Source organism: Ureibacillus aquaedulcis (genome assembly GCF_030418165.1).
GTDB classification, from domain to species: Bacteria; Bacillota; Bacilli; order Bacillales_A; family Planococcaceae; genus Ureibacillus; species Ureibacillus aquaedulcis.
In genome coordinates this window covers 115344-346029 of sequence record NZ_JAUHTQ010000002.1, presented here as the reverse complement: position 1 = coordinate 346029, position 230686 = coordinate 115344, and the positions used below count along the sequence as shown (strand labels likewise).

Sequence of the window (230686 nt, the reverse complement as noted above, 5' to 3'; positions counted from 1 at the left end):
AAGCCAAACCAAACATTTATAAAAAAACGTGAAAAACAGAGTGAAAGAACACTGGACTTGTTGCGCAGAATTTTTTCAAGCAGGCAAGCTTGGGCTTTATTCATGTGTCACTTTGGGGTTGTCGGGGGATATATAGGATTTATCGGTTCATGGGCAGTACCCTATGGGATGGATCTATATGGAATGTCACGCTTTGAAGCAAGCCAGCTCATTATGATAAGTCTTGTTGGTGCGCTCATTGGTGCCCCTCTAATTGGCTGGGTGTCAAGTAGATTGAATAAAATTAAACAGCCATATGTAGTATTCCATATCATTATTTTATTTTGCTGGTCTATTTTTCTCTTATATAAAGGTCAACCACCATATGCATTACTCATCATGCTTTTCTTTATCATCGGCTTTGGATTTGGCTCGAATTCATTAACTTTCTCTGCAGTTCGACTGTCCTTTCCCATCAAGGAGTCTGGACTAGTCTCGGGTTTTGCAAATACTGGGGGCTTCTTAAGTGCTGTGTTGTTGCCAAGCATTTTTGGGAAAATACTAGATATATTTCAAATCTCTTCAGGGAATATAGGGGACGGCTACTTCTATGGTTTTATAACACCCATACTGTTCTCCATGATAGGTTTAATTGGTGTACTTCTGCTTAAAGAAAACTGGAAGAAAGCAGATTCTTATTAAAGATAACATTTTTTATAATTTGTACACCGTTTGTTGTTTTTTAAAGCGAATCCTAAACATATTACAAAGAAATTAAAGGATTGATTTCGGTATACTACCAAATTCAATCCTCTATTGAAGCTATCTTTTTATTTAACTTTCTGAAGCTATTACTCTACACCTTGTTTTTTTGCTCCTCGAATCCCACTCTTATTCAAATAAATTATCTCTCAAAATCTAAAAAATAACTTATTGTATTTTCGATTTAAAACAGCCAGGTAACCCAAAAGTATAAAACTACCAATGTAAATATTAATGTCGGAGGTATAACTACTATCGTTACTTTAATATACTCCCACCAGGTAATTCGAACTTTACCATCCCTGATAATATGCATCCAAAGTAACGTAGCTAGAGTACCTATCGGTAAAATTAAAGAGCCGATATCACTGCCAATTACGTTTGCCAGATAAGCGACTTTTAGAGATAGTGCATCAAGTGGCATGTTGGTTAAAGTCATGGTTCCTACCATAAGGGCTGGATGGTTGTTGAAAATATTCGATAAAACAGTTAGTAATAGTCCCATCAATACACTGGTGTTTAGAAGGTTCCCTGTAACCATAGGACTCATAAATCCAATTAGCCATTCTGTTAATCCGATGTTATTTAAACCGTAAATTATGACATACATGCTAAAAGCGAAAACGATAATATACCATGGTGTTTTCTTTAGCATATCGATAGGTGAAATTTTAAGGTAAATCCACCTCCAAGACAACAGTACAAGGGATCCTAGTACAGCCATTGTGGAAATTGGAATATCCAGATAAGAAGCTAGAAAAAGACTTAAACGTACTATTAATACGAATATTAGTATATTACGCATGAATTTGGAGCGATTCTTTTCTGTGAATTGAGACAAATTTTGCTTTAGTGGATGATAGGAAGGTAATGATAAACCCTTTACATTAGTTGGAATGGTGTTGGGCAAGACTTTTTTAAATCGTAGGAACAGTAGAAAAACTAATAATAATAAACCTAGCGTTGCTGGAACAAACATCATTGCAGTATGGGCGTATAAGCTCATATCTACTATTTTGAGGGCAATTAGATTTACTATATTGCTAACGCCTATTGGGGCACTGGAAGCTGTTGCAATTAAACCACCCGAAAGTAGATATGGTATTTTTTGATGGTTTTTTAGCCCCATATTATTTAATAGCATTATTAGGATCGGAGTAGTGATTAAAATACTGCCATCATTGTTGAAGAATAGTGTCATGAGAAAACTTAATAAATTTACATACCAAAATAGTCGTATACCAGATCCTTTAGCTTTTTCTGCAAGTTTCTCTGCCACCCATGAAAAAAAGCCAAAGCTTTCTAAGACAATTGCCATAACGATTGTTGCCATAATTGTAATTGCTGCGTCAGTTATTGTATCTGTTATAATGACGAGATCACTTAGGGAGACACTGCCGGTGAGTACTACAATGACTGCACCTATAGTAGCGGGTATTGCTTCGTTTATTCCCCTTGGTCTCCAAAGGATAAATAATAGAGTTAATAAAAAGGTGGCAATGGTTATCAAAACCATTGAGTGCATATAATTCTCCCTTTCTTTTTGGCTTGTTTTCGATAATCCCCGAGGCTCACAAAATAATTAGAAAAAATGTTCAATTATTTCCTCCCTCCTTAATTTTTTATTTCTCTATATTAATTATATGTTTCTAGTATTGAAATTTCGGTTCTTTTAACTAGTATTTAGAAGAATTTTGAGAGTATTTAAACAAAAAGACTTATAACTGACAAGTAAATTTACCTGCTGGTGTAAATGAACAAGATAAATAGCTATTCAAATCAAAGCCTATGGGAACAATATGTATTTTTTGGCTCGATGAAGATAGAAGTGATACGAATTTGAACTTCTAGAGTAAAGAAAGTTTTTTAGAATTTCATATGGTAATCAAGAGTGTTAGGCAAATTAAGACCGATAGAAGAACCATTTTCGATATATCACCATAAAATTTAATGTACGATATAAGCTTTATTGAATAGTGGTTGACTGTAAATTCCGTATTCGCAGCAGTTATGATTAGTCAAGGAAATAGAACATCAAATGCTACTCTAAGTTGATGAAAAGGGAACAATTGAGGATCTCGCCCGTGTAAGGTTAATTGGTATTTTCTGCAAAAGGCTGGCTGGTTAAATTGCAAATGATCAGGATTATAAGGGGAAATAGCGGATAGAAAAAATGCAAATTAAGTAAGTTGTGAAATAAAAATTTATCTTCATCCAGCTAAATAAAATTTTCTTTTCATAATTAGTTTATTGGCCCTTTTATCTAATAGACCCCAACATATTTTGTGGAAATAGGCGATTGACTAAAAAGTATTGTTCTAGAGACATATAGATAATTTGACTAAAAATTTAGGAGGCAAAACGATGAATAAAGGAAATGTTCTTCCGTTAGTTGGAAAAGTCATTCGTGTTGACAGAGGTGGACCAGAATCAAGCGTTGGTTTATTATTGCATGCTGGTGATGACTATATCGCCGTATTAGTTGAAGAACCAGTTTATCTGGTTAAGCAAGGTAACAATGGAGAGTATCTATCAGAAGAAGATTTTAAGAATGGTAATCAGAACAATGGGAGTCAAGTAGTCGGTTTTAAAGATTTTTCTGTTATTTATTACCAAACACAACACATAAAAAGCATTTCTCAAGATGCTAGAAAAAACTTATATGTATCTCTTACAGCTCCAGATAGCGAGAATTTTGAATTCATTCAGGATCCAATTTTTAGAGAAGTGTTAGACAACATGAGATATCAATGGGTAAAAATTAACCGTGGCGGTCCTGAGAAAATCGAAGGTATTTTATTTGAAGCTAACAATGACTTTATTGTTGTAATTAAAAATGAAGAAATTGTTCGACTTTCTATGTTCCATGTACGTAGTCTAAGTTACTCGGTATTAAAAGTAGAAGATCCGACACTAACTGAAGCAGCGAATGCAAACAACAATTCGAATTCAAATAATAATTCCAATGAGCAGAAGTAAGAAAAGCAATAATTTATTAATTTAACCTTAAATACCGTTAAGGATAATAAGAAAGAAAAGGAGGGCCCCGGTTGATGATAAAAGATTTGAAACAATCAATACGGGGACTCAAAGGTGCAGTAGTTCGCTTGTTTTTTAGTGACAATCAATTTATAGAAGGTACTCTAATAGCGGTTAAAGAAGATCACCTTGTAGTTGACGCAAATGAAAGAATTTTTTACATTGCATTAAAACAATTATATGGAATATCAAAAAATGCGAAAGATAACCGAGTAGCAAGACAAATTCCAGCTTTTATCGATAAAAATCATTTAACAGATGTTCTAAACTCCATGAAATATAACATTATTACAATCAACGGGATGTATGACAAACTATTTGAAGGTTTGCTCATTTCCATCTCTGAAGATTGTATTATGCTAGTTAATCGAGATGAATTACATTTCATAAATTATTCCTCTATTTTCAATGTATTTGATGGAATTTATGAACAAGAGAAAATACAAAGGGATAATTCACCAGAACTTGGGAAAACAGTAAAACAGAAGACCGAACCACTAATAGAAACTCCAGCTATTTTAATCCCCTTAAATCTTGAACCATTACAGGATAAGATAGCTGAGAGTTCTTTTTTGGAAAAGAACCCAAGTTCCAGTGAAGAAAATATACATGAGATAAATTTGTTAGAGATGAAAGCGACGGAACTATCCATCAATGAATACAGAGTATTAAAAAGTGATGGAAATTCACCTATGAGTTCTCTTGAAAAACCAAGTGTGGAAAATGGGCTTGATAACCGTCAAGAAAATGTTTATTTTGAATCGAATGATAGTAGCCAACCAGAGATAAATGAAGTTGTATTGAGTACCAGTGCAGAAAGTAAAATTAAGGTTTCTAATGATGCAGAACTTAAACTGATAGCTGTGAAAAAAGTGGAAAATGAAATAGTAAATGAAACCAAAACAAGTTTTAAACCCGACCTCGAGACTAAGGAAGTTATAGAGGAAAAGTTCATTCAACAACCTGAAGAAAATGAAATAGACGATCAACTCAATAGTGACTTACAACCTCTATGTCATGTTGAAGACAAAAGTACAGACTTAGAAACAAAAGAAACAATTGAAGAAGTTGTGACTGAACAAAATGAAATGTTAACAGATAAATTTTCGGTAGTACCTAATGCAGAACAGGAAGATTTGTTCACTCATGAGAGCCACGACAATAAAGAATATCTAAATGAGAAAGAACTGTGTGAAAAATTAGACCCCAACTTTAATCAAAAGGATTGTACCGAAGTTGAGGTTGGCTCTAATAGTTTGATGAATAGTGACAGTGAAATATTAGCCCAATCTACTATTACGCAAAGTGCTCAGCACTGCGATGTGGGTGGCACTTTACTGAACAAGAAATTCAATTTAATTGGGTCTTTGTCAAAACATAAGATTAAACAATCCTTTGAAACCGACAATGTATCTTTTGAATCCGTTACCCATTCAATTTCTCCAATGCAGCATGAAAGAGATCGGGAGAATCTTATGACTATTCCTTGTTTAACGCAATCCTTAGAAACGGAAGAGACATCAGATAGATTGCAGATGGAAAATCATCAATCAACAATGGATGACAAGGTACTTTTTGAAGCACAATATTTTGCACTGATGAAACATGCGGAAAGAATGATGGATACGATTGATTCAAGTCAAAATGCCATCAAAAACATGAGCCCCGAAGGAAAAGTTATTATAAGAAATCAATATTTTTCTTTGTTTAAGAGTGCAAAAAAGATGTATAACCAATTAAATGAAAAGCATAATAAAAAGTTTGTAAGAATGTAGATGATGATATGGATGGAACATTATTTTCATTGATTGGATATATCATTTATTAATTAAACATTGACATGGAAAGTAGTCATTGTTTCTAAAGGGGTGGAAACCTTGGATGCATTAATGCAAAGTTACAAAAGAGAAATTGTAAATATTGAAATTTCAGGCGGCAAATTAAAAAATGGCGCTCTTATTGATTCAAGTAGTGAGATGTTAGTAATTTATAATGGGGAAAAGTTTGTTTATATTCCGCTAGAACATATTAAAACCTTCCATATTGACTTCGATAATGAAGATAATATTCAATTACCAACAGAAGCACCAAGTATAGGTACGTCAAAGAGTAGTGACGATATGACTTTAAAGCAAATCTTGACTCAAGCCAAAGGAAAGAATGTTGAAATTTTTGTTACTGGTGATTTGCCATTACATGGTACGATTACATCTGTTATGAAGGATTATTTTGTATTTGAATCACCTATTTACAAAACCATATTCATTCCCAGCAATCATTTAAAATGGTTAATTCCTTATAATGAAAATCATTTACTTTATGACTTAATGGTAGATCAAAGTTATCAAAAAACAAATAATCAACCTTCCTATGCTGGCAATTTCTCCTCACAATTAGAGCAGTTTAGAAACAAATTGGTTGTACTCAATCTTGGCGAAAAGATTACTGATATTGGAAAACTAAATAATCTCAACAGTAAAATAGTAGAAGTTGTGCTTGCAGATTCTAAGTTTGCTTATTCGAACATAACGCATATTAAAACGATTCAAGTGGTTTAAGAAAATCATGTATTCTTCAACTATGCACCTGTTCCTTATCGTCCAAAAACATCGAGAACATATTATCTGTGAACAGGTACTATGTTCTTTTTTTCATGGCTGGAGAATATTACGAAAAAACTACCCTATGTTGAATACCAAACTTTCCTGTCTTTTAATTAAAATATATTAAGAAGAAACTATTTAAGCTCCTTTTAATAGTAATTTATGTTTCAAAAAAATAAACATTTGGTATAATTGCGGAGTTTTCATTTAAAAATTAATATATTTCATCAGATTTTTTTGTAGTAATAAGCATCTTTGCAGCGGAATGGAAAAAATGTAATTATTTATTCTCCATATCTGATTTACCAAGTTTAGGAAATTCAAAAGAATTTATATAAAAGCCTATATTAGTAAAACTCGAAACGATGTGTGGCCAAATGTAAATTAGTTGGAAAGTCCTTCTTGATAGTTCACGAGTTTCAATTTATGCTTATTTTAGATGTTAAGCAGTGAAAGGGGTCATTGGGATGTTTAAAAATTTGGTAGGGAATGCGGTTGGAGATGCATTAGGTTTGAGCGATATCGGTCAGGTCATCAAGCCTGAAGATTATGATAAAACAGAATCGGATGATTTCATCTTAACCGAAGACGGAGAAAAGATTTTCTTCCTGATCAAATCCAAATCCGACGAATATTGTTTTACAAATTTGGCTTTACTTCATTTAGATGGAGATTCCGCATTGAGTAAAAAACGTGTTTTGAAACGATATGACTATTACAAGAATCACATCGAAAATGTAATGCTGGAAACGGCTGGTACAATCGATCTTGATCTTGAAATCAAGTTTAATATTGGTCATAATTCGTTCTCTATCGATATTGCAAAGAAATTCGGTGTTGAGATTGCAGATCTTTATAAATCCTTATTAGCTATTTCGCAAATTCAAGAAAAGAATGCTCGATTAAATGATTTTGCAAAAGAAGCCGTATTAATTGCGCGTGATGTAAATTACGGTACAAGAAATACAGATACTCCAACAAATCTTGAATTCAATAAAATTGTTAATCTTGCCAATGCTTGGTTGAAGCAAACATACGATCAGAACGAGAAGAAGGATTTCTCGGACGTATTCCAAAAGTATATCCAAAACTAACCTAGAGACTGGTTGGTAAGCGTCGATCCACAGGGGTTGACGCTTTTATAATATAGTGTGTCATAAGTAAAAGTTATTGGAAAATATAAAATTTATAATATTACATTATATTAACTTTTTGTTTAAAATTGGAAGTGTAAGGGAGATGAAATATGAAGGAGGAATAGAGGGTGTCTTTTCATTTTAAAACAATCGACCATATTCAACTAGCTGCGCCAAAGGGGAGCGAGGAAGAGGCGAGAACATTTTTTAACGGGATATTAGGATTGGCAGAGGTCGAAAAGCCTGAAGAGCTGAAGAAACGTGGTGGAGTTTGGTTTGCATTTGGAAATTATCAAATCCATATTGGTATTGAAGAACCTTTTTCTCCAGCCCAAAAAGCTCATCCAGCATTCGAAGTAGAAAATATCGAGGCTTTAAAGGACCACTTAAAGAATTATGGTATACCAATCGTTGAGGATAATAGTCTTCCGGGTGCCAATAGGTTTTATGTATCCGATCCATTTGGAAATCGTATCGAGATTTTGGAATGGTATTGATCGATTAGGTAACTTTATAGAATTATAAAGTGGGCTAATAATGAAGGAGGCAGGTTTTTTGTTCTTTGTTGGATTAACCATCTCACTTAGTTTGCTCGCTACAGGAATTATTTTAATCATTAAATCATCTTATGTAATCGGGGGTAGTATTGTTGCTTTAGCGATGATTTCCTTTATATGATGGGTAGGTACTACAAGAGGAAAAAGAAGAAAAATAAAGAAACTAAATATGCGGACAGCGGAGCCGCTGGATTTGATTGCGTTGATTGTTTGGAAATACTGGATTGTGATTGCGACTGTGGTCCTGATTGCTCTTCTTAATAGGGGGGAAAAGCTTGAGAGAGTTTATAGAATTGATTCCATGCCATCGTCTTCCCGAAAGATGCTTATATATAAATGGTGAGCCGATGCCTCTTTGTACAAGATGCTTTTCCATGTTGCTTGGTTACATATTAATGCCATTTGCTTTGCTGGCATCTGTAAGTATTCCCCTCTGGATTCCAATCGCTATGGTTATCCCTTTATTAATGGATGGATTCACACAGCGTTGGAAGTGGAGAACAAGCAATAATTTCATTCGTTTTGTCACAGGCCTACTGTTCGGGATTGGTCAAAGTCTACTAATCTCTACAATAGTTTGGCAAATAGTTAATTGGCTTTCGTAGGTGTAAGAAAATCTCTAATTAGTCCATACCTGAAAATTAATCTTTCACTATAAGTCCCAATAGCGTTGCGAATTGTATTGCTTGAGTTGGTGAAACTTTACACCCTCTTAAGTTAGGGAGGGTAACATGAAGTTCTTCAAAAGTAGATGAACTCAAATCTATTCCTTTTAGAGAGGTTTCTTCAAAATTCCCTCCATCTATGTTGCAATTTTGAAGTTCTATATTTTTCAGTTTACAGTCATAAAAGTCTGTATTTTTTAACAAGGAGTTTTTAAATTTTACTTTCTCAAGCTTGGAGTTTCCGAACATAGAAAGATTTAAGACACAATCTTCAAAATGGACATTTCCAAAACGTGATTCAGTAAAATTAACGCCTAATAGTTTACAATCCATAAATTTTACACGGTGGATAGATGCCTTGCTTAAATTTGCATTCGAAAAATCACATTTTTCAAAAGTAACATCAGTCAAATCAATCTTTTCAAAATTAGTATGATTAAATTGGCAATTTTTAAGTGTCATTTGTGATAATCTAGCTGTATGGATGGTTTCATTTTCAAAATTTGCATGTTGTATTTCGCACAGTTCTAATTCCAGGTCTTCCTCAAGAAGAATATCGTGAAAACTTCGACTCGGTAAATTAGCTGGAATTCTAGGGGATTCTATTTTCAATTCATGACCTCCATTATTTTTACTGGGTGTACCAATTTCTAAACTTCTGCTTTAACTATAACACTAAGTAAATTAGAATTATAGAAAGTCCTAGCTATGCTTCTAGATACTAAAACCCCTCTACTTTACACCACAGCAACAAATGCCCTATTATATAAAATTGAAATAATGAAAGAATGACGATTCTTGATAGTGCGCTAATCAAACAAAAAGGGGAATTCCTTGATGACAGTAAATAGATTGAATCCTAAGGTTGACGAATTTTTAAGTAAAACCAATAAGTGGAAAGAGGAATTTGAAAAGTTAAGAAGTATTGTCCTTGACTGTGAGCTGAAAGAAGAATATAAATGGATGCACCCTTGTTACACGTTTGAGAAAAAAAACGTCGTATTAATTCACGGTTTTAAAGACTATTGTGCGCTTCTGTTTCACAAAGGCGCCTTGTTAAAGGACCCACATGGGCTGCTTATCCAGCAGACGGAAAATGTACAGGCGGCGCGCCAGATTCGATTCACCAATCTGCAACAAATAATTGAACTGGAAGCTATCTTGAAAGAGTATATCCGTAATGCCATTGAGGTTGAAAAGGCTGGTTTGGAAGTAGAGTATAAGAAGAATACAGAATTGGATATTCCTGAAGAACTTCAGTTGAAGTTTGATGAACTGCCTAATTTAAAATCGGCTTTTGAAGCACTAACACCAGGACGGCAAAAAGCCTACATTCATCATTTTTCTTCACCCAAACAATCCAAAACCAGGATATCAAGAATTGAAAACTGCTTGGAAAGAATTCTTAATGGTAAGGGACTAAAGGATTGTACTTGTGGACTATCGAAAAGAATGCCTAACTGTGATGGCTCACACAAGTACAAGGAGAATTAATGATTATAAAGGATTTAATTGAATTTCTCTTAACTGTTGGGAAGGACACTGTGATGAGCCTAAAATTGTGTCCTTCATTTTTTTTTCGAAAAGTAGTCAACGTTCCTAAAGTCAAGCTGCATTTTGCATTTAAAACTGATTGTCTGGATGCAGGTTATTTTGCATCAATGTCTGTACATTGATAATTTGTTCCTTGGAAGCAAGCTCGGTTTTATACCAGCCTTTATGGTTCATGATTTCAAAGAGCCTATATTGGTTTGAACTTGCGTTTTCAAAGCAATGTTCGTAAATTTCGCGAAGCTGTAGATGTGTGGTTTCTAATAATGTATTGCTGATACTACGACAGCGGCCTTTCTCTAGCTCCAAGCAAAGCTGAAGCATTTCACGATCTGTTAATCCACGACCTACCATATTATTCGGCATAAAATCACCCCTTAGCTAATTATTGAATGTTCTTTGTGCGGTTAAAGTATTGGGAAAGTTCAGCGATTTTAAGTTGATGCTTTTCTGCCATTTCCTCAAGTGTTTTTCTTAGTTCCGCGTCTTCACATTGTGATGCACACCAATTCATTGTTTTTGCCGTAATCTCCTCTGCACGGATTTCATCTTCTATAAAGGCCAATTCCTTCAACGTTAGGACGGTCAACTTCATTCACCCCTGAACAATTTGATATAAAGATAGTATTGTTTTTAAAAACAGAATTTATCCTTTCAGACCTGATAATCATGAACTCTTAACAACTTATTAATCACTAGATATACTGTAAATCTTGAAATAGATAAATCGTCTAGTAAAAATGTCTCAGTTGACGATTAGGCTTAATGATGTAATATAGGGAAAAGGAGAGTGATATCATGTTTTTGTTATTTTTACCTGTTTTTCTATTAACTATTCTTTACACTATGAATATCAGCTTTTTAATTAAAAAAGAATTGTCTTCAATTTGGAAGAAACTAACCTTATTTTTTAATATTCTAGCTTTGGTTTGCAGTATACCAAGTTTCTATACCGTTTCTGTTGTAGCTTTATTAGGTACGATGGAAACTGACCAAAAATGGAATGCATACCTCTTAATCATAGGGGCATTTATTTATTTCTTTGTAGTCAACATTATCTTATCGATTTTGCTAATTAAAAAAAAAGCAGTTAAAAATAGCAAAATCGAAATCATCGATGAGGATATCACTGGTACATATAAAAATAAAAATTTAAAAATACTTAGCTATATTTTCCTTTATGTTACTGTGTGTATATTACTGTATAGATCAATGACTGCTGATGGGGCAGAAGTGTTTTTTATAAAAGGGGCTTTAAAATCGGAAATATATGTATATTATTTCTTGCTTTTTGTATTCACTACTTTAGCTACAGTTATAATCTTCAGTCAAAAGAAAAGAATGATGATTTTATCGACTACCATTTCATTTGGTTTAATTTTTTTATTTGTTATGGCTCTCCACCTTATTATTAAACCTACTTATTATTCAACTTTATCCAGTGATTATAAACAAGTTTATACTGTGTTAAGCAAGGAGTATTTAGAGAAATTTTATCCCGAGGGTATAGAGTTAACAGGCAAACCTAAGTACAAGAAATCGGATTTAGGAAACAGCTATATAAAAGTGAAATTTAATTATTCAATTATAAATTGCAATACAGGACAATGTGGTCCCTACGAATTCATTGCTTCATACCAAATGAAAACATACCAACTGGCAAACAAAACAGATTCCGGTCAGGTGACAACAATACAGGGGCAAGACTTATTACAAAAAAATGGCGGCAAAATATCGTTTGTAATAAAAAATAATCAAAAGGGTTTGATAATAGAAAAAGAAGCGAAGGAAATTTTCATAGAAAAAGAAAAAGCAAATGAAGTTAAACAACAATTGATAACCCTAATCGAAGAAGGCTACGGATTTTCGACAAATAACGGCTTACCAATTGGGAACGGCCGGTACTTTGATAGAGCTAAATTTACCGAATCGAAAAAATCAAAATATGAAGAGTTGCTCTCTGTTGATGCCGAACATTTCATTGACTATATCAAAAATGAAGGAGAGACGATGGATAATCCTGATACAGAGGCTAACGAGATCTTCCCGCTCGGAAGGGGCTTCGGAAAAATTATCTTTGAAGAACATGCAGATGGTTATCTTCTGAGGGGCTTACCATTCAAAACCGTTGATAAGAGACAACGATTAGCTTTCGAACTTGAAAACGGGGAGACATTCACCGGTATTTTAGAAAGTGATGAGGATTTCAGAGCGGATCGAGCTTGGATAACGGTCGAGGATGAAGGAACTTCCAATTATAAAAAAGATGACTTTATTCAGCTTAAGTTTTATTAGCGTAGAGTTAATGGGGGGAGAATATTGGTATTTGATTCACATGCTAAAACAATTTCTACAAATAGGTTACTGCTTAGACTGTTTCAGGAGTCTGATGCATATGCAGTTGCAACACTATGCAACAATTACAATATTTATAAAAATACATTATACCTTCCTTTTCCGTATTCCATTGAAGATGCTTTGTCATGGATGAAGAATCATATAGATAATTATCATTCGAATACATCATATGAATTTGCGATAACCGATAGGGAAAGTGGAGAGCTTTATGGGGCAGTCGCCCTTTCGAACAACGTGAATTTAGGGCAGGGTGAACTTGCCTATTGGGTCGGGGAAGCGTATTGGGGGAATGGGTATGCAACTGAAGCCGCTCGGGCAATGGTGCAATTCGCCTTTGATGAAAAAAACTATCACAAAGTTTTTGCCCGTTACTTCGGTTCAAATCCAGCTTCCGGTAAAGTGATGGAGAAAATAGGCATGAAAAAAGAAGGCATTTTAATCGACCATGTGAAAAAAGATGAGCGATATGAAGATATGGTATATTACGGGATTGTGAATCAGCAAAATTAACTAAAGCTATAGAACTCTAAGTAAGCGTTAATCCGAGATTATGGATTAACGCTTTTTTGTACACTTACAGAAGTGGGGTTAAAGACAATTTGCAAAAAACAAGGAAAAGTTGTCTGTTAGAAGCCAGCAGAAAGACAAATTCTATAGAGCTAGGAAAAATTGTCCAATAGAGGGTGTCTCAAAGACAAATTCTACAGAACCAAGAAAAACTTGTCTGATAGGAGCTCAAACAAAGACAAATTTTTATAGAAAGGCGGAAAACTTGTCCAATAGAGGACGTCTAAAAGACAAATTCTACAGAACCAAGAAAAACTTGCCTGATAGGAGCGTAAACAAAGACAAATTTTTATAGAAAGGCGGAAAACTTGTCTAATAGAGGGCGTCTAAAAGACAAATTCTTAAGAAACGAAGAATACTTGTCCAATAGAAGCTAGCACAGAGACAAGTTCTTAAATAATACGGAAAATTTGTCCAATAGAAGTCATCTCTAAGACAAATTTTTAAGAAGCGCAAGAAAATGTCCATTAGAAGAAGGTACAAAGACAAATTTTTTAGAAATGCGAAAATATCTGTCCAATACAAGTCTTCACAAAGACATATTTTCAATAAACAAGAAAAATGTGTCTTTAACAAGCGTTCTTCAAGGATATAACTCTATTTTCAATCCAGGCGGCTTTACAGCTCATTCAAATGCATAAACATTTTCCTCCCGCCCATAATAAATAGGATTTAAAGGGAGGGAGTTTTTGATGGAAATACCAGCACGTGCTGGCGGTAAGAATGGGAACAATAGTGAAGGCCTATTAAAATGGTGGCAACTCTCACTGATTGGTGTTGGTTGCACCATTGGAACCGGGTATTTTCTTGGTTCGGGTATTGGGATTTCGAAAACGGGTCCTTCAATTATCATTCCATTTATACTTGCAGGCATTACAGCCATGATTGTTTCGGAGCAACTTGGAAAAATGTTCATACAGGATCCGCAAAAAGGGTCGTTCCGTTCGTATACTAAAAAGGCTTTTGGAAGATGGGCTGGTTTCAGCAGCGGCTGGGTGTATTGGTTCTCTGAAATGCTGATCTCCGGGAGTCAATTAACCGCACTTTCCATACTTACACGTTTTTGGTTCCCCAATATACCAATCTGGGTTCTGGCTTCCATTTATGCTGCGCTAGGAATTATTGTTGTGTTAATTGGAACAAAGGGGTTTGAAAAAACGGAAAACCTATTCGCCGTCATGAAGGTGGCCGCAATTTTTATGTTTATCATCCTTGCTATTTTGGTGCTGTTTGGTTTTTTTGGCGGAAGTCGCGATGATTTTAATGTCCCCAACACTGCTAATGAATTCTTCGCAGAAGGAATGATTGGCCTATGGTCTTCCCTTATATTTGGTTTTTATGCATTTGGCGGTATCGAAATTATGGGAATTCTATCAGTAAGACTGCAACAGAAAAAAGAAGTCATCAAATCAACAACAGTTATGCTTATTATCCTCACAAGCATTTATTTAATTTCGATTATTTTAGCATCAGGACTGGTTGCTTATGATCAATTTAATGCGGAGGAGAGTCCGTTTGTCATTTCCCTTGCAGAGTACAATTTAGCATTTTTCCCCTATGTGTTTAATGCAGGTGTTGTGATTGCAGGCTTCTCTACAATGGCTGCTTCACTTTTTGCTGTTACCAGTATGCTTGTAACGATGGCAGAAGAAGGGGATGCTCCGAAATTATTTTCGAAGAAAAGTAAACTGAAGGTACCACCATTTGCATTAGCATTAACCATTGCAGTACTAGTTATTTCAATTATTGTTTCCAGGATAGTTCCGGACCGGGTGTATGAATATATTACAACGGCCGCCGGGTTAATGCTTATTTATAACTGGTTTTTCATTCTCATTTCATTCCCTAAACTTATCAAAGCCACAAAATTTGATCATGTGAAGCGTTTCTTTGCCATGCTGCTGATTCTTCTAGCGGTAAGTGGTACTTTTGTTGATAAAACGAACCGAATGGGGTTCTTTGTTAGCATTGTCTTTATTGCAATCGTCATCATTGTGATTCTTTTTATGCGGAAACGAAAAGATAAAAATAACAATGAATACCCACGCGGCATTTAGCAATTGTCGCTTTTCTTGTAAGTCGACTATGTATTTAGTCTTTACAAAAACAATAATTTAAAGGCCTGTACACCGAAATACACACCAAATCCTATCAGTGATAATCCCGATATTGCTGAAATAACACCAAGCAGTTTTGCTGTTAGAATTTTTTTGAAGCTGCTTGAGATAAAGGCCATAGTAACATCCCAGATAAATAATCCTACAAAAATCGCCAGACTATATAAAATGACATGGTCCAGGTCGTAAGTTGAAACGGTTTTGGCCAGGACAGATCCAAAGATGCCCAGCCAAAACATCATTGAAAGCGGGTTGGAAATCGATAAAAGGAAACCGTATAAAAATGATTTTTTATGGGAATCATCTTTCATCTTGCTCATTTTTACTTCTTTGCCTGCATTTATAATGCTATCAATGCCTGTATAAATGAGAACAAAACAACCAAAAGACCAAAGCAATGTTTGCATAAATGGGGTTTCAAGAAAATGAAAAACACCAAAATATACAATCGCCATATAGACAGCATCGGCCAACATCGCACCAAGTCCGACTAGCCAAGCATGACCGAAGCCACCGTGGATACCTTTTGTAATTTGTGCAGCATTTACTGGCCCTATGGGAGCAGCAAGTGATATTCCAAGTATTACGTAACCGAAAAAAGCGCTCATTTAAAAACTCCTTTAATAACTTAAAATGGTTTGTACCATCTTATTCGTTTTGGAGCGGAAGTAGGACAACTATTCAATTTTGCAACAATAAATACATTTAAGGAGTAATAGCAATGTCGATTCATGTATATCAAACATTTGAAATCAAGCAAGAAAAGTTTAAAGAGGCAATCGAGAATTTGCAGGAGATTAAAAAATACCGGAACGAACAATATGACCATGATTTGGAAGTGCTCATTCCGATTACTGGTGCCGATTATACTTATGCCATTTTAGCTACATATGAAGGCCTGGCTGAAATGGAATTCCAAGATAGAAAAATGTTTGATGACGAAGAGTACTTAAAGCTCGTCGGAACTTTTTTCTTGGAGCATGTTGTACAGGGGACTATGGTTACACAAATTTACCGGGGAATCAATAAGAAGGTCTCAAGTAAAGACGAGAAAAAAAGTGAGTAAAATCCACGCTTCTTTCTTGAAAACTTAAGGAGTCCTTAGAAAATTCTCTAATGAATGTGATGCATAAATCATGTTGATTTACCCAAAATAAGTGACGGAGGTGAGAGAGCAATGGAAAAAAGAAAATACAACAATAACCGTCAAGATCAAAAAAATAATCGTGCAGAGTTTGCGGAGGAATTAGATTTCAACCGTAACCAAAACAACGAAGAATTTGCGGAAGAAGCAAACTTCAGCCGCAACCGCAATAACCGCAATCAAGACGATGACAACTGTGAAGGCTGCTAATTCAAAAACAAAATTGACCTAAGAAGGTCCAAGAAGAGCGTTAATTCCTGCATGGAATAAACGCTCTTTTAATATTTGTTTGCAATGAAACTTTTTCTATTACAACGCGTAATAGTATTAATACAAAATTTTACATAAAGATTGAAAGGTGTTATTAATATTGATTTCCATTAATATTCAGAGTGCTGGTTATGAACAAAACAAAGCCATTATAAAAAATATTGAATTTACCATCCCAAAAGGCCAGGTTGTTGGTTTGATTGGCGGAAATGGTGCAGGCAAAAGTACAACCATTCAGACAATCATGGGGACGATACCTCATAGCCAGCATAAATGTGAGCTGTCAGAGTACGGGTATGTACCTGAACGGCCAATTTTGTATGATTATTTAACACTATGGGAACATATTCACTTACTAATTCAGTCGAATGGACAGGATACAGTCAAGCTGGAACAAAGGGCAATGGAATTATGCAAGATATTTAGGCTCCAAAGCAAATTAAATGAGTATCCAATTAATTTTTCAAAAGGAATGCAGCAGAAAGTTATGCTCATTTTAGCATTTACTCCAAGGTATGATTTTTACATATTGGATGAACCATTTATGGGACTGGATCCACAGGCAATTCGAAGATTATTGACAATGATTGATGATACAAAAAGACAAAGTGCATCTTTCTTGATTTCCACGCATGCTTTGGATACTGCTGAAAAACTATGTGATTCGTTTGTTTGTTTACATGAAGGAAAAATAATCAGGATAGGTACACTGGAACAATTGCAGCAACATCATTCACAAAGTTTGCTTGAAATTTTCGATGAATTACTAGAAGGTGTTGAAAATGCTGCTGTTTAAGATGCGACTGCAAAGACAATGGAAAACACACCTATCTTTATTTAAAAATATTGCGGATTGGACAATTTGGCTCTATTTAATCATTCCGTCTTTTGCGTTTATCTATTATCTTCTTAGAGAAACCGTCTTCAAACTAAACTATGGGTTCATCGAATTTCTACATCCTGGCATTGTTGTTTTCATTATCATGTATATAAGTAGTACCCTTATTAATCGTACATTTAGTGAGCCAGCAGACAAACTATTTTTAATACAGTCCACAAAACAATATGCTGCATTAAAAAGATGGGGATTTTATTATTCCTTACTATGTAATTTCGCTATTATGGCAATTCTGTTTTCATTATTTTATCCGTTTTTGCGTTACGTGCATCATTTCTCCTTTATTCAGTTAACTCAATTCTCAGCATCTCTTATTAGTTGTTATTTGGTAAGTAAATTATCTGTACTATTTTTGTCAAAATGGGTGAGATTTTTTACTTTATTGATTCTGATTTTGTTAACGTCGGTTGCAGTTTTTTATGCAAATGACCTGACAGTCGCATTCACCATAGCTCTAATATTTATTGGCGGTATCTTGTATGAGAGACGTGCAATAAGGACCCATCGCTATTTTGAAAAACAAACACAAATGGACGTTGAATCTTTTTATCGTTGGCAGTCGCGTATCTTCCTTTATAATCCTGAACTAAAAATGATGAAATTGCCAAAACATAAATCTAAATCACCTATGTGCTTCAAGAAAGGCAGATCTAATGATAGTGTGTCTGTATTAATCGAACTGATTTTAAAAACAATATTTCGAAAAAAGAGTTATATTTGGGATTATCTCCGTATAATATGTATTGTTTTTCCTCTTATTCTCGTCGTACCTTGGTGGGCAGCATATTTACTGGTGATTCTTATGTATTTCGGATTGAAAACCTATATCAGTTCTATATGCGCCGAAGTAAAAGAAAACGCCATTTTTACGATTATAAGAACCTCAGATCGCGATTGGCAGCTAGCCTTCAAAAAAATTCAAATTTATATCGTCAATTCGGTAACAATGGCTTATGTAGCATTGATAACGTGTCTACTTCTATTTTTCTAGAAGGAGCAGAAGTTATTTAATATTTTCAATCACGGGGATAACGTTTCTAGTGAAATTAATAGCTATATAAATAGAAATATATTTGAAACTCTGCTAGAAATATATATAATATCATCCGCTTCACTAAATTACAGGGAAAAGTTTAAGCACGAACCAAATGTACAATGCTTAGTGATTAGGCAGTTGTACATTTTTTCTGTGGAATTAAGTTACTTACCACTGTGAAAGCATTGAATGGAGGTATCTAAAAGATACAATAAGTCAATGCATCATTAGGCTGCACATCAAATTAGAGAAAGAGAGTCTTATCATGAATAAAAATACAAAGATTGTATTGGCGATCTTATTAGGAAATCTGTTTATTGCGTTTTTAGGAATTGGCTTAATTATTCCTGTTTTGCCGACGATCATGAATGAGCTGCATATTTCAGGAACAGTTGTTGGTTATTTAACGGCAGCGTTTGCACTAACTTCACTTGTGGTATCACCGATAGCAGGGCGTTTTGCGGATAAATACGGACGTAAGATCATGATTATTCTCGGGTTAGCAACATTTGCGGTATCGGAATTATTATTTGGTCTAGGAAAGTCGGTTGAGGTTTTATTTGTTTCCCGTATTTTAGGTGGTGTGAGTGGCGCATTAATCATGCCGGCTGTAACAGCCTATATTGCGGATATTACGACAGCTGAAACACGACCAAAGGCACTGGGGTATATGTCTGCAGCAATCAGCACTGGATTTATCATTGGACCAGGTGTTGGGGGCTTTCTCGCAGAAATCGGTACACGTGTTCCATTCTTTTCTGCTGCTGTTCTAGGTGCTCTAGCTACAGTCTTGTCCATTCTCTTCTTGAAAGAACCTGAACGTACGGAACAGCCTGTAGTCATGGAACAAACAGAATCGAAATCTGCCTTTAAAAAGATTTGTATCCCGATGTTTTTAATCGCCTTTTTGATTATTTTTATTTCTTCATTCGGCCTTGCCGTAGTTGAATCGTTTATCAGTTTGTATACGGATCATAAATTTAGCTTTTCTCCGGGAGATATCGCGGTTTTGATTACAGTATCGGCTATAATAGGCGCGTTATCCCAAATTTTACTCTTTGACCGCTTGACGCAATGGTGGGGCGAAATCAAGTTAATTCGACTGTGCTTGGTAATTTCCGTAGTTTTCGTTTTTGTTTTAACCCAAGTGTCCAGCTATGCAATGATTATTTTCGTCATTACAATGTGTTTTGTTGGTTTTGATCTAATTCGTCCTGCTGCCACCTCCTATTTATCGAAAATAGCAGGAAATGATCAAGGCTTTGTAGGCGGCATGAACTCGATGTTTACCTCCCTGGCAAATGCAATTGGACCGATTCTGGGTGGGGTGCTATTTGATATTGATGTCGATTACCCATACTATTTGGCTGCTGTCTTCCTGGCCGTTGCATTAGGAATTGCACTCGCTTGGAAAAAAACAGAGATAGCAAAACCAGTAGCAGAAAGTGTAAATTAATGAACACAGGCACATATTTTGAAATTAAATCGTTTTAATTGGTATAATAAAAAATAGTGATTATGAATGAAAGAGGTAGAAAAAATGAATGCTTATGATGAATACATGAAAGGCATTGTACGACCAATGCGCCAAGAATTAGTAGATGCTGGTTTTAATGAATTAACAACTGCTGAAGATGTGAATGAATTTATGGCTTCGGCAAAAGGAGTTTCTTTAGTAGTCATTAATTCTGTATGTGGATGTGCGGCCGGTTTAGCTCGTCCAGCGGTTCGCCAAGCAATCGAAGAGGTAAAACCAGACCATCTAGTAACAGTTTTTGCAGGCCAGGATCGCGAAGCAACAGCACAAATGCGCGGATTCTTTGAAGAAGTCCCAGCAAGTTCTCCGTCAATTGCTGTTTTAAGAGACGGACAATTAGAATACTTCATTCCTCGTGAACAAATTGAAGGCTATCCAGTAGAACAAATTACTGAGCATTTAACTGGTGTATTAAAACAAGCATGTGCGCAGTAACGCTTGTAACGACTGCTGGTAGACCAGATGAAATTTCTATGGCGCTAGCACAGAAAGCTTGTGACGAATTAAATATTCGTTTCGAACCCCGAAATAAAAGATCCGTTGCGAAGTTGAGCCAGCTTTTCAATGCAAATATCATCATTGCGGGCAAAAATCGCTATGAGTATTACCCGAAAGGTGCAGGTGCACCTTTCTTTTTTCATCCAAATTCAGCGGCTTTCCGGTTAAAACGAGTGGCAAGAGGAGAGCAAGATCCATTTCTGGATGCATGCAACCTAAAGGTGGGAGACTCCTTCCTTGATTGCACGCTGGGAATGGGTTCTGACGCCATGCTTGCGGCTTATAAAGTAGGGGATTTGGGGAAAGTAGTCGGATTAGAGGACGATGCAAATGTTGCGTTTATAATAAAAAACGGAATGCAGGCTTATGATACCTCTGAACTACCGCTGACTAGCTGTATGCGCCAAATCGAGGTTATCCAAACCGAAGCCGTGGAGTTTTTAAGACAACAGGGCGAGAATTCCTTTGATGTTGTATACATGGATCCCATGTTCGAGGAACTCATCGAAGAATCCAACAATTTCGAAACACTGCGGGTTGCCGGCAGCCATCTTCATTTATCGAAAGAATGGGTTGATGAAGCCTTCCGAGTTGCCAAAAAACGGGTCGTATTGAAAGCACATTTTCGTTCTGGACTGTTTGAAGAATTTGGATTTGAAAGAGCGGTGCGGTTAACTTCGAAGTTTCATTATGGGATTTTGGAAAAAACTAGTGAACGTTGAGTGATAGCGATGAGTATTCATCGCTATTTTTTTTGCTCAATGAAGTACATTGCTATTTCTCGAATCATTGTAAGAAGAAAAGGCGGATGAAGAATTTTATGAAAAGTGTTATGAGTACGTCATCAGGCGGATGAAGACCTTTGTGAGAAGCAATTAACTGGTGAAAGTGCATCATAAGGGGAATGAAGTATTTTGTGAGTAGCTAAATACAGTATAAAGTGCGTCATAAGTCGAATGAAGACCTTTGTGAAAACCAAATTACGGTAGAAGGGGCATCATCAGGCGAATGAAGCATTTTTAGAGAAGCGATTTGCAGTAAAAAGTGCATCAACAGTCGAAGGAAGCACTTTGTGAGAAGCTAATTGCAGTAGAAAGTGCATCATCAGGGTGATAAAGCATTTTATGAGAAGTAAGGAGTAGAGAAAGTACATCATAAGACGAATCAAAAACAAAATAAGCAACTGTCACTAAAAATAAGCAACCGCACTAAAAATAAGCCCATCTAGGTAGACCTCAAAGCTTGACCTTCACCTAAAAATTCCCTCAATTACATATCCAATTACACCAAACAAAAAAAGTGAAGAAAATAAGGATTCTCTTCACTACTAATTCGTCATTTATTTTAAATTTTTCTTCAGGAACAATTTGGTACGATCGTGTTGCGGGTTTGAGAAGAACTCTTCTGGGCTATTTGACTCTACAATTTCTCCGCCATCCATGAATACTACACGATTTGCCACTTCTCTTGCAAAACCCATCTCGTGAGTCACAACAATCATTGTCATACTTTCTTCAGCTAGATCCTTCATTACTTTTAATACTTCACCAGTCAATTCAGGGTCAAGAGCAGAAGTTGGTTCATCAAAGAGCAGAATATCGGGATTTAGCATTAATGCACGTGCAATGGCCACACGTTGTTTTTGACCACCTGATAAACTGGAAGGGTAAGACTCGGCTTTTTCAGTTAGCCCCACTTTATCTAATAAATCTTTCGCATGATTTTCAATCTCTTGAGCTGATTGTAGATTCAGCAACTTGGGAGCCATCTCCAGATTTTGTTTTACAGTCAAATGAGGGAAAAGATTGAAATGTTGAAACACCATACCCATCCTGCCTGTCACTTTTTTTATCCCGTCCGGCTTTACGTAAACGCCATCTTTTACTAAATATTCATTTCCAATGCTGATACTGCCGCCATCAATTTGCTCCAGGTTGATCAGACTTCGCAGCAATGTACTTTTTCCAGATCCGGAGGGGCCAATCATCGCAACCACTTCATTTTTATTCATGGAAAAGGAGATTTTCTTTAATACCTCGTTTGTTCCAAAGGATTTTTTTAAATTGGCAACTTCAATTAGTGTCATGTTCTTTTCACCTCTATTCAAACTTATATCGACGCTCAAGTTGTTTAAAGATTATCGTTAAGATTAATGTCATGATTAAGTATATAACCCCCGCAATAAAGTAGGGTACTATCGTGAATTCCCTGTTGACAGCTGTTTGTGCAAAATGCAATAGTTCAGGTACTGCAACAGCGTAAAGTAGGGCAGTATCTTTAATAAGCGTAATGGATTCATTTGCAACTGCAGGTAATGCAACTCGGAACATTTGAGGTAATATTACACGAGTAGTTGTTTGCCATTTCGATAAACCTAATACTTGTGCGGCCTCATATTGCCCCTTATCGATAGCAAGCAAGCCGCCTCTGAAAATCTCTGCAAAATAAGCAGCGTAATTTAATACAAAACCAATGCATGCAGCGACAAAACGGTCGAAAACTAAATATTCACCGACGATTGGCAGCATTGGTAAACCAAAACAAATTAATAAAAGCTGTAGTAACAGTGGTGTGCCACGCATAATTGTTATGTATCCGTGTGCAAGCCATGACAATGGTTTAAAGCTGCTTTTAACTGCCAAAGTTAGCAAGAAACCAAGTGGTATCGAAACGATTATGGCAATGAAGAAGAGGAGTACAGTCATTTGTGCTCCTTCAAGCATTGGCCAAATAATCTTATTCCAATATTCAACCATTATGTATCCTCCTTAAAAGTGCTGACTAGAAGTCAAGTGTTTCCTGATGTTACAGTTAGGTCAAAAAGATAAGAGCTTCACATAAATATGGAAACTCTTATCAAGTATTCATCATTTAATTAGGTTATAAACTACTATTTTAAAACGATGTCTTCGCCAAACCATTTTGTTGAAATCTCAGCCGAAGTACCGTCTTCATTCATTGAATCCAGGGCAGCCTGTACTTTTTCAAGCAGCTCTTCGTTGCCTTTTTTCACACCTACAGCGTATTGTTCAGGTGCTAAAGATTCATCCAGAATTTTAAAAGTATCTGCTTCCTGAGTCATAAAGTATTCACCAACCACTTTATCAATGACAACAGCTTCAACACGTCCAGCTTTTAAATCTGTCAAGGCTAAAACATTGTCTTTAAATTCATTAAGAGATACTTTTTCGCTAATTGGGTTGGCATTTAGTGCATCAAGAGCCGAAGATAACGCTTGAATCCCCACTTCTTTGTCTGCAAGATCATCTAACTTAGTTATTTTAGAATCTGCCAAAGTCATAACAACTTGAGCATTTTCCAAATATGGTTCGGTAAATAAGACTTTCTCTTTACGTTCTTCAGTAACTGTATAGCCGTTCCAGATTAGATCAATACGTCCACTGCTTAATTCAGACTCTTTTGTAGACCAATCGATCGGTTGGAACTTTACATCAACGCCCATATGTTCGGCAGCGGCCTTAGCTAAATCAATATCAAATCCCACGATTTCATTGTTGTCATCACGGAATCCCATCGGTGCAAAAGTATCGTCAATACCGATTACTACTGTTTCCTTACCAGAAGAAGAACCTTCTGATTTCTCATCTGCTCCACAAGCAGCAACAATCGTTAAGATTAATGCCAGGATAAAAACTAGTGAAAATTTACGTTTCATATTAATCTATCTCCTTGATGGTTTCTATGTATAGTGAATAGCACTTTCATTCACTAAACTACTAATGTATTAAAGAATAGCATGTTGATAGATGATTGTCAATAATGGTTAAGCAAGATGAGAGAAAAGGGAATGGCTTAATAGGAAATAGTCGTGAAATGGATATCGGTCGACTACATTGTATCAATGGATTTTACTTTACACATAAATTATGGTACAGTAGTTATATGCGATTTTTAGGATTGATGTAAATAAATTTGGCGTTTCGCTGAAGTTTTTTAAGATACTTATTCACACTGGCGCAAGTAGAGGCTTGCAAGGACGCAAAAGTAGGTAGGGTTTGCGTTGCTTAGGTTAGAAAGCGTTTAGTGGAATTTTACCGCGGTTGGTAGATGCAAGTGTTTGCATTATATTATAAAATTCCCCTGATGATAGGGTTGAGACATTATTTATTTATATTTTTCCATAGAAATGCTAAAGGGGTATCCGATTAATTAGGATACCCCTTGTCTAATTTTTGGCAACTAAAAAAAGCTACCTGAATCAGTAGCTTTAGCTTTGTGAATTAGTCCGTGAAGCACATAGATGTTAAATAACCTAGTAACAATAATAATCCAAACCCTGCTGCGATTTCCATACAGTTAACCTCCCTTGATAAAAAAAACACGCTTTATTTACAATATTATTGTACAATGAAATAGAAAAAGATGAAACCTTTTAATGTTTTAAACGTACTAAATATATAGAAGGTTTTTACAAAATTGTGCGATATTGAAGGTGATCTCATGAAAAAGTGGCTGCAGAAAACCCTTGTTATAACAGTTGCATTATTAACTTTTGGATTAATTACACCGAATCATGAAATTTGGGATAGTCTAGATAACAGCCAAGCGAACAATGGTTCAGAAGGCAGCAACATAGAAAGCAATTCAACTGAGCAAGTATCAGCTTTGGTTGAAGATAGTTTTGCCGATGTCGATCATAATGATACAACGAATATCGAACCCATCTTATTAGCAGCAAAAGAACAAGCCTACATAAAATTTGGTCCTAGAATTGCACCTGTCATTAGCGATGAATTTGATTCAAAGATTTATCCAAAATTAGAAGAGGTAATTGAACTAACACTAACGAATTTGGACGCGGACACAGTTAGATACTTGGCGATTTCAAATCAGCCAAGCGGAGAGTATAACGAAAAGATTTTCAATATTTCGAACGGGACAAGCGGCAAGGACTTGATTCGCTTCCATGTTCGAACAGAAAAGCGTCCCCAAGAAGGCTACTACTATAATTTCCATTACCATACATCTGAAGACAATTTTATCGCACACCATTCTTTAGGTGATATTTACTGGAGCAAAAACACGCCACCGAAATGGTTATCCTAAAACACCCGAATCAATGAACTGCCCCGTAAAAAGTTAGACACGAATCTAATTTTTACGGGGGTTTTTTCTTTGATAACTGTCGATATATCAACGATTTTATAGAAAGTTATAAAGAGACACTTATTATATATCCCATCGAAAAATTCCCTTTAATTCAATGGACCCCAAAATCGCTTATTTTTCGTTTACTTTAAAAGAATTAATAATAGTATGTCATCCTAACTTTTAGGGAACACTTCTAGCCGGGTGTTTTTTAGTTAATTGATGAATAGTGGTCCAAGTTTAAAAAGTGTTCTGCAAACCATAGGCCACAATCGAGTATTACAGAGTGGGATCGGAATATGAAAAATATAACATAAATGCTAGTGCTCGCTATAAAGTAGCGGGCATTTTTTTAATATAGATTACTGAGTATATTAACCAATTCATATCTATTATGATGACTATACTAGTATATTAGGACTTCATGATATCATAGTGGATCCTATACCTTGCTGGGTCCCTGATAACATACAAGTGCTAGCTAACAACAAGTCGAAGGAGGGATAATATGGCATCAGTAGAAACGAGTAATAGAGATTTAAGCGAATTGGCAAGGGTTGCACAGATAGCTTGTAAATTGTTGTTTCAGGAGTGCTATAAAGCAAATATTCGAGATATTTTCCTAACCGAAACATATCGCTCCCAAGAACGACAAAATTACTTATATGCACAAGGTCGCACTCGTCCAGGACAAATCGTTACATGGACAAAATCTAGTAATCATAAAGCTCGCTTAGCTTGGGATATTGCCGTTGCACCGCCAAAACCACTATATGATGTGGAAACACTTTCCAAAGTAGGAGCAATAGCGAAAAAATTAAATATCACATGGGGTGGTACATGGACAAATAATATGGACCGTCCTCATTTCGAGGTGAAATCGGATTGGGTCATGCCTAAAGGTTATCAACTTGAGGGCGAGGTTGTAGTTCCTACGTCCAGTAACGAAAGAGTCCAATTAATCCAAGAGGAGGGTTTAACATTGTCGCAATATGAAGAACTAAAAAGCGAAATAGAAGCTTTAAAAAACGAATTATCCGCGAAAGCCTCTTTGAGATCTAATAATGCAGTAGCTCCACCTCATAAAGAAGATTATGAATGGGCAAAAGAATCAGGTTTAACTGACGGATCCTATCCAGCAGGAGCATTGACTCGGCAACAATTATTTACTGTACTAAAACGATATCACGATACTTTTATACAAAATAACGGGACAGTTTCTGAATCACATAAAGAAGCATGGGAAACATTATTGCAACTAGGCATTACAGACGGCAGCAATCCCAGGGCTTTAGCTACTCGAGAGCAAGTCGGAACCATGATTAATAGAGTGATTGATCTAGAATAGGCCTGAATTTAACATTTTAAAACAAGAACAAATACGCAAGAATTTTAGCTAAGGATTAAAAGTATACCTGCAATTGAGTTAATGATTTTTCAAAGTGATTTTGATCTATCTCAATGAGCTTAAACCGTCTTCCCAAATTGGAGGACGGTTTTTTCTTGTATATAAATCTCCAAGTTTGTGAAGGAATGTGCCTTTCTAACACTACGGATTATTCCTTAAAGTAAGGCCATCTTGAAAGAACTCTCCCTTTAAGTGGATTTGCTTCTTTTCGGAAATCCTGAAATTAATATTAAGCTATATGCCCATAGTAGCCAGGAAGCAAAGAAAGGCAAAGAATCTATGTGCAAGTTAGGAAACAACTTTTCAAAATAAATAATACTTAGTGTGTCTAAAAGCATTCCCGGAAGAGCAATTTGGACAGAGGTGTAGAGGCGTTTCGATTGAGGTATTTTCCTGATAATATAGTAAGGATATGTAGCTATTGCTATTAAGGGGAGTGCAATTAAAAAGGAAACGATCACTAAAAGTTCATTGCCAGGAATCAGTAGCAATTGCCCGAAAAAACGAAAAAGAATCGTAGCCAATAACCATAAAAGAAAACCCCAGCCAATATTGATCATTTTAAACATCCTCCCTTTCATATAATTTGTACAAAAAAAACCTTGAACTACATTCAAACCTTTAATAATGTAATTTCCCTTTATTGCGTAACGCCATCTAGAGATATTCGGATAATTTCCATGCGGGTATTAATGAATGAAACTTAAAAAAGAAGCTCATGAGTACGTGAATGACAGTGTATAAAGCCAAAGTGAATAAGTATGTTATGAACCAGGTTTTCACGGATTCTTTCAAAAATAAAAAAAGTAGAAGCATTCCAACAGGGAACGGTACTAATATAATTAAAGGCATCGGTGCATTGAGGGCCTCAGTAATTGCTCCAAGTGAGACAACTGATGTACCAATTATAAGTGCTTGAAAAGCTGATAAATCTTTCTTAAGTAAATAGCTGCCGATGTAGTAAGATAATGCCGTTAATACAATTGCTAAAATAAAGTCAAAAAAATATCCCACAAGTACACACCTTCCAGATAAAAAAATTTACTTCGAGCTCATTTTATTTTCTACCATATTTTAGAAATAGGAAAGTAAATGTTTTGTAAATATTTCTGTTCAGATCGAATAATTTAGTAATAAAAATACATCTTAAAGTATAAGAAACCATTAAGAATAGAATTCAAAATGGTTTCTTATGCCTTATACTAACCCTGATTTGATCAGTTCGCAGTATCGTTTAATGTTAAGCCATTTTGGGCATTTTTAATGAACTTAATAAATATAATACGCACGATTGGGCCCATTACTAGGATTTGTAATGGCAAGGCAAATATGAAGTTTTTCAAGAAAACTGAGATAAATTCCGTAATAACTGAGTTGGAATCAAATCCATTATGGATATACGTGGTAATTAAACCATAGATGGACATGAAAAAAGCCATCCCAATCACCATGCATGTGGAAATTGCTAAAACTTTATAAATTACCTTCGTTGTATTTGCAGTCAATTTCAGGGCAATTTTCTTTGCATAAGGCCCTACGATATACAAATCAAGCATTAATGCAATAATAAATGCTAATAGGAAATTTGAGATTCCTCCGATAAAGGAAATTTTACCTAACATGCCATTAAGGTATAAATTATAGATGGTCATGAACAATACCATTCCAAAACACATAATCAAACCAAAATATAAGCTTTCTTTTCTTGTTGTTGGCATCAATCAACACTCCTTTTTGTTCAATAGACGTTATTATATAGAATTCCATACATGTCTCGTAAGGAAAAAATTATGGATATTTTGTGTCGGTAATCGAAATACCTGAAAAAGAAAATAAAAATGAGCATTTAGCCTTGATCGAAACACTTATTCATTATTTTGAATAATTGGGATAAATTCATTTTCCTAAAGTGTTGAGACAAGATGAATAACCATTGCATAAACTGAGTAAATTACAATTAAATAATTTATTTTGTTTTGAATAGTGAAAAATTTTTCATTTCGAGGTAAAATAAATATATAAAATATTGAGGAGGATGCCGATGATAACCGGTCATTTAGAGCGAGCGTTTCAATTAGCAGAGAAACATAAACTCGACGTAAGCACAATTTTGGAGTTAAATAAAATTATTATGAAGGAGGTCAATTCATCTCCTAAAACAGAAGAAAAAGTTCTACAGCAAATTCTTCAAATTCTTGAAAACAACAAACAGATATTACGGGAGGCAACATAACAATTGGAAAAACAACTTGAATTGTATGATGATTTAGACACATTTGATTAAAGGCGCTGCTCAAGGTAAGGGTATTACGAGCAGCGCCTTTTTAATTTGTCTAAAATCCGATATAATAAGGAAAAAATCGGTAATATCAGTTTGCAAACAGCAAAGAGAAAAAATGGTCTTATATCGGCGGATAACCTTAAGGAGTATTTTTATGAGGAAACTAGTAACCATCTTCTCTATCATTTTAACCTGCATCATTGGGGGATGTGCGTCTGCCAGTTCTGAAAAAGAAAATTCTGGTGTCTTGACAATTTCTGCAGCTTCGAGTTTGCAGGATGTACTGGAAGAAATGGCCGCAGAGTTCAATAACAAACCATCGAATCTAGCCATCCAATATAACTTTGGGGCAACCGGCTCGTTGGTGAAGCAAATTGAGCAGGGAGCACCAGTGGACTTGTTTATATCGGCGTCGAGAGAGAAATTTGATGAACTGAGTACCAAAGGATTTATACAAGAAAGTGCTGCATTTATTAGTAATGAGCTTGTTTTGGTAACGACTAGTAATGGAAAGCAGCATCTAGAAAATCTTGATGATTTAAAATCAAGTGAAGTTGAGAAAATCTCAATTGGCACACCATCCACTGTTCCAGCAGGCAGTTATGCAGAACAATCACTAAAATATTTTGATTTATGGTCAACTATCGAAGGAAAGCTTGTATATGCCAAGGATGTAAGGCAAGTGCTTACATATGTGGAGACGGGAAATGTACAAGCAGGATTTGTCTATAAAACGGACGCGATTAATTCTGATAAAGTCAAAATAGCAGTGACTTTGGATGAGGACAGTCATGATTCAATTACATACCCTATTGGCATTATTCAAAATACGGATTCTCCAACAGCGGCAAAACAATTTTATGATTTTTTACAAAGTGATGAAGGTAAGGAGATATGGGCTAAATACGGATTTACCTTCATTCGTTAAAGTTGTGGTTTAATTGCTGTAATTCCTGCTTAATGCATTTCATGGTCTCCATTAGGCAAAGTCGAAATTGGTTTAGGATAGAGGGAAAATAAATGTGGTACCGGTTTTGGGAACCGATTCAATTATCAATTACAATAACCTTTGCAGCAAGTGTCATTGTCATCCTGGCAGGAACTTTGCTTGGATACCTTTTTGCCCGGAAAAAATTCAAGTTCAAGGTTTTGCTTGAAACGTTGTTTATGCTTCCTTTAGTTCTTCCTCCGTCAGTTATTGGTTTTTTGTTAATCGTGATCTTCGGGAACCAGAGTATGATTGGAAAACTTATTAAATCAATTTTTGGTCACTCCATGATATTCTCATGGTATGCAGCCGTAATTGCGGCTAGTGTAGTTGCTTTTCCCTTAATGTTTCAAACGGCAAAGGCGGGGTTTCAGGGTATACAGAGGGAAATTGAAGAAGCGGCAATCGATTTAGGGGCAAGCAGGAGACAGGTTTTTATTCGAGTTTCTCTTCCTCTTGCTAAAAAGGCAGTTTTGGCAGGGTGTATATTAAGTAGTGCCAGAGCTCTAGGTGAATTTGGCGCAACTCTGATGTTTGCAGGCAATATTCCGGGAGTTACACAAACAGTTCCAACCGCAATTTATATGGCGATAGATGGTGGGGACATGTTCCTTGCATGGGCATGGGTTATCACAATGACCATTTTCGCTTTTTTCTTATTATATATTGTTCGCTCTAAAGAAAATGGAAGCGACTAGTGAATGATGGAGAATGCTAAACTTGCAAATATTATGATGGTGCACATTTCTACCACTGGTTAGTGGTGGATAATAGTTAGGAGTGAGACTTAAACAATGAGTATCGAGGAGCATAAGAAAATCAGGCTGAAAGATGTAAAGGTTATGGTTGTCACGATTAGTGATACCAGAACATTTGAAACCGATAAAAGCGGTCGAATGATGTGTGAGTTATTATCGAAAAATTTCTTTGAAATAACAAAGTATCTGATTGTAAAAGATGAACAGAGCGACATCAGGTCGACAATCCTTTCAGGTATCAACGATTCCAATGTAGATGTGATCTTAACAAACGGTGGAACAGGAATATCTATGCGAGATGTTACTTTTGAGGTTGTGGAGGAATTAATTGATCGACCTATAACAGGTTTCGGGGAATTATTTCGGATGCTAAGTTATGAAGAAATCGGCTCTGCCAGCATGCTATCAAGAGCTATTGGCGGTGTGGCAAAGGGGACCGCTATATTTTCAACTCCGGGTTCAACAGGGGCCGTAAAGCTCGCAATGGAAAAATTAATCTTGCCGGAGTTGGTACATATTGTGAATGAACTAAAAAAAGACGGCTAAAGCAAAAAGCCAAATCCTTAATTTTGGGGATTTGGCTTTTCTAATTAGCGAAGAAACTCTCCACTTTTGCCCCCGGTCTTCTTCATTAGCATGGTCGGCCCAATGATCATATTTTTATCTACTGCTTTGCACATATCATAAACTGTCAATGCAGCAGCGGATACAGCAGTTAGCGCCTCCATTTCTACACCGGTGGATCCTTTCGTTTTTACTTCGCTTTGAATGGCAATTTCATAGTGATTTTTTTCTAGATCTACGTTCCAGTCAAATGTGATATTAACACTTGTTAGAGAGATGGGATGGCACATGGGTATTATGTTGGAAGTTTGTTTTGCTGCCATGATTCCCGCCACCTGTGCTACTGCAAGCACATCTCCTTTCTTGTTTGTACCATTCCTTATCTCATCGTAAATCTCTTTATTTACTTTCACGGAAGAGAGGGCAATCGCCGTTCTAACCGACTCTTTTTTTTCGGATATATCAACCATTTTAGCTCTGCCTTGTTCGTTGAAATGTGTTAATTTGGACATGAACATTCCTCCAATTCTATTAAATTTATTATAGTGTAATTATTCACCTATTTCACGTCTCTTGAAATCGCTGCAATAACGAGACAAATTTTCATAGAATAGCCTAGGATTTTGTGCACAGACGATGACCTCTTAACAGACTATTAGAATACTGCATTATATTTTCTAAAAGAGGCCGGACTAAGTAGTTCCGAGTATTCATCATCACCCGCATTGTAGAAACCCTTTAGATGGGGAATCCTCCTTTTTTTTGACCATATTTTCTGTATAATAGTGAGAAGAGATAGGAGAGTGGTAGAAATGCAACATCCAGATACAAGCTATTTAGGTTTAGTACAACATATATTAGATACTGGAGTCAGAAAAGAAGATAGAACTGGAACAGGTACACTCAGTATATTTGGCCATCAAATGAGATTCGATCTATCGAAAGGCTTTCCTTTATTAACAACAAAGCGTGTTCCTTTTAAGCTGGTAGCTAGTGAATTGCTTTGGTTCATTAAAGGGGACACAAATATTCGATATCTATTGCAGAATAACAATCATATATGGGATGAATGGGCATTTAAAAAATGGGTAGAATCTGATTGCTATGACGGACCGGACATGACGGACTTTGGTTTACGTGCAGCAAATGACGAACAATTCGCCAAGGTGCTTGAAGTAGAAATGGTAAAGTTCAACGAGAAAGTTATAAATGACGAAGAGTTTGCGAAAGAATATGGGGACTTGGGTCCAGTTTACGGGAAACAATGGCGTTCTTGGCCAACCGCAAAAGGGGACACGATCGACCAACTAAAAAAAGTAATTAATCAAATTAAAATGAATCCAGATTCAAGACGCCTGATTGTGACTGCATGGAACCCATCCGAAGTGGACGATATGGCATTGCCGCCCTGTCATGCGTTTTTCCAATTTTATGTAGCGGATGGAAAGCTTTCTTGTCAATTATATCAACGCAGTGCTGATGTATTTTTAGGCGTGCCGTTCAATATTGCATCGTACGCATTGCTAACGCATCTAATTGCGCATGAATGTAACTTGGAGGTAGGAGAATTTGTCCATAGCTTTGGTGACACACATATCTATTTAAACCATTTAGATCAGGTTAACGAACAGCTTTCAAGAGAACCGAAAGAGTTGCCAACATTAAAAATCAATACCGAAAAGTCTTCCATTTTTGAAATGGAGCTTGAAGATATAGCGGTTGAAAATTACAATCCACATCCAGCGATAAAGGCACCGATTGCGGTCTAAATTGTTTATGAACTATAAAAACACTGCTGATTCCACTTAATGGAACCTGCAGTGTTTTAGATTATTCATTGACCCATAACGAAAAAAGTTCATCAAGTCGATCTTCAAGTTTTTCCAGCTCATTTTTGTGTGAAGCCTGGTTGGTTTCGGCATATCGAGCCTTGACTACTTTTACTTTTTCCTCTAATAGCTCAATTTGTTCTTCGAAGGAGATGCTTTTAGGCTTTTGCCTTTTTGGCACTTCAGCTATTGCGAATCTCTGTGGAGTTTCTTCGATGTTCCGTTCGCCATGTTTTTCTTTGGCCCAATGATAATTGCCGTTATATAATAATAGCCTTTGCTCTTCAATCCATGCTATACGTTTGAAGAGTTGATTTAAAAAATAGCGGTCATGTGACACTGCTAGTACGGTGCCATTGAAATGTTGGACCGTCTCTTCCAAGACTTCCCTAGATTCAATATCTAAATGGTTGGTCGGTTCGTCGAGTATCAGGAGGTTTATATCCTTATGCATTAGCTGAGCCAATCGAAGCCTCATCTTCTCTCCACCACTTAAATCCTTCACTTTCTTGAATACATCGTACCCATAAAATAAAAACTTCGCTAAAATATGGCGGGCTTCACCTTCCGTTATCGATACTTCCTTACGGAATACATCGATTAACCGTGCATTGCTATCCTCGTACACGAAGCTCTGCGATAAATAACCGATTTTCACGTTACTGCCGACCTTAACCTTGCCGGAATCCGGTACCACTTCTTCTAAAATCATTTTCAGGAGAGTGGATTTTCCGGTTCCGTTTAACCCGACGATTGCCAGTCGATCTTGCCAGTGCAGCTGTAAGGAAATTTCTTCAAATAAGACCTTGTCATATTTTTTTGACACGTTTTCTAAAATTACCACATCTTTGCCGCTTCGTTCATTTATTTCGAGTTTAAGCTGCATCTTCTTTGCAATAATCGGCTTTTTAACCAACTCGATTCGCGCTAACGCCTTTTCCATACTTTTTGCCCGGCGGTGCAGGGCGGCATTCGGAGGATTTGCTTCGTTTGCCCAGATTTTTAATCTTTTTATCGTTTCTTTCATCTTCGTAATCTTCTTTTGTTGTTCTTCATACTGGGAGAACTCATTTAAAATCCTGGCTTCCCTCAGTTTGACGAAATCATCGTAATTTCCTGCATAGATGTGGGGTTCTCCATTTTCAATCTCAATTACTTTCGTCACCACTTCATTCATAAATTGTCGATCGTGGGAAACAACAATTAAAGTTCCTTCATAACTTCTTAGGTACTTCTCGAGCCACTCGATTGAATTCATATCAAGATGGTTCGTCGGTTCGTCCAATAACAGGATCTGTGGGTTTAATAAAAGAATTTGCCCCAGCATTACTTTCGTTTTCTCACCACCACTTAAAAGGTGGAAAGGGGTCTGTAGAAGGGGAGTAATCCCTAATCCATTTGCAATCATCTGAATTTTGGCTTCAATTTCATATCCCCCTAAGGCAATAAATTGTTCTTGTATTTCACCATATTGTTTTAGAAGTTTTTCAAGCCGATCCGTTTTTGCCATTTCTGATTCTAATTGCTGCATTTTTTCTTGCATGGAAAGAAGGGGTGTAAAGGCCTCTTTCAGCACTTCGTTCGCGAGTACATTTGCATAAGGTGGAATTTGGTGCAAGTACCCAATTGATGTACCTTTTCTTTTTATAATCCTACCTGCATCTGGCATCTCCGTATTGGCAAGAAGTTTTAGAAGAGTTGTTTTCCCGCAGCCATTGCGTCCTACGATTGCTATACGCTCTCCATCATGAATTTCCATTGTTAAACCTTCGAAGATTACGGTACCACCGTATATTTTTGTAATATTTTCTGCTTTAATAGCCACTGTGTGTTCCTCCATTTTTTACACAGCGAAACCATCTAAGTCGTCAATTTTTGAATACAAAAAAGACTGCTCGATTAACAAGCAGTCTTTTCCTGAAACTTGTGAAAAGAATGGTTAATCAGCTGTGTTTTCGATTTTTTTGTCTAAAAAAGGGCATACGAATCCCGTTAGGCGCAAAATCGAAAGTAATGACACGTGAAAAATAAAGAAAACGATCATTATTTACACATGTCGTCACAGCTAATGTATTCATTCTTTTCACCTCCGATCATAACAATTATTTTCAGTATATTCATTTTTTTGGAGAATGTCAATCTATCCCTAAATAAATGATTAAGAACTAACTTATAAAAATTTTATTTTATTTAGAAGTTAATTTAAGGAGGAAATCTTTTAAGGTTAATAGAATTACTGTAAAGCTGCATAGAATATACGAGATTGGAGTAGTTGGAATGTACCTGGAAAGCAATAGATTACTAATTCGAAAGTTTATAATCGATGACGTAGAGGAGGTTTATGAATATTCTTCAAACCCCTTGGTCATGAAATATATACCAGAAGGGGTCATGACGGAGGAAGAGACAAGAAACTTTATACTTGAAAATATCGGAGACAACGCAAAGAAGTTTGCGGTCATCTTAAAGGATGAAAATCGCTTGATCGGTCATCTGGAGTTTTTTAAGTATTTCGGTAACCATACATATGAAATCGGATGGGTGCTTAATCCAAATTACTATAATCAGGGTTTCGCCACTGAGGCCGCGCACACGGTTCTGGATTATGGCTTTTCCAGGTTGAAGCTGCATCGTATTATTGCGACGTGCCAGCCTGAAAATATTGCTTCCTACCGAATTATGGAGAAGATTGGGATGCGTAGGGAAGGGTATTTTAAAAAGTGTATTCCTCATGGTGATGAGTGGTGGGATGAATATTATTATTCCATCTTGGATGAAGAATGGCTGAAGCTTTAATTGAAAGAGGGTGGGACATAACCCGAAAACACCATTTTCCTAGAGTAGGAAAATGGTGTTTTCTTGATGTAGCTTAAATTGATTTCCATTGCGGGGACGTGCATCCTCGGGCACGGCTCGACACGAGCGTCTCTCACTCGTGCTGTTCCCCCAGGAGTCGCCCCTCCACTCCAATCAATTTATAAATTATCAATTTCTTAATATAGAATCTTCCATCATCTAAAGAATTTTCTACTTCTGTCCCAGCCTCATATTTTATTCACATAGTAAAATTTGCCGCACAAATAAATGCTTTTTCGTAATACAGCGATCTGTGATTTTGAAGCCTACTTCTTCTACTAGATCATCGATGTCTTCAATTGTCACGATGATACATTTATCGGCGATTCGCCGTGCTTGCTTGATAATATCAAATTGTTCTTCACGCGTAATATGTGTATATAGATTGTATGGCAAATCTATGATACAGACATCATAGTGCTCACTGACTTCCGATATCGGACCTTTGGTAATAGTTCCATTTAAATTAAAGTACGCAATATTCTCCCGTGCTCCAACACATACAAAAGGGTTGATGTCTCTTCCTACAATATCAATTCCCATGGAGAGGGCCTCCACTACAACTGTCCCAATCCCACAGCAAGGGTCGATTGCACGGATTCCATCAACTTCTGGAACCGCGATATTGGCAATCGCTCGTGCAACCCGAGTATTCAGTGCCGTCGAATAACTATGTGGTTTATGTACATGTTCACGCCAAACCGATACACTTTTTGTGTGTCTGCCAAAATACCATCGATTGTTTATAGTAACCAGTCCAAACACAATCTCGGGATTGTCCAAATCAGGTTCCCCTTCAATGATCAAACCCAGCTCACGTTCTACTTGACGGCGTTCTGGATGTGGGATTTTCTTGGTTTCTCCCAAGTCCATTCTATTCAAGCAATAGACTTTGTAGGTGGAGGCGCTGATTTTCATATCCTTCATCATTTCTTTCAGTTCGGAAATAGTATCCCCATCGTAAATCACTTCCAAACGGTCCTCCATGAAAGGACTGCGACTAGGATCCACTTTAAGAGGGCTAATTAAATAGTTTAATTGTGTATCGAAGCCAAAAAATGAACGCATCTCCATCCGACAGAGATCATATTCATTTTTGTGGTGTACATAGGTGTATATATAGGAGTCCTTTGTGTGTTTGTTATTCAATCGGTTTTTCATCCTTTTCCTACTGTTCTTGGGTGCTTTTTATTAATGGCACGAGGAATCCGTATATTAGTGAAACTGCTTCCTGCAAGGTCATATCTTCGTGGAAACCTTCCATATTATCAATTGGAAGATTAATATCCCAAAGGCCATCTTCTCCCGAAAACATCATGCTTGAATAGACATTCTCGCCATGCAGATTTTCTTCCAGGTAGGCTTTAATAGTTGATGCATGTTTCTTTTGCACTTTCAGCCCGAATAAAACTATATACGTTTTAAATACATCGTCAACTTCGATTGAAAGGCTATCCGTTTTAATTGGCTCAAATGCATCTGTTTCAATATAGATAAATTCGTTCATATGCTGTTTCAAATGTGTGATTGATGTCGATAAGAATGAAGCCTGTTCCTGTGCAATCACATCTTCTGAATCTTTGTCGCAGCGTTCAATGTAAACCTCTGATAAATTAAGTGTCATTTTTATTAACCTCCATAAATTGCTCTTTATATTATATCCCTTAAAGCAATAAAAAATAGACAGTCAACAAAATCAATGACTGTCTTCACTAATTATTAAGTTTAACATAATTTAGCGGGATTGGTAATTAGATTGCATCCTTCAATTAATTGAGTTTAAATAAACTTTTTGTCCAAATCTCAGTAGAGCTCGGATGATTACTTTCAAATAGCGAGAATCGATTTGCGAATTGAATTATTTCCTGATTAATAAGTGGCTTTAAAGATTTGGGACAGGCATTTATTAATATAGAATCCTTTTTAAGGGAGTTCAATTGCTTGATAAAATCCATTTTTGTTTGAGGAATTTCACTCCACATTTTTAACCATATTTTGTCTCGTAATTCCCGATAATAGTTGTTCATTGGTTTTTCGTGGATGAAGTGAAGCGATGTCTGGAAATTAACTGCATTCATGAGTATTACCCGGTACTTATGATTCTGTTCGATCACTTGATAATTCGCTAAGGACAGCATTAATTTCTCGATACTTTTCTCGATTTTCTTGCCCGTTTGACCTTGAGCTGCACCAATAGGAACTAGTTTATCCTTACTTTGCTCATACTCATCAATATGAGGGGATTCCAGGATAATGGCGATTGTTTTATTTTTGTAGTTATTGTCGAGTATATCATCGTCAAAATCAGAGTTTATAAGGAAATCGCTTTTCTCATTAGGGGATTCAATCGTCAAAACATCATCCGATAATTCAACAATGTACCGAGTTGCATTTTGAACATATTTGTTCTTTTTAAAAAAAGATTTTCTTAGAGTAATCGCTTTTGTCTCCTCATCCAGGAGGATGTATTTGCTATTGCTTGCAAGCAGGTCATCATAAACGATATCGCTAATTTCCGTATAAATTGGGTATCCTTCTAAAGCTATCGCCAATTTTTTTTCTACAGCAGTGAGCATTTCTCCACTTCCTTTACTAGTATTAAGCTATATATACTGCGACAAATAAAATGATTGTACTTTATTTATATTAAATTTTTTGTAAAAATATGAATAAAAACGTATAAAATAGAAAAAGAAATGATGAATTTAGGAGAGATACAATGATATCACTAATAGTAGCTCATGACAGAAATCGAGTAATCGGCTATGAGAACAAAATGCCTTGGCACCTGCCAGGTGAATTGCAATACTTTAAAGAACAAACGATGGGAAAACCAATGATCATGGGGAGAAAAACCTTTGATTCAATAGGCAGACCATTACCCGGCCGTAGAAATATCGTCGTTACACGAAATGAAAGCTATGCAGTAAAAGGGGTTGAAGTTGCAACAAGTTTGGAGGATGCGCTAAAGCTTGCTGGAAGTGTAGATGAAGTAATGGTTATTGGGGGAGAGCAAATTTTCAAGATGGCGCTGCCAATTGCCGACAGACTCTATATTACTCGTATTGAACATGATTTTGATGGTGATACTTTCTTCCCAACTTACGGTGATGATTGGGTATTGAAATCGGAAAGTGAACCCGTTGCAACACCTGATGGCTATAGTTACACCTACTGTATCTATGATCGTAATAAATAAAAATACTAAAAGTTCCTTTATCTCAAAAAGATAAGGGGACTTTTTTATTTTAATTTTTTCAATATTTTGAAACTAATTATCAAGTTGTCCGTATATAAGTCATAAGGTTTATTTTAGTAAAAAGGTGGTGAAATATGTTGATTTTTGGCGCTGAACTTCATACCGTTTATTTATTTACCTTGATTATCGTCGGGTGTATTACAATCCTTTATCTCTTTTTTTCCGAGATGTTGGATGGATTATTTGAAGGGGTTCCGTTTGTTGATCCTGCGGTAATTTTATCGTTTATAACCATTACCTCTGCTGCAGGTTTCCTACTGGAAAAATTCGCTAACCTCTCCAGTGCCTTCAATTTTATTATTGCATGTATTTTATCAGCCATTATGACCAGCTTAATCTATTTTTTTATACTCGTACCCTTGAAAAGTGCCGAGGTTTCACTAGCTTATACCGAAGAGTCCCTTGGTGGGCAAGTTGGAAAAGTCATTGTACCCATCCCAGTTGATGGCTATGGCGAAGTTGTGATTGAAACAGTGAACGGAATTATTTCCAAGAGAGCTACAGGGTTTGAAAATGAACCAATCGATTATGATGAACAGGTGCTCATCATCGAAGTAAAAGAGGGGACGGTTTATGTAAAGAAATATGAGCCCAGCTTACAATTTAAATTATAGGGGGAATGAAAATGTCCAGTACATTGATTGTGATCGGAGTAGCAGTATTCATACTTTTAGCCATTGTTGCAGTGTATATTACAAAATACAGAACGGTTGGACCGGATGAAGCATTGATTGTTACAGGGAGTTTTTTAGGGTCAAAAAATGTTCATACAGACGATTCTGGCAATCGCATCAAGATTATTCGTGGTGGGGGGACATTTGTTTTCCCAGTTTTTCAACAATCAGAACCTTTAAGTCTATTATCTAGTAAGTTGGAAGTAACCACACCTGAAGTTTATACAGAACAAGGTGTTCCTGTAATGGCGGATGGAACGGCCATCATTAAAATCGGAGGATCGATTTCCGAGATTGCAACAGCTGCCGAGCAGTTCCTTGGAAAAAGCAAGGCAGATAGAGAGAATGAAGCGAAGGAAGTACTGGAAGGACACTTGCGCTCCATCCTAGGTTCCATGACAGTTGAAGAGATCTATAAAAACCGCGACAAGTTCTCTCAGGAAGTGCAGCGAGTGGCAACACAGGATTTAGCGAAGATGGGATTAATTATCGTCTCCTTCACGATAAAGGATGTGCGCGACAAGAATGGTTACTTGGATTCCCTAGGTAAACCAAGAATTGCACAAGTAAAACGGGATGCAGATATCGCAACTGCCGAAGCTGAGAAAGAAACGCGCATTAAACGTGCAGAAGCAGAGAAGGAAGCGCAAAAGGCGGAATTGATCCGAGCTACAGAAATTGCCGAGGCCGAAAAAGATAATCAATTAAAAATAGCCGAATATAAATTGGAGCAGGATAAAGCAAAAGCACGTGCAGACCAAGCCTATGAGCTAGAATCGGCACGTGCGAAACAACAAGTAACGGAACAGGAAATGCAAGTACGCATTATTGAGCGTCAAAAGCAAATTGAATTAGAAGAAAAAGAGATCCTGCGCCGCGAGAAGCAATACGACTCGGAAGTGAAGAAAAAAGCGGATGCAGATCGCTATGCCGTAGAGCAAAATGCTGCTGCACAAAAAATGAAAGATTTAGCCCAGGCCGATGCAGAGAAATATCGCATAGAATCATTGGCAAAAGCAGAAGCAGAAAAAATTCGCCTGGATGGTTTAGCAAAAGCAGATTCCGAGCGAGCGCAAGGGGAAACGGAAGCAGAAATCATTCGCCTGAAAGGGTTGGCAGAAGCAGAAGCAAAACGCAAAATTGCCGAAGCCTTCGAACAATATGGCCAAGCGGCGGTTCTTGATATGATTGTTCGCATGATGCCTGAATACGCCAAGGAAATTGCAAGTCCATTATCCAATATCGATAAAATTACAGTTGTCGACACAGGAAATGGGGAAGGCGGCGGTGCAAATCGAGTGACATCCTATGCAACAAACTTGATGTCTAGTTTGCAAGAGACATTAAAAGCCTCTTCCGGTATTGATGTGAAAGAGTTGATTGAGACTTTTGCCGGAAAACCACATTTTCAAGCAACAATCGAAGAAATAAATGAAAAAGAAGAAGAAAAACAATTAGTTTAATATCTAAGATGACTGAAATATAGGGCATTAAAGCGAATCCTTTTGCTTATCGAAGTCCAATGATACAATAATGACGAATAGTTATAGCATTAAAGGAGAAATTACATGTTATCAGTCATCCTAAGTTTTAAGAGATTATTAAAAGCTCTCTACCATGCAGTAAAAGAACCCCAATTTATAAGTATCCTAACAACGGTTGCTCTCATCGTGCTATCTGGTACATTGTTCTACTCGAAATTCGAAGGGTGGGCGAAAATAGACGCCTTCTATTTCGCTGTGGTCAGTCTTATCCCTACAGGAGTAGACACGAATCTCGTTCCTTCTACAACAGGTACAAAATTATTTACGGTACTTTACTTAATTATAGGCACTGGTCTAATGCTTGCTTTACTCGTCAATCTCGGTAGGGCAATGATTAAAGAAGATAAGCCGGAAAAAGAGATGGAAGTTCCCAAAAAAGTAAAATAACATTTGAAGAATAAGTGAAAAATTTAGAAGTCTCAAGGATATTTGAGGCTTCTTTTTTACGTTGGAAATCGATTTTTAGACCAACTAAAATATACATGATTTATTCGATAGTCCAACATACTATTTATTAGGTGGTGGACTTATGTCGTATATTTTTGAAGCAGCAGAACTGAAAACAGAAAACGGTGAACTACAAATTGTTTTACATATAAAGGGACCTAGAAATTCCGCTAATACAGAATTAGGATCGGAATTTAATTTCGATAAACTAAATACACTAAAAAACCATGCGATAAACTTTGTTAAAAAGACCTTCCCGAATTTAAAGGTAGCTTCAATAGTTGTTGTATCAGGAACACTCCTGTTAACAAGTTTTCCGATCGAGAAAACAGCGGCTCACGAAGCCAATTTTAATATGAGTTATCTCTACTTCGGAAATACACAATCATATATTAGTCAAGTAGACTCGACCCAGGGGAATTTGAATCTTGTTTCACCAAGTTATCTTGATCTTAACACTGATGGTTCTTTAAAAGTAACTTCCCAATTCGACACCAAGTTCGTGACTGAGATGCATAGGCGCGATATTAAAGTTGTACCTTTTTTAAGTAATCATTGGGACAGGACACTTGGTCGTACCGCTTTAGCGAATCGAGAAGAATTATCTACTCAGATTGCGGAATTTATAATAAAAAACAATTTAGATGGTTTGCAGGTCGATATCGAAAATACAAGTGAAATTGACCGGGAAGCTTATACAGACCTTGTAAGGCTACTACGTGAGAAATTACCGGCAGAAAAAGAAGTGTCTGTAGCAGTTCCTGCGAATCCGAACGGGTGGACGAAGGGTTGGCACGGATCCTATGACTACGGAGGGTTGGCGAAATATGCAAGCTATTTAATGATTATGGCGTATGACGAATCCTATACTGGTGGTCCAGAGGGTCCGGTTGCAAGCACCGGATGGGTGGATCGTTCTATTCAATATGCCCTGAATCAAGGTGTTCCGGGAAACAAAATCGTACTGGGTGTTCCTTTTTATGGCCGTTACTGGAAAGAAGGTGCACCTGCAAGTGAGGGAGGGGCAGGAATATCCAATACAAAAGTAGAAGAAATGTTAGTTCGATATAGTGGAACCGTCGAATTTAATGAGGAATCAAAATCACCTAAAGCAACAATTACCATTAAAAGCAACGATCCCACAACAATGATAGCCGGAAAAACTCTGGCACCTGGAACATATCATATTTGGTATGAGAATAATGAATCCATTAGAGAAAAATTGCGGCTTGTTCATAAATACAACATTAAGGGGACTGGTAGTTGGAGCTTGGGACAAGAAAATATTACTATGTGGCAATTTTATCGAACATGGATGTCTCATGAGGGAGTGGAAATAGCGCCAAAGGATCCATCACAATTTGAAGGGCAGACAGGTTTATTGTCTCCGATACCATCTATTCCTTACATAGTGCAACCAGGTGATGCATTATGGAAGATTGCTGCTGCTCAGAATATGACTGTAGATGAGATAAAGGTCTTGAATGGCTTAACATCAGATAATCTTAATATTGGGCAAATCCTTAAAATTAGTAGCCGGGTACCCAACTTGTTAACTTCCACTCTACAATCTACAACTCGAGAAGGAACTGCAAAAACTCCTTTTACAGATGGTAGTTCCCATTCTACTGAAGGATAACAAAATAAGTGCGGCGTTGCATATTTTGCATCCCTTTATCGCGAGTATGAATATTGGTCCACTATTCCAAATCCAGGTAAGTCGGAACATAGGAGTTAAACAAATGAAAAAGGTACTGGCAAGTTTATTGAGCGGGATTTTCTTTTTAGCAATCTATACAACTGCCTTTGCAGCGGAAAATCGCCCAACCATTCTATATTTTGGGGTAGAAGCTGTTGTGAACGAAGGTTTGGAAGGGGAATATATCGTTAAAACAAAAGGGGGACAAACCGAAGAAGGGTTTGTTTTTACTCCGCCGAAACCCTTCACAAACGAAAATCTTAAATTCCTGATTACTATAAAAGGAAAAGGGATTGTCATCCTGAAAGTAGAAGAAACGAACGCTAGAGGCCAATATATAAAAGAGGGAAAGCTAGAGATTGAATTAACACCAGAGTGGACTACCCATGAAATGACTTTTACGCTAGAAAGTCCTTCTTCTCAAGTCGATACTTCCGTCCTTACAAAGAATAAAGAAAAAGCGGAATTTTCATTTAAGAATCTTCAAGTAATTGAGGAGTAGGGTTATATGAGTAAACAGGCTGAGAAGCAATGATACCTTCTCAGCTTGTTTTTATTTTCCCAGGGGCCATTTGATAGCTTATTTTTTTGCTATAAAGAGTAATCCCAATAGCGAAAATTTATAGTTTCTTAGATAAGGATTAAACTGAAGATGAACCCTGAACATTAAGACGATTTCAAACTGTAGGGAAGCCGGGGCTATTACGACGTTTCAGGGTGAAACCAACTTCAAACGGTAGAGGAGCTCTCGTTATTACGGATTCAAGAAGAAGGCTGCATCAAACGGTTGCAAAGCAAACCACAATACGATTTCCTTGAAGAGATAATCGGACAACAAAAAGATTTGAACATGAACGCATTTACAGTGGTGGCAAACCAAAAAACGCCCATCCTGAAATTCCAATCTTCTCCATATTCCCACACTTTATTAGAATCATCGCTGGATCCAAATCAGTAGTAGAATCCAATCAACATATCTTGTTAATATCTACATAAAATATATACTTTCTCTTTTGGTGCATTCTCCTATATACTATTATAATGTGTGTAAATTAGGTAGCCATCTTGTTAATCCAAAAAATTATAATTTCTTGAGATAAGAATGTTTCAAAAGGAGGAAAATGATTTGACAATTACTACAGGAGAATCATTAGTTGTTGATATTAGTAAATTAGATGAAAAAGGTTCTGGTCGAGCGATCATCTGGCGCGAAAATGAACTAGGAAATCCTAAAAAGCTTCGTTTAACAATTCCACAGGTTTTACCAGGCGAAAAAGTAAGAGTAACGGTTGATAAGCCGGAACGAAGAAGAAGAAAAGCTTTACTGGATGAAATCTTGGAGACGAATCCAGAGCGCATTGCGCCGCCATGTCCGCATTTTGATCTTTGTGGGGGATGTGTATGGCAGCACTGGGATTACCAAGGTCAATTAAAACATAAGACAAACCACGTAAAACAGGCAATCGAGGAACAAGGTTTTGATCCGAACTTAGTAAAAGATACAATTGGCATGGACAATCAATGGCACTATCGCAATAAAATGGAGTTTACATTTGCTCCGGATGGTTCATTAGGTTTACATGAGCAAGGGAATTTCAGAAAAATCATTTCACTGGAATCTTGCTTAATCGCTGGGAAAGAAATGGTTCAAGCAGCCATGGAAGTAGCGGATTGGGTAAAAACACATCAATTGCCTGGTTATAACAAGGATGCACATGAAGGCTTACTGCGACATTTAATGGTAAGACAATCTTTTGCTACAGGTGAAATCATGTTGGCACTCTTTGCTACCGAAGCTCCGGAAGCAAACTTAAAAGCTGCGGCAAATGATTTAACTAACCGTATTACTGTAAAGTTCCCGCAAGTAAAAAGCTTGATGTGGCTTGAAAATACAGATTGGGCAGACCGAACGCAATCGGAAAAAAGCCATACGTTGGCTGGACGGGACTTTATCTATGATGAAATGGATGGTTACCGATTCCGCCTGTGGTTTGATACATTCTTCCAAACCAACCCGGTGCAAGCTCAAAAGTTGGTTGATCTAGCTGTAGAAATGGGCCAACCAAAGAAATCTGATAAAATGATTGACCTTTTCTGTGGAGTAGGGACTTTCTCATTACCATTTGCAAGCAGAGTGGGTGAACTTGCTGGTATTGAAATCGTCGAATCTTCGATTGAATCGGCTAAGCGCAACGCAGCCGATAACGGCATTGACAATACCTATTTCTTAGCAAAAGACGCAAGAAACGGAATCGACGAGGTTCTGGAAACTTTCGGTACACCAAACCTGCTGCTTCTTGATCCTCCTCGTTCAGGTGCAGGCGGAAAAGTAATGAGAAAAATCGGTCGTTCAAAACCAGAACGCATTGTCTATGTATCATGTAATCCAGATACGTTCGCAACAGACATCAAAGAGTTGGAACAATTCGGCTATGTCTTAAAAATTGTGCAGCCAGTCGATTTATTCCCTCATACGGTCCACGTTGAATGTGTTGCAGAGTTGACTTTGGAAGATACAACAAAATAGAATATTGAACCAAAGCTCGAGTACGTTTAGTTTATTCCACTCAGACTGTAGGTTAAAACTCGAAATATTGAGTTTTACTACAGTCTTTTTTTCTAGACACTATTATTTAATTTGAAATAAGTAAGTTGATTTTCGTGTCAGTGGATGCTTTTGATACGTTGGACAAGTCCCCCAAGTCTATGCTCCTGCGGGGTATTGAGCGACACTCATATCGCGCAGAGTCGCCACTCTACACTACAATTAATTAATTTCTAATTAAAATTTCAACCGTTTAATAATTTTTTTAACCCTAATAGAAAGAAACACTGTAGTCTTTACAGGTTAATTGCGACCATATTGTATAAATAAGATTATTGTAGGTATTGGTTTTTTACTATCATGGAATAAAGGATAGAAAGCAGGTCCTAACACACTTCACTGATTCTAATTATTAGTAATTTGATATTATTTTTTGAATTTTTAAAAAATTATTTACATCTATTTTAGAAGCTGATATTATTAATATAACAAGTTAAAAATTGAATGAAATGGGTTAGAGATTAAGAGAAACCCGTCCAACATTCATTTCATGCAGATCATAAGGATGGTCTGTCATGGGGTGTTGTTTGGGCGGGTTTTTCTTTTAGGAGGGGGTAGATATAAAAGTTTTTTTTGTTTATTTTACTAGTAATTCTGATTCCTATAAATGCAGCAGCGACTCTTTAGATTAGCTATTATCTGTACACTAAAAATGTAAGCGCTTTAAGGGTTGGGGAAGAAATAACTATTTCTTAGGGGGAGTATAGAATGGATGTACTGTTGATGCTTTTTTTAACATTTTGCGGTGGAGCATTTGGAGCAATGATAGGTGGTCTAGCTTCATTTGTCTTATGTGGGGTGACTTTGCTGCTTGGAATGATGTTGGCAATGTCAGGAGGACAGTTTGATTTTATTGGCTCTGTTGCATTCGGTGTCGTATTTGGACCCCATATTTCATTTGTAGGTGGTGTTGCTGCAGCAGCATTTGCAAAAAAGATGGGTTATTTAGAATCTGGTAAAGATATTTCAACAGGTTTACTTAGTCTAAAAAATCTAAATATCATTATGGTGGGGGGACTGTTCGGAACTCTTGGTTACCTTGTTAACTCAGGAATAGCGAGCTTTGCGGGAAATGCACTTGATACAGTAGCTTTAACAGTTTTCATCATGGCTCTATTAAGTAAATTTTTATTTGATGCAAATCTAAGTTTAAGAGGGTTATTTGGGACTGTGTCGAAAGAAACAGAGAATGCAGGCGGCAGATTTAGTTTCCATTCTGAAGGAGTTTGGTTAGCTTTTATGAAAACTCCCGCTGAAAAAGTATTTGTAGCGATTGTAGCGGGTGGATTGTCTGCATATGTTACGCAACTATTACTTCAAAATCCTGCTACTGAATCAGTAGCAGTGTTATTTGGATTTGGGATATCGGCAACCTCATTACTGTTTTTACAATTTGGAATTAATATCCCTGTAACGCACCACATTACACTTGTTTCTGCCTATGCAGTTGCTGCTAGTGGCGGAAATATATATTGGGGGATTGTTGGGGCAATTATTGCAGCATTTTTATCTGATGCATTAGCTAAAGTCTTCCACGTATATGGAGATAGTCACGTAGATCCTCCTGCAATGGGAATTATGATAGGGTCATTTCTTTTTATAACAATTTTCCCATTAGCAGGCATATCAGGAGAAACAAATGTTCTACCAATCTTGATTATTACAATAGCAATTGCTTATAGCATAGTTCAGGGTTTAAGAAATAAAGAAGTTAAAAATCTAATGAAGGTACCCGAAGCACCTAAATCTGTAAATTAGATGTTGTTCTTTTAGATAATTGAGTTAGATAGATGTCTGATAGGTTGATATTGTGAGTTGTTCAAAAAAATTCACCATTTAATAAGGAGGAATTTTGATGGAAAAAGGGTTTGTTATGGCGTTGGATGCAGGTACTACAGGAGTCCGTACAATTATATTCAATAAAAATAGTGAAATTGTTGGGGTAAGCGCAAAGGAATTTAAACAGATATATCCTAATCCAGGCTGGATTGAGCATGATCCAATGGAAATTTTGAAATGTCAACTCGAAACTATTCAAGGTGCAATTGATAATAGCGGAGTTTCAATTAACGAAATTGTCTCGATCGGTATTACAAACCAGAGAGAAACTACCGTGATATGGGAAAAACAAACTGGAAAGCCTGTTTATAATGCGATTGTTTGGTCATCACGTCAATCAGCGTCCTATATAGAAAAATGGACGGAAAAGGGACTAAATGATGTTATTCGTCAAAAAACGGGCCTAATTAATGATCCATATTTTTCTGCATCAAAAATAGCTTGGATTTTGGACAATGTTCCAAATGCAAGAGATCGTGCTAATAAAGGTGACCTATTGTTTGGCACGATTGATACATGGCTGATTTGGAATTTAACGAAGGGAAATTCCCATACTACCGATTATTCAAATGCTGCCAGAACCATGCTATTTAATATTTTGACATTAGAATGGGATATGGAATTATGTCATGAATTTACTATTCCGATGAATCTGTTGCCGGAAGTAAAACATTCTAATGGTGATTTTGGAGTTACTGACAGCTCCATCTTAGGTGCAAGTATACCTATTCGTGGGAATGCAGGCGATCAGCAAGCGGCATTATTCGGTCAGGCTTGTTTTAAACCGGGGATGGCCAAAAAGACATTTGGTACTGCTGGAGTATTTGTCATGAATACCGGGCAAACTCCCTATTATTTAGATGGTCTAACTACAACCATTGCATGGGGTTTGGATAATAAAATAACATATGCATTGGAAGGCGTCGTATTTTCGTGCGGTTCTACTATTCAGTGGCTACGTGATGGAGCGAAAATGATTCATGGTTCAAGCGACAGTGAATGGTATGCTGATCAGATTGAAGATACAGGAGGCGTGTATCTAGTACCAGCATTTTCAGGACTCTCTGCCCCTGATTGGGATATGTATGCCAGAGGAATCATTGTAGGAATTACTGCGGGAACCACTCATCAGCACTTAATCCGTGCAGGTATTGAGGCAATGGCCTTCCAAACAAAGGATATACTGAATTGTGTTTTAGAGAATAAGGAAGTAGCGATACCCGAGCTTAGAATTGATGGGGGAGCTGTGAAGAATAATCTCTTGTGTCAATTCCAGGCCGATATACTAGGAATCCCTGTTGTACGTCCTACAGTTACCGAAATGACTGCATTAGGAGCTGCATATTTAGCTGGACTAGGAGTTGGATATTGGAAGGATACAGATGAAATCGAGAAAAATTGGAAGATTGAAAAGGTTTTCAAGCCTTCGATGTCGAAAGAAAAACAAAGAAAGCATTATCAAGGCTGGAAAGCCGCTGTTAATTTAACCAAAGGATGGACGAAGAAGTTAGAGGTAGAAGAGGAGGAGACAGCAGTAAACGCAGTTGGATTATAGAGTTCAATTTAGGAGGCTAATAGATGAAGGAAAAGACACTTCGTTCATTAAGGGAATGCTGTATTGTAAAATCTATAAGGGATTTAGATGACTTGCCACTTGCCTTGAATACTCCAAACGAATTTATTTTTCTACAAACCGGGAATTTATCAACCATAGTAGATGTAACGACTGAAGCCAAAAAACATGGAAAGTATGTAATCCTTCATTTTGACTTGATAGATGGGATCAGCAAAGATGTTCATGGATTACAATGGTTGGTTGAGAATGCCAAGATGGATGCAATTTCAACGACTAGGACATCCTTAATCCGTAATATTAAATCTTTTGGAATATTAGCAGCACAACAAATGTTTCTGCTTGATAATCACTCGATTACCACTGGTTTAAATCTTGTAGAAAAGTGTAAACCAGATTTTATGGTCGTTATGCCAGGATTGATGCCAACAGTGGTTGAAAAGATTACGTCAAATCTAAAATGTCCTTTAATCGTAGGGGGACTTATTAATGAATGCTCACAGGCGATAAGTGTTCTTGATGCAGGGGCTACAGCTGTAGCAACAAGTGAGAAGAAGTTATGGGAATATGATTTTAAACAGCAATATGCGTATTAACTCCAACTTTTATCCATAAAAATAAATAGATATAAATTGCGTGTCAGAGACGAAGAGAGACCGCAACAAATCGTGGATTAAGCTATTTAATCTCACCATTTGTTGCAGTCTTTTCTATTTTATAAGGAGTGAACGATATGGGTCATCCATTTTCAGCATTTTATAGGGAAGAAATTTTACAAGAGATATGTAATCAGAAATTTGACCTCATTGTAATAGGTGGTGGAATTACAGGATGTGGAATTGCATTAGACGCGGCAACTCGTGGTCTTAGAACAGTTGTATTTGAAATGCAGGACTTTGCTTCGGGCACTTCTAGTAGGTCTTCGAAGCTGATTCATGGAGGATTACGATATTTAAAACAATTTGAAGTGAAAATGGTATCCGAGGTAGGGAAAGAACGTAAAATTGTCTATGAAAACGGACCACATGTTACGATTCCCGAAAGAATGATTCTGCCGATATATAAGGGCGCTACTTATGGGAAATTTATGACTTCAATAGGGTTGCGGCTCTATGATTATCTTGCAGGAGTAGTTGGAAGTGAAAGGAAGAAAATGCTAAACGAAAAAGAGACTTTAGAAAGAGAACCACTTCTGAAGGATAAGGGATTAGTCGGGGCTGGTGATTATGTTGAATATAGAACGGACGATGCGAGGCTAACTATGGAAGTTATCAAACAAGCAACCCATTACGGAGCTACAGCCTTAAATTATACCAAAGTAGACAGTTTCATTTATGAGAATGGGAAAATAGTGGGTGTTCAAATCATCAATCAAATTAGTGGAAAGAAATATAAAGTTTTTGGAGATGTGGTTGTGAATGCATGCGGACCTTGGGTTGACCTTTTACGAGAAAAAGATCAATCCAAAAAAGGAAAAAAAATACAACATACAAAAGGGGTTCATCTTGTTATTGACCATAAACATTTCCCTTTAAAGCAATCTATTTATTTTGACACTCCTGATGGAAGGATGCTATTAGCAATTCCAAGGGATGGCAAAACCTATATTGGCACGACAGATACAAAATATGAAGCAGCTTTAGAGAACCCTAAAATGACAAAAGAGGATATTGAATATATCTTAAATGCAATGAACGAAATGTTCCCAAGCATTAATTTAGTAAACGAGCATATTGAGTCGAGCTGGGTAGGAATCCGTCCATTAATCTATGAAGAGGCAAAAGGGATGTCTGAAATTTCCAGGAAAGATGAAATTTGGCATTCCGATTCTGGTTTAATTACTATTGCGGGGGGGAAATTAACCGGATATCGTAAAATGGCCGAATTGGCAGTCAATGACGTGATATTTAAATTAAAAGAGATCAATCCGAACGCTTCTTATCAAGCTTGCATAACAAAAAAACTTCCTATTTCGGGCGGTGTTGTAGGTGGGTCAAAAGGTTTTTCTGAATTTAAGATTGAAATGATAAAGAAAGGAATAGAACTAGGACTTGCTGAAAAACAGGCAGCTATGCTTGTGAATCGGTATGGATCCAATATTGATAAGCTATTTAGCAAAATGGAGGACCATGCTGATCATTCAAGCGGATATAAATTTCCAATCTTTTTAAAAGCAATGCTTCAATATGGCATAGAAGAGGAGATGGTTGTGAAACCGACAGACTTTTTTATTAGGCGCACCGGTTATTTGTTGTTTGATATTGAGTTTGTTAGGAAATATAAGGATGCCGTAATCGCTTACATGGGAGATGTATTTAATTGGAGTTCTCAAACTAAACAAGGTTACGAAGATGATTTAAATGAACTGATTCATGATTCCGTATATCCAAATATTGCTATGAAACAAAATATAGATTTAAAAATAGAAGCATGGGATGAACAATTAAAAATCAATTGACAATCTGATGGTTGAAGTATATTATTAGATTATACTATTAATACTGAAAATTCTAAATATTATTAAGAGTCGGTCAGAGACTAAGAGAGACCAATCTTAATGCACTTAAACTCATAGCTAGTTATGTGTTTAATTTGTATTAAGGTTGGTCTTTTCGTATTCAGAAAGAGAGAGGAGATTTTTTAAATGAAACACACAGGTCATGCAGTAGCAAAAATGTTAAAGGATTTTGGAGTAGAATTTATTTTTGGAATGCCAGGTTTACAAAATTACTCATTATACGATGGAATTCAAGCTCTTGGACCCGAGCTTCGTCATATTCTTGTAAGAGATGAACGAAGTGCGGGTTTTGCAGCAGATGCATATGCACGACTTACTGGTAAAGTAGGAGTTTGTGATGCATTTGCGGGGCCTGGATCGACCAAGTTTTTAGATGCATTGGGTGAAGCTTTGAATAATAGTATTCCTCTTGTCGCCATTGTTGGGGATGCCCCAAGGGATTTAGAAGCTTTAAAAGAATTAGGGGTCGTCTCTCAGGGGATTGATCAAGCAGGTTATCTAAAACCAGTCACCAAAGCGGTTTACACTGTTCCAACACAAGTTGCTCTTCCACATTTAATAAGATCTGCTTTCCGTACAGCTACATCCAATCGCCCTGGACCTGTTGCTATTATTATCCCACAAGATATCATTGATTCTCCTTGGGAGGGAGGGGATGAGGCATTGGCGGTAGATTCTAACTATCAGTCCGTGCCACCTCATCGAATACGACCTGCTGGGAAAGAGTTGGAGGAGGCTGTTGAGTTAATTACAGCGAGCGAGAAGCCAGTTATTATTGCGGGGGGAGGAGTTATGTTATCAAAAGCCGAAGTTGCCCTTGCTGAGTTCGCCCATAAAATAAATGCCTCCGTAGTAACAAGTTTAACGGGAAAAGGAGCCTTTTCCGATGAAGATCCTTTAAGTGCAGGCGTACTTTGTCCGTTAGGTCCTGCTTCAGCAGAAGATATTACTCGTAGTGCAGACTGTGTCATTATGGTTGGAACAAAATGTTCTCAAAATACAACATTAAATTGGTCCATTCCAAGTAAAGAGCAAGTTACGATTCATATCGATATTGATTCATGTCAGCTAGGAAGGACCTTCCGTCCTACAAAAAGCCTTCAAGGAGATGCAACTGCAACGCTTGAAGCATTAACTGAATTTCTTCCAACTCAACCCGAAAGAAATGCGTGGTTAAAACAAATTAAGGAAATTATAGAAAAGGAAAAAGAAACGAAACAGAATGTATTATCTACTGAAGAGGGTGTGATTAAACCTCAAGCTGTTATGACAGAATTGGCCAAATTAATTCAGCCTAAAGATATCGTCATATCTGATGCCTCTTTTTCAGCAGGATGGATTTCCACGTATCTTCCATGTAAAGAACCAGGTAGGAAATTTCTATTTGCCCGAGGACTTGGTAGTATGGGATATGCACTTCCAGCTTCGATTGGAGCATCATGCATAAGGGAACCTGGTTCTCGGATAATCACGGTAAATGGGGATGCAAGTTTTTGTTTTGGTATTAGTGAATTAGCAACTTTAAGTCATCTTAACTTAAAGGCAACACATATAATTTTAAATAATGGTTCTTTAGGTTGGGTAAAATATATTCAAAAAATGCATTATGGAAGCCGTTTTATGTCATCTGATGTTCCGAATATTGACTTTGCTACTGTTGCTAAGGGATTTGGTTGTATTGGAATAACAGTAAATAATCTAGAGGATTTGCCTCAAGCACTTGAGAGAGCGCTGGATTCTGATGTTCCAGCGGTATTAGATATTCAATGCGCTCTATGGGAGACCCCGATTCGTAGCTATGAAAATAAGGTGAAGAATGAAAACTTCAAGGATGAACCACCTGGTGCGAAGTATACAATGAAACCTTGGTTTAAAAGTCCAAATAAATATCTTAAATATACGAATAATTAAGGTTCGTGTTAAAGGGAAATATTAGGATAATTCATTATTCATAAGGAATCATTTAAAGCCCTCGGACTATGTGAACGAGGGCTTTTTTGCCTATTTAGTAGTTAATGATACTCCCAGTGCTAATGCTGTATAAGAGTTTAAATCCTGGTTTTTATATCGTTCTAAATCCTATATATAATATTTAAATGGAAATAAGCGAGACAGCTGCAGTCAATATTTACAAATTTTTTTGCTTCTAAATTAAGGTGACGGGTAAACAAGTATCTTTACATGTATATCGTTTTCTAATGTTTAACTGAAGTAGCGACTAGTGATCGACACATGTAGAGTGTTTATGAGTTGACTTTAGAAGTGTAACCCAATAATTTTCACTGATAATTAATAGAGATTTCGGTTTAAAAGTGAGTTTTTTAAAATAACAATAGCGATTTTCGGTTTTGAAACAATAATATACCGGGTTGTTCCAAAACGAATCGGGGTTTTTTATAATTCACTAGAAAATTAATAGAATTTTAATAGTTATAAGTTATACTATCTAAATTCTAAAACCAATACATAGGAAAGAAGTTCTATATAATTAAACGTACCAATACTTACGTTTTGCCACATTTATTTCGCACAAGTAGAATGTGTTGCAGAGTTAACCTTAGTAGAAATAAAAACAATCTCATTAAATTTTAGAAATTCTAAGCTCGAATGCGATTTTCGTATTCGAGTTTTTATATTTTAAGAAATTAAGCCTTACAAATAAGCAAACATGATTTTAATTATTATAAATATATTCCAAAAAAAAGGGTAAGTAGATATGTAATGCTTTGATAATTAGTTTTTGAAAATCTACAGTTACTATTCTAGAAGAGTGACTGATGGAATCACACTGGCAAGGAGAACAAATACTAAATGAACAAGCGATATGAGGTTGTTTCAGTGGTCCTAATAGTTGATTTACAAGAATATCAGAGAGAATGAATCTGAAAAATGAACTGTAAAACATAGTTAGAAAGTAACTTGAAGAATCATATAAATTCTTCACTAAGCTAATTCTTAATAACTGATTAGTAATATATTTAAGATTATTTGTGTATTTTGATAGATTACTAAAGCAAAAAAATTTCCATTCATCTATAAATTCATAGAAAGACGATTACCAATATTTAAGCATTCTGTAAGAGCTGATGTTATAGTATGAATGATAGAAGAGAAAGGAAGGTGATCACAGTGGTGAAAACTGCGTCTCTATTCAACGTGGAAGAAATACGGCCTTTTTTTGAGCTAAGTAAAGCATCAATTCGTCGTTCACGTCAACCCTTCACAATTTTAATCTTAAAACTACATGTAGAAATCGATGCTTCGTCTCGCACAGCATTAGTTCAATTTTTGGCAAAGCAGATTCGGCTAACCGATATTCTATTTCATATTGATGAGCAAAATGCTTTAGGACTGTTGCTGACAGAAAGTGGGGCAAGTGAAGCATCTGCTTTACTAAATAGACTTGAGGAACGAAAGCCTATTCCTGATACACCAGTGACTTCCTGTATTATAGAAATTCGAAATGAATCGGTGGAACTTCATCAAGTCTTAAAACTTGGGATAGGGGCTATTCAGGAAGAAGGACTTCATCGAATTCATGATTTTGAAGAACAGAAAACAGAGGAAATAAAAGTCAGTATTGTTGAGGAGAACTCCATGTTTCGGAGAGTGTTGGCAACAACAATTGAATCCATTCATGTCAAGGGTATCGAGTTGAAGGTTCAATTATTCGAAGATGGACAGGCTTTTTTGGAATCCGATTGGCTCAAATCCGCCCATACTCATATCGTCATCATGAATGATGTCTTACCTAGACGAAACGGTATAGATATTTTGAATACAATCCGGCAAATGCCTAATCAGCAGAAATTTTTTGTCTTTATGATGACCAATAATAAATCGGAAGAAGAGATGATTCTATCATTTGACAGAGGAGCGGATGGTATTTTTATAAAACCATTTAACATTCGGTTATTTGAAGCCCAAATCAAGCGAACTTGCAAGAGGTTATGGCGATGATTAATACAATCTGGTTGATGCTATGGTTAATAGCTATAAATATTTGTTGTTTTATCTTGCTGGGCTTGCATCTTTTAAGGAAACACTACCAAGAATCAAAGTTTAACAATCGCAAGGAACTTTATAAGGAAAGGACCGAGTCATCCTGGCGTGACTACTTTCTAAATGATGGTCCACTACCAGTGTCTTCAATACCTTTACGAAAAGAAGAAATTGAAGGGTATGAAGAGCTATCCTATATATACGTATACAGTGTGACCAGTGAATCAACTTCTCAAAAGCTTCACCTCATAGCGAAAAAGTATTTAGGAAACCACTATGAAAAATTACTTAATAGTAAAAGGAAGGGTCCTAGATTAAAGGCACTTGCGAGAATTGAGGATTACGGAAATATCGAGATTCTCAAAGAAGGTAATGGGGCTGACAAGAAAACAAAAACAAAAGAAGAACTTCTTTTACTGCTTTCAATATACTCCAAATATGATGAAACAACTTTCAGGGAGCTTTTCTTAAAATATGAGTCGAGTATAACTGAATATGAATGCAGAAAAATGTTTAATCATTTATCCAAGCATGCTTTAACATCCTTGATCTCTCAATTTCCAGGCCTTGAATCGCATAGCAGATATGCCCTGATTGATACTTTATCGATAAAAAGGGAGTTTGAATATATCCCTTTCCTTAAAGGCCTGGTAAACGACAATGATCGTGAAGTGCGTATACGCGGTGCAAAAGCACTGTATACAATGGGTATTGGTGATGAGGAAGTTTGTTTTAAACTTGCTGATTCACAAAGCTGGGAAGAAAAGTTTATGGCTGCCAAGCTAGCACAATATACCAATTTTAATAGAGTCAAAGATATACTCTTTCAATTGCTGGAGGACAGAGAGTGGAAGGTAAGGGAACAGGCTGCAAGAACAATTGCCCGACATAGAGATGCTGGGTTCTGGGTCGAAAAATATATCGAATCCTCATCTGATCAATATGCAGTTGGAATTTTGCGAGAAATAATGGAAAGAGAAGGTAGTGGATCATGGACTGGATAATAGATGCTCTTATGCAGTTTTTTGGTAAATTCATTATTATATATGTCTTTTTTGCTATTCTTGTTTATGGCGCAATGCTATTCCTGGCCGTCGGGCACATAAGAAAGCAATACTCAATAAAAAAAATGAGAATCGAAGAAGAATATATGGATTCGTTCCAGACAAAACCGGTCTCCATTTTAGTTCCGGCTTTTAATGAAGAATTAGGAATTATTAATAGTGTCCATTCCCTTTTATCCCTTCAATACCCGGATAAGGAGATTATTGTGATTAATGACGGTTCTACCGATGATACGGAAGGGCAGCTAATTCGCTATTTTCAAATGAAACAGGTCGAAAAAATATTTAAAGAAAGTATATCGACCAAACCCATAAAAAGCATCTATCAATCAACAATACATCCATCTTTATGGCTCATCAACAAAGAAAACGGTGGGAAGGCAGATTCTTTAAACGCAGGAATAAATGTGACAAGATACCCTTACTTTTGTTCCATAGACGGGGATTCGCTTTTGGAGCCCTCAGCTCTTCAGCGAGTGATGAGACCGATTGTTCAATCGGATGGGAAAGTAATAGCCGCCGGAGGAAATATACGAATCGCCAATGGCTTACATATTTCGATGGGCTCTATTGTAAAAATGTCGGTCTCGGATCGTCCGCTTGTTGTGATGCAAATTGTTGAATACTTGCGTGCATTTCTGATGGGAAGAATTGCTTTCAGCCGTTTAAATATCATGCTGATTATTTCCGGTGCATTTAGTGTGTTTTCGAAAGAATGGGCTATTAAAGTTGGCGGATACTCGGTGAATACAATTGGTGAAGATATGGAAATAGTGGTCAAGCTTCACCGGAAAATAAGGGAAGAAAAAGCAAACAAGCGAATTGAATTTGTTCCGGAACCGGTTTGTTGGACAGAAGTTCCACAGTCAATCGAAGTATTAAGAAGCCAGAGAAGAAGATGGCATCAAGGGCTGATTGAAAGTTTGTGGAAGCACCGTTCCATGACGCTTAATCCGAAATACGGTGCAATCGGCATGATATCCTTTCCTTATTTTTGGCTAATTGAATGCCTCGGTCCGGTTATCGAACTGGGTGGGCTGATCTATATTGGATTTTCGTTGCTATTTAGTGAAGTGCACACGGACTTTGCAATTCTAGCTTTACTTTTATTTATCTTCTATGGTGCAATTTTATCAGTAATGACTCTCCTGCTGGAGGCGTGGAGCATGAAACGATATCCTCCGGTGCGTGACATGATGCGTATTGCTGCTTTATCTATGACTGAACTTTTCTGGTACCGTCCAATGACACTATTTTGGAGATGTGAAGGTATCTATCGCTTTATGAGACGCAAAAGCGAATGGGGACGCATGAAACGAATTGGCATCTCAGATAAGGAGTCGAGCTAGCAATGAAAAAAATTTATATTGGAATAAGTGTATTCCTGTTTCTTCTAGTAGGACCCGTTCTTATTTGGTTTCTTGATAATGGTAATGAGTTATCCGTGGCAATTATTGATAAAACAGTCCCGCAAAATGATTATCGGGAACACTCGGGGATTACCTGGCTGTTAAATCATGAAAAAATCAAAAAAGATGATTCTGACTATGAGTTTAACAAAGATTACTATGGTTACAATCCAGTAAAAGATCAACCAGTTGGCTCTTTACCGGACAATTACAACGACTACGATGTAATTTATTTAGCTGATACGTACGGCGTTTACGAAGATGATTTATTGAATGAGAATGAAGTCCAGGGCACAAGATCGGAAAAAATCTATGGCGGTTTGGAACAAGAAGAATGGAACGCCATAGCCCAACGTCTATCCTCGGATGAAAAGAGTCTTCTGATTGCTGAATATAATACTTTTGCATCACCTACTTATAGCGAAGTAAGGGAATCTGTCACCAATTATTTAGGCCTAAATTGGGATGGATGGATAGGAAGATACTTCTCCGACCTTAGCTTATCAAGCATTGAACTTCCTCAGTGGGTGAAAGAGGAATACGGTGAAAACTGGTCGTATAAGGGGGCAGGTTTTTTGCTTGTAAATGATTTGACTTCCCAAGTAGAAGTACTCGAACTAAACAAGCATGTGAAAGACGAAGGGATCCAGCTAGCTTTTACAGAACAGGGACAGCAAAAATTTGATTTGATGGATAGTCCAGAGTATAGCTATTGGTTTGATATTGTGACTCCGACAAATGGGGCGGTGGCATTGGCTAACTATAAATGGTCTTTGACGAACGAAGGGCAAGAGAAGCTAAAGAATCTGGGTATACCAGAACAATTTGCTGCAGTAGTTGAACAATCTCACGACCAATCAAAGAGCTACTATTTTGCAGGAGATTACAATGATGTAAACAATTTACCGCCTTTCTACCAGGTAAAAAGCTTGCCGACGGTGTATAAATTCCTTAAACAGAATGATGAAACAGCATTTTATTGGTCCGTATACTTTCCAATGATGAAGAAACTCCTGGATGGCTATGAAGCGATGGATTCAGCTGCGCCAACAAAGGGGCAAGAGCAAGGACTGCAATATACCTCAAGGATCAAAGAAAATAAAATAGAGGTAAAAATTGAAGGAAAGTGGCAGCCGATTACCATTAAAGGGATTAACCTTGGAATGGGTAAACCAGGTGCTTTTCCAGGTGAAGCTGCGATTACTGAAGACGAATACTATCGTTGGTTCGAATCCATAGCCGATATGAATGCAAACATGATTCGTGTTTATACCATTCATCCTCCTGGATTCTATAATGCGTTGAAACGGTTTAATGAATCCAGTGATCAAAAGTTGTATATCTTGCATGGAACATGGATCAATGAGGAAGGACTTGAAGAAACCCTGGATGCTTATGATGAAGAGACACTAAAAGATTTCCAGCACGAGATCCAATCAGTTGTGGATATTATACATGGAAATGCAACCTTGGAGGAAAGGGCTGGACACGCGTCCGGAGTTTATAATGCAGATGTATCCGAGTATATTGCAGGCTGGATTATTGGTATTGAGTGGTATCCTCATATGGTTCAGGGAACAAACGAAAAACATCAAGGAATAAGTGATTATAACGGAGAATTTGTTTATACAAAAGACGCCCCACCATTCGAGCATTGGATGGCCGAGCAGATGGATTATATGTTGAATTATGAATTCAATCGTTATGGCTGGATCAGACCAATCAGCTTTACCAATTGGGTAACAACGGATTTACTTGAACATCCGTCCGAGCCGGATAGAGATGAGGACCTGGTCAGTATTAATCCGAACGTCATTTACCTAAAGGGAGAAGCAGAAAAAACGGGGCAGTTTGCTTCCTATCACGCATACCCATATTATCCGGACTTCTTGAATTACGATCAAAAATTATTAAATTATGTGGACCATAGAGGCAATAAAAACAGTTACGCTGGTTATTTGTCTGCCCTGCACGAAGCACACCGCCTACCAGTTCTAATAGCGGAATTTGGAATTCCTTCTTCACGAGGGCTAACTCATGAAAATCCTTATGGCTGGAATCAAGGGTTTATGAGTGAAAATGACCAAGGTGAGGCGCTGAAAAGCTTGTTTGAGGATATTTTAGCGGAAAATTTGATGGGAGGCTTAATCTTTACATGGCAAGATGAATGGTTCAAGCGAACGTGGAATACGTTGGACTATGATAACCCGGACCGCCGTCCATATTGGTCGAACGCCCAGACTAATGAACAGCAATTTGGTTTACTAAGTTTTGACCGATTCAAGATTAAAGTGGACGGAGATGCAAACGATTGGGATTCAGAACCGCTATATGAAGAAGATACAGCTCTTTCAGTAGATTTTGATGAGAAATATCTCTATCTAAAAATAGAAGGCGAAGGAATAAAAGAGAATACACCCCATATCCTTTTTGATGTAATGGCTGATCAAGGAAATACTAAAATTGAGAAATGGGGAAATCTTGCGCTTAATAACGGTGTTGATTTCATGGCAACGGTTAGCCGGAATGAAGCAGATTCCCGAATTTTGATAGATCCTTATTATGATCTATTTACTTTTATGTATGGACAGCAGGGTCTAAACATGTTGAAACCGGCGCCGCCGCTTCCAACCAAAAACAGTGGGAAGTTTCGTCAAATTAACTATGTGCTTAGCAGTGAGCTTGAAATTCCAAATACAGGAGAGCTTATCCCTCTTAGCACATATGAGGCAGGGAAACTTCGAGAAGGAAATGGTAATCCTGAGTCAGAAAAGTATGATTCACTTGCAGATTATATGTGGGCGGAGGATCTACTGGAGTTGCGCATCCCATGGCTCCTTTTACAAGCTAGAGATCCAAGTCAAAGGGAATTTATCGGTGATTTGCAAAATGATGGCATGTCAGCGTCTGTAAAAGTTCGGAATATTTCTATAGGTGTTGTATTTGAAAATGATGGGGAAATCACAGGAAGCATACCAGGTATGAGTGATAGACAATTGTCTCTTCTTCCTTATAGCTGGGACACATGGAATGAGCCAGAATACAGTGAACGACTGAAAGAATCCTACTATATCATGCAGGAAGCATTCGAAAAAGTGAAATAATGGTGTTAGTGTTGTATATTAACCATGTTTTAAACCTTGCTTAATTGTATACGATAGAAAAAGCCTGTTACTTATTGTAAAGATTACCATAAGTAATAGGCTTTCGTTTTTTGCATCTATTATTAGATTGCGTGCTGGTCTTGCTTTTGGATGGACTGCTTGGCTTGTGGTCGATGATGGAACAAATAATATAAGACAACCGACATAAAGGTAATTATGCCTGCGATAGCATACATCGTGCTGTAATTTATGAAGGAAGCGATGAGTCCCATAAAGTAGGAACCTACGCCATAGCCCAAATCAAAAAACAATAGGAAAGTGGCCGTTGCAATTCCTCTTCTGTGAATCGGGGAAAGCTTAACAGTCAGTGCTTGGAAACATGAAAATAAAGCTCCGTATCCAATTCCCATAAGCAATGCGGAAAACAAAACCATCTTACCGGAATGTGATTGGCTTAAAGTGAGTAAACCGACGCCAAACAGTAAAATAGAAGGATAATATAAATAATGTTCTTTATATTTATCAAATGCTTTACCGACGATTGGACGAAACACGACAATCATCAAGGCAAACACAACAAAAAATAGACTTGCCACTTGAGTTTGATTGATTTCGGCAGTAAAAGAGGCCAAAAATCCAGATAACGAGCTATAAGAAAAAGCAAGTAAAAATGCCAGTAATGCAATTGGTAGAGCTTTTAGTTCAATAAAATCACTGAAATGCATTTTCTTTTTAGTTGGCTTTGTAGTTCGAACGATTTCAGCAGTATTCTGTTTTTGTTGCGATGCTTTTAATGCAATGGCAAACAGGAGGGAGAGTATTGAAATAATACATGCAGATAACAGTAATACAGTGATGTTTTTATCTTGCCATAAAAAAAGCCCAAATGCGGGTCCAATAACCATTGCAAGGCTCATAAACATACTGAAATATCCAACGCCCTCGCCTTGTCTCGAAATAGGGATAAGTGAGGATGCAATCGTGTTTGTTGCTGTTGAAGCAAGTGCATAGCCCATGCCGTGAATGAAGCGGATAACCAAGAATAGTACGATTCCCATTGCCCCAAAGTAACTGATAGATGCGATCAGGAAAATGCCTAGACCCACCAAAGCCATCTTCTTATTTCCGAAGCGATCAACCCATTGTCCGGAGAAAGGCCTTATAAGTACGATTCCCAGAGAATAGATGGTAATGGCCAATCCCATCTGTTGGGCATTCCCGTTTAATATGTCTTTTACATATAAGGGGAAGGCTGTTGCAAGGATATAAAAGTTTAGGGATACAAAAAAATTGCTTAAACACACAAAAATAAAATCTTTAGTCCATATTTTCTCTCTCATTTTACTTCTTCTCTTCTTTCCTTTAAAAAATCCTGTCCATTGTAGAACCTTATTGATTATATAGTTAAATAACTTTAATGTATAATTACAATTATTAATATTAATATTAGTTAAAATAATATATGGGAGATAACTATGAATTTTGAACAACTGGAATACTTAAAAGAAATTGTTGAAACAAAATCCATGTCAATTGCCGCCAAAAATCTGCATGTCACTCAATCAGCGATCAGCCAATCGATTTCTTTATTGGAAAAAGAATTTGGAGTTTTGTTATTTAAAAGATCCCGAAACGGTACGATTCCTACAAATGAAGGCAAAGTGATCATCGCAAAGGTCCTTGAAGTATTAAAAAAAACTGATGAACTAAAAGAGGAAATACAATCTTTAACATCTTCCTATAATGGAGAGCTGAAAATTGCTACAGTACCTAGTATATTTATGACTTATTTACCGAAAGCACTATCGAAATTTAATAAGGATTTTCCACAAATAAAAGTAACGATCATTGAAATGGATAATAGAGATGTGATAGAGGAGGTGCATCAAGATAGAGCGGACTTGGGATTAATTGCTCTTTTTAGTTCAGTCGAGCAAAAATTAGCTGAACATATTGCCTTTCATTCATTGCATTCCAATGGCACATTCAATGTGATTGTCCCCAAAGATTCTGCATTAGCTTTTAGTAAAGAACTTGAATTAAAGGAGATTAAAGAATACCCATTTGTTATCTATGGGAAAAACTTCTACAAGAGTTTAATGGAAGATTTCGAAAAAAAATACGGACCTTTAAATGTGATTTTTAAATCAACGAACTCGGAGGTAATCAAGAAGGCTGTATCGGAAGGGGTGGGCATTAGTTTGTTTTCAAGTTTGATGTTAATAGATGATCCCTACTTGGAAGGTGGTCGGATTGTCTCTATTCCCCTCACTGGATATCCACTTAATTTCAACCTATCTTTCGGCGGCATTTACTCAAAAATTCGCAGCCAATCGAGATTAATAAGAAAGTTCCTGGAATATTTCGAGGTTTAACTACCCTAAATCAATCGAAAACTATATCAAAACCTTCAAAGGAGTTTTATAATTTTATATCGAAAAGCGGAAGGGAAAATCGTGAATATAAAAGATAAGCTAGATCCTTAAGAAGGAATCTAGCTTATCTTTATCTGCTAATAACTTCGAATCGGACATAAGTCGCCAATTTTTCTTGATGTTTCTTTCAATAACGGCAAGAAATTATTTCGAAGTTCCTCTGTTGAAACACGGCCGGCATGTACGGAACAATTGATGGCAGCAACAACCTTGCCTTGTTGATTAATTATGGGAACAGCTATAGAACGTAATCCATTTTCAAACTGTTGATCAACCCCGGCCCATCCCTTTTCTTGTACATCCTTCAAGATAGTGATTAACTCTTCTTTACTCTCTACCGTATTTTCCGTAAACTTCACTAAATTCAAATCCTTTAGAATCTCTCGTAATTCTCCCTCTGGTAAATGGGCAAGGAGAACTTGTCCCATGGAAGTTGCAAATGCCGGTAATTGGGAACCAATATCCAGATTAATGGACATAATACGTTTTTTTGAAACCCGGGCAACGTAAATGATTTTATCACCATCGAGAATGGAAATAGAACTTGATTCACCAGTTGTATTCGCAAAGTTTTGCATGAAAGGGATGGCAAATTGCCATGAAGAAGATTGTGCCGATAAATATGCATTACTCAAAGTAACAATCTTTGGGGTTAATGCGTATTTTCCATGGTTTGCAAAAACAAAGCCCAAATATTCTAAAGTGAGCAAAATTCTTCTTGCGGTAGGCCTGCTTAATCCAGTTATTGAGGCAACTTCGGAAACGCTTAAAAGTTGGTTTTCGGTTGTAAAGGATTGCAATACTTGTAATCCTCTATCTAGTGATTGTACATAGTCCTTACTATTTTTGAAATTATCAAAAAATTCAATTGACAATTTGAACACCTCTTAGTTAATATAAAATTGTACATATAACGTACTGATGTACGAATAGTGTACATCAGCTATTCGTATTTAGCAATGAAAACATTACTTTATGATTTTTGAATATCTAGAATTGAATGCGCTCTCATTCCAAAAGTTAGTTTGAGCTAAGTGATTCATTGAAAGTATAGTGCGAGTTAGGGGAGCTGAAAAATGGTGGATAAAATAAAATCGTCGATGAGTGAAGCGTTGGAACCAATTAAAGACGGTGACACAATATTAGTAGGAGGATTTGGGCTAATTGGTGCGCCACTTACATTGATTGAAGAACTCACAAAAAAAGACGTAAAAAATTTAACGATTGTAAGCAATAATTTAGGAGAATCAGGGAAAGGGCTAGGGATTCTTCTGAACCAAAATAAAATTAAAAAAGCAATAGGTTCCTATTTTACGAGTAATCGTGATGTGGGAGAAAAATATCAAAATGGTGAGTTGGAACTACAGCTTCTGCCGCAAGGTACATTAGCTGAAGCTATACGGGCAGGCGGTGCAGGTATTGGCGGTTTTTATACAAAAACGGCTGTGGGAACAGACTTGGCAATCGGAAAAGAACAGCGTGAAATAGATGGCGAAGTGTATGTATTGGAAAAACCTATAAAAGGAAATGTAGCGTTAATTCGTGCTCATAAAGCAGATCGATTAGGAAATCTGGTCTATTATAAAACAGCCCGAAATTTTAATGCATTAATGGCAACAGCAGCAGACTATGTTGTAGTGGAAGTAGATGAAATTGTTGACGGCGGAGGGCTGGATCCGGAGGAAATCGCAACTTCCCATCTATTCGTGGATGCAATTGTAAAAGCAGAAATGATTTTGACAAAAGAGGGGGTTGTTGCACGGTGATAACAAATGCCAAGAATGGAATTCAGCATATGATCGCTAGGAGAGTAGCCTCTGCCATTCCTTCTTTAAGTATTGTAAATTTAGGGATCGGAATTCCAACACTTGTAGCTCAATATATAGATGATCCCAAGATATACTTTCATACGGAGAACGGCTTGTTGGGAGTAACGGATGTAGGAGAAGAAGATATAGATCCTAATCTTGTAAATGCCGGCAAAATTCCGGTAGGTCAAGCGATTGGGGCATCTTTTTTTAACAGTGCTGATTCTTTTGCCATGATTCGTGGAGGCCATGTTGATGTAGCGATATTAGGTGCCCTGCAAGTAGACGCAACAGGAGTTATTGCTAATTGGGCGGTTCCTGGTAAGAACATCATAGGCGTTGGCGGAGCGATGGATCTATTAGTTGGGGCTAAGAAAGTAATTGTAACCATGACACATACCGCAAAGGACGGGTCAAGTAAATTAGTAGAAAAGTGTACGTATCCAATTACATCTACTAGACAAGTCGATATGATAGTAACTGAACTTGCTGTTTTCGAAGTAATCGAGGGTAAGCTTCACTTAGTCGAACTTATGCCTGGAGCAACGTTAGAAGAAGTAAGGAAGAATACCGAAGCTCACTTTATAGAATCACTATAGGTGAATAGGGTAGGAAGGTAATTAGATCACTAGAGGTTATTTTTAGTAGACTTACCAACTCTACATCCCCATCAACTTGTAATGCTTACCTCAGATTACCGTTCAAAACGTTTTGGGTTTGACATAGAAGCAGACGAAGAAAAAATAAAATTTTATTCCCGCCAATAATTGGCCTAAAGGAGTGATTGTGTTGAAGAACGTAGTAATTGTTGATGGCGTACGTTTAGCAATTGGAAAATTAGGAGGTTCACTAATTGATGAACCTGCAGATTATCTGGCAGCTACTGTTCTGGATGCATTAGTAGAACGGACAGGAATTGATAAAAATGCAGTGGATGAAATCATTTTAGGTCAAGCCAAACAAACTGCAGATATATCAAATATTGGACGAGTAGCATCGATACGTGCAGGTTTCCCGTTACATATACCTGGTTATACGGTGCATCGACAATGCGGCTCGGGTTTGCAGGCCGTTAATAATGCTGTCCAACAAATCCAATGTGGTTATGCTGAAATCATTATTGCGGGTGGTGCTGAATCTATGAGCACAGCACCCTATTATGTAAATGGTACTCGTTTCGGCACTAAAGCTGGAAATGTGGAACTTAAAGACCCAAATACAGCAAGTCAAGCAGGTTCGCAGCCCTATGAAGAATACGGTAATCTATCAATGGGCTATACAGCCGAAAATATAGCAGAAAAATACAATATTCCACGTGAAAAACAAGATGCCTTTGCCCTATCTTCTCAGGAAAAAGCAGAAGCAGCCATTAAAAGTGGAAAATTTAAAGAAGAAATCGTACCTTACACAATCAAAACACGTAAAAGCGAAATTGTATTTGACACGGACGAACATCCTCGTACGACTACTTTGGGGGCATTAGGGAAATTAAAGCCTGTTTTTAAAACCGGTGGAACTGTTACAGCCGGAAATTCCAGTGGTCGAAATGATGGGGCAGCAGCACTTCTGGTCATGAGTGAAGAAAAGGCGGATGAGTTAGGGGTGACACCAATGGTTCGTGTGATTGCACAGGCTGCTGTTGGATGTGATCCGCTATACATGGGGATGGGGCCGGTCCATGCAACACAAAAAGCATTAAAACAAGTGAATCTATCTATTGATGATATTGATGTAGTTGAATTAAATGAAGCATTTGCAGCACAATCCATTGCATGTATCGAAAAACTCGGCATTGACGAAGCGAAAGTAAATCCAAATGGAGGAGCCATCGCATTGGGCCACCCCATCGGAGCAACAGGTGCCATCCTCGCAACAAAGTTAATACATGAGCTAGTCCGTTCCAACAAACGTTTTGGGTTAATCACTCTCTGCATTGCTGGTGGATTAGGCATCGCAACAATTGTGGAAAATGTACAATATAATCTTTAAGATGAAATCTCGGGTACGATTAATGTATTCGAGTTTTTTATTGTATTAGAAACTTTTTCTGACAATATTCCTCTTTACAGGTAAACCGCCACGCATATAACTAAGCAAGCACATCCGCCAATAACAAATAAATGCCAGATCGCATGATTATAAGGAAGCTTTCGCCAAGCATAAAAGACTGCTCCAAAAGTAAATAGTAATCCACCTGAGAGTAATACTGTAAATCCATCAAATTGCAAAAATTCATAGAGTGGTTTAATGGCGAAAATGATTAGCCATCCCATGGCAATATAAAGAATTAATGAGAATGTCTCAAATTTATGAATGAATAAACATTTAAAAACAACGCCAAATACAGCAATTGTCCAGATAATGCTGAGCAAAACAATTCCAAGTGCCCCATCAATCGCAATTAGCAAAAAAGGTGTATAGCTTCCGGCAATCAGAATGTAAATTGATGAGTGATCTAATATAGAAAAAAATCGTTTATATTTTTCCGGCATACTATGCAATAAAGTTGACATGAGGAATAAAAGGACAAGCGATCCTCCAAATACCGAATAGGAGACAATTTGGATGGCACTGCCTTTTTGAACCGCCAGCAAGATTAAAATCACGCAAGTGGGTATACTTATAAATAGGCCAATTCCATGAGTAATGGCATTCCATAATTCTTCTTTCCAATTTTTATAGTCAAAAGCTTCGTTAGTATTCATTCATCTCACTCCTTATGGGTACACTTTACTTGAATAATAAATGAGTGAATACTATCATTTGTCATATTATAATTTTTGTAATTGTGAACAATTAATACACAATCTATATTTTTGATGAAATCGATTACATTTATCATTATTCCAATATGCATATTTGTATTATAATACTTCTAATATATTAAAGGATGTGTCATTTTGGGACGAATTCATATTGTTACAGATTCAACTTGCGATTTAACAAAAGAAGAACTAATGGAACATGACATTAAAGTCGTACCTTTAACAATTCAAATCGATGGAAAAACATATACGGATGGGCTGGATGTAGAGCCTGTATCATTTTTGGAGTTAATGAGAAACTCAAAGGAATTGCCTAAAAGCTCTCAGCCAGCACCAGGTAAATTCAAAGAACTTTATGATGAACTTGGAAAAGATGGCGATCAAGTAATATCGATTCACATGACGGGTTCAATGAGTGGAACTGTGGAGTCTGCTAGACAAGCAGCACAATTGAGCGATTCGGATGTAACCGTATTTGATTCTCGCTATATTGCAATCGGACTTGCTATACAACTTCGCGAGGCCATCAAGCTGCGTGATGCTGGTGCGACAGTAGAACAAATCATTGCACGCTTGGATGAAGTCAGAAAAAACACTAGATTATTTGTCGTGGTTGATAAATTAGATAACCTTATTAAAGGTGGGCGTATTGGGAAAGGGAAAGGTATGATTGGTTCCTTATTAAATATTAAGCCAATTGCCACACTTGATGACGGATCTTATACACCAGTTGCAAAGGCTAGAAGTCATAAACAAGTTATTAGTTATTTATTTAAACAATTCAATGAAGATGTAGAAGGAAAGACAGTTAAGGCTGTCGGGATTTCTCACGCAGACGGATTAGAAACACTGGGTAAACCGCTTATCGAGCTAATCCAATCTACTGGATTCAAGGATGTCGAAGTTAAATTTACTTCACCAATTATTAGTACACATACAGGACCTGGTGCAATTGGGTTTATCTATTTCGCTGAATAATAATAAGAAATCCTGCTATCATTCGCTCATATACTATGAGTAGAATGATAGCTTTTTTAATTTCTAAATAGTTTTCACATACAAAACTGTACAATTGCTCAAATTAAATATATTACATCGAAACAAACAAAGACGTCGCTGATTTATTTTACGAAAAAATGTTTATGAAAGGAGTAATCATCCTGAAGAAAATAACTATTCTCATCATATACTGTTGCACTTTACTTCTGGGTTGTATGAACGTAATGAAAGAAGCTGAACAAGAAGCAGTAGCATCAAAGGCTGAAATTACAAAGACTGAAGAAAAATATAATGAAGAAGCAAAACATCCAGCAGAAGATACAAAAGAGGAAACAATAGCAACTGCAGCATTGCAGGAAAGTGTAGAAGAGGAATTATCTGATGAGGTTGAATTGGAAAATCCCTCCAACATAAACGCAGACCCATCAAAATTATATTATTTGGCTCTGGGAGACTCACTAACAAAAGGTGTAGGGGATGAAGAACAAAAAAGTGGATATACTAAAAGATTAGTGGAGAAGATTGAACAATGGTCAGATGTAAAGGAAGTAATACTGGACAATAGAGGGAAACGTGGACGAAGAAGTGATCAATTACTAAGGCTTATTCAGAAAGGCCACTACGACAATGAAATTAAAAATGCTGAACTTATTACCATAACAATCGGTGGTAATGATATTATGAAAGTAGTTAAAAAAGATTTGTTTGAGTTGAAAAAAAAATACTTCGAAGATGAATTAATCACTTTTGAAGAGCGTTACAACCTGATTTTAGAAGAAATACGTTTAAAAAATCCAGAGGTCCCAATAGTCGTGATTGGGCTCTATAACCCTTTCTCAATCATCACGGATGAAATCACCGAATTTGAATCAATCATAACGGAATGGAATAAAACAATTCACACTACTTCCAAAACCTATAACAACACATGCTTTGTGGACATTCAAGATTTGTTTGATGAAAATGCTAATTTGGTTTATCATACAGATTTCTTCCATCCAAACGGATATGGATATACAATTATGACTGAACGTATTCTATCCATGATAAAATCCTGTCAGATTGAAGATATTTCCAAGGGTTAATCTTATCCGATCAAAAAGTTCCAATAAGATTAACCTTTTCCTTTGTGCATGATTTCATCTGGCAGAAAAGGGTACATAGTTTCAATGGGAAAAGTGACTTAGAGGAGTGAGTAGGGAGAATGAATAAATGGAAAGTCGCCTTTTTTATTTTGACGGGTGCTATCATATTATTTTTTACAGTATTAATTTATTGGGCGACTTCCCCAACCGAAGATGTTCAAATTGACAACGAAAGTGTGGCTGTAAATCCGACTGATAGTGTATTGCTTGTTGAGGCCACTGCCGATGATATCGAAAAAATTGCAATGGGCTATTTACAAAAAGAACTCGCGAATAGCCCGGTCCCGATTGATATTGATGTTGACCAGTCAATTGAATTAAAGAGTGAACTAACAGTTTTTGGTTTTACTGTACCGTTCGCAATGCAATTTGATCCGCTTGTGACAAAAGACGGGAATATTCAATTAAAGCAAAATTCCGTTAATGTTGGTAATATAAATTTAGAACCGTTTACGGTTTTGAAACTAATGAACGATGCCGTTGCTTTCCCCGAGTGGATTGTTGTCCGACCAAATGATGAAGAAATCTTTGTCGATTTGTCAGACCTAGAAGTAATGAGTGGGGCTCGAGTGAAAGCAAAGGAAATCGACTTGGAAAATAACCGTGTATTATTGGAGGTTATTGTACCAAATGAATAGGGGGTTTACGATTGAGCAAAGAAATTGCAACATTTGCCGGAGGTTGTTTTTGGTGTATGGTAAAGCCTTTTGATGAGCAACCAGGGATAGAAAAAGTTATTTCAGGCTATACAGGTGGTCATGTTGAAAATCCTACTTATCAGCAGGTGTGTTCTGAAACAACCGGACATTTAGAGGCAGTACAAATTACTTTTGATCCAACTCTTTATCCATATGAGAAATTGGTGGAGACATATTGGACCTTAATTGATCCGACAGATGCTGGCGGTCAATTTTATGACCGTGGTGAATCTTATACAACCGCAATTTTCTATCATAATGAGGAACAGAAAGAAACTGCAGAGCAGTCAAAGGCTCGACTCGAGGAGTCAGGTAAATTTAACAAACCGATTGCCGTAAAAATTTTGCCTGCCAAAACCTTCTATCCGGCAGAGGATTACCATCAACAATACTACAAGAAAAATCCAATGCATTATGAACGCTATCAAATAGGTTCAGGACGAGCTGCATTTATTCAACAACATTGGGGGAATCGACATGAATAAAGATGAGAAATTGAAGCAACTAACCGAAATGCAATACTATGTAACACAACAACAAGGAACAGAGCCGCCATACCAAAACGAATTTGATCAGCATTTTGAGGAAGGCATCTACGTGGATATCGTTTCTGGAAAACCTCTATTTAGTTCGAAAGATAAATTCGACGCCGGCTGCGGATGGCCAAGCTTTGCCAAACCCGTTGAGGCAAATGAAGTAACAGAGCATTTTGATACTTCCCATGGCATGAGAAGAGTGGAAGTTCGAAGTAAAACGGCCGATTCACATTTAGGACATGTTTTCCCGGACGGCCCACATGAATTGGGTGGTTTGCGTTATTGCATTAATTCGGCAGCACTTCGCTTTGTACCAAAAGATAGATTAGAAGAAGAGGGCTACGGAGAGTATTTACAGTTATTTAGGTAAGTAGAGGGAAAGGTGGAGAAGAACTCCACCTTTTTTTTTATGTTGCCCCAATTTTGTGCTTTATTGAATTGTATTTTCAAAAGATTTTCGACCTGTATCAATCTTTTGAACATGAATGTTAATATTTCTAATTGAATCTTCTGTTAATACCACTTTTCCATCCTTCTCAAGCTTCTTATACACATTTACATGCTTTCGGTAGAGAATCTCTGTTAGTCCATAAATATCAACCTCTTTTTCCAGTCCTTTTTGGTAAGTATCTTTAATTTCTTTTTTTATTTGTTTAACAATCCCTTTTGCAATTTCTTTTGTCGTCAGGTCTCCGGTAAAACTTCCTAATGACGCTGTTAAAGAAATATTGATGTCAAATTGTACACTGTTTCCATTTACAATTGGTTCTATTTTTGATTTGAGATTTTTTACTGTAGTGGAGAAGTTTTTATTATTTTCTGATGTAGATGTAACTCGAGCTGAGATTGTTTTGTTAATTAGCCATTTTAGCCCTTCTGCATCATGGTCCTTTACAAACCCTTTAAAATCTTTATTAGACAACATACCAACACCTGCTGTCTCAACGCTTTTACTTGGATTTTTTTGGTTCTTCCAATCATCCTTAAGTCGAACGTAGGGAAGATTTACTGCGTAAGGAGGGTCATTTAACGAGATGATAAGTTCTCGAATAGTAACTGGGTCGATAAAGGATTGTTGTTTAAATGAATTTAATGGATCTGCCAATCTAGATAATGTGATTGAACGTCTTAACAAGGGTACGGTTGTAAGAAACTCCGATAAAGGCTCGTCTGTGGAATAGATCCACGTTTGATATCTTGTATCGATAAATCGTGTAAGTTCATTGATAACAGGAGTAGCCCTATTCTCTTTTAAACTATTTTCGCTAAATATCAAAAATGTAAAGTGCCCCCAATATAATTCTTCATCGATTGCTTTATAAAGATTTGAGAAAGCTTCACTGACTGTTTTCCCTTTGAAAGAGTTTACCTCAGTCTGAATGACATCTTGATTTACTTGTTCGGATTTCGCTACATTTGAAAAGCTGATTATTTGAACATAGAACTCGTATAAGCCTTCTTTATAATCGACGGCGGCTCCATGTATATAGTACATTCTTTCGTTTTCATTTAAATCCCAACAACCAGATAAAAAAAAGGAGAAGCAGAGCAATAATATTAACCTGATTTTTTTCATTTATTATCCTCATTGTGGTTTCTTGTGTCATCCTGGGGATCAAGCATATTAGGACGTTCCGAATATTTTGGTACTGCTTGTCTAAAAAGTGCTTTTTTAATACTCTGCCAACTTAAGTCAGCTGTAATATCCAAATAAGGAGTTCCAAAAATACGGATATTAGCGATATATAGAAGGAGTATATAAATACAAATAAAGAAGCCGAATAAGCCGAATAGGGATGTTACCAATATAAAAGTGATTCTTAGGATACTAACCATAGTTACAAGAGATTGGTTAACAATCGAATAGGAAGAAATTGTTGATAGTGCAATAACGACAACCATAGCAGGACTGGTAATACCCGCACGTATAGCCGCATCCCCAATAATTAAACCACCTACAACACCTACTGTTGTACCGATTTTTGTAGGCATTCTTAAGCCGGCTTCACGGAACAATTCAAAAATAACTATTAAGATTAACATTTCCAGGACAGCAGGAAAAGGCAGGCCTCTATTTGCAATTACAACTGTTGCAAGTAATTGAAGAGGTAACTGATCTTGATGGAAAAGTGTTAAGGCCAACCAAAAAGCAGGTAGCGCAATACCAAGTAAAACGCCGAGTAACCGCAACATTCTTTCGAAAGAACTAAAAATAATTGTGTTTTCGTTATCTTCGGACGTTTTCAGCAAATAGAAAAAATTTATAGGTGTTATTACTGCGTAGGGGGTACCATCAACGATAATTATAAAACGGCCCCTGATTAACGATTGAATTGCAAAATCAGGCCTTCCAGTTGAGTTGGTGGAGGGCATGACCCAGTTTTTTTTATTAACAAACTCCATTAAAGATTCTGCACCAATAATAATATCTGTATCAATTTTCTTAAATTGCTTCTTTAACTCCTTTAAAATATCCTTATTTGCAATATCATCCATATACATAATTGCTACTTCAGTTTTTGATCGTTTTCCTACGTTAAATTTCTCAACACAAAGGGAATTTGTAGGTAAACGTTTTCGAATAAGCGCAATATTAGTAGATAAATCTTCAATAAAGTTGTCTCGAGGACCTTTCACCAATACTTCCATATTTGTTTCTTCAGGTGTCCGATTAGGTTTTCGTGAGATGTTGCATGAATAAAGCATTTTAGATTCATTAAAAAAAATTAAAATATTGCCGCTGTATACCTTAGAAATAATTTCATCTTGATCCGTAATCCTTTGTATATCTGGAATAGGCAATCGCTCAATCATTTGATTATTTACTTGAGTGGAATTTTTATCCTTAAATAGGTCCTCAATATTGGGCAGTACGATCGTATAAAGCATTTGTTGGTCAACCATTGAATCACATTTAATGCAAAATACAGTGGATTGGTTAAACGTGAACTCATTGAAAATAACATCTGCCGATTTATTAAAAAGTTTCTTTAGCGTAGATATATCCAATTCTTGTTGTCCACTTAAGTTCATCTAACTTTCACTACTTTCTTTTTTTTGATTTTTCTGTGGACGCTGCTCCAATTTATTTTTTTTTCTGCTAGAAATCAAAGCCAAGATTCCTAGTAGTAGTGAAAATGATAGAAAGAACAAAAAGGTAATAATCAACATTTCGTTGCCGTTTAAATGCAAAAAAAGACTATTATCTAAACTAGCTATAATTAAACATATCAATAGAAATGGGAAAAACATGAAATTCCATATTTTCTTCCTTTGTCCAGTCCAATTCAATATATCGCTGGCGATAAATAACAGTAAACTAACGCGAATAAATGTACCAGTAAGCCATTGATAGATCGATAGGAAGTCCATATGCTCTATAAAACGGCCAATCGTTACTAATGCCCATTCTTCATAGGCAGGGTATCTTTGCCTTGCTGCCTCTTCTGGGCCAAATTCTACTATCGCCCCTAAAAGTGGGCCGAGTGTAAGCCCGGTCAATATGAACAGCATAATTGCCAGATGAGTCCATTTTAGCTTGCTTTTAAAATGGTGTTGAATAAATAAGAGTAAAAATAATTCTATAAATCCTGAAGCGGGGTATACTATTCCTTTAAATACAGGACTCATCCCATGTTCCAGGAAAGGTTGTATCAGGCTATAATCTTTGACTTGTATATTTGCAATTGCTACGTAGAATCCGAAAATTACGACGAATAATAATACAAATGTATTAACAATCACTATGGTCAGCATATTTGTTGAGATCAACAAGAAACAAAGAATTACATAAACGATTAAAAGGGCTAATTCTGGAGTCTTGGGAAGGAAAGTAGAATTAATCCAGAGTAATGTTTCACGCATAGAAAAAGCTGCAATAATAAATATAAACACTACAACACTGTACAAAAATATGGAGCTTGCTCCTTTACCTACTCTTTGAGTAAGCCATTCTTTTATCGGTTTTTGCTCCGTCTTATTATGGATAAAGAGAACTAAAAATAACCACGGAAACATAATTACAGCTGCAAGAATAACAGACATCCAGCCATCTCTTTTTACATGGTCCAATAATGGCGGCAGGATTGTCACATGATTTTTCAAGCCAATGAAAGTCATTACTAAAAATATGACATGTAAAATGCCGATTTTACCGATTTTATGCATGATTTTACCTCTAACATTTTCTTAAAAGTATTGACATGCATTTAAAGAAATATAAGAACGGATGAATATACGATATCCAAATAAAAAACTCGTGAGGATTCATGCGTTTCCTCACGAGTTTTCATTAAATCTTAAATTCATTTACAATCGTACGTAATTCATCGGCTTGTTTTGCTAATTCAGCAGCAGAAGCAGTAATTTCTTGCATTGAAGCAGATCCTTGTGCCGCAGCAGAGGCAGATTTTTCTGTATTCATCGCTGTATTTTCCGCAATATTATTTACTTCAACAAATGAAACAGCAACTTCACTGCTGGTATTCAAAGTAATCGAGATATTATCGGCCATCGAAGTAATTATTTTATTTGTTGTTGCTGTGTGATTTAAAATATCTTGTAAAACCCTGTTTGTTTCATTGGCCACTTCTACTCCGCGGATAACTGTGTTTACACCCTGGTGATTCTGGGTAATGATCGACTCAACTTCGTGGTGTATTGATGATATGATTTCCTTAACTTCGTTTGCTGCATTTTGAGATTGGTCTGCAAGTTTTCTAACTTCATTAGCCACAACAGCAAATCCCTTGCCATGTTCACCAGCTCGTGCCGCTTCAATTGCTGCATTTAGCGACAGCAAATTCGTTTGTTCGGCAATTGCCGTAATCGTGCTGATTATGGAGGTGATATCTTTGGATTTTCTACCTAAAGCTTCTACCGTAGTAGAGGTATTTGCCATAATTTCTTCTATTGATAGCATCACTTCCGAGGAGTGTTTAACGGATTGGCTCCCTAATTCTGCCGCATCCTTCATCTCTTCTGCTGAATGTTTTACTCTGGTAGCCTCGGTTTCCAGGTCACGCATCAATCCTTCAAGGCTCTGCATTTTCAGGATGGAAGCATGTGTACGAGATTGTGTATCATCACTATCTGCCGCAATTTCCTGTGAATTGTTGGCAATATCAATAATTGTTTTTGAATTTTCCTCGGCAAGAGCCATCAACTCTTGGGAGCTTGCAGAGACGTTTTCTGCTAGATTTGAAACTTTTTTCACAAGATTTGAAATGGAGTCGATCAAAAAGTTTGTAGAGCTCGCAATATGAGCAAATTCATCCTTTGTTTTAATGTTCACCCTTCGAGTCAAATCTCCACCCGCTTTAGCAATTTCCAGAATGGAGCGATTGATTTTATATGTATTTTGGCGAATACTCTTAAACAAAAGGTAACCAAAAGAAACAGTCAAAATTGCAGCTAAAGCCGTCAGTACAATGGAAGTGGTGCGAGTAAATTTTGTAAATGTTTGCAACTCGTCAATCTTGTCCATGTTTTTGGTTTCCAATAATGCAATTAATTGTTCTGTATACTCATTAATATAGGACTTAAGGCTGTCGGCATCATTAAGAGCCATTACTTTTTGGGCACTCTCAAAACCATGATCCCGTCTTGCTTCTATAACTCTCGAAGAATAATTGTTATAGACAACATAGTATTGATCAATTAGTGCAAGCATTTCTTTCTCTTCCGGGCGGTTTTCAAAAGTAGAATGAAATTCCTTCATTCGTTCATCAATCGATTCTTTCATGGTTTGATAATTTCCCAAAATATCATCCTGTGCATGGATAATATAGGCTAGTTCAAAGTTTGATAACTGAGAAATATCACTTGCGAGCTTATTAATTTGAACTTGTTCTTCAAGGTTCTCTTCAGCAAAATTAGATAAACTATCTTGGAGATTTGAAATATTAATATAGGACAAAGTTTGCATTCCTATGATTATAGCAAGTAAAATGCTGAATAGAAGCACAACTCGACCACGTATTAAGTGGTAGAACCTAGTTTTTCCTTTTTCCACTAAAATCACCAGCTTTTCTAATTATTAGTATTTATAAAATTTTACATTATATTCAGAAAATTTACTATATAAAAAAGAAAAAAGTCCTAATATGAAAAATATAATTTAGGCTGAAAGTAAGGAGTGTTGGAATGATTGAGAGTTTTTATCGATTTATTCTTTCCTATAGAGGAGGGGATTTAAAAGATCCGAAGTCCCGTTTTGCAGAGGGTGCCTTTATGGATCATAGTTTTCCTAAAGGGAGTACTTCATTTGAGGAGTTATCCAGCTATATAGAAACATTGGCAGATGAGCATATGACAACGCAGGTATTCGATGAATTATGGGAATTATATCAAATGAAATACCGATAGTGAATTGTGGTATATAAAATAACCAAGATTGCAAGATATGTATTAAAAGGTAAATCATTGCACAAAGCTAAAAAAGCAAGTATATTTTAAGATGAGATAATTTTGGAAAGAGGGATTGCTAATGAGTATCCATATTAATGCAAAACAAGGTGACATCGCCGAAACAATTTTATTGCCTGGAGATCCATTACGTGCAAAATATATTGCGGAAACGTTTTTAGAAGATGTAACATGCTACAACGAAGTACGTAATATGTTCGGATATACTGGTACATATAAAGGAAAACGTGTCTCAGTTCAAGGTACAGGTATGGGTGTACCATCCATTTCAATTTATGCCACGGAGTTAATGCAGGATTACGGGGTACAGAAATTAATCAGAGTAGGTACTTGTGGAGCAATCCAGAAAGATGTGAAAGTTCGTGACGTCATCATTGCACAATCTGCTTCAACTGACTCTAAAATGAACGAGATTATTTTTAACGGAATTGATTTTGCCCCAACAGCTGATTTTGAACTTCTGCTTAAGGCGTATAATGCTGGTGTAGAAGCTGGCTTAAACTTAAAGGTAGGAAATATCTTTACTGCCGATATGTTCTATTCAGAAGAGAACCAGAATGAAAAATTAGCTCGTTACGGTGTATTGGCTGTCGAAATGGAATCGGCTGCCCTTTATACACTAGCTGCTAAATTTGGACGTAAAGCCCTTTCTGTATTAACGGTATCAGACCACATTATTACTGGAGAGGCTACATCTTCGGAAGAACGACAAACTACATTCAATGATATGATTGTCGTAGCATTAGAGGCTGCAATTCAAGAGTAATATTTATCAAGTGCTTTGCATAATTCTTTTGGTAAGGCTGTCTATTAAATGACAGTCTTTCTTTACGTATAATGGGCAGAGATGTTAAACTTTATCAAGCAAGTTTGCCTTCGATCATCGGGGGAATTAAATTAAAGCAGATTCTTTTACGTTTGTGTAAAAATGAGAGTGGTGAATAGGATGGATGATCAAAACCCACAAGGATTTGAGAATACCGAACAAAATGAACAGCAAGAAGAACAAATAAAGCCAGCAAGAAAATTTATACGCATTAAGCCTTTTACTTTCATTATGCTGATCTTCTTAACAATTTTGCTGACAGCTGGCCTAACAATACTTGCTCTGACTTTTGGCGAGAAAAAAGTTGTTGAAGTTTCAGTTCCTGTAGAAAGAGAAGAGTTTTCGGAACTATACGATGCCTATGATGAACTTAAAAGTAAGTACTATGTCGATATTGATGAAGAAGAGGTTATTAATGGTGCAATAAACGGAATGTTTGACGCCTTGGAAGACCCCTATTCAGATTATATGGATGTGGGACAAGCTGAACAATTCAATTCAGATCTATCATCAAGTTTCCAAGGAATTGGTGCCGAAATTCAAGAACGTAATGGAAATATTGTCGTAGTGTCGCCTATCAAGAACTCACCTGCCGAAAAAGCGGGGATTCTACCAGAAGATATGATCATGACGGTAGATGGCGAAAGCATCCAAGGGATGAGTGCTTCCGAAGCGGTGCTATTGATCCGCGGTGAAAAGGGGACTCCTGTTAAGTTAACAATCCAACGTGGAGAATCTGAAGAGTTAATTGAAATGACCATTATTAGGGATGATATTCCAATCGAAACGGTATACGGTGAAATGGGAGAAGATAAAGTAGCCCATCTCCAAATTACATCTTTTAGTGAACAAACCTATGATGAATTGGAAAAATTCCTGGAAGAGTTTGATGCGGATGGGATGAAGAGCATAATTCTAGATGTTCGCCAAAATCCAGGAGGCTTTTTAACTTCTGCGATCGACATAGCAAATCTATTCCTTGATGAAGGAAAACCGATTGTACAATTGCAAGGCCGGGAAGGTGAGGCTGAGATGATGCTGGCTGAAGGCGGCAAGAAGTATCATCAACCGGTTGTGGTGTTAATTGACAATGGTAGTGCCTCTGCCTCTGAAATCTTGGCAGGTGCCTTGAGTGAATCGGCAGGCGCCAAGCTCGTTGGTTTAACTTCATTTGGTAAAGGAACAGTGCAAACTGTAAGCTATTTGCAAGATGGTGCAAACCTAAAATACACAACAGGTAAATGGCTGACACCAAATGGCAATTGGATTAATGAAAAGGGCATTAAACCCGACGAAGTGGTCGAGTATCCAGAATATGCTACTGCCTCTTATATTAATCCAGAGACAGAATTCGCTATTGGTAATGTTTCTCCCTCAGTTCGTTCGGCTGAGCAAATTTTAAGTGCACTCGGTTATGAAGTTGGCAAGATCGACGAAACATTCGACCAAGCAACGCAAGAGGCAGTTAAATCATTCCAAACAGACGAACAGTTGGAGGCAAATGGAGTACTTGCTAATGAAACTACTTTTGCATTAATGGATGCAATTAGAGAGAAAATCAAAAACGAGGATCCACATATTTTGAAAGCAAAAGATATATTAGAAGCTGAGAACGAATAGTTGTAATAAATAAGATTTATGAAAGAAGGGCTGCTTTTGTTCAAATTATGAGCAATGGGCAGCACTTTTTTTATCTATGGAAAGACGATTACTATAATTAAAGAAAAAAGGGAAGTGTTCAAATGAAAGATGTCTATTTATTCAGCGGTTTTTTAGGCAGCGGAAAAACGTCCATGCTGACACATGTCTTAAAGCAGTTGAAAGAAAAGGGCCTAAAGCCAGCTGTTATCATGAATGAACTAGGGAAGCTGCCATTTGACTCACAAGCTGTAGATGAAGAAATTCCTTTAAAAGAAATGCTTGAGGGGTGTATTTGTTGTTCAGGGGCAGAAAAAACAGAAGCACAAATACAATCGCTGCTGGCAGACAGCGAATTTGATGTACTGATTATCGAAACAACAGGCGCCGCACATCCCGTAGAAGCGTTGGATGCGGTTTATTCCCCATTATTTGCAGAAAGCCTGAATATAAAGGGGATTGTAACAGTTGCTGATAGTAAACTGTGGCTTGAACGCGCCAAACTAACCCCACAAGTCAGAAGTCTCTTTATCGAACAAATCCGGCACGCACATCTGTTATTGGCAAATAAAATGGACTTGCTTTCAGAAGCGGAGCAGGCAAAAGTAGTATTTGAAATCCAAGGTGTAAACCCTAATGCTTTTATATTACAAACGACCAATGGAAGGGTACCCTTAAATTTGCTGGAAAACTTGCAGGCAACAGCTCAAACTCCAAAAGAAGGGATTCAATCAGCAAAAATCGGAACACATTTGCACCTAAGCTCCCGTTTAATTGAACTTAAACAAAGCTTTTCGCAGGAAGAATTTGAACAATGGGTTCGTTCGCTCCCATCTACTGTCTATCGAATAAAAGGCTATGTTCCTATTGAAGGTATACGAACTCCGATGCTATTCCAGTATGCATATGGATTAGTTCAATGGATTCCTGAATATATCAGCATGCCACCCAAAATTGTCATGATCGGTGAAAATATTCAGCAAATCGAAGTGATCGGTGATAAATAAATGTAATGTGCCTGTCATATAAGTTAAGTTTTTGACTTGTATAGTAATCTCGAAAATCTGTCAATAGCTTTTCAGTTGTAAGTATTGTATCTACAGGAAATGCATTCCTGGTTATTTGTCGGTAACCTGCTATTTAACTACGTTTGAAGTTTGCGTTGGAAGCATGACCAAGTAATGGCTCCTTTTTTTCAATTATTCTAGTATATGATTGATTGCGAGAGGAGGAATACAAAATGAAAAAATGGTTTATTACATTTTGTGCACTAGGTTTAATCTCAACGCAAGCGCAGGCAGCAGACGCTGCATCCAATCAGGAGGAAGCTCAAGGCAACTTCGTAAAATATGAAGTGAAAGTTGTTAATCAGAATCAATACGAGAATCTATTGGCAGACTTCAAGAATAACTTTACTTATACAAATATTCATAGTTTAAAAGATATATCAAATAAACTGCAAGTCTCGAAAGTACAATTAGAAAAACTAATTACGAAACAATTAAATGAAACGAATAATAAGAATTCAGTAGAGACTGCAGCACCGTCAAAAGATGAAGCTGCCATTGATAAGGTGGAAAGTCCAGAAGCGGCAGCTCCTGCACCTGAAACGAGTAAGAAACAAGAACAAGCTTCAGTGCCGCAAGTTCCTGTAACAGAGCAACCTGCACAATCGGTAGCTCCAACAACACCTTCGGCTCCATCTAAAGAGAAGGTAGAAACAACTAAACCTGCCGCTCCCACAGCAGAAGAGGGTTCTGTTTCAGCTTTTGAAACTAAAGTGGTTGAACTAACTAATGCAGAACGTGCCAAACATGGTCTAGCACCTCTAAAAAGCTATGGGCCGCTAATGAAAGTTGCTCATGCCAAATCACAAGATATGTCGACAAATAATTATTTCTCACATACAAGCCCTACTTATGGAAGCCCATTTGATCAAATAAAAGCAGCTGGTATTACGTACCGTGCTGCAGGTGAAAACATCGCACAGGGTCAAAGAACTCCTGAAGAAGTGGTACAAGCATGGATGAATTCGGAAGGTCACCGTGCCAACATCCTAAACGGCAGCTTTACTCATATTGGAGTAGGGTATGTTGAAGATGGCAACTATTGGACACAACAATTTATCCAAATGTAACCAAAAATTTTACCCGAACCGAGCTAAGAGTTACTCTTGCTCGGTTTTTTTATCCAAGTTTCTTCAGCATACACTATTATCTGGATTTTTATTTCCCTGCAGGGATGGTTCGTATTATGAAATATGATACAATATTGACTAAAATAGAAGGATAACTGATAAATAAATCAGTCATTTTTCATTATATTCTTTTGTAATCATATAAATTTAAGTGAAATACAATTTAGCTGTATTTGGATAGGAGATTCTTTTGTGAAACAAAAAACAATTATTTTAACGGGTGGCGGAACTGCAGGACATGTTTCATTAAACCAGGCCATTATTCCATCATTATTAAAGGAAGGGTATAAAGTGCACTATATTGGTTCGAATGACGGGATTGAAAAAGAATTAATAACTCAAAGCTTCCCAGAACTACCTTATCACAGTATCGCGAGCGGTAAATTACGCCGCTATTTTTCAATGAAGAACTTTACTGATCCTTTTAAAGTGTTGGCAGGAGTTGGCCAGGCGTTTTCAGTCATACGGAAAGTAAAACCGACCATGATTTTTTCAAAGGGCGGCTTCGTCTCGGTACCGGTCGTAGTAGCGGCCAAATTAGCCAAAATTCCAGTAGTCATACACGAATCGGATGTAAGCCCGGGTCTTGCCAACAAAATTGCATTGCCATTTTCTTCGCATGTGTTCACTATATTCCAGGATACATTAAAGTATTTACCGAGCGAGCAAGCCACTTGTACAGGTTCAATTGTCCGGGAACAATTGTTTGAAGGGAACGCAATAAGAGGGAAAAAGCTTTGTGGTTTTACCGATGACAAGAAAGTTCTCCTCGTAATGGGTGGCAGTTTAGGGTCCGTTGTCCTAAATGACTCATTAAGAAGTAATTTACCGGAACTTCTAGCAGCTTATAATGTAATCCATCTGTGCGGAAAAGGGAATGTAGATACTAGTTTGGAGAGTTTGAAAGGGTATAAGCAATTCGATTACGTAACAAGTGAGCTGCCGGATTTGCTGTATGCAGCTGATTTGGTTGTGTCGCGTGCAGGCTCAAACTCAATTTTTGAATTTTTGGCTCTGAAGAAACCGATGCTTCTTGTCCCGCTTTCGGCAACCAAGAGTCGCGGCGATCAGATCTTGAATGCCAATATCTTTGAACGTCAAGGCTTTGCTCACGTACTTGAAGAAGAAATGCTCTCAAAAAGTACTTTTATGAAGGCAATCAATACTCTTTCGAAAAAAAGCGGCGAGTATGTGGATGCGATGAAAAAAGCCGAAAGTCCCAAAACACCGGCTGAAATGGTTAGCTTGATTCTTCAATACGAGAAATAACTTTAAGGCCGAGATGTTTCTTTTACAGTAGGATAGAGTATGTTTTGCTGAATATACCGTTAATTTTGTTAAATACACAAAAAAGCTGTCCAGAAATCGTTTCTGGGCAGCTTTATATATAATGATGAAAATTTATTTTACATTGCTTGTTCTTCTTCGTTTGATTGATCGTTTGCAGAAACGATGTAGAATAAGTCTCTTGGTATTTTAAATAGGTCGAATTTGGTTTCACCAGCATTAATCTCTTCGTATAGTGCTGGATTGGTTTCTGTAGCATCAATTACATAAGGTAATTTTAGCGCTGCACGTTTTGATTTTTCATTTTCTTTTCGAATACGTAAAAATACTGTATGAATGTCCTTTTCAAAGAAGAGTTCTTTAAGAAAATCGTATTTTGCTGCTTGATTATAACCTTTGCCCTGAAACGGCACACCTATCCATGTTCCAAGGAAGCCCGCTCCATCTTGAATATCATATAAAGTGATAGTTCCAATTGGTTGACCCCAGTCATCGGTTATCGTTCTTGAGATAGTCTTTCCTAATTGTTCTTCTTCTAATAGTTGTTTCGTTATAAATAGATACTCTTCTGGTGAGTTTGTTTTATGACGAACATAAGGGAAAACTGTTGGGTGGATCATTAATTGGTATAACTCATTTGTTTCTGAAAGGTCTCTACACTTTAACAAATGAAACGCCTCCTTTTTTAGGATAGTTGCAAATCTAAAAATTACATTGTTACAAGGGCAACATTTGAAATAATATACCTAAAGGAACTGGACGTCAAACAATATTTTCGAAGAATTTTAGTTTCCCGAAAATACAACTAAAAAAACTATATTAATAAATATTTTCTGTTAATATCATATTATAGATTTTCGACTTTATACAATGATTTTAATCTAAAATTACATTTTTTTCTCTTTAAAAATTGTGAACAAATTATAAATTTTTTATTAGATTTATTAAGTTGATTCAAGAATCATTTACAATTATGATAGAAGTAAAGATAAGTAGGGAGCGAATGATAAGTGGAAAGAACATTTTTAAAAGTTCATGGTTCTGGCAATACATTTTACTTATATAATACCGACAATGAAAATGAGTTCAATTGGGTAGAGTTAACGAAGTGGCTTTGTCAAAAAGATAATCATAAAGGTGCAGACGGTCTACTACTTGTTTTACCTTCGGAATCGGCAGATGCAAAAATGCGCGTAATCAACGCAGATGGTTCGGAAGCTTCAATGTGTGGTAATGGTCTCCGGTGTGTGGCAAGGTTCGTGTGTGAAAATATAGGAAAAGATGAAGCTATCATTGAAACAATGAAAGCAGATCTGTTTGTAAAAAAAGAAACACCATTATTTGAGGATATCCCGACATATGCAGTTGAAATTTCTCCTGTATTATTTTCTCTAAGTAGTTTGCCAATGGTGTACGGTGAGCAAACAGAAATTCGTCACCAAGTGATACCGGAATTCTCAAGTACAATTCCTTACACAGCTGTTTCGGTGCCTAACCCGCATTTGATTGGAATCGTGGAACAGGAGGATATTGAAAATAGAACGCATCAGCAAAATTTAGCTCAATTTTTAAACAGTGAAAATGAATATTGTTTGGATGGCGTAAACGTAAGTTATGTGTATCCAATGAAAAATGACACCATTTTTGTCCGTACTTTTGAACGCGGCGTTGGCTTTACGAATGCTTGCGGGACAGCTATGACAGCTTCAGCACTTGTTTCCAGGCTGAATGGATTTGTAGAGTACGATGTAATTACTGTATTCAATCCTGGAGGTTTTGTGAGATGTGAAGTGAAAATTCTTGAGGATGAATACAAATTAACATTGATTGGAAATGCAACTGTTACTGCTTCATATATTCTTGATATTATGGACAACGAATTTAAAATTGTAAGTTTTGATGAAACAGAAGAACAAGGACAATATGAAAAATGTCTTGAAATTGTTAAGAAGGAGACCGCTTCTTTTGCTTCTTAATGATAAGTAGGAGGTGTGCTCAATGCTTTTACAAACCTTTCCAAAAAGCCAATTCGATATTCTTTTTGAAAACAGCAAGGATTTTGTTTTTTTTATGGAAAAAGATGGAGAGGATTATCGTTATATCCATTTAAACAAATCTTCTATTGAGCTACTTTCAGATAAGGTAATTGGAAAAACAGTTGCCGAGGTTATGAAAGACCGTGACTGTGAAACCATAACCAGCAATTACCACAAAGCGGTCGAAAAGATGGAACAAGTGAGTTATCAGGATTATATCTATGTCCTTTCTGAAGTGAAAAAGTATGAAACGACAGTCATCCCTGTTTTTGATGGAGGCCGTACGTATGTGTTGGCGCAGACGAAGGAAATTGCTTTTGCTCGCGATATAGAAGATAAATATCTTTTCATGCGTTCCATATTCTCTAACACTTTCCTATCAACTGTTTTAGTGTCCAATGAGGGAAGGCTTCTTGAAGCAAACCCCCAATTCTTGGAAGAATTTAATTTAGATATGAACGAGGTCCGATTTAAAAATCTTTTTGAATTGGACTTTATAGAAAATCCCGATCAACTAAGAAACTATTTAGAAGATGCATATAAAGGCAATGGGTTGACCTCTAAAATCTTGACTTTGATTGATAAACACGAAACTCTTAGAAGCTTTACTGCTACTTTTTCACCGTTGCTTCAAGGTGAGACAGTTGTAGCAGTTTTTATGATTTTACAAGATGTAACACAATTGATTTTGCAAGAAAAAGAATTGCGTACTACCTCTAATGGGCTTTCCAATTTTCAATATGCCATAAACAGTGTTGCAGAAATTATAATCATGGACCGAAATTGCAAGGTATTGGAAGTAAATGATCGTTTTGTACAACAAATGGGTTTTACACGGGAAGAGCTAATTGGCAATTCTTTAGAAATGATTGATTCACGCACTCATTCCAAGGAATTTTTTGATGACATTTTTGCTTTGGTAGAAAAAGGTGAAGTTTGGAGAGGCGAAATTTGTAATCGGACAAAAAATGGAGCGCCTTACTGGGCTGACACAACATTTATTCCGTTCTTTGATGAAAATGGAGATATTATACAATACATTAACGTTTACTATGATATTTCAGAAAAGAAGAGAATGCTGACTGAACTTCGAAATATTGAGCATATGTTTAAACTGATTACAGAAAATACCAATGATTTAATTGTTGTTACAAATGAAGATGGGATTATTTTATATGTATCCGATGCCTATACAGAAAAGCTCGGCTATGAAAGAAAAGATTTGCTCGGCCAATTCTATACTGCGGTTTTAACTTCCGAAAGCAAAGAAACCTGGAGCGATGAATTGGAAAGCATGGCAGAACGGAAAAATTCAAAGATTGACCTCATCCATCAAGCAAAAAATGGTCAAAAATTCTGGGCTGAATGTAATTATACAGTTGTTCAGGATTATATACGCAATCGCGGGATGCAGATTATAATGGTTGCCCGTGAAATAAATGACAGAAAAGAAAAAGAGAATCAGCTTTCATTTTTAGCTTTCCATGATTCGCTTACTCAGTTGCCGAATCGTCGATATCTACATAAAGAATTTCCGAGAATAGTGGAAATTTCGAATATTAGTTCCGAATCTTTAGCTGTCCTTTATGTCGATGGAGATAATTTTAAAAATGTTAATGATCAATTTGGCCACGATGTCGGGGATGAATTTATTATTCAATTTGGTAGAGCTTTAATGAGAAGCGTTCGTGCTAATGATTTAGTTGTGCGGATGGGTGGAGATGAATTCGCCATTATTTTAACTGGTCTAGTTCGAGATAATATTAAGCGCAAACAACAGGTCAACCAAATCATTGAGCGCATTAATCAAAATCTCCAGCAGGGCTGGATGATTTCAAAACAGTTATTTGCACCAACAGCGTCGATTGGCGTTGCATTTTATCCAGACCATGGAGTAAGCCTTGAGAAACTATTATCCAGTTCTGATAAGGCCTTATACAACGTGAAGGCCTCTTCAAAAAATAACTATACGATTTATAGTCCTGAACTTTTATAGTTTGTTATAGCCTCTTTTTAAGATAAACTTAAAAAGAGGATTTTTTTATTTATATTCTAGAAGGTGAATGGATGTACAAAAAAATATTATTGGTGGAAGATGAAAAAAATATAGCTCGTTTTATTGAACTGGAGTTGAAGCATGAACAATTTGATGTGACTGTAGCCCATGATGGGAGGGAAGGATTAAATAAAGCGTTGGAAGGGACATTTGATTGCCTTCTGCTTGATGTCATGCTGCCTGGTTTAAACGGGATTGAAATTTGCCGTAGAGTTCGCGCGCACTCAGATGTACCTATCTTGCTCATTACTGCAAGGGATGCTGTAATGGATCGGGTAGCAGGTTTAGATGCCGGTGCAGATGATTATATCGTAAAGCCTTTTGCAATTGAGGAATTGCTTGCAAGAATACGTTCAGTATTAAGAAGAGCCGGTTCCAATGCAGACGAAGTAGAGGAAGAACATATTATCAAAGTCCGGGATATCACGATTAATCCAAAATCTTATGAGGTCCTCTTTGAAAGTAAAAAACTTGATTTGACGAAAACAGAGTATGATTTATTAAAGCTATTATGTGAAAACAAAAACCGCGTATGTGAGAGGGAATTAATATTACAAACTGTCTGGGGATATTCTTCGGAAGTAGAAACAAATGTAGTCGACGTCTACATTCGACACCTGCGTGCCAAATTAAAAACCGAGCTAGAGCCTTATATTGAAACAGTGCGCGGTGTCGGTTATGTGGTGAGAGAATGAAAAAGCTGAAAAAATTCCTTCCTAAAAACCAATCGTTAAAAAAGAAATGGACAATTTCAACTGCGGTTGTCATTTTTATAAGTTATGCGATTATCTGCAGTGTTATTTATATAGCGCTGTATTCCTGGCTGGTACAAAATGAAGAAAATAATGCGATCAGGACAGCAGATGACCTAACGTCATTTTTCAGTTCACAGGACAACTCCATCTCGATCCAGGATTTCCAAAGAAATACGGGTCTATCCAAAGCTATCGTCAATCAAAACCAAACAGTTCGAATCTTTAACTTGGATGGCTATGAAGTGCTGCAAATCAATGATGTCAATTCTGCTGTTCATCTAGACATGTCCTACGACCAATTGGGAGATATGGTAGTGTCGAAAGAGAAAGTTGATAACGAAGATGTATTTGTCGTAAACAAGGTTGTGACTATCGGTAATTTTGTAGGGGTTCTGCAACTAATCCACCCATTATCAACCTTCCACTCGATGATGCAATATATTATTACGACTATGTTGATCGCAGGATGCGGAGCCATACTCATTGCCGGATTTATCGGCTACTATTTAGCAAATGTTTTGATAAGGCCTTTACAGGACTTGCGAGATTCCATGTTGTCTGTCCAGAAGAAAGGGTTTGAGGAGAAGATAAACTTCACCTATGACACTGATGATGAAATTGGCGATTTACTTAAGCTCTACGTATCCATGATGGAAGATCTTGAGATTTCTTTTGCCAAACAACAACAATTTGTATCGGATGCTTCTCATGAATTAAGAACACCTATTCAAGCGATTGAAGGGCATTTATCACTAATCCAGCGGTGGGGGAAAAATGACCCGGAAGTACTGGAGGAATCATTGAATACTTCTTTGGTTGAAGTGACGCGGATGAAAAAGATGATTGAAGAATTGTTGAACCTAGCCAGAAAAGAAGAACGAGATGTAGAAGCAATGGCCGATATTAGAAATGTACTGTCATCTGTCAAGAATGAGCTGCAAATTATTTATCCCGAGGCGATCTTTAACATTGTTGAAAATGGCGAGGTAAAACAACCGAATATTACTGAGAATGCATTAGCCCAGATTTTGCGCAATATTATTGAAAACGGAATACGATACAACGAAGAAATACCTATTATCGATATAGAAGTGCATTATTTATCCGAAAGTATTTTCTTGACGATAAAAGATAATGGAATTGGTGTTTCCAAAGATCATCTTCCATTTATTTTTGATAGATTTTATCGAGTAGATCCTTCAAGAGAAAATAATGGTGGAGGTACAGGCCTGGGGTTAAGTATTACGAGGATGCTTGCAGAGAAATATGAAACCGATATAGAAGTATCAAGTACAGTAGGAAAAGGAACAACTTTTACTCTTAAATTCAGTATTTCATAGGAGTATTTAATCTTTAGATACTAAAAATAGTTGATTAGTCAAAAAAAATTGCTTATTTTGTTAAAAATAGTTGTATTTTTTGTGAAGAGTAGTAAGATTGAAATGGAAAAAATACGTTCTTCATTTTAATTAATAAATATTCATAATTAATTCAATAGATAATTTCTATTGTAGAAGAATGGCAAAATATGAAATAATATTTTAGATATAACAATGGAACTGCCTTAGGGCGAAATTTGGAGGTTATCTCATGTCGAACAATGTATTATTTGCTGGTTCCCCTTGGTCAGCATTCTCTGGTCCTAACTTAGGGTATGTGATGGAGCAGTATGATTTATTCTTGCAATCTCCTGAGCAAGTTGAACCAGAACTCGTTGCACTTTTCCAGCAATTTGGAGCACCTATCATTTCAAATGAAGAAGGTGTTGCAGTAAGTACAACTACAATTACTGCAAGTCAACCTGGCAATATCAAAAAAATCTTTGCAGCAGTACAATTGGCTGATGCAATTCGTTCCCACGGACATTTAGCAGCAGATATTTACCCACTAAAAGACCGAAAATTAGATTCATCACGCATTGAATTAGCTTCATATGGCTTAACTGAAGCAGATTTATTAGAAATGCCAGCTTCATTATTCTTTAATAATGTTCCTGGAAGCGTTACCAACGGCAAACAAGCAATCGACTATTTGCGTTCTCAATATACAGGTAAAATCGCTTATGAGTATGCACATGCAGAAGAAGCAGAGCGTCAATGGATTCAAGATAAAATTGAATCAGGGAAAGCCTTCTTAAATCTGGGTGCTGAAGACAAAAAAGCATTATTAGAAAGATTGACTCGAGTTGAAGACTTCGAGAAATTCATCCATAAAACTTTTGTGGGCCAAAAGCGCTTCTCTATCGAAGGGTTAGATACTTTAGTTGTATTACTTGATGAACTGGTTAAAAAAGCCGACGAAGAAAAAATGAAATTTCTACAAATCGGAATGGCACACCGTGGCCGTTTAAATGTTTTAACTCATGTAGTCAAAAAGCCATACGATATGATGTTTGCTGATTTTGCGCATGTTCCAAATGATTATTTCTTCCCAGCAGACGGTTCTTTGGAAATTACTAAGGGTTGGACTGGCGACGTGAAATACCATATGGGTGCTTCATATTCCATGCAATCAGGCATGAAAGTTAAATTAGCTTATAATCCATCTCACTTGGAAGTTGTAAGCCCTGTCATTACTGGTTCAACACGTGCAGCACAGGAAGTCACGACAAATGCGGGCACACCTAGCCATGATCCAAGTAAAGCATTGGCTGTTCTGATACATGGGGATGCAGCTTTTGCTGGAGAAGGTATTGTACAGGAAGTGTTCAACTATGCAAATACTTCCGGCTTCTCAACAGGCGGATCAATTCACATTATTTCGAATAATATGATCGGCTTCACAACGGAGCATTATGATTCACGCTCAACTCAATATTCTTCCGATGTGGCAAAAGGGTACGGAATACCGGTTATCCACGTTAATGCAGATGATCCAGAAGCTGTCTTGCAAGTAGCTGGTTTAGCATTCCAGTACCGCCAAACATTCGGCAAAGATATTTTAGTAGACTTAATCGGATATCGTCGCTTTGGTCACAATGAAACGGATGATCCAACAGTAACAAATCCGTTAACATATCAAATCGTAACAAAACACCCGACTGTACGTACACTGTACGGGGAAAAATTAGCAAACGAAGGCATTCTTACTCAAGAACAAGTGAAAAAGCTTGATGAAGAAATTTATGCAGAAATGCAAGCTTCTTATGACCATGTAAAAGAAGTTGGTGCCACTAAAGGCCACTTTGAAATTGAAATGCCACAAGCAGTAAAAGATGACTACCCAGAAGTAGATACAAGTGTTTCAAAAGAGGACCTAACTCAAATCAACGAAGATTTATTAGCATGGCCGGAAGGTTTTGAGCCTCAAAACAAACTTGCCAAGATCTTGAATAAACGTGTTGAAGCTCTTGAGACTGATAAAATTGACTGGGGTCACGCAGAGACATTAGCATTCGCAGCCATTTTACGTGATGGAAACCCAATTCGCATTACTGGTCAAGATGCACAGCGTGGTACTTTCTCACAACGTCACTTAGTATTGCATGACAAAAATACGGGTGCAGAATTAGTACCATTACACAATGTTTCTGATTCAAAAGCGTCATTTGCTGTCTACAACTCTCCACTGACGGAAACAGCAATTGTCGGATTTGAATATGGCTACAATTTAGAAAACGAAAATGCATTAACAATCTGGGAAGGTCAATTCGGAGATTTTGCCAATATGGCCCAAGTTATGTTTGATAACTTCATTTCTTCCGCACGTTCTAAATGGGGCCAAAAAACTGGTCTAGTTCTTCTATTACCAAATGCGATGGAAGGTCAAGGTCCGGAACACTCTTCGGCACGTATTGAAAGATATCTGCAGTTATCTGCTGAAAATAACTGGATCGTAGCAAATTGCTCAAATGCAGGAAACTACTTCCACTTATTGCGTCGTCAAGCGAAAATGCTTGGAACTGAAGCAATGCGTCCATTAGTGATTCCTTCACCAAAATCACTGCTTCGCCATCCATTAGCAGCTGCTTCTATGGAACAGCTTTCTGAAGGCAGATTCCAAGAAGTAATCGAACAACCAGGTTTAGGTGGCAATGCTAAAAAGGTTGAACGCATAATCCTTGCTTCTGGTAAAGTAACAATTGATTTAGCAGATCGTGTACAAGATGGAAAAGGATATGATCACCTTCATATCGTTCGTGTAGAGCAGCTTTATCCATTCCCGTCACAAAAGATTGCTGACATCATTGCAAAATACCCTAATGCCAAAGAAATTGCCTGGGTACAAGAAGAACCAAGAAACCAAGGTCCATGGAAGTATGCATTAGAATATTTACTAGACCTTGCAGATGGTAAAAAGGTAAAATATGTAGGACGTCCAGAAATGTCTTCTACTTCTGAAGGGGATATGGATTCACATAAAATTGCACAAGCAAAAGTGATCGATGAGGCTCTTGCGAAATAATTGACTATTTTAATCTTATAATGAAATTAGCTGTACTATTAGAGTAGTGGCGATACCATGTGTACCTTTGAAGGTACACATGATATATAAAGGAGGATATTTAAAGTGGCTGAAATTAAAGTTCCCGAATTAGCAGAATCAATTACAGAAGGTACCATTGCACAATGGGTGAAAAAAGTTGGAGATCGTGTTGAAAAAGGCGAATTCATCGTAGAATTGGAAACAGATAAGGTAAATGCCGAAATTATTTCAGAAGAAGCTGGGGTTTTAACTCAAGTACTGGCTGAAGAAGGCGATACAGTATTAGTAGGACAAGTGATCGCAATCGTTGAAGCTGGAGAAGGTTCAGCAGCAGCGCCTGCAGCATCACAAGAGGCTCCTAAAGCTGAAAGTGCACCAGCTCCTGCGCCTACACCAGCACAAGTTCCTGCAGCACCAGCTCCGGTTGCTCAAGAAACTACTTCGAATGAGCGCGTTGTTGCATCTCCGGCTGCACGTAAATTAGCTCGTGAAAAAGGAATTGACTTGAGTGCAATTTCACCTGTAGACCCACAAGGTCGTGTACGCGTACAGGACGTAGCGGCACACGGAACAGCTCCAGTTGCCCAGGCTTCTGCAGCAGCGCCAATTACAACTACTAATGGACCAGTTGTATTTGCACCGGCAGCAGAAACTGACCGTATAACAATCGAAAAAATGTCTCGCCGTCGTCAAACAATTGCGAAACGTTTACTTGAAGTTAAACAATCAACAGCAATGTTAACTACTTTTAATGAAATTGATATGACGAACATTATGGCTTTACGTAAACGCAAACAAGAAGAGTTTGTGAAAGCAAACGACATCAAACTTGGTTTCATGTCATTCTTCACTAAGGCGGTTGTGGCTGCACTTAAAAAGTATCCTTACGTAAATGCGCAAATCAATGGTGATGAAATTCACTTAAATAACTTCTTCGATATCGGTATTGCGGTATCTACTGAAGAAGGTTTAGTAGTACCGGTGGTTCGTGATGCTAATGCTAAAAACTTTGCTGAAATCGAAAAAGATATCGCAGATTTAGCGAAAAAAGCTCGTGATAAAAAATTAGGTCTAAATGACATGGCCGGCGGTTCCTTCACGATTACAAATGGCGGCGTATTCGGCTCATTAATGTCTACACCGATTATGAACGGTACACAAGCAGGTATTTTAGGAATGCACTCAATCGTTCAACGCCCAGTTGCTGTGAATGGTGAAGTTGAAATTCGTCCAATGATGTACGTGGCTCTATCTTATGACCACCGCATTATCGATGGAAAAGATTCAGTTGGATTCTTGAAAACAGTTAAAGAACTAATCGAAAATCCAGAAGATTTACTACTAAATTCTTAATGTAGAAACGACCTAGCGAAAAGTATTTCGCTAGGTTTTTTAAAAAAAATTTTATATGCCGACAAAAATGTTTTGATTACCCGAACAGACATGTAAAAAGTCTATTATTCAGAATAATGAATGTTGACATGATATTATTGATATAGTAATATTCTAATAGTAATTTAATATTAATAAACCTCACGTGACTTGTGAGGTAGAGGCGCGATGCTTAATAGTTTTTCATGGAGTTTAGAGCAAAACCATGATGTGAAAAATGAGGAAACGTCGCCGAAGTGTGAATGTAGGCTCTCTACTTCATGCTGGGTCTGCAGTGAATAATTGCAGGACTGTCTCAGATGGAGATCCCAACCATCTGAGGTGAGCTATCTCAGTTAGGGAACGTAAGAGGATTTGGGCTAAAATACTAGCGACCTAAGTTCATCTTAGGTCGCTTTTTTCGTTAATTTGCCCTAAAGAATGAAGAAGGAGAGAGGAAAATAAAATGTCGAAAAAACTTAAAATCTTAATGACGACTTTGCTGGCTGTTCTGCTGCTTGCAGCTTGTGGCAGTGCTGAAGAAGGTACTTCAACATCCACTTCGGACTCAAAGGAAAGCGATGTATTTAAAGTAGGTTTAGAAGCTGGTTATGCTCCATTTAACTGGACTCAACAAGATGATTCAAATGGTGCAGTGAAAATTGAAGGTTCACAAGAATATGCAGGCGGTTATGATGTCGAAATCGCTAAACGCGTTGCAGAATCTTTAGGTAAAGAATTAGTAATCGTAAAGACTGAATGGGATGGCCTGCTTCCAGCATTACAATCAGGTGTAATCGACGCAATTATCGCGGGTATGAGTCCAACTGATGAGCGTAAAGAAGTTATCGATTTCTCAGATAATTATTATACAAGTCAATTTGTTATTGTTACAAAAGCGGATGGTCAATATGCTAATGCTAAAACACTTGACGATTTCGCAGGTGCAAAAATTACTTCACAATTGAATACAACGAACTATGCAGTAATCGATCAAATTCCGGATGTTAAAAAAGAAGTAGCAATGGAAAGCTTTTCCCATATGCGTGTTGCATTGGAATCAGGGGCTATCGATGGGTATGTAGCTGAACGACCAGAGGCGATTTCTTCTACAACAGCAAATAACAACTTTACTTATATCGAATTGGAAGAAGGATTCGAAACGGAAGAAGCAGACACATCAGTAGCTATCGGTCTTAAAAAAGGCGATAAAAATATAGATGTAATCAACGAAACACTTAATGCAATTTCTGAAGAAGAACGTCAACAAATTATGGACGAAGCAATTGCAAACCAACCAGCTGCACAATAGGAAAGAGATAAGTACTGGCCGCTCTTTTGTGGCCAGTTTATCCTTTTTCTATTACTATTTTATTCAACTGTAAATAAGAGACTGGTAGAGGATAAGGTTTTTCAAATTATTTAGGAGGATTTTTATGAGTTTTGATATTATACTCTCAATTTTAAAAGAGAATTGGCCAAGTTATTTACAAGGTGCATATATAACATTATTAATTGCAGTTTTCAGTACAATTATTGGTGCTCTTATCGGATTATTGATTGGTGTCGTACACACAATCCCTCTTCGCAAGAAATCTTTTAAAGCTGTTATTTTAAAGATTATTAATTTCATATTAACAGTTTATGTCGAAATCTTCCGTGGTACACCAATGATTGTACAAGCAATGGTTGTATTCTATGGATTATATGCTTATGGTATAGAAATGGATCGTTTTGTAGCAGCCGTTGTGGTTGTAGGATTAAACACTGGAGCTTACATGGCGGAATATGTTCGTGGAGGAATTGTCTCCATCGATAAAGGGCAGTATGAAGCGGCCGCGGCTATAGGAATGGGACATTTCCAAACAATGGTGCATGTTATATTGCCGCAAGTCTTCCGTAATATTCTACCTGCTACAGGGAACCAGCTAATTATGAATATCAAGGACTCTGCAGTACTAAGTGTAATTAGTGTAACGGAACTATTCTTTACAACAAAGTCAATTGCAGGGGCTAACTTCCGCTTTGCAGAATCCTTTATCATCACTTGTTTCATCTACCTGATCATGACTTTCATTGCTTCACGGATTTTACGTGTCATCGAGAAGAAAATGGATGGGCAAGATGCATATCAAGTGCAAACTAAAAAAGAAGAACCAATTCTTTAATGGTGTAAGGAGATAGTATGATGGAAAAAGTTATCGATATAAAACATCTAAATAAATCATTTGGCAGCCATGAAGTTTTAAGAGATGTGAATTTCACTGTAAACAAAGGTGAGGTTGTATGCTTGATCGGTTCTTCTGGGTCAGGAAAGTCAACTTTGCTGCGTTGCATCAATCTCCTAGAAACACCAAGTGGCGGCGAAATCATCTATAATGGCGAGAATATTCTGGATGATAAACACGATATTAAACAATATCGTACACATTTGGGCATGGTCTTCCAACAATTCAACCTATTTAATAACCACAATGTATTAAAAAACTGTGTTGTTGGCCAACAGAAAGTTTTAAAACGTTCAAAAGAAGAAGCAAAAGCAAATGCATTGAAGTATCTTCAAATCGTCGGAATGGATCAATATGTAAATGCAAAACCACGCCAATTATCGGGTGGTCAAAAACAACGTGTTGCCATCGCCCGTGCACTTGCAATGGACCCGGAAGTAATGCTATTCGATGAACCAACATCTGCACTTGACCCTGAAATGGTTGGGGAAGTATTAAAAGTAATGCGCCAATTAGCAGATGAAGGGCATACGATGCTAATCGTAACTCACGAAATGGAATTTGCACGAGAGGTTTCCGACCGTGTTGTCTTTATGGATAAAGGGGTCATTGTCGAGGAGGGAACACCTGAGCAAGTACTGGTGAATCCGAAACAAGAAAGAACGAAAGAATTTTTAAAACGCACTTTAAAGCAATAAGCAAAAAAGATAAATTCCTGATCCTTTTCAGGAATTTATCTTTTTTTGTATAGTCAACTTTCCGTCGATTCCTCTTTTAGTAAAGCTTGTTTTCATTGTTATAAAAGATTTCAACTTCTCGAATTCCATTCAGAAACGATAATAAAAATGATTGCAAAAACAATTGCAATAATGAAAAACCAGATGGGAACCCCGCCAAAACCGCCAAAGTGCAAAATCATCACCTCTAAATTAATTTACCATTTATAACAATTTTCCTCAAGAAAGATAGAAAACGTTCCACAAATGAGTGGAAATGAGATACAATAGTCTAGAATAGAAACGATATGCAGATAAGTTTTGAAGTGAGGTTAAGAAGAAATGTTAAACTTAAAATGGAAAGATGCACCAACGATTCGAAAAGTAAAATGTACACATACGAATGCCGAGAAATATTTAGTATCTAATGTATTAACAGTCGGAAAAGAATATGAAGTGAAAAATGAAACGGAAGAATTCATCTTTGTCGTTGATAATACAGGTAATGTTGGCGGATACTACAAAGATTATTTTGAATGATCATAAATAGAGCACCATAGTTCCGGGTTAGGGCGAAACTATGGTGCTCTTTTATTTCCATATAAACATTTCATATCTTCTAACCGAGCTGGGGGGGGCTAGTCGGTTTTGATGACTTTTGCTTCTATTGATGCTTGTTGTTCATTGCTTATTGCTTGTACTCTAAGTGCTTCTTCGATGGTATGAATTAATTCTATTTGTGTTTGTTTGAATAAGTCGATTTCACTATGGGAAATCACTTTTTGTCGACTGCAATCTTTTGCAGTAGTTTCAAGCATTTTTGCATTCTTTTGCAGCATTTGCTCGGATGTATCCATAAGTCGGCGAGTCGCTTGGCTTGCTCTTCGCTGATTATTCATACTCATCAGCATCGAGATTTGTGTTTGCCATAATGGAATCGTGGTCATGACCGACTCTTGAATTTTTTCAACAAGCAGTTGATTTGTCTGTTGGATCATTCGAATTTGCGGAGCCGTTTGGATTGCTATTTCTCTAGAAATCTGTAAATCGTATAACCGTTTATCCAGCCATTCGATAGAATCTTGTAAATCGTTTACTCGCTGTCTATCTAATGGGTCATTTGATAGTTTGCTGGACTGTTCCAGTTTGGGTAGTTGGTTTGTGCATAAATCCTTTTTCTTCATCTCAGCAGCGGCAATATATATATTTAGATTGTGATAATATTCCTCATTTAATTTATATAGGTCATTTAACATCTTCATGTCTGCAAGTAATCCTTTTTGTGCGTGTTGCAGCTGGATGCTTAGACGATCTATTTGCTTGCTTAAGCGATTGTATTGACTCATCATTTCCGAAATGGATGATTTTGAGCGATTAAAAAGTTTTTGAAGAAATCCCTTCTCTTTTTCTATCAAATCATCAGGGTTGATTTTTGCCAGATGCTCCATAAGCTTATGTAAAATTTCCCGGATAGGGGATGTATCACTCCGCTGAACTCGTACAAGCATATTATGGGTAAAGTTTTTTAGTGAATGCTGGATTTCCGAACCAAATTGCAGGACGTTTTCGTATTGAGTTACATCTATTTTACTTGCTATCATTAAAGCCCTGGATTGATCTTCTTTATTTAAAGAAGTGAAAACGGGGATGTCGGAATTATAATGATTGCTTTCAAAAGAATGTAAAAAAGAGCCCTCATTATTTGAAAACTCTTCAAATGGATGATTTGAGCTCTTTTTATATGTCATTATTTACCACCTCGAAGATCGATTTGCTGAAGTTTTTTAGCATTTTCCAGTTTTACAAAATCCAATTCGATTCTTAAGCTCTCCAAGTCGGATTCGATGGCACATTTTAAATCGTTTTCCATTGTACCATGCAGCCCTTTTAAGGTTCTGCGCGTATCTTCCAGAGCTAAATGAATTTCATTATCCTTGACTTGAGTTTGACTCAGCATTGTATATGTTTGGGTTAATTGTACAGCAGACGGTAAATGTGAATAGAAGAAATCCTCTACTGAATAAAATTTCTGCGGGTTATTCTGGACAATATTTATAATTCGTTTTGCTAGCTTCATCATTTCATTTAGTAATTTGAATGAACGAACAGAACGAACGCGAATATATTGTTGAGAGAGGGAATTAATATGTCCCTTTGCTTGTTTTAGCTGTGCCTCGATATGTTTAAATTCAGAGCGGGATAATCCAAGCTCCTTGCTTCGTCTTGCTTTCTGGAATGCTTTAATCACCTTGTTGCCAATTAAATATGCAACAATTGATAATATCGGCCCGAAAATAAAATCAATATCAAAACTAAAAATTGATAAAATAAACACTGTAAAGGCTATTAAAAAGTTAAGTGCATGTCTTATAAAGAAATTTGCAGCGCCTAGCATATCCGTACCTCCTTAATTTCTATAATTGTATTACGAAAGAAGCGATAAAAAAGTTTCATCAGGTCACGAATTTTTGCGTTAAATTATTCTATAGTACTACTTTAATTAAATACAAAAAAGAAAACAAGCATCTTGATGTAATATTTAACACCAATTGATATAACTTTACTAGAAATTCTCTCTCTTTTTTCTATAGGAAAAATGATTTAGTTTTATCAAACCATAGGTAGCTCAAGGTTTGAAAATAGACATCCCCCTATCTTTCCATTAGAATACATAATAGCAGAAGGAAAGGATCGAAATGTGTGTACCAAATTATATATATGAAAGCAGATTACGAACCATGGTGGAAGTTTGAAGGCTGGGAATCAAATATCGTAAGTACAGAAGAATTCGAAACTGAAGAAGAGCTGCAAAAAAAACTGCAAGAAACTTTAATCGATTTTCGTAAAAAATTTGAACATGAAGCATCGAAAGAGGATAAATACTACGCCTTTTGGACGGAAGACGAACGGGAGTATTGTGAGGCATGTGAGGATGATATCCAAATATTTCATGGGATAATTATCGATAACTTGATTGATAATAAAAATTGAGTAGTCAATTAACAGAAATAAGCGAAAATTAGAAAAAAGATGAATATTGCATTTGACAAACTGTCATAAGATGGTATAATTTAAATAACAATAATATTGCTTGGCCGGGTACAAATTGATTCACATATTACAAAGAGTGATCGGTGTAAAGTCGGTACTCTTTGTAATATGTGAATTTTTATTACGGTAAAACAATCACATATTGTTAATATTTATATTTTTTGGAGGTTTTCTTAAATGAAACAAGGTACAGTAAAATGGTTTAACTCAGAAAAAGGTTTTGGATTCATCGAGGTTGAAGGTGAAAACGACGTATTCGTACACTTCTCAGCTATTCAAGGTGAAGGTTTCAAAACACTTGACGAAGGTCAAAAAGTGGAATTCGAGGTTGTTGATGGAAACCGCGGACCACAAGCTGCTAACGTTGTAAAACTTTAATTAGTACTAATTCAACTAAAAACGTTAATCGGAGACATCCCTATGAAGAGGGATGTCTCTTTTAATTTGTTTGAACCATTTAACCTTAAAACTGAGGGTGCCTGTGTTTTTATTTATTTAAAATAGATACCATCGTAATGTTAGTTACTTATAATAATATTATGTTAACTAAGAGAAGCGGATAAAAAAATCCGCAAACCTTAAAGTTTACGGATTGAACAAAACGCATTACTTAATTCCTTGAGCTTCTTTCCATTCCAGGAACTCATCGTATGTTAGTTGTTTATCAAGAATTGAACCGTCTTCTTGAATTTCAATAACACGGTTTGCAATTGTTTGAATAAATTGGTGGTCATGTGATGTGAAAATCATTGCACCTTTAAAGCGGATTAACCCTTCATTTAGCGCTTGAATTGATTCTAGGTCCAAATGGTTTGTAGGCTCATCTAATAATAATACGTTGGAATTGGAAAGCATCATCTTAGATAACATACAGCGAACTTTTTCTCCACCGGATAGTACAGAAGGGGATTTCTTCACTTCTTCACCTGAGAATAACATACGCCCCAAGAAACCACGCAAGAAGCTTTCTGTTTCATCTTCAGGCGAATATTGACGAAGCCATTCAACTAATGATTTTTCTGATCCCGTGAAGTATTTATCATGATCATTTTCGAAATAACTTTGAGAAGTTGTTACGCCCCATTTAAATGAACCGCTATCTGCTTGGCGTTGTTCTGTTAAAATGTCCATTAAAGCAGTTTTGGCTAAAGGACTTCCAAGTAAAACGATTTTATCTTCTTTATTCATCATAAAGCGGATATCTTTAAATAACACTTCACCTTCCTGTGAAGCAGACAAGCCATCAACAGTCAATACGTCATTTCCGATTTCACGGCCAACCTGGAAATTAATGAATGGATACTTACGGCTTGAAGGTTTGATATCTTCCAATTCGATTTTATCCAGCATTTTTTTACGAGATGTAGCTTGGCTTGATTTCGATGCATTAGCAGAGAAACGAGCAACGAACGCTTGCAGCTCTTTAATTTTCTCTTCTTTTTTCTTGTTTTGGTCTTGTGCCATTTTAAGAGCTAATTGACTTGATTCATACCAGAAATCATAGTTCCCAACGTAAATCTGTATTTTAGAGAAGTCCAGATCCGCAATATGCGTACACACTTTGTTTAGGAAGTGACGGTCATGGGATACAACAATTACAGTGTTTTCAAAGTTGATTAAAAATTCTTCCAGCCATTTGATGGCTTGTAAATCTAAGTGGTTGGTAGGCTCATCGAGTAATAGCACGTCAGGTTTACCAAATAGGGCTTGAGCTAATAAGACTTTTACTTTGTCAGAACCTTCTAGATCTGCCATCTGTGCGTAGTGAAGCTCGTCACCAATCCCTAAACCGTTAAGTAATGTTGCAGCTTCAGATTCTGCTTCCCAGCCGTTTAAATCCGCAAATTCACCTTCTAATTCTGCAGCACGCATACCGTCTTCATCAGAGAACTCTTCCTTCATGTAAATTGCGTCTTTTTCGGCTTTCACTTCCCAAAGACGTTTGTTCCCCATAACAACCGTATCAAGTACGTTAAACTCATCGTATTCAAAGTGGTTTTGTTTTAAAACGGATAAACGTTCATCTTTCCCCATTGATACGTGACCTTCTTGAGGCTCGATATCTCCTGATAGGATTTTCAGGAAAGTTGATTTTCCGGCACCATTCGCACCGATAAGTCCATAACAGTTCCCCGGTGTGAATTTAATATTTACGTCTTCAAATAGTTTGCGATCGCCATAACGAAGACCTACATTGCTAACTTGAATCATGTAAGCTCCTCCTTTTATATTCAGTTATTGAAATTGTTTCAAAAATCTCTTTTGTACACAATGTTTCTATTATAGCATGGAGAGTATACAAAAGCTACAAATCACTGGCATCACCCAAGGGTTTAATGACAGATGCAGAAATTCATTTGGTTCCCTCTTTTTTCTTTTTCCATATTTCTAGTATAATAAGGGAACTACTTAATTAGAGAGGTAGATTATGATACAGCAAGCACAGCAAATTTTAAAACAATATTTTGGATATGATAGTTTCCGCTCCGGCCAACAGCAGGTAATTGAAAATGTGCTAAATGGTCATGATACCCTATGCGTTATGCCGACCGGCGGGGGAAAATCTCTTTGCTACCAGGTACCTGCATTATGTATGGAGGGAACGACAGTTGTGATTTCTCCCCTTATTTCCTTGATGAAGGATCAAGTGGATCTTCTTCATTCGAATGGGATTCAAGCGGCATATATTAATAGTTCGTTAACTTATAGTCAAATAAACGAAACAATGGAACAGGTGAGAGCAGGCTTCGTCAAGCTCTTATATATTGCACCTGAACGACTGGAAAATGAACTTTTTCGTAGGGAGCTTGCGCAATTGAATGTTCCTTTGATTGCTATTGATGAAGCGCACTGTATTTCCCAATGGGGGCATGATTTCAGACCAAGTTATCGTACGATTGCTTCGCTTGTTTCACTTTGGGCAAAAAAGCCGACTGTAATCGCTTTAACCGCAACGGCAACACCTACTGTAAGCCACGATATTTGCTCTTTATTACATATCAGTGAACAAGATAGCTTTATAACGGGTTTTTCAAGGGAAAATCTTTCATTTAAAGTACTGATCGGAGAAAACAGGGAGCAGTACATCAAAAAATATGTAAGAAACAACGCAAATGAAGTGGGGATTATTTATGCTGCTACCAGAAAATCGGTTGAAGCAGTTTATGAGCTATTATTAAAAAGTGGCGTACGCGTCGCAAAATACCATGGCGGAATGGGAGAAGGCGAAAGAACACAAGAACAAAATCGCTTCTTGCAAGATGAAGTGCAGGTCATGGTAGCAACGAATGCCTTTGGAATGGGTATAAATAAGACGAATGTACGTTTTGTTATTCACTACCAAATGCCACGCAACATGGAAAGCTATTATCAGGAAGCAGGAAGGGCAGGCCGGGATGGATTACCAAGTGAATGTATCCTGCTTTATAGCTCCTCGGACGAACAAACCCAGCGTTTTCTAATTGATCAGGCTCAGGACCGCTCAAGAATTCCCCTTGAACTTGAAAAACTACAAAGTATGGTCGATTATTGTCATACTGAAAATTGTTTGCAATCCTATATAGTACAATACTTTGGCGAATCTCGAATTTCATCATGCCAGCAATGCAGCAATTGTATAGACGAGAGGCCCAAGATGGATGTGACAGAGGATGCCCAGAAGGTATTATCCTGCGTTGTACGCATGGGGCAAAAATTTGGGAAAACGATTACTGCGCAAGTCTTGGCTGGCTCCCGAAATAAAAAGATTGAAGGTTTTAAGCATTTATCTACATTTGGCATCTTAAAATCCATGAATGCAAAGGAGATTTCAAGTTTTATTGAATTTTTAATCTCGGAGAAAGTGTTATTGGTCCAACCTGGTCAATTTCCCACAATCTATATTTCCGATGAGGGAAAGGCTGTTCTTTTAGGAAAAAGGAAAGTATTACGCCGCACGAAGCCTACAGTAACGACCGTCAAGCAGGATAATCCTTTGTTCGAACATCTACGTGCTGTTCGCAAAAGTTTAGCTGAAAAAGAAGGGGTTCCTCCTTTTGTTGTCTTTTCAGATAAGACTTTAAAGGATATGTGCGACAAAAAACCGACCGACGAAGAGCTGTTCCTGGAAGTAAGCGGAGTCGGGCAAAATAAGCTGGAACGTTATGGTTCGGTCTTCCTTGCAGCAATTAAAGATTTCACTTTACGCTAATAGCGCGATATTTTTCATATAGCCATCAAATTATAAAAGGCGACAAAATCCAACGATGGATTTGTCGCCTTTTGTACTATTATCTTATTGCCCATGAAATGATTGGACTGCGATTATTTCCAATGAGCGCTAATAAACTCATCTCGCCCGGATTTTTCACGGTCTTCCTTGTAATGAGCTTCCTCTTTTTTATAGTAGTCTTGATGGTAATCTTCTGCTTCATAGAATGTACTGGCTTCCAAGATTTGAGTTACAATCGGTTTTTTAAAGCGGCTGCTTTCGGCCAATTGCTGTTTAGAATTTTCCGCAATGTGTTGTTGTTCTTCTGTATGATAGAAAATGGCCGTTTTATAGGATTCTCCGCGATCATGGAATTGCCCGCCATCATCTGTAGGATCAATCTGCATCCAATAGATTTCCAATAACTTTTCATATGAGAAAACAGCAGGGTCGAACTCGATTTGAACCACTTCAAGATGCCCCGTATTGCCTTTCTTTACTTGTTCATATGTAGGGTTTTCTATTACTCCGCCCATATAGCCGGAAGTTACTTTATGTATTCCATCCCATTCTACGAAAGGTTTTACCATACACCAGAAACATCCACCTGCAAATGTTGCTTTTTCCATATTTTTACGCCTCCAATGCTTAAAATAAATAGTATTGTATCATGATATAGGTATTGAAACAAATTATTATGATTATTTTATTGGTTATTTCAAGCTTCTTGTCTGTATGCGTAGTATAATAATGGAAAAATGAACCTTTCTATCATTCCAATCGTCTGGTAATTGAATTATCAAAGGGGAGATTTAAGATGGAAGAACATCCACTAGAAGAAAAAAGACAGACTCGGCACAAAAAACGCAAATTAAGAAAGGGAAGACTGTTTTTTACTCTGTTCATCCTCTTGCTTATAGGGATCTGCATTTACACTTACTTCCAATACCAAAGTGGGCTAAAACTTGCTTCGGAAACAAAATTGCCCGAGGCGGAATTTGTTGCAGATGAGTCAGGAGAAATAATAAAAAACTACTTAATTATCGGGGTAGATAGTAGAGGGGAAGAGGAGTCAAGGTCGGATACGATGATGCTTCTCTCGTGGAATCAAGATACAAATGATTTGAAACTTGTGTCCTTTATGCGGGACATTTATGCGGATATCCCAGGATATAAATCCTATAAATTAAATACTGCGTACTATTTAGGTGGTGTACAACTGTTGAAAGATACATTAAATTCGATGTTTGATGTCCCAATACATCATTACGCGCTTATCGATTTTAAAAGTTTTGAATCACTAATCGATATTTTGGCGCCTGATGGCATTGACATGGACGTAGAAAAAGATATGTCAGCCTATATCGATGTATCGCTGTCCAAGGGGCAACAACAATTGAATGGGCAGGAGCTTCTTGGATATGCGCGGTTCCGGCATGACGAAGATGGTGACTTTGGTCGTGTACAACGGCAGCAAAAAGTAATTGATGCCTTAAAGGATGAGCTGCTATCGCCGGCAAATTTGAATAATCTGCCTAAATTAATCGGTGCTGCACAAGGATATATTACAACAGACCTAGCAACATCCGAAGAGATTAAAACAGTGCTTTCTCTTGCTGTTGGGGGAAAAGTTGAAATACAAAAAATGACAATTCCCGTTGAAGGGAGCTATAGCTATCAATCCTACACTCATGCCGGGGATGTAATCGAGATAGATCTTGATGCAAATAAACAGAATTTACATGATTTTTTGCAGCTAGAGGGCGAATAACCTTCTATGTATATAGATCCCTATTTAATGGTATAAAAAATTCCAACGTATGGCAGTTGTTACACTTTATGAAAAAACATTCTACATGATAAAATATAACTAGCTATAAATTCAAAGTTTGACGAGGTGGTTTTTTGGAAAGAGAAAAAGGTTATGAGGATCGGTTAACAAGGGAAAGATCATCTTTCTTTCAAACAAGATTTATCCGATTTCTAGGTGGTAAAAATCTCTTATTTTTACTTATTGCATTACTATTAACAGGTTGTATTATTTTTGTATTCGATAAGGTCGATTTTATCTTTTACCCGCTTCAAGTTTTATTTGAAGTAGTCATCCTGCCTGGGGTATTGGCAATAATCGGTTACTACCTGTTAAGACCATTTGTACGCTTGGCGGATAAAAGTGGGAAGGGGAAGGTACCTCGTAGCCTTGTAATTTTAATTCTGTATGTAATCGTGGCAGCACTCCTGACATTGTTATCACTGCTTGTCTATCCATTTTTACGGGATCAGTTTACCAACTTGGTAGAGGAATTCCCGAATTACTTCATGCAGTTCGTTCAATCGACCGTTACTTTCATAAATAATTCAAGTTTTGATGAATTGCTGACAAAATTCAATTTTGATTATGAGAAGATTTTGTCAGATGTCACAGATGATTTAGTTACAACTATGAGGGATACTGTAACAAATGTGGCTTCTTCCGTTGCATCAGGGATTACTGGATTTGTTTCCACTTTGACTGGAATTTTACTTTCCCTTGTGACAGTGCCTTTCATTTTGTTTTATTTGCTTTATGAAGGTGAAAAGTTACCGAGATTTATTTTAAGGATTTTCCCGCCACGGGCGAGAGCAGAAGTAGGACAAGTAATGAAAGAAATGGATAAGCAAGTAAGTTCCTACATACTTGGACAAATTTTAGTATCAATTTGCATCGGTGTCATGATGACCATCGGGTTTTTAATTATCGGCCTGGACTATGCCTTCTTGTTAGGAATACTGGCAATGGTAACAAGTGTGGTTCCTTATTTAGGACCCGTTATTGCCATAACTCCGGCACTTGTAATTGCTATTGTAGACTCTCCATTTATGTTAATCCAATTAATTATTGTTTGGACGATTGTTCAATTGGTTGAAGGGAAGTTTATTACACCAAATATTATGGGTAAATCTCTTTCTGTCCATCCCATTACGATTATTTTCGTATTATTGACATTCGGATCTCTATTTGGGGTTGCGGGGGTCATCCTTGGTATACCCGGCTATGCATTATTGAAGGTACTCGTTAGTCATTTGTTTGGTCTAGTGAAAAGACGATATAATCGCTTTGAGCGTGATATTGATAACAAGTACGATATATAGAATGAACTAACAAAAGGATGTCTCGAATTCATTGAGACATCCTTTATTGTTGGGAAATATGTTCATTACGTGAGTTAAATCAGCTTGTCACGTAAATGCCATGTGTTCGTGGGGAGGGGAGCTATTCATCTTTAGATGGTTAACGTTCTAAGTCGACTTACTGCTTCTTTTAAAAGTTCATCCTTTTGAACAAGAGCTAAACGTACAAAACCTTCGCCTTCCGTGCCAAAGGTAGTTCCTGGCACCATCAGTACACCTGTTTGTTCGATAGCTTTATAGGCAAAGGAGACACTGTCTAAGTTATATGGGTATTTTGCCCATACAAACATTCCACCATTAGACGGCGCCACTTCCCATCCAAGTTCCTGGAGACCCTCCATCAGCGTTGCATGGCGTTGTGCAAAGGTACGGCGCAATGGGGCAGTGATTTCTTCGGCATGATCCAGTGCCAATGCAGCCGTCGTTTGGATCGGATCAAAAATGCCAAAGTCCAAATTGGATTTCAATTGTTTGATAATGGCAACCATCTCGGCATTTCCAGCAATGTAAGCGACTCGTGCTCCTGCCAAGCTAAAGCTTTTCGAAAGAGAATTGATTTCTAGCCCAACTTCTTTTGCGCCTGGTGCTGCCAGGAAGCTGATTGGTGCCTCACCGGAAAAGTAAAATTCGGAATATGCAGCATCATGCAACACAATAATATTATATTTCTTGGCGAATTCCACCACTTCCGAAAAATACTCAATCGATGGTGACATAGGAACTGGATTTCCAGGCATATTTAATAGTAGTAGTTTTGCTTTTTGAGCAATGTCATCCGGAATAGCCTTCAAATTTGGCAGAAAACCATTGCTTTCATCTAATGGTATGTAAAAAGGTGTTGCCCCTGCTAGTGTGATTCCTGCTGCATATGCCACATATCCCGGGTTTGTTGTTAAAACATAATCACCTGGGTCACAAAAGGCAAGGGGGAAGTGGACCAACCCTTCCTGTGATCCAATTGTTTGGACGATTTCAGTTTCTGGATTCAAATTTACCTTGTTTACGCGTAAATAGTATCTAGCGACTGCGGCGTAAAATTCATTTGAACCTGTCAAAGTATAGCCATAAGAAGAGGGCTGCCTACTCAATTCGGACATTGATTGAAGCAACATATCATGTGGAGGGATATCAGGGCTACCTAAACTTAAATCAATCAAGTTAACCCCTAACTTTTCTTCTTGTTGCTTTGCAAAATTTTTTAAACTACTGAAAATAGCAGGTTCGAATAAAAACATTTTCTTTGATGCAATCACATTCAAGGTGGAACACTCCTTTTACTCTATAAAAATATAAATCACATTTTATCATAGTGCTTATGGAAATTGGCTATTAAATCTGAAAAAATGAAATAAATAAAATTTATAGAGCAACATTTATCATTTGAAGTTTTTTCCTCCATTAACATGTACAAAATACAGCAACAATAAAATGTTACTATTTCTACGACAAGGGGTGAATGTGATGATTGTACATTCTCTAAGCGGACCAAGTGGTACCGGAAAAAGTACAAGTGCGATTCAATTTGCATACGAAAATCAAATAGAAGCAATTATAGATGATGGATTATTGATCATACATGGGGAAAAAGTAGCAGGAACATCAGCTAAATTCGAAAAAAATACCATTACAGCAGTACGCCGTGCAATTTTCCAAGAACAGCAGCATCAACTGCAAGTAATGGATGCCCTAAAAGAGCACGAAGTACAGTCAATCCTTATTATTGGTACTTCGGATAAAATGACAAAAAAGATTGCAAAACGGCTTCAGCTTGAACCAATTCAATATTTTCATCATATTGAGCAAATCCGGTCGACAAGAGAAATCTTAATGGCTAAGTTCATCAGAACGACACAAGGAAAACATGTGATGCCTATTCCTTATAAACAGGTCGAACAGAATTTCTTCAAAAGGTTTATCTATAGAGGATTTGATATCTTTTCAAAAAATAAGGTGAAGCTGGGTGAAACTACAATTGTTCAACCAGATTTTCATCAGCAAATAATTGATATTTCAAAAAATGTGTATATTGATTTAATTAAATACCTAATCGGCCAGTATAAGGTGGTTGCAAAAATTGACTCAATTCATTTTGTTATGAAAGATTATAGGCAAATACTCTATTTAACGTTATATCTAAGTCCGCCAGTAAATTACGATGTAGTGGAGAAAATGGGAGGTTTACAGCAGTTAATTTCTGAACAATTCTTGCGCCATTTTGAATTTGAACCCTCTTCGATAGAAATTTATATTAAAGGAATAGCAGAGAAATAATTGAAACTAAGAAAGGCTGCCATAGGTAGGATACTCCTAATGGCAGCCTATTTTACTATTGCTTTCGAGTGAAGTGAGGTTGACGTTTTTCAACAAATGCACGGACACCTTCAGGAAAATCGTCATGATCCACAAATGGTGCAGAAGATTTCCAGAGTACTGGGGCAGAATCCAGACATTCCTGAACAGAACGCTTCACAGCCAGTAATGAAGAAGGGGACATGCCCGCAACAAGCTTACCCATCCGTAAGGCAAATTTATTTAAGTCTTTCTCAGATACCAGATAATTTAGCATACCTGCTTTATGTGCTTCTTCCGCCTTATACATTCGCCCTGTGAAAACAAAATCCTTTGTGGCGGAAGGTCCAACCAGATCAACGAGACGTTTTGCAAATTTATTGTTAAGAGTAATGCCGAGCTTTCCGACAGGAATGCCCATCCGTGCTTTTTCAGAACCTATACGTATGTCACAAGCAAGGGCCAATTCCAGTCCAGCCCCCATGGCAGGTCCGTTTATAACCCCAATAACGGGAATCGGTAATTTTTCAATTGTGGAGATGGTCTTTTCCATATGAACAAAGGCTTCTTCTGCTTCTTTCAATGACATCGAATTGAATTCTTTTATATCGGAACCAGCTGTAAAATTTTCCCCGGAACCTCGTAAAATTAATACCTTGTTCTTAGGGTTTTCAAGAGTTTGTGAAGCGATTTTAGCCAGTTGATTCCACATATTGGCGGTCAACGCATTCTTAAGTTGAGGTCGATGGATCGTTATAATGGCGAGTCCGGCGGTTTCCTGATAAATAATTTTGGCGTCCTCTTCAGGAAGCCTTGTAGTTCGTACTTGCATTAAAACAGCCCCTTTACTTTGTTAGTCACATTATACAATAACTTACGCTATCAATAAATTTTGGAAATTCAAAAGGCCAGCAAAAGACTATCAATTTTGGATAACAAAAATTTAAAGTTAATTGGGAAGATGGCGTGCTAAAAATGGCCCTTATGTTCAACAAATGATTGCATATTATCCGACACTTTGATTATAATAAATATAACCATTCCTCACGCCCCAAAACCAATATAAATCACTGATTAATTACGCATAGTTACCAAGGAGTGTTAATGAGATGGATGAATTGGCAACATTCTATAAAGGCTATTTAGAGAACTTAAGAAAATCGCCCCATACAATCAAGCAGTATAGTATAGATACACAGCAATTCTTGAATTTTATGAGAAACCACCAATTTTCTTTTGATGACAATTTAAGTAATATAGTTAGTGCTTACAATGACTATCTAGAAGACCAATATTCATCAGCAGCGAGTATTAACCGTAAAAGATCCTCATTACTGCACTTTTTATCCTTTCTTGAGCAGCGAAAAATAGTATGCAACATACCAGAGGACTTATTAAAACCAAAAAAACAAATGGGGAACCATTCAATTCAGACTTTATCAAATCATCAAGTTAGGAAGGTGTCGAATTATTGGTTTGAAATTTATCAGAGCGCACAGGATATCGAATATAGATGGATTGCTTTAAGGAATTTTTGTCTAGTGAATCTACTGTTGGAATTGGGGTTGAAACCATCGGAAATTATAGGAATGAAGTGGTCTTCTTTTAATGGAAAGGAAATAACGGTAGTTCAAAATAAAAAAGCAAGAAAATTTTCATTATCGGCGACAATCTTTAATTGGCTCGAACTATATCGCTGTGAAACGGAAGAATTGTTGTCCTCAAGCAAAGAGGCTGGCTATGTTTGGCTAGGTCTTGGCAATAAACAAAATGCTCCTATAACTGTGAAAACGGTTGAACGAATCTTTCAAACAATGTCACATAACCTGGAGTTTAAAATAACGGCTACAGCTGTTAGATATACACTCATTAATACTGAAGTAAAAAAGAACCAAGAGGAACAACTGCACGAATTATATAAACGATATGGCTATTCACGAAAAAGTGTTTTAGTAGAAAGGGTTAAACGATTTAATTCCAGCGAATAATATCAAAATTAGCAGGACATGACGTTATATGTAAAATCCCCTAATCTAAACGATTAGGGGAGCTGGTTATTCATAGTTAACTTTATAGTCTTCGGATTTGACCAATTTCAACTTTGCTTCGAATATTTTTATAAATACTAGATTTAGTAGTATAGGAAGGATTATAAATAGAGTTAATGAAATGATTATACTTTCGAATTGCCATCCAACAAGATCCAGATATTTAAGAGGGCCGACAAATCCTGCTAAACCGAAGCCGGCACTGTATGGAGTTCCTTCAATTTGAAATACACCAGCTAGACCACCCAAGATAGCAGCTGTCAGGATCATCGGTAGGGCAATTTTCGGTTTCATCAGGAAGTTGCGCATTTGAATTTTTGCCGATGCTACATGGGCAAGAGCTGTACCAAAGTTATTTGAACGCAAACTTGCGATACACATTCCGACACCAGATGCACATACCCCCAGGTTTGCTGCACCTGCACCAATTCCCGAAAGCATAATTACCGTGGCAACGCCAATTGTCGAGATTGGGGAGATAATCAGGATCGAGAAAATCATGGCAATCAGTGCTCCCATAAGGATTGGCTGAAGATCTGTCAAATACATAATTCCGTTTCCGATCAATAACGAACTATTCTTGATATAAGGAAGTATAGCAAGTCCAATTAACCCGGGAATGAATATTGTCAACGCTGGCATAGCAAGCAGTGTCCATTCTTTTAATTTAGTTCCCAAAAATTGGACGAATAGAATGGCTAGGGCAGAAGTTAACCCAATATTTATAACGGTTCCGATACCTGACATTGTGATGGTACCATCTTCCAGAACTGTTGTAACGCCACTTCCCATAAATGCTGCTAAACCAACTGAACACATTTGGATTGGCGTAAGTTTAAATTGAATGCCAGCCATTACCCCAATTACTACCGGCAATAAACTCATCACAATAACCGAAGCATTCAATACCGTTTCGAAAAAAGGGAAATAGGGAATTATTAATTTCAATATTTCTCCGACAAGTGCATTTGGAATTAAACAAACAACAATTCCTAAACTCATACCGGTTAATAGCTTACTAAAAAAATCTTTCATTATGAAACAAATCCTCTCTAAGATGTCTTTACTAGGTAACACCATTTTGTAATGTAAAGATTATTATATTAGTTTAGAAGAGTATTGCAATACCAAATTTTCTGACTTTTATATAAATTGATAAGCTAACTCCCTAATAGAGAATGGAAACGTTTTTATAGAGAATATCGATTAATAATTAAAATCAGCTAAATTTCACATTTATATGACTTGTTTGAATGCAATTAAGATTTATTAAAAGTTTTGCCAAACCGCTCTATTGTTGGCGAGTACCGTTTTTTTCTAATATAGTTAAGGTGTAACTAGCAAAAGATATGGTTCAATAAAGAATTTTGAAGGGAAGATCGTTTATGCTGAAGCAAACAGTATTTGAACAATTAAAAACTGCTATGAAGGAAAAAGATGTCCTGGCAAAAGGGGTACTCACACTTTTGAAGTCTGCTTTGGATATAGCGGAAAAAGAAAAAGGTGCGCCTTTAACAAATGAAGAGGAAATAGCAATTGTCAACCGTGAAATTAAACAAACAAACCAATCCTTGGATGGTGCCAAACAAGCTAATCGGGAAGATTTGATTGAGAAAGAACAAGCAAAGCTATCAATATTAAAAGGCTTCTTGCCTAAACAATTATCGGAAGAAGAAATTGTTGCTGTATTGACTGACGCGGGAATTGGCCAAGGAATGAACATGGGGGATGCCATGAAAATTGCTAAACCACTTCTTACAGGAAAAGCAGATGGTGCAACCATCTCGAAAGCAGTTAAAAGTTTAATTTCATAAGAAGAAATTTTAAACTCACGTTATTGCGTGGGTTTTTTTGAATAATTAACATAACAAATGGTGAATAGTAAGCAGTGTAAAAATATTTGTACATATTTTCAGATAACTTATTGACTTAGGGAAAAATGTGTACTATATTAATAACAACAAACATAAACTGTTATATAACAATGGAGAGGTGGATGACCATGTCAATGTATCGAGAGGGCTATAACTATTATAAACAGGCTTGTGAGCAATATGAATTGGAACCACTTAATTTTGCCTTTTATCTACTGAGCTTATCCAAGGAACAACTTGATGCTTACAACGAAAAAGCAGAATTAAAAAGGGGGCATGATCTTGATAACTGATATAGATAAAGAACTCGTCCAATAACGACCTTACTTAAGTTTCGACATAGGTAGGGTTGTTTTTATTTTTCTTGTATGAGAGTCTTTATTACTAATTGGACATATACATAATTCGTAACAAAAAATATACATTTTTCGACATTTCCTCTATTAACTTACCAACTTTATATGTATAATAATTTTATAATACTAAAAAATAATTATTTTGAGGCATTTCAGTCAATTTCGCATCGGAGGTACTTCATGAAAAATAACCATATTCAATCAACAGATACCTTACTCATGGAGCATACATATGAAGAATTAAAAGATATAAAAGCTGCTATTGATGAAGCTGTTATACTTGCTGTAACAGATTCAAAGGGAACAATAACAGCTGTAAATGATCGGTTTTGCGAAATATCAAAATATAGTCGTGCAGAATTAATTGGTCAGAATCACCGCATTTTAAATTCCAAATTTCATTCCAAGGATTTTTTTAAAGCAATGTGGAAAACAATAGGCAGTGGCCATACTTGGAGCGGTGAAATATGTAATCGTGCGAAAGATGGATGTATCTATTGGGTACAAACTACTATTGTCCCTTTTTTAAACGAGAAGGGCAAACCTTACCAGTATATATCCATCCGAACAGATATAACAGACCAGAAAAATATAAAGACGATTATGCATTATGCAAATCATGATATACTAACCGGTTTGCCAAACCGCAGATGCCTGGCACAAAAGTTAGAGCAACTTATAGAACGAAGTAAAGGAAAACAATCAAAATTTGCCGTTTTTTTCATAGATATTAATCGGTTCCGACACATCAATGATGCACTCGGCCACCAAATTGGCGATCTATTCTTGGTTGAGGTTGCCAAGAGATTTCGATTGATTGACAAGACAGGCGATTCTTTCTATCGATTAAATGGAGATGAATTTGTTTTTTTGCTTGAAGATACAAGTTTAATATCAGTAATGGCTACAAAGCTAATTGAGATTTTTGAGAAGCCCTATATTTTTAACAATCATAAATTTTATTCGACTATTAGTATTGGAATCAGTTTATTCCCGCAGCACGGCACGGATATCGATAATTTGATCGTCAATGCTGATTTAGCCATGTATGTTGCAAAACGCAGAAAAGGCAATCAATATGAAATATTTAAAAATCGGATGCAAGGTAAAAATGACCACGTCCTAATTTTTGAAACCAAGCTTCGAAATGCATTAAAAGAAAATCTGTTTGAGATTCACTATCAACCTAAAATGGATGTAAAAACAGAACAGCTTATCGGGATGGAAGCCCTATTACGTTGGTATGACGAAGAATTGGGACAAATTCCACCGAATGAGTTTATACCTTTTGCAGAAGAATGCGGTTTGATTAGCGATATTGGTGAGTGGGTCTTGAAAAGCACTGCACTTCAAATCAGGGAATGGGAAAAACAATTTAAGTTTAATTTAAGGGTTGCAGTCAATATTTCTCCACTTCATTTTAAAGAAGGAAATTTTGTCGCTCGGCTTATTAAGATTCTTGAAGAGACAAAAGTGCGGCCGGAGTACCTTGAAATCGAAATTACCGAAATGAGTATGATGGATTATAATGATGATTTAATTAATAAAATACAAGAAGTAAAATATCTTGGAATAACAGTGGCTATCGATGATTTCGGAACAGGCTACAGTTCCTTGGGCTATTTAAAGGAATTTCCTGTTGATACGCTTAAAATAGACCGCTCTTTCATTGTCAACATTAGTGAAGGGGAGTCAGGAATAGCAATGGTAGCGGCAATTATTGCTCTAGCTCATGCTTTAAAATTGAAAGTGGTAGCCGAAGGTGTGGAAACAAATGAGGAAATGGAAATTCTCAAACAGTATAACTGTGAGTATGTACAGGGATATTTCTACAGCAAACCTTTGAATGTAACGGATATAACACAAAAGATGCTAAACCAAAAAACAACTTAAAAAGCCGGGAAGAGTCTAACAGCTCCCGACTTGGAAAGGGGTATGCCGGATATGACAATCCATGCATACCTTTTTTATTCGCTTAAAAGTTCTTGTAATCGCTCGTATTCATCGTCTCCAATAGCATCATAATATTGGAATAACAAATCCGAATCCACCTTGATCATATCTTTAAAGTTTAGATACAATTCTTCAGTCAAATGACGAATAATAATCGGTACAGGCTGATTATGATTGAAGTGTTTCAGGTATTTTTTGATGAAGTCTTCTGATAGCTCACACCACAAATTATTCCCTAGTGCTTCAAATTCGACATATTGAATGTGGGCAGATAAGAAATCCTCGGTTAAAAGTTCATTGTACTGACATGCAGTTTGCCAATCAATTTTGTCACGGTAGCGATGAAGCCAGTGAGGCTCCAGGACAGCGCTTAGTAACTTGATTTGTTGTTCTGTATAAGCTCCGAAATAAGCATCCATTTCTTTGTTTGAGCGTTTTCTAAAGCCCATATCATCATATATCTGGCTAGCTAATGAGGGAATCCCTTTTACCATATGTTCACTACCGGACCATTTAAACTGACCTCGTTCAAACTCGAAGAATTGATATTCCAATCTCTCTTCTTCCTCTATATCATCATCATCGAGTAAGTGAATTGTGCTATATTCACTAAAATAAGTTTCATCTTCTATAAATACATCGATTTCCTGTTCGAAATGATCGTTTATTTTTAATTTCTGACGCTTTAGCTCACTTACAATATAGTTTTTGAAAGAAGCAGATAATCTAGATAATACAGGATAATTATACTGTAGGGATGCAACATCCACCTGGTCCAGATGCTCGATTAAGTAGTGTTCGGTCAACTGGTCGCAAGCATAGCATATATAAGAGAAATCAACATAATCCAGGTACTTTTCAAACTCGGTCGGGTGGAGTTTTACAAGATTGTATCTCCAAAAACAATAATCATGGATGAATTTTTTCGACATGTTGGGATTGGCTTCAAGCATTTGGTTCATGTCTATTTCATCGATGATGGGACCTACATAGGAAGGAATCGATTTAACATCAAAATCCTTCGGAAAATTCAACCTTTCCAATCCCTTTTGGGGTCTGAATTTTCTTCTTCGACTAGGATGTGTTTTCAGGCTATATGTGCCGATAGACCCGCGCTCATCCAATAAAATATAAGCCAATTCTTGTCTTTGATCCCTAGTAAGCTTAATATTTTTTGGAAACTTTACAGAGGCGTAATATGTAATATTAGACATATCATAGAAAAATTTAAAATCGCCCTCAGGAGTAAAATCCGAGCGGGATGTATTCTTTTTCCAATACAAAAGTGCCCCGTTTATCGGGGGATAGTTAGAAAATTGAATGTTAGCTATAGAGAAAATATTATGTGAAAGAGACTCATCATAGACAGTTTTTATAAATTCAATATGTTTAATTTTAAGCATACTGTACCTCCATTAGTTCTATTATATTTCTTTAGCGAAAGAAACAATAGCAAAAAGTGTTGCGAGTATGAATTCTTCTACAAATTGCCTTGGAAAAGCAAAATGAACTTTTAAATGCAGAGTATGTCCACTTTACTAACTTATTGTGAATGAATGTCTTTTAGAACCAAGATAAGCATTTTTTGTTGAAAACAATAGTCTATACCGAAGTAATGTATTCAAAGGGGGATTAGAATGTAGCTAACATATAAAAGAATAAAGAGAAATTATGGATAAAGGCTCTCTACATACTGTTAAAAGATGTATAATTGAAGTTGACTATAAACAATGAATTTTAAGTAAAAGTTGGTGAGTTTATGCGTTCAAAATATGTTATTTCTTTAAAGGAAACAAGGAACCCGATTGAGGATATTATGGTTCCTGTTGATAAAAGAATCGGTTACATTGAAGGGGAAACTCCTGTAATTCCAATTTATTTTTATCGTCTACTCGGAGTAGAGGGTGACGAAGAAAATGATTTGAACATATACAAAAATGAAATATTTCGACTAAATGAACAGTTAACTCAATATGGCCGCTATGTGCGATTTGATGGTCCTATCCTTACTCCACAGAATAATGAAATGAGCTATTTTAAAAACTTTATTGGTTCAACTCTGACACAAGACAAAAAAGCTTTGAAAAAACAAGGGTTACTTTTATTCTTCAATTCTCGAATTTTTTATGGGCACAGTCAATATCCATCTATTCACATCGCTTTACAGCAAGTTCTTGAACTCTTTCTTAAGAATGAATCGTTTGTCAATACATCAAAAATGGAAACCTTCGTTGTAAAAATGCTGATCTGGCTGCAGCGTATTCTTCCTAAGCTGTATCCGAAGGGTTCAATTGCCAAAGATATTCCCAAAATCTTATTCTATGGTGATATAAAACCCCATGAAATTTATTTTTTAATCTTCCTTTCTTTAATGGGAATGGATGTGCTGTATATTCACACTGAACCCGACAAGGAACAGAGGTTTTCTCAAATCGATCCTTCTGATGCATTTTCCAAAAGAATGGAGTATTCCAACAGCTTCCCTCTTGAGCCATTCCCATTGGAGGAGAAGAGAGTCAGGAAGAATACGGTAACCTACGAGGCAAAAGAGGAAATAGAAAGCTTCTTGTATGGGGATGATGTGGGGCTATTCAAAACAAGACATTATGAAGAAGGAATAACAAAACCGATTACGCTAAGAACTACTCATGACGAAATGAAAATATTGTGGCAGGAAGAAGCCAAAATCAGACCCGAATTCCAGGTGGAAAATGAAATCGTGTTTGTCCCTAATTTGTTCGTGAAAGTTAGTGGCACCTATCAAATCATAGATGAGTATTGGAAGGAATTGTTCGAACTAAAAGGGACTGCCAATACGGTGTTTAAAGAAAAAGTAGATTTTACACCGATTACTTACAGCAGACAGGAAATGTATTCAACTTCATATGTTTTAGATGACAATGGGTTAATTGATAAGGAAAAACTGTTTAAACATCCGCTTTATAAATTGTCGTATTTAAATCAAACAGTTCAAGATTTCATTGTAAGTAAGATCAACGAGCTGATTAAGTCAGATATGTTCCTGCAGGAAATGACCAATGATTTAAGAATCAAAATACTGATGACCATTATTACAATGGAAAAAGAATTTTTAAGACTAGTTGAATCATTTGATTTTACTGGCAAGGTTCCAAAAGTTATTGTTTATAATAATAAACCTGATAACTTCACGGAAACGGATATTATCCTGCTTTGCTTCTTTAATTTAGTGGGGGCTGATATCCTCATATACACGCCAACCAATTATAACAACATCGAGGCATGGATCAATCCAAATTACTTTGATATTCATCAATTGCCATCAGTACAATTTGATTTGGAGCTTCCGGAGGAGTCGCCTAAATCAAAAACCAGTATTTTCAAAAGATTGTTTAAGCGATAACAGACTTCTATCTTTAGGGGGGAAGTAAGATGCAATTAGAAAATGAACCAGTTCAATTGCCGAATGAATTGGAACGGAAAACAGCAGAGATTAAAGATAAAGTACAAAACTCACCAGAAATTCATGTAATTGGTCGACAGCTTGATATCGAAAACCTGAATTCACTTGTATCATTCGGCAGCCAATCCGCAGTAGAGATTTCAAGATTTTCGGATATGATTCTAAGTTCAATTAGAAGAACTAAAATGGAAGAAGCCAAAGACTTAACATTGCGGCTCGGTAAAATTATGGATCTTTTTAACTTAGATGATTTTGATAAAGAGAAAAAACCCACTTTATTCCAGAAACTTTTTAACAAAACGAGAGATTCTATGGAAGCTATCCATCAAAAGTACGAATTAATGCAGACAGATGTTGAAAAAGTTGGGATTACACTTAAGAAATTTGAAACAGATATCTTAAAGGAAAACGACCAATTAGAAACTATGTTTCACCATAACCTGGCCTATTATGAAGAGCTCCAAAAGTATATCATCGTGGGCCAAAAAGCAGTTGGAGAAATTTCCGGGAAGCTGCTACCTGAGTGCGAAGAAAGGGTAAGGGTTTCTGGAAATCAGTTGGACCTATTAAAACTCCAAAATCTCAATGAAGCAAAACAAATGCTTGAACAAAGAGTCTACGATTTACAGTTAGCAGAAAATGTAGCGCTGCAAAGTCTGCCGATGATTAAAATGACACAGATGGGAAATGACGAATTAGTTCGTAAAATCAATGCTTCATTTATTGTTACACTCCCATTGTTCAAACAAGCTTTAGTACAATCGGTTGCTTTAAAACGCCAAGAGGTAAGAGCAAAGTCACAGCAAGCATTAGATGCAAGGACAAATGAGATTCTGCGAAGAAATTCAGATAACTCTGCCTTGCAGGAAAAAGCAATGGAACGGTTAAAAACAGGGAAGCTGCCCCAAATGGAGACTCTTGAAAAAACGTGGAATACAATTATGCAGGGGATTGAAGATGTGAAAAAGATTTATGCGAATTCCAATGAAAAACGTAAGGCAGGTACGAATAAATTGGAACAGTTCAAACGAAATCTTGAACAGCGTCAATTGTTAAGGAATTAATATAATTCTAACATTTCATTGTCCAAAGACAATAAATCTGGAAGGGAAAAGAGTTTTGGAGGAATTAAAATTGGCCATCAAAAGGAGAAGTTTTTGATGGCCTTTTATTTTTGGGATTTTAATCTGTCTAACTTTCTAAACTTTAGTTAACATTACTTTTGTCCGATTTAGAATGGCTTTCTTTGTTTGTTGAATGATTCGATTGATTATTATTTTCTTTTAACGGTACATGATCTTTTTTGGGGCCCGGATTCCCGTCTTTTGTATTGTCTGTAGATGGGTTTGCGCCTTTTTCTTGTTCTGCAGCCTTTTTAGGAATCGATTCTAGAGCATTAGAGTTCTTCTGGCTATTGTTTTTACCATCTTTTGCAGTAGATTCCTGCTGAGTTTGATCTACGTCAGAATTGGATGGTTTCTTTGCGGCTGGATTTTGATTCGCATTTTGATTTGTTGTATCTAACGCATTATTATTAGTTGCTGGTTTTTCATTTGAAGGCTCTTCTATAGAATTTAAATTTTTGTTCGATTGATCTTGTCGTGCCTTTTTCACAGCTTTTTCAACTTGTGCTTTCAATGCTGGCAGGGTATCTGATTTATATTCAGCAGTGATCGAAACTTCTGCGTCTTTTGTGGACATATCATTTACAATCTTGTCTAAAGCCGTTTCAATTGGAAGTCCCTCAACATCTTTAATGTCAATGCCTCTATCCTTGGAATGAGCTTCAGCAGAAATCACTTTCCCTTTTGCATCTACACCAATTTCAACAGGGTGATTCCCATTTAAGTGAATGTATGCAGCAACACTTGTTTCCGGCAACAAAAGCCCAGCTGCTATAACTATGCAAAGGATTGCAGCCATAAGGGCAGGTCCTAACTTATAATAGATAAATCTATTTGAATTGGCAGGAAGGGAGTTGGGCTTTAGATAAAAGTCAACCTCTTCGCCAATCTCGGGGTCTGCAATTAGAGGGATTCCTTTTAAAAATTGACCATTTTGCGTTAAAAAAATTATGTGATTCTTATGTTTTTCACAGACAATCCCTCTAATTTTTTCCACTGGATGCTGCTCCTTTCACAAAATCTTTTATAAAGGTAAATTCACTGTTCAATAATAAAACGATAGCAATTATGTATTTTCTTTGCCTTTCCAGGGTTTTGCGGGAGACCTCAACCAGTGATTCCAGTTCCCTTAAAGGTAATTTCCTTTTATCAATCAAGTACTGGTATAGGTCAGTTGAATCAGCAATAATTTCAGCTATTAGAAAGGCGGTTTTTCTAGCATCTTCATGTTTAGGAGTAGCTTTGGCTAGTTCTTCGAAAGATAAGTTATACTCAGCAAGCAGTTTGTTATAGCTTAGAAGCTCATCCTTTCTAGCATTTGCTAGTTGCTCCTCGGTATATGTATCAATTGATTGTTTATCGAATATGTAGTGTTGCTGGGATGATTCCTCATCCGCAGACTCTAATAGCATTAGTTTTTCATTTCGGGAAATTTCCTTCCTTATGTAATCAATAAGCCTTCTCTTAATGATTATATGGGCAAAGGTTTGAAAAGAGGCGCTTTCTTTATGATCATAGGCTAAAACTGCTTCGTGAAGCCCATCCATCGCCACACTATACTCTTCATCATGCTCGTCGATAGGGCGCTTGCATACAAAGGAAGCTGTTTTCTTCAAAAATGAAGCACTAGCAAAAAGGAGGTCATTCATAACCTCCTCATTGCCTGCTTTTGCCCGAATCACTAGTTCGTTCATATTCAATTTTGATTTGAAGATTCCTTGAATAATAGACAAAAGCATACGTACCCTCCACTCTTACAATCTAGTTGCCATTGATTCTAAATAGTTTTTCAAGAAATGAAAAGTGGTTTCTTTATATTGAAATAGTAATTTAATCTGTTTGGTTTAAATTAACAATCTAATAAAAGAATTTATTTCTTTTCTTTAAGGGCTTGCTTTTCAGCTTTTTGCTCTTCTTTAAGAGATTTGCGCTCTGCTTTATGTTCTGCTTGCAATGCTTTACGAGCTTCTTTTGCAGTTGCTTTTTCAGTTTTTACAGTAGACTCTTCAACAGTTGTAGTTTGCTCAGTTTCTGTTTGCTCAGTAGTTTGAACTTGTTGTTCTTCCGTTTTTGTTGCTTCGTCAACGATTACTTGAGTTTCTTCAGTTGTTTCTTCTTGTTTTTGAGCTTCTTGTTGTGCTTCAAATTTAGCAATCGCTCTTTCGGCATTTCGTGCAATAGCTGCTTTTGCTGTATCGTTACCAGCGTTTTTGAAAGCTTTTTGCAGGGCAACTAGATTACCAGCTGGATAGTCTTCTGGAATGGCAGGGAAGACGATTTCTGTAGAATCCGTTTCATTTGTTCCAGCTTCTGTTGTTTCAGTAGTAGTCTCCGTATCATTCGTAGTTTCAACAGTTCCAGTAATAGACTCTGTATTATTTTCGACTTCTGTAGTTTCAGTAGCGTCATCCGTTGCTTCAGCAGCATCAATAAATTTTGAAGCATCAATAACCTCAGTACCTTCAGTCTGCTGTAATTCTTCTGACTCATCTACTAGATTTTCGTCAGCCCATGCATAGCTTGCTCCTGTGATTGCCATAGATGCTACTAAAATAGCAGCGGTTGTTTTTCTGAATTTCATCTTCCGTCACCTCGTGATTAATTTAGTCCGTCTCTTTCCGGACACTTAATTATTCGAAGGCTGATCTCCTTTTGTGGGGGTAGGAAGAAAAAAATTTTTTAGGAAGGGTTGTTAAGACAAATAGCAATAGACTACCCCACGTTTCTATGGACACTATTACAATCCAAAAAACTTAGACCTGCTGTAAATGCTTGCATATGATAATACGATTATTACTATGAGGGGAATGAAAATATTGCATTATTCTTGCAGCTGTCCATGCTATGGTTCTTATAATGGTTATGGACCTTTATACAACACCTTGGAGGTACCTCATTATTGGGCTTTTCCATACTATATGAATAATTTCACTGCTCTTGGTACTCGTTTTACTCAAGAGGGAAGAGACAATGGTATGGCGATAAGGGATTATGGAGCAAATCCATTTGTCGTTAATATCAATGAAGCGGTGAAACAAAACAATACATTCCGGACTGCTTTATAGACGGGTCAACATTTGCAAGTTACATTAATGAGCCTGAAACCCGGAGAAAGTATCGGACTGGAAATGCATCCCAATGTAGACCAATTCCTAAGAATAGAACAAGGGCAAGGCTATGTACAAATGGGGGAAAGTAGGGAGAATTTAAACTTTACAAGAAACGTTTTCGATGATTCTGCGATTGTTATACCTGCTGGGACATGGCATAACCTAACTAATATAGGTATTGTTCCACTAAAGCTATATTCGATTTATGCTCCGCCAAATCATCCGTTCGGAACAATTCATTCTACGAAAGCAGAAGCAACTGAACATGATTAAGTAAATTTTGTAAATTATAGCAATGAAGAATTAATATGAATGAAAGTAGAAGCGTATCATGTAATTCTATTGATACGCTTTGCTCTCCATATATCTGCGGGGTGGTATCAACTCCAATAAAACCATCTTCCGTGCCCATCCGGACTTTGAAAAATCTTTTCCTTGATTACCTTTCCATTCTCTAAATAATCCTGGTGCAGATCCGCATCATACATATTGTTATAAACATGGTAGAAAGAACGGGCAATACTCAAATCCTTTAATAATAATTCAAAGTCTTTCTTTAACTTGTTTGGAAATTGATTGGCTACGTGAGTATGGAAGAGAATTATTTGATTTTCTGGAGATATGGACTGAATCACCTTCGGCAAAAGCTCTAATAAATCTCCTTCATAAAGGTCTTTTTGAATGCCGTTTGCAATTTTACTGGCTTCTATAAATTGTTGGCGTCTCTTCGAATGCTCGGGCCAAATTAAGGCAAGCATCCAGTCATATTCATCCTGTTTATTTAAATCGACAATATTCAAATCAATCCCGATTCGAGTGTTGATCTTAAAGTTTGAATGGATAGTATTCGGTAATCTTTCCCCTTTATTTTCTGATTTAAGATAAATTGAAGCCATGGCATTCTCTATTTTGAACGAAGTTTTTTCTTCTATATATTCATAGTTATAAGCATCCGGACAGAGTAATAATCCAGCACTTGTACCAATTTCAATAAGGGTTAAAGATTTACTCGTTTGTTCGGCAATACCTGAAAATATTGGATAGAGGTAGGCTGCCCTTCTTACCTCGTTTGTTTGGACTAATCTTGATCGAAATAATTCAATCAGTTGATTCTTGTGATTTAGTGCGAACTCTTTAAAATGTTCAAAGCTATCACTAAAAGGTAAAGGGTTTACCGTCAAGGAAGGGTAATAGGCACGTAATTCAGATTCTGATCGTGCAACAAGAAAGTGCATTGAAGCAAAAAATAGATTTGGTTTAGGCTGAGATAATGGGATTTCCTTAATGATCTCCATTAACTCTGCATCCTCAATAACTTGCTTGCTTAAAAAATAATATAGCTCACTGCTGCCTTTAGCCTGTGATTCTGCAAACTGCTCAAAGCTTTTAGTATAAACATCCATCTCATCATCCCCTTGTTAAGTCATTATGTTAAGTGTATACTTTTGGTAAAATTATGAAAATAGTTTTTGATGTCTGGTTAATAAATTAATGATCTGTTGTAGATGCAGGTAAAATAAAAATTTGAGGAATCCCCGCTAAAACTCAGAGATAACAGCCACTGAGTTAGGAGTTAGTTCATGCTCTATACAGCACAAATAATGGATTTTATTGTATAGATTCAAGAATCATAGCAACCATATGGTCGTTGGTATGCCCCTTTCCCGAAAGGAAGGGGTATTTTTATGAGGATTAATTTTACATTTACAAGTTCATTATTAATAAATTTAAACCATAGATATAAATTGAGTTATTTAGTTTATCTACAATGGAGGTTATGCTCTTTCTAAGGAGTTATAGGCTTTGAATTTTGTTGTTTGAGGCCCCTTGCTTGAATTAGGACCAAGATTCAAATTCAATCTTAGAAAAATGATAAATATAAAAAACTTTGCTCTATAAATATTTGAATGCCACTTACTCGTTGGAGGATCATTTATGTCTAGTAATAATATTGAGTTAAACCAAAGTTTCATAGACTCCCAGGAAGAACAAAAAAAATTATATAACCGCACATTAATCATCGTAAGTATTTCTCAAATCTTTGGTGGAGCAGGCTTGGCAGCAGGTATTACTGTGGGGGCACTTTTGGCGCAGCAAATTTTGGGCACAGACGCCTATGCAGGACTCCCTACTGCGTTATTTACTCTAGGTTCTGCAGGGGCTGCCTTAATCGTAGGACGACTTTCGCAACGCTATGGGCGTCGAATCGGTTTGGCAGCCGGTTTTACCTTTGGTGGACTTGGGGCAATCGGTGTAGTTATTGCCGCTATCATTAATAGCATCGTGCTTTTATTCGCTTCCTTGCTAATTTATGGTGCCGGCACTGCAACAAATTTGCAGGCTCGTTACGCCGGGACAGATTTGGCCGATAATAGTCAACGTGCCAAAGCAATCAGTCTGACGATGGTTTTCACAACTTTTGGGGCAGTTGCAGGGCCGAACCTGGTTAACATTATGGGGGATGTTGCTCTTTCTATTAATGTTCCTTCGCTAGCCGGTCCTTTTATTTTGTCGGCAGTTGCTTATATTTTAGCAGGTTTTGTTCTCTTTGCTATGCTGCGACCAGATCCATTATTCGCCGCGAGAATGATTGAGTTATCGAATCCAGCAGATATTGAAGGGTCGCAGCAAACAAAAAGTGTTCAACTAGAGAACAAAAGAGGTATTATCGTAGGCGCAATAATTATGCTATTGACTCAAATTGTAATGGTGGCGATCATGACCATGACACCGGTGCATATGAGAAATCATGGGCATGATCTGGGTGAAGTCGGATTGGTTATTGGTTTCCACATAGGCTCGATGTATTTACCTTCATTGGTAACAGGTTTCCTCGTGGATAAATTTGGGCGTACTCCAATGGCTATCACATCAGGAATCATACTATTGTTGGCAGGGTTACTATCAGCAATGGCACCTTCAAATTCTTTAATACTGCTGATAATTGCGCTTTCTTTACTTGGATTGGGCTGGAATTTGGGATTGATCAGCGGTACTGCACTGATTGTTGATTCGACCACCGTTACCACAAGGGCTAAAACCCAGGGAACAGTGGATGTTTTAATTGCGTTATCGGGTGCAGCAGGCGGGGCTTTATCAGGAGTGATTGTAGCTCATTCAAGTTATCCAACCCTATCCATAGTTGGGGGAGTATTATCCTTGTTGATGGTTCCGGTTGTATTCTGGTCCCGTAAATTGTTTAGTTAAGTGACATACTGATGATAAAGTGGCAGTGCATGACATTCGCTTTCATGTACTGCCGCTTTTTTTGCTGACTTCCTGTTTTCAGTTTCGATATAAAAAAACTTTATTAGAAAAATTAGAATATTTGAAATTATAGTTATTGACTATCAATTTAATTTGTCTTACAATTGGAACATATATTGGTTAGGGAGGGAATTTAGCAATATTAGGGGAAGAATGCATATAAAGAAAAGGCGATGGGTTTTTTGTTAAATACTGCAGTCTAGTTTCAAGGGGATGAGTGCAGTTGAATGTTCAACATATTAAGGGGGTTTGTTCATGGTTAATGAAACAATTACTAAGAATCCGGTTGAAGGCGAGTCAGCAATAACGCAGACAATTAACGAAGGTACAAATGAAAAAAGAAGTTTTATCCAAAAAATAAAGTATGCATTTGGACCAGGGATGCTGGCAATCCTGACTTGGCTTGGTGCAGGGGATTTAGTTACATCCGCAGTTGCCGGGGCTGATTATGGTTATGGTTTAATGTGGATTCTTGCTTTATCACTAATTTTACGTTTTTTAATCGTAAATGTTATGTCGCGTTTCCAATTAGCTAATCAGCAAGGATTATCCATTTTGGAAGGTTACGGCAAAATACATCCAGGATTTGCTATGTTCCTAGGGATTTACGCAATTATTATTGGTCACTTATCCAATGCTTATATGTTAAGCGGAGCTGGTGAGGTTCTATCTAATATATTTGGATTTAATAGTCCATTTTTAGGTTCTATCATTGTAGTAGGATTACTATTTATATTGATTGGCAGAAATTATTATCATACAATTGAAGGCGTTATGAAGATCTTCTTAGCGGTATTGACACTGGCATTTGTATACTTGGCGTTTAGTACCAGCCCAGATTTTGCTGGAATTGTAAGCGGTACCATCGGTTTCAGTATTCCGCAAGATGAAGGTGCATTTGGGGCGTTGCTTGTAGCGATTTCCATCATAGGTGCTGTTGCAGGGTCGATTTCTAACTTTGTACATCCATACTTCCTGAAGGAAAAAGGCTGGACTACACCTGGGCATTTAAAATTACAACGAAACGATTTGCTATTTTCAATTATCGTTTGTATCATCATCAATTTATCCATTTGGATTGTTGGAGCGGAAATCTTAAGACCAAACGGCATCCGCGTTGAAACTGTAGGAGATTTAGCAGCTGCACTAGAAATATCATTAGGTAAATTTGGTTGGATTACTTTCTATTTAGGTACTTTTGCTATTTTATTTGCAAGTATCGTAGGGAAAACAACAGGTTATCCAAGATTGATAACAGATGCGTTTTACGTTTCAAATAAGAAACGCAGTGAAAAATATGAAGGCGATTACAATAAAGATCCGATGACAAAATGGATCATGTACTTCCTTTTAGTTTCACCAATTATCTGGTCGATTCCTGGAATGCCTGGCTTTATCCAATTAACAATTGCAGTAAATGCCTTTAACATGGTAGGTTTCCCAGTAATAGCGATTGGTCTTCTAATTATTTCGAATCGTAAAGATTTAATGGGTAAATATAGAAATAGCTGGTTTGAAAATGTATGCTTAATATTAGCGACAGTCCTAGCTTTATGGTCTTCTTTTGAATTATTGTTATCATTTATTTAACAAGTTTTCTAGAAATGAAGGAGTTGTTGGAAATGAGTGAAAAAATCATCGTTTATCGCAAAGTAGATGAACAGGTCCTAAACTATTTGAGAGAGTATGCAGAAGTTGTTTATTTTGAAAAGTTAACACCAGAAAACATGGACGAGTTTTATAGTGAACTAGAAACAACTACTGTTTTACTTGGATCTCTTTTGAAGATTGATGAATCCTTGTTAAATAAAGCACCGAATTTAAAAATGGTAGCGAATTCATCAGTAGGTTATGATAATTTGGATTTACAAGCATTAAAATCTAGGGGCATTATCGCTTCCAACACACCTGAAGTACTCAATGAAACAGTTGCTGATACAATTTTTGGTTTGATTCTGTCAACTGCACGCCGAATGCCGGAACTTGTACAGTGGGTAAAAAATGGTGAATGGAATGAAAACTTAACCGAAGAATATTTTGGTGTCGATGTTCATCATAAAAAGCTGGGCATCATAGGTATGGGAAGAATTGGACAAACGCTTGCCCAACGTGCTCATTTCGGCTTTGGTATGGATATTTACTATCACAATCGTTCTAGGAATCTAGAAGTAGAAGAAAGATTCAATGCTACATTTTGTTCATTGGATGACTTACTCCAAGAAGTAGACTTTGTTTGTTTGTTGACTCCATTAACTAAAGAAACAGAGAAAATGATGGGGTATGAACAATTTAAAAAGATGAAACCTTCCGCAATTTTCATTAATGCTTCCCGTGGAAAAACAGTGGATGAAGAAGGACTAATCCAAGCATTGCAAGATGGAGAAATTTTAGCAGCTGGCTTAGATGTGTACGAAAAGGAACCTGTTGATAAGAACAGTCCGTTACTTTCGATGAAAAATGTTGTCACATTACCGCATATCGGGTCAGCAACAAGTGAAACACGCTTAAAAATGACGATGTTGGCAGCCCAAAACGCCGTAGCCTATTTAACGGGAAAAGAGATTCCGACAGAAATCAAAGTGAAATTGGAAACTCATTAACCTAAAGTAAGAAATCAATATCCGATTACCTAAAGCAAACTTTTCTTTGTTTGTTAAATATTCCTTGGAGCTGTTCAGAAAGTTAGATTTTCTGAACAGCTTTTTACTATTCTATAAAAATGATACTAAATCATACCTCTGAAATAACTCCTTATAAATAAGGACATCACTAAAGGAAATGGTCCCAATATTACTATTCACATACCTCCGTTTCTTCTTATTCCACAAATGTAGGAGCCGTTTGTCGACATATTTATACTAAGTGGTTAACAAAAAATAGTGTATAATACATCATAAGGCTTATATGCATGAAATTGCAGTCATCATAGAGATGGTTAACTAGGGTAGGGGTGGTAGTATGGCACAGTATAAATTCGACGCTGTAAAACGTTATTCGTTATCTCATCAAGTTGTTGAAAAGTTGATAGAGTTAGTGAATTCTGGACAATTAAAATCGGGAGATCTGTTACCTTCCGAAATAACTTTAATGAAACAATTCGATGTGAGCAGACCTATTTTACGTGAGGCATTAAGCTCTCTGGAATCAATGGATATTATTTCACGTAATCCGGGTGGTGGAAAATTCATTAATAAAAAAATTGGCAGTACACCGTTTCGGGCAATGCTATCCATTTCCATGGATAATATTGTAGCAATCATCGAAGCACGCATGTCCCTCGAAGTAGGGCTGGTAATGTTGGCTGCTGAAAAAATAACGAATGAGGAAATTGCCAAACTGGAAGAAACGATAGAGGGCATCAGGGAAAATATTGATAAAGATTACGGCAGATATGATATAGAGTTTCATAAAACGATTGCCAATAGTGCGAATAATCCCGTACTAGAAGGAATGATTACATCTTTGCTGTTAACACATGAAAAGACAAATAGTTTAATCGAATTTCGTGAACCAAAACTGACAATTGCTCACCACGAATCGATTCTTCAGGCTTTAAGGGAGCGTAATCCGACCGAAGCAGCGATACAAATGCACAAACATCTAACATTTGTAAAAGACAAAATTCTCAAAGGTCTTGAGCACTCGCAAAAAGAGAATTAATACCTTTATCAAATAGGAGGTATGCACTATAATGGTGATTTTAAATGCGGACTCCCAGTACATCAAGTCTATATACCTTAAAAGGGAGCATATTTCTTCAAATGATTGTTTTCCATTTAACCTTCCATTTATTCAAAATTTTCAGGAGTTAAACTTTCACCCTAATATTACTTATATTATTGGTGAAAATGGAATGGGCAAATCAACATTGCTTGAGGGTATTGCAATTGCATTTGGATTTAACCCGGAGGGAGGAACGCTAAACTTTAATTTCTCCAGTTATGATTCCCATTCAAATCTGGATGAATATCTCGGTTTGGTCAAAGGGGTTAATAGAGCGAAGGATCATTTTTTCTTTAGAGCTGAAACTTTCTATAATGTCGCAACGAATATAGAGGTATTAGATCAGGAGCCAGGAACTGGCCGTAAAATTATCGATTCTTACGGAGGAAAGTCACTTCATGAACAATCTCATGGGGAATCTTTTTTCTCGGCTTTTATTGAGCGTTTTCAAGGAAATGGCTTATATATCTTGGATGAACCGGAAGCAGCATTGTCCCCATTAAGACAAATGTCCATGCTGGCGAGAATCAATGAACTTATTAATGAAGGTTCTCAGTTTATCATTTCCACTCATTCACCAGTTATTATGGCTTACCCAAACGCTAAAATTATTCAGCTCACAGAAGAGGGTATGCGTGAATCAAGACTTGAGGAAACCCTGCATTATTCGTTAATGAAGCAATTTTTTGAAGATAAAGATCAGTTGCTTCATCACCTTTTTCGTTAAACATTCCTTATATTCTCAAACTTTGGCGTAATCTTGGAGCAGGAATTGCGCTTTTTTTGTTTAGGGGCAGATTATTAAGGATTCCTTAGTAGTTTGAAATATAATAAATTTGCAGTTCCCAATTACGTTTCAAGGCTATGTGTAATGTATGTACTTTTAAAATTCAAAAATCTTCTATATATCTTTTATTTCCTACTTCATTTATTCTTCTTACATCATTTCGGATATCATTGTTCAATTTACTATAGTTAAGGGGTTGATTGTAAGTCTCAAGCCCTAGTTAAAAATAAAACTCAGGTTCATTACTTCCCAAATTTTTCCGCGATAATATGTATTTATATATACAGGGCACCAGAATTATACAATTTGTGTGTGCCTAGCACTCGAAATTACAAACTTAGGGAAGTAGTGAAAAAATGAAAACTAAAAAGAAATTGAGATTTTGGATTGTTGTTAGGAATAGTTTTATTGCCATAATAGCCATATTTTCGTTTTGGATGATTTCGAGCAACTTCATGACTGGGTATGAACAGAAAAAATACCGTGCAAGTGGGGAATTAATTGAGGTGGAAGGTAAAGAGATGCACCTTTATACAAAGGGGAATGGAGAGAATACGATCGTTTTGCAAAGTGGTCTAGGAACAACAGCACCCGCACTGGATTTTGAACCTTTGATAAATGAACTGGCTAAGGAAAATAAGGTTGTAGTGGTAGAATCCTTTGGTTATGGATGGAGCGATATAACGGACAAGGATCGGACAGTTGAGAATATAGTGGAAGAAACCAGAACAGCTCTTAAAAAAGCCAACATAGCTGGCCCCTATATTTTAATGCCTCATTCCATTTCGGGTATCTATAGTATGTATTTTGCCAATAAATATCCAGAAGAAGTTAAGGCAATTGTAGGGATCGACCCAACATTACCTCAAGCGTTGGGATACTTTGGGGAAACTGCTCCTTCGATGCCAAAATATTTTAGCTATGCCGCACCGACTGGATTAGCTAGGTTAGCGATATACTTAAATCCCGAGGGTTATTTACCAATTACTGCGGACGGGATATATTCATACGAGAATCTAAAAATAACGAAGGCAATCTCAGCCTGGAAGGGTTACAACAAGAATGTAGTAAATGAGGCCAATGAAATAAAGAATAATATAGAAAAAACTGTTCTTATGAATTTCCCATCTAAAATGCCAGTTTTAATCTTCACTACGAAAGAAGATAAAGAAACCATAAGCGGAAAAAACAATGTGACTTTTTATGAAACACAGTTAACAAATTCCACTGCCAGTAAAATCGTTCCCCTAGAGGGCCATCATTATCTACATTGGACCCAATATAAAGAAATGAGCAAAGAAGTAAATGAATTGATAGAATCAAGCGCAGCTAATCCGTAAAGCTTAATTAGTGGCTATTTTTTATTTAGATTTTTAAGCCTGAATCCGAAAAAAGTTAACCGATTCTATTTAGAAAGTTATTGAATTGTAGTAAAATATTTCTAAATTAAAAGCGATGAAGAGAAGAGTAAATGTGTTTAAGCATAACAGAGAACTCCGGTAGCTGAGATGGAGGATGCAAAATCACATGGAATCAAGCCTCGGAGCTGCACATAGGATATTATCTTCGTGAGATTGATGATGTGTCGGGTACTCCCGTTACAGAGATAGAGTATTTCCTAAATATTTATGTAGATGTACTCGAAAAGGTTGTTGCGGCGACGCAAGAACAAACTGGGGTGGCACCGCGAACTTCTAAATTCAGGGAGTCTCGTCCTCAAGTCGAATGACATGGGGGTGGGATTCCTTTTTGTTTTTTACAATTCGAATTTAGGAGTGAATGAGATGTTGAATCTTAAAATGTGGAAAAATCCAGTATTGCTATTGCTGGGTATTGGTGTTTCAAATCTAGGTGCCTGGATTTATTTGATTGCACTGAACCTCATCGTCTTGGATATGACAAAGTCGCCCTTAGCCGTTTCAGTTTTGTATATCCTTATACCAGTAGCAACTTTATGTACTAATTTTTGGTCGGGTAGCTTTATCGACAGGTTAAATAAAAGGAATCTGATGATGTCTCTGGACCTGGTCAGAGCATTATTAATTTTTATGCTTCCGTCCATGGATTCGCTGGTTTTTATTTATCTATGGGTATTTATGATCAATATGGCGGGTTCGATTTTTGAGCCTACATCCATGGCTTATATGACGAAGCTTGTCCCTATGGCAAATCGCCATAGATTTAATGCACTTAGAAATTTCATTAATTCAAGTGGTTTTATATTGGGCCCTTCCATTGCAGGTTTTCTGTTAATGATTGATTCCCCACATCTAGCCATTCAATTAAATGCTCTAGCATTATGTCTATCGGCGATCACTCTTTTTTTCCTCCCCAAATTGGAAGGTGAAAAGGGAATCGTTACTTCCGATAAAGTCAGCCTTAGCGTTATCAGGTATGATTGGAAACAGATTCTTAAGTTTAGTAAATCGAAAAGGCATATTGCTTCGGTTTATGTACTATTTAGTGGAATTACAGTCTTTATGACTGCACTAGATTCATTGGAAGCAGCATTTGCCACAAATATTCTTTCATTAACCGAAAGTTCCTATGGATTCCTTGTAAGTATAGCTGGAATCGGGATTATTATAGGATCGTTAACAAATGCGTTATTCGCTAATCATCTGAGGACGAATATGCTTATCGGTTTTGGGTTGGTTTTTATTCCGTTTGGCTATTTAATTTTTGCCTTCTCACAGAACTTTGTTTGGGCAGCTATAGGATTTTTCACATTAACATTTGCTTTGTCTTTCGCAAATACCGGCTTTTTAACCTTTTATCAAAATAATGTACCTATTGAAATCATGGGTAGATTTTCGAGTGTATTTGGTTTGCTGGAGGCAGTGCTAATCATTATGTTGACGGCGGTTGTGGCTGTTTTCGCTGAATTATACGGGATACGCTCCATATATATAATAGGTACTTTTGCTTTCTTGGTCTTGGGATTGGTTATGAATTTGATTGTCTTGGATAAATCGAAAATGGTCTATTACTCACAAGAAAATAGTTGAGAAGAATCACAATCTAATTCAATTTGTTCGGGCAAGAAATATAAATAGATATGCATCTGGTAAAGAAGAACAAGAAGTGGAGGCAGGTTTATGAGAAGGATAACTTTATCAAACGGAAAAATAGTTGAAGTTCAGTGTCTGAGTTGTGCATTAACAGGCGGCTTGATTGAACCTGATGGCGGGGTTGTACTAGAAACGGAATATTTCCATGCTCATCAAGATGTGGCTTATCCAATCAAGGGTCTAATAATATTAGCTTCCAAGCGTCATATTAAATGTCTTGATGAATTAACAGAGGAAGAAAAGTTGGATTATATTAAAGTGCTGACAAAAATCAGAAAGGCACAAAGAGATACATTAGGAATTGAATCCGTTTATTACTTTTATAATGAAGATACTACACATCATTTCCATACTTGGATGGTTCCAAGATATGAATGGATGTATGAGTTCGGTCGCTCGGTTGAGTCTGTTAGACCTGCTCTACTTCATGCAAGACACGAGATGAATAATGCAAAAAATATTAAAGAAGTAATGGATGCTATTGATGCATTAAAAAATGAATTAAATAAATAGTTTGTCATTCAAAAAACTAGCGCTTTCCTGAAAACAAGGAAAACGCTTTTTTTCATTTCTTAAGGTTATAAATAGTGGGACTTTAATTTTAAAATTATCTCCTTTTCAAATGTGCGGATTCAATGAATCACCACATTTGAAAAAAAAGGAAATTAAAAGTAGGTTGTTGAATTTATTAGTTAGTATCCTTTTAAAAGATGTGGAGTGAGTATCTTGTTTTATAGAAGGAAGTTCTACATAGTAAAAAATGATTTGTTGAAGTTTTCAATCGTCATTTTAATGACACTAATTTACCCAATCAATTAAAACATGGAGCACGATTAATAGGAAGATGGATGATCCCAAAGAATGAAGATGCTACCGAGATATTCGCCATTTGGGAATATGACAGTTTGCAGAAATACAGAGAGATTGAAGGCAAAATTCGAAATGACAAGGCTCATGTTAACAGAGTGAATGATTGGTATGAAAAACATGGCGGGAGAGAGTGTGTCATTCAAAATTATTTTTTGGAAGTACGAAACGAAGAGTTAAAGACGACTTTGATTATGTAATGGGTATTCCTTTAAAAAAGTTTTTTAACATAAAAAGGTGTCGTTGTTATATGAATATAGTTTCAAAGGGAGTATATTATGAGTGAAATAATCAACTATTATAATCAGTTCGATGAATGGGGAAGACTCGAGAGAGAACCTATTGAATTTAAAGTGAATTGGCATTATATAAAAAAATATTTACCCAAAACGGGAAAAATTTTAGATAATGGGGCAGGTCCAGGAAAATACTCGATGGAGTTAGCAAAGGAAGGGTACAATGTCACCTTGGCTGATTTGACGCCAAGGTTAGTAGAGATAGCAAAAATTAAAGCATGCGATCTAAATTTAAGTAAACAATTTAATGATTTCTTGGTTGCCGATGCAAGGGAGCTGAAAATGTTCGATGATGAACAGTTTGATGCATCACTCATGCTTGGTCCGATGTATCATTTACAAGATGAAATCGGCCGAATAAAGGCAGCTGATGAATTAAATAGGGTTACAAAAAAGGGAGGATTAGTATTTGTTGCGTTTATGCCAAGGATTAGGCATATCTTGACCTCACTTTTATCTCCGGAGAATTGGAAGCCAAATAATAGTCTGGAAGCAATAAACTCATTTTCGGAAAGTGGTTGTTTCAATCATACGGATAAAGGTCGTTTTACTGGAGCTTACTATTTTGAAATTGATGACATCAAGCCTTTCATGGAATCGCAAGGTTTTGAATGTCTACAACTATTAGGTTCGAATGTAGGAACAATCTTAACTAAAGATAGTTGGGATTATTGGAATGAGAATGGTCAAGAAAATCAGCTTATTGAACTAATAATCGAAAAGGCAACAGATCCTTATATCCTTGGCATCTCAAGCCATCTGTTATACATCGGCAGGAAAAAGTAATCCTTCATAGGAGTTTAGGTATTATTTGCTATTTTAATCTTCGTTCGGAGTATTAGGTTGTGCCTATATTATTAATTCTTGAAAAAAGCAATTTATTGTATATAAATCCGCAAGTAACTAAGGTACTTCTTTAATAAGGAGTGCGTTTGTGAAGGGCTATAGAGTTAAATGAAACTAAGATGCTATTTTCCTGTTATATTAAGTTACTTAGCATATTTGGCATAATATTTTTCCGATTTAGGAAAAGGTCTTCAATTGGCAAAACATAATGATATGGAGCAATAGTTGCAGCAACTACTGTTTGTTTATCAAACAATAGATAAATGTTGATTTGATTGTTGGGTAGGGTATACTATAGTTTTTTCCTTTAATTTTCATGGGTAACCCTTCATAAATCTCTCTAGCTTCAGTTTGGAACAACATTTCGATAGCTATTTTCCCGTAGTATCCTTTACCCCACCAAGACATGAAAAGTTTAACGCTTTCCGAAAAACCATATTCTCCCTCATCATTATTTTCAAATAGCTGTTTATATAACGGTGCATCAGACACCAGTACGCCATTGTGATCATAATATGATTGCTGCACATTTTAAAAAATAGCTTCGCCCCATATTATTTCCTTTAATTTCAATTCGAATTCACCTTGCTGCAATAAGCACCACTTTGAACTATCCAAAGACGGGAAATGATTCGATCCATCCCTATTGTTTAAATAAATGTCTTGAATAAAAACTAGATAATTTAAGGAATAGGGAGGCTCCACTGTTAAAATAGGTTATTGTTTTCAAATTCATTACTATTCAACATTAGATAACGTTACCTTTCTAATAATTTGCTACTTTTAGTTTACCCTTGAGTTTGATGAAATTGGGTAAAATTGTAAAATGAAAAGTCTTTAACTAAAGAAGAAGTATTATATAACAATAGTAGTCTCTATGGGTGTTGAGGTTGCAATTATATGGCTTACAAGGAGGTGCTTTAATATAGACAAATTCGTGAAATGGTTTCTACTTTCCTTTATTTTTGGGCTATTAGGTTTAGTAGCAGTATTTTTCGTAGAAGATGTTGCAAGAATCACTGGTGAAATGAATCGTAATATATTGTTAGTCAGTATATTAACTGTATATTTTATTATAATTTTTTCCTTGTTTAGCCTTGGTAAGGCTAATTCAAAAAAAGCCAAAAGTGAATTAATAATTTCAGCAGTTTTTGCTACGGTTCCTTTGTCGGCTTTAATAATAAATACATTAATTCTTATTGTCTATTTTGTCGGTAAGTAATTTAAGAGAGTACTAATCTTGAAAGGTGGGGCGTTTTCTCAAAAATGAGTACGCTTTGCATAAATAATGATGTTTATGTTGAAGTAAAGAAAAAGTGAATTATAGATATAGTGGAAGTAATATTTTACTTTTAAAAAATTTAAACACCGTTAGACAAAAAAATATGAAATGGTGGGGGTGATTAAGATGAAAAAAATTGCTGGAATCTTAATTGCTGTAATTTTATGTGGAGTTATTTGGTATGTTATCACGGCTAAAGAACATGCTCAGCAAATGGAAGGAAAAATCAGCAGGCACTATTTAAACGCAAACTATTTATTGAATGATATAGTCGAAGAGCTTCTTGCTTGGAACTTTAGCCAACCCTTATCCGCTGAGGATGAAGGTTATTTAATCAAGCTTTCCGATCAGTTGCACTATACTTCGGATTTGATGTTCAGTGGGGATGTGGTACATCAGGATTGGAGAAATCAGATGACTGATACACAGGATTATTTGTCCGGTTATGTCTACGACCAATCGCTATCTGATGAAGATAGGGCGGATTTACATCAGGCGCTTTGGGCAACACATTTTATTTTAATGGATTTTCGGACAGCTGCTAATAACAAAGTAGAATATTATGACGCCATGAATAATGAAAAAAATGAGATGGTAGAAAAAGTTAATAATCGTCTAGCTACGCAATTCTAATCCTGTTTAATCAAAAGGGGAAGACAGAAAGAGTTTAAAATCTATAATTTCTATGTGAAAGCAAGCTTTCTAATTGTTCGCTTAGGCATCTAAGTAAATCGTATTTGTTAAATTACAAAGATAGTAAACTTGTATAGAATTTCAAGCTTACTGTAAGCTACAGACATCATAAAACTCGCCCAGATTAATTAAAAAAATATTTAAAATTATTGAAATCTATATTAAAATAACTCTATCAATGGGAGAGAAGGGTTTTAAGTGTGGATTATTGCAGCAGTAATGACTATGTTTTGCTTTGGGATTAATAATATGATTTTTAAAATCACTTCAGGAAAAGGGTTATCTAAGGTGCATATGCAGTTTTATTTCTACCTTATCGCCTTTTTATTGATGTGCTGCTATGGAATGGTTTCTGGTTTTGCAACCTTTAATGGATTAACGATTTTACTAGGTGGAATCATAGGAATATTGAATGCAAATGGTAATATTCAAATGTCAAAAGCTTTTGAAAGAGGACCGGCGAGTATAACGTCGCCGCTTATCAGCACGAATACGGTTATACCGATACTAAGTGCGGCACTTATTTTTCATGAGAGCATTTCACTGATTCAATGGGTTGGCATTATCGTTATGCTTGCTTCTGCAGCTGTCATCCAATATGTACCAGGCAGTGGTGTTATAATGGACTATAAGCCATGGATGTTCCGGGTTCTATTATCGGTTTTATCGTTTGGGGTACTCGGTGTACTAATGAAGACATCCTCACATTTACATATTGATTCAATTAATACACTTGTTTGCATGTATGGTGGCGGTGCTGCTTATCTATTGATTAATAGCTTTATTCTGAAAGAGAAATGGCAGCGTGCGGAATTGAAATACGGTGCCATTATCGGAGGATTTAGTGTTATCGGTTATAGCAGCTACTTTTTTGCGCTTGATACAGGTGTTGCAAGTATTGTATTCCCGATTGTTAGTTTAAGTTGTTTGGTTGTCGTTCTCAGCAGTTGTTGGATTTATAAAGAGAGACTTAAATTCTACCAAATTGTCGGAGTTATATCAGCACTGGTTGGTATTATGCTAACGAAAATATAATGAAGAGATTTTATGCGTTTTTAGAACCTTATTCTAAGTTTGCGATTTTGATACGAATTATGAATCTTACACAAAAGCCTTCCAACTCTGGAAGGTTTTTTTTGTAAGGCTATAATAAGAGTAAGTAGTACGGAGAGATGGAACAAAACCTAAGAAAGGATGATGGGTAATTATGGAGAAATATTCAAGTCTTGATATAAATCACTCTTCTCCCGAAAAACAAACTGATTGGTGGAAGGCAATTGTTCATTCTATAAATGATGGGGTTCTTGTAATTGATCTTGAAGGAATTGTTCAACTAGTTAACCCAGAGTATTTGAGGATAACAGGTGCAACTCCCAGTATTATTGGAAAGCCATTAAAAGAATCTCGACCTGGTGCCCAATTAACTGAAATATTGGTCGATCGAAAAACTAGGGTAGGAGTTTACCGGAAAACTGGGAATCGGGAATATATCGTGGATATGGCTCCGATTATTCTGGATGACAAAGTGATAGGAGCAGTATCTGTATGTAAAAGCCTAGATGAAGTCCATAAGCTAACCCAAGAATTGAAGTTAAAAGGAGAGAAATTGGAGCAGCTTCAGAAAAAAATGAGTTCCTTATATCAAGCAAACTATACTTTCAAGCAAATCATCGGTAAGAATATGGGACTTAAAGATGCTGTTAATGTTGCAGAAAAGGTTGCTGACACCGACTTACCTATTCTTATTACAGGTGAAAGCGGGACAGGAAAAGAATTGTTTGCTCAGGCAATGCATAACGACAGCAAAAGAAAGAATAATCCGTTTGTTCCTGTTAATTGTGCGGCTATTCCCGCCGCTCTTTTAGAAAGTGAGTTATTTGGCTACGGAGAAGGTGCTTTTACCAATGCAAAAAAGGGTGGGAAAATTGGTCTGTTTGAAATAGCTAATAATGGAACTATATTTTTAGATGAAATCGGGGATATGTCCTTTGAACTTCAGGCTAAGTTATTAAGAGTGTTACAAGAAAAAAAGATTCGTAGAGTGGGAGAAACAAGGGAACGGGACATAAACGTAAGAATCATCGCAGCAACCCACCGTGATTTACAACAACTTGTAAAAAAGAACCATTTTAGAGAGGACCTATTTTATCGATTAAATGTGATTAGTCTACATATACCTCCCTTACGTGACAGAAAAGACGACATTCCAGAACTTGTTGATGCCTTTCTACAATCATCAATCATAAATTTGTCTTTGGATCTGGAATCCATTAATTATACTATCAGCCGACACACCTTAAGATTTCTGCAGACATATGAGTGGCCAGGGAATGTACGGGAATTAAGAAACATGATTGATTATGCTACTTGTATGATGGAAGGAACTGAAATCAAAATTGAACACTTACCAGAGACTATTACTAAGAATCGAATAGACATTAGTGAATTCAATGAAACTACCAGTTCTTATAATTCCTTGCAGGAAGCAGTTCAAGATGCTGAAAAGAGGTTTATTTTAGAAACGTTAAAAAAATTCGGGAATGATCTTGAAGAGAAAAAAAGGGCTGCCAATGCTTTAGGTATCTCATTAGCAACTTTGTATAACAAAATAAATCGATACAATTTAGATTTCTAAATGTTAAGAAAAATTCCCTTATAATTCTAGCAAATTAGAAATATAGGGGGGTGTTGTTATAACAGCCATTTTATTGATAATAGGAGCTATAAAATTCTAACAATTTAGAACCAGGGTATTTGTAAACTGTTGAATAAATTGCTACCATCTAATTTTTTTAATTCTATTGAGATGGTTATAATACTGACTATTTTCCCTTTAATAAGGATAAATTATTCTCTTTTCTGTTTGAATTTAAAAAGTTGGCATGAATTTTGCTTAATAAAAAGTGAAGTAAGAAAAGGAGGGTGCTTTAAGCAAAGAGAAGAGAAATATTGTAAATCTGGGGGGATTGGATGGTAGCTTTATTAGGATTCTTAACAATAGCAACTTTTCTAATATTAATTATGACAAAGCGACTTTCAGTAATTGTCGCTCTCGTTCTTGTTCCATTGGTTTTTGGGCTTTTCAGTGGATTTGGTGCCGAACTCGGTCCCATGATGTTAGAGGGAATTCAAAAGGTTGCACCAACAGGGATTATGGTTGGTTTTGCTGTCTTATATTTTGGGTTAATGATGGATGCAGGATTATTTGATCCAATCATTTCACGAATTATTCGGATCGTTAAAGGAGATCCGCTTAAGATTGTAATTGGAACAGCAATTGTCACAATGATAGTAGCATTGGATGGTGATGGTGCATCAACGTTCATGATTACGATTTCAGCATTTCTGCCAATCTATAAACGCCTAGGTATGAATCCTCTTGTATTGTCTGGTGTTGTTGCATTAGGAGCAGGTGTCATGAATATTGCACCTTGGGGTGGCCCTACAGCTAGAGCAATGAGTATACTAGAAGCTGATGCGACTCAACTCTTTAATCCCGTTTTGCCAGCTATGTTTGTTGGGATTGTATGGGTATTTCTTTCATCTTATTGGCTTGGAAAAAAAGAGCGCGAAAGACTCGGCATTATAGATTTAGTAATTAATAAAGAGGTTTTAATGGAGACTTCTTCTACTGTTGAAGGAAAAAGACCAAACCTTTTTTGGTTTAACTCGTTATTGACAATTCTACTTCTTGTAGCATTAGTTATGGCTTGGCTACCGATGCCGGTCTTATTTATTGTTGCCTTTGTTATTGCCTTGCTTGTTAACTATCCAAACTTTGGGGAACAGCAAAAGATATTGACTAACCATGGAAGTAATGTTGTATTAGTGTCCTCCATGATTTTTGCTGCAGGTATTTTTACAGGAATTTTAACAGGAACTAAGATGATCGACGAAATGGCAATTTCTCTGGTTTCCATAATCCCTGATCAAATCTCAGGTTTATTGCCATTATTGGTAGCGGTTACAAGTATGCCACTTAGCTTTGTATTTACACCAGACGCCTATTACTTTGGGGTTCTTCCAATTCTTGCTGAAACTGCTGTCAATTTTGGAATAGACCCAATAGAAATTGGGCGAGCTGCAATCCTGGGTCAAATGACAACCGGATTTCCATTAAGTCCACTTACAGCTTCAACATTTATCCTTGTTGGGATGACAGGGGTAAATTTAGGCGAACACCAAAAATTTATTTTCAAATGGGCATTTGGAACCACGATAGTAATGACAATTATGGCATTAATGACAGGAGCTATATCTATAACAATTTGAGGTGTTGAGAATGATTAGAATCGGTTCGGGAGCAGGCTTTTCGGGTGACCGCTTAGAAGCGGCAGTGCTTCTAGCGGAAAATGGGAATCTAGATTATCTGGTGTTGGAATGTCTTGCGGAACGTACAATAGCATTGGCTCAAAAACAAAAGTTGAATAATCCCGAATTGGGTTATGATTGTTTATTAGAAAAGCGAATAGAACCACTTTTACCGATTATTAGTAAAAATAAGGTAAGACTTATTTCAAACATGGGAGCCGCAAATCCGGTTAGAGCTGCTGAAAAAGTGGTTGAGATGGCTAATGCCCTAGGAATTTCCATAAAAGTAGCTGCGGTAATCGGGGATGATGTAATGGCACACATTCATGCGGAAGAAAGAAGCTTAGAAGGTAATCTGCCTTTATCGTCATATGGTCAATTAATTTCAGCCAATGCCTACTTAGGGGCAGAAGCAATTTTGCCTGCATTAGAATCAGGTGCTGATATCATTATTACCGGTCGTGTTGCTGACCCGTCCTTATTTGTTGCTCCGATGGTTCATCATTTTGGATGGTCATTTGATGATGTGGATCGTATAGCACAAGGAACAGTAATAGGGCATTTGTTGGAATGTGGAGCACAAGTTTGTGGAGGGTATTTTGCCGATCCAGGGAAAAAGGATGTTCCAGACTTTGCTCATTTAGGTTTTCCTTTTGCAGACGTAAATTCGGACGGTTCTGCTGTAATCAGTAAGTTAGAAGGTAGCGGAGGATTGATTTCTCTATCAACTGTCAAAGAACAGCTTTTGTATGAAGTTATCAATCCACATGAATACATTACTCCTGATGTTGTTGCTGATTTCACAACAGTGGGGCTTAAAGAAAATGCCCCAAACAATATTGCCGTATTTGGCTGTAAAGGAAAGTCTAAACCGATTGCCTATAAAGTAAGCGTAGGCTACCGTGCAGGATTTCAGGGGGAAGGGGAAATTTCTTACGCTGGTAGCAATGCGTTAGGGAGAGCAATGCTTGCAGGAGATGTTTTGCAAGAGAGGTTAAAAGGCGAATTCAAGGATTTACGAATTGATTATATTGGTAGTACATCCGTTCATAGAACAAATTTTGGTGTATCCGAAGAGCCCTATGAAATCCGACTTCGAGTAGCTGGAAAAGCAGATACACCCACAAAAGCAGTAAGAGTTGGAGAAGAGGTGGAAGCTTTGTATACAAACGGTCCAGCAGGTGGAGGGGGAGTCCGTAAATATACAAATGAGGTAGTTGGAATTGTTTCAATATTAATACCGCGAAGGAAAATCAATTCCGCTATTATTTTACGGGAGAGTGTACCAGATGAAAAAAAAGTTATATGATCTAGCCCATAGTCGTGCTGGAGATAAAGGAAACACACTTATTTTATCTCTCATTCCGTATGATGAACAGGATTACAATCTATTATGCGAACAAGTAACTGCTGAGAAGGTAAAAGAACATTTGAAAGAGATAGTGGAAGGTCACATAATTCGCTATGAAGTTCCAAATATTGCTGCACTTCAGTTTACATGTCATCAAGCGTTGCTTGGGGGAGTCACTACCTCTTTGAGCATAGACACTCATGGTAAAAGTTTAAGTTTTGCGTTGCTGGAGATGGAAATTGACATTGATTAGAAATTTATTCACCTTTTCCGGAGTATTTCTAAATGGAGGTGGCTCTATTCAATATTTTAATAGAGTTTAACCTATATTAATGGGAAATCATTACAAATTAACTAAGCAAACTAAAAACTTTGGCGCCTTTCTCTTAGAAAAGCGTCCTTTTTTCGTTGACCGACCATATTGTAATGGCACTCCATAAAATTGGTTATTTATGGTGAAGTTAAATGCCGCTCTAATGAAGTAGTATGGTGGAGCATTAGATGAGCGAAGAAACATTCCTATTAAAATCACAGCTAATTGAATTAGAAAATAAAGATTCCGAACTGATAAACCAGGACGACCTAGTAAAGCTGGTTGATCAGATGCTAGATAATATTGGTTCGATAGATTCGCAATTAAGGGATAATCTTATCTTCCCGACATTTGTGAGGCTTATTGATGAAGAGCTGTTGAATATTGAACAATACCAATATATCTTTGATACTGTTTTGGATGAAAAGCATTTGTTTTATAATATTGGTGAAAAAAATACAGACTCAGTATTTACGAGATCATTTTCCTCCTTAATTGTTGCTGCAATATTGCATAAGGATAATCAATTAGGATTCTTATCGGAAGAATGTTTTAACTATGCAGTTTGTCGAAGTATTTCCTATTTAAAAAGTGAACAGGATACAAGAGGTTTGGTCGAAGTAAAGGGTTGGGCTCATAGTGTAGCCCATGGTGCTGACTTGTTAGTCGCTCTAGTTAGACACCCGAAATTTGAAAATGGGCATTCTGATAAGATATTAAATACCATTCATAATTGTTTATTTAAGGATGCCACTTACATCGATGAAGAAGATGAACGTTTAGTTTTTGTAATAGAAGCCCTGATAGAAAAAGAGTTCGACCAAAAGAAACTGGGGCATTGGGCTGAAGGTGTTTTAAGTGACCTAGAGTACATTTATGCAAATGAAGGATTCTCCAATAGGTATTTTCGTATTAAATTTAACATCACGAACTTCCTAAAGTCGTTATATTTCATAAATGGATTTAAAAACGAGAAGTTTCATTTAGGAGAGTTGATTAATCAAAGTCTAAAGATACTTCATCAAAAATTATATGATGGAAATGAAGTACGGAATTAGAATTAAATTCAGAAAAGGGTTCATTCTACTTTACAAAAAGGAAAAGAGATCAAGCGTTATTTGCTTATTCTCTTTTCCTTTTAATTTTGTAATCAGCTTTTTGCGACTAACAAATGATTATAAACTGAAATTTATAATAATTTCGTGAATTAATTAATTTTAAAATTTAATCTCAAAATGAGATGAGTTTGTGCTAATCTAGAGATAGATTATTCGTTCAATCACTATGCATGCAACCTATCTTTTTTTAATTACATTATGGAATTGGGGATAAATATTATGGGGAATACAGAATTTCGCATTGAAAAAGATTTTCTAGGAGAAAAGGAAATACCAAAAAGTGCTTACTATGGTGTTCAAACGATAAGGGCGGTTGAAAATTTTCCAATCACTGGATACCGAATTCATCCAGAACTTATTAAATCTTTAGGAATCGTGAAAAAAGCTGCGGCACTAGCAAATATGGAAGTGGGTATGTTAACGAAAGAAATTGGCCAATTCATTCTTCAGGCATGTGATGAAGTGATTATTGGAAAATGGAATGACCAATTTATTGTCGATCCGATACAAGGCGGCGCGGGGACTTCTATTAATATGAATGCTAACGAAGTAATTGCAAATCGTGCGCTTGAACTGATGGGAGAAGAAAAAGGGAATTATAAAGTGATTAGCCCAAATAGCCATATCAATATGTCGCAATCTACAAATGATGCTTTCCCAACGGCTACTCATATTGCAGTTCTAAGCTTAATGAACCAATTGCTGAACTCTACCAAAACAATGCAGAATGCCTTTGTTTCCAAAGCGAAAGAATTTGCTGGTGTTATAAAAATGGGTCGAACACACCTTCAAGATGCAGTCCCTATTTTGTTGGGGCAGGAATTTGAGGCATACGCCAGAGTTATTTCTCGTGACATTGAGCGGATGTCACTTTCAATTCAACATTTATTTGAAGTAAATATGGGCGCAACGGCAGTCGGTACTGGACTAAATGCAGATCCTTCATATATTGATGCTGTAGTATGCAATCTTAGTGAATTAAGTGGTTTACCATTGAGCAGGGCAGAACATTTAGTAGATGCAACCCAAAATACGGATTGTTATACGGAAGTATCGGCAATGTTGAAAGTTTGCATGATCAATATGTCTAAAATAGCCAATGATTTACGCTTAATGGCTTCCGGACCCCGTGATGGATTATTCGAAATCATCCTACCAGCTCGTCAACCGGGTTCCTCAATCATGCCCGGCAAAGTTAATCCGGTAATGGCGGAAGTAGTAAACCAGGTCGCTTTCCAAGTGATGGGGAATGATTTAACGATTTCACAGGCATCCGAGGCCGGCCAATTTGAGTTAAATGTAATGGAGCCAGTGCTATTCTACAATTTAATTCAATCAATCTCGATCATGAATAATGTTTTCGCTGTATTTACGGAGAAATGCGTAGAGGGAATTAAAGCAAATGAGGAACATTTAAGAGAATATGTAGAACAAAGTGTAGGAATCATCACTGCAGTAAACCCTCATATCGGCTATGAACTTGCTGCACAAATTGCAAAAGAGGCGATAGCAACAGGGGCATCAGTACGTGAGCTTTGTATCAAATCAGGCGCTTTAACTGCAGAACAATTAGATAAGATACTTGATCCTTATGAAATGACGCATCCAGGCATTGCTGGTGGCAGGTCTTTAGTAAATAAGCAGATTTAGGATAAAAGAATTTTAAAAAAACCAGATTGATTGCGGAAAACTTGGCAGTCAATCTGGTTTTTTAAACTCTTAAGTTGGATATTAATTGTATAAAATAATTAATTTATTGGAGTTGTTTTTTTTCTTATTGTCTGTTTTCTTTATAAATAGAACCATTAAAGTTATCGACAATAACAATATCGCCAACCTTGAATTCATAGCCAGGCTGGGATTCCAGGATTTGAATTTTCGCCTTATTAAACCGTAAAGCATTATTTGATGTCAGTACACCAAGATATTCTTGGTTGCTTTTTTGTAATCTAAATAACTGTCTGTTATCGGTCAGTGTAAATGCTTTCCCTTTTAGTCGAACTATATCGTCCTTTATTTCAATACTAGCAATAGTAAAATCTTTTCCAAATGGGTATATTTCGTTATCAATTATCGCAGCATTCGAAAAAAGTGTACCACCGAGATTTTTGTTGCTTATTAGCGGTTCGATGATTTGTTCGACTTGCCCTTTTGCAGCAAGTTCTTTTAGGGTTAGTACTTTGTCAGGAAATTCATTGGACCATTTCATACGATTAAAATCACCGCTATTGTATTCGTAATAATTGTTGTGCGTCCGATCATAACCCATTTCAATCATTTCTACGATACCTTGAGCAATTCCCTCATAGTCCTTGATGTTATATTCTTTAATTGTAGCTTCGAAGTTTATACTTCTATTATATTCATCATAGTACGGAGTCATAGATAACTCTTTTTCGGTATCATTTAAGAAAGGTTTGTTTCTCTCTAATGTTTGGTAGTGTGAGTCCTCTGTAACACTGGTGAATTGTTGAGAATCGATATTAAACTGAACTGCAAAAGTAGAAATGCTTTCCGAATCCGCACATGTCATACACTGGTATTGCAATCTTACATCCAATAATTCATTTTTACTTGAATCATCATAAGTTGGTTTAACAGCGGCAGTTACTACCTTCAATCTATCAGCCGAATAACTATTTAAGATGCTTGTTGCTTTGTCGATATAAACCTGTGCTTCGTCCTGATTCCATTTCTGATTTAGTCTATCAATCTCATCTGTTGGTAGTATTTGAATTGCACAAGATACCAACAAAGCTATTATCGTAGTGAATAATGTAGCGACTTTGAGCTTCTTGGGATCGTAGAGTTTTAAGAGAACAGTGAAAATAACTATTTCCACAGCTGCTAGTAAGCACAAAATCATTACATCAGTAGTTCTACTCATATGTACTGCATGGTATCTTTCGATAATCCTTACAATAGCACTTATCAATACTACAATCAGCGAAATTAGAATCGTTATTCGGAAGCGTTTAAGATCATTAGGTTCTTCGTTTTCTTTACTTCCTTCCATACCAACGTTTTTTTTCAGTTTTTCACGGTCATTAAGAGATTTCTTCTTCAAAATAATGAAAGTGAAAATAAACTGTGGCAGGATCAATAAACTGCCCATTATAAGCGGTATTACAAAATTAATTTCACCATCGCCGTTTACGCCCAGTATCGAAGCTATGAAAACTAGTGGAATGGCAGCAAAAAGGCTAACCACATTCATGATAATGGCGATTGCTTTTAACATTGAACTTATCTCTTTTTTTGAAATTAGGTAGAAATTATATCCCCATAAAAAAACTAATAATAGCAGCAGTATAAAAATCATTCCAACACCCTTTCAGATTCCGGTTAATATGTAAAAACGATTGTTTACCCCTAAACTTTTGATTAATATTATCCTTGTTTTTCGTTATGTAAATCTATTCTAGCACCTATTCTATCAGGCATGCATTTTCATATTTATCAAATAATTTGCTCAACCTATGTATACAGTTAGTTGAAATAACTGCTGAATTTTTACCGCCTTTAAAAGCCGAAACTATTAACAAAAACTAAAATAGCACTTAATAAAAATATGTTTTCTTTCTCACTATACAAAAAATGCAAAATTCCACAAGGTTATTTCTCAATATAAAATAACCTGGCACTTTTAATTCAGGAATAGTCTTTCTTCAGCAATTTTTTTGTCAACATCTTGATAGGAGGGAAATGGATATTTATGTTAATATTTAAATAAGCTTTGTAGAAATACTTAATTCAATGTCAGGATAGTAGAAGAAGGGATTTTAAACTTTGAAGAAACAACTGTTTTTAATATTCTGTATAGGAATTAGTTTAGCCGGATGTAATCAAGAGGAATCTATAAATTTAACAAAAGAAGAACAAACCGAGGCATCTCATGAAAAGCCTAGCGAAAAAATAATAGTTAAAGAACGGCAAGGCGATGAGTTCACAAGTTTAAAAGAGCTTGTTAACTCTGATGAAATCAAGACTGTTGTCGAAATAATAAAAAAATCTGAATGGGAAGAAAACATTATGGTGTCGATGGAACATCCTCCTGATTATCGTTTTATTTGGGAGTCGGTTAACTACGCTTTATGGATTACTCCAAATAGAGACAGATTGGAGATTGTGGCTGAGGGACAATCAAAATATATAAAACTACCAATAAAGGACTCGGAAAATTTATATAAAATATTGACTGGAAAAGAACTCTAGGGTTATTAAGACAATACTTTAACTAACCATTCCTAAAATTAAATATATAGGTACCTAAATTAATAGTATGTAAGGAGCGAACTTATGAAATTATCCCCTGATGGACCAGGTATAACTAGAACTCTAGAAATAGGCGGGCTAACTAAGTTTCAGTTGATGGAACAGTTTAAACAACACTCCATCATGATGAACAATTATGGCGAAAGATTATTTTTTGATGGTTTATTTACTACTTCTGAGACAAAGTACAGTCTACAGATCGTTGAACTAACTGTTAGACAACTTGGTTTTCCTGAAGGAGCCACTTTGCCTCAGCTTTTTAATCAAGCGAACGAACTTGGTTTGAAATTGTGTCCTCTTGAGCTTGGACCTTATTTAAGACTAGAGTATCTAGATCAGACTGAAGGGAATACCAATCAACTTTCTCTGCAAAATTCAGCTCCTTCCGGGTCCATCACAATAGCATCTGAGTTAGTAAGAGATGACGATGATTTTCCTAAAGGGTTTTATATTCGAAAAATAGATGGCGTGTTATGGTTGCGTGGATACCTTGCTGATAGCCTGCATGTTTGGAATCCGGATGATCGCTTTATCTTTTGTATTAAAGAAAATCAGTAAAATTAGTTGGCACTGTTTGTATAAGAGGGAAATTAGTTTGAAAACGAGGTTTAAAATAAAGTAGAAATCCTACTAATTGCTCCGTAGTAGTATTAATAAATGAAAATCAGAAATAGTGCCTATTTGGAATCATAAATAAATATCGGGTTATGGAGGCTAGAGCATGGATTCTTTCATTGAGCGTCCAACATACAATGATACCGAAGTCTATTGGAAACATTATCAGGCATTTTTTTCCGATGAACTGCAAATAAAAGAGAATAATCTACCGACTGAAGAATGGTGGAATTGGAATGATTGTCAGATTCATCTAGATCGATTGCCCTGTCCAGAATCAAAGACCAAAGTGATTATGATTCATGGAGCAGGTGGAAACGGTAGACTCTTGGCACCTTACGCACGAATGCTGCAACTACATGGATATGAAGTTGTGTCACCAGATCTCCCTCCATATGGTCTCAGTTCCGCGAAGCAAATAACATCAATCGATTACCAACACTGGATCCAAATCATTACGGATTTAATCGAACGGGAAATTGAACAAGACGGTAAACCAATCGTTTTACTGGGAGCCAGTATCGGAGGCATGCTTGCTTATCATGCGGCCAGTAGGAATAAAAAGGTTAAAGGGCTAATCGTAACGACTTTTGTGGATACAAGTAAATCGAAAGTTCGTGATCAAATTGCTCCAAATAAAGTAATGAGCCGTTCAGGTAAATTTATAATGGATACATTTCCATATCTTTTGGATTCTTTTCGAATTTCTGTTTCAAGGGTATCGAGAATGAAATTAATCACTAACAACTCTCAACTGACTCAATTCATTATCAATGATCCTTTAGCAGCAGGAACAAAAATTTCATTTCGTTTTCTAAGAACTTTCTTAAATATGAAGCCACTGGTAGAACCCGAGAATTTCGACAGTTGCCCTATATTATTAGTCCATCCAGAATTAGACCCGATGACGCCGTTTGAATTAAGTGAGCCATTTTATAATCGTTTGAAATGCAAGAAAGCATATGTGATTTTGGAAGGAGCCGGCCATTTTCCTATAGAAGAACCAGGAATAGAACAGATGAGAGAAGCAGTTCTCTCATTTATCAAAGAGATAGAAATTGATATGTAGAAAGGGTTTAGCAAATAATCTGGGTAAAAGAGCTGACAAACAGCTCTTTTTCTTTTTGAATTGAGCTGTATTTAATGTTGTATATATAATTTATTACATATCCCAATATCGCATAAACAAATTAGTCCTGGTGTTCTTTTTCATATGTATTTCCTTGATGATGAGCTGTTCTTATTAAATTTCTTTTGTAAATTGCATTAATTCCTCAACATTTTCAATAAGATACCCCCCTGAGACTTTGGATATAATCCCCAGATGTTGCAGTTGAGTCATTGTATTAGATACGGTAACACGTGATGTGCCAACAAGGTATGCCATTTCTTGATGAGTAAAGTTTATAGCTATCTTTATTCGTTTACCGTTTTTTTCACCATAGGCTAATCCCAGCTGCAGAAGACTATTTGCAATTCTTTGATTAGCCGAAGTAAAGCTGAGTTGTAAACTATGATAGGCGGCAACACGAAATTTTAAACTCGTTAATTTCATTACTTGTGAACTTAATGCGAAATCATGACTTATAACTTTTTGGAATTGTTTAACCGGAACTCTAACAAGCGTAGCATTACTAGATGCAATAGCACTATTTGTATAAGTATGATCGGCAAATAGGCTACATTCACCAACCATCCCGTTTTTGCCAATTATTACAATATGTTTTTCATCACCAAAGGTAGATAGTAGAACCAGCCGAATTCTCCCTTCTAAGATGATATAAACATAATCTATAGCATGATCCTGGATAAAAACGTATTGATTCTTTTTGAATTTGATGGTTTGGCCTAACGAGACAAGAGATTTCCAATTAAAGTCAAGATTTTCAATCCATGGTGATGCAGAGCTTTCATTAGAAAAGATATAATCCATTGATTTATCACACCTTTATTATTAAATTTAAAGATTATAAAATAAGATATTGCTTGTGTTCTCAGGAAACAAATTGTCACATCTACTGAAATCCTATTTTTTTGTCCTATCACTCTTTTTTATTCAATTATAAATATATTAAAAAAATTGTAAAATACTTTACATAAATTTTTCAGAATATTCGGTATAACCATAGTAACATAAATTAAATACATTATCTTTAACAACGAAAAGGGGAGTGGTTGTAATAGCAAAAACAATCTTCTGAATTTGCATTAGGTGCCAATACCAGTGTAGGTAACTAAACAAGTAAACGACTAGTTTTCAATCTTTTCTAATATTACTTAAATTCAAGGAGGATAATTACCATGTTCCTAGATAGTTTTAATGAAATCCTTACAAACAGAAAATATGAATATATCGATCAATTAACTACTTTTTTAGGACAAGAAAGTGTTAGTACAAATAATGAGGCGATAAATGAGTGTGCCACTCTACTCAAAAGGATGATGGATGATATCGGAATAGACACCGAGATAATACAAACTAGAGGAAACCCAGTTGTTTATGGTGAAATCGTCAAGGATGAAAGTAATTTTACGATGCTAATTTATGGCCATTATGATGTTCAGCCGCCAGGACCAGTGGATGAATGGGAATCTCCTCCTTTTGAACCAACAATAAGAAACAATCGAATCTATGCTAGGGGAGCAGGAGATAACAAAGGGCAGCTAATGGCTCAAATTCTTGCCATTAAAACATATAAGGAAGCCATAGGGGATATTCCAATCAATGTGAAATTTGTATTTGATGGAGAAGAGGAGATAGGAAGTCCTAATTTAAACACTTTCATAGAAGAGCACAAAGATATGTTAAAGGCGGATTTTGTTTATACATCCGACGGATCCTCTCATTACAGTGGTTCTCCACTTATTCTATTGGGAGTAAGAGGGATTTTGTTTCTTGAATTAAAGGCAAAAGTGGCCGAATGGGACAACCATTCCGGTAATACAGGCAATATTCTACCTAATCCGGCTTGGAAATTAATGAATCTCTTGAATACGATGAGAAGTCCTGATGGCCGGGTTTTGATTGAGGGCTTTTATGATAATATTAGGCCTGCTACTGAACGGGAGAAGGAACTGCTCCAACTGTTGCCTTATGATGCTAAAGATATCGGCGCTAAAATTGGATATCCACATTTAGATATGACCGGAGAGAACTATTACCACAAGTTAACGATGGAACCAACTTTTAATATTAGCGGGTTCAAAAGCGGATATACCGGTGAAAGCTTGAAAACATTAATTCCATCTACTGCGACTGTAAGGTTGGATCTCCGGCTTGTAGTCGATCAGGATCCCGAGGATATCCTCAATAAAATCAATCATCACGTACAACTACATGATCCTGATATCGAAGTGACATTTTTGGGATCCATGAAACCATCAAGGACATCAGCAGATCTTGAAGTTGTAAAAGTTGTTACCCAAGCAATCTCTGAATCTTATAACAAAGAGCCCATTATTCAACCCAGCCTTGCGGGTTCAGTTCCTGATTATGTATGGACCGGCATCCTAGGAGCCCCTTCTATAATTATGCCATATGCAAATTTCGATCAAAGAAATCATTCACCTAACGAAAATCTGGATTTAGATTACTTTTTTAACGGAATAAAATGTACTAGTCACGTAATCGACACTCTCGGAAGGAAGTATAACAAATAGGACATCACAAAAATTCAACCTCTGAAGTATCTTCTAATCGAAGGGGGAAGTCCACATAAGCAGGTAAATATAATTTACAAGGAGGTCATTTGATGGAAAAAGAGGCACTAATTGTTAGCGCAAAGGAGCTAAAGAAAAAGAAAAAAATAGAGATGCCCGATGTCTTTGTTATTTTGTTTATTTTCATGGTTTTAAGCTATGCTTTTTCCTTTATCATCCCATCAGGTTCATATGAAAGAATTGAAAAGGGAGGAATTACACAGATAGACCCAGAGAGCTTTTCTTACATTCAGAGTGAGCCATTATCTATCATGCAATTGTTCTCTTCCATTGCAGAAGGACTCTCCAGTTCAGCAGATATTATATTCTTAATTCTCGTAGTTGGAGGTACCATAGCTTTAATCGATGCAAGTGGTGCTCTTAAGGCAGGTATAAATTCTCTTGTTAACGCAACGAAAGGTAATTACCTATTGTTAATTACGGTATTTGCAGGGATATTTGCCGTTTTATCTTCATTGGGAATTGGGGGGAACTTAGCAATTGCTTTTGTGCCGATAGGAATAATCATTGCTCGTTCTTTAAATCTTGATCCTCTAGCGGCAGTAGCAATTGTTTTCCTGGGATCTTATGCAGGACTTGCTGCAGGGGTATTTGATCCAGTCGTTACTGTATTGGGGCAAACCATCGCAGAACTTCCAATCTATTCTGGCGTACTATTTCGGGTAGTCATTTTCATTGTTTTTGTATCAATTACTATTTTGTATATTTGCTTATACGCAAAAAAAGTACGCCAAAATCCTGCTAAAAGCTTGATTGGAGCAGATTTTTCAGCTGTGCATGGAAACGAGAATGAGGAAGTTATTCAGAATAAGCGATTCTCGCTACAACAGAAAATTGTCATCGTGTTGTTCTTCTTATTTTTCGGAACCTATTTATACGGGGCATTTAAATTAGATTGGGGCTTATACGAAATGTCGGCAATTTTCATTATGCTCTCAATTGCAGTTGCAGTGGTTTCAAAAATCTCTCCGAACCAATTTGTTGGCATATTTATGAAAGGCGCTAATGGAGTAATGTATGGAGCGTTGGTAGTTGGAGTAGCAAAAGCAGTGATTATCATATTAGAGAAAGGGCACGTTATTGATACAATTGTCAGTAACACAACAGCCGTGCTAGATCAGTTCCCTCCAGGGATAGCCATGCAGTTGCTGTATGTATTTAATTTATTGTTCAATTGCATTATTACTTCCGGATCAGGACAAGCGGCGATTGTTATGCCAATTATGGTGCCGATAATGGATATGTTGGATATTACAAGGCAGACAGGGTTTTTGACATTTAAATTAGGAGAATCCGTTACCAATATCATCACACCTCTTTCAGGTACATTAATGGCTTGTTTAGCAATAGGAAAGGTTTCTTTTGTTCAATGGTTTAAGTTTGTGCTTCCTTTATTCTTGATTTGGACTTTAGCAGGTGCATTTCTAGTAGGAATTGCTGTATACATCCATTACGGTCCGTACTGATTGTTATATATGACAATTGTTGAAGGCACTGATATAAGGTATGGAATCTGATATTTTGGAAAGATTATCTTCTCAAGTGGATATAGCTAGATTTATAAACATCGCAGTTACATTTTAAAATTAGTGGCGGTTCCAAAAAATAAATTAAAAAGGATGAAGAAAATGAATTTTAGTAAAGAAAGAAAGTATTTCCCCATACTAGAGGAAAAAGTACAGCTCTCGAGCTGTTCTCAGAGTGCACTAAGTATTCAAGTCCAGCAATCCTTGGATGAGTTTATGCAAACCTGGATTTCTGAAGGAATGGATTGGAATAAGTGGATGGTCTGTGTGGAAGAGACCAAAGCTTTATTCGCTAAAATGATAAATGCTTCACCTGAAGAAATCGCTATTTTATCATCTGTTTCCGATGCAGCATCAACGGTTGCTTCAGCACTTAATTTTGATGGGCAGCGTAATAAAATCGTTACAACTGAACTAGACTTCCCAAGCATCGGACACGTTTGGCTGGCCCAGAAAAAGCGAGGGGCTAAGGTGGATTTTATTCCTGCGGTTGATAATAAAATAGCCTTGGAAAGCTACGATGGGTATGTGGATCACCATACACTTGTTACTTCTATTTCTCATGTTTCATATTATAACGGCTTTAAACAAGATTTAAAAAGTATAGCTTCGAAAGTTCACTCTAAAGGATCCTATTTATTTGTCGATGCTTACCAGTCTGCAGGAAGCGTTGAGATAGATGTTAAAGAAATGGATATCGATTTTCTCTCAACAGGAAGTCAAAAGTTCATGCTAGGTACTCCGGGCATTGCCTTTTTATATGTGAAAAGTGAGATTGCTGAACAATTAGAGCCTTCTACAACTGGGTGGTTTGGACGTGTATCGCCATTTGCCTTCGATATAAAACAATTAGACTACGCAGAGGGTGCAAAAAGGTTTAATACAGGAACCCCTCCAATGATCAATGCGTACGCAGCAAGAGGAGGTTTAACTCTATTAAATGAGATAGGTGTTGATAGAATTGAGAAATACTTATCCAGTCTATCTTCCTTCGCCATAAATTATGCAAAAGAAAAAGATTTTAAGCTTGCTAGTCCTGAAGATTTGAATGATAAAGCATCGAATACTGCCATTTTTATCCCGAATGCAGCAAAAATGGAGCAGCAATTACGTCAAGATAACGTCATCGTATCAGCACGGAATGATGTGATCAGGATAGCTCCGCATTTTTATAATACGGAAGAAGATATTGCAACAGCAATCGATAAAATGGCTTACTTACTTGCTAAAGCATGATGGAAAAACAAGCGATAACAACTTTCTTGAACAGAGCAAGCATTATTGCATTCGGGGCAGCATTAGCTGCTTTAGCTTTTAATATGCTCTTACAGCCTAATGATATTATGGCACCCGGCCTAGGCGGGGTAGTGCTGCTACTGAATCAATTTCTGCCACTATCAACCGGTTTATTATATTTCGTGTTGAATATACCGCTATTTTTACTAGGATTAAGGTTTATTGGTTTGAGATTCATATTTTATAGCTTTATGGGAATGACATTCCTTTCTTTATTTCTTTTATTATTCGAACATGTTCCTATAGTAAATCAGCCCGTGATCGGGAGTATTGTAGGGGGACTATTAAGCGGGACAGCTATTGCCATAATTCTACTTGCTGGCGGTTCCACAGGTGGACTGGATATCGTATGTGTAATCATTAATCGTTTGCGTCCAAAGTTGACTACAGGAAAAGTAATGTTTATGCTCAACGCTTTTATTGTCTTATGTTCCGTTTTTCTATTTGGTATCACCAAATCCGTTTTATCAATCCTTTCCATTTATTTAGCTTCAAAAGCTTTGGACCTCAGCTACAATGCAGGAGAAAAATATGTGCAAAGATTTAATGCAAGGTCATCTCAAAACATAGAACAAACTGACACTATCCATCCTGAATAGGGATACTATCCAGGTTAAAAAAGATTAATCGATGGAAAAATCAATGCTTTTAGATGATATCTACCCTAAGTGAGAGGAATTTTTGATTTTAGGGATTATACGAGGAGGAAGAATTATGATAGTAGGAATTCCAAGAGAGATTAAAAATAATGAAAACAGAGTGGCGATTACCCCAGCTGGAGTTACTTCATTTGTAGATTCAGGACATACAGTTTTAGTAGAGAAAGAGGCTGGGATTGGAAGTGGTTTTACGAATGAGGACTACTCAAATGCCGGTGCAATAATAGTGGAACTTGCAAAAGATGTGTGGGCTCAATCAGATATGGTGATGAAAGTAAAAGAACCTCTTAGGAGCGAATATGATTATTTTCGTGAAGGTCTTATTCTTTTTACCTATCTGCATCTGGCTGCAGATCCAAAATTAACGCAAGCGCTTATCGATAAAGGTGTTACTGCTATTGCATACGAAACAGTTGAATTGAACAACACTCTTCCACTTTTAACGCCGATGAGTGAAGTTGCAGGTCGTATGGCGGCTCAAATCGGTTCACAATTCCTTCAGAAATCACATGGAGGTCAAGGAATTCTTCTGTCCGGTGTTCCCGGTGTATCTCGAGGAAAAGTAACAATCATAGGTGGAGGTATTGTAGGTACAAATGCCGCAAAAATAGCTGTTGGTCTAGGTGCTGACGTGACTGTTCTAGACTTGAATGCTAATCGATTGCGTCAACTGGATGATATCTTCGGAAATCAAATTAAGACACTAATCTCCAATCCTTATAATATTGCAGATGCTGTTAAAGACGCTGATTTATTGATTGGTGCCGTATTAATTCCCGGCGCCAAAGCTCCTAAACTTGTAACGGAAGATATGGTAAAAACAATGAAACCGGGTTCTGTAATTGTTGATGTGGCTATTGACCAAGGTGGGATTGTTGAAACAATCGATCACGTAACAACACATGATAACCCAACATTTGAAAAGCATAATATTATTCACTATTCGGTTGCCAACATGCCTGGTGCAGTTCCACGAACATCAACAATTGCACTAACAAATGTAACTGTACCATATGCTCTTCAGATTTCGAATAAAGGCGTTTGCAAGGCTATATCCGAAAATGAGGTATTGAAGCGCGGAGTCAATATTGCAAAAGGTTATGTTACACATAAAGCAATTGCCAAGGATCTAGGCTATAACTATGCAACTGTTGAGAAAGCACTTGAAAAGGAATTGGAGCTACTTGTAAATTAACATAATGATAGGGATTGTCATATCGAGTTTAAAGACATCCTTTTCTTTTATATTCGGCAGTAATATTTTACCTAATTTTCACAATTGACCGGAACCGATTCAGTAGAATGAATCGAGCTATACTAATATGGGAAGAGTTCGATAGATAGAAGGAGGGAGCTCGATCATGTGTGAGCAATTAGTTGATTGGATAACACGTTTTCAAAAGAACAAAGATATCGACGCTCTTACAAGTCTAAAAGACTACTGCTTCAATATGATTGAGCCTTTAATTATGGAATTTACCGAGAAATATGGTGAGGATGCAGGAGACTTATTGCGTTTAAAATGGGATAAAAGATGTTATTTTATTTTTACGAAATATCAAGTAAATGTTGGTTTGCCATTAGACACTTTTGTTCAGAATACCTATCGCTTTTATTTTATGGAGGTTTTAAAAAGAGCGGGTTATATGAATAGGTAGTTATTAAATTTTAAAATATAGACATTTATAAGGCATCTTCGATTGAAAAGGGGTCAACAACTGATTCAATCGAAGATGTTTTTTCATGTGGAAATAATCTAATTCATCAATAAGGAGTGAAACCTCTATTTAGACTGTAGACCTTTTAAAGGTTCACAAAATAAAAGAAGAAGCTATATAAATAAAAAACAACCAGTCGCAGGGTATAATCCTGCAACTGGTAAAAGGGAACTTCCTTTATTTATGAGGGTCATTACGAACGGACCAGTTTGTTATCTTTTTGATAAATAATAACTTCAGCTAGATGTGTAAATACCTCTCCAACAATCGAGAATTCATCATAAACCGAGGAACCTGTATTCTCCTCTGGGCGGGCAAATGGAATTCGGGCGATGACATTTGTATAAAGTTCATTTGCTAATTTTTCCGCACCACCTTGCCCGAATAGGTAGTGCTTTTCACCTTCAGCATTTTCAAAGTAAGCCATATTTTCGACAACCCCTAGAATGGTGTGTTTAGTATGATGAGCCATCAGACCTGCACGTAATGCCACGTGGGAGGCGACATTGTGGGGAGTTGTCACAATTATTTCCTGTGCTTGCGGAATTGTTGCCGCCACATCGATGGCAACATCTCCTGTTCCTGGTGGCAAATCTAGTAGAAGATAATCTATATCACCCCAGTGAGTGTTGACCAAGAAATTGCGTATCCATTTGTTGAGCAATGGGCCACGCCACATGACAGGTTGATTATCCTTTGTGAAAAAGCCCATGGACATGATTTTGACCCCTTCACTCACAACAGGAATAGCAGTTTGGTCAAGCATCGTTGGTTTTTGAGTAGTTTTCATCATGGCAGGAATACTGAAGCCATAGATATCTGCATCCAAAATACCGACCTTTCTTCCAAGACGGGCCAGAGCAACTGCTAAATTAATTGTAACAGTCGACTTACCGACACCGCCTTTACCGCTAGTAACGGCAATAAATTCGACACCTGAATTGGGTAGGAGCATTTTTGGCATCCCTTGATCTGTGACATTTTGTGATTTTAAAGCAGATATCAAATTACGACGTTCGTCGGCAGTCATGGCACCAAACTTAATCGAGATACTTGAAGCACCTATGTTTTCTAAAGCATGTTCAATATCTTGTTGAATTTTCGCTTTTAGAGGACAGCCTTGAATCGTCAGGATTACGTCAAGTGAGATATGGGTGCCTTCAATTTGTATATTCCTTACCATATTTAAAGCAACGATGTTTTGATGAAGTTCTGGGTCATCAACTTTCTTCAGAGCGTTTAGAATGATTTCGTTTGTCAGCATTAAAGGAACCTCCATACTATTTTAAGCCTTTGCCAAGCCCTTTTAAGAAGTGGATGCCAAAGTTTACGGCACGATTGACATCGGGATCTTTTAGCGTTTTTGCCAACTTGAAGACACTTACTTTTTCATCGGCAGCCAATGCTTTGTTTGCTTCATCCAAGCCAAAATTCAAACTATCAATTAGCTTTGTTGTAGTTTCCGGGTCCAGATTCGATAAGGCACCTGCAGCACCCATTAAGTTGTTGATGATATTTGTAACAGGCTTACGCGATAACTGATCCAGCGCAATATGGGCAACCTCTTCTTTTGCTTCGAGAAGATTTGTAGCAGCTTCGAGTGCGCCAATATTATTTAATTCAGCCATTAGTATAAAGACTTGATTAACGGTGTCTTCATTTTCGGAAAGCAGCTGTTTTAAATTTTCCAGCTTTTGTTCTTTTAATTGTTCTTCTGTTAATTGTTGTTTTTTAATGGTTTTAATTGGTACAGCCATGCCTTTCACTCCATTCCATTAATTAGTTGTTAAGTGAACGTAGCCAGGACGACTCCATTTACGTTGCACTTCAACACCATTTTGTGGATGACGCTGTTTATAGCGTGGGTTTGTTCTAGGGAGCGGTGTTTTTCCTTTTGCTTTTAATACTTCCACTCGTACTTTAGTTTGTTTGTAAGCGGGTGTTAACGTATTAATGTCTGCAGCTGGACCTGTTAGGAAGTTGATGGCCGAATCTTTGCTAACAGAGTTCATTGGCAGGAATAACTCGTTACCTTGTACTCGATCGGTAATAAGTGCACTTAATTTCAAAGCGCCGTATGGAGACACTAAGCGTAGCAGGGCACCATCTTTAATGCCACGCTCCTTCGCTAATTCGGGTGATACTTCAACGAAAATTTCAGGCACTTTGGATTGAATACCTTCTGACTTATTTGTCATGTTTCCTTCGTGGAAGTGTTCAAGCATACGGCCATTGTTAATATGACAATCGTATTGTGCCTCGAATTCAACAGGCTTTACCCAGTCATATAACGCAAAACGAGCTTTGTTATCAGGGAAGTTAAAACCATCTTCATATAGTAGTGGTGTATCTTTGCCATCAAGACTACCCCAGCAGAAGCTGCCCCAATTCTCTAATACCTCGTAGTTCGCCTGAGAGAATATCGGAGAAAGGCTAGCCATTTCCTCAAAGATTTCACTCGGGTGGCTATAATTCCAATCCGCACCTAAGCGATGAGCCACTGCTTGAAGGATCTCCCAATCCGCTTTTGACTCGCCAAGTGTCGGCAATACTTGATATAGGCGCTGAACGCGACGTTCCGTATTAGTAAAAGTACCTTCTTTTTCAAGAGAAGGTGCTGCCGGTAAAATAACATCTGCATATTGTGCCGTGCGGGATAGGAAACAATCCTGGACAACAAAAAAGTCTAATTGTGATAGAACTTCATCTACATGATTGGCATTAGCGTCTACAAGAGCCATATCTTCACCTACTAAATACATTGCTTTCATTTTACCTTCCATTATCGCATGCAACATTTGCGGATTTGTCCGACCTGGCTGTGGCTGAATTTTTACGCCATATGCTTTTTCAAACTTGGCACGTGCATGATCGTCTGTCACTTTTTGATAGCCAGGCAGTAAGTTAGGCAATGTTCCCATATCACAAGCACCTTGCACGTTATTGTGCCCGCGAAGAGGGTAGGCTCCAGCACCTGGCCGGCGATAATTGCCGGTAGCTAAAAGAAGATTGGAAATAGCTGCTGATGTATAGGAACCACCCGTATTTTGTGTAACACCCATACCCCAAAGAATACATGTACCGTCTGCATCCCGAATCATTTTGGCAACATCGATTAAGACCTCTTTTGAGATGCCCGTCATTTCTTCGGCATAGTCGAGGGTATATTTATCAAGGACATCTTTGAAATCATCAAAGAAATTAACGTTTTCTTTAATAAAGGCTTCATCATGCCAACCTTGATCAATCATGTATTTGGTTACGGCCATTAACCATACTTGGTCAGTACCTTGTTTGGGCCGCATAAAGATGTCGGAGCGCTCAGCCATTTCATGCTTGCGAATATCCGCAACGATTAATTTTTGACCATGCAATTTATGGGCACGTTTTACTCGTGTCGCTAAAACAGGGTGACCTTCTGCAGGGTTTGCCCCGATTATAATGACAAGTCCGGCCTTTGCAATATCCTTGATCGTTCCTGCATCTCCACCAAAACCAACTGTGCGGATCAGGCCGTCTGTAGCGGGGGATTGGCAATAGCGTGAACAATTATCTACGTCATTTGTCTCAAATAATTGACGTGCCATTTTTTGAATCAAGTAATTTTCCTCGTTCGTGATTTTTGACGAAGAGATAAAACCGACAGAACCAGGACCAAATTCTTTTTGAATACCTCCAAGTTTTTCAGCAATTAAATCCAATGCCTCATCCCAAGATGATTCAATAAATTCATCGTTTTTACGAATCAATGGTTTTGTAATTCGTTCCTCGGAGTTGATGAAATCCCAGCCGAATTTACCTTTTATACAAGTTGAAATAGCATTTACGGGGCCTTCCGAAGGTTGCACTTTTAAAATTTTGCGCCCCTTTGTCCAAACTTCAAACGAGCAGCCTACACCACAAAACGTACAAACTGTTTTTGTTTTTTTTGTACGCTTACTCCGCATAGCCGCTTCGACTTCGGAAACTGCAAAGATACCGCTGTATCCTGGTTCAACCTCTTTGATTAAATTGATCATCGGATCTAGCATTTCTTGTTTAAGCCCCGTCATGAAACCAGCTTCCCCAAGCATGGATTTTTCCATCAAAGCGTTGCATGGACAAACAGTTACACATTGTCCGCAGCCCACACAGGAAGAATCATTAATGTTAACGCCTGTATCCCAAATAACTCGTGGTCTTTCTGCTTCCCAATCAAGGGATAATGTTTCGTTCACTTGCAAGTTTTGGCAGACTTCCACACATTGTCCGCAGGCAATACATTGGTTAGGATCATAACGATAAAATGGATGTGACATGTCCACTTCGTGTGGTTCAACTTTTGGTTGATAAGGATATTTTTGATGTTCGATTTCCATCATTTCTACTGTGTTATGTAATGTACAGTTCCCGTTGTTATTATCGCAAACAGTACAGTACAACAAATGATTTTCCAGAAGGCGGTCCATGGCTTCTGTTTGTGCAGCCTTCGCTTTCTCGGAAGTAAGCTGGATATCCATGCCGTCTATTACTTTTGTTGAACAGGAACGAACTAATTGGCCGCCAACTTCAACGATACATGTATCACAAGTTTCGATCGGGCCTACTGCTGGTACATGGCAAATTTGTGGGTGGGCTATGTCATTTTGATTAAGAATTTCCAGGATTGTAGCTCCTTCTGGTGCTTCATAAGCCACGCCATTAACTTTAATGTTGGTCAACCTAAACTCCTCCTTTTGCTATTGAACTATTATATGAAAACAGGTTAATGCTTATGGTAAAGCGGAGTAAGTCTGTGATATACAAAAAATTTGTTAAGAGTTTTTGTGAATATATCGTGCTCTTCCTATACCGACTTGTTCAAAATAAAAAAAATCCACCATGAAACGGCATGATTCTCACATGCTGATAATTCATGATGGATAAAATTCTTAGCAGGCATTGCTAAAAATTCAATCTACTATTATTTTTGTTTGACTGTGAATGCAAATATTAAGAATCCATATGCAACAGTTCACCTTATATGGAAAACCAAGACATAAGAATCAAAATAGATCAATATCATTTGTATTATCACTAATTATAGCGCTTACATTCAAAATGGACAATAATTATTATATACTTTTGGCAATATTGTTAATTAATGAAAAATTCCCTCTTTAAAATTTTTATAAGTTGCTATATTATTAACAAACTATAAGGTGCCTTCACGAAAATAAAAGAAAAATAGTTAAATTACGTTGGGAGAATCATCAACATGTCAAAAAAGGTGCATGAATTTAACGACATTATACGAAAACTGCGCAAAGATTTATTTGGTAAAGGACCAGACCGTATTCGTACCGTTTTTACAGAGAATATGGCCATTTCAACTTTATATGGCAATCTTACGCCAACAGAAAGGTTTATAGCGAGTACTGCCGAAGGGTTAAAAATGGTGCATACTGCACGTACAAGCATGATTCAAGACTTGTATTCCAAAGCCGCCCCAGAAGGAATGGAAGAATTGATGGGGACAAAGCTGCTCCATTTATTTACTGATATCAAAATCGAAGAAGACTTTGCTATTTCCGTTTTCATTTTTGAAGATAAAATAAGTGAATAAAGGGGTTATCTTATGGAAAAATCAGTAACCCGAGAAATTCTGCGCATCGAAAATAACCAAGTCATAGAAGTAGAAGATGTGGTTGTCACAGAATACGCCGTCACCGTCAAGATAAATCAGCAAGAATTCGTCACGATGGTTTGCACACCGGAGTATGTAGAAGATATGGTGTTGGGATACTTGGCTTCGGAGCGAATCATTCGCAGTTTTGAAGATATCGATGAAATCTGGTACCAAAAAAAAGAAGGTTTTGTGCATATTAAAACAAAGCAAATCAATCCCATTTATCAACAAATTCAAAATAAGCGCCATATTACTTCTTGTTGCGGCATGAGCCGCCAAGGTTTCGTTTTTGCCAATGATGCATTAGTATCTAAAAAAATGGAAGGTGTGCATGTACGTATTACTCCGCAAGATTGTTTTCGCCTAATGGGGGCTATGCAGGATAGGGCGGTAACATTCCAAAAAACGGGTGGTGTTCATAACGCAGCCTTATGTGATGTGAACGGCATTGTCTTAAGTCGCATGGATATTGGGCGTCACAATGCATTAGACAAAATTTACGGATATTGCCTACGAAACAACATTAGCATCAGGGACAAAATTATTGTATTTAGCGGGAGGATTTCGTCCGAGATTTTACTAAAAGTATCAAAAATCGGGTGTGAAATCGTACTATCCAAATCAGCGCCCACAGAGTTGGCATTGCAATTGGCAGAACAACTGGGAATAACGACGGTCGGTTTTATTCGAAAAAATACATTGAATATCTATACACACAAAGAGCGTATTCAATTACCAACAAATGAGCCAATCGACTAGAGGGAAAGAAGGAGATTCAAAATTACTAATCTACTAGACCAGTTGCACAGACCGTTAAGAGATTTAAGAATATCTGTCACAGATCGTTGTAATTTTCGTTGTCAATATTGCATGCCGGCAGAAGTGTTTGGCCCGGATTTCGCTTTTTTACCGTCCGATAAAATATTGAGCTTTGAAGAAATCGAGCGCTTAGTAAAGATTTTTGTCACATTAGGTGTTAAAAAAGTACGCATTACAGGTGGTGAGCCTTTACTTCGACCCAATTTGCCAAAATTAATTGAACGTATTCATCTTATAGATGGAGTAGAGGATATAGCTATAACAACCAATGGTACGTTACTGAAAAAATATGCCGGTGATTTGGCAAAAGCGGGGCTATCAAGAGTTGCTGTTAGTCTGGATTCATTAAATGAAGAGCGTTTTTTGGGGATGAATGGTCACCGGGGAAAAGTGAAGACCGTATTGGAAGGCATTGAAAAAGCTGCCGAAGCAGGCTTGCTTGTGAAAATCAACATGGTTGTCCAAAAAGGTGTAAATGAACAAGACATTGTTACCATGGCAGAATTCTTCAAAGACAAACAGCGTATTCTTCGTTTTATTGAATATATGGATGTAGGGAATTCAAACGGATGGAGAATGGATGATGTTGTGTCGAAAAAAGAAATGATTGAACAGCTTAACCAGGTTTTCCCGCTCCAAGCTATTGAGCCTAATTATAAAGGGGAAGTAGCTACTCGTTATAAGTATCAAGATAATTCAGGGGAAATTGGTGTTATATCATCCGTTACCGATTCATTCTGTTCAACTTGTACACGTGCCCGTATTTCAGCTGAAGGGAAATTATATACTTGCCTATTCGCAACGCAGGGAACTAATTTAAGAGAATTATTAAGAACCGGGGTCGATGATGCATCCATAATTAAGCGCATAACTGGTGTTTGGGAAAATAGAAATGACCGCTATTCGGATATACGAAATGAACAGGCAGTGGAAAATCGGAAAAAGTCCAAAATCGAAATGTCGCATATCGGTGGTTAAAGGAAAAACAAAAAAATTGCTTTATAAAGCCGGATTATTTCGCGGATAGAAAAATTTAAAGAGTAAATTCACATAAGGGAAATCATAACTCGACCTATTAATTATCGGTCGAGTTGTGGTATTTCTTATTCTGAATTTTCGCCCATCTTAGGAAAACTTTCTTCGTTCGGTGTAAAATTATTCGTAGGAGACTTCTTTTCAACAGTTTGGGACCAATCGAGTTGAGTATTGATATTGACAAAGGTTGTGCATTCGTCCTCATATGGAACATAACAAACTTTAAGTTGCTCCAGCAAGACTTTCATACTTCTCTTATTTTGTTGGAGTAATAGAGTAGCTTTTGGTAAAGCAGTCCGTCTATATAAGGAAGCGAGTGGTTGAATTCCTGAGGCTTGTTTAGGAACAATTGCATCATACCGATCATCGATAAAGGTTAGCATGGTTCGGACAAAATCTGCATTTATATAGGGCATATCACTGGCTACGACAAAAAACCACTCGACTTGCGGAAAATTTGTTATTGTGTTTTGCAAGGCAGACAGAGGTCCTTGATGGGGACGATCCTCAATAATTATTGAAATCTTGTCTTCTGGAAATTTTGATTGCAAGCCGGCATTTGTAGCGACAATCAAAGGCTGAAGCTGATTTTCTTGTAAGGCATTGAGACTGTGTTTATACAAAGGCAGACCAGCAAACAACTCAAACATTTTAGGCTGGCCATATCTCGAAGATTGGCCGCCAGCTAAAACAACACCTGCGATTTCCATAGGTGATTCACCTCACTTGGTTATCTTAATTGGTTCACCTTTTTTTTATTTTACACTCATTATAATGCTATATATGAAAAGGTAAAACTAAAATTCAATAGATAGAAAGGCAAAAACGTGTATGCATAATCGATATTCCAGACAACAATTGTTCAGCCCGATCGGTGAAAAAGGGCAGCAGCTGCTAAAACAAAAACATGTCCTGATTATAGGAGTGGGTGCGTTGGGCAGTGCAAGCGCAGAGACTCTTGTTCGAGCAGGCATCAAAAAATTGACGATAATAGATCGTGATTATGTAGAGTGGAGCAATTTACAAAGGCAGCAATTGTATACCGAACAAGATGCAGAAGAAAAAGTTCCAAAAGTCGTCGCTGCAAAAGAGCGACTTCAAAGTATTAATTCGGCGGTCGAAATCAACGAATTTATACTTGATGCCTCTACAGAGAGACTATTGGAAATGATTGAAGCTGTAGATATCATGTTAGATGGAACGGACAATTTTGATGTTCGTTTCATGATGAATGATCTAGCGCAAAAATACAAGATTCCTTGGGTTTATGGGTCTTGTATTGGCAGCTATGGTGCGACTTATACGATTGTACCAGGCAAAACACCTTGTTTACATTGTTTGCTTAAAGTAATGCCGAATACTGGCATGACTTGTGATACAGTGGGGATTATCAGTCCCGCTGTTCAAATCGTAGCAGCTTATCAAGTGGCTGAGGCATTAAAGCTTTTGGTAGGTGATGAAAATGCCAGACGGGAATCCTATTTAACTTTTGATGTTTGGCAAAATCAGCACTATGAAATCAATGTAGGAAAAATGCGCAGAACTGATTGTCCATCTTGTGGCCAAAATCCTACATATCCTTATTTATCCTATGAAAATCAAACAAAATCAGAGATACTCTGTGGTCGCGATGCCATACAAATACGTCCACCTAAACCGGTTGAGTATAATTTAGATCAACTCGCTATTCAACTTCGTCCATATGGCGAAATCCAAAAAAATCCTTATTTACTATCTTTGCAAGCACCGGATTATCGATTGGTGATTTTCCGTGATGGGCGAGTTGTGATTCATGGTATTCAAGATATACAAGAAGCTAAAAGCATTTATTATCGTTTATTAGGATAAGGAGGGTCCAAATGGTAGAAAGAAGAGAACCCATAGCTGTGGGTGATGCAGTTCAACGAGTGATGGAATTTGCATTTCAAGAAAAAATAGAGTTCGTCCCATTACTGCAAGCACATGGGCGCTTTTTAGCAGAAGAGGTTGCTGCAGATGACGATGTACCAGCCTTTAATCGCTCTCCTTATGATGGATACGCTATCCGAGCGATCGATAGTCAAGAAGCAAATTCAGAAGATCCAGTAACCTTTCATGTCGTAGGAGAAATCGGTGCAGGCTTTCTCTTTGAGAAAGAAGTAGGGTTTCGACAAGCAGTGCGCATTATGACAGGTGCACCTATCCCAAAAGGATGTGATGCAGTTGTCATGCTAGAACTAACAAATAGTTTTGAAGAAAATAATCAAATGTATATGTCAATTAAACGCAGTTTTCAAGCGGGAACAAATATTTCCTATAAGGGCGAGGACATTCAAAAAGGCGAAATCCTTCTAAATAAAGGCCAATATATCAACCCAGGTGTTGTGGCATTGCTTGCTACTTTCGGCTATGATCAAGTTCCCGTCTTTCGTAAAACTATTGTAGGTGTGATTGCAACAGGAAGCGAGCTGCTCGAGCCAAGTGAATCCTTGCAGCCAGGCAAGATTCGAAATAGCAATGCATATATGATCATGGCTCAAATTGAACGTGCCGGTGCAACCGTCAAATACTTTGGTAAATTTAGCGATAATCTGAATCAATGTATCGAGGTTGTCAAAAAAGCTTTACAGGAAGTAGATATACTGATTACAACAGGTGGCGTTTCGGTAGGTGATTATGATTACTTACCTGCGATTTATGAAGCGATTGGTGCAAACGTTCTGTTTAATAAAGTGGCAATGCGGCCAGGGAGTGTAACAACTGTCGCTCAAAGGGATGGTCAATTATTATTTGGTCTTTCGGGCAATCCATCCGCTTGCTACGTTGGCTTTGAACTGTTTGCACGTCCCATTATTCGGGAGGCACAGGGTAGTAAACAACCTCATCTTCGCAAAGAGCGGGCAGTTTTGGGCAGTGATTTCAAGAAAGCTAATCCGTTTACCCGTTTTGTTCGCGGGAAGGCTTTCTACCAAAATGGACAACTAGTGGCACTTCCTTCCGGTTTTGATAAATCCAGTGCGGTTTCTTCATTGGTGGAAGCCAATGCTTTAATTGTATTGCCTGGAGGGTCTAGAGGATACGAAACAGGAATGCAAGTAGATGTTTTATTGCTGGAAGATTTGCAAGGAAGTGAGTGGCCTTGGAACAACATCGTAAAATCTTACAGATAGTGGGCTACCAAAATAGCGGGAAAACCACATTAATGGAGGGGCTTATTAGACAAGCCACTTCTGAAGGGCTATGTGTCGGAACGATAAAGCATCATGGGCATGGCGGCATTCCTGCAATCGACAATTTGAAAGACAGTATTCGTCATGAGCAAGCCGGGGCAAGTGTGACTGCAGTTGAAGGGGAGGGTACTCTAAGGATGAGTATTCATCAAAGCAACTGGCAGCTCGCTGATATTCTAGGTATTTATGCAGCTTTTAACATGGACTTCATTCTGATTGAAGGATATAAGAACGAACACTATCCAAAGGTTGTCCTTTTGCGAACAGCCGAAGATCAAGCTTTGCTCCAAAAAGTGACCAATATCATCTGTGTACTCTATTGGCCTACCTATCCACTAGATAAACCACTAAAGTATCCAAGTTTTTCAATTCATGATACTACACAATACATGGAATTTTTAATGAGAGAAATGAGGGGGAAAAGATGAACATGCAGCTATTTGAGATTGTAGATAAACCAATTGATATTGAGGAGGTTAAACAAAAAGTAGTAAGCCGAGATGCTGGTGCGATTTTGCTTTTTATCGGAACGGTACGTGAATTTACTAAAGGCAAGAAAACCTTGCATTTGGAATATCAAGCCTATTCACCAATGGCCATTAAAATGTTTGAACAAATATCTAAAGAGATAGAAGAACGATGGCCAGATGTTAAAATTGCCATTACACATCGCGTGGGTCATTTGGATATTTCCGATATTGCCGTTGTTATCGCGGTATCATCACCTCATCGTAAAGTTGCCTATGAGGCTAACGAATATGCGATTGATCGCATCAAACAAATTGTCCCCATCTGGAAAAAAGAGTTTTGGGAAGATGGTACCGAATGGATTGGCGATCAATTGGAAAACGTTCCCTATCCAGTAGGAAACCCACCCATTATGAAAGGAGAATTTTCATGATTCACATTTTGTTATTTGCACACTTACAAGAAGCAATCGGTGAAGCAGAGTTAAGAGTAAATCTATCAGATTATACTGTTGGTCAAATTAAAGGATGGATGGAAAAGCAATATCCTATGCTTTCTTTCCAACAGATGATGGCCGCTGTAAATGAGGAATTTGCAACGGATGAAATGATTGTAAATGATGGTGATACACTTGCCTTTATTCCACCTATTAGTGGAGGGTGAAATACTAAAAGTGTCCCCTTAGAACAGCCGTTAAATCCCTCATTTTTGAACGCACTTTCTTTGGGGATGTTTTAAAAGAAACAGGAGGTTATTCTTTGACATTTCTCAACCCCAGATTCTCTTTATGGAATAGATATCGTCTTTTACTTTTACTTCGTAGACATCCGGTTGAGACATTACTGCCCAATCTTTAAGCACCTGCATGCCGTTAATTCGCATTAAGATTAGCGCCAATGTATTACGGTGAGTAGCCAGAACGGTGCCGTCATTCGCAGCTTCAAGCAATTCCATTCCTCTTTTTGCGACTTCGCTGCTTGATACTCCGCTTTCCATTTTCAAGTCCTTATCCTGAACAGTTTCTTCGAGGCGTACCAGCCAATCATTCAGGTTTTTGGAAATCAGCTTGTGCTCTGTAAGCCGTTCATCAATTTCTATCTTCAAGTTCAGGCTATCTGCAGTTGGCTTTAGGGTTTGTATGGCCCTTGTGAATGGGCTGGAAATGATGTGCCTAATATTTAGATTTTGAAAAAAGCGCATAAGCATTGCCGCTTGTTCTTTTCCTTCTTCAGTCAATTCCGCGTGTAGTTCTTCTCCTTCAGCATGACAATGTCTGACCAGATATACTGTTTTGTCCATTTGTTTCACTCCTTATTGCTTTTACTCACAACTTCATTACATTTTCAAATCCACAATAAGATTTAACTAAAACGTTTCAGGCCATTTATAGCTGCCTTTCCTAGTTCATGATACCCATTATTTTCATTTGCCTAAGTTATTAAGGATTCTTTTGTTAATTTTTACTTTATCAATTAAATCTATACCTTATCCATTATCTGAATTGGCTGACAGTACGATAAAAATCTTAAAACAGGCTGTAAATTGAATCATATAAAATAGTAAACATCGATACAGAACGCATGTTTGTGTAATTGTTTGCTAAGTCTTAGAAAATTAGATATTTGCTGTGTAACGATGCTCTTCAGAATAACTTAAATTAAGCAGGCGCTTAAAGAGGTTGAATCGCATACATTAACAGTAAACTTAGAAGTTAATAAGAAAGGGAAGATTAATTGAATAGATTATTACTTCATGACCTCAGAAATGGAGGATATATATTCTATACAAGGCATGGGGAGGCAACTATTGGAAGAGATTCTAACTTAGATTTTCGAAACTGTTTTACCCAAAGAAATCTTTCTGAAAAGGGACGATGGCAAGCTATTTATTATGGGGAAATTCTTCGCTATTTAGGAATACCAATTAAATATCCTATCTCAGCAAGTCCTTTTTGTAGGACAATTGAAACAGCACAGCTAGCAGTCGGTACTGGGAATGTTCAAGTGGACCCCTTTTGGATTGAGGTAAATAGATTAAGTGGAAATTTATCTAGTGAAGAAAGACAAAGAATATTGAATCGTCTTCAGTCCGTACTTGAATTGAAGCCGGAAGCAGGGAAAAATAACATTGTAATTGCTCATAGTTTCCCAGAAGGAGCAGGGTTAGGTCGAATAAGAAATATGGAGACAATTATTATAAAACCCAGAGGGGTAGGAAACGGTTATGAAGTAATTGATCAATTATCTTTATCGGATCTCAGTAAATTAGGAGAATCTTTCAATACACTACCATAATAAAATTACAGCAAAGTCAAAATCTAATGAATCTAATATAGAGCTGGTCCAAATAAGCTGTAAAGAATTTTATCTAGAAATCACCTCCAAGGAATAAGAGGTGATTTCTTTTTTATAGGAGTTGAATTGTACTATGGGTATTGTTTCTGCTTTCTTATCTTCCAGATAAAAATAAAAATGAAAAGTATACTAATAATGATTTTCCAGTTCGTTTCTAAATACATTAAACCATAAATTGCACTAGCTTCAATTATTAGTGAAGGGACTTTTCCAAGGGTACTTGCAATAGTGAAGGTTCTTAAAGACACCTTAGACAAAGAACTTCCTAATGTCACTACTCCTGATGGTATAAGAGGTAAAAACCGAAAAAATAAAATTAACCAAAATGCTTCCATTCCTTCGGTTTGTTCCAATTTCTTTATTTTAGGATGCTGGAACATTTTTTTGCTTTTAAATTTATTGATCCATTTCCTATATAAAATAAAGCTAGCAATTGCTCCTAGTGCTTCGCCCAAAATAGAGACAAGTAATCCATTAGTATAACCAAAAAATAATACGTTCGCAGCCGTAATAAAAATACTTGGTATTACACCAAATATACTTATAACAATATTTATAAGTAAACTAAGAAACAGAGCAAAGGGTCCAACTTGTTCAAATAGCTGTAATAAAGTTTCTTCCATAGATCCTCGCAAATATAATACTTGATTTTTAATTATTACTAATATAATACACCAGTGTGGGGTGTAAACAATATGAAATCCATTCTGTTTGTAGAAGTTGAAAAATATATGTTGAACTTGCTAAATATCGATTTATGAAATGATTATATAGTTGGTACGGCTAAGAATGGTGCGGAAGCTTTGGAAGTAATCAAGAAAAAATGAAATTGACCTTATCATTTTAGATATTATGCTCCCATGTAAACTATCGTGCAATTTTATTATAACAGTGAAACTTAATTTGTTTTAATTCGCCTAATTTGTAGAAAACATATAAGTTGAGCGAAAGGAGAAATCTATTATAAACGGTAAAAGTATTATTGTTGTAATTATTTTTGCTATGGTCTTTTTATTATCGATATTGGTAGGTTATCTTCTTTACTATCAGCAGGGCTTTGAGAAAGAGAATATCGCCGAAACTTTCAATTGGAATTTTTCAGAAGAGATAACAATGGTAACAGTGAGCGGAAATTATGTAGGCTTTCATGATTCTATAACCGGAAACTTTAACGAAGGAAAAATTGTTTTTAAGCAAAAAGAGGATATAGATGTATTTTTGGAAGCTATAAAAAATTCTTTAATTGTTACCGGTTCCGTTACTGATATAGGTGAAAGCATGCAGTTAACGTTTTGTTCTAATCCAGGTACGTCCAAAACTATTTTGTTATGGCTGTATCCAGAGCGTAGTTATGGGAGAATTGCAGAAGAAAATGGGAATGGGAAAACCTATATGCTAACCGAAGATAATGTACATATTATTGCAGATCTTTTAAATAATAAAAAGCATTAAACTTCAATTCATGGCGACAGGGTGCTCAAATTCTTTCAACAATCGGGTATTTTTTATAAAGCTGTTTTTCATGAAAGTATTTCTCTATTCCGTAAAGCGGATTTATTGTATCGACAGAAAACTAAGAACTGCAACAAATCGGTTAAGGAATGAATGGATTAATTGAAGAGATCACCTTAGAAAACAGAGGATGGAAAAGTTTTGGCTAAAGATTTTGATTGTATAATTCTTCTTAATGTCATCATTAAACACAAAGTGCCTGTCAATCGGGAGCAATCTAGCGCTCAACCGAGAAAGCACAGAGTAAATGAAGATTTCTTTAAAGTCCGGTCACATGAAATGACTTGGGTATTAGGCTTATGTTACAGGACTGTTAGTGAAAACGCACATAGTATTAATTTTGTTCAAAAAGATGAAAGAATACTTAAAATAGTAGCCAAATATATGGAAGCTGACTATGTCATACAAGGAATTAGTAAAACAAGAACAGTTCCTATATTGGTAATTAATTCCAGGGAGTTAAAAAAAGATCTTGCTGGTATGGGGATAAGCTCCAATAAATCTCTAACATTACCATTTCCAGAGGTACCGGAAGCATATTTAGGCTCTTTTATAAGAGGAGTTATGGACGGAGATGGCCACGTTGCTTCAAACGGCTATACTTTGAACGTGACTACAGGCAGCAATAGTTTTGCGCTGGGACTATTAGTAAACTCTTATATTAGTGAAGATACTAGTTCAGGTTTCAATACCATTTACCGAGTTCGTGTTAGTGGGAAAAAGGATCTTATCCATCTTTCTGAATTACTGTATGAACATGCAAATGATGATGACTTTCATTTTTATAAAAGAGTTTATATATCCCAGCATTCAAAGAAACCTTTTATTATGGAAGATGATAGATCTAACAAGGGCTGGGAGATTATTGATGGTTAAATTGTACATATAAACAATCCGAATAAGCATGAATTCAAATGTCGAATTGATCAAGAGTTACTCGGCAAGATTAAAATTCTAGCGAAAGATAAAAAAATCTTTATTAACGAACTTATTGAACCAGAGATTGTCAAAATTCTAAACTCGTCAAATAAAATTACGAACAACAGCTATAAAGAACGAGTGGAATTTCGCACCTTATATAAAGACGACCTTATTAAACAGATGAAACAACGGGCTGTAATCGACAAAATAGCTGTCGGTAACATTATTGAATATTGAACAAAGTATGCGAAATCAAGCATAAGGAGGGTCCTAAATGGACACTCTTTTAATTTTAAAAAATTCTAGTTTACATAATATCTATTATGGGAAGCTACGTATCATTTCAAAAGTATACTTATAATAGTGAGACGGAATGCGAAAATTGAGTTGTAATTTAAGATGCATCAAAATTATTTATGTGTTTTTTCTCTATGAAAGGTTTTTTCGTAACTTTATCTAAAAAAAAAATCAGATGCATCTTATACACTTGCAGCTTCTAGGTATCTAATTGTTCTCCTTCCAGTAATAATTACTTAATACTGTCGCAAAACTTTCTTTTGAACGATGATCCTCTTATATTTGTTTTCACATTTTTCACTACACTCAATTTCCTATTTTTATCCAATATTTTGTTGGTAGTATATAAAGTAATTAGGTTTTTTATTTATTAGAAAATGCACCTTGGTTTTTACCCAAGGTGCACCTTTTTAATTTTATTCTTCTATTGCTGACAATTCACTTTCAGTTACCCATTTGTGGTTCTTTACTTTCTCGCCGTTAGTAGATGTATAGTCTACCATATAGACGGTAGTTTCAACTGCTGAATCAATTGTGGCCTTTGCTCCTTGCATGCCTTCCATGTGATCTGCATCCATGGTTGCCTGCGCACCTGGCTCCAAAGGTTCATTTGTATCAACTTCTAACTCTTCTTGAATTACCCATTTATGATTTGTTACCGGTTCACCACCATTCGTCGGTGTGTATGAAACGATATATGCAGTTGTATCAAAAGCACCTACAATCGTCGCTTCAGCACCCTTCATGCCATCCATATGATCCGTTTCAATCAACGCTTTGCTGCCAACAGGAAATGTTGGACTTGCTGCTTCTTTTAAACCTGAGGGTATTGTACCATCACTAGAATGATTCATTTTAGAATGATCCATTGTATCAGCTTCCTCCATATCGTGTTTTGCCATATCGTGTGTTGCTTCCTGGTTGTTGTTATCACCAGAACATGCAGATAGTGTCAGTCCTGTAGCTAGTAGGACAATTCCAAACATCTCTTTACGTGCCATCAATATCCCTCCAAAAACACCCTTATTATGTCATTCATTCTACAATTCAAATTATAAACTTGAAATTTGCAAAATTTATGCAGGATGAAGGAATATATAATTCTGGCGATTGAAAAATAGATCGCATTCCACAATAAATTATTGAATCCTGACACGGATATTTTTAGCGGTGAAATGTAGTGTCCTTATATTACTCTACCCCTTTTAGTTCCATTTATAACCAATGCCCCAAACAGTTTTTATGAAATTTTCTGTTGGAAATCCAGCTCTCTTAAGTTTTTCCCTTAAATTACGAATATGAGAATCAACTGTACGGATATCTGTTTCTGTTTCGTATTCCCAGGCGATATTTAGTAGTTCTTCTCGAGTATAAGTTTTCTCTGGTCGGGAGATGAGAGCTTTTATGATGAAAAACTCCTTTAATGTTAATTGAACCGTTTGTTCAGAATATTTCAGACAGTACGTTTCACTATTTAAGGTAATATCGCCAAAACTAATTATATCCGTGTTTTCGTTATTTGAAGTACGCCTTAATACTGCGTTAATTCTTGCAACTAACTCACGATCATCAAAAGGTTTTGTAATATAATCATCGGCTCCATTATTTAAACCTTTTACTAAATCTGTTTTATCTGATCTAGCAGTCAGCATAATAATTGGAACGTCGGAGAATTCACGTATTGCTTTACATACTTCCCAACCATTCATTTCCGGCATCATCACATCCAGAAGAACAAATTGTATGTCTTCTTTTTTTAATCTATCAATGGCGTTTATTCCCCTAGTCTCCTTTATGCATGTAATTCCGAGTGGAATTAGAAATAATTCTATCAATTCCAGCATGCGTTGTTCATCATCTACTAAAAGTGCGGTTTGCATGATCCTTGTAAGCCTCCGAATTAAATTGTTACCGTAAATACGGTACCTTTTCCCAGTTTGCTTTCCACTTCAATCGTACCCCCATGTGCCTCAACTAACTTCTTGACTACTGAAAGCCCGATACCAGAACCTCCATATGTACGAGATCGTGATTTTTCTACCCGGTACAGTCTGTCGTAAATAAACTCAATATCGTCAGGCGCAATGCCGATCCCTTGATCTCTTACTGTCAAAACAGTTTGGTTATTTTGTTGATAGACTTCTAAGTGTATTTCTGTATTCTCTTCGGAATATTTCATTGCATTATCCAGAAGGTTAAGAAGTATTTGTTGTAATCGTAAAGAATCGGCACATATTTGAAAATTCGTCTGGTTTAATAAAGTTAATTGCAAATTTTTTTGTCTATAGGACGGTTCTACAAGATTAATTATTTTGTGCAGAAATGGTTGGGACCAAAAATACTCTTTAGACACCGTGAAGTTATTTTCATCGATTTTTGCTAAGTCGAGCAGATTTTTCACAAGGTCTTTCATACGAGTCGCTTCTTCTGAAATTATTGAAAGATAATGCTGTCGTTCAGTTTCGTTTAAATCTTTTCGCATTGCTACTTTTGTATAACCAATCAAGTATGTTAAAGGTGTACTTAACTCATGTGATACAGATGCAAGGAATTCATTTCTTTCCTTTTTCAACCGTTCTAGATCCTTTGCAAGTTTTTGTATAGACACTGATAGTTCTCCAAGCTCATCTTTGCTGTGATGAGGAAGTGTAACTTCGAAATCCCCTTTGCTTAATTTCTCGGTAGCTTTCTTCATATGTATAAGGGGCCTAGTAAGGATTTTCGATAGGATACCGTAAACAACCAGGATAATAACAACACTTGTTGCCCCAGCTATACCAAAGTGTTTCGTCAGATCATTTATCATTTTATTAATCGACTGTGTACTTTGGAACATGAGCACATACCCTCCATGCTCCCCATTTTGATATGGATGTACACTTACGATATAGGGAGAATCCTTGTAATCTGAAACTAGAATTGAATCAATTATGACATTTTCCTTTAACGCTAAAGGGATATATCTATCCAGTATTTGATTATTTTCATAAGAACTGCCGATTATTTTCCCTTCGTTATTTATAATGCTAACTTCTCTATCATTATTATTCTCCATCAGTACGATATGGTGGATTGTAGATTCTGAGTAATTATCCATTAAGACATCTCGATGATTTGCACCATAAGCCAATAATCTGGAAAATTCTTCATTGATTCGAGTATCTATGATGTTTCGGTGAAGATAGAACATTAGCAGTAATTGTAGAATGAGTACTACTGCAAAAAAACACATCGCCAACTTTGTTGAGATATTCAATAAACTCCCCACCTTTTATGCTTTATTATAATTTAAAAATATGAAGTAAGTATGCAGGGAAAAGATTAATTTCTATCTATTTTCCGATATTATTTTTTTAAATTTTGCTTTTTAATTATCCCCGTTATCCTAAAAAGTTTATTACAGAATAATAATTTTTACTATTTTCCCTATTTCTAAATTGTTAAATTAAGTTTAAAACATTTTGTCAATAATCAAATATTTTCATATTTTCTACTTTATACATATAAGAAAATAGGTACTTTTTATTTGAAAACCTCATTTTTATTCGTTTTTGTAAATAAATTCTCTAATAATCCTGAAAATTTTCAAAAATTTATATATTATTTAAATAAAAAGTATTGCAATTTTGTGAACGCTTAAATAAAATGAAAAATGTAAAAACTATTAAAATAGAATTTTACAAACACAAAGTAGAAAAAAACAACTGAAAAAAGGGGGATGTGTATGGCGGGGAATTTAAGGGATAACATTAATTATGACAAGATAGCAGAAATGGAATCATTCAAACAGTTAACAAAAAAGAAGAATAGTTTCTTATGGACTCTTACAGTAATCTTTCTGTCTGCTTACTTGTTATTACCGATCTTAACGTCATTTACAGAAATTCTGCACCAAAAGGCTGTTGGGGAAATTACTTGGGTGTGGTTCTACTCTGCTGGGCTATTTATCATGACTTGGGGATTAGCTCACTTGTACGTAGCAAAGGCAAATTCTTTCGATAAGGAAGCAAAAGCAATTATCGAAGAATATGAGAGAGGTGTTCGATAATGAGTGCAACAGCTATTATTATGTTCGTAGCAATCGTAGGATTAACATTAGCCATAACATGGTGGGCTTCTAGAAAAACAAGTACTGCCAGTGATTTCTATACTGCTGGTGGAGGTTTAAGTGGTTGGCAAAATGGACTAGCTATCTCTGGTGACTATTTATCTGCTGCGTCTTTCCTTGGTATCGCCGGATCAATTGCTCTAGCTGGATTCGATGGATTCTTCTTCTCTTTAGGTTACCTGGTAGCTTATTTAGTGGTTTTATACATCGTGGCTGAGCCATTACGTAATCTAGGGAAATTTACATTAGCGGATATGATTTCTGCTCGTTTTGATGCAAAGAAGGTACGTGGAACTGCTGCATTAAGTTCAATTGTAATTGTATTATTCTACATGATTGCACAACTTGTTGGTGCAGGTGCACTTATTCAATTATTATTGGGTATCGACTATTGGATCGCGGTACTGCTTGTAGGCTTCATGATGACCGTCTACGTATTATTCGGTGGTATGACTGCAACGTCTTGGGTACAAATTATTAAAGCTTGTTTATTAATGTTAGGTACAGTTATTATTTCATTCTTAGTTTTAGCTAAATTCGATTTTAATATTTTAACAATGTTCTCAGAAATGACAACTAAAACGGAAGCTGGAGCTGCTTATTTAAATCCGGGATTAAAATATACAAATGGTATTGATACGATTTCTATGTTAATCGCATTGGTTTTAGGTACAGCTGGCCTTCCTCACATCCTGATGCGTTTCTTCACTGTAAAAGATGCACAGACAGCCCGTTCTTCTGTAATTTGGGCAACTTGGATTGTAGGTATCTTCTATGTATTAACAATCTTCTTAGGATTCGGTGCTGCAGCATTTGTAGGTAAAGAAGATATTGTGGCTGCAAACGCTGCCGGGAACATGGCTGCCCCACTTCTTGCTCAGGCTTTAGGTGGAGATATACTTTTCTCCTTCGTATGTGCGGTTGCCTTTGCAACAATTCTAGCGGTAGTAGCAGGTCTTGTACTTTCTGGTGCATCTGCCCTATCACATGATATCTATGGCCAAATTATTAAAAAAGGAAAAGTTTCTGAAAGAGAACAAGTGGTTGCTGCTCGTGTAGGATCAATCATTATTTCAGTTGTTTCCATTATTTTAGCCTTAGGGGCACAATCACTAAACGTAGCTTTCTTAGTATCTTTAGCATTCTGTATTGCGGCTTCATCAAACTTGCCAGTAATTATTTACACAATTTACTGGAAACGATTCAATACAAATGGTGCTGTAGTTGGTATGTTAACAGGTTTAATCTCTGCCTTAATCTTGGTGGCCCTTTCTCCAAACGTTTGGAATCCAGTTGAAGGTGCGGCAATCTTTGTTGGGGAAGCTTTATTCCCATTAGGCAACCCAGCAATCGTTTCTGTTCCTCTTGGTTTCATAGGTGGATGGATCGGTACAATTCTTTCCAAGGAAACGGATGAAGCTAAATACCGTGAAGTTGACGTAAAAGCTCAAACTGGTATTTCAGTTCACGACGTTTCACACTAATTTAATTTGGATTAACCCCGAGTTCTAGCAACCCGGGGTTTTTCTTATTTCTTGCTTCCCTTTTATTCCAGAATGGAATAAGATAATAACAAATAAACATTAGAGGTGAGATAATGGCTAACTCTCAAGCAAAGAAAAAAAGATTAAAACAACTACGCGAGCAAGGAAAAGATGTGACGACACAACGCAGTCAGCTAGATTTCAGTACACACGTACGTATGACAAAGACAAAAAGAGAATCCTTGGACAAACGATATAAGAAGCATAAAAGGCATTTCCAGGTCAATCACACTGATTCCTCTGGAAATGCCTTTTCTTTTGGTCATAATCATGTTATTGGCAATAGCTCTAAAACTGAACTGAGACATGTCTTATTCAAAAAGTTATATTATTCAAGTGGATATATACAATAAAAATCGGTAAAAACGATATAACGCTTTTACCGATCTATATACATTAGTTTTTATCCAAATTTATTGCCGGCAAAACTTTAACGCGGAGAAGTGCGCCATCATTAGATACATCGATTTTCAATGAGCCATTTGAATATCGATCAGCTTTTGATAGGTTCTTCACATCAATCGTTTCTTTCACGTTTTCCTCAGTTTCCAATAAGACGATATCGCCCGTTTGAACAATTTTCACATCAAAAATACGGTGAGGATTCGATTTTAGCTCTTTTAAAACGACAACTCCCCTTTTTGCCCGCGTGCTTTTTTCAACTTCGGACACATTCATACGTTTTACTGCACCACGCTGTGTAACGATAATGACTTCTTGCTCTTGTTCAGAATGCAACAGATTTACGGCTGTTAATACATCCCCTTCTTTCAAATTAATCCCCTTGACGCCACCTGTTTTTACACCAGTAACGGGAATTTCTTCGATATCAAAGCGAAGACTATAACTTTGGTATGTTGTTAACATAATCTCTGTTTCTGCTGAAACGAGTTGAGCGAAAATCATTTCATCCTCGCCTTTAAGATTCATCGTTTTAATAGGTTTTGAGTAGCGGGTAACAGAATAATCCGCTAGTGAAGAACGCTTGATCTGGCCATCTTTAGTAGCCGTAAGTACATAAACGTTTTCCTGGTCGAATTTCTCGATTCCGACCACCTCGATAATTTCTTCATCCTGGTCGATTGGAACGATACTTGATAGATGTTGGCCAAGATCCTTCCATCGAATATCAGGCAGCTCATGGACAGGTTGATAAATATAATTCCCCTTATTCGTAAAGATAAGTAAATGATGCTGAGTATTTAATGTTTCTTCGAATAAGAGATAATCTGAGTCCTTCATGGCAAAATCCTGACCGTTTGATGCGGAATGGGATCGTATACTTGTCCGTTTTACATAACCGTCTTTTGTTACGGTTACCACCACTTCTTCACTAGGAACCAGTACATCTAAAGTTAATTTGATTTCTTCAATTTCAGCTTGGATAACTGAACGGCGTTCTTCTGCAAACTTACGGCGGATGTCGGCTAGCTCTGATTTAATAACTTTAATCAATTGTTTTTCATTCCCTAGAATAAGCTTTAGTTTTGCAATTGATTTTTCGAGCTCTTCTTGTTCTGCGCGCAATTCGGTAATATCTGTGTTTGTTAAACGATATAGTTGTAAACTAACAATTGCTTCCGATTGGGCTTCCGTAAAAGCAAATTGAGCTTCTAAATTTGCTTTAGCATCTCGTTTATCTTTTGAGGCGCGGATTGTTACGATAACTTCATCCAATATTGATATAGCCTTAATTAACCCTTCAACGATATGTAAGCGGTCATTTGCTTTTTTTAGGTCAAAGCGGGAACGTTTTGTCACTACATCTTTTTGGTGTGAAATATATGAATCCAGCATTAAAGGCAAAGTCATCATGGTAGGACGACGATTGTGGATGGCAATCATATTAAAATTGTAGTTGACTTGTAGTTCTGTTGATTTATAAAGGTAGTTTAATATACCAACAGCTTGTACATCCTTCTTTAGCTCGATAACAATCCGGAGACCAGTACGGTCTGATTCATCACGAATTTCAGCGATCCCTTCCAGACGCTTATCTACCCTTTGTTCATCAATTTTCTTAACCAAGCTCGCTTTATTCACTTCGAATGGAAGCTCGGTAATAATGATTTGTTCTTTTCCACCCTTTAGTGGTTCGATTGTTGCTTTAGAGCGAACGATGATCTTCCCTCTGCCTGTTTCATAAGCCTTCTTGATACCTTCAATTCCTTGGATAATTCCACCAGTTGGAAAGTCAGGTCCTTTTATAACCGTCATTAAATCGTCTACTGTACATTTCGGGTTATCCAATCGCATTAATACGGCATCCAGTGATTCCGTTAAATTATGTGGCGGAATATCTGTTGCGTAGCCGGCCGATATTCCTGTTGAGCCGTTTACAAGCAGGTTCGGGAATCTAGCAGGCAAAACAGTTGGTTCTAAGTCCTGATCATCAAAGTTTGGAACGAAATCCACCGTATTTTTATTAATATCACGCAGCATCTCTGCAGCGATAGAAGATAAACGCGCCTCTGTATAACGCATTGCTGCCGGAGGATCACCATCGACCGAACCATTGTTCCCATGCATCTCAATAAGCATGTGACGCATTTTCCAATCTTGGCTTAAACGCACCATTGCATCGTATACTGAAGTATCACCATGTGGATGGAAATTACCGATAACATTCCCGACTGTCTTAGCAGATTTACGGAAAGGCTTATCGTTTGTGTTTCCTTCATTGAACATGGCAAAAAGAATTCGCCGTTGCACGGGTTTAAGACCATCTCTTGCATCAGGAAGAGCACGGTCCTGAATGATGTACTTACTATAACGACCGAACCGATCGCCCATCACTTCTTCTAAAGGTAATTCTTGAAATCGTTCGGGTGTCGTCATACTTCTAAATCCTCCTCATGTTGGATGAAATCACTATCCAGGATATTTAAGTCATCCTCCATACCAAAATCAACATTCGATTCAATCCACTTACGTCTTGGTTCAACTTTATCACCCATAAGTGTTGTTACTCGACGTTCCGCTCGTGCTCCGTCCTCGATTGTTACACGAATTAATGTTCTTGTTTCTGGGTTCATAGTTGTATCCCATAATTGATCGGCATTCATCTCGCCCAATCCTTTATAGCGTTGAAGCATATAGCCCTTGCCGACTTTTTGGATGGCGGATTGCAATTCTTTCTCCGTCCAGGCATACTCGATAACTTCTTTTTTGCCTGTGCCTCTCGAAACTTTATAAAGTGGCGGCAACGCAATATATACTTTACCTGCATCAATTAAGGGCCTCATATATTTATAGAAGAAAGTTAACAGCAATACCTGAATATGAGCACCGTCTGTATCTGCATCGGTCATGATGATGACTTTGTTGTATGCTGAATCTTCTATATTGAATTCTGCTCCTACACCTGCACCAATCGTATGGATAATAGTTGAAATCTCTTCATTTTTCATGATGTCGGATAGTTTAGCTTTTTCAGTATTAATTACTTTCCCGCGCAGAGGCAAAATAGCTTGGAACGTACGATCACGCCCTTGTTTGGCAGATCCTCCGGCAGAATCACCCTCTACAAGATATAGCTCATTTCGCGAAGCATTTTTTGACTGAGCTGGCGTCAACTTACCTGAAAGAAGGGTACTTGATTTTTTCTTTTTTCCGCTTCGTGCGTCTTCTCTTGCTTTACGGGCTGCTTCACGGGCTTGCTGGGCACGTATTGCTTTACGTACAAGCGAAGCCGATAATTCAGCATTCTCTTCCAACACATACAGCATTTGCTCCAGTACGACGCTCTCAACCGCAGAACGTGCTTCGGTTGTTCCCAGTTTACTCTTTGTTTGGCCTTCAAACTGCAAGAGGTGCTCTGGAATCCGAACGGAAACAATGGCAGAAAGCCCTTCACGAATATCGGTTCCTTCCAAATTTTTATCTTTTTCTTTTAGAAGACCCACTTTACGTGCATATTCGTTAAACACTTTTGTCATCGCTGATTTTGCACCCGTTTCATGGGTTCCTCCATCTCGAGTTCTAACGTTGTTTACAAACGAAAGAATCGTTTCCGAATAGCCATCATTAAACTGGAAGGCGAATTCTACTTCAATGCCTTCCTGGGAGCCTTCAACATATTTAACGGGATGAAGAACATCCTTCTCCTCATTAAGATACGTAACGAATGCTTCAATGCCGTTTTCATAATGAAAAACATCCGCCTGTCCTTCGCCTCGTTCATCAATCAGTTCGATTTTTAATCCTTTCAATAAAAAGGCAGATTCACGAAGACGTTCAGCTAATATATCATAGTTAAATTTTGTAACAGAAAAAATATCCTTATCCGGCAGGAAATGAACGTTTGTTCCCGTCTCTTTTGTTTTTCCAATCACTTCAAGTGTTGTAACCGGTTTCCCACCCTGCTCGAAGCGTTGACGGAAAATTTGCCCATCACGATAAATCGTTACTTCCAAAAATTTAGAAAGTGCATTTACAACAGACGAACCTACTCCATGCAAACCGCCACTTGTTTTATAGCCGCCTTGTCCGAATTTACCGCCGGCGTGAAGAATGGTAAAAATGACTTCGGGTGTCGGTTTCCCCATCTTATGCATCCCTGTGGGCATTCCTCGACCATAATCTCGAACACTGATCGATCCATCTTCATGAATCTTCACGATGATATGTGATCCAAAACCACCTAGAGCTTCATCCACTGCATTATCCACTATTTCATAAACCAAGTGATGAAGACCTCGACTGTCTGTGGAGCCAATATACATTCCTGGTCGCTTCCGAACCGCTTCTAATCCTTCTAATACTTGAATGGCATCGTCATCATATGCGAGCCCTGGCTGATTTATTGCCAAATAAAATCCCCCTCCAAAAATACAAACATCCGTTCTGTTTCTATATTCATCGTACTGACTATAGTAATTTCTGTCAATATACCTTTACCAGAAATAAGCTTTTTTATTGTATCAAAATCAAGTCACTCAGCACAAATAGAAGTTTATACAATTCATTGCGCCTTGGCGCCAATTGTACCTATTATTTATTATAACTGTAAAATAAAAAACATATCGTACATTTATTCACGATAATTTTTACTTTTTCCTTCAACTTCATACAATTTCTTTCAAAAAACTTTGATTTGATGGATGATGCAGGATATTGATTTTGATTAAGCTATACAACAATTTTCCAAATAAATACTGGGTGAACTACTGCAATTTAGTGGATAAAATATCAAAAACCATTTACTTCTTCCTCAAATGGTTAAAAAGGTGGTATATTGTTATTACAACTATTAGTACCAACTATTAATCTTGAAAGGAACATTTTATGGTCAATGCAATTATACTTATATGTGCTTATTTAATCGGGTCGATTCCTTCAGGCCTCTGGATTGGCAAGATTTTTTATAAAACGGATATCAGGGAACACGGCAGCGGAAATTTGGGAGCGACAAATTCATTTCGGGTATTAGGAAAGAAACCGGGACTTGTCGTAACGGTGATGGACATATTAAAAGGTACAGCAGCAACATTACTTCCTCTGATTCCTTTTTTTGCAGACGCAACAATCCACCCTTTGATTCTGGGCGGTATAGCGGTCGTGGGTCATATGTTCCCAATTTTTGCAGGTTTCCGAGGCGGCAAGGCGGTGGCAACTTCCGGAGGTGTCCTATTAGGCTATGCGTGGCCATTATTCATCTTACTGGTAATAAGCTTCCTTATAGCTTTGAAAATTACGAAAATGGTAAGTTTATCGTCCATGATTGTATCAATTGTCGCCGTCATTTATAGTGTTATTTATGTGGGTATGACGGGAGACGTCTCGTTGCTAATTTTGATCATTCTATTAACGGTATTTATTTTCTACCGACACCGTGCAAATATAAAACGCATTAAGGAAGGAACCGAACCGAAAGTAAAATGGATTTAAAAGACAAGCTTAAGGGGAGTTTATGGAATGAACATAAAAATTACCGAAGAAGCATTACATTGGTTTAAAGAAGAGATGGAAGTATCAGCTGGCGACACCATTCGTTTTTATGCACGATATGGAGGGTCTTCCCCGTTTCACGAAGGATTCTCTTTGGGCATGAACCGCGAAGAGCCGCATGATGTGGGAATCATGCAAACAATTGATCAAGTTCATTTCTATATTGAAAAAGATGACCTCTGGTTTTTTAATGACCATGATTTACTGGTGGATGTAAATTTGGAAACTGATGAGATTAAATATGACTATATAAAAAAATAGATGGAAGTGAGGAGCGGTTTCAAGATTACTCCTCACTTTTTTTGTTGTCACAATAGAGGTATTTGTGGATCTTAATTGAAACAGTTAATAAAGAAATAGTGTAAAGAGGTGATTGAATGGAATATTATAAACTAATTAGAAAGTATGTAGGAACTAAACCATTGATATTACCTGGTTCGGTTGTGATTATTGTTAATGACAATAAAGAGATTCTTTTGCAGCAACGGCCCGAAGGAAGCTGGGGCTTACCGGGTGGTTTGATGGATTTAGGCGAGAGTTTTGAAGAGGTTGCTTATCGAGAGGTGTTGGAAGAAACAGGCTTAACGATCTGCGATTTGAAATTAATGGGTGTTTTTTCGGGAGAAGACTATTACTGCCGAGTTGGAAATGGAGATGAATTCTATTCGGTAACCGCAGTTTTTCTCACTAGAACGGCTAGTGGTGATTTAACAAAGAATGATGAATCCAGAGCGTTGGCTTACTGCTCACCCCTTCAACTTCCAAAGAATATAAAACCTGAATATAGAGGATTTATTGAACCCTATCTTGATGAAATTTTAAGCTAACAACAATACCAACAAACGAGTTGATACCCGTTGATCAACTCGTTTGATTTCTTTAATAAATCATATATGTTAATACCGCTAGACAACTCCACCCCCCTCCTACTTTTCCAAGCACCTTAACAATGTTATTCTCATCTGGTTTGCAGAGGCTATTGCTTTTGCATCCCCTCTAATTTCTCCTGGCTTACTTGCTTTGCCGATAATGTATCCTTCCAGGGCCATTCCAAAAAAATCACAAATGTACTGAAATTGTTGAATCATCGGAAGTGCTTTAATTGTTGGCTTATCTCCCCCAACAGCAATGACATAAGCACTTTTCTTAGCCAATTCTTCTCTGAAGTTCGGAAAATCCTTATCTCTTAAAGTCTGAGACCATCGATCGATAAACAGCTTCATTGTCCCGCTCATACTATACCAATAAACAGGTGTAGCAAAAATAAGTACATCGTGTTTCATAATCTTGCCTACAAGCTGCTTGTAATCATCTGAAACCTCTTGAAACCCACCCACTGTATGTCGTTCATCTTTAATCGGTAAAATGTGAAATTCACGAAGATAAAACTTTTCAACAGGCACCCCACTAATCGCTTGTTCGGTTAACCATTCCGTATTCCCATTTTCTCGAGTGCTACCATAAATGACTCCTATAGACATGGCTTAAGTCGCTCCTTTCCTACTTTCTTTATTCATTTTCCCACAAACAAAGAACTTACGATAACTAACAGCAAGCAACCATAAAGAAACTTCTTATGAGGTTTAAAAAAATGCAGCATGTCAATTATTAAAAGAGAACAATAAAACGTCATGTTCAATAAAAGATGAGGGGTTGGGGTTCTAGTATGGATTATAAAAAGATTGTCGTAGCGGGTAGTGGTGTGTTAGGCAGTCAAATTGCGTTTCAAACCGCTTTTAAAGGATATGATGTTGCCGTATATGATATTAGTGATGAAGCGCTCGACCAAGGAAAAAATCGAATGATGAATCTAAAGTCTCGCTATCAGCAAGATTTAGGGGCTACAGATGAAGAAGTGAATTTAGCCTATAACCGTATGTCTTTTCATAAGGACCTTGCCGAGGCCGTGAAGGATGCAGATTTAGTAATAGAAGCCGTTCCTGAGGTTGAGGAGATTAAAAAGTCCTTCTATCAGCAACTGCGTATGGTAGCACCAGAAAAGACGATCTTTGTCACAAATTCCTCCACAATGCTGCCAAGTCAGTTTGCAGAAATTACCGGGAGGCCGCGTAAATATCTGGCATTGCATTTTGCCAATGAAATTTGGCTGAATAATACGGCTGAAATTATGAAACATCCAGATACGGGAGAAGCGGTTTTTGAGGATATCATCGAGTTTGCCAAGTCGATCGGCATGGTTGCGTTGCCAATCCAAAGGGAGCAGCCAGGTTATATCCTGAATTCCTTGCTTGTGCCATTTTTGGAGGCTGCCCAGATGCTGCTCGTGAAAAGAATTGCCGATGTGGAAACAATCGATAAAACTTGGATGATTGCTACAGGCGCACCGAAAGGGCCATTTGCCATATTGGATATAGTGGGAATTAACACGGCTTATAATATTGCCAATGCAAAAGGCGAAGCGGGCAATGAAGAATTTAAAAAATTGGCCAACGTTTTAAAGACTGAGTATATTGATCAAGGCAAACTGGGTACCGGGACAAAACAAGGATTTTATAGCTATCCAAACCCAAGCTATCTAGAACCGGGATTTTTGGATAGTTGAACTTCTGCGGCACACAAAAGTGTGCCGCTTTTTACCGGTTGTAAAGGGATGAATTATAGAACTTAACTATTCCCTTCCTTTATTTCAGCACTTGTGAGATTCCGAACACATTTCTTGCTACAACATCATGTGGTTTTCTTCTGTTTCTAAGTCTAGAACATATAATAGAACATAATTTACTAGATTTCATATAGGAAGTTAACTCCATCATTTAAACAGATAGTAAGGAGTGTGTGATTGATGACTATAGGCTGGACAAAAAAAGACATTCGTGATCAAAGCGGAAAAGTAGCAATTGTTACCGGAGGAAACAGTGGAATCGGTTACGAAACAAGTTTAGCGTTGGCAGAAAATTATGCTACAGTAATCCTGGCGGTAAGGAATATGAATAAAGGCCATGAAGCCGCCGATAAAATCAAATCAGAATTCCCTAATGCAGATGTTCATGTATTAAAATTGGATTTAAATGATCTAGGAAGTGTGAAAGAGTTTTCGGAAGAATTTAAAATGAAATTTCGCTCTTTGTCATTACTTATCAATAATGCTGGAGTGATGATGCCGCCCAAAAGAGAAACAAAAGATGGGTTTGAATCCCAGTTCGGCATTAACTATCTAGGGCATTTCGCTTTAACCGGCTTGTTGCTGGATTTAATCGTAAAAACGCCGGATTCAAGAGTTATATCACTTGGAAGTCTCGCGGCACATAACTTGAAACCCGAATTTGGTAAATTTATTGGGAAGAAAGGTAAAACTAGCCAAATGAAAAACTATGGCCAAAGTAAACTAGCTTGTGTGTATTTTGCCAAGGAACTTCAGTATCGATTCCGCTCCCGGAATATCGATTCCAAAAGTATCGCTTGTCATCCAGGAATCGCTCAAACGTATTTGTTTGGAAAAGGCTCACGTAGTTTAAAAACTCGTTTAACGCGGGCCTCACTAAAAATCATTGGTCAAAGTGCCGAGTCCGCTGCATATCCCATTTTGTACGCAGCCACTGAATCGTCCATACGAGGTGGAGAATACATCGGACCGGATGGTAGAAAGGGAATTAAAGGCTCCCCTACCGAACTGGAACTTTTAGATCAACAGTTTGTTGACCATGTATCAAATAACTTATGGATATTGTCAGAAAAACTATCCGGTGTCACATATAAGTTCTAAAATAAGCAATCCCCCCTGTCCTTAACAGAGGGGACTATTTTTATTACCGTGAAAAAACGATTCTTCCAGCAACGACCGTTTTCACAGCTTTTGCTTCCAGCATCTCTTCAGAAGTGCCTGCAAATAGATCGCGATCAAATATAGAAAAATCAGCATCATAACCCGGTTGAATTAAGCCGCGTACATCTTCTTTTCCTATTGCTTGGGCGCTGCCATACGTATAAGCGCGTATTGCTTCAAAACGGGTAAGCTTTTCCTCGGGAAGATAACCTTCGTGTGCAGCAAATGGTTTTTTGCGTTCTACTGCAGCGTATATAGAAGCAATTGGATTGATGTCTTCGATGGGTGCATCCGTACCGGCAGAACACATCAGGCCTCTATCCAGCATTTTTTTCCACGCATAAGCAAACACCAGACGTTCATCACCAAGTCTATCAATAACCCACGGGAAATCAGAAGGAACAAAGGCCGGCTGTATGTCGATCACAGCTGATAAATTCGTCATTCGGTCCAATAATTCCTCATTCAACACACAGCAATGAATTAATCGATCACGTTTGCCTTTCGCTACCGGGTACTTTTCGATTGCATCGAGTACTTGTTCTGCAGCTGCATCACCAATAATGTGTACGGCAATTGCTTCATTATAGCTGCGTGCCAACTTGACCAGATTCTCAAACTGTTCATCTGTGTGAATAAGCAAACCTTTATTCGTCGGATCATCACTATAAGCGTCGATTAGTGCAGCTGTTGCCCCACCAAGTGAACCATCTGCAAAAATCTTCATAGCACCAGGTTCAATAAACGGTTCATCAAAGGATACATTGGCTTCCATCATTTCCTCAAATACAGTATGGTGCCGCAATAAGTTAACACGGAAGTGATGCTTCTCTCCGATAACTCTTTTATAAGCGGAAAGAGGGTTCATATATTTGCCGAAATAGCTCATATCTTCACTATGTGCACCCGTTAGACCTTTGGAAAGCATATCTTCAATTGAAAGCTTCAAGGAATCCACTAAATCCTGTATATATGCTTCACCTTCACGAGGGACAGCATTTGTCACCAAATTACAGGCTTGTTCATATAGAAGGCCATTTAGCTTCGACTTTGCATCACGGCCAATTTTCCCGCCAGCTGGTGAAGCAGTATCTTCTGAAATTCCCCCTGCTTGCAGCGCCGCTGTATTTCCTAATATGACATGATGGCAGACACGAGTCAGCAGGATGGGTGCTGTTCGGATAGCGTCGAGCTCTTGTATCGTTGGAATGCGTTTATCAACAAAATTATTCTCGTTCCAGCCTTCCCCAAATAACCATTTATCCGAAGGCGTATTTTTAGCAGCATCACGCAGCAACGCCAGCATTTCTTCTGCAGAAGTGGCATTTGATAAGTCAAGCCGCATTAACTTTTGACCATGGAAGAGAATATGAAGATGACTATCAACAAATCCCGGGTACATTGCAGCCCCTTTCAAATCAACAAATGTATCCGCTTTATCCTTTAGTTGTTCCATTGGTCCTGTTTCCTGAACTTTACCGCGTTCCACTAAAACAGCCTGTACCTTATCGTTTTCTTGAACCATTGTGTAAATTGGGCCGCCATACCATAATTCTTTCAATTTGATCCATCCCCTCGAAAATAATTCTAGATAGATAATGTTCTTGGAAAAAGCTGCATTTTCTATTAATCTCATTATGCAATTTTACATCCTAATCCTCAAGCCAGGAATTTTTATGTACAAAAGAAAAAGACACTTGGAATCGTGTCTTTTTGGGAATCAACTTAGTTCGTTTTTTAGAATATGTTCGTATTCCTTTGATGTTCTAATCTGTATGGTAATGGTTCCTGGTTGATAATAAGCTTTCACAAGGAACGGAACCCCTAATGTGTTCTGAAATTTAAAGTCCAAACCACCAAAGGAGACCGTAGCATCCCTTCCTTTTGGTACATAACCAACATCCTTTGAATGATTATGCCTTTCAACGATTTTAACCTCTAACTTATCTACCGCATTAAATAAAGTAGAGGAGGTTTGGCAGATTCCACCACCAATTCCCATGACCATCTTGCCTTTAATAATTTCAGGGGCCATTTGATAGCCTGTTGCAACATCCCTTGGTCCCACGACGGAATTAAACGAAAAAATATCATTATTTCCGACAATCACATTATTGATGGCTATTGCCGATAGTTCTATATTTTTGCTTCTTCCCGTCTTATATGCTTTAAAATGCGTGGAATATGATGCCAATACCACCTCATTTAAATAGGGGATATCCTTTGGACTATAATCACTCTGGAAATAATTAAGGGGTAATTCAATTTCTCCCCCAGAAAAAGATTGCTGAACGATTTGATTCACAAGCAGCTCTTCATTTATTTTTATCAGAGGTCTGCCTTTAATGATTTCTCCGCTATTGTCTATCTTATCAAGAATCATCGGTTTAAAATAGCCACTGCTGTTCTTGGATCCATTTGCAAATTTACGGACCCATTGTTCCAATTCTTTTTTATATTGGGCGATGTCGGTAACTAATTCATAATCGGTAGGTGTAATTTTCTTTACGACTTCTTTAGTGAATGGATCGATAATTTTGATCGTTCTTTGGGTGGTCGATTCATCCTGTGGCATTTCCTCGGCTTTTGTCCGGGAACCATCTAACGTAAGAAAAAGGATGAGTACAATGAATAGAAATTGTCTTATGTTCATGTCAAACACTATACATCCAACCTGTCTATTGTTGATTAGTTTTATCATTCCCCAATCACTTTGAAATATGAAGCAACCACGAAATTATTCAAATACCCCATTTCGTATAATCTCAACATCCACATTTATGTTTACTTTCATTTCTCGGAACTTTTCTCTCCACTTTTGATCAGTAAGTTTTCCACCCCGAACGTGCGCTCTGTATTGTTCGCCAAACCCGTAAATATCCGAATTGATCTCCTGACTATACTCAAGAATGCGTGAAACTTCATTCTCGATTTTCTGGTTTACCGCTTTCTCCATTTTTTCTACTAGCTTCGGATCGTTAATCGGAACTAAAGAATTAATTTCCAATAGCCTGCATTTGAAATCAATATTTAAATCAAATTCATTTAGTTCTGGGTCTACTACCTTGATTGATCTTTTGGTTTTGACGGAATCCACGGCTATCTGCAATTGTTTTTCCTGAAACTTGGATGCATCTATCGATTCCCCATCCAGAACAAGCTCAAGGGTACTCTCCTTAAAATTATCTTGCATCATTAAAATGTAAAAGTTATCTCCAGCCGGGAGAGAACCAACCATCTTACCATGGCTAAAAAAGGCAACGCCATCAATTTCGATAAATTCGCCTTTTTTATGAAGTATAGGCAAAGCAAAATTGCGCACTTCGGAGTAATTATCCCGAACTACCTCATGTAATGTTGAGGAAACGGTATGCTGTTGCTTGATATTATGATCGATTAGGTTATAAATATGTTGACCGACATCCGTTACATCCTTGTATGGATATTCTAGAAGTGATTTTGAGGATCCTTTTACAACAGCCAAATAAATACTTGTACTAATTTCATTGTTCATCATGGTAGTGTGTATAGCTTCTTCAATGCCTTTTTTCGCTAAATCTTCCCCGAACAATAATACTCGCATTTGACCAGCTGCCAATTTTTTTGAAGTTTTCATATCCACTTTAACACGGGTCCCTTTACTTGTACTTTCAGTTTCAGATTGCACTTCAACTTTACTCTGGAGCTCTGGATTGATTTGCCGTATAACGGAGGTAGCTGTCACTTTATTTTCTTCTGCTACATCATATCCGACCAATGTAACTAAACCTATTCTTTCAAGGATTCTTTGATTTGCACATCCAATAATGAATAGGCAACTTAGTAACAGAACGATTAGTACTTTAATTTTTTTCATTCTTTACTTCCTCCTTTCCTCAATACACTCTTCAAACTAGCCATGATATAGAGAAGAAAGGGGTAGATAAAAACGATATAAAAAGCAATTTTAGCAAAAAAGTTGTTCATTTGATCTATTTCAGTTCGTGTTTGGATTGGGATGTTAGCAAAAAAAATGAAAATACTGAAAATCCATATAAAAGTAGTTTCATTAATACTTTTGAATCGCTTAACTCCACGATATGCTGCCCAAGAAAATAAACAAAGATTCGGCAATATAATGATCATCCAAAAGCAAATGATGATTATTTCCACTCTCTCTATAAATGGAAGTTTGATGACAGTAAACAAAGTAAGAGTTGCCCATAGGGTTCTTTCTATTTGGGCTTCACTAAAATAAACGAGTGAAACAAGAATGACTGACAGATATATGAATAATGTAAAAAGCAAAGCCAGATGAACATATTTCTGGACTTTCTTTTTTTCCTTGGCAAATGGATAGAGCGTATTAATTATTTCGAATCCAACGATGGTAAAGGTCATGGAATAAGCCCCTTTAAAGATGCTTTTTAAATCGTTACCTAATATCGGTAAGATGTGGTTGTAATGAGCATACTCCAAAGGCATAAACAAAATTATTAAGATCCATAGGCCAGTCATGAAACTAAAGAAGCAGACCCCAACCAAAACTCTTAATCCACCAGTAAAAGCGTAAATGACAAGGATCAGCAATGCAGCGGCAATAAATGACTGCGATAGATTGGGGAACACCCATGTGTTGATTACCTCAATATAATTCCTGATTACGGAGTAGAAAGCAAATGTACAATATAGCACATAGGTAAAATTCAGAATACCGCCGAAGTATTTACCGAATATATCGAGATGGATTCCATATAAGTCATTAGAAGGATATAACGCGAGTGTCCTTATCATGATAAAGACAACAATATGTGCAAATAACGAAGCCAATATCACGGAAATCCACGCGTCATTACCTGCATTTTTAACAACCACCCGTTGAAAACCATGGATACCAACACCAATTTGGGCTGCTGTTACAACAAAAAAGAAGAGGGAAGAACTAATTTTTTGGTCATTACTGATTTGGAGAGCAGACTTCATTCAATCACCTTCTCTTCTTTCGCAAAGCTGTCGTTAGTATTTTGTATAGTATGGGTTTCTCTTGAGTTTACTGATTGACGTCTAATAAGCGGCAGCGGCAGTCTTACAAAACTATCCGACCAATCTTTCCATCTCGGTGGATAAATTGGTGCCATATAAGGTGCACCCAAACTCGACTGTCTTAATAAATGAATCATGATAAAACAAAACGCCAGCATTATACCGAGAAATCCCCAAAAGCCTGCCAAAATTATAACCGGAAAACGCAAAATCCTGATTACATTCCCCATCAGATAGTTGGGTGTTGTAAACGAAGATAATGCACATAAAGCAATAATAATAATCAATATGTTACTTGTAATACCTGCTTGTACAGCTGCTGTACCCAGGACGATACCACCAACGATTCCGATGGTTTGTCCGACTTTAGTCGGCAATCTTGCTCCTGCCTCCCGAAGCAGTTCGATAATTAATTCCAAAACTAATGCTTCAACTATGGGAGGAAACGGAACGATTGCTCTTGATTCACTTAAGGGAACTAATAAAGGCTGAGGAATAACCTCGTAATGAAAAGTTAAAGCTGCAACATAGATAGGTGTGAAAAAAATGGATATTAAAATGGCCGAAAAACGTAATAAACGTATGAATGTTGCTATGGGCCATCGAAGATTTTGGTCTTCCCTACTTTGGAAAAATTCAATAAAGCTGTATGGACAAAGAATTGCCATCGAACTTCCGTTAACAACTATCCCTACTTTTCCGCTTAGAAGACCATCACAGAATCGATCGGGTCTTTCTGTTAATAGGAACTGAGGAAACATAGAAATAGAGTTATCATCTATCAATTCGGACAGGACAGCACTATCAAGAAGATCTAGTATGTCAAGGTCGCTAATCCTCTGTCGAACAGTATTTACGTGCTCCTCGGCTGCAATTCCGTCAATATACAAAACCGATAGCGAGGTCCTTGTGTCTTTCCCTACCGTGAATTTTTCATTGCACAAATTGGGATTAGTTATATAGCGGCGGATTAGTGATATATTTGTCGCTATGTTTTCATTAAATCCTACCTGTGAACCGATTACTTGGGATTCGTTCTCGGGAGCTGATAAACCTCTCGATTGGTAAGAGGAAATTTTGGCAATGACGAGTTCGGAATGCCCCTCTACGTGTATCAGTACTGCGCCAATCAACATTTCAAGAATACCTTGATTAAGCTCGGCAACTAAGTCGACTTCCGCTATTAGGAGGCTTTCTTTTATTACTTTTGGAGATGTATTAATTACTTTCTCTAAAGTAGGCAATATTTGCTCATTTAAGGTTTTCCCATCGATTAGAAAGTCAAGAAATGTAATTGTAACTGTCTCGCTGATATATTTGACAACCAAATCTGCTGGTGAGTGAATTGTCTCTTTTAGTTTACTGAGAAACTCAGTTTGCGAAGGGGGAATCGGTACTTTATCAGGTTCTTTTTTGTTCTGTTGCTCATTAGTATTGGTTACATTTTTTTTAGGTCCTCTAAACATAAATGTTCTCTCCATTTCCTATCTTTACATAGGATGTCGGTAAAGGTTTGAACTATACTTTTAAATTTGGTAAGCAAAAAGGCAATTTTTTCGCCTAACAAACGAAAAAATTGCCTTATATTTTTACATTTTGAAAGCTTGCGCGGCAGATCTTAAATTTTCAGCCATGGTTGCCAAATTATCAGCAGAAGCCGCGATTTCTTCCATCGAGCTATTTTGCTGCTCTGAGGCAGAGGCTATTTCCTGCGTATTGCGAGAAGCTTCAATCGATATTTTGGAAATATGGTCAATTTCCTCAACCATTTTCTCTGAAGAGTTTTTAATATGTTGGCTCTCATTCAATATCTCTTTCATATGAAGTGAAACTTTGTCGACAGCCTGTGCAATGTCCTCAAACTCGCTGCCAGCTCTTATTACTAATTCTTTTCCATCGTTTACGGCAGAATTGCCTTCATTCATTGCTTGAATGGATAAGTTAATCTCGTTTTGTATATCTTTGATCAACTCACTTATTTGACCGGAAGCTTTACTCGACTGTTCAGCGAGCTTACGTACCTCACCTGCTACGACCGCAAAACCTCTGCCATATTCGCCAGCTCTTGCTGCTTCTATGGCAGCATTGAGTGCAAGCAGGTTTGTTTGGCTGGCAATTTCTGTAATAACCGAAATAATATCATTTATCTCGGATGATTTTTTCCCAAGCCCATTGATTGTATTAGATGCTGCGTTGGTTTTTTCTTCCACGGTTTTCATGAAGGTAATCGTAGTACCGATCACTTCTGAACCTGAGGTAGAAGCATCAACCGCTTTGCTGGAAAGTTCGTTTGTTTTTTGAATATTCTCGGCGATCGCTGTAATGCCATTCGAAATATTTGCAACAACTGTCTTCGCGTTATCAGTAAAGCTGACTTGTGTTTCAGTGTTGGATGCAATTGTTTGAATGGACGCAGAAATTTGCTCTGTTGCTTGAACTGTTTCGTCAGAGCTTGCTGATAGTTCCTCGGAAGAAGAAAGCACATTGTCGGAAGCTTTTTTAATTTCAGAAACAAGATGCTTAATATTATCAATCATAAGATTAAAGTTGTTTGATAGTTGCCCAATTTCATCCCGCCGTTTTGTCTTAATAATCCTTGTTGTAAGATCTCCGGTTGCGATTCTTTCCATTTTTGATGAAAGAATCAAAATTGGTTTTGTAATACTCCTAACAATGATGAAGGTTACTAAAATAATGACCACAGCAGCAATGATGATCATAAGTATTGTTTTATCACGAAGATCGATTGAGTCAGAAAGTATATCCTCTGAAGGCGTATAAATACTTAATCCGTAACCTGCCGATTCGATCGGTGTATAGGCAATGATGTATTTTTCATCACTGTAATTAAATGTAGAAATACCGGATTCCTGCGTGCTTTTTTCTAGGTACGAGCTTAAAGCCCCCAGATTAGCCTTTTCGAAGTGGCTTCCAATCAAATCTTCTGAAGGATGTTCCTGAATAACCCCTTGCCCATCAACCAGCGTGATTAAGTTGGAACTATCCCCTTCTTCTGCCAAGTATGTATCAAGCAAAGATTCAAGATTTGCTGCACCAGCTAATATACCTACAATCAAACCTTTGTCATCTATAATCGGTGTAGCTGCAATGACCACCCGATTACCTGTTTCATCCGATGTTAATACCTCTGAAAAAACAGATTTCCCACCAAATGCACTAGCAACATAACTTTGCTTACTATAATCCGCACCAATACTTCCCTTGAGTGTATGCGCTAGTACAGTTCCTTCTTTATCGATCACAAACATCGTCTCAAATTCGTCAGAACGGTTTTCCAGCATATTAATATAAGGCAATATCCTTTCGCCATTCATCGTCTTCATGACATCACTAGCAGCAGCTACCTGCATTTCCGATAATTGCGATTTAAACCATTGCCCGATGGATTGTGACTTACTCACTGCAAGTTTCTGCATGGCATCTTGTTCTTTTTCTATCAAGATACCGCTATTATTATTCTGAATAAAGGAAGCAACAGCTATTAACGGAATAATAGAAATAAATAAAATGGCACTAATGAACCTTGTACGGATACTAATCATCCGACCTTGCTTCCTTGGGTCCTTCTGAAGCTTTTGCTTTCCGAATTTATTTGGACCTTTTCGAACTTTCAGTTTACTCTCCGGATTAAGATACTCTTGCAGATTTTGATTTTTTGGCTTTTGCATTTTTCGTATCAATAAAATCCCCCCCTTGATGCAATTCATTATTCAATCGTATGAATAATGAAGTTCGAACTGTAAAAACCTCCCTTTTACACTATTATTTTCAGAATTTATTATATACCAAAAATAATGGGAATAAAATATAAATTTAGAACATTACTACTAAATAATAAATGAGAAGTAGTTCTAAAGTATAATACTTTTGTATTAATAAATATCCTTTCTGCAAAAAAAAATAGACACATATGAAGTGTCTACTTGGAGATGCAACCATAAAGACTATTGTGCATAATCTTGTGAAGTTTGAATTTCAACAGTAATTGAATTTTCAGTAGTCGTCGATACAATCATAAAAGGAAAATCGGTTGTATTCCTGAATCGAAAGTCAAGAGTTCCATAGGAAACAGTTGCATCCCTTCCCGGTGGTACATACCCAATATCCCGGGAATGATGATGTCTTTCAACGTAAGTAACACCTAGTTGATCGACAGCATTGAAAAGAGTTGAGGACGTCTGACAAATCCCTCCACCTATGCCTGTTACAAATTCGCCGTTAATGATTTCCAGTGCCTCTTGATAGCCTGTTTCCTTTGTTCTTGGGCCCACTGTTGTATTGAATGAAAAATAATCACCTACCCCAACAATCACCTTTGATATGGCATCCGAGGACTGGTTGATGTTATGTGTCCGACCGGCAACCGAACCATCGAAGTAAGTAGTAAAAGAAGCCACAGTTACATCATCCAGCGTGTCATACTCTGTTCGCTTGTAGCCAGTTTCCGTTACATATAGCGGCAATTCAACATTCCCCCCTTCCGGAGAAATAGCAAGAATACTTTCAACGAGCTCACTTTCTTTCAACACAAGCATAGGGGAACCTTTTACTAATTCACCTGCCTCATCCACTCTATCCAACAGCATACGTTGGTCATACCCCTCACTTGTCTCAGTACCTCGAGCTAAGTCTTTTGCTAGTTGTTCGATTTGTGCTACATAACTGGCATAATCCGTATGAAACCCTAGCTCTTTTGTAGAGATGGAGGTAATGACCTCGTCTGTGTTCGGGTCAATCAGGTTAATTAAATAAGATGGCTTTTCTTCCTCCAAATCAGTTTTTGCAGGAGTTTCATCATTGACCAATTCATCATCTTCGTTGTGCTTTTCTTCACCAGTGGAATTTACTCGGCTTTGTTCTTCATTAAAAGTTTGATTACTGCAACCAACTAGAACTGCAAACATAATAAAAATGAAAATCCCCTTCACCTACTAGCCTCCTAGTTCGACATTCTTCTGCAATTATTAGTGTATTCAGCAGGGGTTGAAAATGACTCTCTGAAACTGAAAATAATCTATACAAATTAATATTTTCTTTCGTATAGATAGCGGCTTTGCGAAACAAAAAAAGCCCGAAAATGCATCCAAGTATATTTTCGAGATATTTTTTCCTTTCGACAACCACTAAAACGGCTTAAAAACCATTAAAAATACCAAAAGGACCAAGAGGATGTAAGTTGTAAGTGTTAAGGGCTTTGTTTTGTTAGCAATCTGAATATATTCGCTCGGTAAATCCTCTCCATTTGATTGCTGCAGTATTTCAAGCATTGCTTTTTCATATCTAGGCAATAAATAGGCTACGATGGGTTGAGTAAGAATGTATAAAACGATTGAAGTTATGTACCAGCCAGTAGTGAATAGATGTGGGTGAATAAACCCCATTACAAATCCGGAGACTAACAAAGAAATACTGCCTATTTTCGCTAATTTTTCGATCTGGGCATTTACCATATGTGCTATAAATGCACTTCTGACATTTCGTGCACTCTTCATGATAAAAGGTGAAGCAAATGTCGCACCAAGTCCGCAAATTGCAGCGAGAATATGAATTAAAAGTAACGTTTTAAAAAGGATTTCCAATTATTAAGCACACTCCTTCTAACTGATACTGTATGTATACGTTTGAAGTGTGTAAAAAATTTATTTCACTTAGCGTTTTTCAATATATAAAAGAGCAGCACGAATCCCCTATGGAAATCGTACTACTCCTTATTAATCACCTATTAGAAATTCGCTTGTAATGTCATATCCGCGCATGTAGTCAGGAGATCCAGGAAAGTTCTGCATAAATCCATGAATACCGCCATCAAATCGTACCAGCTTTACATCAACCCCGGCATCTTTTAACTTTTCGGCGTAAAGTTCCCCCTCATCACAAAGAGGGTCATATTCGGCCGTAAAAATCAAGGTTTTCGGCATTTGTGATAGGATTTTCTTATCTTCTGAAAGAGGCGATTGGTAAGAACCATTTTCCCCTTCATAATGAAGTAAATCGGCATGGCTTTTCGTAATATCAACGCCGTATTTTCCGTTATAAAGTTCTCTTGATTGGTATTCGCTGCCTTTGATGGATACATCAATATCAATAACTGGATAATGAAGGATTTGTTTGGCTAATTGGAAATCATTCTTTAGAATGGATTGTATGGCGACAACTGTTGCCAAATTTCCCCCTGCACTTGGTCCCCCCACCACCACATCTTCTGGTCGTCCCCCAAGTTCAGCAGCATTCTTAATAACCCACTTTGTTGCCATGTAGCAATCTTGAAAAGCCGCTGAGACAGAATGACTTGGGTCTAATCGGTAATCAACCGATATCACTTTATAGCCTGAAAGCTGGCAAAGTAACCGACAGGAGACATCGTGAGATTCTAAATTGCCCTGTATAAATCCTCCACCGTGGAAAAAAACATAGAGGGGGTAAAAAACTACATTATCATCGGGTGTATAGATTCGAATGGGGATTTGGTGTGTATTCGCATCTATTATACGGTCTTCCACATTTAGCACTTTCGGCCGTTTCTCCAGCGCAGGATTTTCGTAAGGGATCCCTTTGCTTCTGGCTTCTATATTTTGCTGAAAATATTGTTCAATATAGTGATGTAGTGGCATTGACTGTCTCCTTTCTTTTGGGAATGCGTATAGCTGTCTTATATCGGTCAATAATATTACTTCTTACGATGATACGCCGAGATCTGGGTTACCCGAACATTGCTTGTATTTAATTCATGATAAATACCCCGACTATCGGTAAATTGAATGAATTGATCTCTTTCCTTTCGTACGAGTTCTTGCGCTTTTTCTTGGGACTCGACGTGTATAAATCTTCTCACGTAGTGCTGCTCATCAAAAAAATAAGTCACTTTAAATTCTTGCATGGATGGATCGCTCCTAAAGTTTCTTACTAATTAACATAACCAAGTGAAGAAGCTCTATGAATAGAAAAACCAAGCTAAAAAGGATAATTCCTTCTAACTTGGTTCGATAATTTGCAATTAGGATTCAATAAATTCGAGAGTGGGAACGTATTGTGACATGTGCTTTTTTATTTCTTCATAAGTCGACGCAGCATTTGGTAAACTTTCACTGGTTAATTGATACATGGGAATAATCTCAAAATCTTTCCAATTCGAAAATTTAACGTAGGTTGGCAAAAGTCTAGGGTTTTTCACCTCGATGAGTGTATTTGCTTGGCCATCGGGTCCATAAGTAATCGTTTTCGAGACTTCCAACTCCAGTATCGTACCGATTTGCCTGTGCAATTTATCCTGTGATGAGAGAAAGTTTCCTAAGGAGTGAATGACAAATGTTTGATTTCCTTCAATTCCTGTATACCATTTCACAGGTTGCAGGACATGTGGGTGATGGGCAAAAATGATATGTACACCGTTATCGGCAGCTAATTGGGCTAATTTTTCTTGATAATCGTTTTGTGTCCGGCTGTATTCCTCTCCAACATGTAAATTTAATACCACAAGATCAGAAATTTCCTTAGCCTTTTGAATGTCTTGAATCATTTTCTCTTCATTTATATAGTTAACAAGATAGTCTTTCCCTTCAGGCACATTTAAACCATTCGTTCCATAAGTATAGCTTAAAAATGAAAAGGTGATTTTATTTACTGTCATGGTTTTGATTTGCCTTGATTCTTTTGGGTCCTTGGCAACACCGACATAGGTTATCCCTAACTCGTTCCAGTGATTCGTTGCATTCAGTATGGCTTGCTCACCACGATCCAATGTATGGTTATTAGCCATATTCACAACGTCTACCCCAACGGCCTTCAGGGTATCCGCCAGTTCATACGGGCTATTAAATAGAGGATAACTTGAAACACCCAAGTCCTGACCGCCAATAATACTTTCGCTATTGGCAACAGTAATATCTGCTCTTTCTATGTATGGCCTGACTTGCGTAAACATCTCCGTAAAATCATATTGATCATTTCCGATATAGGCTTCTTTATAAACCGGGCTATGGGCTAGAATATCACCGATTGCTGAGATTGTTGCCGTATAGGATTCTGGTTTTCTAGGTTCTGGCTTTGTGTTTTCTTCTTGAGGTCCGACGGTTTTGTTATCTTGAACATGAAATTCTTTGTTATTTTCATCATTCTCATTTTGGTTAAATAGGCTATGATTAATAAAAGAAAATAAAATTAATAAACCGATCAATAAAAAGTACTTCTTAATAATTGTCAGCACCTCCTTTAATCGCCTTACCTTACAATATACATATCTTATCAAAAAATATGCTTTTTACAATTATTTCAAGAAATTCTTCAAAGAATAACTCCAAATAAAAAAAGGAGATTAGAATCTCCATGTGAAAAGATTTTATTTAAAAGGCTTGAAATTTGAACGATAAAAGAATGTTTGCTGATATTTATCTTTATCAGAATTGCTGAAATCGAGCCGAATCAACTTGAACGATTAAAACACGAAGAAAATACGCGTAAAAAAATCTGTATAAGTAAAAGCAACAACTGTGAACTTTCTACTGGTAACTACATATTTTCCTAGTTATTGAAAGAGTTTTATAAGGCCCACTCTCTAATAGACCTACCAATGTTGTGATTCCCTTTAATATAAACAAACCTATTTAAGTAAATCTTTCAAAGCCAAATCAAGATTAGGAAAGTCGAAATAAAATCCCTCTTCCATCAGGACTTTCGGCAACACCTTTTGACCTTCAAGCACAAGCTTGCTTTTTTGCCCAAGCGCTAGTTTCATCATGATTGCTGGGGCTGGAAACCAATGCGGACGGTTTAATACCGAACCGATTGTTTTACCGAATTCCCCCATTCTCAAAGGGGAAGGAGAAGTCACATTCACTGGTCCATTTAACCTAGTATTATTAAGAGCAAATGATATCGCCCTTACAACATCCATGACATGAATCCAGGACACCCACTGCTTACCCGATCCTACTGTCCCTCCGGCAAATAATTTATATGGCAAGGCCATTAATGGAAGTGCCCCACCATCCTTACCAAGTACCACACCTAATCTCATAAGGATGGTGCGTATCCCGTACTTTTCTAACAGCTTCGCTTTGTTTTCCCAATCATAAACCGTCCTGCCTAGAAAGTCATTGGGTGTAATAGTCGAATTTTCCGTATATTCGGCATTCAGTGATACAGGGTAAATGCCGATTGCACTTGCATTGATAAAAGTAGATGGTTTTTGGGGCAATGCTTCTATTATCCTCAATAATTCATCAGTTGCTTCCATCCGACTATTGTAGATTTGCTCTTGATGCTGCTCGGTCCACCGCCCATCGTTAATCGAAGCTCCGGCCAAGTTAATAAACGCATCGACATTTGCCAACTCGGTTTCTGGTGCCGTGCCTTCTTCAAGCCACTTTACATATTTAATACCCTTTGATGCACCGTTTTCCTTCCTGGTTAAAATTACAATTTCGTGTCCTTCACTAATTAGAAGGTTGGATAATTTACTGCCGATAAATCCCGAACCGCCTGCAATCACTACTTTCATCAGTTCACCTCCATGGTTTCTTTGTAGATTTAACTGTCGGCTTTTTCTCCATTTCCAAATTAATCAATTAGATATATCCAATTGTCTCCAAGATTTTCATCGTTGTATAATTCAATTGAGGCAAATTATCTAAAGGAAAATAGGCTAATTTTAAACCTTCACCATCTATTCTAAGAGTTCCAGTGGTCTTTGTTGCTTTATATACAGCCGTTGCATTATAGATCTCGTCGCCATTTGGAAATTTAAAGTAAAATTCTTTACCTGATACCACTGTTATTAGCTCTAATGAGTCCGTGGTTAAACCTGTTTCCTCAAAGAGTTCCCGAAGTGCCGTCTCCTCAAAACTGTCTCCAAGTTCCATGCCGCCACCTGGAATACCCCAATCCAAGGTATCAGAATGTAGTTGAAGCAATATTTCATTGTTATTCTGAACGATTATTGCGGAGCCAGGAGCAATAATCGGTTTTGTACCGATAAATTTTCTGAGATACTTTATATAATTCATAAAAGCTCCTTTTTAAATTTTCTTATTCCCATAGATAATTTGTTATGCAAATCAGAAAAATTCATATAGCCCTTCTTCAAAATATTGAATCTCTGCGTTATTCACTCGATACCTTGTGTAACCTTCATAAAACGCACCCAAATATTCCGGGTTATTTTTAAATTTTCGAATTGCCAAAGCTTCATCATAACGAGGGTCACCTATAGTCATTGCACCCACATCAATAAATAGTTGCACTTTACCATTAATAACAAACACATTATCTGTTGTACAATCACCATGAATCATAGTTTGTTTTACCGTTTTCGGTCTATTGCTCATTAAATTAATTAACAGTTCCAAGCTAGCGTTACCATCAGTTTGTCCTTTTTCAAAATAGTGCTGTGCCCTCAACAATTGATATTCTAGCCAATCCTCTTCATGCCTTAAAATCTTAAGCGGCTCTTTCTCATGGAAGTTTTGTAGGAACTGTCCGAAGCTTTTGATTAATGTTAATTTATCATTGTCAGATTTCGCTAATTTTAGAGCTTTGGTTAACGTTATCCCATCTTCAAAAGACATTAGCAAATGACTTTTCTTTTCTTCTTCAAAAAAACCGAAATATATGGGTACTGAAAAGCCTTCAATTCGGTTTAATTTCTTTAAGGTCTCCGCTTCACACTTAAGCCATGATCGATATCTTTCTATGTATGAAGTTTTTAGTAAAAATGAGCCTTCACTTGTTGTTATCCTGCAAACCTCCGAAGTCCAACCTTGTTCATCCAATAAGGTAATCTTTTTTATTGGACCTATAGTCTGTTCCACCACTTCATTTAATTTATCATTCATATTGCCAGGTTCCCCCAAAATTATTGCTATAAAGATCTTCTGCAACAGTTATTGCTTAAATAATGAATACTTAAATCTTTTTTCAAGTTCTCCCCACATTATCAATACTTTCAAACACTTGATAGCCTGCTCTTTATTGAATTCCAATTCTCGGAATCAAAGTGTTCATTATTCTTTTTCCTATGCAGTTGAGTCATTGCAAATTCCCCATATTTTATAAGTCTTACTTAGTAATTCTAATTCTAGTATGAACTGCTTAATACCTTCTTTTCCCTTAACCTGCTAGATACAACAAAAAAGCGGACAATCTATTAATGATTGTCAGCCAAATCCTAGATTTTTTTATGAACATGGAAATTTGAAATATAAAAAATAAATCTATTCCAACAGGTAAACCTCTATGGAATCCCCCTAGGATTCTTTTCTAATCTAAGACTCTAATGGTCTACCTTGATTTTTTATAAGTTCGTCATAATAGTCGTTTGGATTCAAAATATTGTTCTCGATAAAGAATTTTGCCTCTTGCTTGAACATATTTATATATGCGTCTCTCCCCATACTTAAGCTTTCTAACTCGTCTATACGCCCTTCAACTTTTACATTATTAGTTTTTACATCAACAGTTACAGTCATATATGTCTTACCCTCATAGATTACTATTCCCACTACTAGTTGATTTACTAGATCAACTTGTGGAAATTCGTGTCTTTCACCTGTGGGCTTAAAAATTGTATAACCAACATTTGATTTCATTGTACGGTTCTTCATTTTCCACCTCTATAATTAAGACATCCACTACCTATGATCACTATTTAAATTTATTCCTACTTTACCCCTTATAAAGGGATAACCCTGTCCTAAGATTAGGCAGGGTTCAGTTAGAGTTACTGCTGAATTATTTGAATGAGATTGCCGCACGTATCGTCGAACACAGCTATTGTAACGTCACCTGCTTTTTTCGGCTCCATTTTAAACTTTACGCCGTTTTCCAATAATCTTGTATACTCTTTTTGAATATCCCCAACGCCGAACATCGTAGCCGGGATGCCTCCATCAAATAACTTTTTTTGATACTCATTGGCGATGGGGTTGTCATTGGGTTCAAGAACAAGCTCCGTTCCCTCTTGGTCATCCTTGGAAACAACCGTTATCCATTTATATTTACCCATTGGCACATCCTGCTTTTTTACAAAACCCAACGTTTCTGTATAAAACTTTAGTGCTTTCTCTTGATCTTGTACGAATAAACTGGTTACAATGATTTTCAATTATTTTTCCTCCTTTGATAATGGGTTTGCTAAGTAGTTCATTACAACTGCTGCAAGCAAATAAACCCACTTTTGTTAGTAGTTCTCAAATTTCATTCCTTATTACATTATAAATTTTTATGGATTGAAAAACATAGTAAAAACTCACAAGTTAGAACTAATCTTAATCAGTAAGAAACATTTCTCCAGTTTCCACTACTCATTTAGGGATAATTGAAGTGGAAAAGGCTTGTGGACCGTCCCAAAGAGGAGCTCAATAAAATCGGATTCTGTATTCAGAACTTAACATTGAAATTAAACTATTACTAAAATTACCTATATTCACTTTCAATATTCCTCAATAATCTCCTTTATAACTTCTGCTAAAGCATCGGCTGTTCGATAGGTTTCTTCAAAAGTATTTTCTACGCCACCGATATTTAGCAATACAGAATTCTCTTGAAGATCTTGATTATATGTGTTTTTTGGGTTTACCCCTTTTTCAAAGACCCCTTGAGACAATCCAGGGTATAATTGCTCCAGTTTTTCATGGATGCGACTAGCAAAGGCTTTATTTGCTTCATAATTCTCAGTGGTTTTAGATACAACCAATCCAATTTTTGCAAAATCCATTCCATCAATCGTAATAGTAGATTCAGATTTCTTGGAAGCGTCCCTGTGTATGTCTAGCAACATCATTATGCTTTGATGTTCGTTTAATGCCCTTTGTATTATTTCTCTTGAAACAGTATAAGAATCTGCAAAGGTTAAATTTCGGTCTACCAAAATCTCACTTATATTGGTATCATCATGAATTGCACTTATTTCACGTTCTTCTAATGCGGTCTCCAATTCTTTGCCAACAGATGTAACATTTATATCCTCACTATAAACTTTATTGACATTATTTCCTTCAAGCTCAGGAATAAACGATTCAACATTATGCGTTTGATAAATGAACACTATAGGTTCTTTGTCATTTAAAGCTGTAGACGACAGGCTATCTCTTCCGATTGTATTTGAAAGATTGATCACTGCCTCACTGCCATTAAAGAAGAATAACCAGGAGAACGTAAATGCAAAAAATAAAATGAGACTTGACGCAAGAGAGTATTTTTTTACTCTTGTTGTCTTTGTCATACTTCTAGCTTTTTGTCTAAGCATATTTTCGGTGGATTGAATAAAATCCTTCCCCGGATGTTGAGGGTGAGATTCTTTTATCATCTTCATTAACTCTTTTTCATTTTGCATTTGAAAATACCTCCCCAGCCTCCACATTTAATTTCCTTTTAAGGTCTCTCAAAGCTCTGTGATAATCTACTTTCACTTTGGATTCACTGCACTGAAGAATGGCAGCTGTCTCCTTTACGGAAAACTCATTGATGCCTCGAAGAATGACAACTGCGCGGTGATTTGGTTTCAATCTGGAGATTGCTTCATGGATAAAGTGCTCCAATTCAGTTGTTTCGAGTTCTTCATCTGGTTTTTTATCTTTGGATTCCAGCCTTGTGAAAAATCCGTCCTTAAAAATGGCCGTAAATTTCTTTTTTCGGTAATGGTCTATTGCAACATGCTTGGCAATGGAAAAAATCCATGTTTTGATATTAGTGTCTGTTTTAAAATTGGGTAAACTCTTTAACACACGTATGAATACTTCCTGAGTCAAGTCCTCTGCATCATTTTGATTTCCCGAGAAGCAAACAAGAAATCGAAATACGTCCAAATAATGCTCATTGTAAATTACAATGATACTGGACTCTAAGTTTTTCAAATCAATCAAACATTTCCCCCCTCTTTGTGTTATCACCTATTATTCGATTGAGCTCCCCAAAAGGTTACAGTTAATTTTTAATTAAAAGACTTCAACAATTCATCATTATCTTTTTAGCAGTGAGACTTTTTCTTCTAGATGCATAAACAGCCAACATTTGAAAATACGTTATTCAAGCCAATAAAAAACCACCTCTGTGAGATGGCTAATTACTCAATCTTTTGATTTTGGTAATTTAGATTAACTGTTTTCTTGATCAAGCTTTACTCTATGTTTATTTTAATTTCTAGGCCTGTGGGATTTTCCATGAAATTATCGCTATATTCTTTAAAGACCAAATCAACTCCCGTAACATCGTCAGGTAAAGCTGGTGAGACAATGAAACTGCATGTATAATGCCCGTTCCCTCCCCCTGCCCTATCTTTTCGACAATCATATTTATCATCTATAAATAATTCAAAATTAACGTTATTCCGTTTTTTAGTTAAGTCTACTGGTGGTGAATCATCTAAATTATCGCTGTCGATATGCAATTGTACTACACTTGCATTCTCATACTGCTTGATCACCGTAACTGTATAAAGACGTTCGCCAACCTCAACAGCTTTTAACACAGGTAGTTGCTTTCTGAATCCATAGGGCTCAATTTTGGTTTTAAATAAGTGCTCATACCTTATTGTCCCGAACATTTGATATAAGAAATTTTCATAAAGATCAAATTTTGCAGCCCACTGAGAAATTATGTCATCCGTTGGCATTCCGGGATTATTGGAAAGTTCTTTTCTTTGCTTTAATAGACTACAAATTTGTTCATCAATATGTATAAGATTTCATCATAATGCTCCGTTGTGCGGGGTGTTCGTTCCATTACTGGCCTCCTGTTTTTCAAATTTCTTTTATAGCTGCTAGGATGAAATATCCTCCTTTATTTATAATTATGATGGATATCGAATATATTCTTTTCCATTTTCACTCTATGAAGCTACAACTCTGGAATCCTTAGCAGCAGCACAGGGTCATTACTAAAATGATTCGTTCTGATGATATCAGTGATTGTTAATATCACCTTTAACCACTCTGCCGGAATATCTATAGTTAAGGATTCGACTTAAACTTTCAATTACCTTTCTGAATTCTGCTATATAGTAAGTTAATAAGTTAATTTCCCAGTACAGCGCTGGGAGTCTTAAGTGCTTCCGATATCGCTACAATTTCAGCAGGATTATAAGAGGATTGCGTTAAATTTCACATTTCGTTAAAGTTCATAATTAAGCTATATAAATGAAAGCAAATTGGAAATTACATTATAGTTACTAGACACCTCGATAATAAAATTTCGATTATTCCCATTAACTTCTTCACGCAACATTTTTATTTCTTAAGCTTGTTTAAGAATACAACTTTTGGTTGAAACAATTCACCATATGCTGCACCCCCTAAGATCAATGCAGCTCCCAGTATTTGCACAGGACTCAACATTTCTCCCAGAAAAGCACCCGAGAAAATTAATGCCGAGAGGGGTTCTAAATATCCAAGGATGGACACTGATTGAACGGGCAGACGACCAATAGAAGAAAAGTAGAAATAGCACCCAATACCTGTATTGATGACACCCAATATTAGTATAGGCAACAAATTTCCATCCGCTATCTCTACTGAAAATCCTTGCTTTAAACCCATAAATATTGCAACAGTCAAAAAGCTAATTATTAACTGACAGGTAGCATTTTCTAACCCGGTTATACTCGTTGCTTTTTTATTGAATATCACCATTAATGTATACATGACTGCTGCTAATAAACCGAAGATAAGACCAGAAGAAAGTTGTCCCTGTAAAAAAGCTTGGCCATTTACACAGATCATGCCTATGATCACACTCAGAAAACCAAGAAGTTTGGCGCTTGTCATCTTTTCTTTAAAGAAAAATGGTGAGAGAATCATAACAATTACAGGTCCACAATAGTAGGCAAGAGTTGCAACACTCACACCGATTTGTGTATAAGCCTCAAATAAGAATATCCAGCTTCCCCCCATCGCCACGCCAGAAATCATCAGATACAGCATATGGATTTTGTTCTTCCAAAATCCGAATTTTCGCTTAGACAAAGCAAATAGAACAATCAAAAATAAACTACCAATCAGCGTCCTGAAATAAACGATTTCATAGCTATTTTGCAGAACAAAGCTTGCAACAATCCCATTAGAGCCAAATAGGAGCAATGCCGTTACATACTTAAAATATACATCCTTCATTCTCATTCCCCTCCCCATATTGCCTACATAGGTAATTATTTTGGGACTTCTATTACATCCTGATTTTCAGTAATTGTAGAATAGCATATAAATACATATCACAAATTTGAATGTTTCTCATGCCATTTATGATAAAATCGCATGTAAGGGAGAGGAGTATTATGAACATTCAAAAATATTTGGCTTTTGTAAAATCAGTAGAATACGGTAGCTTTACTAAAGCTGCCGAGGCTTTAAGCTATACACAGTCTGGCATTAGTCGTATGATCAGTGATTTAGAAACAGAATGGGGAATTTTGCTATTTGAAAGAGGAAGAACGGGGATTACTTTAACATCTGATGGCTTAAAATTATTGCCACAATTAGAACGGGTCTGTAATGAACACCAAATGTTAATGCTGCAAATTGAGGATTTGCGCGATATAGAATCTGGTATTATTCGTATTGGAACCTTTTCAAGTGTGGCTACACATTGGCTGCCAAATATAATCAAAGTGTTTAAGAAAGATTATCCGGGTATTGATTTTGAATTACTATTAGGCGACTATACAGAAATCGAAAATTGGATTATTGAAGGACGGGTTGACTTTGGATTTTTACGACTGCCGACGAAAGGTGAATTGGAAACAATCTTTGTGGAACAAGATCGCCTACTTGTTGTACTTCCTGAGGAACACCCGTTTGTGAATTGCGACAAGTTTCCAATAAAAGAATTATCGAACAACCCATTTATGCTTTTGGAAAAAGGTGCGAAAGCTGAAATCTCTCAAATTTTTATACAGCACCAAATCGTCCCGCAAGTCCAATTCACAACATGGGATGACTATGCCATTATGTCGATGGTAGAAAACGGATTAGGAATTAGTATATTACCAGAATTAATTTTACAGCGCATTCCCTATAAAATTATAGCAAAGGAGCTTGAAGTGCCTGCTTTTCGCAATATCGGCATTGCTATGAGAGAGCAAAAATCTCTTTCACTTGCAGCAAAGAGATTTTTAGAATATCTATCGTTAAGAAAAAGAGTGTAGAGGATTCTTATTGAAAAAGGAGTAACAAATTTGCCTTGTGGTTGTTCTAATGCAAGTCAAGCTTCTGAGATAGAAGCAATAATAAAATGGGATAAAAAATCTAAAACAATCCCCTTCTATTATTGCATAAGGAATGTTAGGAAAATTAGATTGTCATTTCTATCTTGATGAAAGAAAAACAAATTGGCTATCATCTAGAAAGATTCGTATATTTTCAGAAATGAATACGCGCGTGATATTAAATTGTTTTTTTACACCATCATTTTATTTTTTCTGTATAATGGAGGCAGATTAGTATGATATTGGTAACATTTACAATGCGGGGTGAAAAGAAATGAGAGATAAAAAGGGAATGAGTAAAACTGGTATAGCTTATTATGCATTTTCTGGATTAGCATTAATGTTATTATTACTTAATTATTTTTTATAGGATTAGTAGCTGCCGAAGTGATATTTTCCTAAATATATTTTCTAAGAATAATGTTAAATAATACGACTCTATAACTCTAATAGATGTACTTATAATTTTTATTGCAAATAGAATCGACTGGAGGAATGAATAGAGTGAAACGCAAGCCCGTTTATGTCGAAATTGATATTAATGCCCCAATGGATGAGCTATGGAAAGCAACTCAAACGCCGCATTTGCATGAACAATGGGATCTGCGGTTTTCTTCCATTACCTATTTACCTAAGGAAGAGAATGAACCCCAACATTTTTCATATAAACGCAATATCGGATTTGGTCAGTCAATAGAGGGCTGGGGAATCACCTCTGGCAGCCATGAAGGTAAAAATGGTGCAAAAACTTCATCATTGCATTTTGGAACAGACAACGCTATATCCCCTATTAAAGAAGGAAAAGGATATTGGAAGTACGTACCGAAAGAAAACTCCGTTACATTTTTAACTCAATATGATTATGACGTGCCTTTCGGGAAATTAGGCAGAATCCTCGATCGATTGCTGTTTCGTCCTCTTATTGGATGGGGAACTGCCCTTAGTTTCGATGTATTGAAAAGATGGCTGGAAAATGGTGAAACCCCGTACTCCCAATATTTACGGTTTTTTGTATGCTGGTTCATCACTTGCCTTTTTTGCTTTATATGGATCTATCATGGACTCATCCCGAAGCTTATCTACATGCACCCAGATGAAGTTCTAATGGTGAAAAATCTAAGTCCTTTTTCTGACGATATGGCTTTTTCGATAGTGAAAACCACGGGAATCCTTGAAGTCATCTTTGGACTATTCTGGCTGCTATATAAAAAGAAAAGAAATCTGCTTCGCTTGCAGATTATCGTGTTTCCCCTTCTTACCATAACGGCAATATTCGTAAATCCCGATGCATTGTTCCATCCCTTTAATCCTTTAACATTTAATATTAGTCTATTGTTTATTTCATTTGTCGGATTTTTCATGAGCAAGGATCTACCTTCAGCAACTACTTGTAAGAGAAAGAGATGAGGATTAATGTCGGTATATAAAAAGGCATTGGATAAAGAGTTTTATAGATTGCACCCCATGCTGCAAAAGAGATATAGTTTTTCGAATCATGCCCCGTTTCAGGCGCAAGGTGTGATGAAAAGTATTAAAGTGGGTCCAAAATTTCTTTATCCATTATTCTGGCTAGGTACAAAAAGAAAACTATTATTCCCTGAATACGGGACGAACATCCCCTTCAAAATATTGAATACTCCCTTCGTTGGTGCAGACGGCGAGGAACAAATCCATTGGGAAAGAGTATTTTACTTTGGGGAAAAGAAAAGATATTTTAATGCCCTTATGAGTTATGATCCCGAACGTAATTTGATCAAAGATTATCTAGGAGAGCCAAGTATTCTATATTCAGATTTAGTGTTTATCGTTTCTTCTGATGGATCCTTGAGAATTGAATCCAGCAAACAACGACTGGTTCTTTGGAAAATTGAAATACCTATACCGAAAATATTACAAGGTTTAGCAACCGTCACCGAAAAATATAGCGAAGAAAAGAGAGTCTTTCAAATATCGGTGGATGTCAGGAATCCGTTAATCGGTCATATTTTCTCGTATGAAGGAGAGTTCAAGCCCAATGAGAAATAAACAGAAGCTCCTTTCGATTGTATTGTTCCTATTTGCGGTTGTTTTTGCACAGGATTCCCCGCATCTTTTAATGCTGACGCTTGCACAAGTTGTCTATGTACCCTTTACTTTGCAAATGATTGTTAAAGAGAACGATTGGTTCGGACGTTACTACTCTTATTTTTCCATCCCAGCTTATATTTCTGTGAGTCTTATACATATAACAAATCAATCAGGTTGGGATTATTTACTTGCAGCAATTTACTTGTTATTTACTTTTATTGTTGCAGCCTATGGAATATATCGCTTTTTAACACGGGGTTTTGTTCATTTCGAAGAATTCTGCATCGACATCGCTCTCTTCAACTTGGCAATTGGCGGGATGTGGTTCTTTGCCCATATCACAGATATCGATACGGGATTTTCCCCGATTATCACTTGGTTGACTGCAATCCATTTTCATTACGCCGCTTTTTTATTACCTATTTTTGCAGGATTTCTTGGCAGGCTTTATAAGCCAAACTTCTATCCTCTTGCTGCGGGAATTATTTTAGTGTCACCTATCATTCTAGCAATAGGCATTACTTTTTCTGTTTGGATTGAGTGGGTTTCGGTTGTGTTTTATATTCTAGGAATCTATTCTTTTATTTTCTTTTCTTTAAGGGTACGATTTTCACATCGATTGCAAAAATGGCTGATTCTTCTATCATTCGGGTCTTTAGGTGTGACCATTCTTTTCTCCTTTTTGTATGCCTTTGGTCGACTATCGAATGATTTTTCCATCAGTATCGATTTTATGCTCAGATTTCATGGGTTCTTTAATTGCGTCTTGTTCGCTTTATTAGGTGTAGTGGGATGGTCTATCGTTGTTCCTCCCCCTAATACAAATAATTGGACTTTTCCAGTTAGTAAAATTCGAGGTTCCTTGGTTATCGGGGAAAAGCTTGTTTATGAAATCAAGGATCAGCAAGCATTAGGCTCGTATAATGGATTGGTGGATGAAATGGAGATATATGAACCGGCAATCAATGTAAATACCTTGGCTCCAGCAGTTCGAGATTTTTATGAAAATACACTTGATTATCGACTTTATGCCGAGATTAAATGGAAATGTTGGTTCAAGCCTCTTGCTGCCATCTACCGTTTAATCAGCTCCTATACACAACAAATCAATCTGCCTCTATCAGGTAAACGTATTGAGATGACAGGAGGCATTATAAAAGTTAATAAGAATCTAGACGGAAGAAGTCACCCAAGAGCATGGGTAAGAAAAATTAATAATAAAGTAACCTTTATAGCTTTGTATTCATGGCACCGAACGAAAGAGCGCACCTATATGAACATCGCTTTACCACTTCCATGGTCATCGATGATTGGGATACTGGAATTAAACCAAATTGGCAAGGATCTTCAATTATCAAGCAAAAAAAGCCGTGCCAACCTTGATACGGGTATCTATTTAGCCTGGAACAAGCACCTGCTTACATTACCCTTGGAAGAAACCTTTCATGTCAAAGAAACAGAGGATGGAAGACTTTATGCGCAACATAATATGTGGATTTTCTCTATTCCTTTTTTAAAAATCACCTATTACATTGCTCATCGCGATATGTAATAGGAAGGTATTATTTAGGAACGCTTATTATCTAAATTCTACTTGGCTTCCTGTTTTTTCATCGTCAAGGTACACAAGCTTTTCTCATTAAAAAAACGATTCCCTGGATAATAAAAGGAATCGTTTTTTTAGATTTGCTTTTTTTAAACTTGCGCCGGCCCACGGGTTATACATTAGAAAAACACCACAACTAATAAGTCAAACTTCCTGCCACAATCAAACCAACTGTAATACCTATTGCAAATAGACTAAATCCAACAGCTGTATTTCCTTCCTCTACCTTTCTTGCCAAGTTTGTTTTGGATGGTGTCAGGACAAATTCAATTAATAAATAGACAACAACCTGAACGACAATGCCGATTAAACCCCAAATAAAGGCATCCAGTAGATTAACGCTCGACGACCAAACTGTATAGATCGTAATACCTAAACCAATCACTTTTCCCCATAACTTTAATGCAACTGCCAAATTCCCTTCCTGGATTAATTTCCATTCAGAGAATTTTGTTGTAAACGCAAAGGCAGTTGTTCCAATAAAAATCAGAACAAGGCCCACTCCTATGTATTGAAGAAAATCTAAAAAACTTGCCCATGATATAAATTCCATTTATTATCCTTATCCTCTCTTGTTAAATGCCAATTGGCAAAAAATATGAAGCGTTATCCGTAATTTGTCCTCCTGCACGCACTCCAATAGCACTGGCCTCCCCATTGATATAGAAAGAACCATACATATAATGTGCTCGTCTAGTTCCGTGAACAGTTTGAATATCAATCATGGGAAGGTCGATAAATTCTTGGTAAACTGATAGTTCTTCCCGATAGGTTTTATGACTATCTTCCGCAACCTTTTTTCCAGTACCCGAATAGATTTCAATCGTATCTCCTTCACGTCCGAAAGCTGGTTTTTTCACAAATTTCCGTCCATTCAGCAGAAATTCGTCTGGATCTAAATAAGTTGCCAGGAAATATTTCTTAATAATCCCGTGTTCTTCTTGAGTATAGAAGCCATGCTGTTCTTCATGCAGTCCCCAAATAAGTGCCATAATCGCTTTTGATTGAAGTAAAAAAGCAGAGGGTGGATTTAAAATAGCCAACTCTTTCTGTTCTACAAGCTGCATCAACATCTGTCCTACTTTTTCCTTTGTTGAAGGGTCCTCATCATGGATCAAATGTTCAATTGGGTAAGTTTGTCTATATAACAAGTCAATTTTATTGCCGTGAACATCATAGAGACCAGGAGACAAAATGATTTTACCCCCATCAAAAACCGGCTGATCAACGACTCGCAGCTCATTAAAATCCATATATTGACTATCTATTCCCAATAGTTCCTTTAAATACAATGTTGTCTGTTTATCTTCTTCGTTATCCGGATGTGATGCAAAGATTATATTGGAATCTTTTATTGGAGCAGAAGCTGTTACAGCTGTTAATAATGCTTTTCTAAGCTGGTCTTGAAATCCTGCGTTTGGGTTTTCCATATGGAAGTAGTCACATACTTTACCGTTCACATAGAATGTTTCTTTTATAAACGTAGGTGTATCTGCATTCAGCTCGAGCAGCTTTATTTCATCTCCCATTACAACCAAATCCAGCCGAGCAATTACACTTTCTATTGGAATTGTTTTCAAACGAAGGAATGCGTGCGTTTCACTGGGAAATCCTAAACGTGCAAATGTCTCATTATCTAGTCGGCGCAATAATGGCGCCGTTCTATAAAAAATGTGTCCGATTTGTTCGGTAGCCTTTCGAAGTCGCTCAATGTTTTCAACAGATTCTTTCTTGATATCTAATAAAGCATACTCTTTCCCGTAGATGTCATGCCAAAAATTGTCTATTTCGTTATAGAAGTTTTGGCGTTTTTCAATAAATTCATCCATCTCTATCCACCAAAACCGCCTTTAGTACCGCTACCAATTCCAGATTTAAATGTGGAAGAACCTGAAGAAGAGTTAGAGTATGTATTCGTATTGCTCTTATATAGGGAACTACCCGTTAATTTTTTCTTGGAGTCATAATAGTGTCCACCATAAAAGTAGTGTCCTGCTCGAATAGAATCATCATCATCGCAATAATAAGAATCTGTTGTACTATCCCATTCCCAATCATCACAATCTGTTCCAGTCGGTGCCCCATAAGCTTCTTCTTCTGCACAAGCCGTGAGGGAAACTAAAGCTGCCGCGCCCAGCACACCAACCATCATTTTTTTGGTCTTACTCATCTATCATCATTTCCTCCCTATGTTTCTAGCGTATATCCTGTAGGTGTAACATATAAAACATATACTCCCCTGTCCTCATCGATTTCGGCAGAATCACGTTCCCACTCATTTTTTTCAAGGTATGTATAAACGCTTCCGATGACACTTAAAATATCCAGATGATTTGAAACATCCTCCGTTGATAAAAGAGGATAATTTTGACGTGCATTCAATTCCCGAACTTCGAGTTTAATGCCTTGTTCTAAAGTGTTCTCAAGTTCAATTGGCCCTTCCTCAAAGAGCTCCACATAAATAACAAATAAGTTACCTTCGATAGATGAGGAAAGCTGTTTGTATGTCTTCCCTTCCTTAATAAAGAACTCACACTCCCGTCTTGCCAAAATTTGGGATAATTCAATCATCTTGTAATAATAAATCGGTTCATATAAATTCGTGGCCTTGTGCAAACGATACTCCAACACGGCATTTTCAAACTTCATAACCTGAACTTCCCCCCCACAGCACTACAACAGTGTTTTTGATATGTGTTTGCCTTTTGCTAACTCCTAGTTTTTCATACGGATATACTTGTAAAAGGTTTCAAAAATTTCTTATTACCTTCTCCAGTTTACCCCGTATTTCTAACAAACTAAAGATGGAGTTATTTTAATTCCAAAATACAAGGAATACAGATCCGTTAACAAACTAAATAAGCGTGTTCCAAGCGAAGAATGATACGACTAGAAAAGCTTGAAACTCTATCATACTTAATTATCTCAGGTTTAAAACCCTAAACTAGAAACTGAGTAAACCAAGCAATATATTTAGCAGCTGGAATGAACAACAACTGCGCTAAAAGTGTTCCTAATAACCTTGAAGTTACCATCATTATTGAGACGCTTTTTAAAGAAACATAACTCCCCTTTTGATTGATTACATCATCTGCCAGGATTGAGATTTTAGGGTCAACAAAGATAATAAGCAAGATTGTAGCTATACCATTGATCAAGCCTGATGCCATAACAGCGGTTGTTTCCCGTTCTGGTACAAGCAAGGCTGCGTATAGCGCAGATAAAACGCCAATAGTATATATTGCTGTGATTAAAATATTAATGCAAAATAATTTAAATGGCATATCTCGCCAGTTCATATCTTTTAAATAAGCATATCTTGGTAGATGAATATGTTTTTTCGCACGTTTAAAATAAGGAAATGTAATTCCTTTTTTCAATAAAGCCGGTATCGAGCCTCGTTCCTCTTTAAATGAGCGATTGCCCTTGAAAAAATCGCAATAAATGTCGGTAACAAAAGTAAACCTATTATTGTTCCTACTGTTGCAGATCCTATCAAAATTCGAAACTGGTTCTCTACTAATTCTAAGGCATCATGTTGGGGGGCATTATCTATCAAACTTCCCGTAAAGGGTTGTTGCATCATATTCGCTAATCTCGAAATCATAACCATTACATTAAATAGTGAAAGTGCCGATGCCAATAGTCTCACTCTTGCTCCTGATAAACGAACTGAATAAGCTAATGTTTCGATTGAATGGATGATTAAGATAAATAGAGCGATCATTACTAATTGTGTTGTAAGAGATTCCATATGAAAACCTACTCTACCTTTAAATTTTAAAATACTTTGAAATTAACAAGTTATATATAAACAATAAACGACTCAAAATGGAAATTGTTTCAGTTGAGTAATAATAATACCTTGATAATCATTTCAGACATTTCCCTCTCTGTCTGCTTTAATATTATGTATAATCAAATAGTCGCTGCTTTCATCATTTAGTTAAATGGTATTTATCAGCTTTATAAAGCAAATAAAAAATTTCTTTCTTCAATAAAGGTGAAGTGTTATGTCACAAAATAACCACACAGAAGTTATCCTGCTTTCTAACCGATCGGAACCCTTAGTGCATCCCTTTTATAATAAGCGATTCGTGTTTACAGGAGCACTTTCCACAATGACACGTTCGTACGCTGCGAAAAAAGTGCATGCATTTGGCGGGACTTTGCAAGGAGCTGTAACTAAGGAAACTGACTTTGTTATTCTTGGTAACAAGCGGCGTGGAATAAGTTCCAAACAATTAAAGGCTGAGCAGTTAATTAGCCTGGGCTTAGACATACAGATAATGCAGGAAGATGATTTTATCTGGGTTTTATCAATACCAAAAGCCCATATACCATCAAATATGGATGAGGAGTATTAACAAAAAAAGAGAGGAATGAATATTTTTTTTATTCATCCCTCTCCCACATTTTATTCAGTTAAAACGTTTAAACAATCATATTCTACTGATTATTTAAAGAAGCTTAGAAGGTTAGAAAATGAAGCTACTAAGTCTTGATAGTATCCAATCACTCTATCTTTTAAAGCGACTTGATCTGTTTCATTTTCTTCCACATCTTGACTCACTTGTTCTGTTTCTTCAGCTGCTGTTTCTTCAATATCAGTTACTGTATTTTCTGTTGATTCAACTGCTTCTTCCACTGCAGTTCCTGCATCAGAAGGTTGATCTTCATTTTCTGTTACCACCGGAATTTCTTGATCAACGTTAGTATCATTTGTTAGATCTGTATTTTCAACAGCGCTATCTTCCAATGAATCTTCCTCTAAACCTGTTGTACCTGTTTCTGCAGCATCAGCAGATACATCTGTTACTACGTCGTTTTCGGATTCTTGACTTGTTTCAGCAGAATCAAAACTTAAATATTGATCCAAAATGGATTGGTAATTTGCTATAACACTTTGATAGCCATCTTCAATAAATTGATAACTTTCATCTAACCAAGTACTTGAGGCATCAGCTACTGCTGTACCATCTTCAACCTGACTTTCTTCAGTTGTTGGAGCTTCTGTTTCCTCAGTTCCTTCTTCAACTGCATCCGTGCCTTCTTCTACTTGGCCTTCTTCAGTCGCTGGAGCTTCTGTTTCCTCAGTTCCTTCTTCAACTGCATCTGTACCTTCTTCTACTTGGCCTTCCTCAGTCGCTGGAGCTTCTGTTTCTTCAGTTCCTTCTTCAACTGCATCCGTGCCTTCTTCTACTTGACCTTCTTCAGTCGCTGGAGCTTCTGTTTCCTCAGTTCCTTCTTCAACTGCATCCGTACCTTCTTCTACTTGACCTTCTTCAGTCGCTGGAGCTTCTGTTTCTTCAGTTTCTTCTTCAACTGCATCCGTGCCTTCTTCTACTTGACCTTCTTCAGTCGCTGGAGCTTCTGTTTCCTCAGTTCCTTCTTCAACTGCACCAGCATCTTCTTCTACTTGTCCTTCTTCAGTCGCTGGAGCTTCTGTTTCCTCAGTTCCTTCTTCAACTGCACCAGTATCTTCTTCTACTTGTCCTTCTTCAGTAGTTGGGGCTTCTGTTTCTTCAGTTTCTTCTTCATTTGATGGTGTATCTTCACTATTTGTTTCATCTATATTATCAAGATCCTCTGTACCATCTTCAGCTATGCCGGATTTGTTTTGAGCCAACATACTAACGAGTCTGCCTTTTTCAGGTGATCCCGGTAGACTTCTTGCTAATGCTGATACTTCCTGACCGTGGTTTTTCACATGTTCGATAACTTTTGGATTACTCTCATTTGAATCAAGCTCTGCTGCAGAAATAGGTGCACCAGCTGCTAAAAAGGCTGCTGCCATCATCGATGTTGACATCACTAACGGTGCTACTTTCTTCGACAAATTTTTGTTTGTTTTCTTAGAGTTCATCTGTTTTTTATTCATTACTTTATCTCTCCTAATTCGTATTTTTCTACTGATAGGATGGATTTTTCATAAATTCCGTTATTGCTCTTTTCAACTCCTTTACCATGAGCTCACTCAAATTTTTTGGCAGTACCATCACCTGCCTGAGATGAATATACCAAAGTATTGTTACTGTTTTATGTTACTCCCTTTAAAAAAAATGACCATTCCCTTACGGAATTGCAGAATTATGCAATACGTGAAATCTTTGTATAAATCTCCAAATAACTCTTTTTTCAAATAATGATTGCGCTTTCATAGTTTCACTGCACGATTTGTGGAGTTTTCTTATCGTTTGAAATAGGTATAAAACTGCCACATTTTCAGTTACAAATAAAAACAGGAGATGAATATTATTAAAACAGTATGAAGATTATGAATTATTTTTTCTAAAAAATTTTTTAATTAGGATATCTAGAATATTCAACATAATTGTATAATCCCCAATCCTCTCTGAACCTTATAGTATCTACCGTTTTATACCAAAAAACAAAACATTATAATTTTGTATCTATTTCATTAATTAGATTACTGTTGTTCAGAACCATTTGTAATATAGAGCTCATATGTAAGCTCTTAATCAAAATAATCCGCTATAAATCTAGTAACGGAATCCAATATTTTCCAAGACAAGGACATTTAATATAGCCTTTATTAGCCTTTATTGTCATGATATGAATTTTACTTTATTCGATGGTAATTTAATCTAAAAAGAAATAATTAGATGGATAAAAATGTTAAAATGATTAAGATACATTTAAATTGCCTCAAATAGAAAGGCGGGTAATATGATAAACATACTCTCGAAATATATGTCTGATTTTACTTTAATCAACGAAGATGAACAGCGGGCTATCTCTGAAAGTTTGCAAATTGATGAATATAAAAAAGGAAAATGCCTTCTTAGACAAGGAGAACTTTCGGCCGTTAAATGTTATTTCGTATTGAAGGGTTGTGTTAGGCAGTTTTTTATAGATGAATCAGGTAAGGAGGTAACATCCAACTTTTTTACAGAAGAACAAGCTATTCCAATTATCAACGAACAGACTCAAGGTGATTTGTCAAAGTATTCATTAGTGTGTGTCGAAGACTGCATATTAGTTGTTGGCGATATTGTTTCTGAAAAAACGATGTTTGACAAGTACCCACAACTTGAAACAATGATACGCAAAATGATGGAGATCAACCTAGGCGAAATGCAGGAACAATTCGGTGAATTTATCAATTCTTCTCCCGAAGAACGCTACGAATCCGTTTTAAGGAAACGCCCCCAGTTAATAGACCGAGTACCGCAACATCAATTGGCTAGTTATCTTGGAATTACTCCTGAATCATTAAGTAGAATAAAAAAGCGAATAAATAAAAATAAATCTTAAAATAGGTGTATCCATATTTCGCAATGATCCCGCCTCTTTTGCAACAACAAAACACCGAAGACTAACTCACCTTACATCATTTGAGCTTAATACCACCATTACACTTTGATAAAACGATAAAAAAAATACAAAAGTCTCTAGAAATTAACTTAAGTCAATGAAAGGAGTTAATCCCACTGTTATTCTTGATTCAAATCACTGAGATTAGTATTTGGGGGGAGTTTTTATGAAGGCGATTGTTTGTGATAAATATGGTTCACCCGATGTACTTGAATTAAAAGAGACTAAAAAACCTATCCCTACTGATAACCAAGTATTGGTAAAAATTCATTCATCATCTTTAAACTATGGGAACTTGGTTCTTTTAAATGGAAAACCCTTCTTAGCCCGCTTTGCTTTCGGACTAACGAGACCAAAATACTCGATTCCAGGAGGTGACATAGCTGGAACAGTTGAAGTTGTCGGAAAAAACGTTAAGTTATTTAAAGTAGGTGATGAAGTATTTGGCGACCTCTCAGTTTGTGGCTGGTGTGGTTTTGCTGAATATGTAACCGTCCCCGAAGATGCTTTGGTCTTAAAGCCAACCAATATTTCTTTTGAGGAAGCTGCTGCGACTCCTATGGCAGCTGTTACTGCCTTACAGGGACTACGTGATAGGGGTAAAATTAAACCGGGACATAAAGTATTAATTTATGGCGCATCTGGTGGTGTTGGTACGTTTGCGGTACAAATTGCCAAATCATTCGGGACTGAAGTAACGGGTGTATGTAGTACAAGAAATGTAGGAATATTGCGTTCTATAGGGGCCGACCATATCATTGATTATACAAAAGAGAGTTTCGCCCAACATACGAAATGTTATGATTTGGTTCTTGGTGTGAATGGTTCAAATTCCATTTTAGCTTATAAACGTGTACTCAAACCAAATGGCAATTTTGTTCACGTAGGAGGTTCCGAATCTCAACTTTATCAAACATTATTTCTTGGACCTTTTATTTCAATGACTGGAAGCAAGAAAATAAGCAGCCTATTACAAAGAGCAAATCAAAAAGACTTAAATGATGTAAAAGAATTACTTGAGACTGGGAAAGTAAAACCAATAATTGATAAACGGTTCAAGTTAAGTGAAATAACGGAAGCATTCAAATACTTTCAGGAAGGTCATGCTCAAGGAAAAGTGGTAATTACTGTATAACGGGGAGCTTTATTTAAAGTCCCGCGACATAAAAGTTGAAAAGCTTGGGATTGAGATTTTTTCCAAGCTTTTTTTAATGCAATTTTCAACGTTATTTATGTTGCTAATTCTCGTTTTTAAACTTATGACTTTTCCCGCTAACATGAATAACAGATAGGAAATGAACTAGAATTTACCTCCTTTTGTTAATCATTTAGCTCGAAAACAGGCTTAGTGGTATTAAATATGAATGAAAGAGTAATTGCGCTTCATTTCGTTAACGGCTTGCCCCACCATTAAACAATTAGAAAGCCCATAGTCTATAAATCTTTTAAGATTCTGAATTACTTATATCTATTTAATATTTCTTCTGGAATATGACAGTAATCATCCGGACATCTTGCTAACCTATCTTGGTGTTCTTCTGCACTTCTAACATAGTTTGTAAGAGGTAGTACTTCAACAACTATCTGGTCATAATCATTCCTCTCAGCAAGAAATGCCTTCGCTTCGTTTAAGTGTTCTTGCTTTTCGCTATATACTCCTGTTCTGTATTTCTCGCCAACATCCTGTCCTTGTTTATTTAAGCTGTATGGATCAATGATTTCAAAAAAATACCCCATCAATTCCCTGATAGTTACCATCGTTGGATTAAATCCTGTTTTTACACATTCAGCGTAGCCATCATAATCACCCTCAAGTGCATGACTTTTTCCATTAGCTCTTCCGGCTTCCGTGAACAAAACGCCAGGCAAAGTTTTTATAAAAGCTTGTACACCCCATAAACACCCACCTGCAAAATATACCATTTCTAGGTTGTTCTCTTCCTTCTGCAGCAAATTAGGTCACCCTTTTCTTATTTAATTCATTTAACTCCACTCTCAAAAATTGAAAACGCCTGCTTTTCACAATTAATTTCTGCCATTGCACCATATGGCAAAATAAACTTGGGTTCGGTATGACCGAAATTTAAGTTATAAAGAATCGGCAAATCTTCCAAGCTTGATTCTTTCATTACTTTTAGTATTACTTCTTTATAATCGTCATAATACTTCTCATCTTGTGGTTTACCAAAAATCAAACCATTTGCTTTATGTAGTATGCCTTGTGCAGCATAATTTCGCAGCCAATACTTAACTTGATTTGGTCCTGGTTTTTCTTCTGATGTCTCGAAGAAAAGTATACTATTCTCCCAATACTTTATTTCAGGCCAAAGTTGTGTACCTTTGGCAAACTCCAATACTTCAATACAGCCACCAATTAAATGTCCTTGAGCTATACCTGAACCTTGGAGTACTTCATAACCAGTACTTTTTCGCATTGACCGTCTCCGGTTTTTATTCTCTTTTACCCATTCCAAACGCTCACTTGTCCATTCATTAGCCGGTTGAATTTCACCTATAACCTCAGTTGAGAAGAGCGTTCGATTCAGCATCTCAATGGTATAAGGATCCATCTCCACATTTTCAGCAAAATCAGTTAAAATTGCTGGGCCATAAAAAGAAGAAATACCCGCTTTATGACAAAACAAATGGGAAACGGTCACATCAGAATAACCCATAAAAATTTTCGGGTTGGCACGTATTACATCAAAATCTATAAAAGGAAGTAAGCGAATACTATCTTCTCCACCAATATTTTCAATAATTCCCTTTATACGCTCATCCTTGAATGCCGTCATTAAATCTTCAGACCGAGCTTGAGGATTTCTATACAGATAATCTTCTCCTTTTAAACTATTCGGCATAGGTATAACCTTTAGTCCAAAGACTTCCTCTAACCTTTTTACACCTTGTTCATATCGCCATTTAAGTGCAGGTTCTCCTGCTCCGCCCCATGAAGGACTTACTGTTGCGATCATGTCTCCCGGCTGCAATTTTGTTGGCTTAATTAACACATTGACTCCCCCCAATATTACTAGATTATTTATAAATCCTAAATTCTATATAAACATCAAATTACCTGCCGTTAATTCAGGATATGGTCTCCGGTTTAAAAACACGCTCCTTAATTCAAGGAAAGCACCCGAATGTAAAAGTAACTTTAATTTTTAATCTGCATCAAGCTCGTCCAGAGAAATTCTTCCCCTAGTTGAGATTCTGATGGATGAATCTTTTTCATTCTTTAAACTCCTTGATATTAAAATCTGAATCGAAAATTTTTTTTAAGCTTTCTTTGGTGTAACCGATGCCGCCTTTTATACTTTTGTCATTGTAAATATCCCAATCAGGTGTTGATAGAGCACCTTCAGTCTTAAAACAAACAATCCCAAAATATCCGTCTTTCTTGAGAGCTTTTTTTATTATAATAAGGTAAGTTAAACGGCGATGAGGTGCTAGAGGATGGAACATTCCACAATCGTAAATAAAATCGTATGAATGAAGTTCATATTCAAATATGAGAATAGGCAATCCCATTCTCATATGACCTCTTCCTTCCTATTAGAGACTACGCGTAAGTTGTACGTGATTTTTATATGTATTTGGGCGTCAAGATATATTTTTAATTCGAAAAAGTAGTGTCGGATAATATGTAATAACGCGTTCTTAGACAGAACAAAATGGCTAAATAATAGAATTTTAAATTACCTATTAATCTCATTTTGTTTAATTTGATAAAAGAAAGTTCGAATCCTCGGTTCAATCTGCTTTTTAGGAAATAGAAAGGTTGTGTAGTAGAGGGAAACAGATCCCAGCTGTGCAAGTAGTTGAAGTGGATTATCTCATAACTAGTCCGGTACTTCCCGTAATAACTCAATTATAAAAAACAGGAATTCTTGTATTATCGAAAGGCTACCAATTTATTAAAAGAATTTCTAATTCGTTATTTTCTTTAAACCAAGAATTCCTATGAGAGAAACAGTTAGTCCGATTATAAAAATAATTGAAAACACAATTCCCGATAGTGCCATACCAGAAAATCCGTTATCAACGAAGGTTGCATAAATAACACCTATTATATAGGATACCAATGGTCCAATTAGCAACATTGCTGTAACTCCCCAAACCATAAATTTTCTTTTTTTCGACTTGCCTAAGTTGATATATATGGATAGCGTTACTACTAGTCCTAATGCAACAATTAAAAAGAAAATGAATAATATAAACTCCATATTAAATCTTCCACCTTTGTAAATTACACTTTTCTATAGTTGTGTAAGTTTCCCTGCCCTTAATCTTCAACTACATTAGCAAAAATATCAACTTTATGGTTCCGGAGATCAACGCGTAAAGATAGTGAAACGAAGCCGGAATCCTTGGCTTTTCTGATCATTTCACCAAGAAGGAATGTTCATATCCCTTTACCTCTATATTGCGGTAAAAGTGCCATGCTTAGTACCGGAGTTTTTTTATCAATATAACCCTATGTTTTATTTGTTTCATCAAATATATCCATATTGCTCCAACGGGGTTATCGCTTGAGCCGGTTGCGATTTGAGCTATATCGCCTTCTCTCCCCCAATTGCCTAAATGTTTTATTAAATCTCGCTCGCTTAAAATCTCCCTAGAAGGTTATGCTTCTTCTTCTCCCATAAAAAGTCCATATCTTGTTGTGTTTCAGGCCTGATTTTATAGTCCGTCAAGTTCATTCCACCTTCAATTATTTTAAAAGGCTTGTTTGTTTTCTAGGGAATGATGCCCTTTAATTAAAGTATTTGTTAATGCAATTTGCGTTGTTAATAACTTCTATCTTGTCTTTATGCTTACCATACTTGTCAAAGAAATTAACTTTACCAACTTCTTCA

Annotated in this window: 213 protein-coding genes, 3 pseudogenes and 1 riboswitch (2 of these 217 only partly in view); of the genes and pseudogenes, 135 read left to right on the top strand and 81 right to left on the bottom strand. The window is 36.9% G+C overall.

Going from position 1 to position 230686, the window contains the following annotated elements; translation table 11 throughout:
- Positions 1 to 681 carry the 3' portion of an MFS transporter gene (locus tag QYB95_RS04280; RefSeq protein WP_301136907.1) on the top strand. 564 nt of this gene lie to the left of the window's left edge, so the window shows 681 of its 1245 coding nt (coding positions 565-1245); its start codon lies beyond the left edge, outside the window; the stop codon is at positions 679 to 681.
- A gap of 244 nt (positions 682 to 925) precedes the next feature.
- Here the strand turns inward: QYB95_RS04280 and QYB95_RS04275 are convergent, their stop codons facing one another.
- Entirely contained in the window at positions 926 to 2266 is a 1341-nt protein-coding gene (locus QYB95_RS04275; protein ID WP_301136906.1) for an arsenic transporter, read from the bottom strand.
- Between the two features lie 839 nt (positions 2267 to 3105).
- Here QYB95_RS04275 and QYB95_RS04270 point away from each other — a divergent pair.
- The 7 genes from QYB95_RS04270 (at position 3106) to QYB95_RS04240 (ending at position 8681) form a co-directional block, all read left to right on the top strand.
- Positions 3106 to 3720: a hypothetical protein gene (locus tag QYB95_RS04270; protein WP_301136905.1), complete on the top strand. Its 615-nt coding sequence runs from the start codon at positions 3106 to 3108 to the stop codon at positions 3718 to 3720.
- Between the two features lie 74 nt (positions 3721 to 3794).
- Complete coding sequence (locus tag QYB95_RS04265; RefSeq protein WP_301137058.1) at positions 3795 to 5555, top strand: DUF2642 domain-containing protein; 1761 nt, start codon at positions 3795 to 3797, stop codon at positions 5553 to 5555.
- 102 nt (positions 5556 to 5657) lie between these two features.
- A complete protein-coding gene (locus tag QYB95_RS04260; protein WP_301136904.1) occupies positions 5658 to 6338 on the top strand; it encodes a DUF2642 domain-containing protein in 681 nt (226 codons plus the stop codon).
- A 512-nt stretch (positions 6339 to 6850) separates the two neighbouring features.
- Positions 6851 to 7477, top strand: coding sequence for a PH domain-containing protein (locus QYB95_RS04255; protein WP_301136903.1), 627 nt, complete (start codon positions 6851 to 6853; stop codon positions 7475 to 7477).
- Between the two features lie 170 nt (positions 7478 to 7647).
- Positions 7648 to 8016: a VOC family protein gene (locus tag QYB95_RS04250; protein ID WP_301136901.1), complete on the top strand. Its 369-nt coding sequence runs from the start codon at positions 7648 to 7650 to the stop codon at positions 8014 to 8016.
- Positions 8017 to 8056: 40 nt separating this feature from the next.
- Positions 8057 to 8197, top strand: a complete 141-nt coding sequence (locus QYB95_RS04245) for a hypothetical protein (RefSeq protein ID WP_301136900.1) — start codon at positions 8057 to 8059, stop codon at positions 8195 to 8197.
- Between the two features lie 154 nt (positions 8198 to 8351).
- Positions 8352 to 8681 carry a DUF2085 domain-containing protein gene (locus tag QYB95_RS04240; protein WP_301136899.1) on the top strand — a complete coding sequence of 110 codons (330 nt, stop codon included), beginning with the start codon at positions 8352 to 8354 and terminating at the stop codon, positions 8679 to 8681.
- A gap of 36 nt (positions 8682 to 8717) precedes the next feature.
- On the opposite strand, the gene QYB95_RS04235 is transcribed toward QYB95_RS04240, so the two are convergent.
- Positions 8718 to 9353, bottom strand: coding sequence for a pentapeptide repeat-containing protein (locus tag QYB95_RS04235; protein ID WP_301136897.1), 636 nt, complete (start codon positions 9351 to 9353; stop codon positions 8718 to 8720).
- A 225-nt stretch (positions 9354 to 9578) separates the two neighbouring features.
- Here QYB95_RS04235 and QYB95_RS04230 point away from each other — a divergent pair, with 225 nt between their 5' ends.
- Complete coding sequence (locus QYB95_RS04230; protein WP_301136895.1) at positions 9579 to 10235, top strand: DUF1801 domain-containing protein; 657 nt, start codon at positions 9579 to 9581, stop codon at positions 10233 to 10235.
- Between the two features lie 129 nt (positions 10236 to 10364).
- Here the strand turns inward: QYB95_RS04230 and QYB95_RS04225 are convergent, their stop codons facing one another.
- Positions 10365 to 10658 (bottom strand): spore coat protein, encoded by a 294-nt coding sequence (locus tag QYB95_RS04225; RefSeq protein ID WP_301136894.1) that lies wholly within the window; start codon positions 10656 to 10658, stop codon positions 10365 to 10367.
- 19 nt (positions 10659 to 10677) lie between these two features.
- Entirely contained in the window at positions 10678 to 10881 is a 204-nt protein-coding gene (locus QYB95_RS04220) for a hypothetical protein (protein ID WP_301136893.1), read from the bottom strand.
- Between the two features lie 209 nt (positions 10882 to 11090).
- Here QYB95_RS04220 and QYB95_RS04215 point away from each other — a divergent pair, with 209 nt between their 5' ends.
- From QYB95_RS04215 to QYB95_RS04205, 3 genes are all read left to right on the top strand, one after another.
- Positions 11091 to 12587: a hypothetical protein gene (locus QYB95_RS04215; RefSeq protein WP_301136892.1), complete on the top strand. Its 1497-nt coding sequence runs from the start codon at positions 11091 to 11093 to the stop codon at positions 12585 to 12587.
- A gap of 24 nt (positions 12588 to 12611) precedes the next feature.
- Positions 12612 to 13160, top strand: a complete 549-nt coding sequence (locus tag QYB95_RS04210) for a GNAT family N-acetyltransferase (RefSeq protein ID WP_301136891.1) — start codon at positions 12612 to 12614, stop codon at positions 13158 to 13160.
- A 749-nt stretch (positions 13161 to 13909) separates the two neighbouring features.
- Positions 13910 to 15274 (top strand): amino acid permease, encoded by a 1365-nt coding sequence (locus tag QYB95_RS04205; RefSeq protein WP_301136889.1) that lies wholly within the window; start codon positions 13910 to 13912, stop codon positions 15272 to 15274.
- A gap of 41 nt (positions 15275 to 15315) precedes the next feature.
- Here the strand turns inward: QYB95_RS04205 and QYB95_RS04200 are convergent, their stop codons facing one another.
- Positions 15316 to 15942 (bottom strand): LysE family transporter, encoded by a 627-nt coding sequence (locus tag QYB95_RS04200; RefSeq protein ID WP_301136888.1) that lies wholly within the window; start codon positions 15940 to 15942, stop codon positions 15316 to 15318.
- A gap of 113 nt (positions 15943 to 16055) precedes the next feature.
- Here QYB95_RS04200 and QYB95_RS04195 point away from each other — a divergent pair, with 113 nt between their 5' ends.
- From QYB95_RS04195 to QYB95_RS04165, 7 genes are all read left to right on the top strand, one after another.
- Positions 16056 to 16400 (top strand): hypothetical protein, encoded by a 345-nt coding sequence (locus QYB95_RS04195; RefSeq protein ID WP_301136887.1) that lies wholly within the window; start codon positions 16056 to 16058, stop codon positions 16398 to 16400.
- Between the two features lie 111 nt (positions 16401 to 16511).
- Positions 16512 to 16688, top strand: a complete 177-nt coding sequence (locus QYB95_RS04190) for a hypothetical protein (RefSeq protein ID WP_301136886.1) — start codon at positions 16512 to 16514, stop codon at positions 16686 to 16688.
- Positions 16689 to 16848: 160 nt separating this feature from the next.
- On the top strand, positions 16849 to 17544 hold the full coding sequence (locus tag QYB95_RS04185; RefSeq protein WP_301136885.1) for an ABC transporter ATP-binding protein: 696 nt from the start codon (positions 16849 to 16851) through the stop codon (positions 17542 to 17544).
- Entirely contained in the window at positions 17531 to 18637 is a 1107-nt protein-coding gene (locus QYB95_RS04180; RefSeq protein ID WP_301136884.1) for an ABC transporter permease, read from the top strand. Before QYB95_RS04185 ends, QYB95_RS04180 begins: the two co-directional genes overlap by 14 nt.
- A 310-nt stretch (positions 18638 to 18947) precedes the next feature.
- Positions 18948 to 20138, top strand: coding sequence for an MFS transporter (locus QYB95_RS04175; protein WP_301136883.1), 1191 nt, complete (start codon positions 18948 to 18950; stop codon positions 20136 to 20138).
- 84 nt (positions 20139 to 20222) lie between these two features.
- The gene (locus QYB95_RS04170; protein ID WP_301136881.1) at positions 20223 to 20654 is read left to right on the top strand and encodes a BrxA/BrxB family bacilliredoxin; all 432 of its coding nucleotides are present in this window, start codon (positions 20223 to 20225) and stop codon (positions 20652 to 20654) included.
- The gene (locus tag QYB95_RS04165; RefSeq protein ID WP_301136880.1) at positions 20642 to 21439 is read left to right on the top strand and encodes a class I SAM-dependent methyltransferase; all 798 of its coding nucleotides are present in this window, start codon (positions 20642 to 20644) and stop codon (positions 21437 to 21439) included. Before QYB95_RS04170 ends, QYB95_RS04165 begins: the two co-directional genes overlap by 13 nt.
- A 617-nt stretch (positions 21440 to 22056) precedes the next feature.
- Here QYB95_RS04165 and QYB95_RS04160 read toward each other — a convergent pair.
- The 3 genes from QYB95_RS04160 to QYB95_RS04150 all read right to left on the bottom strand — a co-directional run bounded on the left by QYB95_RS04160 (position 22057) and on the right by QYB95_RS04150 (position 24393).
- The gene (locus QYB95_RS04160; protein ID WP_301136879.1) at positions 22057 to 22803 is read right to left on the bottom strand and encodes an amino acid ABC transporter ATP-binding protein; all 747 of its coding nucleotides are present in this window, start codon (positions 22801 to 22803) and stop codon (positions 22057 to 22059) included.
- A 13-nt stretch (positions 22804 to 22816) separates the two neighbouring features.
- On the bottom strand, positions 22817 to 23473 hold the full coding sequence (locus QYB95_RS04155) for an amino acid ABC transporter permease (protein ID WP_301136877.1): 657 nt from the start codon (positions 23471 to 23473) through the stop codon (positions 22817 to 22819).
- A 134-nt stretch (positions 23474 to 23607) separates the two neighbouring features.
- Complete coding sequence (locus QYB95_RS04150) at positions 23608 to 24393, bottom strand: amino acid ABC transporter substrate-binding protein (RefSeq protein ID WP_301136876.1); 786 nt, start codon at positions 24391 to 24393, stop codon at positions 23608 to 23610.
- A gap of 785 nt (positions 24394 to 25178) precedes the next feature.
- Here QYB95_RS04150 and QYB95_RS04145 point away from each other — a divergent pair.
- Both QYB95_RS04145 and QYB95_RS04140 read left to right on the top strand, forming a co-directional pair.
- On the top strand, positions 25179 to 25784 hold the full coding sequence (locus QYB95_RS04145; RefSeq protein ID WP_301136875.1) for a YpjP family protein: 606 nt from the start codon (positions 25179 to 25181) through the stop codon (positions 25782 to 25784).
- A gap of 550 nt (positions 25785 to 26334) precedes the next feature.
- A complete protein-coding gene (locus tag QYB95_RS04140) occupies positions 26335 to 27174 on the top strand; it encodes a M15 family metallopeptidase (protein ID WP_301136874.1) in 840 nt (279 codons plus the stop codon).
- 248 nt (positions 27175 to 27422) lie between these two features.
- On the opposite strand, the gene QYB95_RS04135 is transcribed toward QYB95_RS04140, so the two are convergent.
- From QYB95_RS04135 to QYB95_RS04125, 3 genes are all read right to left on the bottom strand, one after another.
- Complete coding sequence (locus tag QYB95_RS04135) at positions 27423 to 27794, bottom strand: DUF5367 family protein (RefSeq protein ID WP_301136873.1); 372 nt, start codon at positions 27792 to 27794, stop codon at positions 27423 to 27425.
- A gap of 97 nt (positions 27795 to 27891) precedes the next feature.
- Entirely contained in the window at positions 27892 to 28248 is a 357-nt protein-coding gene (locus QYB95_RS04130; RefSeq protein WP_301136872.1) for a hypothetical protein, read from the bottom strand.
- A 203-nt stretch (positions 28249 to 28451) separates the two neighbouring features.
- Positions 28452 to 28952, bottom strand: a complete 501-nt coding sequence (locus QYB95_RS04125; RefSeq protein WP_301136871.1) for a DUF2798 domain-containing protein — start codon at positions 28950 to 28952, stop codon at positions 28452 to 28454.
- A gap of 323 nt (positions 28953 to 29275) precedes the next feature.
- Here QYB95_RS04125 and QYB95_RS04120 point away from each other — a divergent pair, with 323 nt between their 5' ends.
- From QYB95_RS04120 to QYB95_RS04105, 4 genes are all read left to right on the top strand, one after another.
- Positions 29276 to 29467: an ABC transporter permease gene (locus tag QYB95_RS04120; protein WP_301136870.1), complete on the top strand. Its 192-nt coding sequence runs from the start codon at positions 29276 to 29278 to the stop codon at positions 29465 to 29467.
- Positions 29468 to 29669: 202 nt separating this feature from the next.
- The gene (gene modA, locus QYB95_RS04115; protein WP_301136869.1) at positions 29670 to 30443 is read left to right on the top strand and encodes a molybdate ABC transporter substrate-binding protein; all 774 of its coding nucleotides are present in this window, start codon (positions 29670 to 29672) and stop codon (positions 30441 to 30443) included.
- A gap of 92 nt (positions 30444 to 30535) precedes the next feature.
- Complete coding sequence (gene modB / locus QYB95_RS04110) at positions 30536 to 31201, top strand: molybdate ABC transporter permease subunit (protein ID WP_301136868.1); 666 nt, start codon at positions 30536 to 30538, stop codon at positions 31199 to 31201.
- Between the two features lie 96 nt (positions 31202 to 31297).
- Positions 31298 to 31807, top strand: a complete 510-nt coding sequence (locus tag QYB95_RS04105; protein WP_301136866.1) for a MogA/MoaB family molybdenum cofactor biosynthesis protein — start codon at positions 31298 to 31300, stop codon at positions 31805 to 31807.
- 44 nt (positions 31808 to 31851) lie between these two features.
- Here the strand turns inward: QYB95_RS04105 and moaC are convergent, their stop codons facing one another.
- Complete coding sequence (moaC, locus tag QYB95_RS04100) at positions 31852 to 32337, bottom strand: cyclic pyranopterin monophosphate synthase MoaC (protein ID WP_301136864.1); 486 nt, start codon at positions 32335 to 32337, stop codon at positions 31852 to 31854.
- A gap of 300 nt (positions 32338 to 32637) precedes the next feature.
- On the opposite strand from moaC, the gene QYB95_RS04095 reads away from it, so the two are divergent.
- Entirely contained in the window at positions 32638 to 33594 is a 957-nt protein-coding gene (locus QYB95_RS04095) for a thymidylate synthase (protein ID WP_301136863.1), read from the top strand.
- A gap of 61 nt (positions 33595 to 33655) precedes the next feature.
- On the opposite strand, the gene abc-f is transcribed toward QYB95_RS04095, so the two are convergent.
- Complete coding sequence (gene abc-f, locus QYB95_RS04090; protein WP_301136862.1) at positions 33656 to 35479, bottom strand: ribosomal protection-like ABC-F family protein; 1824 nt, start codon at positions 35477 to 35479, stop codon at positions 33656 to 33658.
- Positions 35480 to 35597: 118 nt separating this feature from the next.
- A complete protein-coding gene (locus QYB95_RS04085) occupies positions 35598 to 35732 on the bottom strand; it encodes an RAxF-45 family protein (RefSeq protein ID WP_301136861.1) in 135 nt (44 codons plus the stop codon).
- 199 nt (positions 35733 to 35931) lie between these two features.
- Between QYB95_RS04085 and QYB95_RS04080 the strand changes: the two genes are divergently transcribed.
- Positions 35932 to 36450 (top strand): GNAT family N-acetyltransferase, encoded by a 519-nt coding sequence (locus QYB95_RS04080; RefSeq protein ID WP_301136860.1) that lies wholly within the window; start codon positions 35932 to 35934, stop codon positions 36448 to 36450.
- 255 nt (positions 36451 to 36705) lie between these two features.
- Here the strand turns inward: QYB95_RS04080 and QYB95_RS04075 are convergent, their stop codons facing one another.
- The 3 genes from QYB95_RS04075 to QYB95_RS04065 all read right to left on the bottom strand — a co-directional run bounded on the left by QYB95_RS04075 (position 36706) and on the right by QYB95_RS04065 (position 39086).
- Positions 36706 to 37659, bottom strand: coding sequence for a TRM11 family SAM-dependent methyltransferase (locus QYB95_RS04075; protein WP_425609170.1), 954 nt, complete (start codon positions 37657 to 37659; stop codon positions 36706 to 36708).
- A gap of 19 nt (positions 37660 to 37678) precedes the next feature.
- Positions 37679 to 38134, bottom strand: coding sequence for a hypothetical protein (locus QYB95_RS04070; RefSeq protein WP_301136858.1), 456 nt, complete (start codon positions 38132 to 38134; stop codon positions 37679 to 37681).
- A 145-nt stretch (positions 38135 to 38279) separates the two neighbouring features.
- On the bottom strand, positions 38280 to 39086 hold the full coding sequence (locus QYB95_RS04065) for a hypothetical protein (RefSeq protein WP_301136857.1): 807 nt from the start codon (positions 39084 to 39086) through the stop codon (positions 38280 to 38282).
- Positions 39087 to 39229: 143 nt separating this feature from the next.
- On the opposite strand from QYB95_RS04065, the gene QYB95_RS04060 reads away from it, so the two are divergent.
- From QYB95_RS04060 to QYB95_RS03985, 16 genes are all read left to right on the top strand, one after another.
- Positions 39230 to 39709: a dihydrofolate reductase gene (locus tag QYB95_RS04060; protein ID WP_301136856.1), complete on the top strand. Its 480-nt coding sequence runs from the start codon at positions 39230 to 39232 to the stop codon at positions 39707 to 39709.
- 134 nt (positions 39710 to 39843) lie between these two features.
- Complete coding sequence (locus QYB95_RS04055) at positions 39844 to 40383, top strand: NfeD family membrane protein (RefSeq protein ID WP_301136854.1); 540 nt, start codon at positions 39844 to 39846, stop codon at positions 40381 to 40383.
- Between the two features lie 11 nt (positions 40384 to 40394).
- On the top strand, positions 40395 to 41906 hold the full coding sequence (gene floT, locus QYB95_RS04050) for a flotillin lipid rafts scaffold protein FloT (protein WP_301136853.1): 1512 nt from the start codon (positions 40395 to 40397) through the stop codon (positions 41904 to 41906).
- A 105-nt stretch (positions 41907 to 42011) separates the two neighbouring features.
- A complete protein-coding gene (locus tag QYB95_RS04045) occupies positions 42012 to 42374 on the top strand; it encodes a potassium channel family protein (protein WP_301136852.1) in 363 nt (120 codons plus the stop codon).
- 142 nt (positions 42375 to 42516) lie between these two features.
- A complete protein-coding gene (locus tag QYB95_RS04040) occupies positions 42517 to 44073 on the top strand; it encodes a glycosyl hydrolase family 18 protein (protein WP_301136851.1) in 1557 nt (518 codons plus the stop codon).
- 103 nt (positions 44074 to 44176) lie between these two features.
- Positions 44177 to 44635: a hypothetical protein gene (locus tag QYB95_RS04035; protein WP_301136850.1), complete on the top strand. Its 459-nt coding sequence runs from the start codon at positions 44177 to 44179 to the stop codon at positions 44633 to 44635.
- 624 nt (positions 44636 to 45259) lie between these two features.
- Positions 45260 to 46660 (top strand): 23S rRNA (uracil(1939)-C(5))-methyltransferase RlmD, encoded by a 1401-nt coding sequence (rlmD, locus tag QYB95_RS04030; RefSeq protein WP_301136849.1) that lies wholly within the window; start codon positions 45260 to 45262, stop codon positions 46658 to 46660.
- Between the two features lie 786 nt (positions 46661 to 47446).
- A complete protein-coding gene (locus tag QYB95_RS04025; protein WP_301136848.1) occupies positions 47447 to 48496 on the top strand; it encodes a DUF7973 family transport facilitator in 1050 nt (349 codons plus the stop codon).
- A 97-nt stretch (positions 48497 to 48593) separates the two neighbouring features.
- Positions 48594 to 50132 (top strand): glycerol kinase GlpK, encoded by a 1539-nt coding sequence (gene glpK, locus QYB95_RS04020; protein ID WP_301136847.1) that lies wholly within the window; start codon positions 48594 to 48596, stop codon positions 50130 to 50132.
- A gap of 23 nt (positions 50133 to 50155) precedes the next feature.
- Positions 50156 to 50746, top strand: a complete 591-nt coding sequence (locus QYB95_RS04015; protein WP_301136846.1) for a glycerol-3-phosphate responsive antiterminator — start codon at positions 50156 to 50158, stop codon at positions 50744 to 50746.
- A 137-nt stretch (positions 50747 to 50883) separates the two neighbouring features.
- Positions 50884 to 52608 carry a glycerol-3-phosphate dehydrogenase/oxidase gene (locus tag QYB95_RS04010; protein WP_301136845.1) on the top strand — a complete coding sequence of 575 codons (1725 nt, stop codon included), beginning with the start codon at positions 50884 to 50886 and terminating at the stop codon, positions 52606 to 52608.
- 186 nt (positions 52609 to 52794) lie between these two features.
- Positions 52795 to 54579 carry a thiamine pyrophosphate-binding protein gene (locus QYB95_RS04005; RefSeq protein ID WP_301136844.1) on the top strand — a complete coding sequence of 595 codons (1785 nt, stop codon included), beginning with the start codon at positions 52795 to 52797 and terminating at the stop codon, positions 54577 to 54579.
- Between the two features lie 1218 nt (positions 54580 to 55797).
- On the top strand, positions 55798 to 56628 hold the full coding sequence (locus QYB95_RS04000) for a response regulator (protein ID WP_301136843.1): 831 nt from the start codon (positions 55798 to 55800) through the stop codon (positions 56626 to 56628).
- Positions 56625 to 57674 carry a hypothetical protein gene (locus QYB95_RS03995; protein WP_301136842.1) on the top strand — a complete coding sequence of 350 codons (1050 nt, stop codon included), beginning with the start codon at positions 56625 to 56627 and terminating at the stop codon, positions 57672 to 57674. The genes QYB95_RS04000 and QYB95_RS03995 overlap by 4 nt, the downstream gene beginning before the upstream one ends.
- The gene (locus QYB95_RS03990; protein ID WP_301136841.1) at positions 57662 to 59083 is read left to right on the top strand and encodes a glycosyltransferase family 2 protein; all 1422 of its coding nucleotides are present in this window, start codon (positions 57662 to 57664) and stop codon (positions 59081 to 59083) included. The genes QYB95_RS03995 and QYB95_RS03990 overlap by 13 nt, the downstream gene beginning before the upstream one ends.
- 2 nt (positions 59084 to 59085) lie before the next feature.
- Positions 59086 to 62247, top strand: a complete 3162-nt coding sequence (locus tag QYB95_RS03985; RefSeq protein ID WP_301136840.1) for a hypothetical protein — start codon at positions 59086 to 59088, stop codon at positions 62245 to 62247.
- Positions 62248 to 62369: 122 nt separating this feature from the next.
- On the opposite strand, the gene QYB95_RS03980 is transcribed toward QYB95_RS03985, so the two are convergent.
- The gene (locus tag QYB95_RS03980; RefSeq protein WP_301136839.1) at positions 62370 to 63587 is read right to left on the bottom strand and encodes an MFS transporter; all 1218 of its coding nucleotides are present in this window, start codon (positions 63585 to 63587) and stop codon (positions 62370 to 62372) included.
- A gap of 135 nt (positions 63588 to 63722) precedes the next feature.
- Between QYB95_RS03980 and QYB95_RS03975 the strand changes: the two genes are divergently transcribed.
- Positions 63723 to 64622, top strand: a complete 900-nt coding sequence (locus QYB95_RS03975) for a LysR family transcriptional regulator (RefSeq protein ID WP_301136838.1) — start codon at positions 63723 to 63725, stop codon at positions 64620 to 64622.
- 137 nt (positions 64623 to 64759) lie between these two features.
- Here QYB95_RS03975 and QYB95_RS03970 read toward each other — a convergent pair whose 3' ends face one another.
- The gene (locus QYB95_RS03970; protein ID WP_301136837.1) at positions 64760 to 65557 is read right to left on the bottom strand and encodes an IclR family transcriptional regulator domain-containing protein; all 798 of its coding nucleotides are present in this window, start codon (positions 65555 to 65557) and stop codon (positions 64760 to 64762) included.
- A 201-nt stretch (positions 65558 to 65758) separates the two neighbouring features.
- Here QYB95_RS03970 and QYB95_RS03965 point away from each other — a divergent pair, with 201 nt between their 5' ends.
- The 3 genes from QYB95_RS03965 (at position 65759) to QYB95_RS03955 (ending at position 68479) form a co-directional block, all read left to right on the top strand.
- Positions 65759 to 66448: a CoA transferase subunit A gene (locus QYB95_RS03965; RefSeq protein WP_301136836.1), complete on the top strand. Its 690-nt coding sequence runs from the start codon at positions 65759 to 65761 to the stop codon at positions 66446 to 66448.
- A gap of 29 nt (positions 66449 to 66477) precedes the next feature.
- Entirely contained in the window at positions 66478 to 67089 is a 612-nt protein-coding gene (locus QYB95_RS03960) for a 3-oxoacid CoA-transferase subunit B (RefSeq protein WP_301137057.1), read from the top strand.
- A 190-nt stretch (positions 67090 to 67279) separates the two neighbouring features.
- Entirely contained in the window at positions 67280 to 68479 is a 1200-nt protein-coding gene (locus QYB95_RS03955; RefSeq protein WP_301136835.1) for a thiolase family protein, read from the top strand.
- Between the two features lie 74 nt (positions 68480 to 68553).
- Here the strand turns inward: QYB95_RS03955 and trhA are convergent, their stop codons facing one another.
- Positions 68554 to 69195 (bottom strand): PAQR family membrane homeostasis protein TrhA, encoded by a 642-nt coding sequence (gene trhA, locus QYB95_RS03950; protein WP_301136833.1) that lies wholly within the window; start codon positions 69193 to 69195, stop codon positions 68554 to 68556.
- A 195-nt stretch (positions 69196 to 69390) separates the two neighbouring features.
- Between trhA and QYB95_RS03945 the strand changes: the two genes are divergently transcribed.
- The 5 genes from QYB95_RS03945 (at position 69391) to msrB (ending at position 73003) form a co-directional block, all read left to right on the top strand.
- Positions 69391 to 70233 (top strand): DegV family protein, encoded by an 843-nt coding sequence (locus QYB95_RS03945; protein ID WP_301136832.1) that lies wholly within the window; start codon positions 69391 to 69393, stop codon positions 70231 to 70233.
- A 236-nt stretch (positions 70234 to 70469) separates the two neighbouring features.
- The gene (locus QYB95_RS03940) at positions 70470 to 71339 is read left to right on the top strand and encodes a GDSL-type esterase/lipase family protein (RefSeq protein ID WP_301136831.1); all 870 of its coding nucleotides are present in this window, start codon (positions 70470 to 70472) and stop codon (positions 71337 to 71339) included.
- Between the two features lie 119 nt (positions 71340 to 71458).
- A complete protein-coding gene (locus QYB95_RS03935; protein ID WP_301136830.1) occupies positions 71459 to 72037 on the top strand; it encodes a YpmS family protein in 579 nt (192 codons plus the stop codon).
- 11 nt (positions 72038 to 72048) lie between these two features.
- The gene (gene msrA / locus QYB95_RS03930) at positions 72049 to 72582 is read left to right on the top strand and encodes a peptide-methionine (S)-S-oxide reductase MsrA (protein WP_301136829.1); all 534 of its coding nucleotides are present in this window, start codon (positions 72049 to 72051) and stop codon (positions 72580 to 72582) included.
- Positions 72575 to 73003: a peptide-methionine (R)-S-oxide reductase MsrB gene (msrB, locus tag QYB95_RS03925; RefSeq protein WP_301136827.1), complete on the top strand. Its 429-nt coding sequence runs from the start codon at positions 72575 to 72577 to the stop codon at positions 73001 to 73003. Before msrA (QYB95_RS03930) ends, msrB begins: the two co-directional genes overlap by 8 nt.
- A 60-nt stretch (positions 73004 to 73063) precedes the next feature.
- Here msrB and QYB95_RS03920 read toward each other — a convergent pair whose 3' ends face one another.
- The 4 genes from QYB95_RS03920 to QYB95_RS03905 all read right to left on the bottom strand — a co-directional run bounded on the left by QYB95_RS03920 (position 73064) and on the right by QYB95_RS03905 (position 78646).
- Positions 73064 to 74209 (bottom strand): Ger(x)C family spore germination protein, encoded by a 1146-nt coding sequence (locus QYB95_RS03920; RefSeq protein ID WP_301136825.1) that lies wholly within the window; start codon positions 74207 to 74209, stop codon positions 73064 to 73066.
- Positions 74206 to 75666, bottom strand: a complete 1461-nt coding sequence (locus tag QYB95_RS03915; RefSeq protein WP_301136824.1) for a spore germination protein — start codon at positions 75664 to 75666, stop codon at positions 74206 to 74208. Before QYB95_RS03915 ends, QYB95_RS03920 begins: the two co-directional genes overlap by 4 nt.
- Positions 75667 to 76800 carry a GerAB/ArcD/ProY family transporter gene (locus tag QYB95_RS03910; protein WP_301136822.1) on the bottom strand — a complete coding sequence of 378 codons (1134 nt, stop codon included), beginning with the start codon at positions 76798 to 76800 and terminating at the stop codon, positions 75667 to 75669. It abuts the gene before it with no gap.
- 124 nt (positions 76801 to 76924) lie between these two features.
- A complete protein-coding gene (locus tag QYB95_RS03905) occupies positions 76925 to 78646 on the bottom strand; it encodes a methyl-accepting chemotaxis protein (protein WP_301136821.1) in 1722 nt (573 codons plus the stop codon).
- 131 nt (positions 78647 to 78777) lie between these two features.
- Here QYB95_RS03905 and QYB95_RS03900 point away from each other — a divergent pair, with 131 nt between their 5' ends.
- From QYB95_RS03900 to QYB95_RS03875, 6 genes are all read left to right on the top strand, one after another.
- The gene (locus tag QYB95_RS03900; RefSeq protein ID WP_301136820.1) at positions 78778 to 78999 is read left to right on the top strand and encodes a YozE family protein; all 222 of its coding nucleotides are present in this window, start codon (positions 78778 to 78780) and stop codon (positions 78997 to 78999) included.
- A 121-nt stretch (positions 79000 to 79120) separates the two neighbouring features.
- Positions 79121 to 79825 (top strand): purine-nucleoside phosphorylase, encoded by a 705-nt coding sequence (gene deoD / locus QYB95_RS03895; protein WP_301136819.1) that lies wholly within the window; start codon positions 79121 to 79123, stop codon positions 79823 to 79825.
- A gap of 180 nt (positions 79826 to 80005) precedes the next feature.
- Complete coding sequence (locus QYB95_RS03890; RefSeq protein ID WP_301136818.1) at positions 80006 to 81505, top strand: lmo1851 family serine protease; 1500 nt, start codon at positions 80006 to 80008, stop codon at positions 81503 to 81505.
- A gap of 122 nt (positions 81506 to 81627) precedes the next feature.
- Positions 81628 to 82530: a CobW family GTP-binding protein gene (locus tag QYB95_RS03885; RefSeq protein WP_301136817.1), complete on the top strand. Its 903-nt coding sequence runs from the start codon at positions 81628 to 81630 to the stop codon at positions 82528 to 82530.
- Positions 82531 to 82763: 233 nt separating this feature from the next.
- The gene (locus QYB95_RS03880; protein ID WP_301136816.1) at positions 82764 to 83660 is read left to right on the top strand and encodes a CAP domain-containing protein; all 897 of its coding nucleotides are present in this window, start codon (positions 82764 to 82766) and stop codon (positions 83658 to 83660) included.
- Positions 83661 to 83912: 252 nt separating this feature from the next.
- Entirely contained in the window at positions 83913 to 84989 is a 1077-nt protein-coding gene (locus tag QYB95_RS03875; RefSeq protein ID WP_301136814.1) for an undecaprenyldiphospho-muramoylpentapeptide beta-N-acetylglucosaminyltransferase, read from the top strand.
- A 137-nt stretch (positions 84990 to 85126) separates the two neighbouring features.
- On the opposite strand, the gene QYB95_RS03870 is transcribed toward QYB95_RS03875, so the two are convergent.
- Positions 85127 to 85675 carry a GNAT family N-acetyltransferase gene (locus QYB95_RS03870; RefSeq protein WP_301136813.1) on the bottom strand — a complete coding sequence of 183 codons (549 nt, stop codon included), beginning with the start codon at positions 85673 to 85675 and terminating at the stop codon, positions 85127 to 85129.
- Between the two features lie 342 nt (positions 85676 to 86017).
- On the opposite strand from QYB95_RS03870, the gene dapF reads away from it, so the two are divergent.
- The 10 genes from dapF (at position 86018) to QYB95_RS03820 (ending at position 99134) form a co-directional block, all read left to right on the top strand.
- The gene (gene dapF / locus QYB95_RS03865; protein WP_301136812.1) at positions 86018 to 86983 is read left to right on the top strand and encodes a diaminopimelate epimerase; all 966 of its coding nucleotides are present in this window, start codon (positions 86018 to 86020) and stop codon (positions 86981 to 86983) included.
- A 22-nt stretch (positions 86984 to 87005) separates the two neighbouring features.
- Positions 87006 to 89039 carry a diguanylate cyclase domain-containing protein gene (locus QYB95_RS03860; protein WP_301136811.1) on the top strand — a complete coding sequence of 678 codons (2034 nt, stop codon included), beginning with the start codon at positions 87006 to 87008 and terminating at the stop codon, positions 89037 to 89039.
- A gap of 71 nt (positions 89040 to 89110) precedes the next feature.
- Entirely contained in the window at positions 89111 to 89794 is a 684-nt protein-coding gene (locus tag QYB95_RS03855; RefSeq protein WP_301136810.1) for a response regulator transcription factor, read from the top strand.
- Positions 89791 to 91194, top strand: a complete 1404-nt coding sequence (locus QYB95_RS03850; RefSeq protein ID WP_301136808.1) for a HAMP domain-containing sensor histidine kinase — start codon at positions 89791 to 89793, stop codon at positions 91192 to 91194. Before QYB95_RS03855 ends, QYB95_RS03850 begins: the two co-directional genes overlap by 4 nt.
- A 250-nt stretch (positions 91195 to 91444) precedes the next feature.
- Positions 91445 to 94258, top strand: coding sequence for a 2-oxoglutarate dehydrogenase E1 component (locus tag QYB95_RS03845; RefSeq protein ID WP_301136807.1), 2814 nt, complete (start codon positions 91445 to 91447; stop codon positions 94256 to 94258).
- 105 nt (positions 94259 to 94363) lie between these two features.
- Positions 94364 to 95632 (top strand): 2-oxoglutarate dehydrogenase complex dihydrolipoyllysine-residue succinyltransferase, encoded by a 1269-nt coding sequence (odhB, locus tag QYB95_RS03840; protein ID WP_301136806.1) that lies wholly within the window; start codon positions 94364 to 94366, stop codon positions 95630 to 95632.
- 189 nt (positions 95633 to 95821) lie between these two features.
- Positions 95822 to 96008, top strand: a riboswitch (Lysine riboswitch).
- A 108-nt stretch (positions 96009 to 96116) separates the two neighbouring features.
- Entirely contained in the window at positions 96117 to 96962 is an 846-nt protein-coding gene (locus QYB95_RS03835) for a transporter substrate-binding domain-containing protein (protein WP_301136804.1), read from the top strand.
- A 124-nt stretch (positions 96963 to 97086) separates the two neighbouring features.
- A complete protein-coding gene (locus tag QYB95_RS03830; protein ID WP_301136803.1) occupies positions 97087 to 97818 on the top strand; it encodes an amino acid ABC transporter permease in 732 nt (243 codons plus the stop codon).
- 20 nt (positions 97819 to 97838) lie between these two features.
- Entirely contained in the window at positions 97839 to 98576 is a 738-nt protein-coding gene (locus tag QYB95_RS03825; protein ID WP_301137055.1) for an amino acid ABC transporter ATP-binding protein, read from the top strand.
- 360 nt (positions 98577 to 98936) lie between these two features.
- Entirely contained in the window at positions 98937 to 99134 is a 198-nt protein-coding gene (locus QYB95_RS03820; RefSeq protein ID WP_301136802.1) for a DUF6501 family protein, read from the top strand.
- A gap of 98 nt (positions 99135 to 99232) precedes the next feature.
- Here QYB95_RS03820 and QYB95_RS03815 read toward each other — a convergent pair whose 3' ends face one another.
- Both QYB95_RS03815 and QYB95_RS03810 read right to left on the bottom strand, forming a co-directional pair.
- The gene (locus tag QYB95_RS03815) at positions 99233 to 100342 is read right to left on the bottom strand and encodes a toxic anion resistance protein (protein WP_301136800.1); all 1110 of its coding nucleotides are present in this window, start codon (positions 100340 to 100342) and stop codon (positions 99233 to 99235) included.
- A complete protein-coding gene (locus QYB95_RS03810) occupies positions 100342 to 100989 on the bottom strand; it encodes a 5-bromo-4-chloroindolyl phosphate hydrolysis family protein (protein ID WP_301136799.1) in 648 nt (215 codons plus the stop codon). The genes QYB95_RS03815 and QYB95_RS03810 overlap by 1 nt, the downstream gene beginning before the upstream one ends.
- A gap of 305 nt (positions 100990 to 101294) precedes the next feature.
- Here QYB95_RS03810 and QYB95_RS03805 point away from each other — a divergent pair, with 305 nt between their 5' ends.
- Together QYB95_RS03805 and QYB95_RS03800 are read left to right on the top strand one after the other, a co-directional pair.
- Positions 101295 to 101585: a DUF1033 family protein gene (locus QYB95_RS03805; protein WP_301136798.1), complete on the top strand. Its 291-nt coding sequence runs from the start codon at positions 101295 to 101297 to the stop codon at positions 101583 to 101585.
- 237 nt (positions 101586 to 101822) lie between these two features.
- Positions 101823 to 102023, top strand: a complete 201-nt coding sequence (locus tag QYB95_RS03800; protein WP_036179813.1) for a cold-shock protein — start codon at positions 101823 to 101825, stop codon at positions 102021 to 102023.
- A 228-nt stretch (positions 102024 to 102251) separates the two neighbouring features.
- Here QYB95_RS03800 and QYB95_RS03795 read toward each other — a convergent pair whose 3' ends face one another.
- Positions 102252 to 103856, bottom strand: coding sequence for an ABC-F family ATP-binding cassette domain-containing protein (locus QYB95_RS03795; RefSeq protein WP_301136792.1), 1605 nt, complete (start codon positions 103854 to 103856; stop codon positions 102252 to 102254).
- A 217-nt stretch (positions 103857 to 104073) separates the two neighbouring features.
- Between QYB95_RS03795 and recQ the strand changes: the two genes are divergently transcribed.
- On the top strand, positions 104074 to 105834 hold the full coding sequence (gene recQ / locus QYB95_RS03790) for a DNA helicase RecQ (protein WP_301136791.1): 1761 nt from the start codon (positions 104074 to 104076) through the stop codon (positions 105832 to 105834).
- 113 nt (positions 105835 to 105947) lie between these two features.
- Here the strand turns inward: recQ and msrA (QYB95_RS03785) are convergent, their stop codons facing one another.
- Positions 105948 to 106463, bottom strand: coding sequence for a peptide-methionine (S)-S-oxide reductase MsrA (gene msrA, locus QYB95_RS03785; RefSeq protein ID WP_301136789.1), 516 nt, complete (start codon positions 106461 to 106463; stop codon positions 105948 to 105950).
- Positions 106464 to 106651: 188 nt separating this feature from the next.
- Here msrA (QYB95_RS03785) and QYB95_RS03780 point away from each other — a divergent pair, with 188 nt between their 5' ends.
- Together QYB95_RS03780 and QYB95_RS03775 are read left to right on the top strand one after the other, a co-directional pair.
- Positions 106652 to 107605 (top strand): LCP family protein, encoded by a 954-nt coding sequence (locus QYB95_RS03780; RefSeq protein WP_301136787.1) that lies wholly within the window; start codon positions 106652 to 106654, stop codon positions 107603 to 107605.
- A gap of 134 nt (positions 107606 to 107739) precedes the next feature.
- A complete protein-coding gene (locus tag QYB95_RS03775) occupies positions 107740 to 108966 on the top strand; it encodes an AI-2E family transporter (protein WP_301136786.1) in 1227 nt (408 codons plus the stop codon).
- A 131-nt stretch (positions 108967 to 109097) separates the two neighbouring features.
- Here the strand turns inward: QYB95_RS03775 and QYB95_RS03770 are convergent, their stop codons facing one another.
- Entirely contained in the window at positions 109098 to 110264 is a 1167-nt protein-coding gene (locus QYB95_RS03770; RefSeq protein ID WP_301136784.1) for an aminotransferase class I/II-fold pyridoxal phosphate-dependent enzyme, read from the bottom strand.
- Positions 110265 to 110466: 202 nt separating this feature from the next.
- On the opposite strand from QYB95_RS03770, the gene QYB95_RS03765 reads away from it, so the two are divergent.
- Complete coding sequence (locus tag QYB95_RS03765; protein ID WP_301136782.1) at positions 110467 to 111276, top strand: ATP-binding protein; 810 nt, start codon at positions 110467 to 110469, stop codon at positions 111274 to 111276.
- Between the two features lie 55 nt (positions 111277 to 111331).
- On the opposite strand, the gene QYB95_RS03760 is transcribed toward QYB95_RS03765, so the two are convergent.
- Positions 111332 to 112126, bottom strand: coding sequence for an enoyl-CoA hydratase/isomerase family protein (locus tag QYB95_RS03760; RefSeq protein ID WP_301136781.1), 795 nt, complete (start codon positions 112124 to 112126; stop codon positions 111332 to 111334).
- Between the two features lie 277 nt (positions 112127 to 112403).
- On the opposite strand from QYB95_RS03760, the gene QYB95_RS03755 reads away from it, so the two are divergent.
- A complete protein-coding gene (locus tag QYB95_RS03755; RefSeq protein WP_301136780.1) occupies positions 112404 to 113282 on the top strand; it encodes a tyrosine-type recombinase/integrase in 879 nt (292 codons plus the stop codon).
- Between the two features lie 66 nt (positions 113283 to 113348).
- Here the strand turns inward: QYB95_RS03755 and QYB95_RS03750 are convergent, their stop codons facing one another.
- Positions 113349 to 114377 carry a PTS sugar transporter subunit IIC gene (locus tag QYB95_RS03750; protein ID WP_301136779.1) on the bottom strand — a complete coding sequence of 343 codons (1029 nt, stop codon included), beginning with the start codon at positions 114375 to 114377 and terminating at the stop codon, positions 113349 to 113351.
- Between the two features lie 350 nt (positions 114378 to 114727).
- On the opposite strand from QYB95_RS03750, the gene QYB95_RS03745 reads away from it, so the two are divergent.
- The 3 genes from QYB95_RS03745 (at position 114728) to QYB95_RS03735 (ending at position 117465) form a co-directional block, all read left to right on the top strand.
- Positions 114728 to 115156 carry a GatB/YqeY domain-containing protein gene (locus tag QYB95_RS03745; RefSeq protein WP_301136778.1) on the top strand — a complete coding sequence of 143 codons (429 nt, stop codon included), beginning with the start codon at positions 114728 to 114730 and terminating at the stop codon, positions 115154 to 115156.
- Positions 115157 to 115344: 188 nt separating this feature from the next.
- A complete protein-coding gene (locus QYB95_RS03740) occupies positions 115345 to 115509 on the top strand; it encodes a transcriptional regulator (RefSeq protein ID WP_301136775.1) in 165 nt (54 codons plus the stop codon).
- A 243-nt stretch (positions 115510 to 115752) separates the two neighbouring features.
- Positions 115753 to 117465 (top strand): putative bifunctional diguanylate cyclase/phosphodiesterase, encoded by a 1713-nt coding sequence (locus tag QYB95_RS03735; RefSeq protein WP_301136773.1) that lies wholly within the window; start codon positions 115753 to 115755, stop codon positions 117463 to 117465.
- 74 nt (positions 117466 to 117539) lie between these two features.
- Here QYB95_RS03735 and QYB95_RS03730 read toward each other — a convergent pair whose 3' ends face one another.
- The gene (locus QYB95_RS03730; RefSeq protein WP_301136772.1) at positions 117540 to 118928 is read right to left on the bottom strand and encodes a nucleoside-diphosphate sugar epimerase; all 1389 of its coding nucleotides are present in this window, start codon (positions 118926 to 118928) and stop codon (positions 117540 to 117542) included.
- A gap of 356 nt (positions 118929 to 119284) precedes the next feature.
- On the opposite strand from QYB95_RS03730, the gene QYB95_RS03725 reads away from it, so the two are divergent.
- Positions 119285 to 120907 (top strand): YceG family protein, encoded by a 1623-nt coding sequence (locus QYB95_RS03725; RefSeq protein ID WP_301136771.1) that lies wholly within the window; start codon positions 119285 to 119287, stop codon positions 120905 to 120907.
- 29 nt (positions 120908 to 120936) lie between these two features.
- Entirely contained in the window at positions 120937 to 122031 is a 1095-nt protein-coding gene (locus QYB95_RS03720; RefSeq protein WP_301136769.1) for a toxic anion resistance protein, read from the top strand.
- A gap of 142 nt (positions 122032 to 122173) precedes the next feature.
- Here QYB95_RS03720 and QYB95_RS03715 read toward each other — a convergent pair whose 3' ends face one another.
- The 3 genes from QYB95_RS03715 to QYB95_RS03705 all read right to left on the bottom strand — a co-directional run bounded on the left by QYB95_RS03715 (position 122174) and on the right by QYB95_RS03705 (position 124672).
- Positions 122174 to 123088, bottom strand: coding sequence for an anti-sigma factor domain-containing protein (locus tag QYB95_RS03715; protein ID WP_301136768.1), 915 nt, complete (start codon positions 123086 to 123088; stop codon positions 122174 to 122176).
- The gene (gene sigI, locus QYB95_RS03710) at positions 123075 to 123830 is read right to left on the bottom strand and encodes an RNA polymerase sigma-I factor (protein ID WP_301136767.1); all 756 of its coding nucleotides are present in this window, start codon (positions 123828 to 123830) and stop codon (positions 123075 to 123077) included. The genes QYB95_RS03715 and sigI overlap by 14 nt, the downstream gene beginning before the upstream one ends.
- 131 nt (positions 123831 to 123961) lie before the next feature.
- Entirely contained in the window at positions 123962 to 124672 is a 711-nt protein-coding gene (locus QYB95_RS03705) for a hypothetical protein (RefSeq protein WP_301136766.1), read from the bottom strand.
- A gap of 226 nt (positions 124673 to 124898) precedes the next feature.
- On the opposite strand from QYB95_RS03705, the pseudogene QYB95_RS03700 reads away from it, so the two are divergent.
- Positions 124899 to 125474 (top strand): annotated as a pseudogene (locus tag QYB95_RS03700) (cupin domain-containing protein).
- Between the two features lie 107 nt (positions 125475 to 125581).
- On the opposite strand, the gene QYB95_RS03695 reads toward QYB95_RS03700, so the two are convergent.
- Positions 125582 to 126604, bottom strand: coding sequence for a DUF2332 domain-containing protein (locus tag QYB95_RS03695; protein ID WP_301136765.1), 1023 nt, complete (start codon positions 126602 to 126604; stop codon positions 125582 to 125584).
- Between the two features lie 532 nt (positions 126605 to 127136).
- Between QYB95_RS03695 and QYB95_RS03690 the strand changes: the two genes are divergently transcribed.
- From QYB95_RS03690 to aspA, 19 genes and pseudogenes are all read left to right on the top strand, one after another.
- The gene (locus tag QYB95_RS03690; RefSeq protein ID WP_301136764.1) at positions 127137 to 128408 is read left to right on the top strand and encodes an MFS transporter; all 1272 of its coding nucleotides are present in this window, start codon (positions 127137 to 127139) and stop codon (positions 128406 to 128408) included.
- 315 nt (positions 128409 to 128723) lie between these two features.
- Entirely contained in the window at positions 128724 to 130058 is a 1335-nt protein-coding gene (locus QYB95_RS03685) for an Nramp family divalent metal transporter (protein WP_301136763.1), read from the top strand.
- 32 nt (positions 130059 to 130090) lie between these two features.
- The gene (locus tag QYB95_RS03680; protein ID WP_301136762.1) at positions 130091 to 131068 is read left to right on the top strand and encodes a 2-hydroxyacid dehydrogenase; all 978 of its coding nucleotides are present in this window, start codon (positions 130091 to 130093) and stop codon (positions 131066 to 131068) included.
- Between the two features lie 358 nt (positions 131069 to 131426).
- Entirely contained in the window at positions 131427 to 132128 is a 702-nt protein-coding gene (locus QYB95_RS03675) for a FadR/GntR family transcriptional regulator (protein ID WP_301136761.1), read from the top strand.
- 31 nt (positions 132129 to 132159) lie between these two features.
- A complete protein-coding gene (locus QYB95_RS03670) occupies positions 132160 to 132918 on the top strand; it encodes an AAA family ATPase (protein ID WP_301136759.1) in 759 nt (252 codons plus the stop codon).
- Positions 132919 to 133334: 416 nt separating this feature from the next.
- Complete coding sequence (locus tag QYB95_RS03665; protein ID WP_301136757.1) at positions 133335 to 134318, top strand: alpha/beta fold hydrolase; 984 nt, start codon at positions 133335 to 133337, stop codon at positions 134316 to 134318.
- A gap of 444 nt (positions 134319 to 134762) precedes the next feature.
- Positions 134763 to 135986: an MFS transporter gene (locus tag QYB95_RS03660; protein WP_301136754.1), complete on the top strand. Its 1224-nt coding sequence runs from the start codon at positions 134763 to 134765 to the stop codon at positions 135984 to 135986.
- Between the two features lie 90 nt (positions 135987 to 136076).
- Positions 136077 to 136562 (top strand): HIT family protein, encoded by a 486-nt coding sequence (locus QYB95_RS03655; RefSeq protein WP_301136752.1) that lies wholly within the window; start codon positions 136077 to 136079, stop codon positions 136560 to 136562.
- Positions 136563 to 136775: 213 nt separating this feature from the next.
- Positions 136776 to 137116 (top strand): annotated as a pseudogene (locus QYB95_RS03650) (NIPSNAP family protein).
- 78 nt (positions 137117 to 137194) lie between these two features.
- Positions 137195 to 137998, top strand: a complete 804-nt coding sequence (locus tag QYB95_RS03645) for a class I SAM-dependent methyltransferase (RefSeq protein ID WP_301136750.1) — start codon at positions 137195 to 137197, stop codon at positions 137996 to 137998.
- Between the two features lie 937 nt (positions 137999 to 138935).
- Complete coding sequence (locus QYB95_RS03640; RefSeq protein ID WP_301136748.1) at positions 138936 to 139280, top strand: hypothetical protein; 345 nt, start codon at positions 138936 to 138938, stop codon at positions 139278 to 139280.
- 186 nt (positions 139281 to 139466) lie between these two features.
- Positions 139467 to 139973 (top strand): hypothetical protein, encoded by a 507-nt coding sequence (locus QYB95_RS03635; RefSeq protein ID WP_301136747.1) that lies wholly within the window; start codon positions 139467 to 139469, stop codon positions 139971 to 139973.
- A gap of 258 nt (positions 139974 to 140231) precedes the next feature.
- Positions 140232 to 141068: a DMT family transporter gene (locus tag QYB95_RS03630; protein WP_301136746.1), complete on the top strand. Its 837-nt coding sequence runs from the start codon at positions 140232 to 140234 to the stop codon at positions 141066 to 141068.
- A gap of 172 nt (positions 141069 to 141240) precedes the next feature.
- Complete coding sequence (locus QYB95_RS03625) at positions 141241 to 142668, top strand: sigma-54 interaction domain-containing protein (protein WP_301136744.1); 1428 nt, start codon at positions 141241 to 141243, stop codon at positions 142666 to 142668.
- A gap of 335 nt (positions 142669 to 143003) precedes the next feature.
- Positions 143004 to 144305: a CitMHS family transporter gene (locus QYB95_RS03620; protein WP_301136743.1), complete on the top strand. Its 1302-nt coding sequence runs from the start codon at positions 143004 to 143006 to the stop codon at positions 144303 to 144305.
- Between the two features lie 10 nt (positions 144306 to 144315).
- Entirely contained in the window at positions 144316 to 145653 is a 1338-nt protein-coding gene (locus QYB95_RS03615) for an acyclic terpene utilization AtuA family protein (protein WP_301136742.1), read from the top strand.
- Positions 145634 to 145948: an AtuA-related protein gene (locus QYB95_RS03610; protein WP_301136741.1), complete on the top strand. Its 315-nt coding sequence runs from the start codon at positions 145634 to 145636 to the stop codon at positions 145946 to 145948. Before QYB95_RS03615 ends, QYB95_RS03610 begins: the two co-directional genes overlap by 20 nt.
- Positions 145949 to 146196: 248 nt before the next feature.
- Positions 146197 to 147066: a DUF2785 domain-containing protein gene (locus tag QYB95_RS03605; protein WP_301136740.1), complete on the top strand. Its 870-nt coding sequence runs from the start codon at positions 146197 to 146199 to the stop codon at positions 147064 to 147066.
- A 279-nt stretch (positions 147067 to 147345) separates the two neighbouring features.
- Positions 147346 to 148776 (top strand): aspartate ammonia-lyase, encoded by a 1431-nt coding sequence (gene aspA / locus QYB95_RS03600; protein ID WP_301136739.1) that lies wholly within the window; start codon positions 147346 to 147348, stop codon positions 148774 to 148776.
- A 124-nt stretch (positions 148777 to 148900) separates the two neighbouring features.
- On the opposite strand, the gene QYB95_RS03595 is transcribed toward aspA, so the two are convergent.
- Positions 148901 to 150448, bottom strand: a complete 1548-nt coding sequence (locus tag QYB95_RS03595) for a hypothetical protein (RefSeq protein ID WP_301136738.1) — start codon at positions 150446 to 150448, stop codon at positions 148901 to 148903.
- 467 nt (positions 150449 to 150915) lie between these two features.
- Here QYB95_RS03595 and QYB95_RS03590 point away from each other — a divergent pair, with 467 nt between their 5' ends.
- The 3 genes from QYB95_RS03590 (at position 150916) to QYB95_RS03580 (ending at position 153085) form a co-directional block, all read left to right on the top strand.
- Positions 150916 to 151341 carry a hypothetical protein gene (locus tag QYB95_RS03590; protein WP_301136737.1) on the top strand — a complete coding sequence of 142 codons (426 nt, stop codon included), beginning with the start codon at positions 150916 to 150918 and terminating at the stop codon, positions 151339 to 151341.
- Positions 151342 to 151425: 84 nt separating this feature from the next.
- Positions 151426 to 151959, top strand: coding sequence for a helicase (locus tag QYB95_RS03585; protein WP_301136736.1), 534 nt, complete (start codon positions 151426 to 151428; stop codon positions 151957 to 151959).
- Positions 151960 to 152122: 163 nt separating this feature from the next.
- Complete coding sequence (locus QYB95_RS03580; RefSeq protein WP_301136735.1) at positions 152123 to 153085, top strand: alpha/beta hydrolase; 963 nt, start codon at positions 152123 to 152125, stop codon at positions 153083 to 153085.
- A 174-nt stretch (positions 153086 to 153259) separates the two neighbouring features.
- Here QYB95_RS03580 and QYB95_RS03575 read toward each other — a convergent pair whose 3' ends face one another.
- Positions 153260 to 153949 (bottom strand): Crp/Fnr family transcriptional regulator, encoded by a 690-nt coding sequence (locus QYB95_RS03575; RefSeq protein WP_301136734.1) that lies wholly within the window; start codon positions 153947 to 153949, stop codon positions 153260 to 153262.
- A 368-nt stretch (positions 153950 to 154317) separates the two neighbouring features.
- Here QYB95_RS03575 and QYB95_RS03570 point away from each other — a divergent pair, with 368 nt between their 5' ends.
- The 6 genes from QYB95_RS03570 to QYB95_RS03545 all read left to right on the top strand — a co-directional run bounded on the left by QYB95_RS03570 (position 154318) and on the right by QYB95_RS03545 (position 160875).
- Entirely contained in the window at positions 154318 to 155676 is a 1359-nt protein-coding gene (locus tag QYB95_RS03570; protein WP_301136732.1) for a M20/M25/M40 family metallo-hydrolase, read from the top strand.
- A gap of 92 nt (positions 155677 to 155768) precedes the next feature.
- Positions 155769 to 157202 carry a YfcC family protein gene (locus QYB95_RS03565; protein WP_301136730.1) on the top strand — a complete coding sequence of 478 codons (1434 nt, stop codon included), beginning with the start codon at positions 155769 to 155771 and terminating at the stop codon, positions 157200 to 157202.
- 162 nt (positions 157203 to 157364) lie between these two features.
- Positions 157365 to 158498 (top strand): aminotransferase class V-fold PLP-dependent enzyme, encoded by a 1134-nt coding sequence (locus QYB95_RS03560; RefSeq protein ID WP_301136728.1) that lies wholly within the window; start codon positions 157365 to 157367, stop codon positions 158496 to 158498.
- Positions 158495 to 159157, top strand: coding sequence for a YitT family protein (locus QYB95_RS03555; RefSeq protein WP_301136726.1), 663 nt, complete (start codon positions 158495 to 158497; stop codon positions 159155 to 159157). The genes QYB95_RS03560 and QYB95_RS03555 overlap by 4 nt, the downstream gene beginning before the upstream one ends.
- A gap of 115 nt (positions 159158 to 159272) precedes the next feature.
- A complete protein-coding gene (gene ald, locus QYB95_RS03550) occupies positions 159273 to 160412 on the top strand; it encodes an alanine dehydrogenase (RefSeq protein ID WP_301136724.1) in 1140 nt (379 codons plus the stop codon).
- 166 nt (positions 160413 to 160578) lie between these two features.
- Positions 160579 to 160875, top strand: coding sequence for a hypothetical protein (locus QYB95_RS03545; RefSeq protein WP_301136723.1), 297 nt, complete (start codon positions 160579 to 160581; stop codon positions 160873 to 160875).
- Between the two features lie 253 nt (positions 160876 to 161128).
- Here the strand turns inward: QYB95_RS03545 and QYB95_RS03540 are convergent, their stop codons facing one another.
- From QYB95_RS03540 to fdhF, 3 genes are read right to left on the bottom strand one after another with little or no spacing between them, the layout of a single operon-like run.
- On the bottom strand, positions 161129 to 162199 hold the full coding sequence (locus QYB95_RS03540) for an Mrp/NBP35 family ATP-binding protein (protein WP_301136722.1): 1071 nt from the start codon (positions 162197 to 162199) through the stop codon (positions 161129 to 161131).
- 16 nt (positions 162200 to 162215) lie between these two features.
- Positions 162216 to 162692, bottom strand: coding sequence for a helical membrane plugin domain-containing protein (locus QYB95_RS03535; RefSeq protein ID WP_301136720.1), 477 nt, complete (start codon positions 162690 to 162692; stop codon positions 162216 to 162218).
- Between the two features lie 18 nt (positions 162693 to 162710).
- Positions 162711 to 165635 (bottom strand): formate dehydrogenase subunit alpha, encoded by a 2925-nt coding sequence (gene fdhF, locus QYB95_RS03530; protein ID WP_301136719.1) that lies wholly within the window; start codon positions 165633 to 165635, stop codon positions 162711 to 162713.
- Between the two features lie 536 nt (positions 165636 to 166171).
- On the opposite strand from fdhF, the gene QYB95_RS03525 reads away from it, so the two are divergent.
- Genes QYB95_RS03525 through moaA form a run of 3 tightly spaced genes read left to right on the top strand, consistent with a single transcriptional unit; the run spans position 166172 to position 168379 of the window.
- Positions 166172 to 166519, top strand: coding sequence for a Na-translocating system protein MpsC family protein (locus tag QYB95_RS03525; RefSeq protein WP_301136718.1), 348 nt, complete (start codon positions 166172 to 166174; stop codon positions 166517 to 166519).
- A 12-nt stretch (positions 166520 to 166531) separates the two neighbouring features.
- Positions 166532 to 167341 carry a formate dehydrogenase accessory sulfurtransferase FdhD gene (gene fdhD / locus QYB95_RS03520; RefSeq protein ID WP_301136717.1) on the top strand — a complete coding sequence of 270 codons (810 nt, stop codon included), beginning with the start codon at positions 166532 to 166534 and terminating at the stop codon, positions 167339 to 167341.
- Between the two features lie 21 nt (positions 167342 to 167362).
- Positions 167363 to 168379: a GTP 3',8-cyclase MoaA gene (gene moaA / locus QYB95_RS03515; protein WP_301137054.1), complete on the top strand. Its 1017-nt coding sequence runs from the start codon at positions 167363 to 167365 to the stop codon at positions 168377 to 168379.
- A 125-nt stretch (positions 168380 to 168504) separates the two neighbouring features.
- Here the strand turns inward: moaA and mobA are convergent, their stop codons facing one another.
- Positions 168505 to 169146, bottom strand: a complete 642-nt coding sequence (gene mobA / locus QYB95_RS03510; RefSeq protein WP_301136716.1) for a molybdenum cofactor guanylyltransferase — start codon at positions 169144 to 169146, stop codon at positions 168505 to 168507.
- Between the two features lie 121 nt (positions 169147 to 169267).
- Between mobA and QYB95_RS03505 the strand changes: the two genes are divergently transcribed.
- The 5 genes from QYB95_RS03505 to moaD are packed head-to-tail and all read left to right on the top strand — an operon-like array spanning position 169268 to position 172776.
- Positions 169268 to 170284: a thiazole biosynthesis adenylyltransferase ThiF gene (locus QYB95_RS03505; RefSeq protein ID WP_301136715.1), complete on the top strand. Its 1017-nt coding sequence runs from the start codon at positions 169268 to 169270 to the stop codon at positions 170282 to 170284.
- Between the two features lie 11 nt (positions 170285 to 170295).
- On the top strand, positions 170296 to 171585 hold the full coding sequence (locus QYB95_RS03500; protein WP_301136714.1) for a molybdopterin molybdotransferase MoeA: 1290 nt from the start codon (positions 170296 to 170298) through the stop codon (positions 171583 to 171585).
- A complete protein-coding gene (gene mobB / locus QYB95_RS03495; RefSeq protein ID WP_425609169.1) occupies positions 171549 to 172073 on the top strand; it encodes a molybdopterin-guanine dinucleotide biosynthesis protein B in 525 nt (174 codons plus the stop codon). The genes QYB95_RS03500 and mobB overlap by 37 nt, the downstream gene beginning before the upstream one ends.
- The gene (locus QYB95_RS03490; RefSeq protein ID WP_301136712.1) at positions 172070 to 172546 is read left to right on the top strand and encodes a molybdenum cofactor biosynthesis protein MoaE; all 477 of its coding nucleotides are present in this window, start codon (positions 172070 to 172072) and stop codon (positions 172544 to 172546) included. The genes mobB and QYB95_RS03490 overlap by 4 nt, the downstream gene beginning before the upstream one ends.
- Positions 172543 to 172776 carry a molybdopterin converting factor subunit 1 gene (gene moaD, locus QYB95_RS03485; RefSeq protein WP_301136711.1) on the top strand — a complete coding sequence of 78 codons (234 nt, stop codon included), beginning with the start codon at positions 172543 to 172545 and terminating at the stop codon, positions 172774 to 172776. The genes QYB95_RS03490 and moaD overlap by 4 nt, the downstream gene beginning before the upstream one ends.
- Before the next feature lie 105 nt (positions 172777 to 172881).
- Here the strand turns inward: moaD and QYB95_RS03480 are convergent, their stop codons facing one another.
- Positions 172882 to 173412: a histidine phosphatase family protein gene (locus tag QYB95_RS03480; protein ID WP_301136709.1), complete on the bottom strand. Its 531-nt coding sequence runs from the start codon at positions 173410 to 173412 to the stop codon at positions 172882 to 172884.
- A 434-nt stretch (positions 173413 to 173846) separates the two neighbouring features.
- On the opposite strand from QYB95_RS03480, the gene QYB95_RS03475 reads away from it, so the two are divergent.
- Positions 173847 to 174407 (top strand): histidine phosphatase family protein, encoded by a 561-nt coding sequence (locus QYB95_RS03475; RefSeq protein WP_301136708.1) that lies wholly within the window; start codon positions 173847 to 173849, stop codon positions 174405 to 174407.
- Positions 174408 to 174538: 131 nt separating this feature from the next.
- On the opposite strand, the gene QYB95_RS03470 is transcribed toward QYB95_RS03475, so the two are convergent.
- A complete protein-coding gene (locus QYB95_RS03470; protein ID WP_301136707.1) occupies positions 174539 to 175090 on the bottom strand; it encodes a TVP38/TMEM64 family protein in 552 nt (183 codons plus the stop codon).
- 490 nt (positions 175091 to 175580) lie between these two features.
- On the opposite strand from QYB95_RS03470, the gene QYB95_RS03465 reads away from it, so the two are divergent.
- Both QYB95_RS03465 and QYB95_RS03460 read left to right on the top strand, forming a co-directional pair.
- Entirely contained in the window at positions 175581 to 175919 is a 339-nt protein-coding gene (locus QYB95_RS03465; RefSeq protein WP_301136706.1) for a hypothetical protein, read from the top strand.
- 201 nt (positions 175920 to 176120) lie between these two features.
- Positions 176121 to 176855 carry an LAGLIDADG family homing endonuclease gene (locus tag QYB95_RS03460; protein WP_301136705.1) on the top strand — a complete coding sequence of 245 codons (735 nt, stop codon included), beginning with the start codon at positions 176121 to 176123 and terminating at the stop codon, positions 176853 to 176855.
- A 758-nt stretch (positions 176856 to 177613) separates the two neighbouring features.
- Here QYB95_RS03460 and QYB95_RS03455 read toward each other — a convergent pair.
- The 3 genes from QYB95_RS03455 to QYB95_RS03445 all read right to left on the bottom strand — a co-directional run bounded on the left by QYB95_RS03455 (position 177614) and on the right by QYB95_RS03445 (position 180453).
- Positions 177614 to 178198: a YdhK family protein gene (locus QYB95_RS03455; protein ID WP_301136704.1), complete on the bottom strand. Its 585-nt coding sequence runs from the start codon at positions 178196 to 178198 to the stop codon at positions 177614 to 177616.
- A gap of 204 nt (positions 178199 to 178402) precedes the next feature.
- Complete coding sequence (locus QYB95_RS03450; protein WP_301136703.1) at positions 178403 to 179077, bottom strand: response regulator transcription factor; 675 nt, start codon at positions 179075 to 179077, stop codon at positions 178403 to 178405.
- A 20-nt stretch (positions 179078 to 179097) separates the two neighbouring features.
- A complete protein-coding gene (locus QYB95_RS03445) occupies positions 179098 to 180453 on the bottom strand; it encodes a HAMP domain-containing sensor histidine kinase (RefSeq protein ID WP_301136702.1) in 1356 nt (451 codons plus the stop codon).
- Positions 180454 to 180915: 462 nt separating this feature from the next.
- On the opposite strand from QYB95_RS03445, the gene QYB95_RS03440 reads away from it, so the two are divergent.
- The 3 genes from QYB95_RS03440 to QYB95_RS03430 all read left to right on the top strand — a co-directional run bounded on the left by QYB95_RS03440 (position 180916) and on the right by QYB95_RS03430 (position 183202).
- Entirely contained in the window at positions 180916 to 181245 is a 330-nt protein-coding gene (locus tag QYB95_RS03440; RefSeq protein WP_425609168.1) for a DUF485 domain-containing protein, read from the top strand.
- Complete coding sequence (locus QYB95_RS03435; RefSeq protein ID WP_301136700.1) at positions 181245 to 182789, top strand: solute symporter family protein; 1545 nt, start codon at positions 181245 to 181247, stop codon at positions 182787 to 182789. The genes QYB95_RS03440 and QYB95_RS03435 overlap by 1 nt, the downstream gene beginning before the upstream one ends.
- Positions 182790 to 182902: 113 nt before the next feature.
- Positions 182903 to 183202 (top strand): hypothetical protein, encoded by a 300-nt coding sequence (locus QYB95_RS03430; protein ID WP_301136699.1) that lies wholly within the window; start codon positions 182903 to 182905, stop codon positions 183200 to 183202.
- Between the two features lie 43 nt (positions 183203 to 183245).
- On the opposite strand, the gene parC is transcribed toward QYB95_RS03430, so the two are convergent.
- On the bottom strand, positions 183246 to 185687 hold the full coding sequence (parC, locus tag QYB95_RS03425) for a DNA topoisomerase IV subunit A (RefSeq protein WP_301136698.1): 2442 nt from the start codon (positions 185685 to 185687) through the stop codon (positions 183246 to 183248).
- Positions 185684 to 187660 carry a DNA topoisomerase IV subunit B gene (gene parE, locus QYB95_RS03420; RefSeq protein ID WP_301136697.1) on the bottom strand — a complete coding sequence of 659 codons (1977 nt, stop codon included), beginning with the start codon at positions 187658 to 187660 and terminating at the stop codon, positions 185684 to 185686. Before parE ends, parC begins: the two co-directional genes overlap by 4 nt.
- Positions 187661 to 188135: 475 nt before the next feature.
- Between parE and plsY the strand changes: the two genes are divergently transcribed.
- From plsY to QYB95_RS03405, 3 genes are all read left to right on the top strand, one after another.
- A complete protein-coding gene (gene plsY / locus QYB95_RS03415) occupies positions 188136 to 188738 on the top strand; it encodes a glycerol-3-phosphate 1-O-acyltransferase PlsY (protein WP_301136696.1) in 603 nt (200 codons plus the stop codon).
- A 27-nt stretch (positions 188739 to 188765) separates the two neighbouring features.
- Complete coding sequence (locus tag QYB95_RS03410; protein ID WP_301136695.1) at positions 188766 to 189059, top strand: HesB/YadR/YfhF family protein; 294 nt, start codon at positions 188766 to 188768, stop codon at positions 189057 to 189059.
- A gap of 116 nt (positions 189060 to 189175) precedes the next feature.
- On the top strand, positions 189176 to 189625 hold the full coding sequence (locus QYB95_RS03405) for an NUDIX hydrolase (RefSeq protein ID WP_301136694.1): 450 nt from the start codon (positions 189176 to 189178) through the stop codon (positions 189623 to 189625).
- 99 nt (positions 189626 to 189724) lie between these two features.
- Here the strand turns inward: QYB95_RS03405 and QYB95_RS03400 are convergent, their stop codons facing one another.
- Complete coding sequence (locus QYB95_RS03400) at positions 189725 to 190279, bottom strand: flavodoxin family protein (protein WP_301136693.1); 555 nt, start codon at positions 190277 to 190279, stop codon at positions 189725 to 189727.
- 185 nt (positions 190280 to 190464) lie between these two features.
- Here QYB95_RS03400 and QYB95_RS03395 point away from each other — a divergent pair, with 185 nt between their 5' ends.
- Both QYB95_RS03395 and QYB95_RS03390 read left to right on the top strand, forming a co-directional pair.
- Positions 190465 to 191361, top strand: a complete 897-nt coding sequence (locus QYB95_RS03395; protein ID WP_301136692.1) for a 3-hydroxyacyl-CoA dehydrogenase — start codon at positions 190465 to 190467, stop codon at positions 191359 to 191361.
- 240 nt (positions 191362 to 191601) lie between these two features.
- Positions 191602 to 192522: an oxidoreductase gene (locus QYB95_RS03390; protein WP_301136691.1), complete on the top strand. Its 921-nt coding sequence runs from the start codon at positions 191602 to 191604 to the stop codon at positions 192520 to 192522.
- A gap of 43 nt (positions 192523 to 192565) precedes the next feature.
- Here the strand turns inward: QYB95_RS03390 and QYB95_RS03385 are convergent, their stop codons facing one another.
- From QYB95_RS03385 to QYB95_RS03295, 19 genes are all read right to left on the bottom strand, one after another.
- Complete coding sequence (locus QYB95_RS03385) at positions 192566 to 194143, bottom strand: amidohydrolase (protein ID WP_301136689.1); 1578 nt, start codon at positions 194141 to 194143, stop codon at positions 192566 to 192568.
- A 159-nt stretch (positions 194144 to 194302) separates the two neighbouring features.
- Positions 194303 to 195235: a VanW family protein gene (locus tag QYB95_RS03380; RefSeq protein WP_301137053.1), complete on the bottom strand. Its 933-nt coding sequence runs from the start codon at positions 195233 to 195235 to the stop codon at positions 194303 to 194305.
- A gap of 84 nt (positions 195236 to 195319) precedes the next feature.
- A complete protein-coding gene (locus tag QYB95_RS03375) occupies positions 195320 to 196438 on the bottom strand; it encodes a Ger(x)C family spore germination protein (protein WP_301136688.1) in 1119 nt (372 codons plus the stop codon).
- Complete coding sequence (locus tag QYB95_RS03370) at positions 196435 to 197544, bottom strand: GerAB/ArcD/ProY family transporter (RefSeq protein WP_301136687.1); 1110 nt, start codon at positions 197542 to 197544, stop codon at positions 196435 to 196437. Before QYB95_RS03370 ends, QYB95_RS03375 begins: the two co-directional genes overlap by 4 nt.
- Entirely contained in the window at positions 197541 to 199070 is a 1530-nt protein-coding gene (locus tag QYB95_RS03365; RefSeq protein ID WP_301136686.1) for a spore germination protein, read from the bottom strand. The genes QYB95_RS03370 and QYB95_RS03365 overlap by 4 nt, the downstream gene beginning before the upstream one ends.
- Positions 199071 to 199193: 123 nt before the next feature.
- Positions 199194 to 201305, bottom strand: coding sequence for a methyl-accepting chemotaxis protein (locus QYB95_RS03360; RefSeq protein WP_301136684.1), 2112 nt, complete (start codon positions 201303 to 201305; stop codon positions 199194 to 199196).
- Positions 201306 to 201569: 264 nt separating this feature from the next.
- Entirely contained in the window at positions 201570 to 202553 is a 984-nt protein-coding gene (locus tag QYB95_RS03355) for a VanW family protein (RefSeq protein ID WP_301136683.1), read from the bottom strand.
- A gap of 195 nt (positions 202554 to 202748) precedes the next feature.
- On the bottom strand, positions 202749 to 203204 hold the full coding sequence (locus QYB95_RS03350; protein WP_301136681.1) for a DUF2269 family protein: 456 nt from the start codon (positions 203202 to 203204) through the stop codon (positions 202749 to 202751).
- Between the two features lie 132 nt (positions 203205 to 203336).
- Complete coding sequence (locus QYB95_RS03345; protein ID WP_301136680.1) at positions 203337 to 204236, bottom strand: alpha/beta hydrolase; 900 nt, start codon at positions 204234 to 204236, stop codon at positions 203337 to 203339.
- 383 nt (positions 204237 to 204619) lie between these two features.
- Positions 204620 to 205798 carry a CapA family protein gene (locus tag QYB95_RS03340; RefSeq protein ID WP_301136679.1) on the bottom strand — a complete coding sequence of 393 codons (1179 nt, stop codon included), beginning with the start codon at positions 205796 to 205798 and terminating at the stop codon, positions 204620 to 204622.
- 423 nt (positions 205799 to 206221) lie between these two features.
- Positions 206222 to 207121 (bottom strand): TIGR01777 family oxidoreductase, encoded by a 900-nt coding sequence (locus QYB95_RS03335; protein WP_301136678.1) that lies wholly within the window; start codon positions 207119 to 207121, stop codon positions 206222 to 206224.
- 67 nt (positions 207122 to 207188) lie between these two features.
- Positions 207189 to 207626: an NUDIX hydrolase gene (locus QYB95_RS03330; protein WP_301136677.1), complete on the bottom strand. Its 438-nt coding sequence runs from the start codon at positions 207624 to 207626 to the stop codon at positions 207189 to 207191.
- 51 nt (positions 207627 to 207677) lie between these two features.
- Positions 207678 to 208454 (bottom strand): aminoglycoside phosphotransferase family protein, encoded by a 777-nt coding sequence (locus QYB95_RS03325; protein WP_301136676.1) that lies wholly within the window; start codon positions 208452 to 208454, stop codon positions 207678 to 207680.
- A 429-nt stretch (positions 208455 to 208883) separates the two neighbouring features.
- Positions 208884 to 209222, bottom strand: coding sequence for a hypothetical protein (locus tag QYB95_RS03320; protein ID WP_301136675.1), 339 nt, complete (start codon positions 209220 to 209222; stop codon positions 208884 to 208886).
- A gap of 116 nt (positions 209223 to 209338) precedes the next feature.
- The gene (locus QYB95_RS03315) at positions 209339 to 209722 is read right to left on the bottom strand and encodes a VOC family protein (RefSeq protein ID WP_301136673.1); all 384 of its coding nucleotides are present in this window, start codon (positions 209720 to 209722) and stop codon (positions 209339 to 209341) included.
- Positions 209723 to 210049: 327 nt separating this feature from the next.
- On the bottom strand, positions 210050 to 210952 hold the full coding sequence (spoIIP, locus tag QYB95_RS03310) for a stage II sporulation protein P (protein WP_301136671.1): 903 nt from the start codon (positions 210950 to 210952) through the stop codon (positions 210050 to 210052).
- Entirely contained in the window at positions 210942 to 211481 is a 540-nt protein-coding gene (locus tag QYB95_RS03305; RefSeq protein WP_301136670.1) for an RNA polymerase sigma factor, read from the bottom strand. The genes spoIIP and QYB95_RS03305 overlap by 11 nt, the downstream gene beginning before the upstream one ends.
- A 254-nt stretch (positions 211482 to 211735) precedes the next feature.
- Positions 211736 to 212230 (bottom strand): hypothetical protein, encoded by a 495-nt coding sequence (locus QYB95_RS03300; protein WP_301136669.1) that lies wholly within the window; start codon positions 212228 to 212230, stop codon positions 211736 to 211738.
- Between the two features lie 613 nt (positions 212231 to 212843).
- On the bottom strand, positions 212844 to 213725 hold the full coding sequence (locus QYB95_RS03295) for a DMT family transporter (RefSeq protein ID WP_301136668.1): 882 nt from the start codon (positions 213723 to 213725) through the stop codon (positions 212844 to 212846).
- Positions 213726 to 213886: 161 nt separating this feature from the next.
- Here QYB95_RS03295 and QYB95_RS03290 point away from each other — a divergent pair, with 161 nt between their 5' ends.
- The 4 genes from QYB95_RS03290 (at position 213887) to QYB95_RS03275 (ending at position 218435) form a co-directional block, all read left to right on the top strand.
- Complete coding sequence (locus tag QYB95_RS03290) at positions 213887 to 214756, top strand: LysR family transcriptional regulator (RefSeq protein WP_301136667.1); 870 nt, start codon at positions 213887 to 213889, stop codon at positions 214754 to 214756.
- A 555-nt stretch (positions 214757 to 215311) separates the two neighbouring features.
- Complete coding sequence (locus QYB95_RS03285; RefSeq protein WP_345783703.1) at positions 215312 to 216223, top strand: DoxX-like family protein; 912 nt, start codon at positions 215312 to 215314, stop codon at positions 216221 to 216223.
- A gap of 6 nt (positions 216224 to 216229) precedes the next feature.
- The gene (locus tag QYB95_RS03280; RefSeq protein ID WP_301136666.1) at positions 216230 to 216841 is read left to right on the top strand and encodes a DUF4166 domain-containing protein; all 612 of its coding nucleotides are present in this window, start codon (positions 216230 to 216232) and stop codon (positions 216839 to 216841) included.
- On the top strand, positions 216831 to 218435 hold the full coding sequence (locus QYB95_RS03275; protein ID WP_301136665.1) for a YndJ family protein: 1605 nt from the start codon (positions 216831 to 216833) through the stop codon (positions 218433 to 218435). The genes QYB95_RS03280 and QYB95_RS03275 overlap by 11 nt, the downstream gene beginning before the upstream one ends.
- A gap of 190 nt (positions 218436 to 218625) precedes the next feature.
- On the opposite strand, the gene QYB95_RS03270 is transcribed toward QYB95_RS03275, so the two are convergent.
- From QYB95_RS03270 to QYB95_RS03250, 5 genes and pseudogenes are all read right to left on the bottom strand, one after another.
- The gene (locus QYB95_RS03270; protein WP_301136663.1) at positions 218626 to 219042 is read right to left on the bottom strand and encodes a DUF350 domain-containing protein; all 417 of its coding nucleotides are present in this window, start codon (positions 219040 to 219042) and stop codon (positions 218626 to 218628) included.
- Between the two features lie 22 nt (positions 219043 to 219064).
- Positions 219065 to 220318: a glutathionylspermidine synthase family protein gene (locus tag QYB95_RS03265; protein WP_301136661.1), complete on the bottom strand. Its 1254-nt coding sequence runs from the start codon at positions 220316 to 220318 to the stop codon at positions 219065 to 219067.
- A gap of 2 nt (positions 220319 to 220320) precedes the next feature.
- On the bottom strand, positions 220321 to 220659 hold the full coding sequence (locus QYB95_RS03260) for a hypothetical protein (protein ID WP_301136660.1): 339 nt from the start codon (positions 220657 to 220659) through the stop codon (positions 220321 to 220323).
- Between the two features lie 17 nt (positions 220660 to 220676).
- Positions 220677 to 221138, bottom strand: coding sequence for a hypothetical protein (locus tag QYB95_RS03255; RefSeq protein ID WP_301136659.1), 462 nt, complete (start codon positions 221136 to 221138; stop codon positions 220677 to 220679).
- A gap of 290 nt (positions 221139 to 221428) precedes the next feature.
- A pseudogene (locus QYB95_RS03250) lies at positions 221429 to 222216 on the bottom strand (lipid II flippase Amj family protein).
- 286 nt (positions 222217 to 222502) lie between these two features.
- On the opposite strand from QYB95_RS03250, the gene QYB95_RS03245 reads away from it, so the two are divergent.
- Positions 222503 to 222856, top strand: coding sequence for a BRCT domain-containing protein (locus QYB95_RS03245; protein WP_301136658.1), 354 nt, complete (start codon positions 222503 to 222505; stop codon positions 222854 to 222856).
- Positions 222857 to 222945: 89 nt separating this feature from the next.
- Here the strand turns inward: QYB95_RS03245 and QYB95_RS03240 are convergent, their stop codons facing one another.
- Positions 222946 to 224370, bottom strand: coding sequence for a hypothetical protein (locus tag QYB95_RS03240; RefSeq protein WP_301136657.1), 1425 nt, complete (start codon positions 224368 to 224370; stop codon positions 222946 to 222948).
- An 809-nt stretch (positions 224371 to 225179) separates the two neighbouring features.
- Here QYB95_RS03240 and QYB95_RS03235 point away from each other — a divergent pair.
- Positions 225180 to 225767 (top strand): Crp/Fnr family transcriptional regulator, encoded by a 588-nt coding sequence (locus QYB95_RS03235; RefSeq protein ID WP_301136656.1) that lies wholly within the window; start codon positions 225180 to 225182, stop codon positions 225765 to 225767.
- A 226-nt stretch (positions 225768 to 225993) separates the two neighbouring features.
- Positions 225994 to 226962 carry an NAD(P)-dependent alcohol dehydrogenase gene (locus QYB95_RS03230; protein ID WP_301136654.1) on the top strand — a complete coding sequence of 323 codons (969 nt, stop codon included), beginning with the start codon at positions 225994 to 225996 and terminating at the stop codon, positions 226960 to 226962.
- A gap of 323 nt (positions 226963 to 227285) precedes the next feature.
- On the opposite strand, the gene QYB95_RS03225 is transcribed toward QYB95_RS03230, so the two are convergent.
- The 5 genes from QYB95_RS03225 to QYB95_RS03205 form a co-directional block, all read right to left on the bottom strand.
- Positions 227286 to 227750 (bottom strand): peptide-methionine (S)-S-oxide reductase, encoded by a 465-nt coding sequence (locus tag QYB95_RS03225; protein ID WP_301137051.1) that lies wholly within the window; start codon positions 227748 to 227750, stop codon positions 227286 to 227288.
- Between the two features lie 56 nt (positions 227751 to 227806).
- Positions 227807 to 228838, bottom strand: a complete 1032-nt coding sequence (locus tag QYB95_RS03220; RefSeq protein WP_301136653.1) for a S66 family peptidase — start codon at positions 228836 to 228838, stop codon at positions 227807 to 227809.
- 220 nt (positions 228839 to 229058) lie between these two features.
- On the bottom strand, positions 229059 to 229364 hold the full coding sequence (locus QYB95_RS03215) for a methyltransferase type 12 (protein WP_301136652.1): 306 nt from the start codon (positions 229362 to 229364) through the stop codon (positions 229059 to 229061).
- Between the two features lie 392 nt (positions 229365 to 229756).
- The gene (locus QYB95_RS03210; RefSeq protein WP_301136651.1) at positions 229757 to 230053 is read right to left on the bottom strand and encodes a hypothetical protein; all 297 of its coding nucleotides are present in this window, start codon (positions 230051 to 230053) and stop codon (positions 229757 to 229759) included.
- Positions 230054 to 230583: 530 nt separating this feature from the next.
- On the bottom strand, positions 230584 to 230686 hold the end of the coding sequence (locus tag QYB95_RS03205; RefSeq protein WP_301136650.1) for an AAA family ATPase. 413 nt of this gene lie beyond the right edge of the window; only the last 103 of its 516 coding nucleotides appear in the window; its start codon lies beyond the right edge, outside the window; the stop codon is at positions 230584 to 230586.

What these genes read in the sequence shown, in the direction of transcription:
- QYB95_RS03565 (WP_301136730.1), top strand. Translation starts at nt 155,769, where the DNA reads ATGGAAAAAGAGGCACTAATTGTTAGCGCAAAGGAGCTAAAGAAAAAG.
- QYB95_RS04205 (WP_301136889.1), top strand. Translation starts at nt 13,910, where the DNA reads ATGGAAATACCAGCACGTGCTGGCGGTAAGAATGGGAACAATAGTGAA.
- QYB95_RS03765 (WP_301136782.1), top strand. Translation starts at nt 110,467, where the DNA reads ATGATTGTACATTCTCTAAGCGGACCAAGTGGTACCGGAAAAAGTACA.
- QYB95_RS03430 (WP_301136699.1), top strand. Translation starts at nt 182,903, where the DNA reads ATGGCTAACTCTCAAGCAAAGAAAAAAAGATTAAAACAACTACGCGAG.
- QYB95_RS04085 (WP_301136861.1), bottom strand. Translation starts at nt 35,732, where the DNA reads ATGAATACATTAGCTGTGACGACATGTGTAAATAATGATCGTTTTCTT.
- QYB95_RS03890 (WP_301136818.1), top strand. Translation starts at nt 80,006, where the DNA reads ATGGATGATCAAAACCCACAAGGATTTGAGAATACCGAACAAAATGAA.
- parC (WP_301136698.1), bottom strand. Translation starts at nt 185,687, where the DNA reads ATGACGACACCCGAACGATTTCAAGAATTACCTTTAGAAGAAGTGATG.
- QYB95_RS03830 (WP_301136803.1), top strand. Translation starts at nt 97,087, where the DNA reads ATGAGTTTTGATATTATACTCTCAATTTTAAAAGAGAATTGGCCAAGT.
- QYB95_RS04200 (WP_301136888.1), bottom strand. Translation starts at nt 15,942, where the DNA reads ATGAGCGCTTTTTTCGGTTACGTAATACTTGGAATATCACTTGCTGCT.
- QYB95_RS03855 (WP_301136810.1), top strand. Translation starts at nt 89,111, where the DNA reads ATGTACAAAAAAATATTATTGGTGGAAGATGAAAAAAATATAGCTCGT.
- QYB95_RS04165 (WP_301136880.1), top strand. Translation starts at nt 20,642, where the DNA reads ATGTGCGCAGTAACGCTTGTAACGACTGCTGGTAGACCAGATGAAATT.
- QYB95_RS04015 (WP_301136846.1), top strand. Translation starts at nt 50,156, where the DNA reads ATGAAGGAAAAGACACTTCGTTCATTAAGGGAATGCTGTATTGTAAAA.
- QYB95_RS03635 (WP_301136747.1), top strand. Translation starts at nt 139,467, where the DNA reads ATGAAAAAAATTGCTGGAATCTTAATTGCTGTAATTTTATGTGGAGTT.
- QYB95_RS03780 (WP_301136787.1), top strand. Translation starts at nt 106,652, where the DNA reads ATGGAAGAACATCCACTAGAAGAAAAAAGACAGACTCGGCACAAAAAA.
- QYB95_RS04175 (WP_301136883.1), top strand. Translation starts at nt 18,948, where the DNA reads ATGAATAAAAATACAAAGATTGTATTGGCGATCTTATTAGGAAATCTG.
- QYB95_RS03900 (WP_301136820.1), top strand. Translation starts at nt 78,778, where the DNA reads ATGATTGAGAGTTTTTATCGATTTATTCTTTCCTATAGAGGAGGGGAT.
- QYB95_RS03935 (WP_301136830.1), top strand. Translation starts at nt 71,459, where the DNA reads ATGAATAAATGGAAAGTCGCCTTTTTTATTTTGACGGGTGCTATCATA.
- QYB95_RS04045 (WP_301136852.1), top strand. Translation starts at nt 42,012, where the DNA reads ATGTTATCAGTCATCCTAAGTTTTAAGAGATTATTAAAAGCTCTCTAC.
- QYB95_RS03490 (WP_301136712.1), top strand. Translation starts at nt 172,070, where the DNA reads ATGAACATGCAGCTATTTGAGATTGTAGATAAACCAATTGATATTGAG.
- QYB95_RS03215 (WP_301136652.1), bottom strand. Translation starts at nt 229,364, where the DNA reads ATGAGAATGGGATTGCCTATTCTCATATTTGAATATGAACTTCATTCA.
- moaD (WP_301136711.1), top strand. Translation starts at nt 172,543, where the DNA reads ATGATTCACATTTTGTTATTTGCACACTTACAAGAAGCAATCGGTGAA.
- QYB95_RS03275 (WP_301136665.1), top strand. Translation starts at nt 216,831, where the DNA reads ATGAGAAATAAACAGAAGCTCCTTTCGATTGTATTGTTCCTATTTGCG.
- QYB95_RS04245 (WP_301136900.1), top strand. Translation starts at nt 8,057, where the DNA reads ATGAAGGAGGCAGGTTTTTTGTTCTTTGTTGGATTAACCATCTCACTT.
- QYB95_RS03450 (WP_301136703.1), bottom strand. Translation starts at nt 179,077, where the DNA reads ATGCAAACCGCACTTTTAGTAGATGATGAACAACGCATGCTGGAATTG.
- QYB95_RS03500 (WP_301136714.1), top strand. Translation starts at nt 170,296, where the DNA reads ATGGTAGAAAGAAGAGAACCCATAGCTGTGGGTGATGCAGTTCAACGA.
- QYB95_RS03755 (WP_301136780.1), top strand. Translation starts at nt 112,404, where the DNA reads ATGGATGAATTGGCAACATTCTATAAAGGCTATTTAGAGAACTTAAGA.
- QYB95_RS03380 (WP_301137053.1), bottom strand. Translation starts at nt 195,235, where the DNA reads ATGAACATAAGACAATTTCTATTCATTGTACTCATCCTTTTTCTTACG.
- QYB95_RS03245 (WP_301136658.1), top strand. Translation starts at nt 222,503, where the DNA reads ATGTCACAAAATAACCACACAGAAGTTATCCTGCTTTCTAACCGATCG.
- QYB95_RS04120 (WP_301136870.1), top strand. Translation starts at nt 29,276, where the DNA reads ATGATAACCGGTCATTTAGAGCGAGCGTTTCAATTAGCAGAGAAACAT.
- QYB95_RS03680 (WP_301136762.1), top strand. Translation starts at nt 130,091, where the DNA reads ATGAGTGAAAAAATCATCGTTTATCGCAAAGTAGATGAACAGGTCCTA.
- QYB95_RS03815 (WP_301136800.1), bottom strand. Translation starts at nt 100,342, where the DNA reads ATGACATATAAAAAGAGCTCAAATCATCCATTTGAAGAGTTTTCAAAT.
- QYB95_RS03820 (WP_301136802.1), top strand. Translation starts at nt 98,937, where the DNA reads ATGTTAAACTTAAAATGGAAAGATGCACCAACGATTCGAAAAGTAAAA.
- QYB95_RS03480 (WP_301136709.1), bottom strand. Translation starts at nt 173,412, where the DNA reads ATGGACAAAACAGTATATCTGGTCAGACATTGTCATGCTGAAGGAGAA.
- QYB95_RS04095 (WP_301136863.1), top strand. Translation starts at nt 32,638, where the DNA reads ATGCAACATCCAGATACAAGCTATTTAGGTTTAGTACAACATATATTA.
- QYB95_RS04150 (WP_301136876.1), bottom strand. Translation starts at nt 24,393, where the DNA reads ATGAAACGTAAATTTTCACTAGTTTTTATCCTGGCATTAATCTTAACG.
- QYB95_RS03655 (WP_301136752.1), top strand. Translation starts at nt 136,077, where the DNA reads ATGAGAAGGATAACTTTATCAAACGGAAAAATAGTTGAAGTTCAGTGT.
- QYB95_RS03910 (WP_301136822.1), bottom strand. Translation starts at nt 76,800, where the DNA reads ATGCATAAAATCGGTAAAATCGGCATTTTACATGTCATATTTTTAGTA.
- QYB95_RS03705 (WP_301136766.1), bottom strand. Translation starts at nt 124,672, where the DNA reads ATGAAATTCAGAAAAACAACCGCTGCTATTTTAGTAGCATCTATGGCA.
- QYB95_RS03400 (WP_301136693.1), bottom strand. Translation starts at nt 190,279, where the DNA reads ATGTCTATAGGAGTCATTTATGGTAGCACTCGAGAAAATGGGAATACG.
- QYB95_RS03455 (WP_301136704.1), bottom strand. Translation starts at nt 178,198, where the DNA reads ATGGCACGTAAAGAGATGTTTGGAATTGTCCTACTAGCTACAGGACTG.
- QYB95_RS03595 (WP_301136738.1), bottom strand. Translation starts at nt 150,448, where the DNA reads ATGATTTTTATACTGCTGCTATTATTAGTTTTTTTATGGGGATATAAT.
- QYB95_RS04055 (WP_301136854.1), top strand. Translation starts at nt 39,844, where the DNA reads ATGTTGATTTTTGGCGCTGAACTTCATACCGTTTATTTATTTACCTTG.
- QYB95_RS03735 (WP_301136773.1), top strand. Translation starts at nt 115,753, where the DNA reads ATGAAAAATAACCATATTCAATCAACAGATACCTTACTCATGGAGCAT.
- QYB95_RS03720 (WP_301136769.1), top strand. Translation starts at nt 120,937, where the DNA reads ATGCAATTAGAAAATGAACCAGTTCAATTGCCGAATGAATTGGAACGG.
- QYB95_RS03800 (WP_036179813.1), top strand. Translation starts at nt 101,823, where the DNA reads ATGAAACAAGGTACAGTAAAATGGTTTAACTCAGAAAAAGGTTTTGGA.
- QYB95_RS03850 (WP_301136808.1), top strand. Translation starts at nt 89,791, where the DNA reads ATGAAAAAGCTGAAAAAATTCCTTCCTAAAAACCAATCGTTAAAAAAG.
- QYB95_RS03440 (WP_425609168.1), top strand. Translation starts at nt 180,916, where the DNA reads ATGTGTATGGCGGGGAATTTAAGGGATAACATTAATTATGACAAGATA.
- QYB95_RS03660 (WP_301136754.1), top strand. Translation starts at nt 134,763, where the DNA reads ATGTTGAATCTTAAAATGTGGAAAAATCCAGTATTGCTATTGCTGGGT.
- QYB95_RS03625 (WP_301136744.1), top strand. Translation starts at nt 141,241, where the DNA reads ATGGAGAAATATTCAAGTCTTGATATAAATCACTCTTCTCCCGAAAAA.
- QYB95_RS03560 (WP_301136728.1), top strand. Translation starts at nt 157,365, where the DNA reads ATGAATTTTAGTAAAGAAAGAAAGTATTTCCCCATACTAGAGGAAAAA.
- QYB95_RS04270 (WP_301136905.1), top strand. Translation starts at nt 3,106, where the DNA reads ATGAATAAAGGAAATGTTCTTCCGTTAGTTGGAAAAGTCATTCGTGTT.
- QYB95_RS04005 (WP_301136844.1), top strand. Translation starts at nt 52,795, where the DNA reads ATGAAACACACAGGTCATGCAGTAGCAAAAATGTTAAAGGATTTTGGA.
- QYB95_RS04160 (WP_301136879.1), bottom strand. Translation starts at nt 22,803, where the DNA reads ATGACACTAATTGAAGTTGCCAATTTAAAAAAATCCTTTGGAACAAAC.
- QYB95_RS03745 (WP_301136778.1), top strand. Translation starts at nt 114,728, where the DNA reads ATGCTGAAGCAAACAGTATTTGAACAATTAAAAACTGCTATGAAGGAA.
- QYB95_RS04195 (WP_301136887.1), top strand. Translation starts at nt 16,056, where the DNA reads ATGTCGATTCATGTATATCAAACATTTGAAATCAAGCAAGAAAAGTTT.
- QYB95_RS03270 (WP_301136663.1), bottom strand. Translation starts at nt 219,042, where the DNA reads ATGGAATTTATATCATGGGCAAGTTTTTTAGATTTTCTTCAATACATA.
- QYB95_RS03620 (WP_301136743.1), top strand. Translation starts at nt 143,004, where the DNA reads ATGGTAGCTTTATTAGGATTCTTAACAATAGCAACTTTTCTAATATTA.
- QYB95_RS03570 (WP_301136732.1), top strand. Translation starts at nt 154,318, where the DNA reads ATGTTCCTAGATAGTTTTAATGAAATCCTTACAAACAGAAAATATGAA.
- QYB95_RS04155 (WP_301136877.1), bottom strand. Translation starts at nt 23,473, where the DNA reads ATGGTTGAATATTGGAATAAGATTATTTGGCCAATGCTTGAAGGAGCA.
- QYB95_RS03985 (WP_301136840.1), top strand. Translation starts at nt 59,086, where the DNA reads ATGAAAAAAATTTATATTGGAATAAGTGTATTCCTGTTTCTTCTAGTA.
- glpK (WP_301136847.1), top strand. Translation starts at nt 48,594, where the DNA reads ATGGAAAAAGGGTTTGTTATGGCGTTGGATGCAGGTACTACAGGAGTC.
- QYB95_RS03545 (WP_301136723.1), top strand. Translation starts at nt 160,579, where the DNA reads ATGTGTGAGCAATTAGTTGATTGGATAACACGTTTTCAAAAGAACAAA.
- QYB95_RS03370 (WP_301136687.1), bottom strand. Translation starts at nt 197,544, where the DNA reads ATGAAGTCTGCTCTCCAAATCAGTAATGACCAAAAAATTAGTTCTTCC.
- QYB95_RS03995 (WP_301136842.1), top strand. Translation starts at nt 56,625, where the DNA reads ATGATTAATACAATCTGGTTGATGCTATGGTTAATAGCTATAAATATT.
- QYB95_RS03885 (WP_301136817.1), top strand. Translation starts at nt 81,628, where the DNA reads ATGAAAGATGTCTATTTATTCAGCGGTTTTTTAGGCAGCGGAAAAACG.
- QYB95_RS03585 (WP_301136736.1), top strand. Translation starts at nt 151,426, where the DNA reads ATGAAATTATCCCCTGATGGACCAGGTATAACTAGAACTCTAGAAATA.
- QYB95_RS03960 (WP_301137057.1), top strand. Translation starts at nt 66,478, where the DNA reads ATGATCGCTAGGAGAGTAGCCTCTGCCATTCCTTCTTTAAGTATTGTA.
- QYB95_RS03675 (WP_301136761.1), top strand. Translation starts at nt 131,427, where the DNA reads ATGGCACAGTATAAATTCGACGCTGTAAAACGTTATTCGTTATCTCAT.
- QYB95_RS03605 (WP_301136740.1), top strand. Translation starts at nt 146,197, where the DNA reads ATGAGCGAAGAAACATTCCTATTAAAATCACAGCTAATTGAATTAGAA.
- spoIIP (WP_301136671.1), bottom strand. Translation starts at nt 210,952, where the DNA reads ATGCAAAATGAAAAAGAGTTAATGAAGATGATAAAAGAATCTCACCCT.
- moaC (WP_301136864.1), bottom strand. Translation starts at nt 32,337, where the DNA reads ATGTCCAAATTAACACATTTCAACGAACAAGGCAGAGCTAAAATGGTT.
- QYB95_RS04230 (WP_301136895.1), top strand. Translation starts at nt 9,579, where the DNA reads ATGACAGTAAATAGATTGAATCCTAAGGTTGACGAATTTTTAAGTAAA.
- QYB95_RS03470 (WP_301136707.1), bottom strand. Translation starts at nt 175,090, where the DNA reads ATGGAAGAAACTTTATTACAGCTATTTGAACAAGTTGGACCCTTTGCT.
- QYB95_RS03795 (WP_301136792.1), bottom strand. Translation starts at nt 103,856, where the DNA reads ATGATTCAAGTTAGCAATGTAGGTCTTCGTTATGGCGATCGCAAACTA.
- QYB95_RS03505 (WP_301136715.1), top strand. Translation starts at nt 169,268, where the DNA reads ATGCATAATCGATATTCCAGACAACAATTGTTCAGCCCGATCGGTGAA.
- QYB95_RS03210 (WP_301136651.1), bottom strand. Translation starts at nt 230,053, where the DNA reads ATGGAGTTTATATTATTCATTTTCTTTTTAATTGTTGCATTAGGACTA.
- QYB95_RS04105 (WP_301136866.1), top strand. Translation starts at nt 31,298, where the DNA reads ATGAGTATCGAGGAGCATAAGAAAATCAGGCTGAAAGATGTAAAGGTT.
- QYB95_RS03465 (WP_301136706.1), top strand. Translation starts at nt 175,581, where the DNA reads ATGGTAACAGTGAGCGGAAATTATGTAGGCTTTCATGATTCTATAACC.
- QYB95_RS03240 (WP_301136657.1), bottom strand. Translation starts at nt 224,370, where the DNA reads ATGAATAAAAAACAGATGAACTCTAAGAAAACAAACAAAAATTTGTCG.
- QYB95_RS03230 (WP_301136654.1), top strand. Translation starts at nt 225,994, where the DNA reads ATGAAGGCGATTGTTTGTGATAAATATGGTTCACCCGATGTACTTGAA.
- QYB95_RS03265 (WP_301136661.1), bottom strand. Translation starts at nt 220,318, where the DNA reads ATGGATGAATTTATTGAAAAACGCCAAAACTTCTATAACGAAATAGAC.
- QYB95_RS03725 (WP_301136771.1), top strand. Translation starts at nt 119,285, where the DNA reads ATGCGTTCAAAATATGTTATTTCTTTAAAGGAAACAAGGAACCCGATT.
- QYB95_RS03825 (WP_301137055.1), top strand. Translation starts at nt 97,839, where the DNA reads ATGGAAAAAGTTATCGATATAAAACATCTAAATAAATCATTTGGCAGC.
- QYB95_RS03335 (WP_301136678.1), bottom strand. Translation starts at nt 207,121, where the DNA reads ATGAAAGTAGTGATTGCAGGCGGTTCGGGATTTATCGGCAGTAAATTA.
- QYB95_RS04215 (WP_301136892.1), top strand. Translation starts at nt 11,091, where the DNA reads ATGTTTTTGTTATTTTTACCTGTTTTTCTATTAACTATTCTTTACACT.
- QYB95_RS03915 (WP_301136824.1), bottom strand. Translation starts at nt 75,666, where the DNA reads ATGAACTTAAGTGGACAACAAGAATTGGATATATCTACGCTAAAGAAA.
- deoD (WP_301136819.1), top strand. Translation starts at nt 79,121, where the DNA reads ATGAGTATCCATATTAATGCAAAACAAGGTGACATCGCCGAAACAATT.
- QYB95_RS03390 (WP_301136691.1), top strand. Translation starts at nt 191,602, where the DNA reads ATGACTATAGGCTGGACAAAAAAAGACATTCGTGATCAAAGCGGAAAA.
- ald (WP_301136724.1), top strand. Translation starts at nt 159,273, where the DNA reads ATGATAGTAGGAATTCCAAGAGAGATTAAAAATAATGAAAACAGAGTG.
- QYB95_RS03695 (WP_301136765.1), bottom strand. Translation starts at nt 126,604, where the DNA reads ATGGATGTTTATACTAAAAGCTTTGAGCAGTTTGCAGAATCACAGGCT.
- QYB95_RS03540 (WP_301136722.1), bottom strand. Translation starts at nt 162,199, where the DNA reads ATGCTGACAAACGAAATCATTCTAAACGCTCTGAAGAAAGTTGATGAC.
- QYB95_RS03860 (WP_301136811.1), top strand. Translation starts at nt 87,006, where the DNA reads ATGCTTTTACAAACCTTTCCAAAAAGCCAATTCGATATTCTTTTTGAA.
- QYB95_RS03975 (WP_301136838.1), top strand. Translation starts at nt 63,723, where the DNA reads ATGAATTTTGAACAACTGGAATACTTAAAAGAAATTGTTGAAACAAAA.
- aspA (WP_301136739.1), top strand. Translation starts at nt 147,346, where the DNA reads ATGGGGAATACAGAATTTCGCATTGAAAAAGATTTTCTAGGAGAAAAG.
- QYB95_RS04035 (WP_301136850.1), top strand. Translation starts at nt 44,177, where the DNA reads ATGAAAAAGGTACTGGCAAGTTTATTGAGCGGGATTTTCTTTTTAGCA.
- QYB95_RS03525 (WP_301136718.1), top strand. Translation starts at nt 166,172, where the DNA reads ATGTCAAAAAAGGTGCATGAATTTAACGACATTATACGAAAACTGCGC.
- QYB95_RS03300 (WP_301136669.1), bottom strand. Translation starts at nt 212,230, where the DNA reads ATGCCAACGGATGACATAATTTCTCAGTGGGCTGCAAAATTTGATCTT.
- QYB95_RS03610 (WP_301136741.1), top strand. Translation starts at nt 145,634, where the DNA reads ATGAAAAAAAAGTTATATGATCTAGCCCATAGTCGTGCTGGAGATAAA.
- modB (WP_301136868.1), top strand. Translation starts at nt 30,536, where the DNA reads ATGTGGTACCGGTTTTGGGAACCGATTCAATTATCAATTACAATAACC.
- QYB95_RS03690 (WP_301136764.1), top strand. Translation starts at nt 127,137, where the DNA reads ATGTCTAGTAATAATATTGAGTTAAACCAAAGTTTCATAGACTCCCAG.
- QYB95_RS03395 (WP_301136692.1), top strand. Translation starts at nt 190,465, where the DNA reads ATGGATTATAAAAAGATTGTCGTAGCGGGTAGTGGTGTGTTAGGCAGT.
- QYB95_RS04025 (WP_301136848.1), top strand. Translation starts at nt 47,447, where the DNA reads ATGGATGTACTGTTGATGCTTTTTTTAACATTTTGCGGTGGAGCATTT.
- modA (WP_301136869.1), top strand. Translation starts at nt 29,670, where the DNA reads ATGAGGAAACTAGTAACCATCTTCTCTATCATTTTAACCTGCATCATT.
- QYB95_RS04170 (WP_301136881.1), top strand. Translation starts at nt 20,223, where the DNA reads ATGAATGCTTATGATGAATACATGAAAGGCATTGTACGACCAATGCGC.
- QYB95_RS04010 (WP_301136845.1), top strand. Translation starts at nt 50,884, where the DNA reads ATGGGTCATCCATTTTCAGCATTTTATAGGGAAGAAATTTTACAAGAG.
- QYB95_RS04180 (WP_301136884.1), top strand. Translation starts at nt 17,531, where the DNA reads ATGCTGCTGTTTAAGATGCGACTGCAAAGACAATGGAAAACACACCTA.
- QYB95_RS03255 (WP_301136659.1), bottom strand. Translation starts at nt 221,138, where the DNA reads ATGAAGTTTGAAAATGCCGTGTTGGAGTATCGTTTGCACAAGGCCACG.
- QYB95_RS03325 (WP_301136676.1), bottom strand. Translation starts at nt 208,454, where the DNA reads ATGAATGATAAATTAAATGAAGTGGTGGAACAGACTATAGGTCCAATA.
- QYB95_RS04135 (WP_301136873.1), bottom strand. Translation starts at nt 27,794, where the DNA reads ATGATCAATATTGGCTGGGGTTTTCTTTTATGGTTATTGGCTACGATT.
- QYB95_RS03580 (WP_301136735.1), top strand. Translation starts at nt 152,123, where the DNA reads ATGGATTCTTTCATTGAGCGTCCAACATACAATGATACCGAAGTCTAT.
- QYB95_RS04190 (WP_301136886.1), top strand. Translation starts at nt 16,512, where the DNA reads ATGGAAAAAAGAAAATACAACAATAACCGTCAAGATCAAAAAAATAAT.
- QYB95_RS04140 (WP_301136874.1), top strand. Translation starts at nt 26,335, where the DNA reads ATGGCATCAGTAGAAACGAGTAATAGAGATTTAAGCGAATTGGCAAGG.
- QYB95_RS03940 (WP_301136831.1), top strand. Translation starts at nt 70,470, where the DNA reads ATGAACGTAATGAAAGAAGCTGAACAAGAAGCAGTAGCATCAAAGGCT.
- QYB95_RS03345 (WP_301136680.1), bottom strand. Translation starts at nt 204,236, where the DNA reads ATGCCACTACATCACTATATTGAACAATATTTTCAGCAAAATATAGAA.
- QYB95_RS03990 (WP_301136841.1), top strand. Translation starts at nt 57,662, where the DNA reads ATGGACTGGATAATAGATGCTCTTATGCAGTTTTTTGGTAAATTCATT.
- QYB95_RS04225 (WP_301136894.1), bottom strand. Translation starts at nt 10,658, where the DNA reads ATGCCGAATAATATGGTAGGTCGTGGATTAACAGATCGTGAAATGCTT.
- QYB95_RS04070 (WP_301136858.1), bottom strand. Translation starts at nt 38,134, where the DNA reads ATGACACTTAATTTATCAGAGGTTTACATTGAACGCTGCGACAAAGAT.
- mobA (WP_301136716.1), bottom strand. Translation starts at nt 169,146, where the DNA reads ATGGAAATCGCAGGTGTTGTTTTAGCTGGCGGCCAATCTTCGAGATAT.
- QYB95_RS03405 (WP_301136694.1), top strand. Translation starts at nt 189,176, where the DNA reads ATGGAATATTATAAACTAATTAGAAAGTATGTAGGAACTAAACCATTG.
- QYB95_RS03740 (WP_301136775.1), top strand. Translation starts at nt 115,345, where the DNA reads ATGTCAATGTATCGAGAGGGCTATAACTATTATAAACAGGCTTGTGAG.
- QYB95_RS03965 (WP_301136836.1), top strand. Translation starts at nt 65,759, where the DNA reads ATGGTGGATAAAATAAAATCGTCGATGAGTGAAGCGTTGGAACCAATT.
- msrB (WP_301136827.1), top strand. Translation starts at nt 72,575, where the DNA reads ATGAATAAAGATGAGAAATTGAAGCAACTAACCGAAATGCAATACTAT.
- QYB95_RS03980 (WP_301136839.1), bottom strand. Translation starts at nt 63,587, where the DNA reads ATGAGAGAGAAAATATGGACTAAAGATTTTATTTTTGTGTGTTTAAGC.
- QYB95_RS04065 (WP_301136857.1), bottom strand. Translation starts at nt 39,086, where the DNA reads ATGCTCACTGCTGTAGAAAAAAAATTGGCGATAGCTTTAGAAGGATAC.
- QYB95_RS04125 (WP_301136871.1), bottom strand. Translation starts at nt 28,952, where the DNA reads ATGCCAACAACAAGAAAAGAAAGCTTATATTTTGGTTTGATTATGTGT.
- QYB95_RS03640 (WP_301136748.1), top strand. Translation starts at nt 138,936, where the DNA reads ATGGGTGTTGAGGTTGCAATTATATGGCTTACAAGGAGGTGCTTTAAT.
- QYB95_RS03835 (WP_301136804.1), top strand. Translation starts at nt 96,117, where the DNA reads ATGTCGAAAAAACTTAAAATCTTAATGACGACTTTGCTGGCTGTTCTG.
- QYB95_RS03435 (WP_301136700.1), top strand. Translation starts at nt 181,245, where the DNA reads ATGAGTGCAACAGCTATTATTATGTTCGTAGCAATCGTAGGATTAACA.
- QYB95_RS03760 (WP_301136781.1), bottom strand. Translation starts at nt 112,126, where the DNA reads ATGCAAGTACGAACTACAAGGCTTCCTGAAGAGGACGCCAAAATTATT.
- QYB95_RS03375 (WP_301136688.1), bottom strand. Translation starts at nt 196,438, where the DNA reads ATGAAAAAAATTAAAGTACTAATCGTTCTGTTACTAAGTTGCCTATTC.
- trhA (WP_301136833.1), bottom strand. Translation starts at nt 69,195, where the DNA reads ATGAATACTAACGAAGCTTTTGACTATAAAAATTGGAAAGAAGAATTA.
- QYB95_RS04145 (WP_301136875.1), top strand. Translation starts at nt 25,179, where the DNA reads ATGAAAAAGTGGCTGCAGAAAACCCTTGTTATAACAGTTGCATTATTA.
- QYB95_RS03730 (WP_301136772.1), bottom strand. Translation starts at nt 118,928, where the DNA reads ATGCTTAAAATTAAACATATTGAATTTATAAAAACTGTCTATGATGAG.
- QYB95_RS04060 (WP_301136856.1), top strand. Translation starts at nt 39,230, where the DNA reads ATGATATCACTAATAGTAGCTCATGACAGAAATCGAGTAATCGGCTAT.
- fdhD (WP_301136717.1), top strand. Translation starts at nt 166,532, where the DNA reads ATGGAAAAATCAGTAACCCGAGAAATTCTGCGCATCGAAAATAACCAA.
- QYB95_RS03260 (WP_301136660.1), bottom strand. Translation starts at nt 220,659, where the DNA reads ATGAGTAAGACCAAAAAAATGATGGTTGGTGTGCTGGGCGCGGCAGCT.
- QYB95_RS03670 (WP_301136759.1), top strand. Translation starts at nt 132,160, where the DNA reads ATGGTGATTTTAAATGCGGACTCCCAGTACATCAAGTCTATATACCTT.
- QYB95_RS04255 (WP_301136903.1), top strand. Translation starts at nt 6,851, where the DNA reads ATGTTTAAAAATTTGGTAGGGAATGCGGTTGGAGATGCATTAGGTTTG.
- QYB95_RS04080 (WP_301136860.1), top strand. Translation starts at nt 35,932, where the DNA reads ATGTACCTGGAAAGCAATAGATTACTAATTCGAAAGTTTATAATCGAT.
- QYB95_RS04040 (WP_301136851.1), top strand. Translation starts at nt 42,517, where the DNA reads ATGTCGTATATTTTTGAAGCAGCAGAACTGAAAACAGAAAACGGTGAA.
- QYB95_RS03285 (WP_345783703.1), top strand. Translation starts at nt 215,312, where the DNA reads ATGAATAGAGTGAAACGCAAGCCCGTTTATGTCGAAATTGATATTAAT.
- QYB95_RS03920 (WP_301136825.1), bottom strand. Translation starts at nt 74,209, where the DNA reads ATGAAAAAAATCAGGTTAATATTATTGCTCTGCTTCTCCTTTTTTTTA.
- QYB95_RS03555 (WP_301136726.1), top strand. Translation starts at nt 158,495, where the DNA reads ATGATGGAAAAACAAGCGATAACAACTTTCTTGAACAGAGCAAGCATT.
- QYB95_RS04275 (WP_301136906.1), bottom strand. Translation starts at nt 2,266, where the DNA reads ATGCACTCAATGGTTTTGATAACCATTGCCACCTTTTTATTAACTCTA.
- QYB95_RS03410 (WP_301136695.1), top strand. Translation starts at nt 188,766, where the DNA reads ATGAACATAAAAATTACCGAAGAAGCATTACATTGGTTTAAAGAAGAG.
- QYB95_RS03235 (WP_301136656.1), top strand. Translation starts at nt 225,180, where the DNA reads ATGATAAACATACTCTCGAAATATATGTCTGATTTTACTTTAATCAAC.
- QYB95_RS03535 (WP_301136720.1), bottom strand. Translation starts at nt 162,692, where the DNA reads ATGGCTGTACCAATTAAAACCATTAAAAAACAACAATTAACAGAAGAA.
- sigI (WP_301136767.1), bottom strand. Translation starts at nt 123,830, where the DNA reads ATGCTTTTGTCTATTATTCAAGGAATCTTCAAATCAAAATTGAATATG.
- QYB95_RS03290 (WP_301136667.1), top strand. Translation starts at nt 213,887, where the DNA reads ATGAACATTCAAAAATATTTGGCTTTTGTAAAATCAGTAGAATACGGT.
- QYB95_RS03575 (WP_301136734.1), bottom strand. Translation starts at nt 153,949, where the DNA reads ATGGATTATATCTTTTCTAATGAAAGCTCTGCATCACCATGGATTGAA.
- floT (WP_301136853.1), top strand. Translation starts at nt 40,395, where the DNA reads ATGTCCAGTACATTGATTGTGATCGGAGTAGCAGTATTCATACTTTTA.
- QYB95_RS03645 (WP_301136750.1), top strand. Translation starts at nt 137,195, where the DNA reads ATGAGTGAAATAATCAACTATTATAATCAGTTCGATGAATGGGGAAGA.
- recQ (WP_301136791.1), top strand. Translation starts at nt 104,074, where the DNA reads ATGATACAGCAAGCACAGCAAATTTTAAAACAATATTTTGGATATGAT.
- QYB95_RS03810 (WP_301136799.1), bottom strand. Translation starts at nt 100,989, where the DNA reads ATGCTAGGCGCTGCAAATTTCTTTATAAGACATGCACTTAACTTTTTA.
- QYB95_RS03845 (WP_301136807.1), top strand. Translation starts at nt 91,445, where the DNA reads ATGTCGAACAATGTATTATTTGCTGGTTCCCCTTGGTCAGCATTCTCT.
- QYB95_RS03295 (WP_301136668.1), bottom strand. Translation starts at nt 213,725, where the DNA reads ATGAAGGATGTATATTTTAAGTATGTAACGGCATTGCTCCTATTTGGC.
- msrA (WP_301136789.1), bottom strand. Translation starts at nt 106,463, where the DNA reads ATGGAAAAAGCAACATTTGCAGGTGGATGTTTCTGGTGTATGGTAAAA.
- QYB95_RS03880 (WP_301136816.1), top strand. Translation starts at nt 82,764, where the DNA reads ATGAAAAAATGGTTTATTACATTTTGTGCACTAGGTTTAATCTCAACG.
- QYB95_RS03320 (WP_301136675.1), bottom strand. Translation starts at nt 209,222, where the DNA reads ATGAAGAACCGTACAATGAAATCAAATGTTGGTTATACAATTTTTAAG.
- QYB95_RS03750 (WP_301136779.1), bottom strand. Translation starts at nt 114,377, where the DNA reads ATGAAAGATTTTTTTAGTAAGCTATTAACCGGTATGAGTTTAGGAATT.
- plsY (WP_301136696.1), top strand. Translation starts at nt 188,136, where the DNA reads ATGGTCAATGCAATTATACTTATATGTGCTTATTTAATCGGGTCGATT.
- QYB95_RS03615 (WP_301136742.1), top strand. Translation starts at nt 144,316, where the DNA reads ATGATTAGAATCGGTTCGGGAGCAGGCTTTTCGGGTGACCGCTTAGAA.
- QYB95_RS03225 (WP_301137051.1), bottom strand. Translation starts at nt 227,750, where the DNA reads ATGGTATATTTTGCAGGTGGGTGTTTATGGGGTGTACAAGCTTTTATA.
- QYB95_RS04265 (WP_301137058.1), top strand. Translation starts at nt 3,795, where the DNA reads ATGATAAAAGATTTGAAACAATCAATACGGGGACTCAAAGGTGCAGTA.
- QYB95_RS03685 (WP_301136763.1), top strand. Translation starts at nt 128,724, where the DNA reads ATGGTTAATGAAACAATTACTAAGAATCCGGTTGAAGGCGAGTCAGCA.
- QYB95_RS03330 (WP_301136677.1), bottom strand. Translation starts at nt 207,626, where the DNA reads ATGAATTATATAAAGTATCTCAGAAAATTTATCGGTACAAAACCGATT.
- QYB95_RS03365 (WP_301136686.1), bottom strand. Translation starts at nt 199,070, where the DNA reads ATGTTTAGAGGACCTAAAAAAAATGTAACCAATACTAATGAGCAACAG.
- QYB95_RS03665 (WP_301136757.1), top strand. Translation starts at nt 133,335, where the DNA reads ATGAAAACTAAAAAGAAATTGAGATTTTGGATTGTTGTTAGGAATAGT.
- QYB95_RS03280 (WP_301136666.1), top strand. Translation starts at nt 216,230, where the DNA reads ATGTCGGTATATAAAAAGGCATTGGATAAAGAGTTTTATAGATTGCAC.